Below are 230686 nucleotides of genomic sequence, written 5' to 3' on the forward strand. Positions count from 1 at the left end.
CTTCGACACGCTTCGACACGCTTCGACACGCTTCGACACGCTTCGACACGCTTCGACACGCTCAAAAAAACAACGCCGGAAGCGCTGTTGCGCTCCCGGCGTCGCACGGCCCTCGTGCCGGAGACCCGTCGTCAGGCGACTTCGTGCACGCGCTCCATCGTGCCGCCTTCATACAGCTTGCCGAAGCGGTTCGCGAGGAACGCCTTCAGCGACACCTTTTCTTGCGGGATAAAACCGCTCTGCGGCAGCTTCTTCTCGCGGAACAGATCCAGCACCGCGCACATCGCGCCGGCCGTCGTGATCTGGATCGCGCTCATGTGCATCCCGCACACGTCCTTCGCGAAAATCTTGCGCGTGAACACGTCCTGCACGAGCTGACCGTCCTTCACGCCCGTCACCGTGACGAACACGAGCACGACGTCCTGCTTCGTCGACGGCACCGCGCGGCGCATGATCGACTTCAGCGTGTCGCGGTCGCTCGACAGGCGCAGGTCCTCGAGCAGGAACTGCACGAGTTCGCGGTGACCCGGATAGCGCACCGACTTGTAGTCGAGCGTCTCGACCTTGCCCGACAGCGTCTCGCACAGCGTGCCCAGACCGCCCGACGTGTTGAATGCTTCGTATTCGGTACCGTCGAGCGAGAAATGCTCGAGGCCTTCGAGCGGCTGCACCCACTGCTTGCGGCCGTCACGGATCGCTTCGCACGGCTGGCAGTATTCGTTGATCAGGCCGTCGACGCTCCACGTCAGGTTGTACTTGAGCGCGTTGGTCGGATACTCGGGCAGCGCGCCGACGCGCATCTTCACGTCGCGCACTTCGCTGAAGCCGTTCACGAGCTCGTGTGCGGCAATGCCGATGAAGCCCGGCGCGAGGCCGCACTGCGGCATGAACGCGCGGTCCGAACCATCCGCCAGTTCACGGATCGCGTGGGTCGCGCGCACGTCTTCGGTCAGGTCGAAGTAATGGACGCCGGCAGCCTTGGCCGCCGCGGCGACGTTGACCGCAAGGTAGTACGGCAGCGCGTTGACGAGCGCATCGAAGCCGTTCACGGCTTCACGGATGGCATTGGCGTCGGCCGAATCGACACGCTGCGTCGCGATGCCTTCACGCGAGAGCTTGGCGAGCGCATCAGCGTCGCGGTCGAACGCGACCACTTCGTAGTCGCCCGTTTCACGCAGCATGTGAGCAATGGTGTGACCGATCAGACCTGCGCCGACGATGGCGATTTTCATGCGCTTATCTCCTGATGATGAGTTTGGTGTTGGTGTACGGCGTCGAGCCATGAACACAGTTTAGGGACGCGCAAAATCAGTTCCAAGACGAAGAATGATGCGAAACGACCGATAATTTCGACGTTATGACGCCACATTTCGTCGAAATGTCGGAGCAGCGCATTCATCCCGCTGCCGGCCTCGCTATGGCTGGCCTAAGTTTCCCGTTTCAGACTGCATGCCGACCACCCGATCGCCAAGGAGGCATCGCATGCAATCCCTGCCCGTCAATCGCGCGTCGCACTGGCTGAACAAGGTGCCCGACGTCGCGCTCTCGTTCTGGATCATCAAGATCATGTCGACCACGGTCGGCGAAACCGGCGCGGACTTTCTCGCGGTCAACGCGGGCCTCGGCCAGACCGTCACGCGTATCGCGATGGCGTCGCTGCTCGCGCTCGCGCTGTGGCTGCAGTTGCACACGCGCCGCTACGTGCCGTGGGTCTACTGGCTCACGGTGGTGCTGGTCAGCATCGTCGGCACGCAGATCACCGACCTGCTCACCGACGGCCTGAACGTCAGCCTGTATGCGAGCACCGCCGCGTTTGCCGTCGCGCTCGCGGCGATTTTCTTCGTGTGGCATCGCGTCGAAGGCACGCTGTCGATCGATACGATCGTCACGCCGCGGCGCGAGCTGTTCTACTGGGCCGCGATCCTCTGCACGTTCGCGCTCGGCACCGCCGCGGGCGATCTCGCGACCGAAGCGCTCGGGCTCGGCTTCACGATCGGCGCGCTGTGCTTCGGCGGGTTGATCGCGGCCGTGTTCGTGATGTGGCGGCTCGGCACCAATGCGACGCTGGCGTTCTGGATCGCGTACATCCTGACGCGCCCGTTCGGCGCCTCGCTCGGCGACCTGCTCACGCAGGCCCGCGCATACGGCGGGCTCGGCTTCGGCGCCGCGTGGACGAGCTTGCTGTTCCTGACCGTGATCGTGCTGCTCGTCGCCGTCGCGCAATTCGGCAGCGGCACGCACACGCGTGCCGGCGCCGCCGAATGACACCCTTTCCATTCCGTTCATCGAATCGAGGACACCCCATGCGCTTCCCGTATTCCGTTTCCCGTCTCGCCGTCGCAGCGGCCGCGATTGCCGTGCTGGGCGCCGCCGGCTGCTCGAAGCAACAGGATGCGAACGCATCGACATCCGCGCCCGCATCGTCCGCGGCGGCGCACGCATCGAAGCTCGGCGACCTGTCGCAGTTCCGCGCGATCGCCGCCGACGTCGACACGCTCGTCGGCAAGGGCGACCTCGCCGGCGCGAAGGCACGCATCAAGGATCTCGAGATCGCGTGGGATGCGGCCGAGGCCGGCCTCAAGCCGCGCGCGGCCGCCGACTGGCACGTCGTCGACCAGGAGATCGACCGCGCGCTGTCCGCGCTGCGCGCCGACCATCCGACCCAGGCCGATTCGGCCGCCGCGATGAAGAGCCTGCTCGCGACCTTCGACCGGTTCGACGGCAAATAAGCGTTGCGCCGGGCGCGCGCGGCACGTGACGCGCGCCCGGGAATCGCATACGCTGGCGGCGATTGCCCGGCCCGGAGAACACGCATGCGAATACTGCTCGTCGAAGACGACTCGATGATCGGCGAGGCAGTCCATGCCGCGCTGAAGGACGCGTCGTACGCCACCGACTGGGTCACCGACGGTGCGCACGCGTTGACCGCGTTCGCGGCGCAGCCCTACGACCTTGTCCTGCTCGATCTGGGCCTGCCCGGCCGCGACGGGCTCGACGTGCTGGCCGGCATTCGCGCGAGGGACGCCAGCGCGCCGCTGCTGATCGTCACGGCGCGCGACGGTCTCGACGACCGCCTGCGCGGCCTCGACGGCGGTGCCGACGATTACATCGTGAAGCCGTTCGAGATGGCCGAGCTGCTCGCGCGGATTCGCGTCGCGATCCGGCGCCGGGCCGGCTCGGCCGCGCCGCTGCTGAGCAACGGGATCGTGTCGCTCGACCCGGCAACGCGCGAAGCCGCCGTCGAAGGGCAAGCGCCGGTCCCGCTGTCGAATCGCGAGTTCTCACTGCTGCGCGCACTGCTGGTGCGCCCCGGCGCGATCCTGTCGCGCCGCGAGCTCGAGGATCGCCTGTACGGCTGGGGCGAGGAAGTCGAAAGCAATGCGGTCGAATTCCTGATCCATTCGCTGCGCCGCAAGCTCGGCAGCACCGTGATCAAGAACGTCAGGGGTGCGGGATGGATGGTTTCAAGAAGCGTCTGAGCGAGTCGATCGGGTTCCGCCTGTCGGTCGCGCTGTCGGCCGCGATCCTGGTCGTCGCGACGGCCGCGGCCGCGTTCGCGTTTTCGTCGGCGTTCGACGAGGCGCACGAACTGCAGGACGACGTGCTGCGCGAGGTCGCGACGCTGCTCGACCGTGCGCGCGCGCCTTCACCCCATGCCACCGGTGCCGGGCCCACGCGAGAAAGCGACGAGCTGTCGCGCGTGATCGTGCAGCCGCTCGGCGGCGCGTCGCAGCCGGCCGCCGACGGCACGCCGCGACTTGCATTGCCGCCGACGCTCGCCGACGGGCTGCATACGGTCGATGCCGGCGGCAACGCGTATCGCGTGATGGTCCATACGCTCGCGAACGGCGAGCGCATCGCGGTCGCGCAGGAGGCCGGCATGCGCGACGACGTCGCACGCGAAAGCGCGTGGCGCACCGCGCTGCCGCTGCTGATCCTGGTGCCGATCCTGCTGCTGCTCGTCGCCGATCTCGTGCGCAAGCTGTTCCGCCCGGTGGCCGTGCTGTCCGCCGGCATCGACGCGCGCGACGAACACGACCTGCGCCCGGTGCCGGCCGACCACGTACCGGTCGAGGTGCGGCCGTTCGTCGTCGCGATCAACCGGATGCTCGCGCGCGTCGCGCAATCGGTCGACGCGCAGCGCCGCTTCGTCGCCGACGCCGCGCACGAGCTGCGCTCGCCGCTCACGGCGATGTCGCTGCAGGCCGAGCGCCTGGCCGACACCGAACTGCCGGACGATGCGCGCGCGCGGCTTGCCGCGCTGCGCGGCGGGCTCGACCGCAGCCGCCACCTGATCGGCCAGCTCCTCGCACTCGCGCGTGCGCAAAGCGCGCCGGCCGCGCCGCCCGGCACCGTGTCGGTACACGCAACCTATCGCCGCGTGCTGGAAGACCTGATGCCGCTCGCGGACGCGAAGACGATCGACATCGGCGTCGACGACGGCCCGGACACCCGCGTGCCCGTCGACGAACTCGAACTCACGTCGCTGGTCATGAATCTGGTCGACAACGCGATCCGCTACACGCCGACCGGCGGACGCGTGGACCTGTCGACACAACGGACGGACACACACGTGTGCGTGACGATCGCAGACACCGGGCCCGGCATTGCGCCGCAAGAACGCGCGCGTGTGTTCGATCCGTTCTACCGGGTGCCCGGCAACGCGCAGATCGGCTCCGGGCTCGGCCTGTCGATCGTGAAGATCCTCGCGGACCGGATGAGTGCCGACATCGCACTGGCGTATGCGGATGAACGGGCATCGCGCGGGCTGCGCGTCTCGGTGCGGATTCCGCTCGTGCGGCCGTCCGGCGCGGCGCAGCCCGACAACCACGCGGATGCGCCGGCGCAAGACGCGCGACGCGACGGTCGCCGGACGTGAGCGTCAGCCACCGATCGTGCCGCGATCGATCTTGCGCGACAGGATGATCGACGTGGTCGTGCGTTCGACGCCTTCGAGCGTACCGATCTGGTCGAGCAGGTCGTTGAGCCGTTCGGGCGAATCGGCGCGCAGCCACGCGACGTAGTCGTACTCGCCGCTCACCGCGCACAGCAACTGCACTTCGGGCATCCGGTCGAGCTTGCGCAACACGTCCTTGCCGAACTTCGGCGTGAGGATGATGCCGACATACGCGTAAATGCTCGCGTCGAGCACGTCCTGCCCGAGCCGGACGCTGTAGCCGGCGATCACGTTGGTGCGTTCGAGCCGCGCGATGCGTGCGACGACCGTCGTGCGCGCGACGTCGAGCTGGCGCGCGAGATCCGCGACGCTTGCCCGTGCATCGGCTTGCAGCAGTGCGACGAGTTGCCGGTCGAGATCGTCGAGTTGATCGAGGCGGGGTGGACGCATGAGGCTGGGCCGGCGTGCGACGCGCCGGCTAAGTGGACGGTGACGCGATGATAGCGCCGAACGCCGGTACGCCCAAACGGCATCGTACGACTGCGCAATCGCGCGCTGTCATGCGGTCACGCCGCCTTGTCGGTGCGCGACGTCCGCATCCGGATCGCACTTCCGGTTTGTTTGCCGCGTCCGTCGCCGGTACGTGTCGGACCATCGCGAGCCCCGTCCCAAGCTGCCATGTCCCTTTCAATTTCGATTCGTTTCGGATGTAAGCAAGTGTCGCATTCACTGCCGCGCCGCACGCAACGTGCTACTAATGGTGTGCGACGCGAGCGGCGCGCTTGCGGCAGTGGCCGCCGCGCCCGTTCGCAAGACACCACCCCGGAGAGCCAATCATGAAGAAAATCTCGCTCACCCTCGCTACGCTCGCCGTTGCAGCCAGCGCGTTCGCGCAAACGCCGACGCAGCCGCCGGCGCCCGCTCCGTCAATGGCGGCTGCGGCGTCGGCCCCGAGCGCCGAACAGCGCGCGGCGCGCCACGAAGCGCGCATCGAGCAGCGCATCAAGTACCTGCACGATCAACTGAAGATCACGTCGGCGCAGGAACCGCAATGGAAGACGTTCGCCGACACGATGCGTGAAAATGGCGACACGATGGGCCGCCTCTATCGCATGCGGATGGAAAGCCAGAACGTGTCCGCGGTCGACGACATGAAGCAGTACGCGGAACTCGCGCAGGCGAACGCGGACGGCGCGAAGAAGCTCGCCGACGCATTCGCGCCGCTCTACCAGAGCTTCCCGGCCGACCAGAAGGCACTCGCCGACACGACGTTCCGTAGCTGGCTGCATCACGGCGGCGAACACCGCGGCAAGGGCAAGGCCCGGAGCAAGGAAGGCAAGGCAGCCGCCGCGCCGGCCGCCAGCGCGCCCGCACAACCCTGACGTCCGCCTGCCGGCGCCACGGTGCCCGTCCGGGGCGAACGGCGTCGCGCATCCCGCAGGAATTCGGTGCGCCACACGGCGCGCCGGATTCGGGATAAGCTCCCGGCTTTTCCCGCACTTCCCCCCGCCATGCTCGAACTCAAGCACATCGATCTGCGTACCGACCCGCAGGCCCGTCGCGTCGTGAAGGACGAAACCGTCACGGTCGCCTTCGCGGAGGCCGACGGCGAACTGATGAGCCTCGAAGGCCCGAACCGCTATATCGCGGGCGACGCGCTGATCACCGGCTCGACCGGCGACCGCTGGGTCGTGTCGCGCGCACGCTTCGACGCGAAGTACCTGCCCGCCGATCCGGCGCTCGCGCACGGTGCGCCGGGCGCCTACCGGAACCGTCCGGCCGTCGTGCTCGCCCGCCGGATGGACGAACCGTTCACGATCGCCCGCTCGGAAAACGGCGACACGCTGCGCGGCATCGCCGGCGACTGGGTCATGCAGTATGCGCCCGGCGACTACGGCGTCGTCCAGGCGCAGCGTTTCGCGCAGGTCTACCGCGACGCGTAACGCGTAGCGCGCGACGCCGGCATCGCGCCGGCGCGCTCGCTCACGTCAAGGGTCAGGCAAAGTCTTCGTCGAGTTCGAGTTCCGCGTCGCGCTCGACGGCCTCGCCGGCCGCGTGCCGCTCCTCGAGCGAGCCCAGCATCGCTTCCGTGTACGCATGCAGCACCGCATGGCTGCGGGCGCGCTGCATCGGCCTGAGCGCCAGATAGCGCGCCAGCGCGGCCGGCACGATGCGGATGTCGAGCGTCATCCGTTTCGGCGTCGAACCGAAACGCATCGCCAGCCACTGCACTGACAGGAAGCGTCCGCGTTCGTCGCTGCTTTCGACAAAGCGCGTCTGTTCCGGAAAGAGATCGCAGATCACGCGCGCGAGCGCGTCGAATTCGGCGCTCCGGCATTCGATCAGATAGTCGTCCATTCCGCCCCTCCCGTCAGGCCGCCGCACGCGGCGACCGGCACGTCTTCGCCAGCACGGCCACCAGGATCGCGGCCAGCACGAAATACGCGGCCTCGAGCGATCCGGCCGGCAGCACGCGCACCTGATACAGCAGCGCCGGCGCGACCGCCAGCGCATGCAGCACGATCGCGAGCGGCAGCACGCCCGCGCGGCCGGCGCGCACGCCGCGCCAGACCAGCACCGACAGCGCGAGTTGCACCACGAACGCCGAGCAACGCTCGAGCAGCAACAGCAGGATCGACTGTGCCGACAGCGTCGCCAGCATCACGTGCAGCCGCACGACGGTATCGCCCGGCAGGTCCGCGAGCTGCGTCTCGAGCTGGCCGCGGCTCGCGAGCCACGCAAGATACGACCACTGGCCCCATATGAGCACGCCGACGAACCAGGCTTCGGCACCGGCATGGCCGATCCCGTAGCCGATGCCGCGCCCGTCGCCGGCCGATGCGCCGTAGCGGCGGTTCAGGAACCGGATCCCGAGATAGCGGCCGACTTCCTCAAACACGGCAGTCGCGAGCGCACTGTACGCGACGAACGCGAGCGGCTGCGTGAGCCAGCCGCCGGCGGGCGTCTGGCTCAGCACGAGGCCATGGAATGCGCGTTCGACGATCATCGCGAACAGCGTGAAGACGGCGACACCGACGATCGTGTCGCGGCGGTCGAGCGAAAGTGGCTTGCGCAGAATACGGAAGAGAACGAACGGCAGTAGCGCGATGATCAGCGTGGCGGCGATCAGCACCGCCAGCGTGACGGGAGCGACAGTCATGAATTTCCTTGTTCGGGGCAGCGCACCTGACGCGCGGCGTGCCCCGAATGATACTCAGCTTGCGGTCGACGCGCGCGCAATCAGCTCGCCCGGCAGCAACGCGACGCGCACGTCGCCGGCCGCGCCGTCGATGCGCTCGTGCACGAATTCGACCGCCTTGTAGCCGATCTCGTAGGTCGGCTGGCGAATCGTCGTGATGCCGATCAGTTCGGCCCATTCCGGATCGTCGATCGACAGCAGCGCGGCCTTTTCCTGCCACGCCGCGCCGAAACGCGCGCGCAGATGGCGCGCGATCGCGAGCGCGACCGGCGCGTTGGCGGCGAACAGCGCCGCACGCACGCCGCGCCGCACCGCGTCGTCGATGCGCGCGTCGAGGTCGGCAAGCGCCGCCGCAGCCGCGGCGGGCTCGTTCAGGTCGAGCACGACCGTCGGCGGCACCGGCAGCCCGCGCGCGTCGAGCGCCGCGCGAAACGCGGCCTCGCGCAGGCGCCGCGAGCTGACACGCTCGAACGGCTGCACGACGAAATGGATCGCATCGAAGCCGCGCGCGACCAGGTGCGCGATCGCCATCTCGATCGCATCGGTATTGTCGAGCCCGATCAGGTCGGCCTCGAAGCCCTCGACCGTCCGGTCGACGAGCACCGCCGGAATGCCGGCGCCGCGCAGCGGGCGCAGCACGTCTTCCTCCGCGCCGAGCGCGTTGACGATCAGCCCTTCGACCCGGTAGGTCGTCAGCAGCTGCAGGAAGCGCCGCTCCATCTCGACCTCGTTGGCCGCGTGACAGATGAGCGGCATGTAGCCGAGCGCGTGGCACGCGGCCTCGACGCCCTGCAGCACTTCGACGGTATACGGATTGGTCAGGTCGGCCGCGAGCATGCCGAGCAGCCGGTTGCGGCCGCGCTTCAGCCCGCGCGCCATCTGGTTCGGCCGGTAGTTGAGGCGCGCGATCGCCGTCTCGATCCGCTGGCGCAGATCGGCGGACAGCACGTGCGTCTCGCCGTTCAGATAGCGCGAAACGCTGGTCTTGCCCGTGCCGGCTTCGCGTGCGACGTCGCTGATCGTCGCCGGACGCTGCGTGGAAGGTTGCGAATCGCTCAAGTCGTGCCTCGCGACGTACGATCCGCGCCGCTTCGTGTGCGGACGGACCTTTGTTGTTGGATACGAAAGCCACCCGGCGGACGCCGCCGCTCCCCTGCTTCGCGGTCGATCGAAGCCGGCGCGTTCGCGCCTGCTCCGGTCGCCTGAAACGCACGGCGATCGGCCGCACCGGACCTGGCACGGATGCCCGCCGCCGAACGCCACCGGCCGCGTGGCCGGGTCGTCGATGCGACGAGCGGGCGATCATAACGCAGCCTGCCCTCCGGTACCAAGACCATCGCCTCTAACCCAGCCGGCGGCCCCGCCGGCTGACCGGCCCCGCTCAGGTGCGCGCGAGCGCGTCGGGATTGACGAGGTTCGTGCGCAGCGTCCCGGCCAGCGCGCCGACCAGGTTTTCCGCGGCGCAGCGCGCCATCGCATGGCGCGTCTCGTGCGTCGCCGAGCCGATATGCGGCAGCGCGACGACATTGCTCATCCGCAGCAGCGGCGAATCCGCCGGCAACGGCTCCTTCTCGAACACGTCGAGCCCCGCGCCGCGGATCGTGCCCGCGCGCAGCGCGTCGACCAGTGCGGCCTCGTCGACCACCTGCCCGCGCGATGCGTTGATCAGGATCGCGCCGCGCTTCATCTTCGCGAATTCGGCCGCGCCGATCAGGTGACGCGTTTCCGGCGACAACGGCACTTGCAGGCACACGAAATCCGACTGCGCGAGCAGTTCGTCGAGCGTCACGCGGCGGGCGCCGTACTGCGTCTCGGCTTCGGCGTGCGCGGAACGGTTCGTGTACAGCACCTGCATCCGGAAGCCGAGCGCCGCGCGGCGCGCGACCGCGCCGCCGATCCGCCCGAGCCCGACGATGCCGAGCGTCTTGCCCTGCACGTCGGTGCCGTACAGATCGGGGCCGATGCTGCGTTGCCAGTGGCCGGCCTTCACCCATTCCGCCAGTTCGACCACGCGCCGCGCGGACGCGAGGATCAGCGAGAACACGGTATCGGCGGTCGATTCCGTCAGCACGTCGGGCGTATGCGCGAGCACGATGCCACGCCGAGTGAGATCCGCGACGTCGAAGTTGTCGTAGCCGACCGAGATCGTCGACCAGGCCTTCAGCCGCGGTGCGCGATCGAGCATCTGCGGCGTGACCTTCAGGCTCGCGCCGATCGCGCCGTCCGCGTCGCCGAGGGCATCGGCGAGCGCGTCGGCGCCGTCGGCCTGCACGACTTCCGCATGCTCGCGCAGGTACGCGAGCACGTCATCGGGTAGCGGCTTGTACGCGACGATACGAGGCTTCATCGTTTTCATTTTCCTTGCAGCGGCGTCGCGAGCGGGTGCGCATCGCGCGCCTGGGGTTTGACGGACAGCGTGAGGATCACCGCGGCCACGAGCGCGGCGCTCATGAACGCATACGATGCGACGGGCGACCCGGTCGCCCCGTTCAGGTAGCCGACGAAATACGAGCCGACGAACGAGCCGAGCGCGCCCATGCTGTTGATCAGCGCCATTGCGCCGCCGGCGACGTTCTTCGGCAGCAGTTCCGGGACGATCGCGAAAAACGGGCCGTACGGCGCGTACATCGCGGCGCCCGCGACGACCAGCAGCGCATACGAGATCCAGAAATGCGACGAGCCGAGCGCATACGACGCGGCGAACGCGGCCGCGCCGACCAGCAGGAACGGCCACACGAAGCCGCGGCGCGAACCGACCTTGTCGGACGCCCACGACGCGACCAGCATCGCGATCGTCGCCGCGAGGTACGGCAGCGCCGACAGCCATCCGGTCGCGACCATGCCGAGCTCGGAGCCGTTCTTGACGATCGACGGCAGCCACAGCACGAAGCCGTACACGCCGATGCTCCAGCAGAAGTATTGCGCGCACAGCTTGATCACCGCTGGCGAACGGAACGCCTCGCCGTAGTTGCGCACGGGCTTGATCGCTGCCTGTTCGGCCGCGAGCGCGGCATCGAGGTCGCTCTTTTCCTGCGCGTTGAGCCACGGCGAATCGGCTGGCTTGTCCTGCACGAGGAACCACCAGCACACGGCCCAGATGATGGCCGGCACGCCTTCGGCTATGAACATGTGGCGCCAGCCGAATTCGTGCACGAGATAGCCTGACACGATCGACATCCACAGCACGGTGACCGGATTGCCGAGGATCAGGAACGTGTTCGCACGCGAGCGTTCGTTCTTCGTGAACCAGTTGCTGATGTAGATGAGCATCGCCGGCATCACGGCCGCTTCGACCACGCCGAGCATGAAGCGGATTGCCATCAGCGACGGGATGTTGGTGACGACGCCCGTGAGCGCGGCGCACGCGCCCCACAGGACGAGGCTGGCGAACACGAGCTTCTTGACGCTGCGGCGCTCCGCATAGATTGCGCCCGGAATCTGGAAGAAGAAGTAGCCGAGGAAGAACAGCGCGCCGATCAGCGACGACAGGCCCTTGCTGATCCCGAGGTCCTGGTTGATGCCGGCCGCTGCCGCGAACCCGTAGTTTGCGCGGTCGAGATAAGCGAGGCTGTAGGTGATGAAGACGATCGGCATGATCGTCCACCAGCGTCGTGCTGCGAGATTGGCTGCCATCAGTGTGTCTCCTGTGTCGACGGGAGTTGGCGCTTTAGCGCCTACTCCCGTCCCATGCCGCTGTTGGCAGGAGTTAGCGCTTCAGCGCTTACTCCTCCCCTGCGGCGGTCGACGGGAGTTGGCGCTTTAGCGCCTACTCCCGTCCCATGCCGCTGTTGGCAGGAGTTGGCGCTTCAGCGCTTACTCCTGCCCTGCGGCGGTCGACGGAAGTTCGCGCTTTAGCGCCTACTCCCGTCCCATGCCGCTGTTGGCAAGAGTTGGCGCTTCAGCGCTTACTCCTGCCCTGCGGCGGTCGACGGGCGCTGGCGCTTTAGCGCCCACTCCCGTCCCGTCCTTTCGGGAATCGACCGGTGTCGGCGCATCGGCGCCTGCTCCGGCCTCATGCAAAACCGTGCACGAAGCACGAAATGGGTCCGCGGATTGTGCCGTGTCCGGCCTCTCATTGCGCGGTGACGCTTTCCTCTAAGCGATCGGCGCGATTGCTGACGTTTTCGAGCCGATCGAGTGCCTCGCGGGTCGGCAAGCCTTCCGAATCGCCGATCACCTGGATCGCGAGCGCTCCGATGCGGTTGCCGCGCGCGACCGCGTGCTCGACGGACCGGCCTTCCAGCAGCGCGCTGACCACGCCGACCGCGAAGCCGTCGCCGGCGCCGACCGTGTCGACCACGTTCGCGACGCGCTCGCCCGCGACCACGCCCTCGCGGCCGTCGGCCGTGCGGAAGTACGCACCCTCGGCGCCCAGCTTGATCACTACGCCGCGCGCACCCTGTGCCAGGTAGAAGCCCGCGATATCGGCCGGCGTGTCGTGCCCGGTGAGCTGCTGCCCTTCGGCGAGGCCCGGCAGCACCCAGTCGGCGAGCGTCGCGAGCGCGTTCAGCGTCTTCGCCATCACGTCGGCGGACGGCCACAGCGTCGGGCGCAGGTTCGGATCGAACGAGATCGTCTTGCCGGCCGCACGCATCTCGCGCGCCAGCTGGAAAGCGAGTTCGCAGGACGTCGCGGAGATCGCCGGCGCGACGCCCGTCAAGTGCAGGTGACGCGCGCCGAGTACGTAGTCGGCCACGTAGTCGTCGCACGACAGGTGGCTCGCGGCCGAGCCCTTGCGGAAATATTCGACGGTCGGGTCGCTGCCGTCGTCATTGCGCGACTTCAGCTGAAAACCGGTCGGATAGCGCGGATCGACGGTCACGCACGATGCGTCGATGCCTTCGCGCGCAAGCGTGTCGAGCACATAACCGCCGAACGAATCACGGCCCACCCGGCTCATCCAGCCGACCCGGAAGCCAAGCCGCGACAGGCCGATCGCGACGTTCAGGTCCGCGCCCGCGATCCGCTTCGTGAATTGCGCCGCGTGCGCGAGGTGGCCGGGTTCGGCGGCGACGAACATCGCCATCGCTTCACCGTAGGTCACGACATCGAGTACTGCCTTCATGAATGAATTCCTCCGTATCCTTCCTGCGTCACGCGGCGGCGAGCCACGCCACGCGCCGGCCGGCATCGCCCGCCAGGTCATTGGCATCGAATGGGAATTCGATGCCGCGCGGCGCCGCTTGCGGCAGGGCCGCGAGCACGCCCGTGACGAGCGTGTCGCCCGGCGCCGGCGCCACCGCGAAACGGCGTGCGCCCTCGCCAGCGACAGCCTTGCAATGAATGTATTCCACATGCGGCGCGAGCGCGTGCGCGCACGCGAGCGGCGCTTCGCCCGGCCACTGCCAGTTGCCGATATCGAACGTCATGCCGAGCGCATCGGGCATGCCCGCTTCGGTCAAAGCGGCGAACAGCCCGCTGAATTGAGCGAGCGTGCCACCCACCGGCAGTTGGCCGTTCTCGACCACCACGCGGGCACGCGCGCCGCGCGACAGCGCGACGATCTCGGACGCATGCGCGTCGCCGGCGAAACCGCCGAGCTGGAACTTGACGAAGCGCGCCCCGAGCGCGTCGGCTTCCATGAGCGTGTCGCGCAATGCGTCGGCATCGAGCGCCCCGGTTTCCGTGTACAACGTGGCCGGCGTCGAATAGACCGACCAGAGCCCGTGCGTGGCGAGTGCCGTGCCGAGCGCGGCCAGCGCGCCGGGCGTCGCATCGTCGTCCGATACGAACAGCTCGCGCCGTACCTCGAAGCCGGTCGCCCCGGATGCGGCCGCGGTCGCGATGAATGCACGGTGGCCCTCCTGACGCACGCGGTCCATCCCGAATGCGCTCGCCACGATCACGATGTCTGCCATTTCTGCCCTTTTTTCACTTGAATGGAACCGGTTCCATTTGCTTGAGACGGATGGTGCGCTTCGCGTCCGGTGCACGCCATAGAGGAAATCCCTAGGACGGGCCGCCGCCCGCCTGGGCATGCGCATCCGGCGTTCCGGGACCCGCGTCGGCGCCTATTTCTCGTCGTGCGTGATGCACATGTCGAGGAACTGGGCAGCCACGCGCGACGGCGCGGCGCCGTGCGGCACGAGGATCGAGAAATGGCGCGTGAGCGGCGCGGGAGCCAGCGAGCGCGGCACGAGCGCCGCGTCCTCGTGGCGCAGCGACATCGCGGAGACGAATCCGACGCCCATCCCCGCGCGCACGGCCTCCTTCACGGCCTCGACGCCCGCAATCTCGAACGCGACGCGCATCGGCGCGCCGCCATGCGCGAACGCGCGTTCGACGAGCTGGCGCACGCCGGAACCCTCCTCGCGCAACACGAGCGGATGCGCGGCGAGTGCGTCGAGCGTGACGCCGGCTTCGTACTCCGGCGCGGCGAGCGGATGTCCGGCCGGCACGACCGCGACGATCTCGTCCTCGTGCCACGCATGCACGGCGGTGCCGGGCGGCAGCGCCTCGCCGGGCGGCCCTTCGATCATCGCGACGTCGAGCGACGCCAGCGCCGCAACCACGTCGGCCGTATTGCCGCTCATCGTGTGAATCGCCACCCGCGGCACGCGCGGCTGGAACGCCGCGATCAGGTACGGCAGCAGGTAGCTGGCGGGCGTCGTGCTCGCGCCGATCCGCAGCGTGCCGGCCTCGAGCCCGCGCACGGCGTCGCGAAACGCGCGCGCCTGCGCGAACGTGTCGCGCTGCGCCTTGGCATACTGCGCGAGCTGCTCGCCGACCGGCGTCAGGCGGATGCCGCGGCCCTCGCGCTGGTACAGCGGCTCGCCGAACTCGTCCTGCAGCAGGCGCAGCTGGCCCGACACGGCCGGCTGCGACAGATGCAGCGCCAGCGCAGCGCGGCTGATGTTCAGGTGTTCGGCGACGGCCGCGAACGTTATCAGTTGATCCGGGGTCATGGGAATTAATTATCGGCTTTCCGGATAGTTTACGTCACAAATCACAATTTCTCATATCGATATAACCAATTTAGGATTAGGCCATCGCAACCTGTTTCATCACGGTGCCCCATGTCCACTGCTCCGACTCCCCATCTCAACCACGCCGCTCCGTCGACGCGCGGCCAGTTGAACGGCGTTCTGTTCGTCGCGCTGTTCGCCGCCGCCGTCACCAGCCTGTCGCAACTTCCGGCGATCGCCGGGCTCGGCCTGTCACCGCTGATCGTCGGCATCGTCGCAGGCGCGCTGTACGGCAACGCCCTGCGTGACGGCATGCCCGCGAGCTGGGCGGCCGGCGTCAACTTTTCAGCGCGCAAGCTGCTGCGCATCGCGGTCGCGTTCTTCGGCCTGCGCGTGAGCCTGCAGGAGATCGCGCAGGTCGGCCTGCCGGGCCTGACGGTGTCGGTGCTGGTCGTCGTGAGCACGCTCGCGATCGGCACCTGGGTCGGCATGAAGGTGATGAAGCTCGATCGCGACGCGGCGCTCCTGACCGCCGCCGGCAGCGCGATCTGCGGCGCGGCCGCCGTGCTCGCGTTCGAGTCGACGCTGCAGTCGAAGCCGCATCAGAGCGCGATGGCCGTGGGCAGCGTGGTGCTGTTCGGCACGCTGTCGATGTTCCTCTACCCGCTCGCATATCACGCCGGCCTGCTCAATCTCGACCCGACCGGCCTCGGCCTGTTCTTCGGCGGCACGATCCACGAGGTCGCGCAGGTGGTCGGCGCGGCGAGCGACATCAGCCCGCAGGTCGCGCACGTCGCGACGATCGTGAAGATGACCCGCGTGATGCTGCTGGTGCCGGTGCTGCTCACGCTCGGCTGGTGGCTCGCCCGCTCCGCACGCTCGGCCGGTGCGCGCGCCGACGGCGCGCAAGGCAAGCGCAAGGTGGCGGTGCCGTGGTTCGCGCTCGGCTTCCTCGGCTTCGTGATCGTCAATTCGCTGAACGTACTGCCCGCCGACGTCACGCACACGCTGAACGTGCTCGACACCTTCGCGCTGACGATGGCGATGACCGCGCTCGGCATCGAGACCCGCGTCTCGCAGATCCGCGAGGCCGGCCCGCGGGCCCTGACCACCGGCCTGATCCTGTACGTCTGGCTGATCGCCGGCGGCTACGGGATCACCTGGGCCGTGCAGCACTGGCTTGGCTGAGCCGCGCATCCGTGCCGCGACACGCGCCGCGCCCGACGGGAAGGTCCCGCGGGCGCGGCGCAGTGCTATGCTTCGCGTCGTTTTCCTTCGTCCTCTTCATCACCCTCTTTCAGCCGTGCTCTCGTTCCTGCTGAAGCTGCGCACTCGCGCCCAGACGCTGTTCCGCCTGTCGGACGCCCATACGATGCTGATCTGGTCGGCCATCGTCGGCGTCGGCGGCGCCTTCGCCACCATCGCGTTTCGCGAAGGCATCGACCTGATGCAGCGCCTGATCTCCGGACACAGCGGCAGCTTCGTGCAGATGGCGAGAAGCCTGCCGTGGTACGTGCGGTTCTGGATGCCGGCCGCGGGCGGCTTCCTGGCCGGCTGCGTGCTGCTGCTCGCGACGCGCGGCGTCCGGAAATCCGGCAACACCGACTACATGGAAGCCGTCGCGCTCGGCGACGGCGTCGTGCCGGTGCGGCAGAGCCTGTGGCGCAGCGTGTCGTCGCTGCTGACGATCGGCAGCGGCGGCTCGATCGGCCGCGAAGGCCCGATGGTGCAGCTCGCGGCGCTCACCGCGTCGCTGGTCGGCCGCTTCGTGCACTTCGACCCGCCGCGCCTGCGGCTGCTCGTCGCGTGCGGCGCGGCAGCCGGCATCACGTCCGCGTACAACGCGCCGATCGCCGGCGCGTTCTTCGTGTCCGAAATCGTGCTGGGCACGATCGCGATGGAGAGCTTCGGGCCGATGGTCGTCGCATCCGTCGTCGCGAACATCGTGATGCGGGAATTCGCCGGCTACCGGCCGCCATACGAGATGCCGGTGTTTCCGGCCGTGACGGGCCCCGAGGTGCTGCTGTTCGTCGTGCTCGGCGCGCTGTGCGGCGTGCTCGCGCCGCAGTTCCTGCACCTGCTCGATGCATCGAAGAACCAGTTCAAGCGGCTGCCCGTGCCACTGCCGGTGCGGCTCGCGCTCGGCGGCCTCGTGGTCGGCGTGATCTCGGTGTGGATTCCGGACGTGTGGGGCAACGGCTATAGCGTCGTGAACCAGATCCTGCATTCGCCGTGGACCTGGCAGGCGCTCGTCGCGGTGCTGGTGTTCAAGGTGATCGCGACCGCCGCGACGGCCGGCTCGGGCGCGGTCGGCGGCGTGTTCACGCCGACGCTGTTCGTCGGGGCCGTGTTCGGCTCGCTGTTCGGGCTCGCGATGAACGCGCTGTGGCCCGGCCACACGTCCGCGTATTTCGCGTATGCGATGGTCGGAATGGGGGCGTTCATGGCCGGCGCCACGCAGGCGCCGCTGATGGCGATCCTGATGATCTTCGAGATGACGCTGAGTTACCAGGTCGTGCTGCCGCTGCTGGTGTCATGCGTGTTCGCGTATTTCGTCGCGCGTGCGACCGGCACGACGTCGATGTACGAGATCACGCTGCGCCACCACCAGGACGCGCAGGAACGGCTGCGGCTGCGCACCACCCAGATGCGCGAGCTGATCCAGCCCGCGCAGACGGTCGTGCCGCTCACCGCGAGCGTTGCCGACATGACGCGCGTGTTTCTCGAGTATCCGGTGAAGTACCTGTACGTGACCGACGACGCCGGGCGCTTCCGCGGCGCGGTCGCATTGAAGGACATCACGTCCGACCTGCTCGACAAGCGCGACACGACCGACAAGACGGCCGCGCACTACGCGCATACGCCGTTTCCGCTGCTCACGCCCGACATGCCGCTCGCGACCGCGCTCGAACGCTTCATGACGTTCCAGGGCGAACGGCTGCCGGTGATTGAAAGCGAGGCCGAGCCGACGCTCGCCGGTGTCGTCTACAAGACATCGCTGCTCGACGCGTATCGGCGAATGACCGGCGAGCGCTGACAGATACGGGGTGCGGCGCGCGATACGGCGCGCCGCATCCTCGCTCGCGGCGCCGTCGGCGCCGACCGACTGCCGGATCGTTCAGTCCGGCGCGCGCCCCAGCACGACCCGTGCGAAGAACCCCGCGAGCACCGATTCGGCCACGTCGCCCGACACGTGCTGCGGATCGGCCGTATAGTACGACTGCACGCCGTCGCACAGGCACATCAGCCCGAACGCGAGCGTCTCGGCCGGCAGCAGCAGCGGCGTACCCGCGCGCTCGGCGAAGCGCTGGATGAATTCGGCCATCTGCAGCCGCTTGCCATGCAGGAACTGGTTGAAGCGCACGCGAAACTTCGCGTCGCGCGCCGCCTGCAGCTTCGCCTCGCCCCACAGCAGCGAATATTCGTCGTCGCGAAACAGCGTGCGGTAGTACGCGAGCGCCATCGACTCCATCTGCTCGCGCGGGCCGCCTACCTCGAAGATCGCCTCGAAATCGGCCCGCACCGAATCATGGTCGCGCTCGAGCAGTTCGAGCAGCAGTTCCGACTTGCTGCGGAAATTCGAATAAAACGCGCCGCGCGTATAGCCGGCCGCCGCCGCGATGTCCTCGACGCTCGCGGCGACATAGCCTTTCTTCAGAAAAATCCGATGCGCGGCATTCAGCAGACGTTCGCGCGTCTGGTCCCTGCTCTGCTCGCGAGTTAAGCGCTGTGGTTTCATGGCGCGCAGTCTAGCACCAACTCCCTTTCGGATTCATCTTTGCATTCAGATACAGGTGTGTATTAGAATCCGCCACAGTTTCCGAACGACCTTGTTCGGCTGTGTTCGTGGGCGCCGGGCCGGCGCCACTCGGGGCAAGCGCCCGCCGCGCTTGCCGGCTTCGTTCTGCTCTCACCTCATCTGGGGGTTTCGTGAATCGCTCCGGTTCCCGCGCCGTGCTGCTGATCGGCACCGCGCTCGTCCTCGCCGCCTGCCACCCGAAGGAAGCCGCGCCGCCGGCGCCGCGCCCGGTCGTCGCGCTGCCTGCGCACGCCGACGGCGCCGCGGCTGCCGCCACGCTGCCCGGCGAGATCCAGCCGCGTTACGCGACGCCGCTATCGTTCCGCATCACGGGCAAGATCGTCGAACGCAAGGTGCGGCTCGGCGATACGGTCAAGGCCGGCCAGGTCGTCGCGCTGCTCGATCCGTCCGACGTCGAGAAGAACGCCGCGAGCGCGCAGGCGCAGCTCGATGCCGCATCGCACAGCCTCGCGTTCGCGAAGCAGCAGCTCGACCGCGATCGCGCGCAAGCGCGCGAGAACCTGATCGCGACCGCGCAGCTCGAACAGACCCAGAACAGCTACACGTCGGCGCTCGCGCAGCGCGACCAGGCGCAGCAGCAACTCGCGCTCGCGAAGAACCAGCTCCGCTATGCGACGCTCGTCGCCGATCACGCGGGCACCATCACCGCCGAACAGGCCGACACCGGCCAGAACGTTTCCGCCGGCCAGGCCGTCTACCAGCTCGCGTGGTCGGGCGACGTCGATGTCGTCAGCGACGTGCCCGAAGCCGCGCTCGCATCGCTCACGCCCGGCCACGCGGCGAGCGTCACGCTGCCGTCGCTGCCGGGCCGGCAGTTCGCCGCGAAGGTTCGCGAAATCGCGCCGGCCGCCGATCCGCAAAGCCGCACTTACCGCGTGAAGCTCACGCTCGCCGCCCCCGATCCGGCCGTGCGCCTCGGAATGACCGCAAACGTCGCGTTCGACGGCGCGCCGGCTGCCGGCAACGCGCCGAGCATCACGCTGCCCGCGACCGCGCTGTTCCACGACGGCCCGCATCCGGCCGTGTGGGTCGTGCGCACGAAGGACGACACGCTCGAACTGCGTCGCGTCGACGTCGCGCGCTTCAACGAACGCACCGTCACCGTGTCGAGCGGGCTGCAGCCTGGCGAGCGCGTCGTGCTGCAAGGCGTGCATACGGTCAGCGCGGGCGAGAAGGTGCGGCCGATCGCACCGCTGCATCCGGAGGACTTCGCGTCATGAGCGGCCCCCGCGAAGAAGGTCGGTTCAACCTGTCGGCATGGGCGCTGCGCCACCAGGCGCTGGTCGTCTACCTGATCGCGCTCGCGACGCTCGCGGGCATCCTCGCGTACACGCGGCTCGCACAATCCGAAGACCCGCCGTTCACGTTCCGCGTGATGGTGATCCGCACGTTCTGGCCCGGCGCGAGCGCGCGGCAGGTTCAGGAACAGGTCACCGACCGGATCGGCCGCAAGCTGCAGGAAACGCCGGCCATCGACTTCCTGCGCAGCTATTCGCGGCCCGGCGAATCGCTGATTTTCTTCACGATGAAGGACTCGGCGCCCGTGAAGGACGTGCCCGAGACCTGGTACCAGATCCGCAAGAAGGTCGGCGACATCGGCTATACGCTGCCGCCAGGCGTACAGGGCCCGTTCTTCAACGACGAGTTCGGCGACGTCTACACCAACATCTGGACGCTCGAAGGCGACGGCTTCACGCCCGCGCAACTCCACGACTATGCGGACCAACTGCGCACGGTGCTGCTGCGCGTGCCGGGCGTCGGCAAGGTCGACTACTTCGGCGACCCCGACCAGCGGATCTTCATCGAGGCCGACAACACGCAGCTCACGCGTCTCGGCATCTCGCCGCAGCAGCTCGGGCAGGCGATCAACGCGCAGAACGACATCTCGTCTGCCGGCGTGCTCACGACCGCCGACGATCGCGTGTTCGTGCGGCCGAGCGGCCAGTTCGACAACGTCGCCGCGATCGCCGACACGCTGATCCGCATCAACGGCCGCACGTTCCGGCTCGGCGATCTCGCCACCGTGAAGCGCGGCTACGACGATCCGCCCGTCACGCAGATGCGCGCGAAAGGCCATGCCGTGCTCGGCATCGGCGTGACGATGCAGCCGGGCGGCGACGTGATCCGGCTCGGCAAGGCGCTCGACGCCCAATCGAAGGACCTGCAGGCGCAACTGCCGGCCGGCCTCAAGCTGACGCTGGTGTCGAGCATGCCGCATGCGGTGGCGCATTCGGTCGACGACTTCCTCGAAGCGGTTGCCGAAGCCGTTGCGATCGTGCTGGTCGTGAGCCTCGTGTCGCTCGGCCTGCGCACCGGGATGGTCGTCGTGATCTCGATCCCGGTCGTGCTCGCGGTGACCGCACTCTTCATGTACCTGTTCGACATCGGGCTGCACAAGGTGTCGCTCGGCACGCTCGTGCTCGCGCTCGGGCTGCTCGTCGACGACGCGATCATCGCCGTCGAGATGATGGCCGTGAAGCTCGAACAGGGCTACAGCCGTGCGCGCGCCGCCGCGTTCGCGTACACGAGCACCGCGTTCCCGATGCTGACCGGCACGCTCGTCACGGTGTCGGGCTTCCTGCCGATCGCGCTCGCGAAATCGAGCACCGGGGAGTACACGCGCTCGATCTTCGAGGTGTCGGCGATCGCGCTGATCGCGTCGTGGTTCGCGGCCGTCGTGCTGATTCCGCTGCTCGGCTATCACCTGCTGCCCGAACGCAAGAAGCACGCGCACGAAGCTCACCTGCCGGACGATCACGAGCACGACATCTACGACACGCGCTTCTACACGCGCTTGCGCGGCTGGATCGACTGGTGCATCGAGCGCCGCTTCGTCGTGCTGCTGATCACCGGCGCGCTCTTCGTCGTCGCGCTGATGGGTTTCTCGCTCGTGCCGCAGCAGTTCTTCCCGAGCTCCGATCGCCCCGAGCTGCTGGTCGACCTGCGGCTGCCCGAGGGTGCGTCGTTCGCGGCGACGCTGCGCGAGACCGAACGCCTCGAAAAGGTGCTCGACAAGCGGCCCGAGATCGACCATTCGGTGAATTTCGTCGGCAGCGGCGCGCCGCGCTTCTACCTGCCGCTCGACCAGCAGCTGCAGTTGCCGAACTTCGCGCAGTTCGTCGTCACCGCGAAATCGGTCAAGGATCGCGAGAAGCTCGCCACCTGGCTCGAAACCACGCTGCGCGACCAGTTCCCGGCCGTGCGCTGGCGCCTGTCGCGGCTCGAGAACGGGCCGCCAGTCGGCTACCCCGTGCAGTTCCGCGTGAGCGGCGACGACATCGCGACAGTACGCTCGATCGCCGAGAAGGTCGCGGCGACGATGCGCGGCGACGCACGCACGGTGAACGTGCAGTTCGACTGGGATGAGCCGGCCGAGCGCTCGGTGCGCTTCGAGCTCGACCAGAAGAAGGCGCGCGAGCTGAACGTCACGTCGCAGGACGTGTCGAGCTTCCTCGCGATGACGCTGTCCGGCACGACCGTCACGCAGTATCGCGAACGCGACAAGCTGATCGCGGTCGACCTGCGTGCACCGCGCCCCGATCGCGTCGATCCCGCGAAGCTCGCGGGCCTGGCGATGCCGACGCCGAACGGCCCCGTGCCGCTCGGCTCGCTCGGCCGCTTCACGCCGACGCTCGAATACGGCGTGGTGTGGGAACGCGATCGCCAGCCGACCATTACCGTGCAATCCGACGTACGCGCCGGCGCGCAAGGCATCGACGTCACGCATGCGATCGACGGCAAGCTGAATGCGTTGCGCGCGCAACTGCCGGTCGGCTACCAGATCAACATCGGCGGATCGGTCGAGGAAAGCGCGAAGGCGCAGGCGTCGATCAACGCGCAGATGCCGCTGATGGCGATCGCCGTGTTCACGTTGCTGATGATCCAGCTGCAGAGCTTCTCGCGCGTGCTGATGGTCGTGCTGACCGCACCGCTCGGGCTGATCGGCGTGGTCGGCACGCTGCTGCTGTTCGGCCAGCCGTTCGGCTTCGTCGCGATGCTGGGCGTGATCGCGATGTTCGGGATCATCATGCGCAACTCGGTGATTCTCGTCGATCAGATCGAGCAGGACATCGCGGCCGGCCACGGACGCTTCGACGCGATCGTCGGTGCGACCGTGCGGCGCTTCCGTCCGATCACGCTCACGGCCGCGGCCGCCGTGCTCGCACTCATTCCGCTGTTGCGCTCGAACTTCTTCGGGCCGATGGCGACCGCGCTGATGGGCGGGATCACGAGCGCGACCGTGCTGACCCTGTTCTACCTGCCCGCGCTGTACGCCGCGTGGTTCCGGGTGAAGCGCGACGAACGCGACCCGCGCGACGGCCCGCCGCCAGGCGGCAACACACCGGCCGCGCCGTCGGGAGCCTGACCATGGATGGATCGATGAACCTGAAAACGAAAGCCATGCGGGCGTTTGCCGTGGCGAGCCTCGCCGGCCCGCTCGCGGGCTGCGCGTGGTTCGCGCCGAGCGGCGAGCCGCCCGCGATGCCGTCGCCCGCGCACTACGGCACCGTGCCGCAAGTGCAGCAGACCGTCGCCGCGCAAGGCGTCGCGCAACAGTTCGAAGTCGGCGCGCAGCCCGTGCCCGACTGGTGGAAGCAGTACCGCTCCGAGGCGCTGAACGCGCTCGTCGACGAAGGCCTGCGCAACAGCCCGACGCTCAGCGCGGCGTCACATTCGCTGGATGCCGCGCGCGAGCAGCTGCGCGGACAGATCGGCAGCTCGATGCTGCCGTCGATCGACGCGGGCGGCCAGGCCACGCGCCAGCGCGCACTCGGCGTGCCGATCCCCGCGCTCGGCGCGCCGACGCTGCTGTACGACACATTCGTCGGGCAACTGCAGGCGAGCTACACGATCGACCTGTTCGGCGCGGCGCGCTTCGCGAACCGCGCGCTCGCGAAACGCGTCGACGTCAGCGCGTTCCAGCTCGAATCGGCACGCCGGGCACTCGCCGCGAACATCGTCACGGCGTCGATCACGGTGTCGGTGCTCAATGCGCAGATCGCGACGACCGAACGGCTCGTCGCGCTCGCGAACGACCAGGCCCACGACGCGCAACGCCGCTACGCGCTCGGCTCGGCGTCGCACAGCGACGCGCTGAGCGCGCAGCAAAGCGCGGACACCTTCGCCGCGAGCCTGCCCGCGCTGCGCCAGCAGCGCGACTCGGCGCGCCATGCGCTGGCGGTGCTGGTCGGCCGCACGCCCGACCGGCCGCCCGCCGACCGCACGCTCGCCGACCTGAACCTGCCCGCGCAGGTGCCCGTGGTCGTGCCGTCGGACCTGCTGCAAAGTCGCCCCGACATCCAGGCCGCCGACGCGGGGCTGAAGGCGGCCGCCGCCGAAGTCGGCGTCGCGACCGCGCAGCTGTTCCCGCAGCTGTCGCTGTCGGCGGCCATGGGCAAAGGCGGCTTCAGCTGGCCGACGATGCTGTCGGGTGCCGGCGCGATCTGGAACGTCGGCGCGTCGCTGAGCCAGCCGCTGTTCCACGGTGGCGCGCTGCTCGCGCAGCGGCGTGCGGCGAAGGCGACCTACGAGGCCGCAGTCGACCAGTACAGGCAGACCGTGCTGAGCGCGTTCCAGAACGTCGCCGATTCGCTCGCCGCGCTCGAGCACGATGCGGAGGCGCTTGATGCGTCGTCGCGGGCTGCGCTGTCCGCACGCGGCGCGTACGACGACGCGGCCGCCCGCGTGCGGCTCGGCGCGTTGCCGCCATCGGCCGCGCGCGCGAGCGAGCTGCAGTACCGCAACGCGCGGCTCGACGAAATTCGCGCGACCGGCGCACGGCTCGCGGATACCGCGCGGCTCTATCAGGCAATGGGCACGCCGCCGGTCGAACCGACCGGCAACGCAGCGACGGCCGGGAACGTCGACACGGCAGGCCGCGCCGGCAACGAGGGCCAAGGCGCCCTCGCCGCCCAGGCACGCGCGGCCACGCCCGACGCGCCGCCGTCACCGCCGTCGCCACAATAGCGCGCCCCTTGCCCGGGACGCACGGCGCGCGGGACCACCCCGCGCGCCGATCCGCGATCTTCCGCTTGACCCTCACGTAGCGTAACGTTCGAGACTCCAGCGTGCGCACCGAACGGAGGACACCATGCGGCTGAAAGTGGGAGAACTGGCGAAACGCAGCGGCCTGACCGTCCGCACGCTTCATCACTATCACGCGATCGGCCTCCTGATGCCTTCGGCGCGTGCCGACAACGGCTACCGGCTGTACGACCGCGACGACATCGCCCGGCTCCACCAGATCCAGGCCCTGCGTCGCTTCGGACTGTCGCTCGCCGAAATCGGCGACTACCTGAACCAGCCCGGCACCCCGCTCGTCGAGATCGTCGCGAAGCAGATCGCGTCGCTCGACCACCAGCTCGCGCAGGCCGCGCAGCTGCGCGAGCGGCTCGTGCACCTGCACGCGCAACTCGCCGCGGGCACCGAGCCGGAACTGGCCGATTGGCTCACCACACTGGAGTTGATGACCGTGTACGACAAATACTTTTCCGAGGAAGAACTCGCGCGCCTGCCGATGTACCGCAAGAGCCAGGCGGGCGACGCCGAATGGATCGCGCTCGTCGCCGACGTGCGCGCGCTGCATGACGCGGGCGTGCCGCCCGAGGACGAGCGCGTCCGTGCACTCGCCGGCCACTGGATGACGATGCTCGTGCGCGACACGAACAACGATCCGCGGCTGCTCGCGAAGCTGAACCTGATGCACGAGCGCGAACCGGCGATGCAGTCGAAGATCGGCATTTCGACCGTACTGCGCGACTATGTGCTGCGCGCGTCCTCGGAGACGAAGATGCGGATCTTCGAGAAGTATCTCGCGCCGGACGAGATCCGCTTCATGCGCGCGCACTTCGGCGAACACGCGATGGAATGGCCGCAACTGATGGGCGACGTGCGCGACGCGATCGATGCGGGCGCAAGGCCCGATTCGCCGGAAGGCCGCGCGCTCGCGCAACGCTGGCTCGACCTGTTCCGCAGCTATGCGGGCAACGACCCGGCCACGCACGCGAAATTCCGGGATGCGATGATGACCGAGCCGGCGCTGACGAAGGATTCGTGGGTCGACGACACGCTGCTCGCGTTCATCCGTGAGGCAATGGCCCAGTTGGCGCCGGCGCGTTGATGGCGTAGCCCCCGCGGGCGGTGCATGTCGGTTTCATGCGCTGCCCGCGCGAGCGGTCCGGCTCTCGCTCACCGGTCGCGCACCCCGAGCCCGAGCGCCTTCATCCGCCGGTACAGCGTGCGCTCGCTCATCCCGACGTGCTCGGCCAGCTGCTTGCGCGTACCGTCGAACGTGCCCGCAATCCGCACGAGTTCCGCATCCGACACGCCGCGCGTGTCCGCCGCATGCGCGTGCGGTGTGGCCGACGCCGCGACCAGTTCGGCCGGCAGATGTTCGACGCGGATCGTCCCGTCGTCCGCGAACAGGCATGCACGTTCCAGCACGTTGCGCAGCTCGCGGATATTGCCCGGCCATGCATACGCGTCGAGGCACGCACGCGCCTGCTCGCTCAGCACGAACGGCCGGGCCGCGAACGGTCGCGCGCTCGCATCGCCCGCGCCGGCACGCGCGTTCGCGATGCGCCGCAGGATCGATTCGGCCAGCAGCGCGACGTCGCCGCGCCGCTCGCGCAGCGGCGGCAGCGGAATCGGAAACGCGTTGATCCGGTAGTAGAGATCTTGCCGGAACCGGCCATCATCGATCATCTCGCGCAGCGGCTTGTGCGTCGCCGCGACGAGCCGGAAATCCGCGCGCAGCGCCTCGACACCGCCGACGCGCCGGAACGTCCCCGACTCGATCAGCCGCAGCAGCTTCACCTGCATCGGCAGCGGCACGTCGCCGATCTCGTCGAGAAACAGCGTGCCGCCCTGCGCGGTCTCGACGAGGCCCGGCTTGCGCTGGTTGGCGCCGGTAAACGCCCCCTTCTCGTAGCCGAACAGTTCGCTCTCGAACAGCGTTTCGGCGATACCCGAACAGTCGACGACCACGAACGGCCCCATCGCACGTTCGCTCGCCTCGTGCAGCGCCCGCGCGAACAGCTCCTTGCCGGTACCCGATTCGCCGAGCAGCAGCACGGGCAGCATCGACGGCGCAACGCGCTGCAGTGCGCCGAGTGCCGCATTGAACGCATCGGCGCCGCCGACGAGCCCTTCCGCGCTCGGCTGCGCGGACGCGCTGCGCACCGTCGTCAGCCGCTCGACGTACGCGATCACGTCGCCGCGCGCGTCGAAGATCGGCCGCAACTCCACGTCGACGTGCTCGGGGCCGCGCGGCGTATGGTGAATGTGCAACACGCGGTTCAGGCTGCGCGACTCGAGTGCCTGCTTCATCGGGCAATGCTCGCCGGCCTGGTCGCACGGCACGTCGTAGTGATGCGAGACCTGGAAGCAGCGCCGGCCGACGTGCTCGACACCCGCCACGCCGAACTGGCGCCGGTACGCATCGTTCGCCGCGAGGATGCGGTAGTCGGGATCGACGACGATCATCGGCTGCGGGTCGTGCTCAAGATACGCGACGAGCGCACGCACGTCGGGCATGACGTCGCGCGACGGCGCGGGAACGATCGGAATGGTGTCGTGCGGATTCATGAGAACGCTCGTGAACGGATGGGCAGTCAGACTGACAGACCGACTGCCAATTCTGCCATAACACTGCCAAATATGGCAGTCGACATCAACGACGCCCCGCAGGCGGTGCTCGCGGCGCACCGCGATCAGGCCAGAAATCCGAGCCGAATCAAGTACCTGCCACATCGTCCGGCATCGCGGCGCGAGCTGGCATGCTTCTTGTGAATGTAATCCCCGATTGCCGATGCAGAACCCGATCGAGGACATCCCGTGAGCCATGCCCCCAAGCTGTCGGTCGAAGGTTTTTTCGACCCGGCGACCCATACCGTCAGCTACCTGTTGCTCGACACCGCGAGCCGCGCGTGCGCGCTGATCGACAGCGTGCTCGACTACGACCCGAAATCCGGCCGCACGCGCACCGCCAGCGCCGACCGGCTGATCGCCCGCGTCGCAGAACTCGGTGCGACCGTGCACTGGCTGCTGGAAACGCACGTGCACGCCGACCATCTGTCGGCCGCGCCGTACCTGAAGGCGCATGTCGGCGGGCAGATCGCGATCGGCTCGCACGTGTGCCGCGTGCAGCACGTGTTCGGCTCGCTGTTCAACGCCGGCCCGGGCTTCGCGCAGGACGGCAGCCAGTTCGATCGCCTGCTCGACGACGATGACACGCTTGCGCTCGGCGGGCTGACGATCCGCGCGCTGCACACGCCGGGCCACACGCCCGCGTGCCTGACCTACTGCATCGACGACGCGACGCAGCGTGCCGCGTTCGTCGGCGACACGCTGTTCATGCCCGACTACGGCACCGCCCGCTGCGATTTCCCGGGCGGCGACGCACGCACGCTGTACCGCTCGATCGCGCGCGTGCTCGCCCTGCCGCCCGACACGCGTCTGTACCTGTGCCACGACTACCAGCCGGGCGGCCGCGATGTGCAGTTCGTGACGACCGTGGCCGAGCAGCGCCGCGCGAACGTACACGTGAAGGACGGCGTGACCGAGGACGATTTTGTCGCCATGCGCACCGCGCGCGACGCGACGCTCGACATGCCCGTGCTGATGCTGCCGTCCGTGCAGGTCAACATGCGCGCCGGCCACCTGCCCGAGCCCGAAAACAATGGCGTGCGTTACCTGAAGATCCCGCTCGACGCGATCTGAGCCGCCGCCCCGACCGGAGACCCCCCGACATGACCATCCGCACGCTGACCGACCTGCTGTCGGTCTCGCCCCAGATCGCCGCGAACGACCTGCCCGCGCTCCGCGCGGCCGGCATCCGCACGATCGTCTGCAACCGCCCGGACGGCGAAGGCGCGGACCAGCCGACCGTCGACGAGATTCGCGCCGCCGCTGCGCCGCTCGGCATCGCCGTCCATTACCTTCCGGTCGATACCGGCAAGGTCACCGACGATCAGGCCAGGCAGTTCGACGCGCTCGTCGCGTCGCTCGCCGGCCCGGTACTCGCATACTGCCGCAGCGGCACGCGTTCGGCGACGCTGTGGGCGCTGTCGCAGGCCGACAGGCGTCCGGCCGGCGACATCGTCGCGATCGCCGCCGCGGCCGGTTATGACCTCGGCGCGCTCGCGCCGCGCCTCACACGAGGTGCCTCGCAAGGACTCGCGCAGGACGACCGCCAGGCCGCGCCAGCCATCGACGCGCGGCACGACATCGTGATCGTCGGCGCGGGTGCGGCCGGTGTCGCGGTCGCGTCGAGCCTGCTTGCGCGCGACGCATCGCTCGATATCGCGGTGATCGACCCGGCCGATACGCACTACTACCAGCCCGGCTGGACGATGGTCGGCGCGGGCGTGTTCCGGCCCGACACGACCGCGCGCCGGATCGTCGACCTGCTGCCGCGCGGCGTGAAATGGATCCAGGCCGCCGTCGCCGGCTTCGAGCCCGACGCGCACACGGTGGTGCTCGACGGTTGCCGGCGTATCGGCTACCGCAAGCTTGTTGTGTGCCCGGGGCTCAAGCTCGACTGGCACGCGATCGACGGCCTCGCGGAAACGCTCGGCCGCAACGGTGTCACGTCGAACTATCGCTACGACCTCGCGCCGTACACGTGGGAACTGGTGCAGGCGTTCCGCGGCGGCAACGCGCTGTTCACGCAGCCGCCGATGCCGATCAAGTGCGCCGGCGCGCCGCAGAAGGCGATGTACCTGTCGTGCGATCACTGGCGGCGCGCGGGCCGCCTGGGCGCCGCGAACGTCGAGTTCCTGAATGCGGGCGCCGCGCTGTTCGGGGTCGCCGACTACGTGCCCGCGCTGATGGAGTACGTGAAAAGCTACGACATCGCGCTGTCGTTCGGCCACAACCTCGTCGCGATCAACGGGCCCGCGCGGCGCGCGACGTTCCGGCGCACCTTGCCCGACGGCGGCACGGAAACCGTCGAACGCGCGTTCGACATGATCCACGTCGTGCCGCCGCAGAAGGCGCCCGATTTCGTGCGCGCGAGCCCGCTCGCCGATGCAGCCGGCTGGATCGACGTCGATCCGGCGACGCTGCGGCACAAGCAGTTCGCGGACATCTTCGCGCTCGGCGACGTCACCAACACGACCAACGCGAAGACCGCCGCGGCCGCGCGCAAGCAGGCGCCGGTCGTCGCGCACAATGTGCTCGCGTCTCTGGGCCGCGCGCACGGCGACGCCGCGTACGACGGCTACGGGTCGTGCCCGCTCACCGTCGAGCGCGGCAAGATCGTGCTCGCCGAATTCCTGTACGGCGGCAAGGTCGCGCCGACGTTCCCCGCGTGGCTGATCGACGGCCGGCGTCCGTCCCGGCTCGCGTGGCTGCTCAAGGAGCGCCTGCTGCCGCCGCTCTACTGGAAGGCGATGCTCAAGGGCCGCGAATGGCTCGCGAAGCCCGCGATCGCACGTTGACCGGAACCCGATGACACCATGCTGATTTCCCTCGTACTCGGCAGTCTCGTCGGCGCCGTGCTGGGCCTCACCGGCGCAGGCGGCGGCATTCTCGCGGTGCCCGCGCTCGTCGTCGGGATGGGCTGGCCGATGCAGCAGGCCACGCCCGTCGCGCTCGTCGCTGTCGCGGGCAGCGCCGCGCTCGGCGCGCTCGAAGGGTTTCGTCGCGGGCTCGTGCGCTATCGCGCGGCGCTGTTGATGGCCGTAGCGGGCGTGCCGCTCACGACGCTCGGCGTGAAGCTTGCGCACGTGCTGCCGCAACGCGTGCTGCTGGCGTTGTTCGCGCTGACGATGCTGATCGTCGCGGGCCGCCTGCTGCGGCAGGCACTGCGCCACGCGCCCGGCGACGCGGATGAGTCGCGGTTGTGCGTCGGCCGCGTGAATCCCGATACGGGCCGGCTCGTGTGGTCCTGGCCGGTCGGGCTCGCGCTTGCGTCGACCGGCGCGGTGACGGGGCTGATGACGGGCTTGCTCGGTGTCGGTGGCGGCTTCGTGATCGTGCCGATGCTGCGCAAGTTCACGAACGTGTCGATGCACGGCGTAGTCGCGACGTCGCTGATGGTGATCGCGCTGGTCGGCACCGGCGGCGTGCTCGCGACGCTCGTGTCGGGCACGCGCGCACCGCTCGACATGATGCTGTGGTTCACGGTCGCGACCGCGATTGGCATGGCGATCGGGCGCAATGCCTCCCGGCACCTGTCCGCGCGGCATGTGCAGGCCGGCTTCGCTGCCGTGCTCGTCTGCGTCGCGCTCGGGCTGCTCGCGAAGGCGGCGTTCGGCGCATAAGCCACCGCGGCGCACACCCCGAAGCAAAACGCCCGGCCCGACTCGTCGTCGGCACCGGGCGTTTTTCGTTGCGTCGGCAACCTGTGCGTGATGACGTCAGGTCGCGAATGCGGCCGTCCGCTTGCGCTCCTGGCGCAGCATCACGAAGTTCGCGATCACCACACCGGCCGTCACCGCGACGATGAACAGCGTCGCGAGCGCGTTCATCTCGGGGTTCAGGCCGAGGCGCACGCGCGAGAACACGACGAGCGGCAGCGTCGTCGAGCCGGGGCCCGACAGGAACGCCGACAGCACGAGGTCGTCGATCGACAGCGTAAACGAGAGCAGCCAACCCGCGATCAGCGCCTGCGAGATCAGCGGCAGCGTGATCGTGAAGAACACCTTCAGCGGCGTCGCGCCCAGATCGAGCGCGGCTTCCTCGAGCGACGGGTTCAGTTCGCGCACGCGCGACTGCACGATGATCGCGACGTACGAAATGCACAGCATCACGTGGCCCAGCCAGATCGTGAACACACCGCGCTCGGCCGGCCAGCCGATCCACTTCGCCAGTTCGATGAACAGCAGCAGCAGCGAGATCCCCTGGATCACCTCCGGAATCACCAGCGGTGCGTTGATCATCCCGCTGAACAGCGCGAAGCCGCGAAAGCGCCCCATCCGCGCGAGCACGAAGCCGGCCCACGTGCCGATGAACACCGACGCGAACGCGGTCAGCACGCCGATCTTCAGCGACAGCCATGCCGCCGTCAGCAGTTCGTCGTCCTCGACGAGCGCCGAGTACCAGCGGAACGAGAAACCCGACCACACGGTGACGAGCTTCGACTCGTTGAACGAATAGACGATCAGGCTGATGATCGGGATGTAGAGGAACGCGAAGCCGGCGAACAGCGCCGCGAACTGCAGGTAACGATTCGGCTTCATCGACGGCGGCCCTCCTGCTCCTTCGCCTGGAAGTGCTGGAACATCGCCATCGGCACGAGCAGCAGCAGCACCATCGCGCAGGTCACGGCCGACGCCATCGGCCAGTCTGCATTATTGAAGAATTCATTCCACATCACGCGGCCGATCATCAGCGTGTTCGCGCCGCCGAGCAGTTCCGGAATCACGTACTCGCCGACCGCCGGAATGAACACCAGCAGGCAGCCCGCGATGATCCCGTTTTTCGACAGCGGCAGCGTGATCTGCACGAACGCCTTCCACGGCTTGGCTCCAAGGTCGTACGCGGCTTCGAGCAGGCGCAGGTCCATCTTCACGAGGTGCGCGTAGAGCGGCATCACGAGGAACGGCAGGTACGAATACACCATCCCGATGTACACCGCGTAGTTCGTGCGGTACAGCTCGATCGGCGTATGGGTCAGGCCGATCCACATCAGGAAGTTGTTCAGCAGCCCGTTGTTCTTCAGGATCCCGATCCATGCGTACACGCGGATCAGGAACGACGTCCAGAACGGCAGCATCACGCCCATCATCAGCAGGTTGCGGGTCGCCGGGTTCGAACGCGCGATGTAGTACGCCATCGGATAGCCGATCAGCAGGCACAGCAGCGTCGTGACCGCCGCGACCAGCACCGAATTCACGTAGGTCGCGAAATACAGGCTGTCGGTGAGCAGGAAAGCATAGTGCGACAGGTTCAGCGCGATGTGCACCACGCCGTCCGCGTACGATGCGAGTTCCGTATACGGCGGAATGCCGAGCTGCAGCTCCGCGAAGCTGATCTTCACGACCAGCACGAACGGCACGAGGAAGAACAGCACGAGCCACGTGTACGGCCCCGCGACGACCGCAGAGCCACCGGTCAGGTTGAAGCGCCGCACGGGCCACGCGAGCAGGGACTTGAGCGCGCTCATGACGTCAGCACCACGCCCGCGGTCGCGCTCCAGCGCACGTAGATCTCGTCGCCGAGCGCCGGTGTGTCGAGCTCGGTGATCGCGAGGCTCGACACGTTCGCGATCACCGTCTTGCCCGCATCGAGCTTCACGTGATACAGCGAATAGCCGCCCACGTACGCGACGTTGGTGATCTTGCCGCGCGCCCAGTTGAACGCGCCTTCGGGCGGCTTGCGCGTGAGCGCGATCCGCTCGGGACGCACCGACACCGTGACCGGCATCCCGAGCGGGCCCGAGATCCCGTGGCTCACGTACAGCCGGCTCGGCAGCTCCGGCGATTCGATGTACACGTGGTCGGGTTCGTCCTCGACGGTGACGCCTTCGAACAGGTTGGTCGAGCCGATGAACTCGGCCGAGAAGCGGCTGTTCGGATATTCGTAGACTTCGTTCGGCGAGCCGATCTGCACGATCTGCCCTTCGCTCATCACGGCGAGCCGGTTCGCCATCGTCATCGCCTCTTCCTGGTCGTGCGTGACCATGATGCAGGTGACGCCGACCTTGTTCAGGATGTTGACGAGCTCGATCTGCGTGCGCTGGCGGATCTGCTTGTCGAGCGCCGACATCGGCTCGTCGAGCAGCAGCACCTTCGGGCGCTTGACGAGCGAACGCGCGAGCGCGACGCGCTGCTGCTGGCCGCCCGACAGCTGGTGCGGCTTGCGCTTCGCGTACTTGCTCATCTGCACGAGCTCGAGCGCCGCCGCGACGCGCTCCTTCAGTTCCGCCTTCGGCGTGCCTTCCTGCTTCAGGCCGTATGCGACGTTCGATTCGACCGACATGTGCGGGAACAGCGCATACGACTGGAACATCATGTTCACGGGCCGCTTGTACGGCGGCATCTGCGCGAGGTCCTCGCCGTCGATCAGGATCTTGCCCGATGTGACCGTCTCGAGGCCCGCGAGCATGCGCAGCAGCGTCGACTTGCCGGAACCCGAGCTGCCGAGCAGCGCGAACAGCTCGCCCTGGCGCACCGTCAGGTTCACGTTGCGCACCACTTCGGTCTCGCCGAATTTCTTGACGACGTCGACGATCTGGACAAAGTTCTCGGCGCGCGCATTGGCGCCGGACGAAGGAACGAAGGACGGCACGCCCGCGACCGGCGCACCCGACTGGCTATTCATGATGTGCTGCTTCTCTCCTGCGTTTGACGAACAAAGCCCCCGGGGACACCAGGGGCTTCATGACTGCTGGCCTGCTCCGGCTCGCTTCAGCGGCCCGATTTCAGCTCGGTCCACAGACGCGTCTGCAGACGCTGGATTTCAGGCGGCAGCGGCTTGAGCAGGAACAGCGTCTTCACGACGTCGGCCGGCGGGTAGACGGCCGGGTCGTTCGCGACGTCCGGCCGCACGTACTTGCGTGCCTCGGCGTTCGCGCTCGGGTAGTACACGGCGTTCGTGATCGCCGCGTGCACCTTCGGATCCTCGATGTAGTTGATCCACTGCAGCGCGGCGTCCTTGTTCTTCGCGTCCTTCGGGATCGCCATCACGTCGAACCACACCGGGGCGCCGCCCTTCGGAATGTAGTACTCGACCTTGTACGGCTTCTTCGCCTCGATCGCGCGATGCTTCGCGATCACGACGTCGCCCGACCAGCCGAACGCGAAGCAGATGTCGCCGCCGACCAGGTCGTTGATGTAGCCGGATGAGTTGAATTGCGTGATGTACGGGCGGATCTTCTTCAGCACTTCCATCGCGGCCTTGTAGTCGGCCGGGTTCGTGCTCATCGGATCCTTGCCGATGTAGTGCAGCGCCGCTGCGAACATCTGGTCCGGAGCGTCGAGCACCGACACGCCGCACGTCTTCAGCTTCGAGATGTTTTCCGGCTTGAACAGGATGTCCCAGTTGTCGAGCGGAACCTTGCCGAGCGCCTGCTGCGCCTTCGTCAGGTTGTACGCGAGGCCGGTCGTGCCATACGCCCAGGGCACCGAATACTTGTTGCCCGGGTCCGCGCCGGCGACGAGCGCCATCAGTTGCGGATCGAGGTACTTGAGGTTCGGCAGCTTCGACTTGTCGAGCGGCGTGAAGATGCCGGCGGCGATCTGCTTGCCCGCGTAGTTGCTGGTCGGCACGACGATGTCGTAGCCCGAGCTGCCCGTCAGCAGCTTCGCCTGCAGCGTGTCGTCGCTGTCGTAGTTGTCGTAGCGAACCTTGACGCCCGTCTGCTTCTCGAAGTTCGGGATCGTGTCCTTCGCAATGTAATCGGACCAGTTATAGACATTGAGCTGCGTATCCTTCGCCGCCGCCGCCGATGCACCCACGCACAGCGCAAGCGCTGCGAACCGGCCCACTACCTTTGCTTTCATCCCGTTCTCCCTCCGGCCGGACCTCGTGTCCGGCTGCCGTCTGCCTCGTCATGGCGGCGCATTCTGGCACGCCGCCCCTCGAAAACCCCGAACGCTACCACCATTCGCGCTCCGTCACAAAAAAATCATGCCGGTGTCGCGCAAACGGAACAGATTCCCGCCGCCGGCCACTCGGGCGGCCCGCGCAGCGGGGCATTCCGGGGGAATTCTATCGGGTAATCGGCGTCTGTCCATCAGGAAAAGAAGGCGGCCGCGAAACTGTCCCGACGGGTGGTGCGTCGCGCCATCGGCATCGCGGCCGGGCCGCGTCACCCGATGCATTAAAATGACGCCCTGACGATTCAACGCGCGAACCCTTCCGATGGCCTCCAATCTCCACGACCTGCCCGACAGCCCCTGCATCGGCGTGTGCTCGACCCTCTTCGACGAAGTCTGCAAGGGCTGCGGCCGCACGGCCGGCGAGGTGTCGAACTGGGTGTTCCTGAGCGACGACGAGAAGCGCGCGGTGTGGGAGCGCATCACGCGCGAAGGCACCGCGATGCGCTTCCAGTACGACAAGCTGTAAATCCGCCGCACAAAAAAAGAGCGGCATGCCGACTGCCATGCCGCCAACCCCAACTCTGTTCTTTTCGCTTGCGTCTAGAACTTCATGCCGACGCCCACGCCGACGATCAGCGGATCGATGTGCAACGTGCCGATGCCCTTGTCGCCGAGCGTCGCATCGGTGCTCATCCAGATCTTCTTCACGTCGACGTTCATGAACACCTTCTTCGTCAACTGCACGTCGACGCCGAACTGCAGCGCGGGACCGAAGCTGCTCTTGTTGATCGACACGCCCTCCCCGCCGACGTTGAGCCCGTTGTTGTAGAAGTACGTGTAGTTCAGGCCCGCGCCGACGTACGGACGCACCTTGCCGGCATGGTTGAAGTGGTACTGCAGCAACAGCGTCGGCGGCAGCACGCCCACACCGCCGAGATTGCCGAGGCTCGACGTCATCTGGTGCCGCGACGTGGCGAGGATCAGCTCCACGCCCAGGTAGTCCCGGATCATGTAGGTGAAGTCGAGCTCCGGCACGATCGCGTTGTTCACGCCGGTGTTGATCGCGCCGAGCGTATCGCTCGCGCGCTCGTTCGGCTGGATGCTGATCGCGCGCAACCGGACCAGGACGTCACCCTGGTTGATCCCGTCTCCCGCCGACGCCGCGTGCGACAGCGAGGGCATCATGACGAGGCTTGCCGCCACGGCGGCAGCGGTGACGCATGTTCGAATCGTTTTATGCATGGTACGGACCCCTTGAAGAATTTATTCCATTCTCCCTGTAGGGTCTTTGCGTCGCCTTGATATCCGTCAAGCCAGCGTAAACACTGGACGGTTTGTCGCAGGCTCCGCCGCACGGCCCGTCAGCAGCAGGTCGAGCAGATCGCGCACGCTGCGGATCGCACTGCCGAACGGCAGCGCTTCGCGGCCGCGGAAGAACAGGCCGTTTGCGACGTCGCCGCGCAACGCGGCCGCGAGCCGCGTGTCGATGCAGAAATGGCCGAACTTTTCGATGCCGTCGCGCAGCCCGCAGACGCTCAGGCACTCGAGCGCGGTCGGGCAGCGCTGCTTGAACGCGCCGAGCTTGTCGCGAATGCGCGTTTCGTTGCGCAAGTAACGATCGAGCCAGGGGGTCTTCACAGCGCGCGCAGGGAGCCCCGTCACGCTGACGAATTCGACGATGTCCTCGGGCAGTGCATCGGCCAGCACGCGCTTGAAGTTCGGATGCGCATCGCCCTCTTCCGTCACTGCGAACGGCGTTCCCACCTGCACGCCGTTCGCGCCGGCCGCGAGCGCCGCTCGTACCGTGTCGTGACTGTTGATCCCGCCCGCGACGATCAGCGGGATCGTGTCGCGCGCGAGGCCGAGCGACGCCATCACCTGCGCGGTCTCGTCGAGCACGCGCGCGAAATCGAAGCGCGCATCGTGCATGTCGTCGATCTGCGTGACGCCGAGGTGGCCGCCCGCATGCGCGGGATGCTCGATCACGATCGCATCGGGCAGCCGCCCCTTCTTCATCCACTTCTTCAGCACCAGCGCGATCCCGCGGCTGTCCGACAGGATCGGGATCAGCGCGATGTCATGACCCTGCGTGAGATCGGGCAGATCGAGCGGCAGGCCGGCGCCCATCACGATCGCGTCCGCGCCTTCGTCGCACGCGACGCGCACGTATTCCGCGTGCGCGCTCACTGCCTTCATCACGTTGACCGCGATCATCCCGCGTCCTTCGCTGTAGGTCTTCGCGAGGCGAATCTCGCGCGCCAGCGCTTCGAGGTTCGCGGCCTCCAGCGTCGCACGATCGGGATTCGCGCGACAGCGCGCGAGCAAGTCTGCATGGTGGTGACGCAGGTCGATGCTCGCGATCGTGCCGAGCGCGCCTTCGCGCGCGACGCTGCCCGCGAGGCGGTGCGCGGAGATGCCGACGCCCATGCCGCCCTGCACCACGGGCAGCAAGGTGCGGCCGCGAATCGTGAGCGGCGGGAAGGAAGTGCGTGCGGTCATCTGAACCTCGTCGAAACATCGGAAATCGGAAACGCGATGATCGACGGATCCACCGGCACGCACCTTGACGGCCGTCAATAAAAAAACGGCACGCGAGCGTGCCGTTCCGGGTCATGCGGCGTAAAACGCTCAGGCCGGATTCGCCGGCTTGAGCTGCATCGACTTGTACTCGAGATACTCTTCGAGCCCGTATACGCCGTTTTCGCGGCCGTATCCCGACTGCTTGTAGCCGCCGAACGGCGCGACGCCGTTCCACGTGCCGCCGTTGATGTCGACCTGCCCCGTGCGGATGCGGCGCGCGACGCGCATCGCACGTTCGTCGCTGCCCGCCCACACCGCGCCGCCGAGCCCATACGGCGAATCGTTCGCGATGCGCACGGCCTCTTCTTCGTCGCGATACGTGATGATCGACAGCACCGGTCCGAAGATCTCTTCCTGCGCGATCGCCGATTTCGGATCGACGCGGCCGAACACCGTCGGCTTCACGAAGAAGCCCTTCGCGAGCCCTTCCGGCAGGCCCGTGCCGCCGGTCACGAGTTCCGCGCCGTCGTCGATTCCGCGCTGGATGTAGGCCTGCACGCGCTGCTGCTGCACGGCCGATGCGAGTGCGCCGAGACGCGTCGTTTCCTGACGCGGGTCGCCCGCGACGTACGCTTCGGCTGCCGCCTTCGCGATCGCGCGCGCCTCGTCGTAGCGCGCCTCGGGCACCAGCATCCGCGTATGTGCCGAACAGGTCTGGCCCGCGTTCAGGTAGCACGCGTTGACCGTGCCCTTCACTGCCGCCGCGAAGTCGGCATCGTCGAGGATCACCGACGCCGACTTGCCGCCCAGTTCGAGCGCGACGCGCTTCACGCTCGCGGCCGCGAGTTCGGCCACGCGCTTGCCGGCACGGGTCGAACCCGTGAACGACACCATGTCGACGTCCGGATCGGTCGCCAGCACCTCGCCGACGACCGGGCCATAACCGCACACGAGATTGAACACACCCGGCGGCAGGCCCGCTTCGTGAATCGCTTCGGCAAGCATGAACGCGTTGAGCGGCGCGACTTCGGATGGCTTCAGGACGACCGTGCAGCCGGCCGCGAGCGCCGGCGCGACCTTCAGCGTGATCTGGTTGAGCGGGTAGTTCCACGGCGTGATCGCCGCGACGACGCCGACCGGCTCGCGCACCACCCGCGAGTTGCCGAGCGTCGCCTCGAATTCGAACGATTCGGCGAGCTTCGCGTATGCCTTCCAGTTGTAGATCGGACCACCGACCTGGATCGCGCGCGACAGCTTGATCGGCATGCCGACTTCACCGGTGATCGACTGCGCGAGCTCCTCACTGCGCGCCTGCAGACGCTCGACGATCTTGCGCAGGTAGCCCGCGCGCGTCGCGGGCGGCGTCGCGGCCCATGCGTCGAACGCCGCGCGCGCCGCACGGATCGCGTCCTGCGCGTCCGACGCCACGCCCTCGGCGATCCGGCCGATCACGGCCTCGGTGCCCGAGTCGATCACGTCGATCGTGCCCGTTCCGGCCGGCTTGCGCCATGCGCCGTCGATATAGAACTGATCGTAGATTTTCATCGCTTCCTGTCTCCCGGAAAACGGCCATTCTAACGAGTGCGGCGCGGCTGCGCGACGACGCCTGACGGGACCCCAGGCGCCGCGGAACGGCCCGCGCGGACGCCGGCGAACGGGCGCCGGACGCCCGCTTCCCGCAACCGCGGCATCCGCGCCACGCCGGCGCGCCACGAGGCCCCACCTCGTGCCCCGCATCGTGCTATGTTTTTACTATCGGCGCCGGCTGCTGCGGGCCGCGCCACCCGGAATCGATGCCTTCGTGAGCGCTGCCATGACCGACGCACCCCATATCCTCGGCTCGCAAGATCGCCTGGAGCTGCTGTGCTGGCTCACCTGCGGCAATCTCGGCGCGTTTTACCTGAACGAAACCTGGCCGGATGCATCGTTCCAGGTGCAGGCCGCGCATCGCTGGCTCGACCGCCACCACCGGCAGTCCGACTGGCTCGCGATCGCGAAGCTGGCCGCGCTGGCGCAGGACATCGCAAAGCGGCACGCCGACTTCGTCGACGCATCGTGGGCGCGCGACGCGGTCGAGGAAATCGTCGATACCGACGATCTCGACTACCGGGCGAAACTCGTGCAATGGGTGTACGAAGACTGCTGCAAGGCGCTCGCCGACAAGCGGCTGGCCGACTGACCGCTCGCGCATGCGCGAGCGCCGGCTTGCGCCATCACGCTATCGGCAGCCGCTGCGTCGACTTCAACTGCCGCAACGACAGGTTCGAGCGGATGCTCAGCACGCCCGGCAATCTGCGCAGCACCCTTTCGACGAAATGACTGTAGTCGTCGAGGTCGGCCGCCACCACCTGCAGCAGGAAATCCGCTTCGCCGGTCGTGTTGTCGCATGCAAGCACGTTGGGGCTCGCCTGGATCAGGCGCTCGAACTCGGCCGTCACCTCCTCGCTGTGCTGCGTGCAGACGATCTGCACGAACGCCATCACGCCGAGCCCGAGCTTGCGGCGGTCGAGCCGCGCGTGATAGCCCGCGATCAACCCCGCTTCCTCCAGCCGCCGGAGCCGGCGCCAGCAGGACGTCTCGCTCAGCGAGAACGCTTCGGCGAGCCGCGCATTCGACACGCGCCCGTCCTGCTGAAGCATGTCGAGGATGCCGCGATCGATCTTGTCCAGTGGTTCCATGAAAGCTCCTTCCGGCATTCCCGCGATCAGCGCAAGGCTATCTCAAGATTACCCGTATCTCAATCGCAAAATGAAAGATAAATCCGCATTCCTCCGGCTATATTGAAAGACTCATTCGATCCAGGAGGAGATAGTGAAAGCAGTCGTTTATGAAGCGTTCGGCGCGGCGCCGCGGTTGATGAATGTCGACGATCCGACGCCGGCGCCCGACGGCGTCGTGATCGAAGTAAAGGCGACCGGCGTGTGCCGCAGCGACTGGCACGGCTGGATGGGGCACGACCCGGACATTGTGCTGCCGCATGTGCCGGGGCACGAACTTGCCGGCGTCGTGGTCGCGGCGGGCGCGGCGGTCACGCGCTGGAAGGCCGGCGACCGCGTCACGGTGCCGTTCGTCGGCGGCTGCGGGCACTGCCCGGAATGCCACTCCGGCAATCAGCAGGTATGCGAACAACAGTTTCAGCCCGGCTTCACGCACTGGGGCTCGTTCGCCCAGTTCGTCGGCATCCATCATGCGGACCTCAACCTCGTGCGGCTGCCCGACGCGCTCGATTTCCCGACCGCGGCGAGCCTCGGATGCCGCTTCGTGACGTCATTTCGTGCGGTGGTCGACCAGGGGCGCACGTCGGCCGGCCAGTGGGTGGCCGTGCACGGCTGCGGGGGCGTCGGCCTGTCGGCGATCATGATCGCGAATGCGATCGGTGCGAACGTCGTCGCGATCGACATTTCGGACCAGGCGCTCGCGCTCGCGCGATCGGTCGGCGCAGCGGCGACCGTCAATGCGTCGCAAGTCGCCGACGTCGTCGATGCGGTGAAGGAGATCACGCGCGGCGGCGCCCACGTGTCGCTCGATGCGCTCGGCCATCCGAGCACCTGCTTCAACTCGATCAGCAATCTGCGCCGCCGCGGCAAGCATGTGCAGGTCGGGCTGATGCTCGGCGAGCATGCAACGCCGGCCGTGCCGATGAGCAAAGTCATCGCGCACGAACTGGAGATTCTCGGCAGCCACGGGATGCAGGCGCATCGTTACGACGCGATGCTCGACATGGTGCATGCCGGCACGCTCGCGCCGAACCGGTTGATCGGCAAGGAAATCAGTCTGGGCCAATCGATTGATGCGCTGATGAACATGAACCGGTTCGAAGGCGCCGGTGTGACGGTCGTAACGGATTTTTCGGGCTGACGGCGCAGGGCTGACCGAGCGGGCGGTGGTGGTGGCCTGTTCCGGCGGCCTGCTCCGGCGCCCCGCACGTGCCGCTTCCCGGGTCGTCGTCGCCGCCAAGCTGCGGATGCAGGACCGCAACCGGCGACCGTGGCCGCGAGCGCTTGCCCCGACAAGAAAAAGCCCGCCAGGCTTGCACCTGGCGGGCTTCCAGTACATCAGGTCGGGCATCGCTGCCCGGGCGATTACTCCTGCCCCTGACTCGTCAGGAACTCCTCGTAATTCCCGCCGAAGTCGAACAGCGTCCCGTCCGTACGCACTTCGATGATCCGGTTCGCCAGCCCGCTCACGAATTCGCGGTCGTGCGAAACGAAGATCAGCGTGCCTTCGAACTGCTCGAGCGCGATCTGCAGCGACTCGATCGACTCCATGTCCATGTGGTTGGTCGGCTCGTCCATCAGCAGCACGTTGTGGCGGCCGAGCATCAGCTTGCCCCAGATCATGCGGCCCTTCTCGCCGCCCGACAGCACCTTCACCGACTTCTTGATGTCGTCCGACGAGAACAGCAGGCGGCCCAGCGTGCCGCGCACCATCGTTTCGTCGTCGCCGTCCTTGCGGTACTGGTCGATCCAGTCCATCAGCGTGATGTCGTTCGGGAACTCCTCGTACGTGTCCTGCGGCATGTAGCCGACATTCGCGTTCTCGGACCACTTCACCGTGCCGTGATCGAGCTCGAGCGCGCCAAGCAGCGAACGCAGCAGCGTCGTCTTGCCCGCGCCGTTCTCGCCGATGATCGCGATGCGCTCGCCCGGCTGCACCGACAGGTTGAAGTTCTGGAAGATCGTGCGCTCGTACTTCTTCGTGATGTCTTCGGCAACCACCGCGACGTTGTGCAGCTTCTTCTCGAACTCGAAACGGATGAACGGGTTCTGACGCGACGACGGCTTGAATTCCTCGATCTTGATCTTGTCGATCTGCTTCGCGCGGCTCGTCGCCTGGCGGGCCTTCGACTTGTTCGCCGAGAAGCGGCGCACGAAGTCCTGCAGCTCGGCCACGCGCTCCTTCGCACGCGCGTTCGCCGCGGCCTGGCGCTCGCGCGCCTGTGCCGATGCGAGCATGTAGTCGTCGTAGTTGCCCGGCCAGACCTTCAGCGTGCCGTAGTCCATGTCGGCCATGTGCGTGCACACCGAGTTCAGGAAGTGACGATCGTGCGAGATGATGATCATCGTCGAGTTGTACTCGTTGAGCGTGTGCTCGAGCCAACGGATCGAGTTGATGTCCAGGTTGTTGGTCGGTTCGTCGAGCAGCAGCACGTCCGGCTTCGAGAACAGCGCCTGCGCGAGCAGCACGCGCAGCTTCCAGCCCGGCGCGACGTCGGCCATCGTGCCGTTGTGGAACTTCTCCTCGATGCCGATGCCGAGCAGCAGCGCACCCGCGCGTGCCTCGGCGTCGTAGCCGCCGTATTCGGCGAACTTGCCTTCGAGTTCGGCCGCGTGCATGTAGTCGTCGTCGGTGGCTTCCGGGTTCGCGTAGATCGCGTCGCGCTCGGTCATCGCAGCCCACATCTCGGTGTGGCCCATCATCACGACGTCGAGCACGCGCACGTTTTCATACGCGAACTGGTCCTGGCGCAGCTTGCCCAGGCGCACGTTCGGCTCCAGCGCGACGTTGCCGGCGCTCGGCTCGAGGTCGCCGCCCAGGATCTTCATGAAGGTCGACTTGCCGCAGCCGTTCGCGCCGATCAGACCATAGCGGTTGCCCTCGCCGAATTTGACCGAGATATTCTCGAACAAGGGCTTCGGCCCGAATTGCATCGTGATGTTGGCAGTAGAAAGCACGGCAGGTCCCGTAAGAGAGAAATCGACGGAAAACCGTGTATTTTAGCAGGTGTCGGAGAAACTGCCGACCGCCCTGTTCCGGCCCCGCCAGCCGGGCCGCCACGCGCGGCACCGGCCCTGCCTCGGACACCATCACTTGCCGGCCTTCACCGCCGCCTTCTGCGCCGCCTTGGCCTTCATCTGCCCGAACAGCTCCGAGCACGGCACGTCGCGGTTATTGCTCGGCGCGATCAGCGGAATCAGCGCCGCGAACGGATTGATCAGGCCCAGTCCGACCATCGCGCCGGCGCGCAGCGCAAGCGCGCCGGCGTCGACGCCGACCTTCGGATTCTTGAACGTGCCCTTCGCGTACAACGGCGAACGCAACGAGAAGACCCGGAAACCCTTCGTATGCGGATGGATCTTCAGGTCGATCGATTCGTCGCGCAGGTTGACCGGGCCGTCGACGTTGATCAGCGCGTCGTCCGTATCGAGCGCGAACACCTTCGGGTCGAGCATGCCGTCGTTCGCGACGAAGTCGATCGCCGCGCAATTGATGTTCACGTCGCGGGTGCCGAACAGCTTCTCGTAGACGACGTTCGCGACGTTCAGCCCCGCCGCCTCCATCAGCAGCAGGCTGATGCGGCCATCCGTGATGAGCGCCTTCACTTCGCCGGTCGACGTCGCCGCGAGCGCGGCCGGTGAGTTGCCGGTCGCCGACAGCGACGCGTCGCCGTTGATTTCGCCGAACGCGGTCTGCATCACCTTCTGCGTCGGGAACAACTGCTTCAGCCGCAGGTGACGCGCGGCCAGCGTAAAGCGGCCCTTGAGCGGCGTGCGGCTGCCGTCGAGTTGCGCGTTCGTCGCGAGCGTGCCGCCCGCGACGCCGAACTGCAGCGGTTCGAGCGACAGCACGCCGTCCTGCAGCAGGATGTGCGTGTACAGGTCGGTGATCGGCAGTTGCGGGCTCTTGATCAGCTTGCGCCCGGTGAACTTCACGTCCGCGTCGATCGCGCTCCAGCGCTCGGTGCGGAACGTCGCGACCGGCAGCACGCGGTCCGGCGGCTGGCGCGTCGTGTCGCCGCGCTTGGCCTTGCTCGCGGCCGAGTCGGCACCGATCACCGGTGCGAGGTCGGAGAACTGCAGCAGGTTCGACACGAGTTCGCCCGACAGCTTCGGCCGCGGTTCGCGCTGCGCCCAGGTGAGCGTGCCGCGGAGATCGCTGCCGCCGACGCGGCCGTTGAAATTCTCGTAGCGGAACGTGCTCGCGTGCTGCTTGATGTTGCCGATCAGGCGGCCCTCGGTCGCATACGGCGGCGTGTCCGGCAGCGTGATGCCCGTGATCTGGTAGAGGTGCGACATCGACGTGCCCTGCAGCCACAGACGCAGGTCAAGTGCCGCGAGATGCATCGGGTCGGTCAGCGTGCCGACGATCGCCAGCCGCGTGTCGCCGGCCTTCACGTCGGCCTGCAGCGGGAACGGCTGCGTCGTCTTCTCGATCGCCAGCACGCCGCCCACCTTGCCGGTGCCGCTGATCGGCACGTTCTTGTACCGGCCGTCGACCTTGAGCCCGAACGCATACGTCGGGCCGGCCGGCTTCGCGGCGGCAGCGGCACCCGACGCAGCGGACGCCCCGCTCGCGCCGGATGCCGGCACGGCCGTGGATGCGGAGGAAACCGAAGTAGCCGGAGCGGCAGCGGATGCACCCGACGACGCGACGGCGGACGCCCCGCTCGCGCCTTGCGCCGCCGACGCACTCGACGCGGCCTCGGCACTCGCCGTCGCGCTCAGTCGCGCGGCACCGCTCTTGCCGACGCGTTGCGCCGACGCCGCGCGCGACGTTTGCTCCTGTTCCTTCAGCACGTCGCCGAGCGGAATCGGCTGGCCGAGCGTATCGATCGCGACCGTGAGATCGGCCTTCGTGATCGCATCGCGATACGTGACGACGCCCTTCGCGAAACCGAAGCTGTCGAGCCGCACCTTCCACGGCGACGGCTGCGACGATTGCTTGAACTGGAAGGTCCACGTATTGCGGCCGTCGGCGAGCCGCTCGAGGTCGACCGCGGGATTGACGACATCGATCGACGGAATGACGATTTCGTGCGCGAGGAGCGGAAGAATCGCGAGATCGAAATGCGCGGCATCGAGCGTGACGAACTTGGGCCCCTTCGCCCAGTCCGGGTTGCCGATCTCGAGTTGCGTGGCGGAGAAACTCGGCCAGGGCACCCATGCGCGCCAGCCGGTCTCGCCGTCGGGGCGGCGCCAGCCGACCTTGAGATCGCCATTGATCGCGAACGGGCGGCCAAGTGCGGTACTCACATGTTCGTTGACCCACGGTTTCGCGTGGTTCCAGTCGAACGTGAAGATGAAGATGCCGGCCGCCGCAATGACCAATGCGACGATACCGACGATCCATGCAGCCGATTTGCCGATGGCTCGTGCTAGCGTCATGGCGGTTCCGTTGTTGTTCTGCAGAGTTTGCGCACAATGTCGGGCCAACTTGCGTGAGTGAACGGAGCACGACACCGGCGGCTTTTCAATCGGTATTATGGCGCACGCCGCAGCAACGCTTCGGCGCCATTAACGCTTTTTTTCATTTGTGACATGACAGCCCCAAACGGCCTCATCGATGCGCAGCACATCACGCGCCGCGACGCCAGCAGCGGCAAGACACTGCTCGCGCCGACCGACTTCAGCCTCGCCGCGGGATCGCGAATTGCTATCACGGGACCGTCGGGCTCCGGCAAGAGCGTGTTGCTGCGCGCGCTCGCGTTGCTCGACCCGCTCGACGGCGGTCATATCCTGTGGCGCGGCAAGCGGATCAGGCGCGGCGCGATTCCGCGCTACCGGCGCAGCATTGCCTACGTGCGCCAGCGGCCCGCGCAGATGGACGGGACCGTCGAAGCGCAATTGCGCTACCCGTATTCACTCGCGGTCTACCGCGACGTGACGTTCGACCGCGCACGCGCCGAAGCGCTCGCGGCACGCGCCGGTCGCGGCGCCGATTTTCTCGGCAAGCGGGCGAGCGAACTGTCGGGCGGAGAAGCGCAGATCGCCGCGCTTCTGCGCGTGCTGCAGCTCGACCCCGACGTGCTGTTGCTCGACGAGCCGACGTCCGCGCTCGACCCCGACTCGACGCGCGCGATCGAAGCGCTTGTCGGCGCCTGGTTCGACGCGGCACCCGATGCACGTGCCTACATGTGGATCTCGCACGATCCGGCGCAAGCCGCCCGGATCGGCACGATGCGGCTCGTGATGCAGGCCGGCGTGCTGCACGCCGCGAACGCGATGGAGGCGCAGCAATGAGCCCCGCACTGCAGGACCTGAGCCTCGTCGACGTCGGGATCGCCGCCGCGCTCGTCGCGGTCAACGGCGCGATCTCGGCCGCGCTGTCGCTGGGCCTCGGGCGCAAGCTCGCGCTCGCCGCCGTGCGCACCGTCGTGCAGTTGCTGGCGATCGGTTACGTGCTCGGCTGGGTGTTCGGTCATCCGCACTGGACCGTCGTGCTGCCGCTCACCGCGTTGATGACGCTGATCGCAGGCTTCGCGGGCGCCGGCCGCGGCAAGCACACGTATCGCGGACAGCGTATCGACAGCATCGCGTCGATCTGGTTCAGCAGCTGGTTCGTCGCGGCGGTCGGCCTGTTCGTCGTGATCCGCATTCATCCGTGGTACACGCCGCAATATGCGATCCCGATCCTCGGGATGATCCTCGGAAATACGCTCACGGGCGTGTCGCTCGGCGTCGAACGGATGATGGAGGAACTGACCGCGCGACGCGACCGCGTCGAGACGGCACTGGCGCTCGGTGCGACGCGCTGGGAGGCCGCGCAGGACGCCGCGCGCCAGGCCGTGCGCGCGGGCATGCTGCCGACGCTCAACCAGATGGCCGTCGTCGGCGTCGTGAGCCTGCCGGGGATGATGACGGGCCAGGTGCTGGCCGGCCAGTCGCCGCTGCAGGCCGTGCGCTATCAGATCGTCATCATGTTCCTGATCGCCGCGGCATCCGCGCTCGGCACCGTTGGCGCAGTGCTGATGACGTATCGCCGGTTGTTCTCGGCCGATCACCGGTTTCTTGCATCGCGGCTCGAGGAACGCGTGCATTGACCCGCGGCGCCGCGACATACGCGGCATCCGCGTGGCATGCGGTCAGCGGGCAGCGCGGCGTTTGCCGATCGCCCGGCGCAACGCGGCCGTGACGTCGGCGTCGGGTGCCAGCCCGTCGACCGATGCGACGAGCCGAACCGCGCGCGGCGTCGTCACATAGGCCTGCGCACCGACGTAACCGCCGCTGCCGGCCGAGCGCGTCGTAACGACGAGCGCCTGCGGCGCACGCGCGCCGAGGTCGGCCGTGAATGCATCGGCGACGGTGCCGTCACGCGCATGCAGCACGCCGGTCACGTAGTCGTCCGTATCGAAGCCGGGTGCGGCATGCGCGGTCGAATACACGCGCACCGCATAACTGCCGGTCGAGCACGGTTCGAGCGCGCCGCTCGACACGACGGCGGACTGCTGTCGCGACGGCAGCTCGACTTTCTTCACGAAGCTGCAATCGTCGGCTGCCTGCGCATGGACAGCGACGAACGCAGCCGCCGACAGCAGCACGCGCATGCAATGTTTCATCGAAATGTCGTTCGGGGGAAGATGGAGGATGCCGGAAGGATAGCGTGACATCCGCATGACGTCACGCACGCCGCCGCGCAAATGGCCGCGCCACCGGCGCGTGCCGGGCGCGACGAAGTCGAACATCGCTCAACGGGAAGGCCCGAAGCCACGCGCCACAAACCGTCACGCGCGACCATCCCCGGATCGCCCGGATGCGCATCGCGATGGTTGCGCGCGCACCGGACGCCTCACCGGCCGCGCGCCCCGCTCAGTGCTTGATCGACACCGTCACCTTCGTGCCGTCGCTCATCGTGACGGACTTCGACCCGCCATTGGTCGAAATCGACACCCACTTGACCTGGCTCACCGACACGACGTCCGGGCACTGCAGCGACTTGCCGCCCGCACTCACGTTGCGCGTGCCTTTCGGCGCGGCGGCCTGGAAGCTCATCTGCACGTTCGCGATCCCCTTCGCGTCGACCGACGGCGCGAGCCGCACCTGGGTCTGGCGCACCATCGCGCCGTTCGCGTCGCGCGGCAGATTGTCGGCGTTCGGGCAACCGTCGGGCATCGCGACCGCGCCGCCCGGCGGCACCGACTTCCAGTTGAAGTCGTCCGTTTCGCCCGAGCGGATCTTGCGGGTCTCCTGCGTATTGCCGAAGGTCTTCGAGTCGACCTTGACGGTGTATTCGAGCTGCCCCGTCCCGCCGCCCTTCAGGCTGCCCTTGACAGGCGGCGCCGCGAATACGCTCGCGCTGACGCACGCCGCCGCGAACACGGCAGACCACGATGCGGCGACTGACAAGCTGCGTTGGCTCATGCTGACCTCCTTGTAATGCGGCGGCACGCGCGTGCCGCGCGGTTTTCGATGCATGATGCGTTGCCAGTCTACCGCCAAGCGGCATGCAATGCGCCGCAAACGCATCGGGTGTTACCCCGCTTGCGTTCGCGAAGCCGTATCCCGTACGTGCGATGCCGGCGCTCAAGAAAACGCCGGGCCGCCTCGCGTCTTCCGTCCCGAAGGAAGTCCCTTCGGGCGCCCGGCGCAAAGCGACGGGTTCGGGGGCACTCAGAAGCCGCTCAGCACCAGCTTGCCGATCGCGCGCCCGGCCTCGAGCAGTTGGTGCGCGTGCCGCAGGTTCGCGGCGTTGATCGTGCCGAGCTGCTCGCCGAGCGTCGTACGCAGCGTGCCGCCGTCGACGAGCCTCGCCACCTCGCTCAGGATCTTGTGCTGCTCGATCATGTCCGGCGTCTCGAACATTGCGCGCGTGAACATGAACTCCCAGTGAAACGCGGCGCTCTTCGCCTTCAGCAGCTCGACGGGAATCGGCTTCTCGTTCTCGACGATCGTGCAAATGCCGCCCTGCGGCCGGATTACTTCCGCCGCAGCAGGGAAATGACGATCCGTGTCGTTGAAGATCAGCACGTAGTCGACGTTCGCATGACCGATCTCGCGCAGTTGCGCAGGCAAGTCGCCGAAATGGTCGACCACGTCGTCCGCGCCGAGCGAGCGCACCCATTCGGCCGACGCCGGCCGCGACGCGGTTGCGATCACGTGCAGCTTGCCGAGCGTCTTCGCAAGCTGGATCGCGATCGAACCCACCCCGCCCGCCCCGCCGATGATCAGCACCGACTTGCCTGCGTCCGCGCCCTGCGGCGACACGCGCAGCCGGTCGAACAGCGCCTCCCACGCGGTCAGCGCGGTGAGCGGCAATGCAGCCGACGCCGCGAAATCGAGCGAGCGCGGCTTGATCGCCGCGATCCGCTCGTCGACCGTGTGGAATGCGCTGTTCGCGCCGGGGCGCGTGATGCTGCCCGCGTAGAACACCTCGTCGCCGGGCCGGAACATCGTCACCTCGGCGCCGACCGCGACGACCGTGCCGGCCGCGTCCCAGCCGAGCACGCGCGGGGTCTCCTCGACCTGCGGCTTCGGCGCGCGCACCTTGGTGTCGACCGGGTTCACGGAGATCGCCTCGACCTTCACCAGCAGGTCGCGCGGGCCCGGCACGGGTTGCGGCAGTTCCACGTCGACGAGCGCCTGCGGGTCGTCGATCGGCAGATAGCGGGTCAGTCCAACAGCTTTCATCACGAAACTCCTTCAGGGAAATCGGGCGGGCTGCGGCGCAGCCCCATGCATGTCATCGTAGGCGGCCCGATCATTCGAGAAAACCGCTATATTTCCTGAAACATTTTCAGGAATTTCAGAATAATGACGTCCGATCCGATTCCAGCCCCCGACAAGCCGCTCGACCTGCTCGACGTCGGCCTGTTCGTGCGTGCGGCGCTGCTCGCGAACGTGAGCGCGGCCGGACGCGAGTTCGGCGTGTCGGCCGCGGTCGCAAGCGCGCGCATCGCGCAGCTGGAGCGCCAGCTCGGCGCGCGGTTGCTGCATCGCACCACGCGCCGCATCAGCCTCACGCAGGACGGCGAAGTCTTCATGGCCCGCGCCGAGGCGCTGCTGTCGGCGGCCGACGCCGCGCGCGCGTCGGTCGGCCACGGCCGCAGCGAGCCGTACGGACGGCTGAAGGTGTCGATGTCGTCGTCGTTCGGCCGCCAGCACGTCGCGCCCGTGATTCCCGCATTCCTGCGCCGCTACCCGTCCGTGTCGCTCGACCTGCGGCTATCCGACGAGATCGTCGACCTCGTCGACGACGGCTACGACGTCGCGATCCGCCTCGGCGCGCTGAAGGACTCGACGCTGGTCGCACGCAAGCTCGCCACCAACCGGCGCGTGCTGTGCTGCTCGCCCGCGTATCTCGCCGAACACGGGATGCCGCGCCATCCGGCCGATCTCGCGCAGCACGAATGCGTGATCCTCGGCGACCAGCGCGACTGGTCGTTCGTCACGCCGCAAGGCCCGCTCACCGTGCGGGTCGGCGGCCGGCTCGTCGCGAGCAACGGCGAGGCGATCCGCGAAGCGCTCGTCGACGGCTTCGGCATCGCGATCAAGTCGACCTGGGACGTCGGCCCGCTGCTCGCGAGCGGCGCGCTCGTCACGGTGCTCGACGATTACCCGTTCGCGAACGACGTCGCGATCTGGGCCGTCTATCCGAGCCGCGCGCACGTGCCGCTCAAGACGCTCGCGTTCATCGCGTTCCTGGCCGAACACTTCGGCGATCCGCCTTACTGGGATCGCGCGGACGAACGATAGGCGCCATCCCGTGAGCGGAGCTCGCGGCGGCGCCGGACGGGCATCCGCGGCGATCCGGCCGCGCCCGGACACCAACCGGCTACAATGGCGCGTTCGCGACGCGATGGCCCGACGCCGGACGGGGTCCGCGTTCGCAGGCGGCCGCATGCCGGCCGCGCACGCGTTTCATTCGCTTCCAATCATTCCGTCATGACCCACAACCTCGTCATCCAGAGTCTCGCGCCGTTGTCGGACGCGCATCACAAACCGCTGCTCGCGCTGTCGCGCGGCACCCGCATCGTGCAGACCGACGATCACGCGTTGCGTATCGAAAACGCAAACCCCGCGCAGCGGCTCGACATCGACGCGTACTGCGGCACGCACGCGCTCGACTTCGGCTTCGTCGAAGCCGGCCGTACGCTCGGCGAGTTCGGGCTCGTCGTGATGGACATGGATTCGACGCTGATCACGATCGAATGCATCGACGAGATCGCCGATTTCTGCGGGCTGAAGACGCAGGTCGCGGAGATCACCGAGGCATCGATGCGCGGCGAGATCCGCGACTTCAACGAAAGCCTCACGCGTCGCGTCGCGCTGCTCGCGGGGCTCGATGCGCAGGCGCTCGAGCGCGTGTACGAGGAACGGCTGCAATTGTCGCCGGGCGCGGAGACGATGCTCGCCGGCGTGAAGGCCGCGGGACTGAAGACGCTGCTCGTGTCGGGCGGCTTCACGTTCTTCACCGAGCGCTTGAAGGCGCGCCTCGGCCTCGACTACGCGCACGCCAACACGCTCGAGATCGTCGACGGCAAGCTGACCGGCAAGGTGCTCGGCGAAATCGTCAACGCGGACGTGAAGGCGCGCATGCTGCGCGATACCTGTGCATCGCTCGGCCTCGAGCCGCGCCGCGCGATCGCGATGGGCGACGGGTCGAACGATCTGAAGATGATGGCCGAAGCCGGGTTGTCAGTCGCGTTCCACGCAAAGCCCGTCGTGCGCGACGCGGCCACCGTCGCATTCGACCACGTGGGTCTCGACGGGTTGCTGCGGCTGTTCTGATTTCCGGTCTGCGCGCACCGCCCATGAAAAAACGCCCGCGCGATGTTGCATCGCGCGGGCGTTTCGTTTTCCGCTTCGGTTCCGTTATCGGCCGAGCGTAGCCTGCAGCGCGCGCTCGACGTCCGCACGCAGGTCGGCTTCGTCTTCGAGACCGACATAGAAGCGCACCAGCGTGCCGCGATGCGGCCACTCCGCACGCATCGACGCCACGTCGTAAGGCATCGCGAGGCTGCATGCACCGCCCCAGCTCCAGCCGATCGCGAACAGCTCGAGCGCCTCGACGAAACGATCGATCTGCTCGCTGCTGTAGCGCTCATCGAACACCACCGAGAACAGCCCGCCCGCGCCGGTGAAGTCGCGCACGAACGATGCGTGGCCCGGACAGTCGGGCAGCTGCGGATGCAGCACGGCCGCGATCTCCGGGCGCGCCTTCAGCCATTGCGCGAGCGCGAGCGCGCTCTTGCCGTGCGCGTCGAAACGCACCTGCATGCTCGGCAGGCTGCGCAGCACGAGCGAGCAATCATCGACCGAGACGCCGATCCCGCAGCGCATCCGTGCGAGCTTCAGTTGCGCGTGCAGTTCCGCGTTCGCGGTGATGGTCGCGCCCATCAGTACGTCGCTGCCGCCCGATTGATACTTGGTCAGCGCCTGCACCGAGATGTCGACCCCATGCTCGAACGGCTTGAACGCGAGGCCGGCCGAATACGTGTTGTCGATCGCGGTGACGATGCCGCGCGCCTGCGCGACCGTCGTGATCGCGCGCACGTCGGGCACTTCCATCGTCACCGAGCCCGGCGCCTCGATCCAGATCAACCGCGTGTTCGGCTGGATCAGGTCGGCGATGCCGGCACCGACGAGCGGATCGTAGAAGCGCGCGACGATGCCGAAATCCTTCGCGAGCCAGTTGCCGAAATCGGCGTTCGGCCCGTAGACGTTGTGCGGGATCAGCACGTCGTCGCCCGCCTTCACGATCCCGAAATAGACGTTCATGATCGCCGCGAGGCCCGACGGCTGCAGCAGCGCGTGCGTGCCGCCCTCGATCTCGGCGAGCCGCTGCGCGAGCGCGAGCGACGTCGGCGTCGCGTGCAGTCCGTAGCGCCACTGGTTGTCGTTGTGCCAGACCAGCGCGCGCATCGTCGCGAGATCGGGGAACACGACCGTCGATGCACGCTCGACCGGTGGGACGAACGAACGGAAGCCTTCCGGAATGATGTCGTCGGGCTGAACGATGCGGGTCTGGAGTGCGCGCTTCGAAGTGGATGCAGTCATGGCTGGAGACCGGGGGAAAGGCCGTTCGGTTGCGGAATATGTCGCTAGAGTAGCCAAAATCGGCGCGCTTGGCCCGGTACAATGCGCGCCGCGCGCACCGAGCCAGCGCGCGCTCAGTTGGTGGTGCGCAGGTCGACGATGCCGCCGACCGTCTCGATTTCCCGTACGCGGCCGTCGCGCACCTGCAGCGCCGCGCGCTTGCCCGGCGCCGGGCGCAGCACGACGGGTTGCGGATCCGATTCGTCCGAGTTCATCCGGTCGGCCTTCAGGTCGCCCGTCGCGTCGAAGCGGCCGATCCACACGCCCGTGATGTTCGTGCCGTCGTTCGATTCCTCGATTTCGAGCGTGTCTCCGTCGCGATCGCCGGCGAGCAGCACCACCTCGCCCGTGTCCGCGAACTGGTATTCGCCGTGCACGCCTTCCTCGTCCGTCTTCGGCCCGAGATGCACGACGATCGGCCGGTCGCCGAGCGTGCCCTCGTAGCGCGGCAGGCGGGCGAATTCCGGATTCGGCCGCAACGGCCGCGCGGGCGCCGCTTCATCCTGCTGCGCGCCCGGCGCGACGGCCTGCGCCGCGACCACGCCCGGCATCGCGAGGCCCGCCGCCAGCACACTGGCGATCACCAGCGCCCGTTGCCATTCGGAATATCGACCCACCTTGTGTTGCTCCTTGCTTCAGATTCGCTCGAAAAAACGCGGCGACATGCTGCCTGCCGCCGATGGTCATCGTCACGCACGCGAGGCCACGACCGGCACGCGTGAGCCGCGTCAGCCCTGCATCAGGCGTTCCACCGCCTCGCGCAACGGAATCGGCGCGACCGCACCGTAACCCGTCGTCGACAGCGCCGCCGCCGCGTTCGCATAACGCGCGGCCGCGAACGGATCGTCGCCCGCGACGATCCGTGCAACGAACGCGCCGCCGAAGCAGTCGCCCGCGCCCGTCGCGTCGACGGCCTCGACCGCGAAGCCCGGCACCACACGCCGTTCGTTCGGGGTCGCCACGTACGCGCCTTCCTTGCCGAGCTTCAGCGCGACGACCCGAGGCCCGTGTTCGAGCATCGCATCGACGATCGCGTCGCGATCGTTCGCGCCCGTGAGCGCCGTGACGTCGTCCCAGCTCGGCAGGCAGATGTCCGTCTGGCGCAGCGCTTCGCGCATCACCGCGCGGGCGCGCGGCAGCGGCCACAGCTTCAGGCGCAGGTTCGTATCGAAGCTGACCTGCGCGCCGTTGCTGCGCGCGTGATCGATCGCCGCGAACGCGGCGTCGCATGCGGCCGTGCTGATCGCGAGGCTGATGCCCGACAGGTGCACGGCCTTCGCCGCCGCCAGCGCATCGAGCGGCAGGTCGGCCACCGCATAGCGGCTCGCCGCCGAGCCCGCGCGCAGATAGTCGAACTGGTGACCCTCAGCGCCGTGCGTGACGAAATACACGCCGGTCGGCGCCGCGCGGTCGATCCGCACGTACGTCGTGTCGACGCGCTCCGCCGCCCACATGTCGGCCAGCAAGCGGCCGAACGGATCGTCGCCGATCGCGGACACGAAGCCCGTCGACGCACCCTGGCGCGCCGCGGCGATGCAGAAGTTCGACGTGTCGCCGCCGAAACCCTGCAGGAACTCCGGACGCCCCGGCTGCGACTGGTTGAATTCGATCATCGCCTCGCCGAGCGCGAGGATCTGCGGAAACGCAGCGGTCATCGCTTAAACCTCGCCCCACAGGTCGTGGCCGTCCGCGCCGGTGATCTTCACCGACACGAAATCGCCGACCTTGTAGCGCTTCGACGCCTTCATCGCCGGTTCGACGTAGACGACCCCGTCGATCTCCGGCGCATCCGCCGCCGTGCGGCCGATGCCGCCTTCCTCGCTGACTTCGTCGATCAGCACCTTGAGGGTCTTGCCGACCTTGCGCTGGATGCGCTGCGCCGACACTTCCTCGGCGACTTCCATGAAGCGCGCGCGGCGCTCTTCGCGAACGTCGTCCGGCAGTGCGCCGTCGAGGTCGTTCGCCGTCGCGCCTTCGACCGGCGAATAGGCAAAGCAGCCGACGCGATCGAGTTCCGCCTCGCGGATGAAGTCGAGCAGCGTTTCGAACTGCTCTTCCGTCTCGCCGGGGAAGCCGGCGATGAACGTGCTGCGGATCGTCAGGTCCGGGCAGATCTCGCGCCACTTCTGCACGCGCTCGAGCACCTTCTCGGCGTTCGCCGGGCGCTTCATGCGCTTCAGCACTTCCGGATGTGCGTGCTGGAACGGCACGTCGAGATACGGCAGCACGTGGCCCTTGAACGGGCCTTCGGCCATCAGCGGAATGACTTCGTCGACGCTCGGATACGGATACACGTAGTGCAGGCGCACCCATGCACCGTACTGCGCAGCGAGTTCGCCGAGCGCGGCGACCAGGTCGGTCATGCGCGTCTTGATCGGCTTGCCGTTCCAGAAGCCCGTGCGGTACTTCACGTCGACGCCGTACGCGCTCGTGTCCTGCGAGATCACGAGCAGTTCCTTCACGCCCGACTTGAACAGGTTCTCCGCTTCGAGCATCACTTCCGCGACCGGGCGCGACACGAGGTCGCCACGCATCGACGGAATGATGCAGAACGTGCAGCGGTGGTTGCAGCCTTCGGAAATCTTCAGGTACGCATAGTGGCGCGGCGTGAGCTTGATGCCGGCGGCCGGCACGAGGTCGACGAACGGGTCGTGCGGCTTCGGCAGATGCGAATGCACGGCCTGCATCACTTCACCCACCGCGTGCGGGCCGGTGACGGCGAGCACCTTCGGGTGGACTTCCTCGATGAGGTTCGAGCCGCTGGCGCTCGACTTCGCGCCGAGGCAGCCGGTGACGATCACCTTGCCGTTCTCGGTCAGCGCTTCGCCGATCGCGTCGAGGCTTTCCTGCACGGCCTCGTCGATGAAGCCGCAAGTGTTGACGACGACGAGGTCGGCACCGTCGTAGGTGCCGGAGATTTCATAACCTTCGGCGCGCAGTTGGGTGATGATTTGTTCGGAATCGACGAGCGCCTTGGGGCACCCAAGCGACACGAAGCCTACTTTGGGGGACTGGGACATCTGGAATGTGGGGGGCGTGGCGGCAAAAGCGTGAGTTTACAGCTATTTATGGGTCAGCGAGGCAAAACCGGCGATCAAGACGCGGTGGATGGCGCCCTCAATACGCAGCGCACGCAGCCGCATCGGACCGCCACCGGCGGCTGATCCAGCCCATTCAGACCGAGATGATGAAACGATGGGCACGATCACCGCACGTCATGCACGACAATCGCCCCGGCCTCACTCCGCCCCTATGCGAAAATCGCTGCATCCGCTCCCTTCACTTACCCAATGGGGTTCGCATGACCACCCACATCACGATCGAATTCACCGAGCACGCCGCCGAGACCATCGGCGAGCAAACCAGCACCAGTTTTTCCTATGACCAGGGCGCCCACGTGCCGCAGCCGGGCGACTTCGTCGAACTCGAGAATTCGCGGCAGACGTTCCTCGTGATCGGCCGGGTGTTTTCGCTGAAAGCGAACTACTGCGCGGTGAAGCTCGTGCTCGACCTTCCTCCCGCAGACGATCACCAGGATTTCGATCCGGCACTCTGAGGTAAGCCGGCGAACCGCGGGCGCTTTGCCGCTGCCCGTCATCACAAGGCCCGACGCAACGGCGATCGGCCGCAATGGCACAAACGCACGCCATGAGGCGCGACACGCCCGGGTATCGATTCGCTGATGACTGTCTGGATGAGGTCGGGGCGACCAGATCACGATCATGCCCGTCCCCACGCGAGGGTACGGGCATTCGGTGCCGACGATCAGGAGCGACCGTCGGCAACATCTTGCGACAGCGGCCATCGTCGTGCCCGGGCACACGATCAGCCGCATCGCACAGCCGCGTGTCGCGGCGCCAAACCAGGCGTCGGGCGGCGGGTGCCGCCGCGACCGGCCTGCCGCGCACGCGTTACTTCTTCTCCGGCTCCGGCGCGCCCGGTTGCTTGAACGGGAACGTGCTGAACATCGACTTCGCCTGGCTCTGCATCTGCTCCTGCATCTGCACGAACATGTTCTTCGACTGCTCGATGTAGCTCGTCATCATCCCTTGCATCATCGGCGCCTGCATGTTCATGAACTGCGACCAGACTTCCGGATTCATCGCGTTGCCTTCGTACAGGTTCTTCGATTGATCCGCGAGCTTGTTCTGGATGTCGATGAACGCCTGGATGTTCTTTTCCAGATACGTGCCCATCATGCCCTGCATCGCATGACCGTAGAAACGGATGATCTGCGACAGCATCGACGACGAGAACATCGGCACGCCACCGCTCTCTTCCTCGAGGATGATCTGCAGCAGGATGCTGCGCGTCAGGTCCTCGTTGGATTTCGCGTCGACGACCTTGAAGTCCTCCTGTTCCAGCACGAGCTGCTTGACGTCGGTCAGCGTGATGTACGTGCTCGTCTCGGTATCGTAGAGCCGGCGGTTCGGGTACTTCTTGATGAGCCGCTCGGCCGTTTTCTTTGTAGTAGTCATGTAACGCCTTTCGGTGCAGCGTAGCGCAAGTGACAAATCCCCGCTTCCCGGATCCGGGAAGCGGGGGCCTTCGGAAACGCCAGGCCGCGCGGCCGCAGCGGCGCGCGCAGCCAGACGTTCAGCCCATATGCAGGCCGCCGTTCAGCGAGAAGTCGGCGCCCGTCGCGAAGCCGGAGTCATTCGACGCGAGCCATGCGACGATCGAACCGATTTCCTCCGGCCCGCCGAGACGACGCACGGGAATCGTCGCGACGATCTTCTCGAGCACGTCCGGCCGGATCGCCTTCACCATGTCGGTGCCGATGTAGCCGGGCGACACGGTGTTGACCGTCACGCCTTTCGTTGCGACTTCCTGCGCGAGCGACATCGTGAAACCGTGGATGCCGGCCTTCGCGGTCGAGTAGTTCGTCTGGCCGAATTGCCCCTTCTGGCCGTTCACCGACGAAATGTTGATGATCCGGCCCCAGCCACGCTCGACCATCCCGTCGATCACCTGCTTCGTCACGTTGAACAGGCTCGTCAGGTTGGTGTCGATAACGGCCGTCCAGTCTTCATGTGTCATCTTGCGGAACACGACGTCGCGCGTGATGCCCGCGTTGTTGACCAGCACGTCGATCTCGCCGACTTCGGCCTTGACCTTGTCGAACGCTGCCTTGGTCGAGTCCCAGTCGCCCACGTTGCCTTCCGACGCGATGAAATCGTAGCCGAGCGCCTTCTGTTCCTCGAGCCATTTCACCCGGCGCGGCGAGTTCGGGCCGCAACCCGCGACCACCTTGAAGCCGTCTTTCGACAGACGCTGGCAGATGCTGGTGCCGATGCCGCCCATCCCGCCCGTTACGTACGCAATTCGCTGAGACATAAATCTCACTCCATTTTTTGGTTTCGAGAGCCGCCGGAGGCCCCCTCTGACTTCACGTGCGCCGGCCGAAGCCGCAATCGGCCGGCGCACGGATTGGTTTGGCGGTGACCGACGACCCGGTTACGGACGTTCGACCGCGAGCGCGACGCCCATCCCGCCGCCGATGCACAGCGACGCCAGCCCGCGCTTCGCATCGCGCTTGACCATCTCGTGCAGCAGCGTCACCAGGATCCGGCAGCCCGACGCGCCGATCGGGTGACCGATCGCGATCGCCCCGCCGTTCACGTTCACCTTCGACGTGTCCCAGCCCATCTGCTTGTGCACCGCCAGCGCCTGCGCCGCGAATGCCTCGTTGATTTCCATCAGGTCCAGGTCGCCCGGCGTCCAGCCCGCACGCTCCAGGCAACGGCGCGAGGCCGGCACCGGACCCATGCCCATCACGCTCGGATCCACGCCCGCGTTCGCGTATGCCTTGATCCGCGCAAGCGGCGTCAGGCCCAGCGCCGCCGCCTTCTGCGCCGACATCACCAGCACCGCCGCCGCGCCATCATTCAGCCCCGACGCGTTCGCCGCCGTCACCGAGCCGTCCTTCGAGAACGCCGGCTTCAGCCCCGCCAGCGATTCCGCCGTCACGCCGTGACGCACGAACTCGTCGGTCGCGAACTGCAGCGGCTCGCCCTTGCGCTGCGGAATCGACACCGGCACGATCTCCGCATCGAAGCGCCCGGCCTTCTGCGCGGCTTCCGCCTTGTTCTGCGACAGCGCCGCGAACGCGTCCTGCTCCTCGCGCGTGATCCCGTATTCCTTCGCGACGTTCTCCGCCGTGATGCCCATGTGGTACTGGTTGTACACGTCCCACAGGCCGTCCACGATCATCGTGTCGACCAGCTTCGCGTCGCCCATCCGGAACCCGTCGCGCGAGCCCGGCAGCACGTGCGGCGCCGCGCTCATGTTTTCCTGGCCGCCCGCGATCACGATGTCCGCGTCGCCCGCCACGATCGCGTTCGCCGCCAGCATCACGGCCTTCAGGCCCGAGCCGCACACCTTGTTGATCGTCATGCCCGGCACCGCGGTCGGCAGGCCGGCCTTGATCAGCGATTGGCGCGCCGGGTTCTGCCCCGAGCCCGCCGCCAGCACCTGGCCCATGATCACTTCGCTCACCTGCTCGGGCTTCACGCCCGAACGCTCCAGCACCGCGCGAATCACCGTCGCCCCCAGCTCCGGTGCCGCGATCTTCGCGAGCGAACCGCCGAATTTGCCGACCGCGGTCCGCGCGGCCGATACGATCACTACGTCCGTCATTTCCCTTTCCTCCAGGCCCGCACGACGCGGCGCATCGCTACCGGCCCTGTTAAAAAACTGCGGTGCACCGGACAGCGTGCGCCGCTGTCCGTCTTTCGTCAATCGCGCTGCAACACGTAGCGGCCCGGCGCCGGCTCGATCACCGGGAACTGCGCGGAACCGGCCTTGGCGGGCGGCGCCACCTTGCGGCCGCCGTACTGGTCGAGCCACTCGACCCAGGTCGTCCACCAGCTGCCCGGCTGCTCGGTCGCACCGGCAAACCAGTCGTCCGCGGATCCGGGCAGATCGTTGTCGTTGACCCAGTAGCTGCGCTTCTTCTTCGCCGGCGGATTGATCACGCCCGCGATGTGGCCCGACGCGCCGAGCACGAACTTCAGCGGGCCCGTCAGGATCGACGTCGATGCGTAAGCCGTCTGCCACGGCACGATGTGATCCTCGCGCGACCCGTAGATGAAGGTCGGCACGTCGATGCGCGACAGGTCGACGGATTCGCCGCACACGGTCAGCGCGCCCGGCACGCGGAGCTTGTTCTCGAGATAGGTATTGCGCAGGTACCACGCGTACATCGGGCCCGGGAGGCTCGTCGAGTCGCTGTTCCAGTACAGCAGGTCGAACGCGGCGGGCGTGCGGCCCTTCAGGTAGTTGTCGACGACGTAGTTCCAGACGAGGTCGTTCGGCCGCAGGAACGAGAACGTGTTCGCGAACTCGACGCCGCGCATCAACCCCGGCGCCGCGCCGCTCTTGCCGCCGATGGTCTGCTCGCGCATCTGCACGTGCGCCTCGTCGACGAACACGTCGAGGATGCCGGTGTCGGTGAAATCGAGCATCGCGGTCAGCAGCGTCATCGACGCGGCCGGGTGTTCGCCGCGCGCGGCGAGCACCGACAGCGCGGTCGCGAGCATCGTTCCGCCGACGCAGAAACCAAGCGTGTTGATCTGCTCGCGGCCGCTGATCTGCTGCACGGCGTCGATCGCCGCGAGCAACCCTTCGTTCATGTAGTCGTCCCACGTCTTGTGCGCGACCGACGCATCGGCGTTGCGCCACGACACGAGGAACACCTGATGGCCGTTCGACAGCGCATGCGCGACGAGCGAATTCTCGGGCTGCAGGTCGAGGATGTAGAACTTGTTGATGCACGGCGGCACGATCAGGAGCGGCCGCTCGAACACCTTGTCCGTCTTCGGCGCGTACTGGATCAGCTGGATCAGGTCGTTCTCGTAGACGACCGCGCCTTCGGTACACCCGAGGTTCTTGCCGACCACGAATTGCGATTCGTCGGTCTGCGAAATTTTGCCGCGCTGCATGTCGCCGAGCAGGTTCATCATCCCCTGCCGCAGGCTTTCGCCCTGCGTCTCGAGGATCGACTTCTGTGCATCGGGATTGAGCGCCAGGAAGTTGCTCGGCGCGGCCGCGGCGGTCCATTGCTGGACGGAGAACCGGATGCGTTCGCGCGTCTTCGGATCGGTCTCGAGCGCGTCGGCCAGTTCCTGCAGGTAGCGCGCGTTGAGCAGATACCACGCAGCCGCGAACGCATGCGCGGGCGACGCCTTCCATGCATCCGCGCTGAAGCGGCGGTCCTTCAGTTCTGGCGACTCGAGCTTCGCGGCGGCGGCCTGCTGCATGAGCGTCACGCAGTCGCGCGCATAATCGGCCTGCAGCTTCTGGAGCCGTTCAGGCGGGATCGCGGCCACGGGCAGCTTCAATCCCGCGAACGGCGAAGCCAGGCCGCCGAAGGCGCCCAGATCGGGCATCGACGGCATCTGGAACGGCACGGATGTCGGGAACTGGAATGCGGCGAACGGATTCGCCGTGGTCGCCGCCGTTGCAGCGCGCGCCGGATCGGCGAAACCGCGCCAGGCGTTCAGCCATGCCTCGAACATCTGCTGCATCGGCTGGGTAGCCTGGTCGAATCCGGTGCTGCCCGCGAAAGTGCCCGCTTGAGCGGACGTCGACGAATTTTTCGATGCTGTCATTACCTGCCTTACCGGTGATTCGTGAGCGTCAATCGTGAAATCCTGCTCGCGCGCGGCGTGCCGGCTGCGAGCCGGGCCGTCATGCTCTGGAGAGGCGTCTCCAGATTCTGCCGCAGTGCGGTATTTTTATCATTATCGTTTTCCCCATGTGAAGCACTGCGTCAAACCACCGAGCATTTCTGCTCGGAGATAATCCGCGCGAAACAAGCTGGACAAGGCTTCCGGCGAAACATAAAACATTTTGATTGACTTGACTTCGCGATTATTCATTCGATTGTCCATGCAACGCCGCATTGCCGCGCCAATATCGCAATAACCGATTTCGCAGCGCAACAAGCCAAGCCGCGCGCGCACGTGCGCGGTCAGCAGTCAATCGGCCAGCCAGATCGCCGCCGCCATGCGGCCGGTCACGCGGTCGCGCCGGTACGAATAGAAGCGCGCGCGTTCGGTGACCGTGCAGGCGGTCCCGCCGCTCACGTGCGTCACGCCTGCGCGCGCGAGGCGCAGGCGCGCAAGCGCGTAGAGGTCGGCGAGGTACTTGCCGGGCGCGCCGTCGATCACGACGAACGCTTGCCGCGTCTCATCATGCTCCGACTGCGGAGCCGTGTCGAGAAACGCCTCGCGCACGTCTGCGCCGACCTCGAACGCCCGCGGGCCGATCGCGGGCCCGAGATACGCATGGAGATCATCCGTCGCGCCGCCGGCGAGTGCCGCGACGCCGGCCGCGGTCTGCTCGACGATGCCGGCCACGAGCCCGCGCCAGCCAGCATGCGCGGCACCTACCGCCCGGCCCCGCGCGTCGCACAACAGCACCGGCAGGCAATCGGCGACCATCACGACACAGACCGCGCCCGCGCGGTCCGTCACGCTCGCGTCGGCCTGCACGAGCGCCTCGGCACCCGGCGCGGCCTCGATCACTTCGTCCGCACGCACGATCCGCGCGCCGTGAACCTGTTCGAGCCATGCCGCTCGCGACTGGCCCGCCAGCGCGAGCAAGCGCGCGCGATTCGCGGCGACATGGGCCGGATCGTCACCGGTGTGCAGGCCGAGATTCATCCCGCCCGGCAACGCGGCGCCGTCCTGCCAGCGCCCGTACGGGCCCTCGCTCACGCCGCCGTCGCGCGTCGTGATCAGCGCACGCACGCGCGGCGCCACCTGCCAGTCGGGCCGCACGCAGTCCTGCCACGTCAACGGCGCCAGGTTCGTCATCGGCACTCACTCCTCCTCATCGTCGTAATCGTCGTCGTGATCCTGATATTCGCCGGCGAAATCGTCATCGTCGTAGACACCGTCTTCATCGTCGAATTCCTCGTCGCCCTGCCCGAAGCCCAGCGCCGCGACGAGCGCGTTCATGTCGTCCGGCAACGGGCAACGCCACTGCATCGTCTTGCCCGTGACCGGATGCACGAGGCCGAGCCGCCAGGCGTGCAGCGCCTGCCGCGCGAACCCGCCCGGCAGCGGCGCGACCGAGCGCTTGCCGCGCGCGCGCCCGTACACCGGATCGCCGAGCAGCGGATGCCCGACATGCGCGCAGTGCACGCGGATCTGGTGCGTACGGCCGGTTTCGAGATCGCACTGGATCGCGGACACCGGCTGACGTTGCCACATGCATGTGTCAACCGTACGGAAATGCGTGCGCGCGGGCTTGCCCGACGCGCCGGTGACGACGGCCATGCGCGTGCGCTCGCGCGGATCGCGGCCGATCGGCGCGTCGATCGTGCCGTCTTCGGGCATCATGCCCCATACGAGCGCGAAATAGCGGCGCTTCACGGTACGCGCCTGCAGCTGGCGCACGAGGTCGGTCTGCGCGGCGAGTGTGCGCGCAACCACCATCAGGCCGGACGTCTCCTTGTCGAGCCGGTGCACGATGCCCGCGCGCGGCAGGCCGGCCGCCGCGTCGCCGTAGCGGTGCAGCAGGCCGTTGAGGATCGTGCCGCTCCAGTTGCCGGCAGCTGGATGGACGACGACGCCCGCCGGCTTGTTGATGACGACGAGCGCGTCGTCCTCGTAGATCACGTCGAGCGGCACCGGCTCCGGCGTGAACGCCAGCTGCTCCGGCAGCAGGTCGGGCACGAGCTCGATCCTTGCGCCGAGCGGCACCGGCTGGCGGATCTTCGCCGGCGCGCCGTCGACCAGCACGCGCTGCGCCTCGATCCAGCTCTGCAGGCGGCTGCGGGAGAATTCGGGGAACAGTTGGGCAAGCGCTTTATCGAGGCGCTCACCCGCGAGCGACAGCGGCACTTCGACGACGCGCGGGGCCTCGTCGACCGCCGCGGACGGCACGACAGGCGGCTGCATCGCGCCTGCAGCCAGATCGTCATCGGGGGAATCCCCCGACGCAGCGTCGGCGGGCCGATCGCTTGGGCTATAATCTTCGCGATTTGACTTGCCCTGCGGGGCATTCTGCGAACTTGAACGGGTCATTTAGACTGGGTCACCGAGACTTGAAGCTAGGACATGCGAGCATGATGAATTCGACCAAACGTACGGCCAAAACCGTCGCCGCCCGAGCTGCGGCGGTAGCGGCCGCGGCCCTCATCGCCGGCTGCCACGGCTTGCCGCAGAAGCAGGACGAGACGGCTACCTGGTCGAACAACAAATTATACTCAGAGGCCCAGGACGCACTGTCCGGCGGCGACTGGGGCAAGTGCGCGAAATATTTCGAATCGCTGCAAGGTCGCGATCCGTTCGGCCATTTCGCGCAACAGGCGCAGATCAACGTCGCGTACTGCAACTGGAAGGACAACGAAGCGGCAGCCGCCGACCAGGCCGTCGACCGCTTCATCCAGCTGCATCCGGATCACCCGGATATCCCGTACGCGTACTACCTGAAGGGGATGATCCACTTCAACGACGATCTCGGCCTGTTCGGCCGCTTCTCCGGCCAGGACATGAGCGAGCGCGATCCGCAGGCACTGCGCGAATCGTACGACGCGTTCAAGGTCGTCGTCGACCGCTACCCGAAGAGCAAGTACGCACCCGACGCCGCCGCCCGGATGCGCTACATCGTCAACGCGCTCGCCTCGCACGAGGTGCACGCGGCCGACTACTACTATCGGCGTGGCGCGTATGTCGCGGCGATCAACCGCGCGCAGCTCGCGATCAAGGACTACAAGGGCGCGCCGGCGATCGAGGACGCGCTGCACATCATGATCCTGTCGTACGGCAAGCTGAACCAGCCGGAACTCGCGGAAGACACGAAGCGCGTGCTCGCGGGGACCTTCCCGGACAGCCCGTACATCACCGGCCATTCGCGCCCCGGCACGAAGAAGTCGTGGTGGCAGTTCTGAGCGACGCCCGAGCACCAACAAAAAACCCGGCCATCGAGCCGGGTTTTTTGTTGGTGCCGCCCGCAGCAGGCAACAGCGCGATCACGCGCGCTTTGCCGCGCGATGTTCGTCGAAGAAGTCCTGCACGACCGCGATCTCGCGGGTGCGCTTGAACGGCGGCAGGCTCTGCCAGATCCGTCGACCGTAAGGCTTGTCGACGAGCCGCGTGTCGCAGATCATCAGCACGCCGCGATCCGTCTCCGCGCGAATCAGCCGGCCTGCGCCCTGCTTCAGCGTGATCACGGCCTGAGGCAGCTGGTGAACCGCGAACGGGCTCAAGCCCTTCTTGGTCAGCGCGTCGAGCCGCGCGGCCAGCACCGGATCGTCAGGCGGCGCGAACGGCAGCTTGTCGATCACAACGAGCGACAGCGCGTCGCCGCGCACGTCGACGCCTTCCCAGAAGCTCTGGCTGCCGACGAGGATCGCATTGCCGTACGAACGGAAACGATCGAGCAGTTCGGTACGGCTGGCATCGCCTTGCACCAGCAGCGGCGTGTTCCAGCCGCGCGACTCGATCACATCGCGCAGCTTCGACGCGATCCGGTCGACTGCGCGCAGCGTCGTGCACAGCATGAAGACGCCGCCGCCCGACGCCTCGATCGCCGGCAACGCCGCATCGAACACGGCATCGGTAAACGCCGGCGACGACGGCTGCGGCAGGTTGCGCGGCACATACAGCAGGCCCTGCGTCTGATAGTCGAACGGGCTTGCGAGGGTCATCGAGCGCCGCGAGCTGAGGCCCATCTGGGCCGCGTAGTGCGTGAAGTCGCCGCGCACCGACAGCGTCGCCGACGTGAACACCCACGCGCGGGGCACGCCGGCGCGCTGCTTCGCGAAAATCGGCGCGACCGACAGCGGCGTCTCGTGCAGCTGGACGGTATGTGCGAACACTTCGACCCAGCGCACCTTCTCGTTCGGGTCGTCGGTGGCCGCCTTGTCGCCGGCTGCCGCGGCATCGGCCTTCGCGGCCGCTTCCGCCGCGCCGGGCGCAACCCAGCCCGCGAGCAGGTCCTGCAGCTCGCGTGCGCGCCGCAGGCACGCGCCGAGCGACTCCGCCCGCTCGGCCTGGCTCGCGAGCGCCGAGGCAAGCGCATCGAGCGCCACTTCGAGCGCGTCGAGCGCGGCGAACATCGGGTGATCGTCGCCCAGTTGCGCGAGCGACATGCGCACGATCTGGTCGTTCGCGAACGCGAGACGCAGGTCGCGCGCCGCACGTTCGAGATCGCCGCCGAGCTTCACCCACTCGACCGCATCGCGCGCATGGCTCAGGCCTTCCGCGACCGTGTCGCGCGCAAGTTCGAGGATCTGCGTGGTCGACAGCGTCTCGCCGAAGAACAGCGTGGCCGTCTCCGGCAACTGGTGCGCTTCGTCAAAGATCACCGTGTTCGCGTTCGGCAGCAGCTCGGCCATCCCGGTGTCGCGCAGCATGATGTCCGCGAAGAACAGGTGATGGTTGACGACGACGATGTCCGCCTGCTGGGCCTCGCGGCGCGCCTGCATCACGAAGCATTCCTTGTAATGCGGGCACTCCTGGCCGAGGCAGTTGTCGCGCGTCGACGTGACCATCGACCACACCGGTGCCGTCTCCGGCACGCTCGCGAGTTCGGCCTTGTCGCCGCTCTTCGTGACCTTGGCGAACCGGACGATTTCCTGCAGGTACGCGGTATCCTGGCGCGACGGCAAGCGACCGTTGTCGGCCGTGCGCTGCAGGTAGTAATGGCACAGGTAGTTCGAGCGGCCCTTGAGCATCGCGACCGTCACCGGCACCGCGAGTGCGTTGCGCACGGTCGGGATGTCGCGCTGGAACAGCTGGTCCTGCAGGTGCTTCGTGCCGGTCGATACGATCACCTTGCCGCCCCACAGCATCGCGGGCACCAGGTACGCATAGGTCTTGCCGGTGCCGGTGCCGGCCTCGACGATCAGCGTATTGTCGCCAGCGTCGCCGTCGGCTTCGGGCGCAACACCCTCCGCGGCGGATTCGGCCGCCTTGTCGCCTTCGCCGAGGCGGCGCGCCGGCCGCTTGCGGGTCTCGAAGATCTCCGGCTCGGGCATCCGGCGCGCGGACGCCTCCATCGCGGACGCGACCGCGCGCGCCATCTCGATCTGCGACTGACGCGGGTGATAGCCGTCGAGCGCGCGCGCGAGCAATCCGCCGTCGCCGAAGATCGTGTCGAGTTCGTCGACGCGTTTGCGGCTCAGCTCGAAGGTGCCTTCGGGCGCACGAACGCGCCCGGCGGACGACGCGTCACGCCGGGAATCGGGTTTGGCATCAATCGGTGAATTCAAGGCAAGCGTTCCTGTGTCCAGCGCCCGAGCGGCGCCGGCGCTTGCCAGGCCGCGCTCAGGCGCGCTTATCCGGTTCCAGCTGCGATTGCAGCAAAATGATTTTGTCCTTGGCCGCCAGCTTTTCCTTCTTCAGCCGGTGCAGCGTGATGTCATCGATGTCGGAGTGTCCTTCCTTCAGCTCGATCTCCCGAGCGAGCTGCTGGTGCTGCTCCTGCAATGCAGCCAAACGGTTGTGCAATTCCTGCTGCTGTTCCGTGGGACGGTTTTGCATATGCGCCTCCTCATCGAAGCAGCGCGCCGACTGGCGTGCCGGCACGCACGAGACTGACTCCGGATCAATCCAACACGTTACTGCCCCTGCTGTTGCTGCTTGGCCTTGTCGGCCGCTTCCTGCTGACGCCGCTCGACATCGGCCTTGTGCTGGGCGGCTTCCTTCTGCTTCTGCTCGTAGCGCGCGGCGTTGTCCGCCCGCTCCTGCGCCTTCTGCGCGCCCTGCTGGCGCGCCTGGTCGAGCTTGCGCTGGAAGTCTGCCTGCTTCTGGTCGTATGCCTGCTTGTTCGCGGCGCGCTGCGGGCCTTCGGCGCCGCGCTGCGCCTGCTTCAGCGCATTCTGCTCCTGCTTGTCGCGGAACGCAGCCGCGTTCGCCGCATCGTTCGCCGCGCGCTGCGGCGCTTCCGCCGCATTCTGCGCCTGCTTCAACGCCTGCTGCTGGTCGCGCTGCTGCGCCCGCACCGCGCGCTGTTCGTCGTCGAGCGCGAGCTGCTCCTGACGGATGCTCGCCCGCTCCTCACGCATCCGGTCGCGCGCATTGCCGAGACAGTGATTGACGAAGAACTTGCTGTAACAATCGTGCTCCGCCACGGCATAACGATAATCGTTTTCCGCGGAACGTTGATTGAGCACTTTTTGACGGGCGTCAAAATCCTGCGTGGTGGAGGGGGCGACGGGCGCGGCCACTGCGGCGTCCGGCGCGGTGGCGCCCGATGCCTGTGCGTACGCGACGGTAGACCCGGCGGACAAAGCCGCGGCGAGCGCTGCGCCGAGCGCGACGAGAGAAATGCGGGAAGTTGGCAACGTCGTAGGAAAGCTGCGGGACATGTGTCAAATTCTATCACCCCCGGCTGGACGCTCCGCCATTTATGGCAAAATGCCCCGCTTCACTCACCCGCGGCATCTGGTCCGGCGGGCCCGTCTTGCAGCCCGCGGCGCGCGGCCTGCCGGCCCGCGCCGCGATTTCAGCAGGCAGATCATCCACGACATGACGGATACCGTAGCACTCAAGATCGTACAGCGCATCGCCACCGAACTGTCCGTCCAGCCGCGCCAGGTCGCGGCGGCAGTGCAACTCCTCGACGAAGGCTCGACCGTTCCGTTCATTGCCCGGTACCGCAAGGAAGTGACCGGCAACCTGGACGACACGCAGCTGCGCCAGCTCGAGGAACGCCTCCTGTATCTGCGCGAGCTCGAGGATCGCCGCGCGGCGATCCTGTCGAGCATCGACGAACAGGGCAAGCTGACCGACGAACTGCGCGCCGCGATCGACGCGGCCGACAGCAAGCAGGTGCTCGAAGACCTTTATCTGCCGTACAAGCCGAAGCGCCGCACGCGCGCGCAGATCGCGCGCGAAGCCGGCCTCGAGCCGCTCGCGCAGGCGCTGCTCGCGAATCCGCTGCTCGACCCGCAGACGGAAGCAGCCGCGTACGTCGATGCCGACAAGGGCGTCGCCGACGTGAAGGCCGCGCTCGACGGCGCCCGCGACATCCTGTCCGAGCAATTCGGCGAAACAGCCGAACTGCTCGGCAAGCTGCGCGACTACCTGCACAGCCAGGGCGTCGTGTCCTCCGCGGTCGTCGAAGGCAAGGAAAACGAGGAAGGCGAGAAGTTCCGCGACTACTACGACTACGCGGAAACGATCCGCACCGTGCCGTCGCATCGCGCGCTGGCACTGTTCCGCGGCCGCAATGCCGGCGTGCTGACCGTCAAGCTCGGGCTCGGCGAGGAACTCGACGCGCAGATCCCGCATCCCGGCGAAGCGATGATCGCGCGCCATTTCGGGATCGCGAACCAGAGCCGCCCGGCGGACAAGTGGCTGTCCGACGTGTGCCGCTGGTGCTGGCGCGTGAAGGTGCAGCCGCACATCGAGAACGAACTGCTCACGCAACTGCGCGAAACGGCGGAAGCCGAAGCGATCCGCGTGTTCGCCCGCAACCTGAAGGACCTGCTGCTGGCTGCGCCGGCCGGCCCGAAGGCCGTGATCGGTCTCGACCCCGGCCTGCGCACGGGCGTGAAGGTCGCCGTGGTCGACCGCACCGGCAAGCTGCTCGCGACCGATACGATCTACCCGCACGAGCCGCGGCGCGACTGGGACGGCTCGCTCGCGAAGCTCGCGCGCATCGCCGCGCAGACGCAGGCCGAGCTGATCAGCATCGGCAACGGCACCGCGTCCCGTGAAACCGACAAGCTCGCGAGCGAGCTGATCGCGAAGCACCCCGAACTGCGGCTGCAGAAGATCGTCGTGTCGGAAGCCGGCGCGTCGGTCTACTCGGCGTCCGAACTGGCCGCAAAGGAATTCCCGGAACTCGACGTGTCGCTGCGCGGCGCCGTGTCGATCGCCCGCCGCCTGCAGGACCCGCTCGCCGAGCTCGTGAAGATCGAGCCGAAGGCGATCGGCGTCGGCCAGTACCAGCACGATGTGAACCAGCGCGAACTCGCCCGCTCGCTCGACGCGGTGGTCGAGGATTGCGTGAACGCGGTCGGCGTCGACGCGAACACCGCGTCGGTCGCGCTGCTCGCACGCGTCTCGGGCCTGAACGCCACGCTCGCGCGCAACATCGTCGACTACCGCGATGCGAACGGGCCGTTCCCCTCGCGCGATCACCTGCGCAAGGTGCCGCGCCTCGGCGACAAGACCTTCGAACAGGCAGCCGGCTTCCTGCGCATCAACGGCGGCGAGAATCCGCTCGACCGCTCGTCGGTCCACCCGGAGGCTTATCCGGTCGTCGAACGGATCCTCGCGAAGATCAACAAGCGGATCGACGACGTGCTCGGCAGCCGTGATGCGCTGTCCGGCCTGTCGCCGACCGAATTCGTTGACGAACGTTTCGGCCTGCCGACCGTGCGCGACATCCTGTCCGAACTCGAAAAACCGGGTCGTGACCCGCGCCCCGAATTCAAGACCGCAACGTTCCGCGACGGCGTCGAAAAGGTGTCTGACCTGATGCCGGGCATGCTGCTTGAAGGTGTCGTGACGAACGTCGCGGCGTTCGGCGCATTCGTGGATGTCGGCGTGCACCAGGACGGCCTCGTCCACGTGTCCGCGATGTCGACGAAGTTCATCAAGGATCCGCACGAAGTCGTGAAGGCCGGCCAGGTCGTCAAGGTCAAGGTGCTCGACGTCGACGTAAAGCGTCAGCGCATTTCGCTGACGATGCGCCTCGACGACGAAGCGGCCCCGCCCGGCATGGCGCCGCGCGGCGGCCAGGATCGCGGCAATGCCGGCCGCGGCGCGGCGCGCCCGCAGCGTTCGCGCGAGCCTGAACCGGCCGGCGCGATGGCTGCGGCGTTCGCGAAGCTGAAACGCTGAACACGCGAAGGCTGTCGACGCACCAAAAAAAGCCCGCCGGAAGGCGGGCTTTTTCATGGCTTCGGCAAGAAGCGTTGCCGGATCGGCGTGGGCCGCCTATGCGGCCCGTGCACCGATCAGATTTCGATCTTGGTGCCGAGCTCGACGACGCGGTTCGCCGGGATCGAGAAGAAGTCGGTCGGCTTCGCCGCGTTCTGATGCATCCATGCGAACACGCGTTCGCGCCAGATCGACATGCCGGGCAGATGCGTCGGCACGACCGTTTCGCGCGCGAGGAAGAACGACGTGTCCATCAGTTCGAACGTCATGTCGTGCGTGCGGCCGAATTCCTCGAGCACGGCCTTCACGTCCGGCGTCTCGTTGAAACCGTATTCGGCCTTGACGATGTACAGACCGCCGCCCGCGTCACGTGAACTCAGGCGCTTGTCGTCGCGCACGTACGGGATGTCGCGCGTGACGAACGTCAGGAAAATGGTCCGCTCGTGCAGCACCTTGTTGTGCTTCAGGTTGTGCAACAGGCTGACGGGCACGAGCTTGTCGTTACCGGTCAGGTAGATCGCCGTACCCGACACACGGTGCGGCGGATGCGCGAGCAGCCCCTGCAGGAACGGCTCGAGCGGGATACCGTCGGCAGCCGTACGCTCCTTGACGATGTGGCGGCCCTTGTACCAGGTCATCAGCAGGAAGAACAGCAGCGCGCCGATGCCGAGCGGCAGCCAGCCGCCCTGCGCGACCTTGAGCAGGTTCGCGCCAAAAAAGCCGAGGTCGACCGCGAGGAACACCGCGATGATCGCGCCGACGAGCAGCCGGTTCCAGTTCCATACCTTCACCATCACGACAGCCGCGAGCACGGTCGTGATCACCATCGTCGCCGTCACCGCGATACCGTACGCGGCGGCGAGGTTGTCGGAGCTCTTGAAGCCGATCACGATGCAGAGGATCACGAACAGCAGCAGCCAGTTCACGACCGGCACGTAGATCTGGCCGATCGCCAGCTCGGACGTATGCAGCACCTTCATGCGCGGCACGTAGCCGAGCTGGATCGCCTGCGACGTCAACGAATACGCGCCCGAGATCACGGCCTGCGAAGCGATCACGGTCGCAACCGTCGACAGCACGACGAGCGGCAGCAGCGCCCACTCCGGCGCCAGCAGGAAGAACGGGTTCTCGATCGCCTTCGGGTTCTGGATCAGCAGCGCGCCCTGGCCGAAGTAGTTCAGCACGAGCGACGGCATCACGAGCCCGTATGCGGCGAGGCGAATCGGCTTCGCGCCGAAGTGGCCCATGTCCGCGTAGAGCGCTTCCGCACCGGTCAGCACCAGCACGACCGAACCGAGCACGACATAAGCCTGCAGCACATGCTCCGACATGAACGACGCCGCGTAATACGGGTTGATCGCCGCGATGATGCCCGGCACGCGCGCGATGTGATACACACCGAGCGCCGCGATCGCGATGAACCACAGCACCATGATCGGCCCGAACAGCTTGCCGACCATCGCGGTACCGTGACGCTGGATCCAGAACAGCGCGATCAGGATCACGATCGTGATCGGCATCACGAGATGGGACAGGTGCGGCGTCGCGATCTCCAGACCTTCGACGGCCGACATCACGGAAATCGCCGGCGTGATCACCGCATCGCCGTAGAACATGCACGCGCCGAAGATACCGAGCGCCATCAGCGCGCCCGCGACGCGGGTTTTCGAGTCGAGCGGCCGCAGCGACAGCGCCATCAGCGCGAGCACGCCGCCCTCGCCGTTGTTGTCGGCCCGCATCACGAACAGTAGATACTTGATGCCGACCACCAGGATGATCGCCCAGAACAGCAGCGAGATCACCCCGAGAATCGAGCCTTCGGTGAGCGGAATGCCGTGTGCGGGGCTGAACGCCTCCTTCAGCGAATACAGCGGGCTCGTGCCGATGTCGCCGAACACGACGCCGATGGCCGCTATCGCAAGCGCCCGCATCGAGTGTTGGTGCGTCGAATGCGCATGGGCTGCGTCGGTCGCCTGGATCGTGTCGTTCATATGAAGCTTAATAATCGGGTCCGGTTCGGACAAAACGAGCGCTATTCTACTCGCGCCCCCCTGAAAAACCGTCCTGCCCTGTTGCCCTGAAGCCACGTGATCCACGCTGCGCATGCAATCCTGCGCGAGCTGTGGCAGGGCTGCCATCATAGCCGGGGCCGCGACGTCTGCCTACCGTCAAGACCGATTGTGGTACCCACCAGGCCCGGCGCCGCAATGAAAAACGGCGCCGCAAGCGGCGCCGTACAAGGCTTTCCTTCGATCAGCCGGACACTTACGCGCCCGAGCCGTCGCGCTGCGCACGACCGCGCTTGATCCACGCCTCGAGATTATGCGGACGAACCGTGTCCCACTCTTCGAACGGCTGATGAATCCACGGATTCGTCGGCAGATACTGCGTGTGATAGTCAGGCTTGATCTTCGAGCAACCCTTGTACCAGAGCACCGCCGAGCGCACGGCCTTGACCGCCGGATAGCGCTCCTTCAGGTGCTCCTGCACGCGCGCGAGCGTGACGCCCGAATCGACGAGATCGTCGACCAGCAGCACGTTGCCCTCGAGGTTGCCACGCGTCATCGTGATGTACTGCGCGATGTCGAGCTCGCCTTGCTCGGTGCCGGCCGCTTCGCGGTACGAACTCGTCGCGAGGATCGCGAGCGGGACGTCATAGATGCGCGACAGTTGGTCGCCGACGCGCAGACCGCCGCGCGCGAGGCACAGGATCTGATCGAACTTCCAGCCCGATGCATGCACCTGGAGCGCAAGCAGCTCGATCAGACGATGGTATTCGTCCCAGCCCACCCACAGGTTCTTGTCGTCGTTGCGCGGATCGGTCATCAAGTCTGCCGCCGTCATCGTGATTTGCTGCGTCATGCTGAGAATTACACCTTGAACGGGTGGCGAAGCAGGATCGTCTCGTCGCGATCCGGCCCCGTCGAAACCATGTCGACCGGCACGCCGGCCACTTCCTGGACACGGGCCAGGTATGCCTGAGCATTCGCCGGCAGCGCGTCCCACGCCTTGATGCCGACGGTGCTTTCCTTCCAGCCGGCAAACGTTTCGTACACGGGCTCGCAACGCGCGACGTCGGCCGCACCGCGCGGCAGGATGTCCACGTCCTTGCCGTCGATCTTGTAGCCGACGCACAGCTTGACTTCATCGAGGCCGTCGAGCACGTCGAGCTTCGTCATGCACAGACCCGACACGCCGTTGATCTGGATCGAGCGGCGCAGCGCCGCCGCGTCGAGCCAGCCGGTGCGGCGCGGACGGCCGGTGACCGAGCCGAATTCCTTGCCGACGTTCGCCAGCGTAACGCCGACCTGGTCCTGGCGCTGCGGGTTGTCCGCGTCGTACAGCTCGCTCGGGAACGGGCCCGAGCCGACGCGCGTGCAGTACGCCTTCGTGATGCCGAGGATGTAGTTCAGCTTCTGCGGACCGACGCCGGCGCCGGCCGATGCCGCACCCGCGACGCAGTTGCTCGACGTGACGAACGGATAGGTGCCGTGGTCGATGTCGAGCAGCGTGCCTTGCGCGCCTTCGAACAACAGGTTCTGACCGGCGTTGTTCGCGTCGTACAGGCGGCGCGACACGTCGGCCACCATCGGCTTCAGGCGATCGGCGTAGCCGAGCATCGTGTCGAGCGTGGCCTGGAAATCGACGGCCGCGCCACCCAGGTACTGGGTCAGCACGAAGTTGTGGAAATCGAGGTTTTCGCGCAGGCGGTCGGCGAAGGTCTTCGCGTCGAACAGGTCCTGCACGCGCAGCGCGCGGCGGCCGACCTTGTCTTCGTACGCGGGGCCGATGCCGCGGCCGGTCGTACCGATCTTGCCCGCACCCTTACGCGCCTCGCGCGCCTGGTCGATCGCAATGTGGTACGGCAGGATCAGCGTCGTGGCTTCGGAGATGAACAGGCGATCGCGCACGTTCACGCCGGCCTCTTCCAGCTCGCCGATTTCCTTGAACAGTGCCTCGGGGGACAGGACAACGCCATTGCCGATGTAGCAGGCGACGCCTTCACGCATGATGCCCGACGGAATGAGGCGCAAGATGGTTTTCTTGCCGCCGATGATGAGGGTGTGGCCGGCGTTGTGACCGCCCTGGAAACGCACGACGCCCTGAGCGTGGTCCGTCAGCCAGTCGACGATCTTGCCCTTGCCTTCATCACCCCATTGCGTTCCCACGACGACGACATTGCGCCCGGGAGTCACGTTCACTGCGCTGGCAGACATGTTGATTCGTTAGCTGGTTAAAAACGTATTCTACCTATGTTCGCGGGCGATTCCGAATTTTTCCGTTTCGCTTCAACGATATGCACGCCGAACGACGGCCCGCGAACGCCTGTTTAACGGGGTTCGACCACCCATGCGCCGTTACGCTCGACGAGCGAACGGTCGCACGCGAACTCGTCGAGCACGTGGTCGTGCCCCGGCAACGCCTGGATCACGACCTCGCCCGCATCGCGCAGCGCCGCAACGGCCGCGCTCAGCGCGTCGTCCTGTGCCCACGGCGCGAGAATTGCAGTGCCGCGCGCCTCGATCGGCGAAATCCGCGCGAGCTCGCGCAGGTCGAGCGAGAAGCCCGTCGCCGGGCGGGCGCGACCGTAGGCCTGGCCCACGTGGTCGTAACGGCCGCCGCGCGCGATCGCGTTCGGCACGCCATCGATGTACGCCGTAAACATCGCGCCGCTGTGGTACGCGTAGCCACGCAGGTCGGCGAGATCGATCGCCACCTCGACGCCCTTCGCCTGCGCCGCGAGCTGCGCGAGATCGTCGAGTGCGCGCGTGATCTCGGGCAGCACCGGCAGGCGTGCACGTGCCTCGTCGAGCACGCTCGCGTCGCCATACAGGTGCGGCAGCGCCCGCAGCGCCGCGCGCGTATCGGCGCCGAGATCGTCGGTGAGTTCGTTCAACAGCGGCACGTCCTTGCCCGACAGCGCGTCGTGCAGCGCCTCGCCGCGCTCGGCGGCCTGCGCGTCGCGTGCGAGCAGCGCCGCGAGCACGCCCGCGTGACACAGATCCAGACGGATCCGCGACAGCCCCGCGAGGTGCAGCGCGTCGAGCATCAGTTGCTGGATCTCCAGATCGGCTTCCAGCCCGGCATGACCGTAGATTTCGGCGCCGATCTGGATCTGTTCACGCGTCGCATGCAGGCCGCGCGGACGCGTATGCATCACGTGACCCGCATAGCAGAGGCGCGTCACGCCCTGGCGGTTCAGCAGGTGCGCGTCGATGCGCGCGACCTGCGGCGTGATGTCCGCGCGCAGGCCGAGCGTGCGGCCCGACAGCTGATCGACCAGCTTGAAGGTGCGCAGGCGCAGGTCGGCGCCGCCGCTCGTCAGCAGCGACTCGAGATATTCGAGCAGCGGCGGCATCACCATTTCGTAGCCGTACGAACGGAAGCGATCGAGCAGCCTGCGGCGCAGCTCCTCGATCTTGCGCGCTTCCGACGGCAGTACGTCGGCGATATTCTCGGGAAGTAACCAGGTCGACATCGGTACGGTCCTACGACAGGAAACAGGGCGCGACACGCGCGCCGCGAGATGAATCGGAAATCGGAAATCGGGCGGAACGAACGGCGGGTGCGCCGTCCGGATCAGGTGGCGAGCAGCAACAGGACGAGCCCGAGCGCCATCACGATGAGCCCGCCGATCCGGATATGATGCGGCGGCCGCTCCGCTATTCTACGAAACGTGTCGCGCCAGGCGACGGGAAACACGAAGGGGAACGCCCCCTCGATAATCAGCATCAGTGCTACCGCGAGCAACAACGAGCCAGCCAGATCCATGCGAGCGACGGCGCCGCTCGATGCGGCGCCCCAAGGTCAGTGTTTGCGGGGAGCGGGTGCCGCCGGTGCGGCACCGCCCGTCGAGCTGCGCATGAAGCGGAAAAACTCGCTGTCGGGGTCGACGACGATGATGTCGTTGCGCTTGAAGGTATTCCGGTAAGCCTGCAGGCTCGCATAAAACTGATAGAACTGCGGATCACGGCCAAACGCTTCGGCGGCGATCGACGCGGCCTTCGCGTCGCCCTCGCCCTTGACCATCTGCGCGGACTTGTACGCATTCGCGAGCACCGCCTGCTGTTCGCGTTCCGCGTCGGCCTTGATCTGCTCGACATCGGCGGCGCTATCCGCACGCACCTGTGCGGCCTGGTCGCGCAGCGCGGCAATCATCCGCTGATAGACGGCATCCGTCTGCGCAGCCGGCAAGTCGACACGCGTCAACTGCACGTCGACCACGTCGACGCCCAAGCCGGATGCCTTCGCGCGAACCGCCTCGCGCACCGCATTGGCAATGTCGCGCTGGCCGCCGAGCGCGTCGTCGAGCGCGCGCTTGCCGAACGCGTCGCCGAGTGCGCTCTTCAGCGCGCCGGCCAGATGCTCGGTGGCAGCCGCCGGGTCGCCGCCCGTGGCCGTGAAATACTTCATCGGATCGCTGATCCGGTACTTGACCGCATACGCGACAAGCAGATCGTGCTTGTCTTCGGTCGCCAGTTGCAACGGATCCGACGACTCGAGCGATTGCAGGCGCGTGTCGATCAGCGTCGCCGTCTGCAACGGCGGCGGCAACTTGAAATGGATGCCGGGGCCCGCGAGTTCGGGTTGCGCGCCGTCGCGGCCCGACAACACGGCAGTGTGGCGCGGGTCGACGGTCAGGACGGTCGACGACGCCGCGAAGGCGGCGATCACGATTGCGACGACGAGCGCAATGATTCGGTTCATGTTCTGCGCTCTCCGTTACTTCGTATCGTCTTCACGCGAGCGGCTGCGGAACGCTTCGCGCGACCGCAGCACGTCGCTGCCCGGTGCGGGCGCCGCCGCGGACGAAGCCGCGCTCGCGGGTGCACTCGATGCAGCGGCAGCCGGGGCCGACGCCGCGGCGGGCTCGGATGCACCGGCCGGCGTCGCGGCATTCGTGGCATTCGCGACGTTTTGTCGCCCCTGCTCGACGAGCTTGTCGAGCGGCAGATACACGACGCTGTTGCCACCCTTGTTGCCGACGAACACTTTCGTCGCGTTCGAATAGATTTCCTGCATCGTCTCGAGGTACATCCGCTCACGGATCACCGCGGGCGCTTTCGAATACTGTGCATAGACCTGCTTGAACCGGTCGGCGTCGCCTTCTGCTTGCGTGACCACGCGATCGGCATACGCCTTCGCTTCATCGGCGAGTTTCGCGGCATCGCCCTGCGCCTTCGGCAGCAGGTCGTTCGCATAGGCCTGCGCCGCACGCTTCGCGGCCTCGCGATCTTCGCGCGCCTTCGCGACTTCGGCGTATGCGGCCTGTGTCTGCTCGGGTGCTGCGACGTTCTGCATCGTGACGGCCGTGATCTCGAGGCCCGACTGGTAGCGATCGAGATCGCGCTGGATCGCGGCGGACAATTGCTCGCGCAGCGCGTCGCGATCCTGGTTCAGCATGTCGGCCGCGCTGCGCGTGCCGACGATCGCACGCACCGCGGCCTGGGCGGCCTGCGACACACTGCGCTCCGGGTCGACGCTGCGGAACAGGTAGTCGGTTGCCGAACGAATGCGGTACTGGACGATGAAACGCACGTCGACGATGTCGGCGTCGCGCGTCAGCATCGCCGCTTCCTTCACGTTCGCGAGACGCACGACGTTGTTGCGGCCGATCTCGATCGAACGGACCTGCGATGTGTCGACGATCTCGTGCGACGCGAACGGATACGGTGCGCGCCAGTGCACGCCCTGGCCAACCGTGCCGGACAGCTTGCCGAACTGCAGCACGACGCCCGTCTGGCCCTCCTGCACGACGAACAGCCCGCTGCCTGCGTAGACCGCGACCAGCACGCCGATCACGATGCCGACGCCGACACGCGCGGCCCGGCCATTGTCGGGCCGGAAGCCGTTGCCGCCCTTGCCACCGAACAGGCCGCTCAGACGCCGGTTGAAGTTGCGCCACATCTCGTCGAGATCGGGCGGACCGTCACCGTCGCCACCGGGCGGACGCTTCGATTCGTTCGCACGCGGACGGGATCCGTCGTTGCCCTTGCCTTCGCCGCGTCCCCAGCGGGGATCGTTGATTGACAGCAAGGCGCGCATCCGCCGCCAGGTACTCCGCTCGTTGTATTCGTTCACCAGAGTTTGTTCACCAGATTAGACGCCAGCGAACCGGCCGGGACCGGTTAGCGCCCGTGTTCGGAAATCGTGTGGTCTTCGTGCGGTTCAGCGGGTGCGCCGTCGAGCGCGCCGTTGGGTAACGTCGCGCCGGAAAGGTGTTCCGCGGAGGCGATCTCGGCGATGGCGGCACGCAACGCATCAAGACCCTGACCGGTGCGTGCGCTCAAAAAGACGCGCGAAATATTACCATACTCGTCCCGCTCGACCGCGTCGCCGCGGGCCGCCAGCTCGGGCACGGCGTCGATCTTGTTGAACACCAGCACCTGCCGGATCGTGTCCGCACCGATCTCGTGCAGCACGCCGTTCACCTGCTCGATCTGTTCGAGCCGCACCGCGCTCGACGCGTCGACGACGTGCAGCAGCAGATCCGCGTGGATCGTTTCCTCAAGGGTCGCGCGAAATGCGGCAACCAGCTGGTGAGGCAGTTCGCGAATGAACCCCACCGTATCGGACACGACGATCTGACCTGCCTCGTCGCCGAGGTACACGCGCCGCGACGTCGTATCGAGCGTGGCGAACAGCTGGTCGGCCGCATAGGCCTGCGCTTTCGTCAGCGCATTGAACAGCGTCGACTTGCCCGCGTTCGTATAGCCGACGAGCGACACCGACATCGTGCCGCTGCGCGCGCGCTGGCGACGCTGCGTGCTGTGCTGCCGGCGCAACCGGTCGAGCCGCGACTTCAGCATCTTGATGCGCTCGCCGATCAGCCGGCGGTCGGTTTCGAGCTGGGTTTCACCGGGGCCGCGCAGGCCGATACCGCCCTTTTGCCGCTCCAGGTGAGTCCACGCGCGAATCAGGCGGGTCGACAGGTATTGCAACTGCGCGAGCTCGACCTGCAGCTTGCCTTCGTGGCTGCGGGCACGCTGCGCGAAGATATCGAGAATGAGGCTCGTGCGATCGACCACCCGCCTGTTAAGCGCCTGCTCCAGATTGCGTTGCTGGGCCGGTGCCAGTGCGTGGTTGAAGATGACGATTTCGACGTTGTGCGCTTCGCAGGCAAGCCGCAATTCTTCGGCTTTGCCGCTGCCGATGAACATCTTGGCATCGGGACTGGCGCGACGACCCGTGAGGGTGACGGCGGGACGGGCCCCCGCACTGGAGGCGAGAAGACTGAGTTCTTCGAGACTGGCTTCGAAATCGGTCTTGCCGAAGTCGATGCCGACGAGCGCTGCGTTGATCAAATTATCGGGTGTCAAGATAAGGCGGCTGGCATCGGTCGCTCGCGGCGACCGGACGCCGGCCGCTGCGATGGGTTAGGACGAGGCTTCCGCGTCCGGGTGGAAATTCACCGGGCGCGCCGGCACGACCGTCGAGATGGCGTGCTTGTAGACCATCTGGGTCACCGTATTACGGAGCAACACGACGTACTGGTCGAACGATTCAATGTTCCCTTGCAGCTTGATGCCGTTGACGAGATAGATCGAAACGGGAACGTGCTCTTTGCGCAGTGCGTTCAAAAACGGGTCTTGTAACAATTGCCCTTTGTTGCTCATGGCGTACTCCATCTTTTTTTGCAGGTTGATCTGGATTGGCGACGAAGAAAAAGAGATCCGGCGCCAATCGCTACACTATAGCCGATTTTGCATGCCCCGCCCGGGCGTAGGCCATGCGGCCTACCCCTTGCAGGACCTGCTTCAGCCCTTGTCCGCGTACGGGTTGTTCGACGAACGGAACTCTATGCGCAATGGAGTCCCGGTCAGTGAGAAAGTTTCGCGGAATCGGTTTTCGAGGTAACGCTTGTAGGTTTCCGTGACCGCATCGAGCGCGTTGCCGTGGATAACGATCAGCGGCGGATTCTGGCCGCCCTGGTGCGCGTAGCGCAGCTTCGGACGCACCGGACCGCGACGACGCGGCTGCTGGAACTCGACCGCCTCGATCAGCGCGCGCGTGAGCTTCGGCGTCGGCAGTTTCGCCATCGCCGCCGCGTACGCGTCGTCGACCGAGCGCATCAGCGCGCCGATGCCCGTCTTCTTCGCGGCCGAAATGTAGTGCGATTTCGCGAAGTCGAGGAATTTCAGCTTGCGGGTCAAATCCGCTTTCGCACGATCGCGTGCATGGTCGTCGAGGCCGTCCCACTTGTTGACGCCGATCACGAGCGCGCGGCCCTGTTCGACGACGAAGCCGGCGATGTGCGCGTCCTGGTCGGAAATGTCCTGCTGCGCATCCAGCAGAAGAATGACGACGTTCGCGTCGGAGATCGACTGCAGCGTCTTCACGACCGAGAATTTCTCGATCGCCTCGAACACCTTGCCGCGACGTCGCAAGCCCGCGGTGTCGATCAGCGTATATTTCTTGCCGTTGCGCTCGAAGTCGACGTAGATCGAATCGCGCGTCGTGCCCGGCATGTCGAACGCGATCACGCGGTCCTCGCCGATCAGCGCGTTCACGAGCGTCGACTTGCCGACGTTCGGCCGGCCGACGATCGCGATCTTGATGCCGCGCGACGGATCGTCCTCGTCCGCTTCCTCGGGCTGGCCCGCGTATGCGACTTCCAGCGCTTCGTTGATCATGTCGGTCACGCCGTCGCCGTGCGCGGCCGAGATCGCGCGCGGATCGCCGAGCCCGAGCTCGTAGAAGTCCGTCGCAACCGCCGTGTACTTCATCCCCTCGGCCTTGTTGACGACCAGGAAGATCGGCCGGCCGGTCTTGCGCAGGTAGTCGGCGATCGACTTGTCCTGCGGCGCGAGGCCGTTACGGCCGTCGACGATGAACACGACGACGTCGGCTTCCTCGACGGCCTGCCGCGTCTGGCGTGCCATCTCGTGCAGGATGCCGTCCTTCGCGACGGGCTCGAAGCCGCCGGTATCGACGACCAGATACGGCCGCTCGCCGACGCGCCCTTCGCCGTAATGGCGATCGCGCGTCAGGCCGGGCAAGTCGGCAACCAGCGCATCGCGCGAGCGCGTGAGCCGGTTGAACAGCGTGGATTTCCCCACATTGGGGCGCCCAACGAGGGCAATGACCGGTTTCATCTGTGTTTTCTACGGTGATGCGCAGCAGCGGGAGGCCCGCTGCTGCGGGCGGCTGCGCTGAATGAAAATATCACGAATTCGCGCCGCGCCGGATGCGCGCGCCGGGCGCGCGTTGCGCGCCGTCGTCTTTCGTTTCGAACTGCCTTTCAAATACCGAGCGGCCGGGGACACCGGCCGCCTTCATGTCGCGCAATCGCTCGCGCGGGACGAGCCCGCCGCGCCGCGATTGCGCTCGTTGCGTGCGCGTCAGCGCGGACGGAACCCGTACAGGCCGCCGTCCTTCGTCTGCACGACGAGCGTATTGCCGGCCAGGACCGGCGCCGCGGTAATCGCGCTGCCGTCGGTTTTCATCCGGGCGATGAAGCTGCCGTCCTCGCGCGACAGGAAGTGCACGAAGCCCTTGTAGTCGCCCATCACGACCGCATGGCCGAGCAAGTATGGCACGCCGACGTCGCGGCTCTTCAGCTTGTCGTTACGCCAGAGCTGATTGCCGCTCGCCGCGTCGTACGCCGTCACCACCGACCAGTCGTCACCGCCGGCGACGACAGAATCGTCCTGCGCCAGACCGCTGCGGCTCGAGAACGCCTTTTCCCACAGCGGACGGCCCGAGTTCGCGTCGAAGCAGCCGAGCTGGCCCTGGAACGTGACCGCGCACGTTTCGGCACCCACGAGCGTCGGCGGACCGCTGACGTCGTTGATACGCTCCACTTCGGTCACGCCTTTCGGGAACGACACGGGCGTCTGCCAGAACGGCTCACCCGTCTGCAGGTTGATCGCGACAAGACCACCGCCGGGGAAGCCCGCCAGCACGGCCGCATCACCCGCAAACGTCATGCCGGACGACACGCGCAGGTTCAGCGGCACCGCGCGGTTGCGGTAGTTCCACTTCTGTTCGCCCGTCTGCGCGTTGAACGCGATCACCTGGCCGTCGATCGTGCGCACGATCACGAGACCGTTGCCGACCAGCGGCGGCGAGAAGATCTCGCCCTGCACGCTCGTCTTCCACAGTTGCTTGCCGTCGGGGCCCAGCACGAACACGCCGCCCTTCAACGCGCCGACTGCGGTCAGGTTGCCGTCGCTGCCGACCCCGGCCGACAGATCCGAGCCGACCTTCGCGCGCCACAGCGTCTGGCCCGTCTTCGCGTCGATCTTCTCGACCGAACCGTTCTCGCCCGCCGCGTAGACGGCGTCGCCAACGGCCACCGGCGAGAACAGGTAGCGCCCGCCCTTGCCGACGCTCGCCTTCCAGACCTGTTGCACGTCCATGACGGGCTTGAACTCGGTGAGCGGCGTCGGCACGCGGCGCGCGTCCTTCGACGACGAGCAGGCCGCCAATGCCAGGACAGCCGCCGCGCAGGCTACGGGCACAGCGTAACGTTTCAGCAAATTCATCGGTTAGCGAAGCAGAGTTAAGAGGTTGAGAGGGCCGGGATCAGCCGCCGAGCGCGTCGAGCTTGAACTGCACGAGCTGACGCGCGGACTGGTCGTCCTGCGACAGACCGTCGAGCGCAAGCTTGTATGCGGCGCGCGCATCGGCGGTCTTGCCTTGGGCCGCAAGCAGATCGCCGCGGCGATCGGCCACGAGACCCTTGAATGCATCGACCGGCGTGCCGGAAAGCAGCGCGAGGCCCGCATCGTACGCCTTCTCGTCGAGCAGCAGCGATGCGAGACGCAGCTTCGCGATCTGCTTGTACTCGTCGTCCTTGGCGTGATCGACGGCCCATTGCAGCTGCGCCTTCGCGCCGGCGGCATCGCCGGCTGCGTACAGCGTCTTCGCTGCCAACAGTGCGCTCATCTGCGCATACGGCGTGCTGCCGAACTTGTCTTCCATGTCGGCCGCCGCGCGGGCCATCGTCGCCTTGTCATTCCCGGCGGCAGCCTTCTGCACCTGCTCGTACAACCCGGAAGCCTCGGCGGCCTGACGGCGCTGCCAGTAATTCCAGCCGTTGAAACCGGCCGCGACGACCAGCGCCGCGAGCACGATCCACGTGGTGAGGTTGCCCCAGCGGGCCCACCACGCCTTGAGACTTTCAATCGATTCTTGTTCGTCGTGATAACTCATCGGCGAGCGATTCCTTCCTTTTCAGGCTTTTCTTGTCGAGCGAATGCCAGCGCGATCAGTCGTCGCCGTCTTCGGCGGATGCAACCATCGCATTGATTAGGAATTCGGTCAAGCTTTCGACCGGTACGGTCTGCTGAACGTTCTTTTCCCCATCCTCGCCCGCACCGCGCAACGCTTTCACGCCGACCGTGCCGTTCGCGACCTCTTCTTCGCCGAAGATCACCGCGAACGCCGCACCGCTCGCATCGGCCCGCTTCATCTGCGACTTGAAGCTTGCCGGGCCGCCGTCAGCGCTGCAGTGGAAAATCACGTCGAGGCCCGTATCGCGCAGACGCTCGGCCGCGATGAACGCCTGTTCGCGCGCCGTCTCGCCCTGGTGCACCACGTACACGTCGACACCTTCCTGCTCGGGCGCGAGATCCTCTTCCTTCAGCAGCTCGAGAATGCGCTCGATGCCCATCGCCCAGCCGCATGCGGCGGTCGGCTTGCCGCCGAGCTGCTCGATCAGCGGATCGTAGCGGCCGCCGGCCGCGACCGTGCCCTGCGCGCCGAGCTTGTCGGTCACCCACTCGAACACGGTCAGGTTGTAGTAGTCGAGGCCGCGCACGAGACGCGGGTTGATCTTGAACGGGATGTTGTTCGCGAGCAGCAGGCGCTGCAGCCCTTCGAAATGGGCACGCGACTCGTCACCGAGGAAGTCGATCAGCTTCGGCGCGTTCTGCGCGATTTCCTGCAGCGCGGGGTTCTTCGTGTCGAGCACGCGCAGCGGGTTCGTATACAGGCGACGCTTTGCGTCCTCGTCCAGGACATCGGCGAACTGCTCGAGATATTTGATCAGTTCGACGCGGTGTGCGGCACGCTCTTCGGCGAGGCCGAGCGAGTTGATCTCGAGCTTGATACCGGTCAGGCCGAGGTCGTCCCACAGGCGCTGACACATCATGATGATTTCGGCATCCGCGTCCGGGCCAGCGAAGCCGAGTGCCTCGACGCCGACCTGGTGGAACTGACGATAGCGGCCGCGCTGCGGACGCTCGTGACGAAACATCGGGCCGATGTACCACAGGCGCTTCGGGCCGTCGTACAGCATGTTGTGCTCGATCGACGCGCGCACGACGGCCGCGGTGTTCTCCGGGCGCATCGTCAGGTTCTCGCCGTTCAGCGCGTCGGTGAAGCTGTACATCTCCTTCTCGACGATGTCCGTGACTTCGCCGATGCCGCGCGTGAAGAGCTGCGTATGTTCGACGATCGGCGTGCGGATGTTCTGGTAGCCGTACGCGCGCAGCAGCGATTTCACGGTAGCTTCGAAGAACTCCCAGAGGCCGGCATCCTGCGGGAGGATGTCGTTCATGCCCTTGACGCCGGTGAGCTTCTCGATCTTGCGTTTCTGTTCAGTCATCGTTCGTGTGTGTGGACGAATTTAGTTCAGGGCCTCGGTGCGGCCGTAATTGCGTGCGACGTAGTCGCTGACGATCTGCTGGAATTCCTCGGCGATTCGCTCACCGCGCAGCGTCCTGACCTTCTCGCCATCGATGAAGACGGGCGCGGCCGGGTTTTCGCCCGAACCCGGCAGGCTGATGCCGATGTTCGCGTGCTTCGACTCGCCCGGGCCGTTGACGATGCAGCCCATCACCGCGACGTTCATCTTCTCGACGCCCGGATATTCCTTGCGCCAGACCGGCATCTGCTCACGCAGATAGGTCTGGATCTGCATCGCGAGTTCCTGGAACAGCGTGCTCGTCGTGCGGCCGCAGCCCGGGCACGCGATCACCATCGGCGCGAACGAGCGCAGGCCCATCGTTTGCAGGATTTCCTGGCCGACGATCACTTCGCCCGTGCGCGACGCACCCGGCTCCGGCGTCAGCGAAATGCGGATCGTGTCGCCGATCCCTTCCTGCAGCAACACGCCGAGCGCGGCCGTCGAAGCGACGATGCCCTTCGAGCCCATGCCCGCCTCGGTCAGACCGAGGTGCAGCGCGAACCCGCAGCGGCGGCCGAGCTCGCGGTACACGGCGATCAGGTCCTGCACGCCGCTGACCTTGCACGACAGCACGATGCGGTCACGGCCGAGACCCAGTTCGACCGCGCGCTCGGCCGAGCCGATCGCCGACTGGATCAGCGCTTCGTACATCACGCTCTGCGCATCCCACGGCTGCGCACGCGCACCGTTCTCGTCCATCATGCGCGCGAGCAGGTCCTGGTCGAGACTGCCCCAGTTCACGCCGATCCGCACCGGCTTGTCGTACTTCGCCGCGGCTTCGATCATCTGTGCGAACTGCGTGTCGCGCTTCGCGCCCTGGCCGACGTTACCCGGGTTGATCCGGTACTTCGACAACGACTCCGCGCAGCCCGGATAGTCGCGCAGCAGCAGGTGGCCGTTGTAGTGGAAATCTCCGACGAGCGGGACGGTCACACCCATCCGGTCGAGCTGCTCGCGGATCGCCGGCACGGCGGCCGCGGCCTCCGGCGTATTGACCGTGATGCGCACCAGTTCCGAGCCCGCATTCGCGAGTTCCTTGATCTGGATCGCCGTGCCGATCGCGTCGGCCGTGTCGGTATTCGTCATCGACTGCACGCGCACCGGCGCATCGCCGCCGATCGTCACGAGCTGCCCGCCCCAACGAACATCCACCGCATGCGACACGCGACGCGGCTGATGCCCGCCGAACACCGGCTCGGTTGAACAAATCTGACTGCTGCGTGGGGATTGAGCTTCGGATTGCATCGATAGATCCATTTACGCGGAATGCGCCGCGAGGCGGCGCATGAATTGAAAAAGCGCCGTGCCCTCGCGGCCTGTCCAGGACAGGCCTGCGTCACGGCGCTTGACGTCAGGGCAGCGTGAACCGCGCCACGTTACCCCGCGCTGCCGAATATTTCGCCGGATCGACGGGTTTTCCGTCGAACGCGACCGTATCAAGACCTGCCTTGTTGCCGATCGTGACCTTGAACGGCCCGTCGCCGGCGACCTGCTTCGTCTCGCCGGCCCGCACAAGCGCCGAGAACAGCTCCTTGCCGTTCTTGTCGCGCACGCTGAACCAGCAATCCTGCTTGACCTTCAGTTCGACCATCGACTGGCCTGCCGCCACCACGACGCTCGCGGGCTGCGCCGACACGGCCGCGCTGCTCGCCACTGCCGACGCGACGATCGGTTGCGACGCAGGCACGACGGCCGTCGGGGCCGGAGCCGAAGCAGCCGGAGCAGCCGACGCAACAGCCTGCGGTGCCGCGGCGGATGCTGCAACCTGCGCCGGGACGTCGTTGCCGACTGCCGTCGACGCACCGCCGGCGACCGCCTCTTCGGCGGAAGACGCCGCCGACGCGCTCGCCGCCGACGCATGTTCGGCGTCGCCGCCACTCTTGAAGCGCGCGAGCCAGCTCGACGTATCGCCGCCAGTGTGCCACATGAGTACCGCGATCACCGCGACGACAACGATCGCCGTCCCCCACAGCCACGGATGATGGCGCGACGAGCCGCCGAGCGGAATCGATACGCGGCCGCGCGGCAGATCCGTCCCCGACGACGCGGGCATCGACAGATCGACTTCGGGCACGCCGCGCTCGCGGCGCAATGCCTGTGCAAACGGCTCGGGATCGACACCGAGCATTTTCGCGTAGCTGCGCACGACGCCGAGCGCGAACGTCACGCCGGGCAAATGGCTGATGTCGCCTGCCTCAAGCGCACGCAGTTTCTGCGGGGCGACCTTGAGCCGCGCCGACACGTCGTCGACCGTCCAGCCTTTCGCTTCCCGGAGCTCCGCCAGCCGGCTGCCGACGGCCGCCAGCGTTTCAAGCCCTGCCTGCGCCGGCTTCGCGGCATTCATCTCTGCGCCGTTTGTCGGCTGCGGCTCACTCATCCTTGTCCTCGCGTCGATTCTTCTTCACTGGCGGGCGCCGCCGGCTCCCGCAACCGTCCATATCATGCGCGGCGTCGAGGCGCCGCGTCCGATCGCTATTCGCGTGTTGTACCGCCAAAAGGTTCGGGCATCCCCGTCAAACCGCCCGAACTTCGATGATTTTTGCTGCTGCGCCCGTTCGCTCCGCCAGGCGCGTGCGGTCCTTCACGGCGCCGGCCAGCTGGCCGCACGCGGCGTCAATGTCGTCGCCGCGCGTCTTGCGCACGGTCGTGACGACACCCGCGTCGATGAGGACCTGTGCGAAACGTTTGATCTGCTCCGGCTTCGAGCGGATGAGGCCCGACTCCGGAAACGGATTGAACGGGATCAGATTGAACTTGCAGGGCACGTCGCGCGTGACGGCCAGCAGTTCGCGCGCATGCGCTTCGGTGTCGTTGACGCCGTCGAGCATGCAGTATTCGAAAGTAATGAAGTCGCGCGGCGCAACTTTCAGATAACGCTGGCACGCGGCCATCAGCTCGCGAAGCGGATGCTTCTTGTTGAGCGGCACCAGTTCGTCGCGCAGCGCGTCGTTCGGTGCGTGGAGCGAAACGGCGAGCGCGACAGGCAGTTCGGCGCCGAGGCGGTCCATCATCGGCACCACGCCGGACGTCGACAATGTGACGCGGCGGCGCGACAGGCCGTAGGCGTTGTCGTCGAGCATGAGCCGCATCGCGGGCACGACCGCGCTGTAATTCAGCAGCGGCTCGCCCATGCCCATCATCACCACGTTGGTGACGACCCGTTCGGCCTTGCCGTTCGGACCGGGCGCGCGACCGAGCGACGCACGCAGTGCAAATTCGGCCATCCGGAGCTGGCCGATGATTTCGGCTGTCGACAGGTTGCGGGAGAAGCCCTGCTTGCCCGTCGAGCAGAAGCGGCAGTTGACCGCACACCCGGCTTGCGACGACACGCACAACGTGCCGCGCGTCTCTTCCGGGATGAAAACGGTTTCGACCGCATTGCCGTTTCCGACGTCGATCAGCCACTTGCGCGTGCCGTCGGTGGAAACGTGATCGCTGACGATATCGGGCATCACGATCGACGCGCGGCCCTTGAGCTTTTCTCTCAGGGACTTCGCGAGGTCGGTCATGCCGTCGAAATCGCCAGCGTTGTACTGATGGATCCAGCGCTGCAACTGCTTGGCGCGGAACGGCTTCTCGCCGAGGCTGCCGCAGTACGCGACAAGACCCTCGGCATCGAAGTCGAGAAGATTGACGGAAGTTTCGCTCGTCATGATGTGCTGCCTTGCCGCGTGCGCTGAATCCTGCCTACTTGCTGCCAGCCAGGGCTTAGCGCGAGTAAACGTTCATTTCCGGGAAGAAGAACGCGATTTCGACCGCAGCCGTTTCCGCTGCGTCCGAGCCGTGCACGGCGTTCGCGTCGATGCTGTCGGCGAAGTCGGCGCGGATCGTGCCCTTTTCCGCCTTCTTCGGATCCGTCGCGCCCATCAGGTCGCGGTTCTTCAGGATCGCGCCTTCACCTTCCAGAACCTGGATCATCACCGGGCCCGAGATCATGAAATCGACGAGGTCCTTGAAGAACGGACGTGCTGCGTGAACTGCGTAGAACTTCTCTGCGTCAGCACGCGACAGGTGTGCCATGCGCGATGCGACGATCTTCAGGCCGGCGCCTTCGAAACGGCTGTAGATCTGGCCGATCACGTTCTTTGCCACCGCATCCGGCTTGATGATCGACAGGGTGCGCTCGATTGCCATAAAAACTCCAAGAAATTAAGAAGTTACAGGTTCAAATGAATCCGCTATTGTAGCACGATCCCGTGTATCATTGCGATTGAACCCTTACACGAGTGAAAGGTTCAGAATCCATATGTTTTTGCGCCGCCCTTCCATTGAAACCAAGCGGTGCGGAACGTATCTTAGCCATAGCTGCTCCGGTTTGCTGCGCCGCACACCGCGTGCGCCGAACCGGCCCGGGACGCCCACGCGTTCAATGTTAGGAGAAACCATGAACGACTATCCGTACAATTTCGGCCGCGGCGGCTCCGTCAGCACCGCGGAGGTTCGCAATCGCGTGCTGCGGAACACGTACTGGCTGCTCGCGCTGTCGATGGTGCCGACGGTGCTGGGGGCATGGGTCGGCGTCGCGACGGGCTTCTCGCTGTTCGCGGCCACCAGCCCGATGATGAGCCTGCTGGCGTTCTTCGCGATCGCGTTCGGCTTCATGTTCGCGATCGAGCGGACGAAAAACAGCGCGGCCGGCGTGTTCGTGCTGCTCGGCTTCACGTTCTTCATGGGCCTGATGCTGTCGCGCCTGCTCAGCTTCATCCTCGGCTTCTCGAACGGCCCGTCGCTGATCATGCTCGCGTTCGGGGGCACCGGCATCATCTTCGCCGCGATGGCGACGATCGCCACGGTCAGCAAGCGCGACTTCTCGGGGCTCGGCAAGTGGCTGTTCATGGGCGTGATCGTGATCCTGCTTGCCTCGGTCGCGAACATCTTCCTGCAACTGCCGGCGCTGATGCTCACCGTGTCGGTGCTCGCGATCGCGATCTTCTCGGCCTACATGCTGTTCGACGTCCAGCGCGTCGTGAACGGCGGCGAGACGAACTACATCTCGGCGACGCTTGCGATCTACCTCGATCTGTACAACGTGTTCACGAACCTGCTCGCGCTGCTCGGCATCTTCGGCGGCAATCGCAACTGACGGTCGCTAGACACCGAAAAAAACCGGCCTCGTGGGCCGGTTTTTTTACGTCCACCGCCCGTCCGCTCAGTCGCGCTCGAACAGCGCGATCGATTCGACGTGCGACGTATTCGGGAACATGTTAACGACCCCGGCACCCTTCAGCCGATAGCCGGCCTCGTGCACGAGCAGGCCCGCATCGCGCGCGAGCGTCGACGGGTTGCACGACACGTAGACGATGCGCTTCGGCAGCGGGCCGTCGCCGCTTTGCGCGATTTCGGCCAGCGCCTTCGACACCGCGAGCGCGCCTTCGCGCGGCGGGTCGATCAGGAACTTGTCGAACGCGCCGAGCGCACGAAGGTCGTCGCCCGTCACCTCGAACAGGTTCCGGCACGCGAACGTCGTGTGGCCGTCGACACCGTTCTCGCGCGCATTCGCCAGCGCGCGCGTCGTCAGCGTCTCGCTGCCTTCGATGCCCATCACCTCGCGGGACAGCCGCGCGAGCGGCAGCGTGAAGTTGCCGATCCCGCAGAACAGGTCGAGCACGCGATCGTCGCGCGACGGCGCGAGCAGGCGCAGCGCGCGGCCCACCAGCACGCGGTTGATCTGATGGTTGACCTGCGTGAAGTCGGTCGGCTTGAACGGCATGCGGATGCCGAACTCCGGCAGCGTGTAGTCGAGCGGCACGTCCAGCGGATAGAACGGCGCGACCGTGTCCGGGCCCTTCGGCTGAAGCCAGAATTGCACCTTGTGCTCGTCCGCGAACGCGCGCAGCAGCGCTTCGTCATCCGCATTGATCGGCTCCAGCACGCGCAGCACCAGCGCCGTGACTTGCGAACCGACCGCGAGCTCGATCTGCGGCATCCGGTCACGGATCGACAGCCCCTCCACCAGCCGACGCAGCGGCACGAGCATCGCCGACACGTGCGGCGGCAGCACTTCGCAGCTCGTCATGTCGGCGACATAGCTGCTCTTCTTTTCATGGAATCCGACGAGCACGCCGCCCTTCTTCGCGACGTTGCGCACGGTCAGGCGCGCACGGTAGCGGTAACCCCACGACGGGCCGTGGATCGGCGCGAACATCGTCTCGGCGCGCAGCTTCGACAGGTGCCACAGGTTGTCCTCGAGCACGCGCTGCTTGATCGCCACCTGCGCACGCATGTCGAGGTGCTGCATCGAGCAGCCGCCGCAGGTGCCGAAGAATTTGCACTTCGGCTGCGTGCGCAGCACGCTTGGGCGCAGAATATCGACGACGGTCGCCTGCTCGTAGCTCGGCTTGCGACGATAGCTCGAATAGGTCACGCGCTCTCCGGGCAGCGCGCCCTCGACGAAGATGACCTTGCCCGGCGAGCCGTCCTCGGTCGTCGTGCGGCCGACACCGCGCGCTTCCATGTCGAGCGATTCGATCTCGAGAACCGGGGCAGGCCCGGGCGCGACGGGCGCATTTTTCGATTTGCGCGCAGAAGTGGGGACGGCTTCGGACACCAGCTTTTCCTGACAAAACGTTGAAGAAGGCGAGATTGTAGACGACGAAAGCCCGCATCGCCCGCTTTCGTGGCGCAAGCGTCGATATGGATGCGCCTACCACACCGCGTCATACAGGCACGGTCTGCCGCCGGCCCGCATGCGCGGCGTCTCGCCAGGCCACGGACGGCATAAGTTCTGCTCGCAGGAGACTCGACCATGCGACTGATCGACTGGAACGTTCAATGGGGTCGGGACGCGGACGGCGTCGTCGACCTTCCCCGCACCATCGCCGCCGCCCGCCGGCTTGGCGACTTCGACGTGTTGTGCCTGCAGGAAGTGACGCGCGGCTTCGGCGCACTGCCCGGCCGGCCGGGCCCCGACCAGTTCGCCGAACTGGCGGCGTTGCTGCCCGGTTATACGATCGTCGACGCGTTCGGCGCCGACCTGCCGGCGCTGGAACCCGGCGCGCCGCGTCGCCAGTTCGGCAATGCGATCGCGACCCGGCTGCCCGTCCGGCGCGTGCTGCGCCACCTGCTGCCGTGGCCGGCCGACGCGGGCGCGCCATCGATGCCGCGTGTCGCGCTCGACGTCGAGCTGGTGACGCCACCGGGCCCGCTGCGGGTCGTCACGACGCACCTCGAATACTATTCGGCGCGCCAGCGACTCGCGCAGGTCGATGCGTTGCACGATCGGCACCGAGAGGCCTGCGCCCACGCGGACCGGCCCGCGCCGGCGGAAAATGCGACGGGGCCGTTCAGCGCGACCGACCAGCCGCGCGACGCGATCGTCTGCGGCGATTTCAACAGCGCGTTCGGCAGCGATGCGTACCGGCGCATGCTGGCGCCGATCGCCGACGCGCCGCCGTTCGTCGATGCGTGGATTGCCCGCCACCCGGGCTGCACGCCACCGCCGACTGCCGGCGTCTACGACACGGCGCAATGGTCGGAAGGGCCGCTCGCATGCGATTTCGTGTTCGTGACCGATACGCTGCTGCCACGCGTCACGCTCTGCGAGATCGACGGCGACGTGCGCGCGTCGGATCACCAGCCGATCGTGCTCGAACTCGATTGATCGCTGCCGCGGCGCGAGCCTCCCGCGTTACACGTCGAAACCGGCCAGGTATTCGGCCCAATGTGACGCGGGCTCCTGTGCCAGCGCGTTCTTCACGAGCAGGATCTCGTCAGCATACTCGCTCGGCGTCAGGCCGCCGCGCATCAGCTGGAACCGGCAATACAGCAGGTAAGTATTGACGACGTCGGTTTCGCAATAGTTGCGGATTTCCTCGATCCGTCCGTCCTGGAACGCAGGCCACACCTGGCTGCCGTCCATCCCGAGCTTGCCCGGAAAGCCGCACAGCTTCGCGAGCGCGTCGAGCGGCGCATTCGCGCGCGCCTGATACATCGCGAGCACGTCCATCAGATCGGTGTGTCGCGAGTGATAGCGCGAGATGTAGTTGTTCCACTTGAATTCGCGGTCGTCCTCGCCCAGATCCCAGTAACGCGTCGCGGGGATCCCATGCACGAGCGCACGGTAATGGAGCACCGGCAGATCGAAGCCGCCGCCGTTCCACGACACGAGCTGCGGCGTGTATTTCTCGATCACGCGATAGAACGACTGGACGAGCGTCGCCTCGTTGTCCTGGGGCGTGCCCAGCGAGCGCACGCGAAAACCATTGTTGTCGCGGAACACGCAGGAAATCGCCGCGATGCGCTGCAGGTGATGCGGCAGGAAATCGCTGCCGGTCTTTTCGCGGCGCGCGGCGAACGCATGTTCGGCCACCGCGGCATCGTCGAGCGTCGCGGGCAGGTCTTCCAGACGGCGAATGCCGTCGACATCGGGAATGGTCTCGATGTCAAAAACGAGAATCGGAGTCATCAGTTACAGAACGGCGTCCTTGCGCACGCCGTTGGAGGCAAAGAACCGCTTGAGGCGCACCAGCGCTTCCTGCTGGATCTGCCGCACCCGCTCGCGCGTGAGCCCCATCTCGTCGGCCAGCTCCTCGAGCGTGGCCGGTTCGATGTGGTTCAGGCCGAAGCGGCGCTCGATCACGTGCCGATGCTTGTCGGACAACCGCGACAGCCACGCGCGCGTGAGCGTCTCGAGTTCGCGGTGCTGCACCTCGGCGTCGGGCGACTGGCTCTGGTCGTCGGGCAGCAGGTCGAGCAGGCTGCTCGCGGGATCGAGATCGAGCGGCGCGTCGAGCGACGCGGTGTGCTCGTTGAGCGCGAGGATGTCGGTGACTTCCTCGGCGGTCTTGCCGGTGAGATAGGCGATGTCGTCGATGCTGGCTTCGCGGCGCTCGGCCGCCTCGCCCGTCGACATCGAGTTCTTTTCGAGGTGGCGCTTCGCGCGCAGCACCTGGTTCAGTTCGCGGATCACGTGCACGGGCAGGCGCACGGTGCGCGCCTGGTTCATGATCGCCCGTTCGATGCTCTGGCGGATCCACCACGTCGCGTAGGTCGAGAAACGAAAGCCGCGCGTCGGGTCGAATTTCTCGATCGCGTGCATCAGACCGAGGTTGCCTTCCTCGATCAGGTCGAGCAACGGCACGCCGCGGTTCAGGTAACCCTTCGCGATGCTGACGACGAGACGCAGGTTGCGCTCGATCATCACCTGCCGCGCCTCGAATTCGCCGGCCTTCGCGAGACGCGAATAGCGCTGCTCCTCCTCGACGGTCAGGAGTGGCTTCACGCTGATGCGATTCAGGTAATGCTGGATCGTGTCGGCCGTGAGTTCGGCCTGCAGCAATGCGCGGAAATCGTCGACGTCGGGCGCGGCTTCCGCACGGCCTTCGCGCTCGTCGTCGCCGTCCGCTTCGGCGTCGCGTGCCTCGAGATCACGTTCGTTTTCCGCGACGTCGTCTTCGTCGTCCGTCGAAGCGCCAGCTCGCTCCACCGATGCTTGCGTGGCACGACTGATCTTCTCAGATTCGGCTTGCGGCTCGTGGCGCTTCGATTTCGGCATGGTCGTCTCGGTTATTGAGGCGGCAAATACTTCAGCGGATCGACAGGTTTACCCTGCCGGCGAACCTCGAAATGCAGCATCACGCGGTCGGCATCGCTGTTACCCATCTCGGCGATCTTTTGCCCCTTCGTTACCGCGTCCCCCTCTTTTACCATCAAAGCGCGATTGTGTGCATACGCCGTGAGGTAAGTTGCATCGTGTTTGATGATAATGAGATTGCCGTAGCCACGCAGGCCGTTGCCCGAGTAGACGACGCGGCCGTCGGCCGCCGCCTTCACGGCCTCGCCGGACGTGCCGCCGATATTGACGCCCTTGTTCTTCGCGTCGTCGAAACCGTTCAGCACCGGGCCGCGCACGGGCCATGCGAACGTCACGGGGCCGCTCGGCGCCGCGGCCGTATCGCTCGATGCGGCGGCAGCCGGCGGCGTGACCGCGGACGACGAGCCTGCGGCCGGCGTCGCGGGACCGCTGCTGAGCGGTGCGGTCGCGACGGCGGCGCCTGCGATCGGCGCGGCAGCCGGCGAGCCTGCAACCGCGGCACCGCCCGGCGGCGTGACGCGCAGCAGTTGGTCGACTTCGATCTGGTTCGGGTTCGCCAGGTTGTTCCACGCGGCAATGTCGCGATAGTTCTGTCCGTTTTCGAGCGCGATCCGGTACAGCGTATCGCCCGGTTTCACACGGTAGAAGCCTGGCGGCGGCGGGCCGAGCGGCACCGCCGGCTGGGCGGCGGTAGTCGTGCCGAGCGTTCCGGAGCGGTCGACGACGGGCGCGTTGTCGAGCCGCGTCGCACAGGCGGCCAGTAGCGTGGAGAACGCAGCCACACAGATCGCGCGCTGGGCGAACGTGAGCGGTTCCCTGGTTCGGTTGTTTTGCATCGCGCGCAACATACTCATCGGTTTCAAATCACTCCGGATTTTAAAGGGACAAAGAAAACGCGATCAAGCCGTGACTCCCGCCATTGCGCGTGCGCGACGCGCTCGACAAGCGTGAGCACCTGAGGCCGCCCGCTCTGCGCGCCGACCGGCGCGACGAGCCGCCCGCCGATCGCGAGTTGCTCGAGCAGCGCCTGTGGCACGTCGAGCCCCGCCGCCGCGATCACGATCGCGTCGAACGGGCCCGCGGACGGCAGACCGACACGCCCGTCGCCGTAATGCAGACGGATGTTCGGCACGCGCAGCGGCCGCAGGTTCAGCTTTGCGCGCTCGTAGAGCGGCTTGATGCGTTCAATCGAATACACGTCGCGTGCCACGTGACTCAGCACCGCGGCCTGGTAGCCGCAACCGGTGCCGATCTCGAGGACGCGCTCGAGCGTGCGGCCGGCCATCGCGAGCTCGATCATGCGCGCGACGACCGACGGCTTTGAAATCGTTTGCTGATGACCGATCGGCAGCGCGGCATCCTCATAGGCCTGCGTCGCGAGCCCCGGATCCACGAACATGTGACGCGGCACCGCGGCCATCGCATCCAGCACGCGCGCGTCGGTCACGCCGTTCGCGCGCAGGCGTTCGACCATGCGCTCGCGCACACGTTCCGACGTCAGCGCGAACGCACCGGCCGGCGCGACGCTCGGCGCAGCCGGCTTGGGCATCGCCGGCTTCAGCGCGGTCGGTTTCGGCGCGGTCGCCGGCTTCGCGGCGGTCGTGCCGGGCACCGGGCGGGCGACGCCCGTCTTCACCGCCACCGGCTTCAGCACGGCGGCGGACTTGTCGACGGCCTTCGGCACCGCGCCCGCCGCATGGCGTTCGCCGGCCCGGCCTTCCGATTTGCGTGGCGCTCGCTTGAGATCTTCGAGCGCGAGCGGAAACCGCTTCGCGCGCTCGCCGCTCATGAAGCCCGCCCTCCTGCGCGCACCCATTCGCGCGTTGCGGGCAGCATTTGCGTATGCGTGAGATCGAGCTGCAGCGGGGTGATCGATACGAAACCGTTTGCGACGGCGTGGAAATCGGTGCCTTCGCTCGCGTCCAGCGCAGCACCCGCGGCACCGATCCAGTAGACCGGCTCGCCGCGCGGGTCGGTCTGGCGAATCACCGGCTGGGACGGGTGACGCTTGCCGAGGCGCGTGACCTGCCAGCCTTTCAGTTCCCCATACGGCAGATTCGGGATATTGACGTTCAGCAGCGGCTGACCGGGCAGCGGATGCGCGAGGTAGTGTTCGACGATTTCCGCGGCGACGCGCGCCGCGTCCGTCAGATGCGCCCAGCCCTTCTCGGCCAGCGAAAACGCGATGGCCGGCACGCCGAACATGATGCCTTCGGTGGCGGCCGCAACGGTCCCTGAATAGAGCGTGTCTTCGCCCATGTTCTGGCCGTTGTTGATCCCGGACACGACGAGGTCGGGCCTCGCGTCGGCCATCCCCGTCAACGCGACGTGCACCGAATCGGTCGGCGTGCCATTCACGTAGAAGAAACCCGTATTCGTCGCGCGCTGCACCGACAGCGGCCGCGACAGCGTGAGGGAATTCGATGCGCCGCTGCAGTTCTGCTCGGGCGCGATCACCGTGAGGTCGGCCAGCGGCTGCAGCGCGTCGCTGAGCGCGGCGAGACCGGGGGCGAGATAGCCGTCGTCGTTGCTGAGTAGGATTCGCATCCGGCGATTGTAACCGAGGAAAGATGGCGCGAGAGCGACAGTCAGGCGGCTGCGGACGGGCCTGCATGCACGACGCGTGCGCGGTGCGCCGCCGCATTGCACGGCGGCGTTCCGCGGGCGCGAGACAACGTTGTGCCGCCCGGCGTTTCCCGCCCCAAAGCGTGCTCCTCGGGAGAGGCCGCCCTCGCGCAAGCCCGACGCGAAGCGCCCGGCCTTGGGGCACTCAGATCGCGCCGGCCTCGCGCAGCGCGGCGATCGCCTGTGCGTCGTAGCCAAGGCCGCGCAGCACCTCGTCCGTATGCTCGCCGAGTTCGGGCCCGAGCCAGCGCGTTTCGCCCGGCGTGCCGGACAACTTCGGCGTGATGTTCGGCAGCGGAATGTCCGTGCCGTCGGCCAGTTTGAAGCGCTGGATCATCTGCCGCGCGACGAACTGCGGATCGGTGAACATGTCGGCGGCGCTGTAGATGCGCCCGGCGGGCACGTCCGCCGCGTTGAGCACGGCAAGCGCCTCGTCGATCGTGCGCGGCGCGAGCCACGCGGCGATCGCATCGTCGATCTCCTGCGTGCGCGGCACGCGGCCGTCGTTCCGTGCAAGCGCCGGATCGTCGGCGAGATCGTCGCGTTCGATCGCCTTCATCAGCCGCTTGAAGATCGGGTCGCTGTTGCCGCCGATCACGATGCTGCCGTCGCGGCACGCGTAGGTGTTCGACGGCACGATGCCCGGCAGCGACGCGCCGGTGCGCTCGCGCACCATCCCGTACACGCCGTACTCGGGCACCACGCTTTCCATCATGTTGAACACCGCTTCATACAGCGCGACGTCGACCACCTGCCCCGCGCCGCCGTTCACCTTGCGGTGGTGAAGTGCCATCAGCCCGCCGATCACGCCATGCAGCGCGGCGATCGAGTCGCCGATCGAGATGCCGATGCGCGGCGGCGGCAGGTCCGGATAGCCGGTGATGTGGCGCAACCCGCCCATCGATTCGGCGATCGCGCCGAAGCCCGGCCGGTCGCGGTACGGGCCCGTCTGCCCGTAGCCGGACAGGCGCACCATCACGAGACCGGGGTTGTCGGCCGACAGCACGTCGTAGCCGAGCCCGAGCTTCTCGAGCAGGCCCGGGCGGAAGTTTTCGATCACGATGTCGGCCTCGCGCGCGAGCTGCCGCGCGATCGTCTTGCCGGCATCGGATTTCAGGTTGAGGGTGACCGATTTCTTGTTGCGGGCCTGGACCGACCACCACAGCGACGTACCGCCCTGCTCCGGATGCAGCTTGCGCCACTTGCGCAGCGGGTCGCCGCCGTTCGGATCCTCGATCTTGATCACTTCCGCGCCGAATTCGCCGAAGAGGCGCGACGCGAACGGCCCCGCGATCAGCGTCCCGAATTCGAGCACTTTGACGCCCGCGAGGGGGCCCTGACTGGCGCTCATGTGTCTCCCTGACATGAGGAACGGCGCCGCCGGCCGGCGGCGCCCGGCTTACATCGTGCGGCGGTCGAGCATCGCGCGGGCGATCGTGCCCGCGTCGACGTATTCGAGCTCGCCGCCCACCGGCACGCCACGCGCGAGGCGCGTGACCGCGAGCCCGCGCGCCTTCAGCGTCTGGCCGAGGTAGTGCGCGGTGGCCTCGCCCTCGTTCGTGAAGTTGGTCGCAAGCACGACCTCCTTGACGATCCCGTCGGACGCGCGCCGCACGAGGCGGTCGAAATGGATTTCCTTCGGGCCGATTCCGTCGAGCGGGCTCAGCCGCCCCATCAGCACGAAATACAGCCCGCGATACGTCATCGTCTGCTCGAGCATGATCTGGTCGGCCGGTGTCTCGACGACGCACAGCAACGTCGGATCACGCTCCTCGTCGCTGCACACCTCGCAGATCTGCGCTTCCGTGAACGTATTGCACTTCTCGCAGTGCTGCAGGTGCTCGGTCGCGAACAGCAGCGACCGGCCGAGCCGCTCCGCGCCCTCCCGATCGTGCTGCATCAGGTGGTACGCCATGCGCTGCGCGGATTTCGGCCCGACGCCGGGCAATACGCGCAACGCTTCGACGAGGGCGGACAGGGCGGACGGCTGTTTCATACGGCGGCTGAAAGCAGAACGAACTGATCGGACTGAACGGACGCTGCGCTCAGAACGGCAGCTTGAAGCCCGGGGGCAGCGGCAGGCCGGACGTCATGCCGCTCATCTTTTCCTGCGACGTCGCCTCGGCCTTGCGCACGGCATCGTTGAACGCTGCCGCGACCAGATCCTCGAGCATGTCCTTGTCGTCCGCGAGGAGGCTCGGGTCGATCGCCACGCGGCGCACTTCGTTGCGGCAGGTCATCGTCACCTTGACGAGCCCGGCACCCGACTGCCCTTCGACTTCGATCTGCGCAAGCTGCTCCTGCATCTTCTTCATGTTTTCCTGCATTTGCTGCGCTTGCTTCATCAGTCCGGCGAGGTTGCCTTTCAACATGGGAATACTCCTTCTTGATCGTGTGAAAACCGGCACGCGGCGCGCGCCGGTCAATATGTGCGGGCGTGATTGTGCCTGTCGCGGTGCGATTCGTTCAATGCAGCGTCGGGGATGTGCCGTCCGGCGCCAAATCGGCGAGCGGCCGCACCGAGCCTTCGACGATACGCGCCCCGAAGTCACGCACGAGTTGCTGGACGAACGGATCGCCATGGATGTCCTGCTCGGCCTCGCGCTGGCGTGCCGCACGCGCCGCCGCATCCAGCGCCGCCGCGGTGCGCCGCGCGGGCCCGACCTCGACCTCGACCTCGACGGGCTTGCCGAGCGCGTCGGCCAGGGCGGCCTTCAGTTTCGCGACTTGGGCGGCGTCCGCGTACTGCGGCACCGGCACGGACAGTTTCAACGTCGTCGCGTCGACGGCCGTCAGCTCGCTGTTGAACGCGAGCTGATACGCGACGCCCTTCAGCGGCAACCGTGCGGCCAGCGCCGGCCATTCGCCGTCGAAGCCGACCGGGTCGAGCGCGATCGCAGGCGGCAGCGGGCGCGTGTCGACCGGTGCGGACGGACGGGCCTCCGCTGCCTTCGGCGCAATGCGCACGTCATCGGGGCCGCTGTCGAACACAGGTACGAAGCCGTCGTCCGCCGCACCGCCGAACATCTCGTCGGCGCTGAGCGGCACGTATTCGTCCGGCGGAATGTCTTCCCACGGCGGCGGAGCCTGGCGCGTGTCGGCTGGCTGCGGCGCTCGTGCCGCCGCGCGCGGCGTCGGCACCTGCACGGCAGGTCGCGATGCCGCCGGTTTCTCCGGGGCCGGCTGGGCCGCCGCCGGTTTCGACGCGCCGCCCGCCCGCGAACGGTCGGACGACACGCGCATGCCGGCATTGCGTAGCACGTCGAGTGCGGCAGCCGCACCGCCGCGGGCCGCCGGGCGCGCGGCGGGCTCGGCCGGCACGGCACGCGGCGCCTGTTCGGCAGCCGGCGCTGGTTCGTCGTTGCGCGTGGCGGCAGCAGGCAATTCGGGTTCGTTGCGGACAGCGGGCAGCGCATCGCTCGCCGGTGCTGCCTGCGGTGCCGGGTTTGCTTCCGGCTGCGGCGCTGCGGCAGCAGCCGCTGCCGGCGTCGAAACAGGCTTCACGGCAGGCGAAGTCACCGCTTCGTCAGACCGGGCCGGCGACGGACGCGCAGCGGGCGCGACCGGAGCGGCCGCTTGCGGGCGTGCTACGCCCGCGACGGTTGCCTGTTCCGAAGACGGCTTGGGCGCCGCCGACGCGGCGGCTGCCACACGCGGCGCAGCCGCGGGCACGGCACGCGGCACGGCCGGCTGACCGCCTGGCGCACTGCCGGCGCCGACGGCCGGCTCGAACGCGAGCATCCGCAGCAACGTCATCGTGAAGCCGGCGTATTCGTCCGGCGCAAGGCCGAGCTCCGCGCGTCCGACCGTCGCGATCTGATAGAACAGTTGAACCTGCTCGGGGCTCAGCGTCTCCGCGAAGCGGCGCAGGTCGGCCGCTTCCGGCCATTCGTCGAGAACCGAGCCCGGCGCGAACTGCGCCCACGCGATCCGGTGCAACAGGCTCGCAAGGTCCTGCAGCGCGGTGGAAAAAGACAGGCTGCGCAGCGACATCTCGTCGGCGATCGCGAGAATCTCCGGGCCGTTGCCGGCCGCGAGCGCATCGAGCAGGCGCACCATGTAGGTCTGATCGAGCGCGCCGAGCATGCCCGACACAGCCGATTCGGTCACTTCGTTCGCCGAATAGGCGATCGCCTGGTCGGTCAGCGACAGCGCATCGCGCATGCTGCCCTGCGCGGCGCGCGCGAGCAGGCGCAGCGCCTGCTGCTCGAACGAGATCCGCTCTTCGCCGAGGATCCGTTCGAGATGCGACACGATGTGCCCGGCCGGCATCTGCTTCAGGTTGAACTGCAGGCAGCGCGACAGCACCGTGACGGGAATCTTCTGCGGATCGGTCGTCGCGAGGATGAACTTGACGTGCGGCGGCGGCTCCTCGAGCGTCTTCAGCATCGCGTTGAACGCGTGATTCGTCAGCATGTGCACTTCGTCGATCATGTAGACCTTGAAGCGCGCATCGACGGGCGCGTACACCGCGCGCTCGAGCAGCGCGGCCATTTCGTCGACGCCGCGGTTGCTCGCCGCGTCCATTTCGACGTAATCGACGAAGCGACCTTCGTCGATCTCGCGGCACGCGCGGCACACACCGCACGGCTGCGACGTGACGCCGGTTTCGCAGTTGAGTGCCTTCGCGAAGATCCGCGACAGCGTCGTCTTGCCGACGCCGCGGGTTCCGGTAAACAGATAGGCGTGATGGAGACGCCCGCCGTCGAGCGCGTGCGTGAGCGCCCTGACGACGTGCTCCTGGCCGACGAGCGAAGCGAAATCCTTCGGACGCCACTTGCGTGCGAGAACTTGATAGGTCATCGGGAAATTGTATCAGTAACGCTGCGTCGCGCCGACACGTGAAACGGTGCGGAAGACGGGCAATGCGCAGGTAGAACGGAGAATGACGCAGAAATAAAAAACGCCCGGCGAACGGGGCGAGAGGAAAGGTGACGAGCCCGACCCTCGGCACTGGCGGAAAACGATTGTGGCTGCTTCGTTCCCGACCTGACCAGGTTCACCGCCCCACCATGCGAGGAGGCCCGTCACGGCATATTCTATCACCGCTTCCGGCCGAATGCGACCGTTTGTTCGCAACAAGGCCAAGGATCGAGCAAACCGACGCGCGTGCGGGCTCTCCAATCCGGCGCGAACCCGCGGTCATATATCGTGACGCTTCGTGACTCTTGTATTTTGCGCGCCGGCCTCCACGTTCGGGACACAACGGTCAAACGGCGCGTCGTACCCCTACTCGCGTAGCGACTACTATCGCCGCCCGCAGCAGATAGCAATTTAGGCTAATATGACGCCCGAACGACCCGCGAGCCGCGCCAAGCAGCGCTTACGCCCTTCCTTCCGGAGAGGGGAGTGACCTGCGGCAGCGGCCGGCAGCCGACAAGGCCGCCGGAGCGCCGCAACGCGCCGAGCAGGCAGTCCCCGAACCGTAAGAGGTATTGACCCAATGAGCGAACAGATCAAACACATCAGCGACGCATCGTTCGAACAGGACGTCGTCAAATCCGACAAGCCCGTGCTCGTCGACTTCTGGGCCGAATGGTGCGGCCCGTGCAAGATGATCGCCCCGATCCTCGACGAAGTCGCGAAGGATTACGGCGACAAGCTGCAGATCGCGAAGATCAACGTCGACGACAACCAGGCAACGCCTGCGAAGTTCGGCGTGCGCGGCATCCCGACGCTGATCCTGTTCAAGAACGGCGCGGCCGCCGCGCAGAAGGTCGGCGCGCTGTCGAAGTCGCAGCTCACCGCATTCCTGGACAGCCACCTGTAATACCGGCTGTTCCGCGGACGTGTTGTCAACCGACAACACGTCCGCCGTCAAGCCGCCGATCGGCCGCTCAGGCGCGAATCGGCGTATGCTAGAATCAAAAAACGTCTACAAGACGCATTAAGTCTCAGAGCGCTTCCGCTCGCCCTCCTCCCTTATTTCTTTTCGTCGCATCTCCTCCCTGGCGGGTTCTCCGTATGCATTTATCCGAGCTCAAGTCTCTGCACGTGTCCGAACTGATCGAAATGGCCAATGGCCTCGAGATCGAAAACGCGAACCGCCTGCGCAAGCAGGAATTGATGTTCGCCATTCTCAAAAAGCGCGCCAAGACGGGAGAGACGATCTTCGGCGACGGCACGCTCGAAGTGCTTCCGGACGGTTTCGGCTTCCTGCGCTCGCCGGAAATGTCGTACCTCGCGAGCACCGACGACATCTATATCAGCCCGTCGCAGATCCGCCGCTTCAACCTGCACACCGGCGACACCATCGAAGGTGAAGTCCGCACGCCGAAGGACGGCGAGCGTTACTTCGCGCTGGTGAAGGTCGACAAAGTCAACGGGCAGCCGCCCGAGGCCTCGAAACACAAGATCATGTTCGAGAACCTCACGCCGCTGCACCCGAACAAGCCGCTGTCGCTCGAACGCGAAATGCGCGGCGAAGAGAACGTCACGGGCCGCATCATCGACATGATCGCGCCGATCGGCAAGGGCCAGCGCGGCCTGCTCGTCGCATCGCCGAAGTCGGGCAAGACCGTGATGCTCCAGCACATCGCACATGCGATCAAGCAGAACCATCCCGACGTCATCCTGTTCGTGCTGCTGATCGACGAGCGCCCTGAAGAAGTGACCGAAATGCAGCGCTCGGTCGCCGGCGAAGTGATCGCTTCGACGTTCGACGAACCGGCCACGCGTCACGTGCAGGTCGCCGAAATGGTGATCGAGAAGGCCAAGCGCCTCGTCGAAATGAAGCACGACGTCGTGATCCTGCTCGACTCGATCACGCGTCTCGCACGTGCGTACAACACCGTGATCCCGGCGTCGGGCAAGGTGCTGACGGGCGGTGTCGACGCGAACGCGCTGCAGCGCCCGAAGCGCTTCTTCGGCGCGGCGCGCAACATCGAGGAAGGCGGCTCGCTGACCATCATCGGCACCGCGCTGATCGAAACCGGCAGCCGCATGGACGACGTGATCTACGAAGAGTTCAAGGGCACCGGCAACATGGAAGTGCACCTCGAGCGCCGTCTCGCGGAAAAGCGCGTCTATCCGTCGATCAACCTGAACAAGTCGGGCACGCGCCGCGAAGAAATGCTGATCAAGCCCGAGATCCTTCAAAAGATCTGGGTGCTGCGCAAGTTCATCCATGACATGGACGAAGTCGAGGCGATGGAATTCCTGCTCGACAAGATCCGCCAGACGAAGAGCAACTCCGAGTTCTTCGACCTGATGCGCCGCGGCGGCTGATCGCCCCCCCCGCACCGCAACGAACGGCTGCCCGCGCATTTCGCCCGGCAGCCGTTTTTTCACGTCAACCTGAACGTGAACGTACAGGTTGATCTATAATCGCGCCATCGCCCCAACCGAAGCCGCGCCAATCCAATGCCGAACGACGCCTCCCCCTCGCTGCTGACCGTGAGCGACGCCGCGTCGCGGCTCGGCGTCACGCCGCGCACACTGAAGTATTACGAAGAGCGCGGGCTCGTCACGCCGTCACGCAGCGGCGGCCGCTATCGCCTCTACGACGAAGCCGATCTCGAACGCTTCGCCCGCATCCTGCGGCTGCGCGCGCTTGGCTTTTCGCTACACGGCATCACCGAGATGCTCAAGCGCCCGCTGGAAGAAACGGGCGACGGCCGGCGCCGCTATTCGGACGCGTCGCTGCGCGACATCCGCTCGGGGCTCGCCGAGCAAATCGACACGCTCGACCAGCGGATTGCGGCCGTCCAGCGCGAGCTGAAGGAAGCCGTCGCGCTGCGCACGGAACTGCAGCACGACATCGACTACATCGAACGGCGCCTCGCCGGCGAAAACCCCGACACGCTGATCGCGCAGCGGCAAGCCGAAGCCGGCACGCGGCGCTCGCGCAAGGATCGGGAATGAACGTCGCGCCGGGTCGCCCGCCGCTGTGGAGCCGTGCGAACCTGCGCGCGGACCTGTTCCCGTGGGCGCTCGCGCTCGTGACCGGCATCGACTACTTCGACAACGCGGCCTTCTCGTTCTTCGCGAGCTACATCGCGGGCGGCATCAACGCGTCGCCGGACGAGCTCGTGTGGTCGTCGAGCGCGTATGCGGTCACGGCCGTGCTCGGCATCCTGCAGCAGCAATGGTGGGTCGATCGGCTCGGCCATCGCCGCTACGTCGCCGGCTGCATGTTGATGTTCTCGTTCGGCGCGATCGCGGCCGCACTCGCCGACACGTCGCTCGAGCTCGCGTTCGCGCGCGGCTTCCAGGGTTACTTCATCGGCCCCATGATGGGTGCATGCCGGATCCTGATCCAGATCAGCTTCAAGCCGCAGGAGCGGCCGCCCGCCACGCGCGCGTTCCTGATCATGATCCTGCTCGGCAGCGCGCTTGCGCCGATCGTCGGAGGGCTGCTCGTCGCGCATTTGACGTGGCGCGCGCTGTTCGCGTGCACGGCGCCCGCCAGCATCGCGTTCGCGATTCTCGCGCTCCTCACGCTGCCCGATTCGGGCAGAACGCCCGACGACGAGCGCGGCTCCGGGCATTTCTGGCCGTACATCGTATTCGCGCTCGCGCAAGGCGCGCTGCAGATCGTGCTGCAGCAGGTGCACTACCAGCTCTACAGCGGTTCGCCAATGCTGATCCTGCTGACGATCGGGGGCCTTGGCGCGCTCGCGTGGTTCGCCTATCACCAGTGGAACCATCCGACGCCGCTCGTGCGACTGCATGCGTTTCGCGAGCGCACGTTCCAGGTCGGGTTGCTGCTGTATATGTTCTATTACTACGAGTCGACGGGTTTCAGCTACCTGACTTCCCGCCTGCTCGAAGGCGGGCTCGGCTATCCGGTCGAGAACGCCGGGCGCCTGGTCGGCACGATGTCGCTGATCTCGGCCACCGCGCTGTTCGTCTACCTGCGCCACGCGAAGCGCGTCACGCACAAGAAATGGTTCGTCGTGCCGGGGTTCGCGATCGCGATCGTCGCAGCGCTGTGGATGACGCGGATGACGCCCCAGGTCGGCGAGGCCGCGCTGATCGTCCCGCTGCTGCTGCGCGGGCTGTTGCTGCTGTTCATCGTGCTGCCGGTCGCGAACCTGACGTTCCGCATCTTCGCGATCGACGAATACACGCACGGCTACCGGCTGAAGAACATCGTGCGCCAACTGACGATCTCGTTCGCGACGTCGTCGGTGATCATCGTCGAGCAGCACCGGCTGGCCGTACATCAGACGCGGCTCGTGGAGCGCGCGAACGTGTTCGATCCGCTGTTCCAGCAAACCGTCGACGCGCTCACGCGCAGCTACGCGGCTGCCGGCCATGCGCTGAACGAAGCGCACGCCCTCGCGATCGCATCGATCGCGCGAATGGTCGCGCAACAGGCGTCGTTCCTCGCGTCGCTCGACGGTTTCTATTTCCTCGCGGGCGTCGCGCTCGTCGGCGGCCTCTTCGCGGCATGGCAAAAAGAGATCGATTGAGTTAAAAGACAGGCTTTGGATTCTCCCGCGCTGCTTCCATGCTCTCGAAACTGACCCGCTGGCTCGACGACCGCCGCCGCGACCGCGCGCTGCGCAGCCATCCGATTCCCGACGAGCTGTGGCGGAACACCGTCGCGCGCCTGCCATTCCTCGACGCGCTGTCGCCCGGCGATCTGGGTCGGCTGCGCGAGCTGACGAGCCTGTTCATCGCGAAGAAATCGTTCTCGACCGCGCACGGACTCGCGCTGACCGACGAGATGATTGTCGCGATCGCCGCGCAGGCGTGCCTGCCCGTGCTGAACCTCGATTTGTCGCTGTACGACGGCTGGGTCGGTGTCGTCGTGTATCCGGGTGAATTCGTCATCCGCAAGACCGTGCAGGACGAGGACGGTGTCGTCCATGAAGTCGAGCAGGATGCGAGCGGCGAAGCGTGGGAAGGCGGCCCGGTGATCCTGTCGTGGGAAGACGCGCAGATGACGGACGGCCACGACGCATACAACGTCGTGATCCACGAGTTCGCGCACAAGATCGACATGGTCAATGGCGAGGCCGACGGGTATCCGCCCCTTTTTCGCCGCTGGCACGCGCCGCACCTCGACGCGCAGGCGTGGGCCGACGTGTTCGAGCATGCATACGACCAGTTCTGCGCGCGCGTCGATGCGGTGCCGGATCGCGCGTGGGCGCGCTTCGAGCGCGACTCGCTGATCGATCCCTATGCGGCCGATCACCCGTCGGAGTTCTTCGCGGTGTGCAGCGAGGCGCTGTTCGTGCGACCGCGTGCGTTCGAGTCCGAATTTCCGGAGCTCTACCGGCTGCTCGCCCGCTACTATCGGCAGGATCCGGCCCGGACGGGCGCCCTTGACGCGTGATGAAAATTATTCGTCAACCGTCTGATTTTCTGGCATAATCGCCGTTTTTCGACCTTAGGCAAGTGGCTCGCGCCGGGCTTGACGTCGGCTGAATCGTGCGAATGCGCGCGGTCCGGCACGGCAAGCGGCGGGTTGGCTACCGCTCTCACCAAGGAACATCATGAAACCTGGCATTCACCCGGACTACCGCGAAGTCGTCTTCCAAGACATGTCGAACGGCTTCAAGTTCATCACGCGCTCGACGATCCAGACGCGTGAAACCATCGAACACGAAGGCAAGACCTACCCGCTCGCCAAGATCGAAGTGTCGTCGGAATCGCACTCGTTCTACACGGGTCAGCAAAAGATCATGGACACGGCAGGCCGTGTCGAGAAGTTCAAGAACAAGTTCGGCGCACGCGCCAGCGGCAAGGTCGCGAAGTAAGCTTCGCACCGATCCGGTGGTTGCAACGCACCGGTACCGCACGAAAGGGCAGCCCAGGCTGCCCTTTTTTGTCTCCGCTCGCCGGGAAAACACCGCACGGCGGCCGGTGCAGGGGCAATCGTCCGACGCGCAACGGCCGGCGCGTCTACAATGCCGGATGCCCGAATCCGGCGCCGTCGGCGCATGACCGCGCCGGCCGCCTGCTCATAACAAATCACTCATCTGCATGAAGCCAGTCGTTCGTCTCACCGCCTCCGCCACGCGCGCGCTGCCGCGCTGGCTGCTGCTTACGCTCTGCCTCGTCTACGCGGCGTTCGGCCTGTTCGGCCGCGACCCGTGGAAGAACGAGGACGCGGCAGGCTTCGGCGTGATGTGGACGATGGCCACCGGCGGCTGGCACGACTGGCTGCTGCCGAATCTCGTCGGCAAGTTCATCACGACCGACGGGCCGCTCGGCTACTGGCTCGGCGCGCTGTCGATCCGCGCGCTGGCACCGTGGGTCGACGCGAGCAACGCGTCGCGCGTCGACACGGGCGTGCTGTTCTGCCTCGCGTGCGCGTTCGTCTGGTACGCCGCCTACCTGCTCGGCCGGCGCGCCGAGGTCCAGCCGTTCAAGTACGCATTCGGCGGCGAGCCGGAGCCGCGGGACTACGGCCGCACGCTCGCCGACGGCGCGCTGCTGGTCCTCGTCGCGTGCTTCGGGCTCGCGGAGCGCGGCCACGAAACGACGCCGCAGCTCGCGCAGTTCGCGTGGATCGCGATGTTCGTGTACGGCATCGTGCGCGGCATCGACAAGCCGATGCAGGGTGCGCTGTGGTGGGGCGTCGCGATCGGCCTCGTCGCGCTGTCCGGCAACCCGGTGCTCGTCGTCGCGCTGCTCGCCGGCACGGCCGCACTGTGGCTCGTCACGCCGGAGATGCGCAACCTGCGCCTGCCGCTGATCGGCCTGCCGCTTGCGGCCGCGATCTTCGCGCTGTGGCCGCTCGCCGCGTTCCACGCGGCACCCGACGACGCCGCGTGGTTCTTCAACCAGTGGATCCACGGCAGCCTGATGCGCTTCTCGGGCCCGCCGACCGCGGTGCTCGCCTACGCGGCGAAAAACCTGCCGCTCTTCACGTGGCCCGCGTGGCCGCTCGCGATCTGGGCGTGGTGGAGCTGGGCCGGCATGCGCCGCCGCGCGCACATCGCGATTCCGCTGTCGGTCGTGGTACCGCTCGTCGCGCTCGTGATCCTGCAGAGCCAGCAGTCGAACCGCATGTACATGCTGCTGCTGCCGCCGCTCGCGGTGCTCGCTACCTTCGCGCTGCCGACGCTCAAGCGCGGCGCGATCAACGCGTTCGACTGGTTCGCGGTGCTGAGCTTCACGATCCTCGGCACCTTCGTGTGGCTCGTATGGCTTGCGTCGCTCACCGGCTTCCCGCACCCGCTCGCGCGCAACCTCGCGCGCCTGGTGCCGGGCTACGAACCGCACTTCAAGATCCTCTCGTTCATCTGCGCGGTGATCGTCACCGTGTGCTGGTGCCTGCTCGCGCGCTGGCGCATCTCGCGCCAGCCGAAGGTGCTGTGGCGCAGCGTCGTGCTGTCGGGCGCGGGCACCACGCTGATGTGGGTGCTGCTGATGACGCTGTGGCTGCCGATCGTCAACTACGGCCGGACCTACAGCGATGTCGCGCAACAGATCGCGTCGCATCTGCCGAAAGACTATGAGTGCATCGCGCCCGTGCGGCTCGGCGATGCGCAGATCGCGACCTTCGCCTACTTCGGCGACATGCACTTCGAATTCTCGGGCGACTGCGACGTGATCCTGCGCCAGGACCGCGCGGACTTCGGCGAGCCGAGCGCGATGTCGCAATATGTGTGGCGTCTCGTGTGGGAAGGCCGTCGCGTCGCCGACCGCGACGAACGCTTCCGCCTGTACGAGCGCATCGAGCGGCCAACGGCGCCCGTCAAGCGCCGCGGCCCGCGCCACCGGACGGTCGATTGACGATGTTCGCCGACATCCGCCGGATCGTCGGTCTCGCGTGGCCGGTGCTCGTCGGCCAGCTCGCGATCATCGCGTTCGGCGTGATCGACACGGCGATGGTCGGCCGGTATTCGGCCATCGACCTGGCCGCACTCGGGCTCGGTTCGTCGATCTACGTGTCGGTCTACATCGGGATGACGGGCATCCTGTCCGCGCTGCAGCCCATCACCGGGCAACTTTACGGTGCGCGGCGCTACGCGGAAATCGGCGAGGAAGTCCGTCAGGCGCTGTGGCTCGCGCTGATGCTCGCGGTGCCCGGCTTCCTGCTGCTGCACTTTCCCGAACCGCTGCTGCACATCGCGCACGCACCGCCCGCGCTGCATGATCGCACGGTCGATTACCTTCGAATCCTGTCGTACGGCCTGCCGGCGAGCCTCGTGTTCCGGATCTACAACGCGCTGGCCAACGCGGCCGGCAAGCCGCGCCTCGCGATGATCCTGCAGGTTGGCGCGCTGCTGCTCAAGTTTCCCCTCAACGTGTGGTTCATCTTCGGCGGCTTCGGCGTGCCGGCCCTCGGCGGGCCCGGCTGCGGGCTCGCCAGCACGCTGATCAACTGGGCGCTCGCCCTGATCGGCTTCACGCTGCTCGCGAAGCTCGACGTGTTCTCGCCGCTTTCGATCTTCTCGCGCTTTTGCTGGCCCGTCTGGGCACGCCAGAAGGCGATCCTGAAGCTCGGCGTGCCGATGGGCCTGTCATACCTGATCGAGGTCACGTCGTACACGTGCATGGCACTCTTCATCGCGCAATTCGGCACGACGACGCTCGCCGGCCACCAGATCGCCGGCAACATCGGCGCGGTGCTGTACATGACGCCGCTGTCGATCGGCGTCGCGGCGTCGACGCTGGTGGCACGTGCACTCGGCGCCGGCCGCCCGGACGAGGCACGCCTGCTCGGCCGGCACAGCGTGATGCTCGCGTGCGGGATCGCGGCGGCGTACGGCGTGCTCGTGTTCACGCTGCGTCCGCTGATCGTCGGCGGCTACACACCGAACCCGGCCGTGGCCGCCGCCGCGCTGCCGCTCGTCGCGATCGTCACCTGCTACCACTTCTTCGACGCGCTGCAGATCACGTCCGCATTCGTGCTGCGCGCGTACAAGGTCGCGGTCGTGCCGACCGTGATCTATGCGGTCGCGCTATGGGGCGTCGGGCTCGGCGGCGGCTACGTGCTCGGTTTCGACGTCGGCGGCATCGCGCCCGCCTGGCTGACCGGCGCGCGCGGCTTCTGGTTCGCGAACACGATCAGCCTGATGCTCGCGGGCGCAGGCCTCGCGCTCTACCTGCGCCACGTCAGCCGCACGCAACCGGCCGTCAGCGCATACGGCTCATGACGCATGGCGCGCGGCCTACGCGCCCTCCAGCACGTCGGCCGCGTGGTACGAGGACCGCACGAGCGGACCGGCAACGACTTCCCTGAACCCGAGCGCCAACCCCTCGTCTCGCCACGCGGCGAACGCATCGGGGCTCACGTAGCGGCGCACCGGCAGATGGTGCGCGGACGGCGCGAGATACTGGCCGAGCGTCAGCACGTCGACCTCGTGCGCGCGCAGGTCGCGCAGCGTGTCCCGCACCTCGTCGTCGCGCTCGCCGAGCCCGAGCATCAAGCCCGATTTCGTCACCAGCGTCGGCCGCGCGGCCTTCGCCTGCGCGAGCAGTTCGAGCGAACCGCGATAGTCGGCGCCCGGCCGCGCCGCCCGATACAGCGACGGCACCGTCTCGATATTGTGATTGAACACGTCCGGCCACGCTGACGACAACGCATCGAGCGCCCGCGCGACGCGGCCACGGAAATCGGGCGTCAGCACCTCGACGCCGATGCCCGGCACGCTCGCGCGCACCGCCGCGATGCAGGCCGCAAAATGCGCAGCGCCGCCATCGCGCAGGTCGTCGCGATCGACCGACGTGATCACGACGTAGCGTAGTTCGAGTGCCGCGACCGCGTCGGCGAGCCGCGCGGGCTCGTCGGGATCGAGCGGATCGGGGCGGCCGTGCGCGACGTCGCAGAACGGGCAGCGCCGCGTGCACAGTCCGCCCATGATCATGAAAGTCGCGGTGCGCTGCGCGAAGCATTCGCCGATGTTCGGGCACATCGCCTCCTCGCAGACGGAATGCAGCCGATGATCGCGCAGCACGGCCGCCATGTCGGCGACCGCCCCGCTCATCATCGGCCGCGCCCGCAGCCACGGCGGCTTAGGCAGCGCCGCGCCGGCCGCGGGCTCGACGCGCACCGGAATGCGCGCGAGCTTGTCGCGGCTCCTCGCGCCCGGCTGGCCGAGCGCGGTGAGACTGGGTCGTTCGAGCGCGGCGGCCATCGTCAGTCTCCGAGAAACGCGACGATCAAGCGGTTCACGTCGGCAGCCGCCTCCATCTGCACCATGTGGCCGCTGCCGGCGATCACCTCGACCCGCACGCCGTCCGGCAAGCCCTGCGCATGCTGCGCCGGAATCACCTCGTCGCGCTCGCCCCAGATCACGAGCGTGCGCGGCGCGAGCGCCTCGACGCGGTCGCGGAACACGCGCCGCTGGGACGCGCCGTCGAACGCGGCGTTCGCGATCTTCTCCAGCGCGGCCTGCACACCTTCGAGCCGCTTGTACTTGACGAGATCCTCGACCAGTTGCCGCGTGACGAGCGCGTCGTCGGCGAACAATGCGCCGAGGTGCGGCTTCAGTGTGTTGCGGCTGTTGCCGGCGACGAAGCCGTCGATATAGGCGCGGTTGATATCGGTGCCGAGCCCCGCGCTCGCGATCAGCGTCAGCGACGCGACGCGTTGCGGCGCGCGTTCGGCCGCGGCCATCGCGACCGCGCCGCCCATCGAATGCCCGATCAGATGCGCACGATCGATGTGCTGCGCGTCGAGCAGCGCGAGCACCGCGTCGGCCAGTTCGTCGAGACTGCCCGTGTCGACCGCCTTGCCCGACTCGCCGTGCCCGGGCAGGTCGAGCGCCCACACGGGCCGATGCGCGGCCAGCTCCGCGTGGTTGAACAGCCAGTTGTTCAGGTCGCCGCCGAAGCCGTGGATCAGCACCGCAGGCGTACCCGAACCGTCGCCGAGTTTCAGGAACCGGACCGTGCGTCCGCCGATCTGCGCCTTCTCGGGTTGCGGGCCCGCCGCGTCGTCGGCGGCCGCGGCCGGCACGAAATCGCGCTGGAATTCCGCGATCGCCGCGTCGATGTCGGCATCGCTTGCCTCGGCCGCGGCCACCACGCCGAGCAGCGCACCGACCGGCAGCGTCTCGCCCTCCTGCGCGACCTGTCGGCGCAGCGTGCCGTCGAACGCGCACTCGACGCCCGACGAGATCTTGTCGGTCTCGACGTCAAGCACTTCGTCGCCCTTCGTCACGCGTTCGCCGATCGCCTTCAGCCAGCCGTTGACCTGCCCCTGCTCCATCGACAGCCCCCACTTGGGCATCGTGATCATGTGAATCGACATCGTGTCAGCTCCTCGTCTTCAGTACCGCCTGCGCGATCGCGTCGGCGGATGGGATGTAAAGGTCTTCCAGCACGCCGGCGAACGGCGTGGGCGTGTGCGGTGCGGTCACGAGCTCGATCGGTGCCTTGAGCGATCGGAACGCGCGCCGCGCGACGAGCGCGGCGATGTCGGTCGCGATCGAGCAGCGCGGGGTCGCTTCATCGACCACCACCACGCGCCCGGTGCGCTCCGCGCTTTCGAGGATCGTTTCCTCGTCGAGCGGCGAAGTCGTGCGCAGGTCGATCACGTCGACCTGGATGCCGTCCTTCGCGAGCTTCGCGGCCGCGTCGGTCGCGAGGTGCACCATGCGGCCGTAGGTGACGATCGTCGCGTCATCGCCGTCGCGCACGATGTTCGCCTCGCCGAACGGAATCGCATAGGATTCCTCAGGCACATCGCCTTCGCGCGTGTAGAGAAGCTTGTGCTCGAGGAAGATCACGGGATCGTTGTCGCGGATCGACTGGATCAGCAGCCCCTTCGCGTCGTAAGGCGTCGACGGGCACACGACCTTCAGCCCCGGGATGTGCGTAAACAGCGACGTGAGCATCTGCGAATGCTGCGCGGCCGCGCGCAGGCCGGCGCCGTACATCGCGCGGATCACGACCGGCGTCACGGCCTTGCCGCCGAACATGTAACGGAATTTCGCGGCCTGATTGAATATCTGGTCGAAGCACACGCCCATGAAATCGATGAACATCAGTTCCGCGACGGGCCGCATCCCGCACGCGGCCGCGCCGACCGCCGCGCCGATGTAGCCGCCTTCCGAAAGCGGCGTATCGAGCACGCGGCCCGGAAACTTGTGGAACAGCCCCTTCGTCACGCCGAGCACGCCGCCCCATGCGTCGTCCTCGCCCGGCGCGCCCGCGCCGCCCGCGTTGTCCTCGCCCATCACGATCACGCTGTCGTCGCGCGCCATTTCCTGCGCGAGCGCCTCGTTGATCGCCTGCGAATAAGTGATCTTCCTTGCCATGTCCGTCTCCTGGAATATTGGGTTCGCCGTGCCGGCTGCAGGCCGGTGGCCGCTGTGTCACATCGCGTTCACGGGTACGACACGTACACGTCGGTCAGCAAGTCGGCCGCGTCGGGCAGCGGCGCGGCCTTCGCCTGCGCGACCGCGTCGTCGATCAGCGCCTTCACCTGCGCATCGACCGCGCGCAGTTCGTCGGTCGTCAGCACCTCGGCACGCACGACGCGCGTCTCGAAATGTTTCAGGCAGTCCTTCTCGTCGCGGAGCTTCTGTACTTCGCCCGGCGCGCGATAGGTCTGCGCGTCGCCTTCGAAGTGACCGAAATAGCGCGTGAACTTCACTTCGACGAGCGTCGGGCCGCCACCGTTGCGTGCGCGTGCGACAGCTTCGCCGAGCGCCTCGTGAACCGCGAAGAAGTCGAAGCCGTCGACGATCACGCCCGGCATCCCGAAGCCGTTCGCGCGGTCGGCGATGTTGTCGGTCGCGACCGACCAGCTCGACGACGTCGCTTCCGCATAACCGTTGTTTTCGGCCACGAAGATCGCCGGCAGCCGCCACACCGACGCAAGGTTCATCGATTCGAAGATCACGCCCTGATTCGACGCACCGTCGCCGAAGAAGCACACCCCGACGCCGCCCGTCTTCTTGTGCTTGGCCGCGAGCGCCGCGCCGCACACGAGCGGGCCGCCCGCGCCGACGATCCCGTTCGCGCCGAGCATCCCCATCGACAGGTCGGCGATGTGCATCGAACCGCCCTTGCCGTGGCAAACGCCCGTCTTCTTTCCGTAGATCTCGGCCATCATCCCGTGCACGTCGACGCCTTTCGCGATGCAGTGGCCGTGCCCGCGGTGCGTGGTGGCGACATAGTCCTCGAGGCCGAGGTGCAGCATGGTGCCGACCGCGGAGGCCTCCTCGCCCGCGTACAGGTGAACGAAGCCGGGGATTTCGCCGGTCGCGAACTCGACGTGCAGGCGCTCCTCGAATTCGCGGATCGTGCGCATCAGCCGATACGCATCCAGCAGCGTGTCCCTGCTGAGCTGTGTCGAAACGGTCATGTGTGTCTCCTTGATAGGTCTGACTGCGAATGCCGCCGCGGCAACGCCCCGGCGACGGATTGCACGACGGCCCGGCCGTCGGTGAAACGTGAAGCCGGCGTCAGCCGCGCCACGCGCCGGCATCGCGCAACAACTGCCGCGACGACGCGTAACGCAGCGTGCGGCCGACATCGACCGTCAGCGGCCCGCGCCAGTCGAGCGCGATCTCGTAGCGGTCGCCGCGCGTGACCTCGATCTCGCGCTCGCCATCGAACGCGAGCGTGCCGTGCTCGAACGGGATCGTCTGCCACGCACCCGGCTCGAGCCGCTCGCAGCTGCGCATCACGACGCGATCGACGCGGCCGGGTGCGATCGGCGCGACGAGCGGCGTGCCGGCGGTCTTGCCATCGGCGGCGAAACGCATCGCGAGCCCGTGCGGCGCGCTGCGCTCGAGCGGCGCCCACGCGCCGCCGAGCGCGGACAGGCCGATGCCGTCCGGCTCCGCGAAAGTCAGATAGAGCGTGTCGATGTCGTCAGGCCCCGAGATGGCGCGCGCGCCGATGAAGCGCTGGCGGGCCGCGCACACGTCGACGAGCGCGATCTCCTCGCGCCCCGCGTTCGGGCCCGCCCCGCAGCGCACGACGAGCCGCTTGTTGCGCGCGAACGCGACCTCGGCCGGCACGGCGCCGGTCGCGACGAGTCCGGCCGCGACGCCCGCGACGGTCGCCTCGCGATGTTCGGGAAACGCGTTGTTGGTGCCGGTGGACAGCGCGACGAGCGGCGTCGCGCCGCAATGCGCGGCGACCGCGCGATGGGTGCCGTCGCCGCCGAGCACGACGATCAGCGCGACTTCCATCCGGTGCATGTATGCGGCGCCGGCGTGCGTGTCGGCGACGGTATCGGAGATCGGCAGGTCAACGAATTCGACGTCGGGCCAGCGTTCGTGCGGCGCGACCGCGCGATGCGTATCGAGCGCACGCATCAGCAGCGTCGCGATGCCCGTCTTGTCGCGCAAGGTCAGCACGCGCTCGACGCCCATCGCGCCGAGGCCGGCGAGCAGGCGCACGACCATGTTGGCCTTTTCCGCCGTCGGGAACACGGATGCATGCGTCGTCAGGCGGCGAATGTCGCGCCCCGATGCGGGGTTCGCGATCACGCCGACGGTCACGGGCGTCGTCACGGGCTTGTCTCCATCCAGTGGACCGACGCTCGCGCCGGCCCTGCATGTGTCGTCCGCCGTCATCGAGGGCAGCGGATCATCGCACCCGACGCGACCGCGCCGGGCTTGCCCATGACATCTGCAAGCGGCGTGCCACCGTGTGTGCGACGACCACGGAACCCGCGTGCGGACTGGCTCTGCGGGCATGCCGATCAGCGACATCTGCCGCCTTGACAGCCCGACGCTCCGCGAAACCGCCCGTGCGTCTCACGCCGTCGATGTCCCGGCGCACCGGTTTCGGCACCTTCATCCGGATTGCGCGTCGGCCGGCAAGCCACGCGTATCGCGGCGCGGCGCGCGACACCATGACGTGGGCCACCATCGCGCGCGGCATGCCCGCGCGTCTCAATCGCGCGAGACCGGCTGAGATGCCGCTGAGACGAACGTCTCACGCCGCGCGCGTGCTGCGATGCAATGTGATCCGCGCCGACGGATGTGCTACAAGAACATCGAATTCCCCGTCGTACGGAACCGGAGCCGACCATGCCCTACGCCGTCCCCCAGGCCCAGCACGCCGACCGTGTGCTCGGCGCGCTCGCCGGACGCCTGCCCGCGCCTGCCGATTCCGCGCGTCTCGTGTCGTCGTGGCAGCGCTCGCTCGAGCGCTACGCGCTCGACCCCGCGTCGTCGATCGGCCCGCGCGTGCTGACCGCGGCCGAGCTGCGCGAGGTGCGCGACAAGGAGGAAGCCTTCCTGCGCGCGTCGGGCCAGTGCCTGACGCGCCTGCACGACATGATTCGCGTCGCCGATTACTGCGTGATGCTGACCGACGCGCACGGCGTGACGATCGATTACCGGATCGACCGCGAACGCCGCAACGACTTCCGTCATGCGGGGCTGCACATCGGCTCGTGCTGGTCGGAAAGCGAGGAAGGGACCTGCGGGGTCGCGAGCGTGCTGACCGATCTCGCGCCGATCACCGTGCACAAGACCGACCACTTCCGCGCGGCGTTCACCACCCTCACCTGCAGCGCGGCCCCGATATTCGCGCCGGGCGGCGAACTGATCGGCGTGCTCGACGCGTCGGCCGTCCAGTCGCCGGACGGCCGCGACAGCCAGCGTCTCGTGTACCAGCTCGTGCGGCAGAGCGCGGCGCTGATCGAGGACGGCTATTTCGTGCACAGCACCGCGCAACACTGGATATTGTTCGGGCATCCGAATCGTCACTATGTCGAGGCGCAGCCCGAATGGCTGATCGCGTTCGACGAGTGCGGCAACATCGTCGCCGCGAACCGGCAGGCGCGCGACGCGCTGCCGGCGCTGCGCGAACCGCGCCATATCGACGAGATCTTCGACGCAACCGAGATGCCGCTGCGCGACGCCGCGCGGCTCGACACGATCGTCGCGCTGCGGCTGCGCGCGACGGGTGCCCCGCTCTATGCGCGGCTGCGCGCGCCGCTGCGGCGCGCCGGCCGCGAAACCGGCACGGCATCGCGCCGCCCCGGCACCGCGCAGCGCCACGTCGGCGCCCTGACGCCGTTCCTGCACAGCAGCGACGCGCGCGTCGCGCAGCAGGCCGAACTCGCGCTGCGTGTCGCGAGCAAGCGGCTGCCGATTCTCGTACTCGGCGAAACCGGCGCAGGCAAGGAAGTATTCGCCCGCGCGATCCACGACGCCGGTGCGCGACGCGCACGGCCGTTCGTCGCGGTCAACTGCGGCGCGCTGCCCGAGGCGCTGATCGAAAGCGAGCTGTTCGGCTATGCGGCGGGTGCGTTCACCGGTGCGCGCAAGCACGGCGCGCGCGGCAAGATCGCGCTCGCCGACGGCGGCACGCTGTTTCTCGACGAAATCGGCGACATGCCGCTCACGCTGCAGACGCGCCTGCTGCGCGTGCTCGCCGACGGCGAGGTCGTGCCGCTCGGCAGCGATACGCCCGTGCGCGTCGATCTCGACGTGATCTGCGCGACGCACCGCGATCTCGCGCGCATGGTGGCCGACGGCACGTTCCGCGAGGATCTGTATTACCGGCTGAGCGGCGCGACGTTCGAACTGCCGCCGCTGCGCGAGCGCGCGGACGTGCGCGACGTGATCGCCGCGGTATTCGCCGAGGAAGCGCAGGCGACCGGCCACGTGCTCACGCTCGACACGTCGCTCGCCGAGCAACTCGCCGCGTATCCGTGGCCGGGCAACGTGCGGCAACTGCGCAACGTGCTGCGCTATGCGTGCGCGGTGTGCGATGCCGCCCGCGTGACGCGGCGCGACCTGCCGGCAGATCTCGCCGCGCAGCTCGGCGCCGGCCCGTCCGGCGGCGCGCTGCCGGACGACGAACGCGGCCGCATCGTCGCGGCGCTCACCGCGCATCGCTGGCGGCCCGACGCAGCCGCGCAGGCGCTCGGCATCTCGCGCGCGACGCTGTACCGGCGGATCGCAAAACACCGGATCGTCGCGCCGCACCGCGCGTGACGAGCCGGCGCGACCGCCATCACGCGGCCTGCGCGGCCACTTCGCCTGCTTTCCCGCCCTCACCCGCCGCTTCGTCGCGCCGCGCGAACACCTCGTGCGCGGCGAACAGCGCGTTCAGCGCGGCCGGGAAACCTGCGTAGACGGCCATCTGCATGAACACCTCGACGATCTCGTCGCGCGTGCAGCCCACGTTCAGTGCCGCCTCGACATGCACCTTCAGTTGCGGCTGCGCGTTGCCGAGCGCGGCCAGCGCGGCGATCGTCGCGATCTCGCGCGCCCTCAGGTCGAGCTGCGGCCGGCTGTAGATGTCGCCGAAGCCGAACTCGACGAGCAGCCGCCCGAAGTCCGGCGCGATCGGCGCAAGCGCCGCGATCACGCGTTCGCCCACTTCGCCGTCGATTTCCTTCAGCTTGTTCCAGCCGCGCGTGTAGCGATCTTCAACGAGTCGATCCATGGTGTCCGTCCTGTTCCAAGAGTGAATGAGTAGCGTTCGCCCGTCGTTCCGTCTCGCGCTCCTTGGCCTCGTAGTACGCGATCTTGTCGCCGATCGCGTCGAGGCTCGCCTGCAGTTCCGCGATATGCGCGCGCACCGCGTCGCGATGCGCGGCCAGCAAGCTGCGCCGCGCACCGAACGTCGACTCGCCTTGCGCACGCAGCGCCGCGAACTGCTGCATCTGCGCAATCGGCATGCCGGTCGCCTTCAGGCGCATCACGAAGGCAAGCCAGTCAAGGTCGGCCGGCGCATAGAGCCGGTGCCCCGCCGCCGTGCGTGAAATCGCGCGCAGCAGGCCGGCCTGCTCGTAATACCGCAGCGTATGCGTCGACACGCCGGTCAGTTCGGCGACTTGCCCGATCGTCAGCGGACCGGCGGCGGAAGGTCTGGATACGGTTTTCGACATGGCAGGATCAAGGTTAGGAGTTAGAGTTCACTCTAAGTCAAGCATTGTCGAATGGCCAGGCACGACAATCCGAAATCACCGCCGCGAACACCGTAAAGAATGGTCAAAACCGCCGTCCGACGCGGCTTTCTGTCTTTACAGCGACGCAAGCCTTCAGCAAGATTCGGACAGCCTGTCTTAAAAAGGGCACGCATTTGTCCTATGCTTAACGGCGACGCCCGGCTAGGTCTCGCCCCGCCGTCCGTTGCAACAGCCATCTGTTACATGCCCGCGAACAGGTCTTGACGCTTGAACAATGGAGGTGCAAGGCCAAGGCTAATAAGCATACCGTCTTGACATGGATGCGGCCGGTACCGTTAAGGCCTACTCCCTCATCATCGATAAGCGTCGCGCATCGCCCGTCGCTGACGACGTCACAGTCAGTCGGGACTTTGCCAGTCAACCAGACAACTTGGGCCGTAATAGCTTCGGTAATGTCTGATGACGATGGACAGCCGGAACCACTGACAGGTACTGGAAGGCGTCCTTTGGATTGCGTCCGTTCCGCTCAGTTCAGCGATGGACAGGCAGGATAAGCATTGTCCATTTCGACAACCTCTTGTGCCACCACGCCAAGCGCCGTGTGATCCGCCCACTGCAACATCGGAACCGGTCGCTCGCACAATCGAGAACGAGGAAGAGCCGTTTGTGCCGCCGTACTCGAGGACCCTGAACCCGCCTTCACGCTCGAATGGCAGGAGGCCAACGATTCGATCGACGTCTTGCGTAGACCAAATTAAAGTCGTCACCGTTTGCGAAGTAAAAATGTCACTTCGCCGCCTCGCGCCGGCGATGAAGGGCGAAGCCGTCGTGAATTCATGAGGTTGCACGTCGCAAATTAAAGTTGTCACCGGCCACGGTGTTGCGAAGACCAGTGTCAACTCCCGCCCCACACCGTTGCAGCGCCGACAGCCCTTGTCACGCGTTGTGCAAAACTGGAGTTTCAGCAGCCTGATCGTGCCGTAGTGATAAGCAGGCTTATCTCGCCACTTGCAGTAAAAATGCGCTTCGCCTGTCCTAACGTTGTAGTTCAACCATGAAGTTGACGCTTGTTTTCTATCGGAACGTACTTTCACTGAGACTCCACATCCCCAAACGGCCCAGTTTTGATGCGAGTTGAAGGCGAGCCGATCGCCAATCCGTCAGCGCCTGAATCCGCTGCCTCTTCGCGTTCGCTAGCGCAGATTGTGCATTGAGCAGTTCGAGCATGCTGCCCACGCCGATCTGATACCGGCGCTGCGCTGCTTCGAATGAATGCTGGGCCAGCCCGAGCAAGCTCGCACTGTTATCGAGATTCTTCGTCGCGCCTTGCAACGACTGGTAGCCGTTCCACACGTCCAACCCCGCTTGCTGCCGCGCCTCGGCCAGGAGATCGATCTGCAATTCCGTCTGCGCATCTGCTTGCCGCACCTGATAGGTCCGAGCAAACCCTTCGAAGATCGGAATCGTCACCTGAAACCCGAGATACCATTCGCGATGCGTTGCCGGAAACACTGGGAAGCCGAGCTGCAAGCTCGTCGGCTGGTTGTTGAAGTTGTACTGAGCCACCAGGTTCAGGCGCGGCAGCCCTTCGGCCCGCGTCTGCGCCGCCTTGGCTCGTGCCGCGGCCACTTGCGCCACAGCCGCCGTGACGCCCGGATAGTGCTGCCGCGCATCCTCGATCAGCGCTGCCACCGAGTCGCCAAATTCGTGATCGGGTTTCACGCCGTCGCCGACATCTGGCAGCGAGATCGGCGTCGCAGGATCAAGGTTCATGTCGGAGGCGAGCGTGCCAACGGCACTTGCCCAGTCGGTCTCGGCCTTTGTGCGACTCACGACGGCTTCCGCATAGGCGGTTTGCGCCTGCAACTGATCGCTGATCGCGGCGACGCCCCGATCAGTACGCGCGGTTGCCGCGTCAGCACTGGTCTTGGCGGTATGTTCAACCTCGCGGGCCGCAGCGAGCGTCCCTTGCGCAGCCTGCGCCGCATAAAAATCCTTGGCGACGGTGCCGAATACCATTTGCAGTACGGCAAGCTGGTTGGCTTGCGCGGCTGCCAGCAGTTCGTTCGCATTGCGCAGCGCCGCAGAGCGGCCGCCGAAGTCGTACAACACCCAGCTGAGCGATACGCTCGCGTTTTGCAGGTTTTTCCCGTAGTTCGAGTCGTACTGCGGATAGCCCGTGACGTGATTGCGCGCGACGTCGCGCGTACCCTGCCAACTACCGTTGATCGTCGGCAGGAATCCGGCTCGTCCAACGCCGACCCCAGCCGCCTGAATCTTGACGTTGGCCCATGCTTGCCGGGTCTTGGGGTGGTTGCACAGCGCCCGTTCAACTGCGTCCTGTAGTCTCAACGGCGTTGGCAGCGCGCCGAACGTGCATACACCGTCGCTGCCGCCCAGCAGGTCGACTGCGGGTGTTGCCGGCACGGCGCTGTTCGTCAGTAATGGATCGAATGCCCACGTCGCGGTCGCGATCGATAAACCAGCGACGAATGCGCCGGCGACCGCTGTTCTTTGCTTAACGCTCACGCAAACTCTCCTGGCCAGTCTGAATCACCGGGTCTAGGAAGTAATGCGCGACGCTGCGCTTACCGGTCTTGATCTCGGCCGATACCGCCATCCCCGGCGTCAGGTTGATCCACGTGTCGTTCGCACGTATCCGGTTCGTTGTGAGACGAATCCTGATCGGGAACGTCAGCCCGCGCTTGCGGTCGGACACCGAGTCGTTGGAGACGGTTTCGACTGTGCCACGCAGGAAACCGTAGCGCGTGTACGGGAACGCGTCGACCTTGACAACGGCGGGCTGCCCCGCCTTTACGAAGCCAATGTCCTTGTTCTCGATATTCGCCTCAACCTCAAGCGTGTCGTCCGGCACGATATCCATCACGGGCGACGCTGCGGTCGCGACACCGCCCAGCGTATGAATCTTGAGTTGCTGCACGGTACCGGCAACGGGCGCCGTCAGGCTCAGCAGCTTCTGCCGCGTGTCCGCCTTCGTTTCATCGTTGCGGCTCTGTGCGAGTTGTTGATTCGCCTTGTCCAGCGCATCGAGTTGTTGGCGACGATACTGGGACGTGAGTGCTGCGATCTCGGCGCGCTGCTGCGCAATCGCCGCAACTAGTTCCTGCGCATGACTTCGTTGCGCTGCCAGTTCGTGTTCCTGGTTCAGCGCAGTCTGCTCCTTGTCCAGATAGTCGGTGCGCGCGACGTATTTCTCGTTCACCAGCGACGCGTAGTCGTTTGCCTGCCGGCGGGCCAACGGGGCGGTCGCGTCAAGCTTCGCGATCTGCTGCCGCGTGGTGCCAAGCTCAGCCTCGCGCTTCATCAGTTCGGCTTGCGCGCTGTTCAGTTTGTCACGGTATTCGAAGTAGATGCCGTCGGCGAAGTGCTGTGCCGCGAGTTGCTGTTCGTCGCTCGCGTCTTCGACTTTCGCCAGTATCGGTGACGTTCCCTTGGTTTGCACCTGCAGCAGCGCACGGCTGCGTTCGACCGTCAGTGCGGCATCGAGTCGGCTCTGATGGGCCTTGTCGGCGTCGGCTGCCGCCTGGGTGGTGTCGAGTTCCATGAGAAGTTGCCCGGCCTGCACGCGCTGCCCATCACGCACTAAAATGCGCCGCACCACACCAGTAAGTGCGGGCTGGATCGTCTTGACCTGCTGCTTTGGGATCAGCTTGCCGGGTGCGACCGCGACGATGTCGAGCTTGCCAATCAGTGCGATCAGCACGATCAAGACGGCCAATGCGACGATGATGCGCATTGTCCACATCGGCAACGGATGAACGGGTGTCTCGGCCAGTTCGAGGTGTGCCGGCAGGAAGGCCCGTTCGTGTGCGAGGCGTGGCTTCGTATCGTTCTCGAGCCGCGCCCGCCATGCCTCGCGGAAAACGGTTGCATACCGACCCATCAGCGCAGTAAACGCCTGAATTTTCGTGATCATGGGTAATCTCAGGCGTTTTGCAGCGAGACAAGATGCGCGTAATAACCGCGCAGTTCGAGCAGCGACTCGTGCGTACCCTTCTCGACGATGCGCCCTTTGTCCATCGCGATGATGTGGTTTGCATGACGCACCGAGCTCAGCCGGTGCGCGATGATGATGACAGTCCGTCCGTCGCACATCGCCCTCATATTGTTCTGGATGATGTGTTCAGTTTCGAAGTCGAGTGCGCTGGTTGCCTCGTCGAAAATCAGGATACGGGGGTTCGTCACCAAGGCGCGTGCGATTGCGATGCGCTGGCGCTGACCGCCCGATAGGTTCGCGCCTTGCTCGCCGACGATTGTGTCGTAGCCCTCGGGCAGTTCCGAGATGAAGTCGTGAGCGCCAGCGAGCTGGGCCGCACGTATCACGATATCGAGCGAGGCAGCCGGGTCGGTCACTGCAATGTTTTCGCGAATCGAGCGGTTGAAGAGACGGTTCTCCTGCAGCACGACGCCGATCTGCCGGCGCAGCCACGCCGGTTCGGCGAGCGCCAAATCAATGCCGTCGATACGCACACGTCCGTGTTCGGGTAGATACAGGCGCTGCAGCAACTTCGTGAGCGTGCTCTTGCCCGAACCCGATCGGCCGACGATACCGATCACCTCGCCGGCCGCGATGTCGAGCGACACGTCGTCGAGAATCGTCGGTCCATCCGGGCGATAACGAAAGCGGATCGACTGGAAGCTGATGTTGCCGCGGACCGCCGGCAGCGTCTGCCGGCTTTGCGCCAGCTCGGTTCGCGTGTTCAGGATGTCGCCGAGCCGGCTCATTGAAATGCCGACCTGCTGAAAATCCTGCCAGAGCTGCGCGAGACGCAATACAGGCGTGGCCACGTGCTGGGACATCATGTTGAACGCAACAAGCTGCCCGACTGACAGTTTGCCCTCGATCACGAAGCGGGCACCCAGATACAACGTAATCAACGACACGAGTTTGCCGACCAACTGGATCAGTTGCTGGCCCACGTTTCCGAGCGCCGTGACTCGGAAACCCGCTGCAACATAGCCGGCGAGCTGATTGTCCCAGCGGCGCGTGAACTGCGGCTCGATCGCCATCGACTTGACGGTTTCGACGCCGGACACGGTCTCGACCAGGAACGATTGGTTGTCCGCGGTGCGAGCAAATTTCTCGTCGAGCCGCTTGCGCAGGATTGGCGTGATCAGCATGGAGATCGCCGCATAGACGGGTAGCGACACAACCACGACCAGCGTCAGCCAGACGCTATACACGCACATCACGCCCAAAAAGATGATCGAAAAGAACAGGTCGATAACGGCGGTCAACGCCTGTCCGGTCAGGAAGCTGCGTATGTTCTCCAGTTCGCGCACGCGCGCGACGGTGTCGCCGACGCGGCGCACGCCGAAATAAGCCAGCGGAAGCGCCAGCAGATGACGGAACAACCGCGCACCAAGCTCGACGTCGATGCGACTCGCAGTGTGGGCAAATACGTAGTTGCGCACGCCTGACAGCAGGATCTCGAACAGGCCGCTGACCAGCAGTGCGACGCAGACGACGTTCAACGTGTCGAATGCACGGTTGACCAGCACTTTGTCCATTACCACCTGGAACATCAGCGGCGAGACAAGCGCAAAGATTTGCAACGCCGCCGACACGAGCAGCACCTCCAGCAAGATGCGGCGGTACTTGACGACGGCGGGAACAAACCACGAGAAATCGAAATGTGCGAGTCCGCCGGCAAGCGCAGCCCGAGAAGTAATCAGGAGCGCCTGACCACCAGTCCGCACCATCACGTCAGATTGAGAAATAATCTCTGGTCCAGCACCACCGGCTTCTACAATCAGCGCCTTCTCTCCGTCACATGACGCCAGCACGAAGTGTCGCCCGGAGTCATCGAGCATCAATGCAGGTTTTGGGGTCTCCACCAATCGCTCTGGAGACACGCGAACACGCCGAACCTTGAGGCCGAGCGAACGCCCGGCAATCTGTAAATCTCCCGCTTCGAGCTGCTCGCCTTGCATTGCGGCTGCGTGGCGAAGCTGTTCGGGATTTGCTGCAATACCGTGATATTGGGCAATTACAACCAATGCGACCAACCCAGGATCATTCACCCGCGCCAATTCGGGCACTGCTTCGTTCATCTCAACCCCATACCGACATGTAAAATACCACCCACATCTGCGATGCGGGTGGCCGGCTAAACGCTAATCGTCAACGCATATTGGCAACAAGTACGGTTTGCGGGCTAGCTTGCCCGTCAAGAGGCAAACTCGACGCCCCAGATACCGGCGGTGAAAATGCCGCCATGGCATGCACAAGTGCCTCAGCGTTGGGGGGCGAATTAGTGGTGGAGGCAGCTAAAATAGTTGGCGCTGGCGAGACGCTACTATCTGTCGAAAAATTCTGCTTGAATACGCTCGCTCCACCGCCAGGAATAACCGAAATTGGCGGGCCAAACGTAATACCTTTTGGCGAAACACCATAAGGCAATTGAATACTGAAATCTGGCGTATCGCTTCCAGCAGGGTAATGGGACCACGAAACAGGGTTGCCGGAACCAATCGACACGGAAGACCAGGTTGCTCCTCCTCCGCCCGGCGGAATATATAATCCAGCCGGAAGTCCAGGTACCCCAGCCCCCGTGCCGCCTCCAGGATTCCCGGGGACCGTCCCACTAGCAATTGCGACTTTTGTAAAGTCAAAGTTCGGATACTCTGCTTCTGCCGGAAGTGTATAGATTGCGCCCGGCACTGCCGCTGGTGCGATAAACAATTGTCCCTTGATTTTTAGAACATCAACAAAACCGAGCGACGGGTGATAAAACTGCTCAGTAAATTTATCACCATTCCAAGTGCGATCATGCTTCTCACCATTTGTGCCAATCCAATGCTCCTCGACCAGAGGGGAATTTGGATCGCTCGAAGAACGAGTTGCTTCATACCATTTCCCATCAGCTAGGTCAATCCGGACATGAAGACGTTGCTTATCATCAATACTCGAGCCGATGGTTGACTGAAGATTACCAGCCGCATCAAATTGGCGTTGGGTCGATAAACGTCCTTGAGCATCGTAGCTCGATTCGGTGCGTCCACCGTCAGATCGAGTTTCGGTAATAGTCGCCAGCCGGTGACTAGGATTATTCAGCAAAGTCCCACTGTTATCGTAAGTGCTTCTTAGAACCAGTCGTCCACTCACATCGTATTTTTCATAGCTGTCCGGCTGTCCCAGATATGGATTTCTTACGGTAATCTCCTTTGACCCATCAGCATTAAAGCGAGTTGTGGTCGTAGGCTGAAGATATCCGGGAAGAACGGACTCCTCCACCACGCGGCCATTCTGATCGTAGGTCCTTCTTACCGAGGTTGCAACATTGTTGGAAATATCTCCGACGGGGGTGCCTGACCAATCCCAAGAAAGCGATCCATCCGAATTGAAATTCCTTGACGCAACGATGAATAAATTAGGATTTATATCCTCGCTCCTGGACATGACTCCGGTATCGTAGAAATATTCTTTTCTAGCAATATATCCGCTAGCATTCCAGTACCAAATCTCCCTCGAATTTCCATTCTCATAATAAAATGAGTCTCGGGAAACTGTACGCCCATCGGGAAAATACGTCTTCAGTTCCTGGCGATTCCCGTTCAAATAAAATGACTCGAAGGTAACTACGCGCCCGTCCGTAAAGCCACGCTGACGCTGTGTCATCTGTCCAGTTTGCGGGTCAAAATTTGCCCACTCATTCGAACCATCCGAATAGGCGCGCGCATATCCTTTTGGACGTCCACTTGAATCATAGGAATTAATCCCTACCGGCGCCCCGCTCTCCTCATAGATAGGCTCAAATATGCCATTGTCGTTGTATATCCAGGTTGTATGGGTCGTTTTAACGCTTTCTTTCGTGTAATTTTGAGTGAAAACCTTATGACTGGTTGCCACATCATAACTTGTAACAGAATAATTTCCATCCGTATCGTAGATTGTTTCCTCTTTCTTCGCACCGGACGAGTCAATGTAGCTCGAAGAGCGAATCTTAGCTCCGGAAAAAATGATATCCCTGGATTCTCCGCCAGATAGATTAATTTTTATTGACCGAGGCGATGCGTCGCTGTAGACGAATATTATTTTATTCGCATCTATGGCTTGGGCGCCTTGCAATCCAGAATCAACATCCCGGGGATTGGTTGGATTAAAATTATTATAGAGCTCATTCGGGTGAGAGCTGTAATATTCGAAAAAATCGATGAGCCCCCGCTCGCTCGGCAGAGCAGGGAATGTGCCGGCTATGTTTAATGCGCCCGCCTTGAGCTTTTCAAAAAGATTTTCGATAGGAGTATCATTATTCGACGCATGTACCGCGTCCAAGGTTTTTTGTATCAATCCGTTTGCATTATCTGCGCCGTCCCCATTCAACAATATCTTTATTCCGGTTTTGGCGAAAATTTGTTGTTGCACAATATAATTGTTTGCCTGAGATTCCGCCTCAGTTATTGTCCCAACCGCGCCCGCCATTAGTCGATAATTCGGATCGCTAGGATTGAGATTCGACACAACACCGTTAAATAAATTTCGATTGCTGGTGTAATTTACGTAATGCCCTAATTCGTAACTCAAGCCGCCAACGAATTTGATCGCCTCGCTTCCGATAATGTTTGACCCCATATCGATTCGCAACCCGCCGTTGACGCCGTTCGATGTCCGCATCCCTTCCGGATGTCCGTCAAAACGGGCCATTGGAGATGCTTTATTAGCATCGATATCTTTTTGGTATTGAAGTAATTGATTTACTAGAACTGGGCTTGAATTAATTAAATCGAGCTCCTCTTTGGTTGGAGATTGCACGTCACCCCAAAGCGTCTCGAAACCAGTAATTCTTGCATCAAAATCGGACATGATCAATGACCCTCATTTATTCTTGGGAAAAATGCGCTGAACGCACACAAATCGGACCTGCATATGTGGAAATCAATTCGACAGCGACGCCTTTTTGACCGCCACTTGTACCTCTGGCATTAAATCCACCCCTTGCATTTTCAAGGCGGAATTCTTTAAAAGCACTTTTTACCTCCGCCTCGGATATGCAAACTTTGTTTACATCAAACACCGCAGAAGCATATGTCTTCACGATATGGTCGCCCGCGAACTCCCTTACATAATTGAATTCGCAGGGAGGTTTTCCGATATATCGTCGATCAAAATAATCGGGGAACTTTTCATAGTAAAAGCGCTGAACAATTTTATTGCCGATTTGCGGCGGGTAATCCATTCCGCAGACAGACAACCCTCCTTTCCCTTCAACTTTTTGCCCGCCGCTCATAATTACGCCAAGCTTCTGTGAGAAGTATTCGACATCCGAGAGATCGTTGTGAGTAACGACGTCGCGAATGCCGTTTAGAACTTCACCTGAACTTATTGACGAGTTTTCGTTCGGGCCTGCACATCCGACAATCGGTGCAATCAAGAGTATCGCTAACATGAATAATTTCATTAACATCCATTCCGAATGTGGCATTGCATTTTTATCGTCGAGCCGCATCTTTCTCTGCGGACTCAGCCGGACATGCAACTTCGATTATTTTTTGATCCCCATTGAAGGATCGGTAGGTTGTCACACATGCTTGCTTACCGACTTATTCGCCGAGCCAAGTGAGGCACCAATGTTTTTCAAGATAGCGTCTTCCATACATCTCAAATTGGATGCTTGTCGCCACAAGTGACGAGCATTGAATTCTTGTCATCTGATGTCCTCGGTTGCAATGCATTGATGCATCAAAAAAATTTGCCGAAAGTGGCGCAAATTTTGTCAACATGAATATTAGGTTGACAACTCTAAACCGATATATCGCACCTCACCGTGAGGCTGAGCAACCATGCCACTTAAGGCACAAGATGATGCATACGAGTGCATTACATACTATTACTTAGCTGTAGGGAAGTGCCTGCACTGTTCGGAAATATTGATCTCGCATTCCGTCGTATTCGGCAGCAATCCATCGACTATCATTGGAGCAAAAGTTCAGCGGTTAGCAGTATCGCCCTGTGAGGGTGAATTACAGCCCGTCGCACCATGCCGCATTGGTCGACGCTGCTGGATCGGCGCTATATAGCCAGGGGGTGATGAGAACGTATTGAATCGATGCGAGCAGGCGAAGCAGATCGTGTCATCCGGTGCAACGGACATTGACCTTGGCCATCGTTCGCATGGTAATCCCCCGAAAAACCGGTGTGATCAGAAGTAGAATTTTCTTGTTGAGGGAGTTCTACAGCATGAAGAAATCGAGATTCACGGACAGCCAGATCATGGACGCGCTCAAGCGCGTGGAATCGGGGCTGTCGGTGCCGGACCTGTGCCGGGAGTTGGGCATCAGCACGGCGACGTTCTACAAATGGCGCTCGAAGTACGGCGGGATGGACGTTTCGCTGATCGCGCGGATGAAGGAACTGGAGGCCGAGAACGCCCGGCTGCGCAAGATGTACGTCGAGGAGAAGATCAAGGCCGAGATCGTAGCGGAGGCGCTCGCAAAAAAAGATTGAGGCCATCTTGCCGGCGTGAGATGGCCATGCGAGCGGTGTCCAGCCGGGGCGTATCGATCCGGCTGGCATGTGAGGCATTTGGGATCAGCCAGGCCTGTTATCGGTACGTCGGTCGGCGCAGCGCCGAGAACGACGAGATTGCGAACTGGCTGCTGCGCCTGACGGACAACCACCGGAACTGGGGCTTCGGACTTTGCTTCCTGTACCTGCGCAACGTGAAAGGCTTCGGCTGGAATCACAAGCGCGTGTACCGGATCTATTGCGAACTGGAGTTGAACTTGCGGATCAAGCCGCGCAAGCGGCTGGTCAGGCAGGTCCCGGAGCCGCTGGCGGTGCCGTGCGCCGTCAACCAGGTTTGGTCGATGGACTTCATGCACGATCAACTGTCCGACGGACGCAGCATCCGGCTGTTCAACGTGATCGACGACTTCAACCGCGAGGCACTCGGCATCGAGATCGACTTCTCATTGCCGTCCGAACGCGTGATCCGTGCGCTGCGGCAGATCATCGGTTGGCGCGGCAGGCCAAAAGCGATTCGGTGCGATAACGGGCCCGAGTACCTGAGCGCGGCGATCATCGAATGGGCCCGACAGTACGGCATCAGGCTCGACTACATCCAACCGGGCAAGCCGCAGCAGAATGCGTATGTCGAACGATTCAACCGGACCGTGCGGTACGAATGGCTGTCGCAGTACCACTGGGAAGACTTAGACCACGTGCAGCGTTTCGCGACCGATTGGATGTGGACTTACAATCATGACCGCCCGAACATGGCCTTTGGCGGATTTACGCCAAAGCAGCGGTTGGCCATGGCCGCTTAGTTTCTACTTCTGAACCCCGTGGAAAACGGGGGGATTACCGATCTATGCAAGCGCCACAACATTTCGGAACAGACGTTCTATCGTTGGCGCAACAAGTTCGGCGGGATGGACGTGGCTGACGCTCGTCGGCTCAAGGAACTGGAATCGGAGAACGATCGGCTCAAGCGCCTGATCGCCGAGCAGATGCTGGTAATCGACGGCCTGAAGGAGTTCAGCCGAAAAAAATGATCACCCCGACGGGCCGGCGCGAAGCGCTGGAAGTCCTGACTCGGCGGGGGCTCTCGCAACGCAAGGCATGTCGCTACCTGGGACTGAGCCGCCGAGTGGCGACCTATACGCTCAAGCAACCGGAGAAGGATCGGAGTTTGGGCGAGAGGCTGATGGCGGCCGCGCAAGAGGTGCCGCGCTTCGGCTATCGCCGGATGTCGGCCTGGCTGGCGTTGAGCGAATCGCGCGTGCGGCGAATGTGGCGAGCCCTTCAGCTCAACATTCCGCGCCGACGTCCTCGCCGACGTCGTTGCGGCGACGACATACGCCTGCCAGGCGCCACACGGCCCAATTCGGTTTGGAGCTATGACTTCGTGCACGATCAACTGGTGGATGGCCGGGCCTTGAAGATGCTATGCGTGATCGATGAATACACCCGCGAGTGTCTGGCGATCGAGGTTGGCGCCAGCCTGCGGTCGCAGGACGTGATCTTGACGCTATCGCGACTCATGCGGCTGTACGGCAAGCCCGCGTTTGTTCGGTCGGACAACGGCGCCGAATTTACCGCTGCCAAGGTCATGCGTTGGCTGCGAGACGCTGCAATCGGTCCGGCCTTCGTTGCGCCTGGCAGTCCATGGCAAAACGGATTCGTCGAAAGCTTCAACGGCAAACTGCGAGACGAATTGCTAAACCGCGAATGGTTCCGCAGCCGCGCCGAGGCCAAGGTGCTCATCGAGCGCTGGCGGCAGTTCTATAACGAGCGCCGGCCCCACAGCGCTCATCGCTACCAACCTCCGGCCACGGTCCGTCGAGCCTGGCTGGATTCCGATAATATCGACGCGAGACTCACTGCCTGACTGGCTACAAAATTCCGCCGCAGGTCACAACCGGTCGATGCAACGGATTGATGAAATCGCTCAGCCGGTATATCGAAGTTTAATGTCTTTATTCAGTCGCGAAACGCGCTTATTCTGTTCCCTCGGCCAGTTCCTTCAGACGTACGTGATGCAGTTCCTTCAGGGGGCCGCCAAACGTCGAATACAGCGTCTCCTCAAGGTCTGGTCGTAGAAGCAGGTCACATCCCTCGGTCGAGTAGGATTCGACATTAAGACCCGTCCCCCGAAGGCGCCATGTCCGCAGCACAACGGCCGGCTTTCCACTCTGGTCGGTCCACCGGAGCGGCGCTCCAGAGATTGAGGGTTGCAACTTGGCGCAGTCGCGTATTGCGATTGGCGGAACCAGCGCTGTACACCGCCCGAACCAATCCTCGGTAGCGAATAACTTCACCAACTGCGGAAGCGTTGCGTCCTCTAGCGCATCTTCTTTATCAAATTCATGCCGCCATGGCCACATATCGCTAGCGCCAAACGGTCCGGCCGAGGCTGGTACTGTTCCGTCGATCCGTGGGCGAACGACTCCGGCGGTGAGCGTTGCGCGCCTGTCCGGCGCCCCCCAACGTCTGCCGTCCGAGCGGAAGTCGTGAACTTCGCGCATCGCAAGTCTTATCCATCCGCAATAGGTCTCGTCATCCCCGGATATCCGAACGACGGGCTCTACCGAACGGCGTGCCTCGGTTGGCAGCGCCATAGCCGGGCGGGGACCAAGACTGGCATGTAGAGCAATGCGTGTCTCTACCGCTGGGAGAAGAGCGCCGAGCAGCTCATTGTCGAATCCGGGGCTCCACTGGCCTGTACGCCAAAGACGCTCCGATAGGCCGCAGAGAACCTCGTCGAGAACAGCGACAACCAATTCGGTAGGCCATGAAAGCACGTTTGCCCAGGGCCGGCTTCGGTCAACCCGATCCACCGCGAGCTCGTATCGCTCGCTCGCCAGTTCTTTGAAGGACTCGCTATCGACTGTAGAGTGCTGCATGCGCCGCGCAACGATTTCCGGAAGGTCGGGCCAAACCTCGGCAAGCTGGGGAATCAACTCACCGACGTCACCGAACTGAGTCAGCATGCGACCACGATGCGATGAAGGCTGATCGAGTCTTGCGTGCGCCGTTCTGACGACGTCAACGTCGACCTCGATTATGCACAGGAGTCCAACGGCCAGTGCCGAGAGACTCCATGACTTCGCCTTGGCATAGGCGCGAAGAATGTCCTCGTTGAAAGAGATGATGCTGGACACGTTGTACGGCGACTCAAGGAGCAGCTGAAGTACCGACTGAACTGATACCACTGTGGTGCACCGTGTGAGGAACCAGCGCACCGGCCGTCGTAGGACTTCACCATGACTCTCAAGAAGGCGCACAAATCCAGCTAGCGCCGCGATCCTCCTTGGGACGGAAGGATCGGCAGAACGCACAAGTAGCAACGCGACCAATGCCTCGTCCAGATTCCACTCGGCGTCTTCATCGAGGTCGAGCGGTTCAAAATATCGGGCGTTGCCGGCCAGAGGAAGGCGCGCCTCCATAACTCGGAACGCCTCATCCCAAGATGCTGCTGCAACCTGTACGTCGCCCCACAGTGCAATCTGCTGCACCACGTGCCTGGACAGACCGTTGAAGCCACCTTCCCGGAATTTGTGCGCTGTCTCGTTGGCTAACGCCAGGAGGGCGTTGCTCCTGTCCAGTTGGAGCGCTCGCTGAAGCGCCGGTGCGAACTCACTGTCGCCGAAGTTGAGCCACCCTCTACCTCCGCGCGCGGTGGTGAACGTGAGCACGTAGGCAACCGCGGCGAGTCTCGTATGGCCAGCCGCGTCCAGACACTCCGCGAGCTGTCCTATAGGATGCGGCGCAGCGTACTTTAACCCCCTAGCTTCGTGCACCAGGAAGTGAAGCACCCGCTGCGCTTGAGCTTCGTCACCGCGCTCTACCATCTCCGACAGCGCATAACTGAGCGGCAAGGTGAGCAGGCCATACATATCCTCGTCTCCTACCTGACCAAAGGTGATTCGACGCATTGCAGCAATGATGTTGATCATCCCTTTATCAGCAGGGAACGCAGGCCGAACGCCGAGGCTCAGTTTCTTTTCGCCCGCCGACCACCCGGCTCCGCTTCGGCTCCCCTTGGGTTCAACGCCTAAAATCGGGGTGGAGCGCTGAAAATTCAGGTCGTGGCGCTCCGCGAAAGCGCGCAATGGGTCGATCGTGCCTCGTGCGTGATCCCGCGAGTCGTTTTGGGCTTGCCCACTAATGCAATTGAATCGGTCTTGCAGGTCAACATAGCCCGACTGAGCGAGCCTCTCAAGCGGCACGAGCCGCGCGTTCACCATCTTCTCCGCATCGCCCTCATACTCTATCTCGAAGAGAAGCGTCTCCCACAAAGCATCCGCTATCAGCGGGTCAGCGGAGATGGATACTTTCTTGGCGACATCCTCAAGAGCTTCCAACGCCATCCACGACGGGCCTCCTACATCGCAGGCGAAGGTTCGAATCAATGTCCCGACCGCATGTAGCTCATCGACTTCCAGTAACGCGCGGAACCAAGCATTTGGGGCGTTTCTGGTGCTGCGCCGGTCGGTGTGACGCAAAACCGCGCTCAACAAGGGCTGAAGTCGTACCAATGCCCGCAGAGCCACCTGGTCAGGCGCATCCTTGAGGGATGAAACGCTTTGGAGCAGATCAAATAGCGCTATGTCCTTATGGAAGGTATAGCTAATCAGGAACTGCGCAGCCTTGTCCCAGTGCTCCACTGCAAGTCGTCGCTCGCCCACCGCAGCGTGCAAACGCGCAAGGCGCATGCGGAACTCTGCATGTGTGCTGTAGTACGTGCCCGATGCCTCTTCATCCGCTACCATTTTCTCCAGAGCAGCTGTGACGGCTTCCGCTGCGTGAGGGTTCGCGGAAAAGGACAGTAGGATTGAGATGAATGCCCCAGCAGTTATCGGCCCACCGTCCTCCCGGTCCAGATGGGTGGCAGTTTTGCTTCGCGCCTCAGAGACGTAGTCAATAGCCTGCTGCCATTGGTGAGCGGTGTCGAGTAGAAACAACCCACGCTCAAGGCTCTCGTTGATGAGGCCGCGCAGGAAGTAAAGGTCGCACGCGCGCGGTGTACCAACAAAAGGTCGGGTGTCGACCGTCAACTCTCGGAAGGCTGCGATCGCATCGAAGGCAGCCCCTTCCGCAGCAAGCCCTTCAGCCAGGGCCGTGCGAATTACGAAGCGAATCCAGCACAGATACCACCCCTCTCCCTGGATAGCCTGCACCGCATCGTCCAGTTCTTTGCGCCCTTGCTCGCTCCTCGCCCAGAGCCGCACGCGCGACACCCAGGCTCGCATGCTCAATGTATCAGACTGCCGTACTGCCTCAGACCAAAACAATTCCAGCTCGGATCGCCTCATGGGCTCACAACAGGCATCTTGAATGGATGCACCGGCATCCAGGCACCAAAGCACTTCGTCAGAAGTGGCTGCGAAGGTCAAGGCCCGGCTGGCGTATGGCAACTTGGGGCCGCAAAGATCAGGCGCTGCGTTGGCCGCATCAGCAAGACCTAGTAGAAGAGCGCAACCTGCCGCCTGTGGCAGCGCAAAGTTCCCACGATATGCCGGAGTGGCCCTCTTGACGAGTTGGCGTACTAACTCTGCTGAGCCCTGTTCGGCCAACAATTGCGCGACCTTTCGGATAAAGGCCGACGTCACATTCCCTTCAGAGTCGCTGAAGTACTCGAGTAACGCACGAACGACTCTGTAGTGCTGCCCCAAGCGAAGCCGCCCTTGAATTGAGGCGAGGTAACACTCTTCGAGCCGCGTGGCCGCCCCGAGAGCGTCAAACTGCTGCGAGTAGGAACCACCCTCACTCGTCGTCGGCAGCGCGAAATACTCTCGCCATGGAGCGGGGACGCCCGCCGCATCGACAACGGCGCACACCGACAGGCCTTCGCTCCTATCCAGTGTCGGCCGACCATCGAACAAGAGACGATCCGCGGTCGCTTGTGCCCCGAAGATTGCCAGGAACGTCTGCCAGTACTCCTCCCAGCTATTGATTCCTTCCGAGAAGCACCCGTCAGCGGCACGAGATAGTTCCGCGATGCGAATCAGCGCTGGCCAGTCGAGGTTGCGAGCCGCAACGTCTGCGGCGAGCACCAGATTGCGCGCGATTGCATCCTCCGGATGTCCGTGCTGGACGCTGAGTTTGACGAAGTCCGTCGAGACTTTGTGAAGAATCTCCTGCTCGCGGCCTGACCGGCGCATCACAGGCAACATGAAGCGATAGCTCTTCGCGTCAACGAAGAACTCCTTCGATTCCAGCCAGACCGCTACGGGTTTGAGGATCTTTGCGAGCGAGGTCCCGCGCTTCTCAATCGCGGCCATCATGAAGCGTCGGAAGCTTTCATGGAACACGCGCACGCCGCCCTGCGCTGCTGCTTGCGATAGCACCGGCGACAGCGTAGCCAGCGCACCAGTCACCCTGTCTTCCAGCAGCGGCCCAACAATCTCTTGTATTTCCGCAGCAGTGACGGCGAAATCGAGCACGCCCAGCACATCAGCAATGGCCTGTGCCTCCCTGCTGGCAGAGCTGTAGAGGTGCATGTAGTAGCGGGAAATGTCTCCATCGATGACTGGCGCCGACTCGAGCCACTCCACAGGGGAAACAATTCGCCCCAAGTGCAGCTCGCCGACCAGCGCCCGGCTGAGATACCGCGCATAGAGGGGGTTGCCCTCCGACCTCTCAGCAAGAGCGTCGAACACGGATCGATGCTGCTCTTCTTCGAACAGCCCGACATCGTCCAGTGCTACTGAGACTCCCAACGCGACCGCGAGGCCTTCGATTTCCTGTCCACTCCACGCGGCCAGGGAGTGTTCGACCACGGTCTGTTCGTGAGCACTTCGGATCGCGTCGAGATGGTGGCCGGGTTGTGATCCAATGACCAGGCTTACGCCCTCGGGAAGTTGCAATGTTGCAAGGCGCTCGACAATGTCCGTTTCGGTATCGCTGAGCGAGCGGGAATCTGCCAGCACCCGGGCAATGTGGTCCATCCCATCGACGATGACGACCACGCGTCTGCCGTCTTGCGCGGCATGGCCTAGCATCTTCTCAAGTTCGTCCAGACCTGCGGCGTAAGTCTGCTCCCGATCTACCGAATGTCGTCGTAGGGCATCGCTAAGCTCGCCCATCAGATTGCCGATGAAGACGTCAGTCGTGACTCGGCGCTCGACCAGCTCGTCCCCCGGTTCAAGGAAACAGTAGTGCCGCGCAACGACGACACCTGATGCCTCCAAGTCTTCTGCCAGTTGTGTCAGCGCCCATGACTTGCCGGAGCCTGGTCCGGCCAGAAGAAAGTGAATGCCACCTCCCTCGACCGCGCGCATCAAGCTCTGGCGCACCGGCGCGCGCTCCTGCAACACGGTTCTGTCGATGGGGTACGCTTGAGCCACTCGTCCGAAGTCCGTTCGGATGTCCAGACGCCGAATCAGCTCAGCCTTCGTCAGCGTCTCGCCAGCTGTACGAGCCGTCAACGCAACATATACGGCCAACGCGGCCACGTCCTCAACGCGCCGCGCGTCGTTTGGGTAGCGGCCTATCCCAATCCCGCTTTCAAGCACATCAAGGACAAGGCGCTCGAGTGCCCCGGGAGACTCTAGGTCAAGGGATGCCTGCGGCAGCCCAACCTCAATCACGAAGCGCTCACAAAACTGGAGCACGTCCTCCCGGCATAAGTCGGAAGCAGTTGCTGGAGCCTGCTGAGCATTCGGGAAGACAAGGTCGCCGTCTTTCGTCCACAACCTGGAGGCGTCAAGCTTCATCAGCGTGGTTGTGCATCCGTCGAACGTACCGGAAGCATCGAGGGGCTGCAGTAGGTGCGCGAGTTGGTCTTCGGGAGCGCCCCATGTGGCGCACAAGCGGTACTCTTCCGCCTGATCCGCACTTTCGTTGACGAAGGTGCGTACCAACCGGTCAAATCGCAGTGTCGATTTGACATCGTTGAAGTCGTCAAACGTCAGGCGCCGGTCAGATCGCTGACTCGACTTCACCTGCCGGCGCAGCCGCCGACCGTCGATACGCGTCTCGACATCATCGAAGCGGTCGTCGTTGACCACCTTCTTATCAATAACGATTTGCTCGAATCCTGCAACTAACCCTTGCACAAGAAGGTATGCAGTGAAAAGGTCCTGATACGCATAGCCGCGGTGAGCCGCAGAGAGCGCACCAGCTTGGACAGTTGATGCCTTGTTCATCGAGAGCGTGAGGTTGGTGGCTCGTAATACATTCAAGACGTCCAGAGCCGTTGCGCAGAGTTCACCTATTCTATCTTTAGTCCACGATAATCTAACGCCAAATCGGGGTGCCTATCGCCTGAATGAAAACGACGATTGAGCACGGTCTTCTCCAATTTACCGTGCGAACTTGACTCCCGAAACACCTCGTCATTCCTGCAATGCGAGATGATCGAGCCGCACACTCGCCGATGCGCGTGGCAACCTCGCTTCCAGTGTCCCCTCCGTCCTTCGGTGTCGCGTCGGAACTGCTCCAATCGCAAGAAGTGCTCTCCCGCCCCTCACTATGCGAATTACATAACCCCGCAGAATCGAACCAAACACTAGGCCTTGCCACGGCAGTCCTACTTGGAAACCACCTCCCTTCTGCGAACGAGTCAATGAATTGGCTAAAGCTCACCCTGTAACCAAGGCCTAGCGACGTGACCAGATCCATCAACGGCAATCGAGCGGGAGCGCAATCGGCGCGCGCGTTGCGCGCGAGCTGCACCAATATAACGAAATATACTCAAAGGTAGTAGCGTCCAACCCCACGTATCGACCGTAAGTGAGCCAATGCCAATGTCCCTTCGCAGACGTCCGAGTTGCTGCGCAGCGCATGTTAGACATGCGCTGCCTTTTTCGTCTCTCGTCGAGAGAATAGAGCATCGTCGACACCTTGCTTTTCCCTTAGGGAGGCATTGCTGACGTTGCCCTATTCTGGAAAACCGATGCTCGAGGTCAGGTTGTTAGCCCATTGGATAGTCGTGCTCTCGCACGACACGCTACGAGGCAGCAGCTTAATAACCTTGTATTGCGAGCTTGTTAGGTTATCGAGAGCAACAAATTCGATCAATCACATTTATCTCGTCCCAAATCAAAAGACACCGATATTCGTGCGATCAAGCAATGCATGGCTTGCCTTATCAACTACCAACCGAGTTAGCCGACGCTTTGGTGATGACAACCTTGTCATTTTTGAGGACAGTGCGTTGTGCATGTCCAATAGGGCCAAGGCCAAACGTGATGCTGTCTTCGTCGACCTTATAAATTTCACGAACAATCTCCAACGACCAGGTCCCGTTAGGGTTCTGGAACACGGTAACGTGCCCTACTTTAATTTTGTCCCCGAGGACACTCACAACGTCCGGCTGCGTGTCGGTAGTTTTCATCGCCGTTTCAATGACAGTCGGCCAAATCTCGCGTGCGATCGGCATAACCAAATTCGCGTCGGTCCCGCTCGCACTGTTGATGGCGAACGGTATGTAGACCGCGTCCGGGATTTCCCGCGCAAGCGAGAATGTGAGTTCGTGATTAGGTAGCGCAGCAATCAGCCGATCTTGATAGATCGGCAGATCAACCGCACCTTTGCGGAGAGTCATTACATCAAAAGCGATATGGATACCGTTCGACATGTGGTTTTCCCCTTCATTTATCAGCACGATTGTTTTTACAATTAGGAAAATCATATATCCCATTGGAAATATATCACCTTCCTAGCGTCCGAGCCTACATCACGACCACGCCCAAGCAGCGGTAAGCAAGTGACGCTACCGGCTTCGGCGGACTAACTCCCCAGTGAAGCGTTCGAACTAGTGCCAGTGCAGACGCGTGATCATAGGCCCGTATTCTTTGCCTACGACCTGAAAGCGATCAGCATCGCCACCGAACATTCCAGCTTGAAGGGGGGCCCAACTCTTTCCCATCGAATTTCCCTCCGTCACGATACGAGCGAGCGGACCGTCGTTTGGACCGCGTGCTTTCCAGCCGAAACGTCCGACGGGTCCCCACGCATTCTGCCCTGATTGAATTTTTTTATCGGCGACGGCAAGGGCAAAATACACTTCAAATGAGTCAAACGCCTGCTCGTAACCCTTTCCCATAAATAGCAGGTCATCAAGTTTTGGTTGTAAAAACTTGAACAAATATTCGCTCAACGGCGTGTAGTTTCGTTCGTGTCCTGGGATAAGTTTCAGGACGCCAGTTTGTGAAAGATCTGCTATAGCGTCCGCGAGAGCCTCAACAAGAGTTTGCTTGTGCCCGTTTCGCCAGCTTACCGGAACTGGGGTGTCAAAAATTGCACACAGAGTGTCAAAGCGCTTAGCGTCAACGGCGGCTACACACGAGGCGTAAAAAGCGACAAGCACGGGATACCAGCGCATTTGAAGCCATATGTCCAAGCCGCCGCGTTGATCCAGTTGATCGCATACGCGCGCGAAGCACTTTTGTAGTATGCCGAGTTGCTCGGGCGCGCCCCAATATGCTGTGCAAGCACCGAGGTCCGAGAGCGTCGCAACAACCTCTTCATACCGGTTTAGTCTTGTGACGAATGCCTCTGCCGAGAACCCTTCTGACAGTCCAAAGCTGTCGTCCGCGGCGGCACCCTGAAAGGCCCGCACTTCGGCCGTGAGGAAGTCGTGAAGCTCAATCGTGTGCGAGGCTTGGGAAAGCAGCAGCTTGACGCGAGCAATCTTGGATTTGGAGTTTTCCTGTGTGGCGAGCGCAGTTGGGTAAGGGATCGATATCAGTCGGTCGCTGTCCGTCTGTTCTGATTCCTCCAGTTCCTCGATCCCGGGCGCCTTGAAAATAAAGTCCCCGTCTCCGTCAAAGTGACCGTAGTGCGGTGTCTGGTTGGAATTGCGGTCGTGCGCTACCTTGTTATAGACATATGCCATGACCGATGCGGCCGTAATAACGCCACCATCTGCGACGGCCTTACCCTGTAGCGCTTCGAGAAAGTGTCCGGTGAAGACCGAATGGTCCGGGAGAGGGCCGCCCGAGTCAGCGACAACCTCATCTGCTTTCCCCGCGGTCAATACCTGGCGAGAGTATCGCAGCATCATATCTTTGAGAAAGCGTGTGCTTCCCGGTTGCGTATTGCGCGTAAGAGCGAGTCCGCCGTAACACGCGTCCATAACGAACAGGACATGCTTCGATCGTATCTGTTCCGAATTCGACGTGAGATCGTCCCAGCGTATGAAGGTCGAGTAATCGTCCATGTCCGCGTCATGTGGGACGAGATATCCAATTTCGCCTCTGGCGCCAGTCACCGTATGACCATGTCCCGCAAAGAAAATAAATATCCGGTCGTCTAGCCCAATGTCGCTCCTCGTGAACCGGAAGAAAGCCTTTCGGATTGCGTCCCGCGTCGCAGTTCCATCCTCAAGGACAGTCACATTCTCGGCTGGGAACTCAAAGTCGGAGACGAGAATATCTCGAACCGATCGCGCGTCGCTTACTGCATAGGACAGGGGCGACGCGCTCGCATACTGATCTATCCCGATGACGAGCGCATAGCTGTTTGCGTAGTGCGGTTTGGCAAAAAAGCGAATGTCTTTCATGAGTCTGCGTCGCGTGTAAGTGCCCGGAATCTGCTGAGATTTTGCCTGCTGCTACGCTGCGACGGCGAACGGAAAATGCGGCGGCGTACGTGGCGCCAGAATCTTCGGATTCTGGTTCCCAAACATTGCGCGCTTCACAGACGGTTCCGCTACATGGTGTGCGTCAACAACGGAAAGACTCTGATAAGTACCCGATGCCGGACGCGCTGATGTCGCCCAGTCCTCCGCCGCGCTTATGAACCGTGATGCATAAGCCCCTCCGACCGGCGAGTCGCCAGCCTCTTCGCCGATATCGCAAGAATTGATGACAATTGAGGAAGAGCCGCATGCTGCAACATCCAGATCAAACGCCTTACGGCACAGCTGAGGATTCAGAACGTGCCGGCTAGCTTCGGCTTTCGCGAGAACGCGCTCTTCAAGCGCTATAGAAACAACGTTCCGGCAACAGTCGAAGACGAACGTCGCTTTACGCACGCCGTTGTTCATGTCAAATGCTGGCACGAACTGTTGGTCGTTGATCTGAAGCATGGTTTCTTCGCGAGGAGCGGAGTAATACCCATGTCCTGCAAATGCGAAGAAAAAATAGTCCGTGCCCACGGCTGCCTGAGCGAGCTGTGCACGCAACTCATCCTCTGACGGTCGGTCTAGGGTGAGAATTTCGTCTTGATGCCATGAGCCCCCAGCGGGAGATGTCATGAATGCACGGTACATCCGCTCATCTGCGTGCACGCCGTGACAATATTTCGGATCGTTTGCCTTGCCACCATACGTGACGATTATCGCTCTGCGCTTCATTCCAGTGCCTCCTTGTGCGGCGTTTGATTTTCACCTTTCGTGGACATATGTCCGGATACCCCGTTTAGGTGAGTCAGTACGGACGACAGCCACCGCTCTGAACTACCAGCCGCAAGCGCGATCAGCAAGACGGCGTCAGGGGAACCTTGGGATGCAACCAGTGCCGGTGCCAGCAGGCCGGCGCGCATGGCCATCAGCGATACCATCCCCGCAAGGCCGCCTGATACGACACGAATGAGTCCGTCCATGAGATACAGGAATCGCTCAGCGCCCCACTCAACACGTGTCTTATATAGGCGTTGCATCACGGAGATGCCGGCGCCGACGACGCCCGCGATAAACGCGAAGTCGTACCGAGCAGTCAGTGTCGCGATTGACGCCCAACCGCCCAAAAATGTCACGTTAATCGCCAGCCAAACGGCGAAGATCGCGGCAGCGGCTCCGCAACAGGCACTCACATACCATGTCCGTGATGCGCTCTTAAGTCGCTTGGCAAGATATTCGCGAGCGTCATCAGCGCAACGCCCACTAGCCGCGTAGTCCAGTTCAAGGCAACGTGCGTATGCCTCTCCGACAAGCCGAAGGAAATGATGGCGTTGATCCTTTGATAGAAAGCTGTAGGAAAGCGTTTCTACAAGCGCGACGTTTTGAAGCGCTCTTTTGTGCTTGGAAGTCGATGGATTTTGAGCGTCCCACGCATCCGACGTCACCCATTCGACATGATCGCCATGATTGATGAAAACGATGAAGTCCTCGGTCTCCAGGACCACCTCTTTCACCGGCAACCTCTGCCATTGCGGCAGCAAACCTTCTATGGTCATCATTTATTTGGACTTTTCAACTCAAACGCTTCAACAAGAGTCCCGAACTCGTGTTGACCGGACATACCCCTGATTGGTAGCCCGCTATGCGCATAACAACGGGCGTTCAGGCGCGGACGCGAAGACCTGGAACCGGCGATCTCGGACCGAGGGCACACTCAGCTTGCAAAAAAATGACACCTGCGTGGGCAGCATGGATACCCCGATCCCAGCCAGATAATTACCTCGGACCAGATACAGATTACATGGGCCATGCCACTCGCTTTAGCATGTCTCAATGACGACCGGCTTCTACTTTCCCGCGTGCCACTTCGTAAATCTTGCCGTACCGTTTGACATGGTAGCAGGCTTTGCTCCGGCCACCGGCATTGACTACCTTGGCGCCCCAGCCGATTCAATGTGCCGAAGACTACTGGCCATGGACGATGTTGTCGGGGACGTCAAGCGCGATGTGAACATGGTTGTCGCGCCGGTGGTTGGGCGATCGACCAGGCAAATTGGCCACCGCATATGCATTTGGGTCTGCAATGCATCCATGATGACCACGAAGGCCGGCGCAGAGGTGAGTCGAACATCCAAAAACCGCGGAGGCTTGCGAGTCAGCAGATGAAAAGAGCCGCCCATCTGCTCTCTCAGTATGTCAATACGCCTCCACTGGTTTCCGCAAAGGTTGACGACAGACCTATCGCCTCGCAAAAGCCAGCGTGCGCCGGGCGAAGTTGACGAGCGCCTGGTCATTGATGGCCTGCGTAGCCCATGCCGGGTTGCTGTCGTGATGGAACAGGTTCGCGTAATCCAGTAGCGCCCGAAGTTCAGTGATGTCGGCCTGCTCGAGGACTTGCGCCGGCGTATTTACCCGTTGCTCGCAGATACCAATGAACGGCCCCAGTAACCCACCGGGCGGGAATGTGGCGGGATAGGCAACGCGTGCAAAAGCCTCGAGGACCGGACGTAAGGCAACAGCTACTTGGCGCTCGGTAGCCGGATCGGCTGCTTGCAGATAACGCGTCACAAGTTCGTGACGGCGATCATGTTCCGTGATGCAGTCCTGACGCACGTCCCACGGGACGAATGTCGAGCCCGCTGCTGCGCGAACAAGCGTAATAGCAGAGCGCTCAGCTGCGTTCGCCCCTTCCCACACGTTGCATAGGAAGGGCTTCGAGTGTGAAAGTACGATTACCTGGGCAACGCGGGGAAGCAGTCGTCGCAACTCTTGCACGGTGGTCAACGAACGATGTTCGTCGAGACTCGTCATTGGATCATCGATGACAACAATCTTCTGTGCAAGTTGGGGGTCTTGCTCAAGTGACGCAAAGAAGAACGCCAGCGCCAGCGCGTTGCGATCGCCAGCGCTGAGCGTGTTGCGGAATGCCGGCCCCACATCAGCAGTCTGCGGCACCGCTGCGTTATTGATCAATACGGTGAATGTGCAGGCCGATCCTCCTCGGGTATTAACGGAGTCGACCTGGTCCAGGCGGAAACCAGCATTGAAGCGCCCCAAATACTCATTAATCGCCCCTTGGTAGGCCGGAAAGATGTTCCGTCGGTAGTCATCCAGTGCATTGCGCGCCTGCTCTCGGAGACCCTCCGTTTGGATCTTCGCGGCCTTTTCCGCCAGGTACGCCTCGCAGTGCGGCGCCACGGCCGCGGAATGACGCGCCTGGGTGCTTCGAAGTCTGGTCAAATCTGACGTCAATGCTGCCACGTTGGCCGCAGCCGTGCGTTCTTTGAGCAGCGCGATCTGAGCGTTACAGTCCAACAGGGAGTTCGAACAGGCAGTGATTTGGGCCTTGGCTGCCTCATAGGCCGCGATAGCTGCAAGCGCGGCTTCGGGTAACACAATGCCTTCCAGGGGAGCCGCCTGCTTTACGGCAAGAATTTCTGCAACCGCGTCGCGTGCCGTCGCCCAGACACGTGTCAATTCAGCAGTATCGACGGTGATCTCTGGGACCTGCAGGAACGCGCGCCAAAATGTGCGATGCTGCTCCGCCTCACGTACAGACCGTTCAAAGATGAGGGCGGCAAGACCGCCATGAATGTCGTCCAGCGCATTGATTTGCTGCGTTACATCGCGCTTCAGCCCGTCGTACGCCTCGCTGAAATATGCCTGGTAGTGGCGCAGCAGCGGCGAGCTGGCCAAATCCTGGGCACAGAATGGACAGATCTCGTGGTCCAGACCAGCGGAGACGGGGGCGACGCACTGCATACCATCATCGATCCAAGCAGCGCCGTCCCGCCCGAGCCTTGCCAGATGCTCCTGGACGGCGGCAGCAGCGGCCGCCTCAAGATCAGGCAACGTGCGGGCGAGAAGCGCGCTGACAGCCTCGGTGTCGAAGGCTGGCAAATTGAAGGCGGAAAACGTCGCAGCTTGTCGCACGAGACCGGCTGACTGTGCCGCCGCCAGGTTACGTTCCGCATCTTCGATCGTGCCGTTGATGTCGGCATCTGCTGCCAAAGCGCAAAATGCATCGACTGCCATGTCGCCCCGCGCTTGCACTGGTATCGCGTCGCTGAGCGCGCGCAAACTCCGGTTGTGTTCCTCAATACGAGCCACGTGGGTCTGTAAGGTTGCGTTAAGCGCAACGCCGGGCGCCCCCAGAATCAACTCATGTAGATTCTGCCGGTGCGACGTTCCGATCTCAACGCCCGCGCAAACGTTCTGTGCGACGAAATAATCATCGAAGACAGCGATACTAGGCAACGTGATTGACCATGCGCCGTTCTGGAAAACGAGCGGCGGGCCAGCCCGACAAGACAGGACAATGTGAGGGGGATGCTGAGCCCCGAGCCGATGGCGTTCGGTGATAAGTTGGGCGTTGCCTGTACTCGCGGATCGAAAGATAGAGGCGAGCGTCGTCTTTCCGCGACCGTTTTCGGCATAAAACAATGCCAGGCGCCCAAGTTGAAGTTGCGCCCCATCATTCACGGAGTCGAATTGCCCTATGTTCCGCAGCAATTGGATACGATCAACGCTCATGCGTAGGCCCCGGAATGTGGAATCTCGCAGATCATGTCTGGTCCCCTTTCTTCTTGGCGTGCTTTCGACCATGAACGATGGTCTACGATCATCACGTGTTTATTGAAGAAGCTTGCCGCCACAAAATCTATGAACGTCGTACGCGACGGGTGACGGGTGGATCGATGAAGACGGACCGCCGCTTAAGAAGTTCTCGCGCTATTGTCGACAATGTTTGATCTGCTGTCGACTATCCGTTCTCGCCTAATGCTACTACAGGGGTGATTGCGCCAGATTCCGCACGATCGTTGCATATGACATCAACCATGCGGACTATGCCCGCCAACTTTGGCCGGAGAGCATAGCCCGCGCACCGGACGGCTGTTGTCGACTGCGGATTCAACCCGTCGATGCAACGAATTGATGAAATGTGATCAGCCAAGATGGACCACTGGCGCCTGGCGTACCTCCGCCTGCTGTACTTCCCGCATGAGCTGACCGAGTTCGAGCTAAACACTTTCTTTACGTTCTGCGCCCACGAGCACGCCCTGATCGATGGCCGCCGCTCACATCTTTACCGCCTGGCGGTCGCATCACATCTGGGTTTTGTGCGAATGACCGGCCACACGCTCAATGCTTGCAAATACGCTCCAAGACGTTACATCTCAGCAAGCAGTTGGTCATGCCCCCGCCGGATTTGGGGACCTTGCGCGCACTGTACGATGATCGCACCGACACGCTTACCGATCGCCAGCGGCTTGCCTACGAAGTGCTTGGTGTCAAGCGCCTCGCCGTGCGCCAGCAGCGCGATGTCGCCAAAATCATCCATGAAACGTAGATGGGAAGCCGTTCGACTTGATCAGGCGACGTACGAGCCACTCATGTGCCTGGCGGCGTTAAGCAGGTCATCGCGTCGATCCAGAGCGTCCATTGGAGAGACAGGCTCGCCTTCACGCGCTCCAGTACCAGAAAGCCATCCGTTCTGAAAATGGAACCAGGCAGCGATCCTCCACGGGTCATCTACCGGGCCCAGTGCATTGAGGACGTCCTTGATGACCGGTAATGGCTGGCAAATCGCATCGAACTGGTAGCCGGCAAAGTATTCTTCCCCCTCGAACAACACGCTGAAGATATCGCCACGTCGCTTCCATTCGCTTGCTGATTGCACCTCATTCGATGGTGGGTCGGCTTGAAGCGCATTGATTTGCCCAGCGCTGAGCCAATCACCGCGCGCAAGAATTGCGCGAATAGATTTCTGGCGCTGAATGCGCTCCCCGATCAAAGTTACGGTTCGTTCCCGCAGGCCTGCGATCGCAGTTGCAATATCATCCGCGCGCTTGATCATTGCTTCATCGAAGGGCGCTTGCGTCAGAACGATCGCCACCAGATCCTCCATACCTTGCTTCAAGGAAGATACGATTGCTGGGGCGATGTCGGCCGGCAGACGCAGGCTTAGCACAACATCTGCCGTCGCAACGACCGCGGTCGATCGGTGATGGGTTCTGCTCATGGCTGTCCTCGTTCATCAGCTATTGTCACCAGTATTCTGAGAGCAATCATCCGATACGAGCTCTGCCAGCAGCGCGCGAACATGCTTCATGATCCAGATTACTTCGGCCGAGGAAACATCCCACTGTCCCGAGGAAACTTTCCGCATTACGTCAGATTCGACCTTGGAAAGCGCATCACGCAGTGACTGCGACGGATTCTCAGCTCGCTTCCTTCGGACGTAGGAAGCGAGCTGTTGGACAAGGTCTTCGCAGGCATCGTATCGTCTGGATCGCTCTTCATCGGTCAACCCAGAGACAAGCTGGTCACTCATTCGACGGAGCAGAACTTTCGGCCGGTACCCACCGACAGTGCCTGGTCCAAGCTCCCGAGGGAAATCCTCAGGAATGTTTGCAAAACTCATGGTCGCGGCCTTTATCACGAAAGTTGGCATGTAGCGATGCGGCTACCAACAATTGTTGCGCTTGAGTACTTTTGATGCTCAGGATCACAGCACATTGGCGAGGGGTGCTAAGTGAACGACGATGCCGGTCAGGCGTCATATTTGCGGAACCCTTCCTGCGTTTCTACAAGTCTCTCCGACACCTGGCTGTCGTTGATGGCCATCGACGGGCACGTTATAAAGGGATGATCGTGAGCACATGGACCAACCTTCATCGTGTCGTCGACGGCCAAGCCTCGCGTGTCGCCGCCGGGCAGCCTCTCAGCCGGCTACAACAGCGCTAGCAGCGAATCTCCGCTCGCTCACCAGTTCCGGAGGAGATGAACAATGGCGCCCCGTCCGCGTGCAGGGTTTAAGTTCACCATAGTGGGTCGAATACCACCTCCAGGGTTTGTTGACCGGATTTGACTCGCGCTCCCGCCAGATGCCGGCAACTTGATGCAAGTGGAGCCCGATACCGTCAGCGGGACGATCGAGGACATAGACTAGGTAGCCATCTTGTTCCTGCTCCGAAATCGCCTCGAGTAATACGTGTACACCGGCCAACAACCAACCTGCCGGCAGTGAGGTATAGGGCAGCCTGTTGCCCGCCGGAAGCACGAGAAAACTCAAAGTTTCGTCCGTCCACTCCACACAGTCCCACGCCTGATCTGGCATCACGAGCTGCTGTTTGGCCACATCATGCTCGGCCCACGTCGCATTCGTCACAAACATCCAAATTCCTCAAGTAACCAACTGACAACCTATCGACTGCATGTCGCACCGCCCCCGTCAGCCGCTCCCTCGGACAGCTAGTGCCCGCAGCCGAAATACCTTCTGGTATGGTCTTCTGCAGGCCTGCCCTACGCGGACCCACCTCGATCAGGGAATCGGCGATGGTAACAAATGAACACTATAGATTGTAGTCCTTTAGCGCTCTAAATGAGTACATCAAGTCCTTTATGGGAGGACTTGCATGCGCTCCGAGGCCGAGTTCGGCAACGCACTGAAGCGACTGCGCGAAATAGCCAATGTCACACAGGAAGATTTTGGATTGGTCTCGAGCCGGACGTACGTAAGTACGATCGAACGGGGTCTTAAATCGCCGACACTTGGAAAGATCGAGAAGCTTGCGGAGGTGCTTGGAATCCACCCCCTTACATTGCTAACCGTCGCCTACATGGACCGATTCACCTCGAAAGAAATCGATCGGGTGACGAACGGTCTACGGACACAGTTATTGGACATCTTCGGAGAAAAATGACAGCGGTCGCAGTGGGTCATCTCGCGGGCAACCGGCGTGCCGACCACCACTCATAGCATGCGTCCGTCAGTCTCGACGATGCGCGCAAGCGAACCGAAGCCTGGCGCACTGACTACAATTTGGTGCGCCCGCATAGCTCCTTAGGGCAACTGGCGCCGGTGAGAAATGAACATCGCGAATTAGCAATCCCGCCGACATGTCCGAATCGTCTCCAGACGTGAGTGCGCCACAGCCTAGCTGGAGCAGCCCGGTTACTATCTTCACGCCCCGATAAGTGGGCGAACCTCGCCGGACTGGCCATGCGTCGCATCGCTAATCTGCACGCCGGCGAAGCCAAGACCGATGCCCGCGACGCCGCGATCATCGCCGAAGCCGCTCGCTCGATGCCGCATACACTGCACTCGCTTCGAATGACCGGTGAGCAGTTCGCTGAGCTCACCATGCTCTGCGGCTTCGATGATGACCGACCACGGAAGCCGCGCAATGTGCCGCATGGCTGCGCGAGTGGCTACAAGAAACGTCTCAGGTCAAGTTGCCGATGCCAATCCAAAAGCGCTGGCTGGAATGTGCCGGGCTGACAGAGCTGCCGAGGAATTACCTTCGCGCTTTCAGATGAGTTACTTTCGACGCTGCTCCGAGTTTGCGCCGAAGATCTGCATTCTGTGCTTTCAACTCCTCAATCTCACGCAAGGCTTCGTTGTACTCGAGCTTGAAAAGATCGTAATGCGACATGGTCTGCGCTAGCTTTTGCTCCAGATCCGAGATCCTGCGGGCCTTTGCGTCTTCCGCTTGTGGTCGCAGGGTGGGCGCCACTTTCTTGACCCTGCTCAACCAGCGATCGAGCGCCGCAGCAGTCTCCCTATGCGTAGCGTTCTTGAGCGTCTGCGCAGAGACGCCGGCGCGGCGCAAAACTTCCAGTTTGCTGAGTCGGCCGCCGTTGCGCGGGTAGTATCCGTGCTCGGACATCTCGGCCTCGATTGTCCGCTGCGCGACCTCTATGGCCTCCACAGTTTTGCGTCGCTGCCGCGCTTGATAGGCGACAAGGGGCTTGGCGTCTCCACTCACTTCGAAGACTCCGCACAGTTACCGTTCAGCGATAGCGTTCCCATCACGCCCGCATCTATTCCCTCTAGTGCCGCTTGAACGCGGCGGTCCGAAAGGTATCTGCTCTTCACTTTCGGGAAGCGGCGAACGTGGGCGACCAACTGAGCCTGCCACCACGTTCGCATCATCGATTCATCCGACGACGGCATTTCTGCCAATATCTGCTCGATCGAGTTGGCGCAATCTTGCTCCGCAGCGGAATGTTCGAGGCGAAAACCACAGGCCGTCGAGCAGTTCGCAACATCAGGAATGCCAGCGCGTCGCGTGCACGCCCCAACTTGTCCGACGGACTTGAGGCACAGGACGCCCGCCTTGACCATGCTCACCTGGCCGTTCATCGAGAGGATTTCGGCGGCTTCGGCGAGCGTAGAAACACCAATCTCGTCTTCGCCGGAACGTGCCGTCAAGCGCTGCTTGAGATCCGACACTAACGGGGCGACAGTGCCGCCATTGCTATCGGAATACTCAATCGCACCCTTCGACAACATAACGTTGGCCTCGGTCGCAATCTTCCGGATCTCATCTTGCAGGTCCGGGTCACTGAGTATGTAGTTGAGCGTCATCTCGACGTCCCGGTGGCCCAGAATATCGAAGAGTATGGACGTCGCGCCGACAAGGGAAAGCGCCGCTAATCTGGCGACAGTCTTGCGGAAGCGATGAGGATGGATGTTGCCATTCTCGCACCAATCCTGCAATGTACGGCCGTCAACCGTGATGCTGTTCACGAACGTCCGCACTATGCCGCCGGATTGCAGCAAATCCGGAAATTCTCGAGGATCATCGCTGTGGTTCTGAAACGACAGCCAGAGGTAGCTGTGGCCGGGAGCAAAGAGGTCGGCGAGCCGCTGCTGTTGCTGGATTGCGACTACCGCGATTCGCGGCAATGGCCAGTCCCGACGCTCCCCGCCAGCTTCATCTGACAGCTTGAGAGTGTATCCCGTCAGAAGATCCTGCACCCCGACTGTTCGAAGGCAATCACGCTCCAGCCCCATGATCTCGCTGTCTCGGGCTGCAGTCGCCAGGGCCACAATGATGATATGAGCCGTCTGGAGGAGAGCGAGGAGTCCGCGCAGGGCACGCCAGTTTTGGGGTGGCCATGCTGAGAGATCAACCGCTCGGCACCCGTCACCGGGGACGCGAACAATGAACGGGAAAACGATGGGTTCACGCACCTCCTTCGCAGTCCACCGCTCGATTGCCGCGACGCGGCGCTTGGTGATAGTGTCATCGCTCGCGTTAACGGGAACCGCCCGGGCTGCGGCCACACAGCCCAGAAGCATTGGGCCTAACGCTTCGGTGAACCATAACGCGGCGTGGCCAATACGAGCGGTGACGCCGTCAGGAAGCGGCTGAAATCTCACCGCCTCTGCGCGCGCGATGTGGGGTACCGGTGTTGCACGACGTGACCGTTCGGATCTGGCTCCGATGTCGAGATTCGGCCAGTCGTCAATTACGCCCATGCGAAAGAGTGCGGCCAACTTTGGCGCAGTGTGCTTCCAAAATTGCGAGAAGCCGCCCGATAGACGAAGGTCAGCGACATCAACGGTCGTCAGTGATCGAAACAAGGCTGGGCCGTCGGGGCAAGCGCCAGAGACGTCGCGAGGTTTTTTGTTGCGGGCGATCCATGCCATTACTTTCAGGCATGCCTTACATTCCGCTATCCAGGTGCGAGCTTTACTCGGTTGGCGGACATTGCCTTTCTCGAATACGACCGGCGTCAGGAGGAATATTGCGGCGATTCGCTTGGCGCGGCGCATGAGTGCCAGCCCGAACACCGATGTCGAATCGATGCCGGGTGGCAAAGCAGTCCGGAAATCGATTCGGCGCTGGTATTCGGGGGTGTGGGACTTCGTGCGCGCCCAATGCACCGGGACGATGAAGACATCGTCGTCCATCGAAATGCCAGGCAATATCTGGATGTGCTGGATCTGTTCCCACGGCGCCGTCCATAACCTCTCGTGGTTCCCTGTGGCCGACAGAGTGGCGACATATTCGGTATGTGACGCCAAACTGACTCTTAATGCTGTCGCGCTCATGCCGGCATCTCCAATACTTCGTTCACGCCGTGTTGGTCGAAGAGGTACGCGTCGCCTTTACGCAACCGATCGATATGTTTGTCGACATGACTGATGAACTCCTGGCCGCGCGCAGGAAACGCGTGCTCGACGGTCGCCTCGATAGCCATCCATTCGATCCGGAATGATGAGGCTTCCCACCGATCGATGGGCGTTTGCCCCCGAATGACATGCAGCTCAGCCAGTCTCCGTGCAAGCGGGATAAACGATTCTGGGAATACGACCCCGTGTCGACAAAGAGTGCATCGCTGAACCGTGCATGTACCGCCTGCATGATCCGGCGCAATCTGGGGTGACGGCTGAGTTGGTTCGAGACAGCCCATCCCCATTCGTGTCCTGAGCCGATGGTCGGCGAGTCGACGCCGTTGATCTTCGGTCACATCGACGAATCGCGCTCGAACATAAAGAATCGTGGGATCCACGACCTGAAAGCGCCGGATTTCATCGAACATCGCGCTAGACCATGCGGTGTAGTCGGCGAAGCGTTGTGACAGCATCCGTCGCTGCCGCAAGTAGTGCTTTGTCGCAGAAAGATTGCTATGGCCAAGCGCACGCTTGACCAGCAGAGTGTTATAGAGACTGTTCGCATAGAGAAAGCCAGCGAACCCATCGCGAAGATCGGAGGGTGTCAACTCCGTCTGCAAACCACTTCTGACCACAATCTCGTTAAAAATGCCCCTGAAGGTCCCAGTAGTCTCCAAGACGCCAATGCGACCTGTCCCAAAGGACTTGCCTTGAGTTCGAAGGAATAGCCAGGGAGACGAAATAGCCTGACGGAGCGCCACGATTTCGTTCTGCCGCGCGGTATCCGGCTTCGGATCCGACTCGACGACCGAAAGCCGCTCGCGCAGCCAACCTCGTAGAGGTTCAGTGCGCGCAACCATATTCTTGATGACGCGGTATGGATGAAACTCCGGGCGCTCAAGGCTAAACGCGACCTGCTCGCGCCCAGTCTTGCCCTTGTGGCCGAACAGTGCGACCGTACCTCCTCCGTTACCCGCAAGTCGTTCTTGACACCACGCGTCCTGCGTCGATACATCAATATTAAAGAGGGTGTCGACGTTCCATCCGGTGTGAAGCAAGACGAGGATGGCACTGGCCACCGCGTCTTCTGCGAGGGGAACAAACCATCGGAACCGGTCAATCGTCTTCCCGTCGTGGTATCCGGTCGGAAAGGCTGGCGTTTCCTTGGACCACCGGTGGAACTTTCGCTCGGTGAGGAATTTCGTCGATGTGGATGGCTGGCCAAGCAGCACGTCGAGATAGTGACGTGTGATCGCCACCACCTGGCAACGATCAGACCAGTCGATCTTCCCATTCGGGAGAACAGTTGCAGTACGACCGAGTAGCCTTTCTCCCTCCGCTACCGCAATGCCAAATCGTCGCGCGATATCTTTCGCACAATGATAGAGCGCGCGCATCGATGCTGGGGCGACGTCTTTATGCACCGTGCCGCGCCTCTCCTGCACTGTCGGCCATACGATCTGCGCCGGGGTAACGCCAAGGGCTTGCCGCGCCGACTCCACAAGCTTGACGACGCGCTTCAGGCACCGGCGCGCCACAGAGTTTCCGAGTCTCAACTCGGTGAGCAGATGTCCCTTCAACAGTACGCCAACGCTCGGAGTGATCGCCAACACGTCATCCTCAAGCGGTTGGCCGATGGCATCCAGAGCCGCGAGGAATCGCCAGAATGTGCGAACGTGCGCGAGTTCGGAATCGATGGAGCCTTCGATCTTGTTCAATGCCCATTGCCGAAAAGCTGGCGCGAGTTGGGAGATCAGATTTGGCCGGGCGGGCAGGCCGAGCTTAGGGTCGCCGTCGAAAAATGGCTGCAGGTCGACGACGAAAGACCGGCGCTCGCCAGTCGCTGGCACCTGCCAGACGAGTGGACTAGTGCCGGGTTCAAGCAGGACAACCCGTGCCGCCGTGGTTTCTCTCTGCGGAAGTCGTTTGGTGGTCATCCTAGCCATGGCCGTCCTCAAGATAGCGCGCCCATGCGGTTCGATGCTCCGCAACCAGGAAGTGATCCGCCACCCACTCCAGGTAGCGGTCGGTCGTCTGCTCGCTCACGTGGCCCAGAACCGGGCGCATATAGGTTGTGACCAGATCACTGGCGTGCCCGATGAGCGCACTTCGCGGCAAACTGGATGCGGCGTGGCCGATCCTTTCCGTCTCTTCGTGAAGCAGGCGAAGCAGGAGCAAGCAGGCGAAGGCGTGCCGACCAGCGTGGGGGCTCCAGCCGGGGAAAGGCAGTCGCTCGCAGCGAGTCCACGCGTCATAGATCATTTTCTTGGTTAATGGCAACCCCGTATCTTCGGACAGGAACAGCGCCTCCGGACTCTTCTGTCCGGGATGCGAATGGCGAAAAGCGACTAACGCCCTCGCGCGACGCAGCCGCCGGTAGTCGTCGAGCACGTGCAGAAAACCGATGCCGAACCGGAGGGTGCGAGCTTTACCACGTTTCTCGGGGTCGCCCACCCGGCGCGCACCCTTTGTACCGTAACAGATGTCCATGCGAGCCGGGTAACCTGGCAGGACTGTGTCCGGATCAGGAACTTGCGCCGCCCGAAGCAACGCCACCTCCTCAAGGCGCATACCTGTCTCAAGAATCGCCCGACACGCCACTGCCCGAGTCGTGCCACGCCGAGCCTCGATCTCGAGAAGCCACGCGTCGATTTCCGCCACGGTGGGTATTCGCAGCCTGTCAATGCGCTCCCGAACTCGCCCGGCCCGACCCACGACGGCGTGTGACCGATTCGTCGTCGCGTGACCAGAACGATTGCGCACAGTCGACCGGGTGCCAATAACCTGGAATAACGCGCGCAGTCCGCGATCGCCGGCCCACGTCAGGAATTCGCAGACCGTCCCCACACGGCGGTTGATCGTTGCTGGCGCAAGCGGCTCGCCACGCTCACTCCACGAGCCGTTCAGTTGATCTGCCTGATAGGTACGCAAGATCGACGGATAATCCATTTCCCGCCATTGGAAGCCATTGACCTCGACATACGACAGGAAATTTTCGAGGTCCCGGCCCATCGCAAAAATGGTGTTCTCGGAGGGAATCCACACCTTGGCAGTAGGCTCGCCGTGACGGTTGTTCGGGTGCCAGTCAAGAAGGGCGCGTTCACGCAGGAAACGGTTTGCCTCGTCCGCGTAGCTCATGTTCCCGTTCATCAGAAACGGGACATGCGCGACAGCCTCGAAGCCACGCAGAATGAGAACCGGGCGGTTGCGTCTGAAAAGGAACGCCATAGGAAGTTCGCTGGTCGTACCGCCGCGGCCAGGCCAACGGCTTTTGAATCAAGCACTCTCGCAGAAGCGAGACAGCTATCTCCGCCTGCGACTGACGCCGCGCCGATGGGAACAGTGCTTCCCGATCCGCGAGGTAGGCACAAACAGCACCGTTATTCCCCGCCCATCATGCGTCGACGAGTGTTTGGTCACCCAACTCGAGAACCTTGCAGTAGAGCACCCACGCAAATCCCAGACATTCGTTGCCGCAGACTCTCGCTCCCCGCCTGCTCTGCATGAAGGCGCGACCGTCAGAAGACGGGGTGATCTGAATATAGTCTTCGCACTAAAGGGGTATCTCAATGCCGCAATCGGCAAACCTCAGCTCCGCACCCGTTCAGGAATCAAACTGCTCGGTGAATCGGCATTAGTTCCAGGCTCGATCTCGGCATTCATAGAATTAGGGTATTCTTGTGCCTGTCTTTGCGGCCAACGCAAACTCACACGACGCGCCAGCTAAACGCGATGGCCGTCTCCGCATGGACAAACCGTGCAGATCGCTTCGCGACCGTGTGGACAACCAGAACCTGTTGCCCACACTTCTGCACCGTTTGCCCACACTGCGACGGGTTCTCGCGCCGCGGTCTATTGAGGCTGCCTGACGCCCTTCGGTTGTCCTGCAAGTGAGAAATACAGGGAATCTATTGCCACCCAGTGCCAGCATTAAGTCCAAATTCAGGGTGGTACGGATATAAAGGTAGGAGTAGAAACATACGCAGTCAAGTCCTAGATATGCCATGAGTAGGTAACATTCATCCGTCAGAACCAGGGAGCCTTTGCCATGCTGAAAAAGCTGCTGATGCTGTTCGTCGCGCTGTCGCTGTCGCTCGCCGCCGGCATCGCCGCGGCCGTCGAAGTCAACACGGCCGACCAGGCCGCGCTCGAATCGGTGAAGGGCCTCGGGCCCGTGAAGTCGAAGGCGATCATCGACGAACGCACCAAGAACGGCCCGTTCAAGGACGCGGACGATCTCGCGAACCGCGTGAAGGGTCTCGGCACGAAGTCGGTCGGGCATCTCGAGGAAAACGGCCTGACGATCGGCGGCTCGTCGACGCCGCCGAAGGGCGTGAAGCTGTCGAAGCCGGCCGCGACGACGTCGGCCACGACGTCGACATCGACGTCGACGACCGCAACGGCCGGCACGACGGCGACGGCCCCGGCCGCGAGCGCCCCCGAAGCAGCGACCAAGTCGGCCAAGAGCAAGCGCATGTCGAAGAAGGAAAAGGCAGCCGCGGCCGCAGCGGCATCCGCCGATGCGGGAGCGAGCGCGCCGGCCGCAGCGTCGTCCACGAAGGCGACGAAGGGCTCGAAGAAGAAGAAGAGCAAGAAGGACAAGGCAGCCTCCGCCGCCGCGGCGTCGGGCGCCTGATATGCGCCACGCGCGCGATCGCGTGCGCGCGGCATTCGATCAACGGGCGCCGTCGTTGCGGCGCCCTTTTCAGTAAAGGTGAAGAACCATGGGTCTCCTCGACATCGTTGGCGGTCTGATCGGCGGCCAAGCCGGCGGCAACTCGCAAAGCGCGCTCATCACGACGGCGCTCGAATTCATCAACAACCAGCCGGGCGGCCTGAACGGGCTGATCGAGAAGTTCAAGGCCGGCGGCGCCGGCGACATCATCGGCTCGTGGGTCGGTAACGGCGAAAACCAGCCGATCTCGGCCGACACGCTGCAAAACGTGCTCGGTTCCGACGTCGTCGGCTCGCTGGCGAGCAAGGTCGGTATCGATCCGTCTCAGGCATCGTCGATCCTCGCGCAAGTGCTGCCGCACGTCGTCAACGGCGCGACGCCGAACGGCGAAGTGCCGGCCGGCGGCCAGGTCGATACGTCGAACGTGCTCGGCACGCTCACGCAGCTCGCCGGCATGTTCGGCGGCAGCAAGCAGGCCTGAGCCCGCAGCGCGCCGCGCTGACCGCCTCGACGGCGGTTTCGGCCGCCCCATATGCAAACACCCCGCCTGAGCGGGGTGTTTGTTTTTGCGCGCCCGGCGCGAACCGGGCGTGCGGCCGATCACTGGCAATCAGTGCACGACGCGGTCGAACACGAACGTGCCGTCGCTGACGTCGACCGGGATCACGTCCTTCGGACCAAAACGGCCCGCGAGGATCAGCTTCGCGACCGGGTTCTCGATCTCCTGCTGGATCGCGCGCTTCAACGGCCGCGCGCCGAACAGCGGATCGTAGCCGACCTTCGCGATCTGTTCGAGCGCGGTGGGCGACACGTCGAGCGCCATGTCGAGCTTCGCGAGCCGGTCGTGCAGGCGCGCGAGCTGGATCTTCGCGATCGATTCGATGTTGCTGCGATCGAGCGCGTGGAACACGACGACGTCGTCGATCCGGTTCAGGAACTCGGGGCGGAAGTGCTGCTTCACTTCGAGCCACACGGCATCCTTGATCTCTTCCTGCGGCGAGCCCGTCATGGCCTGGATCACCTGCGAGCCGAGGTTCGACGTCATCACGATCACCGTGTTCTTGAAGTCGACCGTGCGCCCCTGCCCGTCGGTCATGCGGCCGTCGTCGAGCACCTGCAGCAGCACGTTGAACACGTCCGGGTGGGCCTTCTCGATCTCGTCGAGCAGGATCACGCTGTACGGCTTGCGGCGCACGGCTTCCGTCAGGTAGCCGCCTTCCTCGTAGCCGACATAGCCCGGCGGCGCACCGATCAGCCGCGCGACGCTGTGCTTCTCCATGAACTCGCTCATGTCGATGCGGATGAGGTGCTCTTCCGAATCGAACAGGAACGACGCCAGCGCCTTGCACAGCTCGGTCTTGCCGACCCCCGTCGGGCCGAGGAACAGGAACGAGCCGTACGGGCGGTTCGGATCGGCGAGACCCGCGCGCGAACGACGGATCGCGTCCGCCACCGCGCTGATCGCCTCGTCCTGGCCGACCACGCGCTCGTGCAGTTTTTCCTCGATGTGCAGCAGCTTCTCGCGTTCGCCCTGCATCATCCGCGACACGGGAATCCCGGTTGCACGCGACACGACTTCCGCGATTTCTTCCGCGCCGACCTGCGTGCGCAGCAGACGCGGACGCGTCGGGTTGTGCTGCTCCTGCTCTTCGGCCTGCGTGACCTGCTTCAGTTGCGACTCGAGTTGCGGCAGCTTGCCGTACTGCAGCTCGGCGACCTTCTCGAGCTTGCCTTCACGCTGCAAGCGCGCGATGTCCGCCCGCACCTTCTCGATCTCTTCCTTGAGCTGCGCGCTGCCCTGCACCGCAGCCTTCTCGGCAGTCCAGATCTCTTCCAGGTCCGCATATTCGCGGCCGAGGCGTTCGATCTCTTCCTCGATCAACTGCAGGCGCTTCTGCGACGCCTCGTCCTGCTCCTTCTTCACGGCCTCGCGCTCGATCTTCAGCTGGATCAGACGACGATCGAGCTTGTCCATCTCTTCGGGCTTCGAATCGATTTCCATCTTGATCTTCGACGCGGCCTCGTCGATCAGGTCGATCGCCTTGTCCGGCAGGAAGCGGTCGGTGATGTAGCGATGCGACAGCTCGGCCGCGGCGACGATCGCCGGGTCGGTGATGTCGACACCGTGGTGCAGTTCGTACTTCTCCTGCAGCCCGCGCAGGATCGCAATCGTCGCCTCGACGCTCGGCTCGTCGACGAGCACCTTCTGGAAGCGGCGTTCGAGCGCGGCGTCCTTCTCGATGTATTTGCGGTATTCGTCGAGCGTGGTCGCGCCGATGCAGTGCAGCTCGCCGCGCGACAGCGCCGGCTTCAGCATGTTGCCTGCGTCCATCGCGCCTTCGGCCTTGCCGGCACCGACCATCGTATGGATCTCGTCGATGAACACGATCGTCCGGCCTTCGTCCTTGGCGATGTCGTTGAGCACGGCCTTCAGACGCTCCTCGAACTCGCCGCGATACTTCGCGCCGGCGAGCAGCGCGGCCATGTCGAGCGACAGCACGCGCTTGCCCTTCAGCGTCTCGGGCACTTCGCCGTTGACGATCCGCTGCGCGAGCCCTTCGACGATCGCCGTCTTGCCGACACCCGGCTCGCCGATCAGCACCGGGTTGTTCTTGGTCCGGCGCTGCAGGATCTGGATCGAACGGCGGATTTCATCGTCGCGGCCGATCACCGGATCGAGCTTGCCCGCGCGGGCGCGCTCGGTCAGGTCGACCGTGTATTTCTTCAGCGCCTCGCGCTGGCTTTCGGCGTCCTGGCTGTGCACCTGCGAGCCGCCGCGCACCGCGGCGATCGCGGCTTCGAGCGCCTTGCGCGTGAGGCCGTGCTGGCGCGCGAGCTTGCCGGCTTCGCCCTTGTCGTCGGACACGGCGAGCAGGAACATCTCGCTCGCGATGAACGTGTCGTTGAGTTTCTGCGCCTCCCTGTCGGCCTGGTTCAGCAGCCCGGCCAACTCACGGCCGATCTGGATGTCGCCGCCCGTGCCCGTTACTTGCGGCAGGCGCGAGATGGCTTCGTTCAGCGCGCCTTGCAGCGCCTGCACGTGCACGCCCGCGCGCGACATCAGCGAGCGGGCGGAGCCGTCCTGCTGAGCGACCAGCGCCGCCAGCACGTGAACGGGTTCGATGTATTGATTGTCGCGGCCTGCCGCGAGGCTTTGCGCGTCCGCGAGTGCTTCCTGGAACTTGGTGGTGAGCTTGTCGATTCTCATTTGGCGAGACCTCCAATTTTCGATTAACACCAAGATGAGGATGGTTATACGGGTTTCAAGCGAAATTCGGGTTGATTCAGCGCAAAAATCGCCGGGTGGCGATGCGGCGGCCTGCGGGCGGGCCGCCGCCCGGATGGTGGCGGTGGTACCGGCGTGTCAGCCGACCTTCGACGACGATTCGGCGGACGCCGATGCGTCATCCCCGGACGGCTCGGCACGCACCAGCGCGATCGGACGAATGCCCAGCAGCGCGACGAGCGGCGACGCGGGCACGGTCAGCTCGCCGAGCGTGTGACGGTCGAGTTCGGCGAAGAATGCGTCGCGCGCGGCCGCCAGCACGCCCTTCAGGCGGCAATGCGGCTCGATCACGCAGTCGCGCGACGCGTCGCCGTCGGCCGCAAAGCAGCCGACCAGCGCGAAATCGTTCTCGGTCGCCCGCACCACCTGGCCGACCGTCAGCTTCAGCGATTCGGGGAACAGCCGCAGCCCGCCGTTGCGGCCGCGCACGGTATCGACCCAGCCGAGCTCGCCGAGCTGCTGCACGACCTTCATCAGATGGTTCTTCGAGATGCCGTAGGCGTCCGAGATCTCCTGGATCGTCGCGAGCCCCTCGCCGCGCACGGCGAGGTACAGCATGACGCGCAGCGAATAGTCGGTGTAGTCAGTGAGTCTCATGAGCGAATACGGAAAATGATCGATCGCGCCCCGATCAAGCGGGACGGATCAATCGGAACGCGCGCCGGGATGGTTCTCAAGGCCGCTTGACGGCGCCGGGTTGCCGGGACGGCCTGCGCGCAATAATATTCATGAAATCTACGCATTTTTCGGGCATTGATGGACGCTATTTTGCGTCAAAATTCTGTCGGCGTCCTGCGCGTTGCCCACGCTGCCGTTCCGCGGGCACGACACCGACGCCCTGATTTTCCCGGCCCTTTTTTCCATGACCGCCCTGCCCGCCTCGCCCGATACCGCCCCGGCCCGCCCTCGCGACGCCGAGCCAACAGAAGACAATATCCGCGACCTCGTGTACGCGTTCTACGACCGCGTGCGCGCCGATCCGCTGCTCGGCCCCGTGTTTGACGCGAAGCTGGATGGTCGCTGGGACGACCATCTGCCGAAGATGGTGAGCTTCTGGTCGAGCCTCGTGCTCGGCACCAAGGGCTATCGCGGCAACGTGCAGCAAGCGCACCAGCCACTCGACGGGATCGAGCCCGCGCATTTCAGCCGCTGGCTGTCGCTGTTCCTGAAGACCGTCGAGGGGCGCTACACACCGCCCGCGGCCATCCGCTTCATGGAGCCCGCGCTGCGCATCGCGCAGAGCCTGCAGTTGAGCCGCTTCGGCTGGGATTATCAGATTCCACCCGAGCAGCAGGCGCTGCTCGACGCGATCGCGCCACGCCGCCGCGACACGGGCGACGATCCGCATGCGCTGCCGTCACGCGCCCGCGGCGAGCCGTTTCCGACGAAGATCATCGGGCGCGGCACGGATCCGGACGCCTGACACCTCGATTCGCAGCGCCGGAGCGCTCGAGTGCCTGCGGCACATCGCCGCACGACACGTACGCCGCGCTCAACGCGGCGTGTTGCCCGATTCGACGCCCCAGCGCGCGAGCGCCGCATCGTCGGTGCTGCGAGCATCGACCCAGCGCTCGCCGTCGGGCGTCGTTTCCTTCTTCCAGAACGGCGCCTCGGTCTTCAGGTAGTCCATCACGAACTCGCACGACGCGAACGCATCGCCGCGATGCGATGCGACCGTCGCGACCATCACGATCTGGTCGAGCGGCAGCAGCCGGCCGACGCGATGCACGATCGCGACGTCGATCCCGGGCCAGCGCCGGCCAGCCTCGGCGGCGATCTTCTCGAGCGCCTTCTCGGTCATCCCCGGATAATGCTCGAGCTCCATCGCCGCGACCGAATCGCCTTCGTTCAGGTCGCGCACGGTGCCAACGAAGCAGGCGACCGCGCCGATCTTCGGGTTGCGCGCGCGTAGCGCCGCCACTTCGGCGTTCAGGTCGAAATCGTTGGCCTGCACTCGTACCGTAGCCATCGCCCGCCTCTCAACCACCCGTCACGGGCGGAAAAAACGCGACCTCGCAACCGTCGGTGAGCCGCGTATCGGGGTCGGTCATCTCGTGATTGCATGCCATGCGCAACGCGCGCCCTTCGGCGAGCGTCTCGGCCCACGCGCCGCCGCGCAGGCGCAGCCATGCGCGCACGTCGCCAACGGTCGTCACGCCGTCCGGCACGTCGGCCTGCTCGTCGGACACGCCCAGTGCCTCGCGCACGCTTGCAAAGAATTTCAGTTGAATCTTCATGGGTCAGGAAGCCGTCGCGTTACGACAGCAGTTCGGAAAACGGAATGAAACGCACGGTCTCGCCTGCGCTGATCGCGTGCTGCGGCGGATTGTCGATCAGGCCGTCGCCCCAGACCGTCGACGTCAGCACCGCCGAGCTCTGGTTCGGGAACAGGTCGAGGCCGCCGGCCGCGTTGACGCGCGCGCGCAGGAATTCGTTGCGCCGGTCGCCCTTGCTTTGCGAGAAGTCCGCGCGCAGCGACAGCGCGCGCGGCGCGACGTCGCGCACGCCGGACAGGCGCAGCAGGAACGGCCGCACGAACAGCAGGAACGTGACGAAGCTCGACACGGGATTGCCCGGCAGCCCGATGAAGTGCGCGTCGGGATGCGCGTCGCCGCGGCGCACCGCGCCGAACGCGAGCGGCTTGCCCGGCTTCATCGCGATCTGCCACAGCGCGAGCCGACCTTCGGCTTCGACGGCCGGCTTCACGTGATCCTCGTCACCGACCGATACGCCGCCGCTCGTCAGGATCACGTCGTGATCGCGCGCGGCCTCACGCAGCGTGTCGCGCGTCGCGGCGAGCGAGTCGGGCACGATCCCGTAGTCGGTCACGTGGCAGCCGAGCCGCTCAAGCAGTCCGCGTAGCGTGAAGCGGTTCGAATTGTAGATCGCGCCGGGCTTCAGCGGCTCGCCCGGCATCGTCAGTTCGTCGCCGGTGAAGAACACCGCGACGCGAATCCGCCGCGCGACCGACAGCTGCGCGCAGCCGACCGACGCGGCCAGCCCGAGCGCCTGTGGCGTAAGCCGCGTACCGGCCGGCAGGATCACCGAACCCTGGCGGATGTCCGCGCCCTGCGCGGTGATCCATTCACCGGCCTTCGGCGTGTGGAGGATTTCGACCGCATCGCCGTCGGCCGACGCCTGCTCCTGCATCACGACGGCATCGGCGCCGGGCGGCACCGTCGCGCCGGTGAAGATCCGTGCGGCCGTGCCCGCCGCGAGCGGCGCGGCCGGGTGGCCCGCCGGAATCCGCTGCGACACCGGCAAGCGCCGCTCGCCGTGCAGCAGGTCGGCGACGCGCACGGCATAGCCGTCCATCGCGCTCGTATGCATCGGCGGCACGTCGAGCGGCGAGCTCACGTCGGCCGCCAGCACGCGGCCGAGCCCGTCGAGCGTGGCGACGGTTTCAGCGCCGGGCAGCGGCTTCGCGGCTTCGAGCAGCGCGGCGAGCGCTTCGGCGGTCGACAGCATCGGCGCGCGCGGCGCCGCGGGATTCGGGTTCGACATCGATGGAATCGGGGATCGTTGGAATCAATACGTCATTGTAGCGACGCCATCGCGCCCACGTGCGATATGCCGGACATGCGACAACCGTGATCGGCGCGAACGCGCGGCACTGGCACTTGATTCGCGCGCCATCTGACAATGCCCCTGCGCGCGGCCGCCACCAAGCGAAACGGCCGGAACCCCGATCCGTGTGACGAATCGGCATTCCGGCCGTCCTGCGCCGCCGGGCTTGCGACCCCGCGGCCCGAGGCTACCCCGGTGCTACGTTACGCGCCCGTATGCGCGGCAATGAAGTCCTTCACCTGCTGCGCATCGGCCTTCACGACCTCGAAACGCTGCGGCAGCGCCTCGAGCCCGTCGAATGCCGCCGGCCGCTCGGCCTCGCGATCGAGCGCTTCGCGGATCGTCTCGCCGAACTTGATCGGCTGGGCCGTCTCGAGCACGACCATCGGCACGCCCGCGTCGAGGTGCTCGCGCGCGACCTTCACGCCGTCGGCCGTGTGCGTATCGATCATCGTGTCGTAGCGCGAGAACACGTCACGGATCGTCGCGATGCGGTCCGCGTGGCTGCTGCGACCCGACACGAAGCCGAACTCGGCCACGCGCGCGAAATCGCCGCTCGCAGCGAGATCGAAACCGCCCTTCTCCTCGACGTCGCGGAACAACTGCATCACGCGTGCCGGATCGCGGCCGAGCAGGTCGAACACGAAGCGTTCGAAGTTCGACGCCTTCGAGATATCCATGCTCGGGCTGCTCGTGTGGTATGTGTGTTCCGCGCTGCGCACGCGATATGCGCCGGTGCGGAAGAACTCGTCGAGCACGTCATTCTCGTTGGTCGCGACCACGAGCTTGGCGATCGGCAGGCCCATCATCCGCGCGATGTGACCCGCGCAGACGTTGCCGAAGTTGCCCGACGGCACCGTGAACGACACGCGCTCGTCGTTGGACGTCGTCGCCGCGAAATAGCCCTTGAAGTAGTACACGACCTGGGCGACGACGCGCGCCCAGTTGATCGAATTGACCGTGCCGATCTTGTGCCGCGCCTTGAACGCGTGATCGTTCGACACGGCCTTCACGATGTCCTGGCAATCGTCGAACACGCCTTCGACCGCGAGGTTGAAGATGTTCGGATCCCGCAGGCTGAACATCTGGGCGGTCTGGAACGCACTCATCTTCTTGTGCGGCGACAACATGAACACGCGCACACCGGCCTTGCCGCGCATCGCGTATTCGGCCGCGCTGCCCGTGTCGCCGGACGTCGCGCCGAGGATGTTCAGCGCTTCGCCGTGCTTCGCGAGCGTGTACTCGAACAGGTTGCCGAGCAACTGCATCGCCATGTCCTTGAACGCGAGCGTCGGGCCGTTCGACAGTTCGAGCAGCGAGATCGGCGCGCCGTTCTCGGTGCCGAGCGTCTTCAGCGGCGTGATGTCGGACGCGTTCTCGCCGTGGCGCGTGTTGCTGTACACGGCGGCCGTATACGTGCGGCGCGTGATCGCGCGCAGGTCGTCGGCCGGCACGTCGTCGCAGAACTTCGACAGGATCTCGAACGCGAGATCCGCGTACGGCAGCGTGCGCCAGCGCGCCAGTTCGTCGGCCGACACCTTCGGGTACTCGGCCGGCAGGTACAGCCCGCCGTCCTTCGCGAGACCGCCGAGCAGGATGTCGGAGAACGTGTGGCGCTCGCCGATGCCGGCGCCGCGCGTGGAGATGTAGTTCATGTCGTTCCTGGTCCTCAGTTCAGCGCTTCCATGCGCAGCTTCGTCACCTTCGAGACCACCGTCGCGAGGCCTTCGATCTGCGCGATCGCCGCGTTCACGTGCTTCTCGAGCGTCTCGTGCGTGATCAGGATGATGTCGGTCTCGCCGTTCGCGCCGTCGACCTGCTCCGATTCCTTCTGCAGCAGCGCGTCGATCGAGATGCCCGATTCGGCGAGGATGCGCGTGATGTTGGCGAGCACGCCCGTCTGGTCGGCCACCCGCAGGCGCAGGTAGTAGCCGCTCGTGACTTCCTCGATCGGCAGGATCGGCGTGTTCGACAGGCTGTCCGGCTGGAACGCGAGGTGCGGCACGCGATGCTCGGGGTCAGCCGTGTGCAGGCGCGTGACGTCGACGAGATCCGCGACGACCGCCGAAGCGGTCGGCTCAGCGCCCGCGCCCTTGCCGTAGTACAGCGTCGTGCCGACCGCGTCGCCGTGCACGACGACCGCGTTCATCGCGCCCTCGACGTTCGCGAGCAGGCGCTTCTCGGGAATCAGCGTCGGATGCACGCGCAGCTCGATGCCGTTTTCGGCGCGGCGCGTGATGCCGAGGAGCTTGATCCGGTAGCCGAGCTCTTCCGCGTAGCGGATGTCGGTCGCGTCGAGCTTGCTGATCCCTTCGACGTACGCGCGGTCGAACTGGACCGGCACGCCGAACGCGATCGCGCTCATGATCGTCGCCTTGTGCGCGGCGTCGACGCCTTCGATGTCGAATGTCGGATCGGCTTCCGCGTAGCCGAGTTCCTGTGCGGCCTTCAGCGCGGTCGCGAAGTCGAGGCCGCGGTCGCGCATTTCCGACAGGATGTAGTTCGTCGTGCCGTTGATGATGCCCGCGATGTACTGGATGCGGTTCGCGGTCAGGCCTTCTCGCAGCGCCTTGATGATCGGGATGCCGCCGGCGACGGCCGCCTCGAACGCGACCATCACGCCCTTTTCGCGCGCGGCCTCGAAGATCTCGGTGCCGTGCACCGCGAGCAGCGCCTTGTTCGCCGTCACGACGTGCTTGCCGTTCGCGATCGCGCGCAGCACGAGCTCGCGCGCGATGCCCGTGCCGCCGATCATCTCGGCGATGATCGAAATCGACGGATCGTCGACGACCGCGTTGAAATCGTCGGTGATCTGCGCGGCGCCGGCGTTACCGCCGAGCGCGGCCTGCGCCTTGGCCGGGTTGCGCACCGCGATGCGCGCGACCTCGATGCCGCGCCCCGCGCGTCGCTTGATTTCTTCCTGGTTGCGGTGCAGCACCGTGAAGGTGCCGCTGCCGACGGTGCCGAAGCCCAACAGGCCAACTTTGATCGGTTCCATGCTGCGTGTGATCGATGAGTAAGAGTGAATGAATGCCGGGGACGATGTCCGCTCAGACCGAATGGCGCTTGCGGTAGCCGTCGAGGAAGCGCGCGATCCGGTTGATCGAATCGGTCAGGTCGTCGAGGTTCGGCAGGAAGACCACGCGGAAGTGATCCGGCGCCGCCCAGTTGAAGCCCGTACCCTGCACGAGCAGCACGCGTTCCTCGAGCAACAGGTCGAGGATGAACTGCTGGTCGTTCTGGATCGGATAGAGCTTCGGATCGAGGCGCGGGAACATGTACAGCGCGGCCTGCGGCTTCACGCAGGTCACGCCCGGAATCGACGTGAGCATGTCATACGCCAGCTCGCGCTGCTTGTACAGGCGCCCGCTCGGCACGATCAGCTCGTTGATGCTCTGGTAGCCGCCGAGCGCGGTCTGGATCGCGAACTGCCCGGGCACGTTCGCGCACAGGCGCATCGACGACAGGATCCCGAGCCCTTCGAGGTAATCCTTCGCGCGCCGGCGGTTGTCGCCGCCGAGGCCCGACACGGCCATCCAGCCCGCGCGGTAGCCGCACGAGCGATAGCTCTTCGACAGGCTGTTGAACGTGACGGTGATCACGTCTTCCGACAGCGAGCCCAGCGCCGTGTGCTCGAGCCCGTCGTAGACGATCTTGTCGTAGACCTCGTCGGCAAACACGATCAGCCCGTGCTGGCGCGCGATCTCGAGCAGATCGCGCAGCAATTCGTCGGAATAAAGCGCGCCGGTCGGGTTGTTCGGGTTGATCACGACGATCGCCTTGGTGTTCGGCGTGATCTTGCGGCGGATGTCGTCGAGGTCGGGCATCCACGCGTTCTGCTCGTCGCACACGTAATGCACGGGCGTGCCGCCCGACAGGCTCACGGCGGCCGTCCACAGCGGGTAGTCGGGCGCCGGCAGCAGCACTTCGTCGCCGTCGTTCAGGAGCGCCTGGGTCGCCATCACGATCAGCTCGGACGCGCCGTTGCCGATGTAGATGTCGTCGAGGCCGACACCGACGACGCCCTTTTGCTGCGTGTAGTGCATCACGGCCTTGCGGGCCGAGAACACGCCCTTCGAATCCGAATAGCCGGACGACGCCGGCAGGTTGCGGATCATGTCCTGGATGATTTCGTCCGGCGCGTCGAAACCGAACGGCGCGAGGTTGCCAATGTTCAGCTTGATGATGCGGTGGCCTTCTTCCTCGAGGCGCTTCGCATGCTCGAGCACCGGGCCACGGATGTCGTAGCAGACGTTGAGCAGCTTGTTCGACTTCTGAATCGGTTTCACGACGACACGGTTCCTGGGTTGGCCTTGCGGCCGGGGGACGGGATCAAAACTGGAGAGCGGCCGGTCTGTGCGCGCTGTCTAGACTGGGGAAAATGCGGGCGGTCGGACGCGGCTTGTGGCGACGCACGATGCAACTGGCGCCCGGGGGCAACCAAAAAGTTATAATTTAGCGGATTTTGGCCGACTTTCGCAATGCACCATGGCCGCTCCGGGCCCGCGCCTTCAGGCGTCCCGCGCGCGGCGGTCGCGAAACCGGCCGCCCGGGCCCGTGCGGCCCTTGCCAGACAATCCCTCCACGGAACCGCGGAATACCGATTTGAAACTGCACCAGGACGCGAGCGGCGCGCTCAACACCGTCACCGGCTACGGCCCCGATTATGTCGACGTCAACCTCCAACGCCACGAAGGAAGCGTCATCGTGCTGCCCGGCGCACCGGTGCGGGACTGGCCCGTGTCGTCGTTCGACGCGCTCGCGCCCGAGCATTTCGCGATGCTGCTCGACCCGGCACCCGAACTCGTGATCTTCGGCAGCGGCGCGCGGCTGCGCTTCCCACACCCGCGCCTCGTGGCCATGCTCACGGCCAAGCGCATCGGCGTCGAGACGATGGATTTCCAGGCTGCCTGCCGTACCTACAACATCCTGATGGCCGAGGGCCGCAAGGTCGCCGCCGCGCTCTTAATTGAACGTTAATCACCGTTGCGGTAAAACTCGGGCCGGCACACCGGGTCGATCCCCGGATCGTCCTCCCGGTCGATGACCGGCACGCCGACCGCCCCCGGCGCAACCCGCCGGCGGCTCTTACAACAACCAACAGGCTGAAAATCCATGAACGATACGCCGCCGAGGCTACCGCTCAATCGCATCACGCTCGTCCTCCTGCTCGTCGCACTCGCGATCGTCTGGTTCGCGCCGCTCGGGCTGCGCCACCTGATCCCGAGCGACGAAGGCCGCTACGCCGAAATGGCGCGGGAAATGTTCGTCACCGGCGACTGGATCACACCGCGCTACAACGGCTACAAGTACTTCGAGAAGCCGCCGCTGCAGACCTGGCTGAACGCGCTGACGTTCGCGTGGTTCGGCATTGGCGAATGGCAGGCGCGCCTCTACACGGGCCTCGCCAGCTTCGCCGGCGTGCTGCTGGTCGGCTTCACGGGCGCGCGCCTGTTCAACCCGCTGTCCGGCTTCCTCGCGGCCGTCGTGCTCGCGTGCTCGCCGTACTGGAACCTGATGGGCCACTTCAACGCGCTCGACATGGGGCTCGCGTTCTGGATGACGCTGTCGCTCTGCTCGCTGCTGCTCGCGCAGCGGCCCGGGCTGCAGGCGGGCGCGGCGCGCGGCTGGATGTGGGCGTGCTGGGGCGCGATGGCGTTCGCCGTGCTGTCCAAGGGCCTCGTCGGCCTGATCCTGCCCGGCGCCGTGCTGGTGCTCTATACGCTGATCGCCCGCGACTGGGCGCTGTGGAAGCGGCTGTACCTGGTCAGCGGCCTCGTGATCTTCTTCGCGATCGTCACGCCGTGGTTCGTGCTCGTCCAGCAGCGCAACCCCGAGTTCTTCAACTTCTTCTTCATCGTCCAGCAGTTCCGCCGGTATCTGACCCCGGAACAGAACCGCCCGGGCCCGCTCTACTATTTCGTGCCGGTGCTGCTGGTCGGCTTCCTGCCGTGGCTGTCCGTCGCATGGCAGAGCATCCGCCATGCACTGCGCATGCCGCGCCAGCCGAACGGTTTCTCTCCGATGCTCGTGCTGCTGATCTGGAGCGCGTTCATCTTCCTGTTCTTCAGCGCATCGCATTCCAAGCTGATCTCTTACGTGCTGCCGGTCGCGCCAGCGCTCGCGCTGATGATCGGCGCGTACCTGCCGCTGATGAGCGCCGACCGGTTCCGCCGTCACCTGCTCGGCTACCTCGTATTCTTAGTCGTCGCGGCGTTCGGGATCATCTTCCTCGCGTATCAGGGCGACGCCCGCACGCCGAACGCGCTGTACCGCGCGTTCCAGCTATGGCTGTACGCGGGCCTCGCGGTCGCGGGTGCGCTGACGCTCGCGGCCGCATGGCTGAACCGTCACGTGAGTGTCGCGGCCGCGATCACCGCGTTCGGCGCCGCGTGGCTCGCGTTCGGCACGATCGGCGGCACCGGTCACGATGAATTCGGCCGCTACAGCTCGGGCGCCCTGCTCGCGCCCGCCGTGCGCGCCGAACTGGCGAAGCTGCCGCCCGACACACCGTTCTATTCGATCGAGATGCTCGATCACACGTTCCCGTTCTATATGGGCCACACGACGATCATGGTCCAGCGCCAGGACGAACTCGCATTCGGGATCTCGGTCGAGCCGAACAAATGGATCCCGACCGTCGACCAATGGATCGAACGCTGGAAGCAGGACACCCATGCGCTCGCGATCATGCCGCCCGGCCAGTACGACACGCTGGTCAAGCAAGGCGTGGCGATGCGCGTGATCGCGCGCGACAACCGCCGCGTGATCGTCGAGAAACCGCAATCGTAAGGACGCCCGCCGCATGAATCCCGTTTCGTTCGTCTGCATCATCACCGGCGTGATGCTCAACGCCTGTGCGCAACTCCTGCTGAAAGCCGGCGTCAACGCCGTTGGACACTTCGAATTCAGCCGTGCGAACATCATCCCGGTCGGCCTGAAGATCGCGACCCAGTTGCCGATCATCGGCGGCCTCGGCTGCTACGTGCTGAGCGTGGTCGTCTGGATTCTCGGGCTGTCGCGAGTCGACGTATCGATCGCGTACCCGATGTTGTCGCTCGGCTACGTGGTCAACGCATTTGCCGCCTGGTACCTGTTCGGCGAGGTGCTGTCGGTCCAGCGGCTCGTCGGCATCGGCATCATCCTGATCGGCGTGCTCGTGCTCGCGCGCAGTTGAGCGCGCCCGGCCCGACGGCATTAAGCGTCCGCCTACAAAAAATCACGGTACGAATCCGGCAACCGGTGTTTAATGCCGGTTTCGGGCCGGATCGCCCGACCCCTTTATTACCAGCCATTACAGGCCACAAGCGTTCATGAGCCAGACTACCGCTCCGTTCCTGCCGTTCACCCGCCCCGAGATCGACGAGGAAACCATCCAGGGCGTCGTCGAAGTGCTGCGCTCGGGCTGGATCACCACCGGCCCGCAAAGCCAGAAATTCGAGGCAGCGCTGTCCGAGTACTGCGGTGGCCGTCCGGTCCGCGCGTTCAATTCGGGCACCTGCACGCTCGAGATCGGTCTGCGCATCGCGGGCGTCGGCCCCGGCGACGAGGTGATCACGACGCCGGCGTCGTGGGTGTCGACCAGCAACGTGATCCTCGAGACGGGCGCGACGCCCGTATTCGCCGACATCGACCCCGTCACGCGCAACATCGACCTCGACAAGCTCGAGCAGGCGATCACGCCGCGCACGAAGGCGGTCATCCCGGTCTACCTGGCCGGCCTGCCGGTCGACATGGACCGCCTGTACGCAATCGCGCGCGCGCACAACCTGCGCGTGATCGAGGACGCCGCGCAGGCGCTCGGCTCGACCTGGAAAGGCAAGCGCATCGGCGCGATCGGCGACATCGTGTCGTTCAGCTTCCACGCGAACAAGAACCTGACGACGATCGAAGGCGGTGCGCTCGTGCTGAACAACGAGGACGAGGCGACGCTCGCGCAGAAGTACCGGCTGCAGGGCATCACGCGCACCGGCTTCGACGGGATGGACTGCGACGTGCTCGGCGGCAAGTACAACCTGACCGACGTCGCCGCGCGCGTCGGCCTCGGCCAGCTGCCGCACCTCGAGCGCTTCACCGCGCAGCGCCGCGCTCTCGTGCGCGCGTACTTCGCCGCGCTCGACGGCGGCCCGGCCGTGAAACTCGGGCTCGGCCTGCCCGTCGCCGATTTCGAGAACAGCAACTGGCACATGTTCCAGGTCACGCTGCCGCTCGACCGGCTGTCGATCTCGCGCGCCGATTTCATGGCGCAGATGAAGGAACGCGGGATCGGCACCGGCGTTCACTACCCGGCCATCCATCTTTTCACGCTGTATCGTGCACGCGGCTTCAAGGAGGGCATGTTCCCCCACGCCGAACGATACGGCGCATCGACCGTCACGCTGCCACTCTTCACGCAGATGACGGAAGACGACGTGCGTCGCGTGGCCGACGCCGTCAACCAGATTTGCGAACAATACGGAAAATAAGCGTACATGAATCACCTTGAAGCACGCGCCGGGCATCCGGGCGCCGCGAACCCGGAGGTATCGGTCATCATCCCCGTGTACAACGAGGAAGACGGCCTGGCCGCGCTGTTCGCGCGCCTGTACCCGGCACTCGACGCACTCGGCACGTCGTACGAAGTGATCCTGATCAACGACGGCAGCCGCGACCGCTCGGCCGCGATGCTGGCGGACCAGTTCCACGTGCGCCCCGACACGACGCGCGTCGTGCTGCTCAACGGCAACTACGGCCAGCACATGGCGATCCTCGCCGGCTTCGCGCAGTCGCGCGGCGATATCGTCATCACGCTCGACGCCGACCTGCAGAACCCGCCCGAGGAAATCGGCAAGCTCATCGCGAAGATGCACGAGGGCTACGACTACGTCGGTTCGATCCGCAAGCAGCGTCAGGACAGCCTGTGGCGACGCAAGGCATCGCAGATGATGAACCGGCTGCGCGAGCGCATCACGCGGATCAAGATGACCGACCAGGGCTGCATGCTGCGCGCGTACAGCCGCCGCATCATCGACACGATCAACGTGTGCGGCGAAGTCAACACGTTCATTCCCGCGCTGGCCTATACCTTCGCGCAGAACCCGACCGAAATCGAGGTCGCGCACGAAGAACGCTTCGCGGGCGAGTCGAAATACTCGCTGTACAGCCTGATCCGGCTGAACTTCGACCTCGTGACGGGCTTCTCGGTCGTGCCGCTGCAGTGGCTGTCGTTCATCGGCGTGATCCTGTCGCTCGGCTCCGCCGCGCTGTTCGTGCTGCTGCTCGTGCGCCGTTTCATCGTCGGCGCGGAAGTGCAAGGCGTGTTCACGCTGTTCGCGATCACGTTCTTCCTGCTCGGCGTGATCATCTTCGCGCTCGGCCTGCTCGGCGAATACGTCGGCCGCATCTACCAGCAAGTGCGTGCACGGCCGCGCTACCTGATCCAGGCCGTGCTCGAACAGCATGACGGCATGCCGGCGGTGCCGGTCGGCACGAACCGCACGGGGTTGTCGCAATGAAGCCGCGCGCCGTCGTCTTCGCCTATCACAACGTCGGCGTGCGGTGCCTGCAGGTGCTGCTCGCGCGCGGCGTCGACGTCGCGCTCGTCGTCACGCACGAGGACAACCCGAACGAGAACATCTGGTTCGGCAGCGTCGCATCCGTCGCCGCCGAGCACGGGATCCCGGTCGTCACGCCGGCCGACCCCGCCGATCCCGCATTGCGCCGCGCGGTAGCCGACGCGCAGCCGGACTTCATCTTCTCGTTCTACTACCGCCACATGCTGCCGGTGGATCTGCTCGCGATCGCGCCACGCGGCGCGTACAACATGCACGGTTCGCTGCTGCCGAAATACCGGGGTCGGGTACCGACGAACTGGGCCGTGCTGAACGGGGAAACGGAAACCGGTGCGACGCTGCACGAGATGGCCGCGAAGCCCGACGCCGGCGCGATCATCGGCCAGACCGCGGTGCCGATCCTGCCCGACGACACGGCCACGCAGGTGTTCGACAAGGTGACGGTGGCCGCCGAGCAGACGCTCTGGCGCGTGCTGCCCGCGCTGCTCGCGGGCGATGCGCCACATCTGCCGAACGATCTCGCGAACGGCAGCTACTTCGGCGGACGCAAGCCGGAGGACGGCCGCGTCGACTGGTCGAAGCCGGCCGCGCAGGTCTACAACCTGGTTCGCGCGGTCGCGCCCCCGTATCCGGGCGCGTTCACCGACGTCGGCGGCACGCGGTTCGTGATCGCCCGCGCGCGCCTCGCGGCGCCCGGCAGCGCGGTCGCCGCGGCCGCGGCGGATTTGCCGCCCGGCCTGCACGTAAGCGATAATGCGCTATTCGGCGTCTGCGGCGACAGCCGCGCCCTATCCATTCTCGAGCTGTGGCAGCAGCGCGACGGCAGCGAAACCGTCGTGACGCCCGCGGAATTCGCGCAGTTCATTCATTCTTCCCGTCATTCATGAAAGCAAAAAAAGTCCTGATCCTGGGTGTGAACGGCTTCATCGGCCATCACCTGTCGAAGCGCATTCTTGAAACCACCGATTGGGAAGTGTTCGGCATGGACATGCAGACCGATCGGCTGGGCGACCTCGTCAACCACGAGCGGATGCACTTCTTCGAAGGCGACATCACGATCAACAAGGAGTGGGTCGAGTATCACGTGAAGAAGTGCGACGTGATCCTGCCGCTCGTGGCGATCGCGACGCCCGCGACCTACGTCCAGCAGCCGCTGCGCGTGTTCGAGCTCGACTTCGAGGCGAACCTGCCGATCGTGCGTTCGGCCGTCAAGTACGGCAAGCACCTCGTGTTCCCGTCGACCTCCGAGGTCTACGGCATGTGCTCGGACGAGCAGTTCGACCCGGATGCATCGGCGCTCACCTACGGCCCGATCAACAAGCCGCGCTGGATCTACGCCTGCTCGAAGCAGCTGATGGACCGCGTGATCTGGGGCTACGGAATGGAAGGCCTGAACTTCACGCTGTTCCGTCCGTTCAACTGGATCGGCCCGGGCCTCGACTCGATCTACACGCCGAAGGAAGGCAGCTCGCGCGTCGTCACGCAGTTCCTCGGCCACATCGTGCGCGGCGAGAACATCAGCCTCGTGGACGGCGGCTCGCAGAAGCGCGCGTTCACCGATATCGACGACGGCATCAGCGCGCTGATGAAGATCATCGAGAACAAGAACGGCATCGCGTCGGGCAAGATCTACAACATCGGCAATCCGAAGAACAACTTCTCGGTTCGCGAGCTCGCGCACAAGATGCTCGAACTGGCCGCCGAATATCCGGAATACGCCGGCTCCGCGAAGCAGGTGCAGCTCGTCGAAACGACGTCGGGCGCCTATTACGGCAACGGCTACCAGGACGTGCAGAACCGCGTGCCGAAGATCGACAACACGATGCAGGAGCTCGCATGGGCGCCGCAATCGACGTTCGACGATGCGCTGCGCAAGATCTTCGAAGCGTATCGCGGCCATGTCGCCGACGCGCGCGCGCTGGTCGAGCAGCAGAACTGACGGGACGCTCGCTTGGCTCGTATCGTCCTCAAGATCGACGTCGACACGCTGCGCGGCACGCGCGAAGGCGTGCCGAACCTCGCGCACATCTTCGACCGCTTCAGTGCGCGCGCGACCTTCCTCTTCAGCCTCGGGCCCGATCACACGGGCTGGGCGCTGCGGCGCGTGTTCCGCCCCGGCTTCCTGAAGAAGGTGTCGCGCACGTCGGTGGTCGAGCATTACGGCGTGAAGCAGCTGATGTACGGCGTGCTGCTGCCGGGCCCCGACATCGGCCGTCGCGCGATCGCGGACATGCGCGCGATCCACGAGGCCGGCTTCGAATGCGGGATCCACACGTGGGATCACGTGTACTGGCAAGACAACGTGCGCGTGCGCGATCGCGACTGGACCGCGCGTGAAATGCAGAAGAGCCACGCGCGCTTCGTCGACGTCTTCGGCGCGCCGCCCGTCACGCACGGCGCGGCCGGCTGGCAGATGAACGACGCGGCGTTCGAGCAGATCGACGCATGGGGGATGCGCTACGCATCGGACGGTCGCGGCCATTCGCCGTACCTTCCCGTCGTCGGCGGCCGCACGCTGTCGCACGTGCAGATGCCGACCACGCTGCCGACGCTCGACGAAGTGCTCGGCATCGACGGCATCGACACGCACAACGTCGCCGCGCATATCCTGAAGTTCACGGAGACCAATCCGCACGACCAGGTGTTCACGCTGCATGCGGAACTGGAAGGCCAGAAGCTCGCGCCGGTGTTCGAGCAGCTGCTCGCGGGGTGGCGCGCACAGGGCCATACGTTTGCGACGATGGGCGACTACCACGCGACGCTGGACCGCGACTCGCTGCCATCGTACCCTGTCACGTGGGGCGAGATTCCCGGCCGCTCCGGCGAACTGATCGTCCAGCCCGACTGAGTTCGCGCGCGCCGGCGCCGCCGGCCCTGCCCTCGCGGCGTGCCGCCGCGACGTCCCGCCGTACCGCGCCGCCCGAGCGGCGCCTTTCCATAACAACAGGAGAAACACGTGTCCGTCGAAGTTGACCGCCAAGTTCCCGATTTCACCGCACCGGCTACGGGCGGCGACATTTCGCTGTCCGACCTGAAGGGCAAGAAGCTCGTCCTGTATTTCTATCCGAAAGACAACACGCCGGGCTGCACGACCGAAGGCCTGCAGTTCCGCGATCTCTATCCGAAGTTCAAGAAGGCGGGCGCCGAAGTCATCGGCGTGTCGCGCGACAGCCTGCGCTCTCATGACAACTTCAAGGCAAAGCTCGAACTGCCGTTCCCGTTGATCTCCGATGCCGACGAAGCACTGTGCGCGCTGTTCGATGTCATCAAGATGAAGAAAATGTATGGCAAGGAAGTGCGCGGAATCGAGCGTTCGACGTTCCTGATCGACGCCGACGGCGTGCTTCGCCAGGCATGGCGCGGCATCAAGGTGCCCGGTCACGTGGACGACGTGCTAAGGGCTGTACAAGCGCTTTGAGCCGCGTTATATTGGGCCGCAATGAATGCCAGTTCGCCCCATATTTCTCGTAGCTGCACCGGCGCCCGATGCGATGCTTCCCGGCACCTGACGCGCATTACGACGGTATCAGCCGAGCCGCATGTCCCTGTCGACGGGGCAGCGGCTTTTTTTATGGACTGCGCGCCGGCCCTCGGTCCGGCCCTCACCCCGTCAAGGAGCTGATCGACACTTAGGCGAACCGGCTAGACGAAATTCCTGTGCGCCACCGCGCGCAAACTGCATGCGTGTACGTCACGCAGGATGCGATCAGCGGCGCACTTCATGCGACACGATTCCTCCCGAGGGACACCATGCCTTTGCCTACCCCCCCCAGCAAGCTCGGCAGCCTGCTGCCGCCCGACGAATACAAGGCGAAAGCGCGACCCGCGAAAGCCGCGAAGAAATCCGCCGAAGGGGACGCATCCACTGCCGGTGACTATGGCCCGGCCAGCGTGGCCCAACCGATGACCGAAGCCGCGAACACGGCCGCGCCGCTGCGCGCCGTCGCGTCGTCGGCCCAAGACGCCGCGAGCACACCTGCACGCGGCCGCAGGACCAAACAGACCGCGGCGCTGCTGCAGCCGATCCAGGCGCCGGTCGAAGCAGCACCCGCCGCGCCGGTCGAGGCACGCCACGACAAGCCCGCCGCCGCGAAACCGGCCGCGGCGCCCGCTCGCGATGCCGGCGCGGCGACGAAGTCGCGCAACCGCAAGGCCGCCGAAGCCGAACTGCAGAAGCTGTTCGTGCTCGACACCAACGTGCTGATGCACGATCCGAGCAGCCTCTTCCGCTTCGAGGAACACGACGTCTATCTGCCGATGATGACGCTCGAGGAACTCGACAACCACAAGAAGGGGATGTCGGAAGTCGCGCGCAACGCACGCCAGGTGAGCCGCACGCTCGACGCACTGGTCGCCGACGCGGGCCCGATCACGAACGGCATTCCGCTGTCGCGCCTCGGCAGCCGCGAGGCGCTCGGCCGCCTGTACTTCCAGACGACGCTCACCAACATTCCGCCCGTCGAAGGCCTGCCGGCAGGCAAGGCCGACAACCAGATCCTCGGCGTCGTGCGCGCGCTGCAGCGCGACCGGCCGGACCGCCAGGTTGTGCTGGTGTCGAAAGACATCAACATGCGGATCAAGGCGCATGCGCTCGGCCTGCCTGCGGAAGACTACTTCAACGACCAGGTGCTCGAGGACTCGGATCTCCTGTACAACGGCGTGCGTGAGCTGCCGCAGGATTTCTGGACCAGGCATGCGAAGGGCATGGAGAGTTGGCAGGACACGAAGACGGGCACCACGTACTACCGCGTGACGGGCCCGCTCGTCGCGTCGATGCTCGTCAACGAGTTCGTCTATCTCGAACCGCAGAACGGCGAACCGACGTTCCATGCGATCGTCCGTGAGCTGAACGGGAAGACGGCGCTGCTGCAGACGCTGCGCGACTACAGCCACCACAAGAACAACGTGTGGGGCATCACCGCGCGCAATCGCGAGCAGAACTTCGCACTGAACCTGCTGATGAACCCCGAGATCGACTTCGTCACGCTGCTCGGCCAGGCCGGCACCGGCAAGACGCTCGTCGCGCTCGCGGCCGGCCTCGCGCAGGTGCTCGACGACAAGCGCTACAACGAGATCATCGTGACGCGCGCGACCGTGCCCGTCGGCGAGGACATCGGTTTCCTGCCCGGCACCGAGGAAGAGAAGATGCAGCCGTGGATGGGCGCATTCGACGACAACCTCGAAGTGCTGCAGAAGACCGACGACGCAGCCGGCGAATGGGGCCGCGCGGCGACGCAGGAACTGATCCGTTCGCGCCTGAAGGTGAAGAGCATGAACTTCATGCGCGGCCGCACGTTCGTCGACAAGTACCTGATCATCGACGAAGCGCAGAACCTCACGCCGAAGCAGATGAAGACGCTCGTCACGCGCGCGGGCCCCGGCACGAAGATCGTGTGCCTCGGCAACATCGCACAGATCGACACGCCTTACCTGACCGAAGGCAGCTCGGGCCTGACCTACGTCGTCGACCGCTTCAAGGGTTGGGGGCACAGCGGCCACGTGACGCTCGCGCGCGGCGAACGCTCGCGGCTCGCCGACTACGCGTCGGACATCCTGTAACGCGCGACCGGCTGCCCGCCGGCCGTCGACGCCATGCGGCGCTCCGTTTCCGGAGCGCCGTTTTTATTTTTGGGGTCGGAAACGTCGGTCATGATTCGTTACGCAACGGCCTCACTTACGCGCGAAACTTCAAGTAAATTCTCAGGAATGGTTGCCTAAGCCCCGCCGGAACGTCTACCATCGGGTCTGTCTGTTGTCATACGATTGGCGAGCGCCCTGCGCTCGTCCGCCATGTCATGCTTCGAATCTGGGTTCCCGTCGCCGTCGTTTCACTGCTCGCGGCCTGCTCCAGCGTGCCGCAGCAGTCGGCTTCGCGCGCCTCGGGCATGAAGATCACGACGCCGCGCGCGTTCCCGGCGCCTGCCAATTTCCCGAAATTCGTCGATCACAGCGTCGGCCAGGAAGAGATCTCGATCCAGGCGATGAGCCTCGTCGGCGTGCCGTACCGCTGGGGCGGCAACACGCCGACGAGCGGCTTCGACTGCAGCGGGCTCGTGCGCTACGTAATCGGCCGCGCGGCCGACGTGAACCTGCCGCGCACGACCGCCGACATGAGCAGCCGCGGCGTGTCGATCGACCCCGACCAGGTCGCGCCGGGCGACCTGATCTTCTTCAATACGACCGGACGCCCGCATTCGCACGTCGGCATCTACGTCGGCAAGCTGCGCTTTGTCAACGCGCCGTCGACCGGCGGCACCGTGCGGCTCGACTACCTGACGAACCCGTACTGGGCCAAGCGCTTCGACGGCATTCGCCGTGTCGCGCCGCCGCGCGGTACGCCAGCACCGTTCGATGCGCCGACCTACGAGGCACGGCGCGATGCGCCAACGGCCGCACCGGCCCCGGTCGTCGCAGCCGCCGTGCCGCGGCAGCCGGCCTACGCTTCGTCACAAGCCGGCGCCACACCGTCGCCGGCTCCGGTCATGCTGGGGGCACCGGTCGTATCGACCGCAGCGGTCGCCCCGGCAGCCGCCCCGTCCGTCGATCCTTACGAACCGCCGCCGCCGCGCATGCCGGCAGCCCAGCAGCAGGCGGCATCCGCGAATGGCGACATGACCGCGATGACGGCGAACGTAGTCCCGACGGAGACCGGCACGCAGATTCCGACGACGGCACTGACGGCCGCCCAGGCTGCCGCGTTCGATACGGAGCCCCCGCCTGCGGCCGCCGCGCCGTCGCCGCGCGACATCGAGCCCGTGCAGGTGCTGCGTGCGTCGACGCAATCCGCGCCGCGCGGCCCGCGCACCGGCACCGCGGACGATCCGATCGCCCGCTTCGCGAACGGCAGTTACTGACCCGCCCCATCCCGGCGGCAACCCCGCCAGTCCCGCCCCTTTCCCGACCACCAAAGAAAATGCGCCGCAACCTTTCGGTTTGCGGCGCATGTCGCGTCGTCCGGCAGCGTCGGAATCAGAAGATCTGATGCCCGATCCACCATCCGCCCGCGGCGATCAGCGCAGACGCCGGAATCGTCAGCACCCAGGCCCACACGATGTTGCCGGCAACGCCCCAACGCACGGCCGACAGCTTCTGCGTCGCGCCGACGCCGACAATCGCACCGGTAATCGTGTGCGTGGTCGACACCGGAATGCCGAGGAACGACGCGATGAACAGCGTGATCGCCCCGCCGCTTTCGGCACAGAAACCGCCGACCGGCTTGAGCTTCGTGATCTTCTGGCCCATCGTACGGACGATTCGCCAGCCGCCGAACAGCGTGCCGAGGCCCATCGACAGGTAGCACGCGCCGATCACCCACGCGGGCGGTGCATCGGAGGTCGCCGACGCATAGCCCGACGCGATCAGCAGCATCCAGATGATGCCGATCGTCTTCTGCGCGTCGTTGCCGCCGTGGCCCAGGCTGTACAGACCGGCCGACAGCAGCTGGAGCCGGCGGAAGCGCCGGTCGACCTTGCTGGGTGCGGTACGGAAATACAGCCACGACACGCCGAGCATGAACAGCGAACCGAGGATGAAGCCGAGCAGCGGCGAGATGAAGATGAACGCGACGGTCTTCATCAGGCCGTCGATGTTCAGCGAGCTCCAGCCCGACTTCGCGAGCGCCGAGCCGACGAGGCCGCCGATCAGCGCGTGCGACGAGCTCGACGGAATCCCGTAATACCACGTGATCACGTTCCAGCCGATCGCACCGACCAGCGCACCGAACACGACATAGTGGTCGACGATCTCGGGGTCGATCGTGCCTTTACCGACCGTCTGCGCAACTTTCAGGTGGAAGATGAAATACGCGATGACGTTGAACGCGGCTGCGAACACCACGGCTTGCTGGGGTTTCAGCACCCCGGTCGACACGACGGTGGCGATCGAGTTCGCCGCGTCGTGGAAGCCGTTCATGAAGTCGAATACGAGCGCGACGAGTACGAGCGTCGCGACCATCCATAGGGCGAGTTGTATCGAATGCATCGTGGTCCGCTCAGGCGTTTTCCAACACGATGCCTTCGATGATGTTCGCGACGTCCTCGCACTTGTCGGTGATCTCCTCGAGCAACTCGTAGATCGCCTTCAGCTTGATGAGCGTCTTCACGTCGTCTTCCTCGCGGAACAGCTTCGACATCGCCGCGCGCAGCACGCGATCGGCTTCCGACTCCCAGCGGTCGATCTCCTCGCACTGCTTGAGGATCTGCGCCGACTGCTTCATGTCCGACAGCAATCCGACGGCCTGCTGCACGTGCTGGGCCGACTGCGTGACGATGTGCGCGAGCTGGCTCGCCTCGGACGTGACGGACTGCACGTCGTACAGCGACACGGCCGTGGCGACGTCTTCCATCAGGTCGAGGATGTCGTCCATCGTCGTGATCAGCTTGTGGATCTCGTCGCGATCGAGCGGCGTGATGAAGGTCTTGTGCAGCAGATCGATCGCTTCATGCGTCAGCTTGTCAGCGGCCTTCTCGGCGGTCTGCACGTTTTGCTTGTGAATCTCGGCGTCGGCGAGATTGTCGATCAGCAGTTCGAGCTCGCGGCCACCGGAAACGATGTGCTTCGCGTGCGCGTTGAAGAGTTCAAAGAACTTGCCCTCGGTGGGCATGAATCGACCGAACATGGGATTCCTGAGAGATTGTCAAACGACTGTCACGAAAACGGGCGATATTGTACCGTTTTCGGTTGCGACGCGACGCGCGCATATGCGCGCGCCGGGATTGGATACAACGCTTGGTGAAATAACGGTTTACATCTGGCGAAGAAGTGTTACTCGCCGTAGAAGGTCTGCGCCCCCGCAAAGTTGTCGAACTTCGTGTATTGACCCAGGAACGTGAGCCGAACGGGCCCGATCGGACCGTTACGCTGCTTGCCGATGATGATTTCGGCCGTGCCCTTGTCCGGGCTGTCCGGGTTGTAGACCTCGTCACGATAGATGAACAGGATCACGTCCGCGTCCTGTTCGATTGCGCCCGATTCACGCAAATCGGACATCACCGGACGCTTGTTCGGACGCTGCTCCAGCCCGCGGTTCAGCTGCGACAGCGCGATCACCGGCACGTCCAGTTCCTTGGCCAGACTCTTCAGCGATCGCGAGATTTCCGAGATTTCGGTCGCGCGGTTCTCGCCCTGCGACGAGCCCGACATCAGCTGCAGGTAGTCGACGATGATCAGGCCGAGCTTGCCGCACTGGCGGGCCAGACGCCGCGCGCGCGAGCGCAATTCCATCGGGTTCAGGCCGCCTGTCTCGTCGATGAAGAGCTGCGCCTCACTCATCTTCTGCACCGCATGCGTCAGCTTCGGCCAGTCCTCGTCCGTCAGCCGGCCGGTACGCATCCGGTGCTGGTCGAGGCGGCCGATCGAGCCGAGCATACGCATCACGAGCTGGGTGCCCGGCATTTCCATCGAAAACACCGCCACCGGCAGCCCGTACTCGACCGCAACGTATTCGCCGATGTTCATCGAAAATGCGGTCTTACCCATCGACGGCCGCCCCGCGACGATGATCAATTCGCCGCCGTGCATCCCGGACGTCATCCGGTCGAGGTCGACGAAGCCCGTCGGCGTGCCCGTGACGTCGCTCGGGTTCGCGGTGTGATACAGCGTGTCGATGCGCTCGACGACCTGCGTGAGCAGCGGACCGATCTCGAGGAAGCCCTGGTTGCCGCGCGCGCCTTCTTCGGCGATCGAGAACACCTTCGACTCGGCCTCGTCGAGCAGCTGGCGAACTTCCTTGCCCTGCGGATTGAACGCGTCGGCCGAGATTTCGTCGGCGACCGACACGAGCCGGCGCAGCACGGCGCGGTCACGCACGATTTCCGCGTAGCGGCGGATGTTCGCGGCGCTCGGCGTATTCTGCGCGAGTGCGTTCAGGTAGGCGAGGCCGCCGACGTCGTCGGCCTTGCCGGACGTGGTCAGCGCTTCGTACACGGTCACGACGTCGGCCGGGCGCGTCGACGCGATCAGCCGGCCGATGTGCTCGTAGATGATCCGATGGTCGTAGCGATAAAAGTCGCCCTGCGACAGGAAGTCGGCAATCCGGTCCCATGCCGCGTTGTCGAGCAACAGGCCGCCGAGCACCGACTGCTCGGCTTCGACCGAATGTGGCGGGACTTTCAGCGATTCGATTTGAGGATCTTGCGGCGCGTTCATGGGTTGGGATTATCGCGAATTGATCGCGGCAGCGCTACCGCTCCGGCGATCGGGCAATAAAAAAGGCAGGCCCCGGTTGCCCGGGCGCCTGCCCTTGTCCGGTCGACGGAAGCCGCCCGGAAAGCCTGCGTACGCTTACGCGTGGTCGCCGATCACGTTGATCGTGACGTCGACGATGACGTCCGTGTGCAGCGCGATCTGAACGACGTGCTCGCCGATCATCTTCAGCGGGCCTTCCGGCATGCGAACTTGCAGCTTCTCGACTTCGAAACCTGCCTTCTTCAGCAGTTCCGCGACGTCGCCGTTCGTGACCGAGCCGAACAGACGGCCGTCAACGCCCGACTTCTGCGTGATTTCGAACGACTGGCCGTTCAGCTTCTCGCCGACTGCCTGCGATGCCGCCAGCTTTTCAGCGGCGATCTTTTCGAGTTCAGCGCGGCGAACTTCGAATTCGGCGATCGCTTCCTTCGTTGCACGGCGAGCCTTGCGGTTCGGGATCAGGAAGTTGCGAGCGTAACCGTCCTTGACCTTGACGATATCGCCGAGGTTGCCCAGATTGGCGACTTTTTCCAACAGAATGATTTGCATTCGAATTCTCCTTATTGCGTCGCCTGATTACGCCTTGTGCTGATCGGTGTACGGCAGCAGCGCGAGGAAACGCGCACGCTTGATTGCCGTGTCCAGCTGACGCTGATAGTGCGCCTTCGTACCCGTCAGACGAGCCGGCGTGATCTTGCCGTTTTCGCCGATGAAGTCCTTCAGCGTTTCCGTGTCCTTGTAGTCGATCTGCTCGACGCCGGCAGCCGTGAAACGGCAGAACTTCTTGCGCTTGAAGAGCGGGTTTTGTTGCTGACGACGCTTGTCGAATTTCTTACCAGTCGGGCGGGCCATGATTTCAGTCCTTTCCTATGTCCTGCAATGCAGTGATGTGAAACACCAAGGTTCTCGCGTTGCGGCTTTTCTTTGCCAGGAAGCCCGTGAACAGCGTCTCGACGCCCATTTCACGGCTTTCCAGCTTGCCGCTCGCCTCACCGGCCGCCACCGCCTCGATCGTCATTTCGACCTGACGGGGAATGCCTGCTTCAACGACTTCCGTGCGGTGATGCAACGTGGCGCTTGCGATCGGAACACCTGCCGGCGTATATCGCACCGGTGCGCGTTCGACGACGCTCGCCGTCAATTGCAACCTGTTCACGTGAGTGACGCGCTCCTTGATGGCTTAATGAGTGACGAACTTAAGCCTGCGCTTCGGTCGGCTGAGCTGCGGCCGCCTTCTTGGCTTCTTCGCGCTGAACTTCCTTCATCATCGGCGACGGGCCGGTCTCGGCCTTCTTCATCTTGACGATGAGGTGACGCAGCACGGCGTCGTTGAACTTGAACGCGTGTTCGAGTTCGTCGAGCGTCGTCTGGTCGCACTCGATGTTCATGCAGACGTAGTGAGCCTTCGCGAGTTTCTCGATCATGTAGGCCAGCTGGCGACGGCCCCAGTCTTCGACACGGTGGATCTGGCCGCCGTGCGTCGTGATCGTGGTCTTGTAACGCTCGATCATCGCGGGCACTTGCTCGCTCTGATCGGGGTGCACGATGAATACGATTTCGTAATGACGCATTACACACTCCTTGTGGATTGAAGCCACCCGGGCGTCTGAACCGGTGTGGCAAGTGAGAAGCCGAAGATTCTAACCCGGATACGGGGAGCATGCAACACCGATCGACGATTTCCGACCGGATTCGGCCATGTTTTCAAAGACTTGAACGGTGCCGACAATTCAAAAGGCTGTCGGTGCGTCCGCTCAAGAATCGGGGACGGAGCGTCGCGCGCAGGATGACGGGCCGGTGGCGCGACCTGCCGTCACTCGCTGCGCGCCCCGCCCAGCCGCGCGTCGAGCGCCGTCCTGAACGCGGCCAGCGCCGACGGCTCGGCGTCCGTCACGGCCCACCACGTCATCCCGGCCGCATCCCAGCGGTCGAGCGCGTAACCCTGCGACACGGTCGCGTACGGCGCACCCTGCCGCCCAACGCCGGCCGGCCACACGTACACGTCGATCACGTGCTGCCGGTACCGGTAGACGAGCACTGCGACGCGGCGCCGCCCGACGTAGTCGAGCCGGCCGCCGGCCAGCGGGAAACCGCTCGCCGACAGGTCCTCGACCGGCGGCGCATAGTCGAGTCGGCCGTTGAACCACGGCTTGACCGTATGCCGGTCGGTCGAGATCACGTCGATGTCGCGCGCCGACAGGCCGGCCCGCACGTGGCTCGCGACCAGTTCGTCGACCGTCTGGCCGGTTTCGGCGTGGCGCGCGGACACCACCATTCCGGCGGCCGCGGCCAGCGCGATCACCAGCGCCACGCCCCACCCAAGCCCGGGCAGCGCCGGGACACGCGGCCCCGGCCCGGCAGGCACCGGGCGAGCCGGCTCGCCGCGCCCGGTCGGCCATGAGAACCAGCGGCGACCGTTCGGTCGAGGTCGCGGCCGCGCCGCTGCGTCAGGCTCCGGTTCCGCGCGGGCTTGCCTGCGCGCCCCCGCGCCACCCGCCGCCGGCAGCCCCGCGAGGATGCTCGCCCGCAGCGCATCCGGCGCGCGATGATAGTCGGCCTGCCCCACGATCCGCCCCAGCGCGACGATTCGTTCGCGTTCGCGGCGGCACGCGTCGCACCCTTCGACATGCCGCTGGATGCGCAATGCATCGGGCGCCGACAGCTCGCGGTCGACATCCGCGTCCAGCAACGCTCGCGCTTCGTTACAGTCCATCGATCGCCTCCGATGCGGTTCCGCTTGCCGACGCACGTCCCGGCGCGGGTTTGGACGTCGACGCCGCCGCCGCCGTGTCGCCCAGCAGCGCGGCGAGCCTGCGCCGGCCGCGTGCAAGCCGCGACATCACGGTACCGACGGGCACGTCGGCGATCGCCGCGATCTCGCGGTAACTCAAATCCTCCATCTCGCGCAGTACCAGCACCTCGCGATATTCGGGCGACAGCTTCGCGAGCGCCGCGTTCACCAGCCGCACGTTTTCGCCGCGCAGCAACTGCGCGAGCGGATCCTCGGTCGCCGGCTGCCAGTCGTCGGGCACTTCCGTGTCGTCGAGCGTGTCGGGCAATGCAACCTCGTGCGCGTGGGTGCGGCGGCGCCACTCGGTGTACCAGGTGTGGCGCACGATCGTCAGCAGCCAAGGTCGCGCGTTGTCGCCACGACACGAGTCGACGAAGCGCAGCGCGCGCATGCACGCGTCCTGGACGACGTCGTCCGCGTCGCCCGCATTGCCGCTCAGCCAGCGCGCGAGGTTGTACGCGGCGTCGAGATGCGGCAACACGAGCGCGCGAAACCGCTCGCCACGCGCGACCGCGTCGTCCTCCGTCCGTTCGTCGACCGCCTGTCCGGCTTGCCCCACATGGCCTCCCTGGTCCCGGCGGCCGAAGCCGCGCCCGTTCCGCGCCCGGTGCCCGGACAGACCGGCAGCGTGCGCACTCGATGACCTTACCGCCGCTGCGTCGAGTTTATTCCCGCATGAAGCCGATGATGCGCAAAAAAATGCCGGAACCTGCCGCGCCCGTTACGGCGTGCTGCTCCAGTAGCCGGGGCGCGCATACGCTTCGCGCAGGTAGTCGATGAAGTAGCGCACGCGCGCGGGCACGTAGCGCTGCTGCGGATAGACCGCGAGGATGTCGTAGTCGGGCAGCGCATATTCGTCGAGCACCGTCTCGAGTTCGCCCGTCTCGAGCTGTGCGGCGATTTCCCAGGTCGAGCGCCAGCCGAGCCCGAGGCTTTCCGCTACCCAGCGATGCAGCAGCTCGCCGTCGTTGCAGTCGAGATTGCCGGCCACCCGCATCGTCACGATCTTGCCGTGGCGCTGGAAATACCAGCCGCGGTTCTGGCCCCCCTGCAGGTTGAACGCGAGACAGTTGTGCCTGAGCAGGTCGTCGAGCGACTTCGGCCGGCCGTGGCGGCGGAAATAGTCAGGCGTGCCGCACACGACGCGCCGGTTCGACGCGAGCTTTACCGCGACGAAGTTCGGGTCGACCGAGCCGCCGATCCGGATCGACAGGTCGTAGCCTTCGCGCACGAGATCGACGACACGATCGGTCAGGTTGAACGACAGCTGCATTTCCGGCTTGTCGGCGAGGAAACCGGGCGCGTGCGGCGCCACGTGCTTGCGGCCGAACGCGGCTGGCGCGGACACGATCAGGTGCCCGCTGACCGCGCGGCGGCCGGCGGCCAGTTCGTTCTCGGCCTGGTCCCATTCGGACAACAGCCCGCGGCAGCGCTCGAGGAACGCGGCGCCCTCCTCGCTGACCACCAGCCGCCGCGTCGAGCGGTACATCAGCTTCACGCCGAGGCGCTTCTCCAGCGCGTCGATGCGCCGCCCCAGCACCACCGGCGACACACCCTCCTCGAGCGCGGCCGCCGCGAGGCTGCCCGCGTCCGCGACTCGCACGAACGTCTCGATCTGCTTGAAACGATCCATCTCCCGTCTCCATCCCGGCTCCGACACCGGCGGAAAAACCCCGTCCGGCCGTCATTCCATACTTTTAGTTTCGAAATAAGTAACTTCGGCTGATCTTATCAAACCTTTCTTGCATCCCTAAAGTGTTCCCAACAGACCGATTCGCAAGATCCGCACATTCAAGGAGACATTCATGGCCAAGATGAGAGCCGTCGACGCAGCCGTACTCGTGCTCGAGAAGGAAGGCATCCAGACCGCGTTCGGCGTGCCGGGCGCAGCAATCAACCCGTTCTATTCCGCGATGCGCAAGTCGGGCGGCATCAGCCATGTGCTTGCCCGCCACGTCGAAGGTGCGTCGCACATGGCCGAAGGCTTCACGCGCGCCGCGCCGGGCAACATCGGCGTGTGCATCGGCACGTCGGGCCCCGCCGGCACCGACATGATCACCGGCCTGTACTCCGCGTCGGCCGACTCGATTCCGATCCTCGCGATCACGGGCCAGGCACCGCGTGCGCGCCTGTACAAGGAAGACTTCCAGGCCGTCGACATCGAGTCGATCGCGAAGCCCGTCACCAAGTGGGCCGTCACCGTGCGCGAGCCGGCGCTGGTGCCGCGCGTGTTCCAGCAGGCGTTCCATCTGATGCGCTCGGGCCGCCCGGGCCCGGTGCTGGTCGACCTGCCGATCGACGTGCAGCTCGCCGAGATCGAATTCGACATCGACACGTATGAACCGCTGCCGGTCTACAAGCCCGCGGCAACCCGCGCGCAGATCGAGAAGGCGCTCGCAATGCTCAACGACGCGGACAAGCCGCTGATCGTGTCGGGCGGCGGCGTGCTCAACGCGGCGGCCGAAGACCTGCTCGTCCAGTTCGCCGAAACGATCGGCGTGCCCGTGATCCCGACGCTGATGTCGTGGGGCGCGATTGCCGACGACCACCCGCTGATGGCCGGCATGGTCGGCCTGCAGACGTCGCACCGCTACGGCAACGCGACGATGCTCGCGTCCGACTTCGTGCTCGGCATCGGCAACCGCTGGGCGAACCGCCACACGGGCAGCGTCGAGGTCTACACGAAGGGCCGCAAGTTCGTGCACGTCGACATCGAGCCGACCCAGATCGGCCGCGTGTTCGGCCCGGATCTCGGCATCGTGTCGGACGCGAAGGCCGCGCTGGAACTGTTCGTCGCCGTCGCGCAGGAATGGAAGGCCGCCGGCAAGCTGAAGGATCGCAGCGCATGGGTGTCCGAGTGCCAGGAACGCAAGCGCACGCTGCAGCGCAAGACCCACTTCGACAACGTGCCGGTCAAGCCGCAACGCGTGTACGAAGAGATGAACAAGGTGTTCGGCCGCGACACGTGCTACGTCAGCACGATCGGCCTGTCGCAGATCGCCGCCGCGCAGTTCCTGCATGTGTTCAAGGCGCGCAACTGGATCAACTGCGGCCAGGCCGGCCCGCTCGGCTGGACGATCCCCGCCGCGCTCGGCGTGCGTGCGGCCGACCCGCGCCGTCCGATCGTCGCACTGTCCGGTGACTACGACTTCCAGTTCATGATCGAGGAGCTGGCCGCCGGCGCGCAATTCAAGCTGCCGTACGTGCACGTCGTCGTGAACAACTCGTACCTCGGCCTGATCCGCCAGGCGCAGCGTGCGTTCGACATGGACTACTGCGTGCAGCTCGCGTTCGACAACGTCAACGCACCGGAGCTGAACGGCTATGGCGTCGACCACGTGGCGGTCGCCGAAGGCCTCGGCTGCAAGGCGCTGCGCGTGTTCAAGCCGGAAGAGATCGAGCCGGCGCTGCGTCAGGCGCAAACGCTCGCGGAAGAGTTCAGTGTGCCGGTCGTCGTCGAAGTGATCCTCGAGCGCATGACGAACATCTCGATGGGCACCGAAATCGACGCGATCAACGAGTTCGAGGAACTCGCCGAGAAGGCCGAACACGCGCCGACCGCGATCTCGATGCTCGACTGATCCGCACGACATTTTTTGACTGACCGACCGAAGAGGCTTAGCTCATGCCGAAGTTTGCTGCAAACCTGACCATGCTGTTCAACGAAGTGCCGTTCCTCGACCGCTTCAAGGCGGCCGCCGACGCGGGCTTCGACGCCGTCGAGTTCCTGTTCCCGTATCCGTACGCGAAAGAGGAACTCGCCGAGCGGCTCGAGACGCATCGCCTGCGCCTCGTGCTGCACAACCTGCCCGCGGGCAACTGGGATCAGGGCGAGCGCGGCATCGCGTGCCTGCCCGATCGCGTCGGCGAGTTCCAGGAAGGGGTCGGACGTGCGATCGAGTACGCGAAGGCGCTGAAGGTGCCGCAGCTGAACTGCCTCGTCGGCATCCCGTCGGCGAGCACGGCGCGCGACAAGACGTTCGTCACGATCGTCGACAACCTGCGCTTCGCCGCCGACGCGCTCAAGCGCGAAGGCATCCGCCTGCTCGTCGAGCCGTGCAACAGCTTCGATATCCCGGGCTTCGCGCTGAACCGCTCGTCAGAAGGGCTCGACGTGATCCGCGCGGTCGGCTCGGACAACCTGTTCCTGCAGTACGACATCTATCACATGCAGCGCATGGAAGGCGAACTGGCCGCGACGATCGAACGCAACCTCGCATCGATCGGCCACGTCCAGCTCGCGGACAACCCGGGCCGCAACGAGCCGGGTACGGGCGAGATCAATTACGCGTTCCTGTTCGCGCTGCTTGACCGGCTCGGCTACGCCGGCTACGTCGGCTGCGAATACAAGCCCCGCACCACCACGACGGAAGGCCTCGGCTGGCTGCAAAGCGTCGCCGGCTGCGCATCGGGCTCGGCGCGTCGCGCAGCCTGAGGCCCGCCCTTCCAGCGGCATTCCCACATACGCCCCTATAGGAGACTTTCACATGGCAACCATCGGTTTCATCGGCCTCGGCATCATGGGCGCGCACATGGCGCGCAACCTGCTCAAGGGCGATCATCAGCTCGTCGTGAACGGTGCGTTCCCGATTCCCGACGACCTGCGCGCCAGCGCGAAGGTCGTCGCAAACTCGACCGAAGTCGCGCAGAACGCCGACATCATCATCTCGATGGTGCCGGACACGCCCGACGTGCGTAACGTGCTGTTCGCCGACGACGGCGTCGCGAAGGGCCTCTCGGCCGGCAAGCTCGTGATCGACATGAGCTCGATCTCGCCGCTCGACACGCAGGAATTCGCGAAACAGATCAACGCGCTCGGCTGCGACTACCTCGACGCACCGGTGTCCGGCGGCGAAGTCGGCGCCCGCGAAGCGACGCTGACGATCATGGTCGGCGGCCCGGAGAAGGCCTTCGAGCGTGCGAAGCCGCTGTTCGAGAAGATGGGCAAGAACATCACGCTCGTCGGCGACAACGGCGCGGGCCAGACCTGCAAGGTGGCAAACCAGATCATTGTCGCGCTGAACATCGAAGCGGTCGGCGAAGCGCTGCTGTTTGCCGCACGCTCGGGTGCCGATCCGGAGCGCGTACGCCAGGCACTGATGGGCGGCTTCGCCGCGTCGCGCATCCTCGAAGTGCACGGCGCGCGCATGACGAAGCGCACGTTCGATCCGGGCTTCCGCATCGAGCTGCATCAGAAGGACCTGAACCTCGCGCTCGACGGTGCACGCAAGCTCGGCCTCGCACTGCCGCACACGGCGAGCGCACAGCAGCTGTTCAGCGTGTGCGCATCGCACGGCGGCAAGGCGTGGGATCACTCGGCACTCGTGCGTGCGCTCGAGATCATGTCGAACTTCGAGATCGGCCAGACGCCGGCCGCGTAACGCCGACTCAACGACGCGCGTTTCGCTGCAACGGCGAACGCGCGACGCACACACGCGATCCGGCCACGGCCGGTCGCATCGATGCATGCCTGTGCGTGCATCACGATGGGGCGCCCCGCCGCGTATTGCTGAAATGCGTGCGCGGCGGGGCGAAAAACGCCGCTCTGGGCTGAGAGCGGCGTGGTGGGGTCCGCAGCGGCACCCGGCGACGCCGGGGAAGCCTTGGTCGGTCAGACGTCGTCGTCGGGTGTCCGCCTGTCGGATTTCGCGTATTACATTTCTTTACGTTCGGGCGTGCGATTTTTCATGCAATCGTCGCGATGAACGCCTACACTTTCGCCACGCCTTTCGAGAAATCCGCCGCGCTTGCGCTCACTCCCGTGATCGCGCCCAGCGCGGTGTTTTTTTCGCCACTTCACGGCGCGTTTTCTTTTCAACCACCTAGGGAGTGCAACGATGGGTCTTCTTTCGTTTATCAAAGAGGCGGGTGAAAAACTGCTGGGTCACGCCGATGCGCAAGCAGCGGAAGATCCGAATGCCGCGAACCAGACCGCGGCCGATGCGATCAAGAACTACATCAACACGCAAGGTCTCGACACGTCGAACCTGACCGTGGCGTTCGACGGCGCATCGCGCACCGTCACGCTGTCGGGCAGCGTCGCCGACCTCGACACGAAGGCGAAGGTCAAGGTCGCGGCCGGCAACGTGCAAGGCGTCGCGGGCGTCAACGACGACGATCTGCAGCCGGACGATCCGGAAGTTCAGTACCACGATGTGAAGCCGGGCGACACGCTGTCGGCGATCGCCAAGGAAGTGTACGGCGACGCGAACAAGTACCCGGCGATCTTCGAGGCGAACAAGCCGATGCTGTCGAGCCCGGACCGCATCTATCCGGGTCAGAAGCTCGTGATTCCGCCGCAGTCCTGAGCATTCGCGCAGTACTGACGCAAAAAAAGGCAGGCCGATGGCCTGCCTTTTCTTCATGCGCGCCGCCCGATCGGCGTACAGCGGTCAAAGCGTATCGAATGCGCGTTGCAGCGCGTCGCGTCCGTGCATGCCGTTCGCGAGCGCAAGCATCAGCAGCACGCGTGCCTTGAACGGGCTCAGCGACCCGGCGCTCACGAAACCGAGCACGTCGTCGTTCGCGGCGCCGTTGCGCATCACGTGCCCCGAGCCGACGCGCGACGCACGCACCACGGCGACGCCCGCTTTCACCGCATCGGCGAGCGCCGCCTGCAGCGTCGCGTGGATCGACCCGTTGCCGGTGCCCGCCACGACGAGGCCGCGCACGCCGGCCGCCACCAGCGCGTCGACGGCCGTGCGCGTCACGCCCGCATAGCTCGCGACGACCTCGACCGGCGGCCACGTGGCAGCAATCGCCAGGTGCGCATCGCGCGAGCGCGTCACGCGGCGCGCGAATTCGACGCGGCCGTCCTGCACCCAGCCGAGCGCGCCCAGTTCCGGCGACTGGAATGCGTCGACCGCGTACGTGCTCGTCTTCACGACGTCGCGCGCGCCGTGGATCCGGTTGTTGAACGCGACGAGCACGCCCTGCCCGCGCGCGGCCGGGTGAGCGGCGACCGTCACCGCGTTCAGCAGGTTCAGCGGCCCGTCGGACGACAGCGCGGTGGCCGGCCGCATCGCGGCCGTCAGCACGACCGGCTTGTCGCCGGTCACGACCAGATGCAGCGCGTACGCGGTTTCCTCGAGCGTGTCGGTACCGTGGGTGATCACGATGCCGTCGATCGCCGGATCGGCCATCAGCGCGTCGATGCGCGCGGCGAGCGTATTCCAGAGCGGCAGCGCGAGATCCTTGCTGTCGATGCTGGCGACCTGCTCGGCATCGATGCGCGCGACCGACCCAAGCGCCGGCACCGCGTCGAGCAGGAAATTGACGCCGAGCGCGCCGGCCTGATAGCCGGCCGTGCTGGCGGCGTCCGGCGCGGCGCCGGCGATCGTGCCGCCAGTGGCGAGTACGGCGATGCGCGGCAGCGCCGGCGCGGACGAAGGAGTTGCGGTGTTCGAAATATTCATGGCCGCGATTGTAATCGCTCGCGGCCGGCATCCGGTAGGTCCCGTGCGCGCGCCCGGAGCCGAACGCGTCGCATCATGGTTTGTCCCGATCGCCGGCGTGCGCACGCCGTCAACGGCCGCGTTGCCCGCCGCGTTATAGGTATGCCGTTTTGGTGTTTTCACATTGATTTGCCATAATCGGAGCGCGCGGCGCGATGTGACCCTGTTCCCGTTGCGCCGGGCTTCGTGACGGCGTCGATATAAAACGCAATTCACCCCATGGGAGTGTCGAAATGAAAATCCAATCGCTCGTAGCCGCAGTCCTTCTCGGCGGCATGCTGGCTTCCCCCGCTTTCGCGGCGAACAGCCAGCAGGACAAGATGAAGGCCTGTAACACCCAGGCCGCCGGCAAGACGGGCGACGAACGCAAGGCGTTCATGAAGGACTGCCTGTCGGCCAAGCCCGCGAAGAAGATGTCGCAGCAGGAAAAGATGAAGGCCTGCAACACCCAGGCCGCCGACAAGAAGGGCGACGACCGCAAGGCATTCATGAAGAGTTGCCTGAGCAGCCAGCCGGCCGCCTGAGTTCCGGCGCTCCCGCGCGAATGCCGCGCACCGCTTCGGCGGGCGCGGCATTTTTGTTTTCGTTGCACGCGCATCGACGCGCGCGACGACGCCGGATGCGTCACCGCGCTGTCCGGCCAACGGCATCGTCGCCGTTGCGACATGCTCCACCACCCTCCCACCCCGCTTCCTTACACGCGCCGCACGAATGCCGCCACATGGTGCGGCAATTCGCCGCGATTTCTTCTATGATGGCTGCAACGCGGCCCATCCAAGTACAAGAAGCGCCATCGGGCCGCCCTCGAGACGGACGCGCACACCGCGTCAAACGGAGGCATGGATGGCATGGAGACAACACCGCTGGTTCCGCCGCTGGCTGATCGTGATCGTGTTCTGGGCCGTGCCCGTCGCGATCGTCGCCGTGCGCGAGATCCGCGAGGAAATGGCGTACAACAAGGCCGACCTGCAGCTCGCGCTGACCACCTGGCAGCTCACCGATGCGCAGCAGGCGGCAGGCGCCGCCGCGAAGTGCCACGGCGATCCTGACGCGGCGCGCGCCGCCGGCTGCCCGGCCGACGTGCTGGCCGCCAACGCGGCACGTCAGCAGGCAGCCCGGGACGAATACGTGGTGCGCCGCAATACGCTCGCCGGTTATCTGTGGCATGCATTCGTCGGCTATTGGGTCGTGCCGGCCGCGTTCCTGTTCGCGTGCGGGGTCGTGATCGCGCTGATCCGCCGCGCGCTGCGGCGCCCGCCGATCAAACCGCCTGCCCCGCCGGCACCACCCGTCACGCCGCACTGACGCGCAGCAACCGCTTCCCTTTCCCCTTTCCTGCCCCCCCGGCCGGCCGCACGACGTATGGCCGTACGCGCGCCGGTCCGTCCGTTGGCGCGCCGCGACACCCCAAAACGATTTGACGCTTTTTCACGCGCGAACGAAAAGGGATTGTAATCCGCTGTGATATAACTGCCGACGTGATCCGCTCCTTGAGCGAGACTCACTCCGAACGTCATCCGATGGAGAAGAACGATGCAAAAACGGAATCTTGTGCTGAAAGCCGCCGCTGCGCTTGTCGTCGGTAGCCTTGCGCTCACCGGTTGCACCACCACCCCCGACAAGCCCGACAATGCCGCAACCAACGCGTCGAAGCGTCAGGCGATCGATTCGAGCGTCGACGCAACGCTGTCGCGCATGTATTCCACGGTCAAGGGTTCGCGCGAACTCGTCGCGAAGTCGCGCGGCGTGCTCGTGTTCCCGGACGTGATCCAGGCAGGCTTCATCGTCGGCGGCCAGTCGGGCAACGGCGCACTGCGCGTCGGTGGCAGCACGGTCGGCTACTACAACACGTCGTCGCTGTCGGTCGGCCTGCAGGCCGGCGCGCAGTCGAAGGCGATCGTGTTCCTGTTCATGACGCAGGAAGCGCTCGACGAATTCCGCGGCTCGGACGGCTGGGCAGCCGGCGCCGGTGCATCGGTCGCGCTCGTGAAGATGGGCGCGAACGGCGCGGTCGACACGACCACGGCCACCGCGCCGGTCCAGGTCGTCGTGCTGACCAATGCCGGCCTGATGGGCGACGTGTCGATCAACGGCACGAAGGTCACGAAGCTGAAGATCTGACGCCGAGGCGTCCTCGCCCGTGCGCACCGCGCGCGGGCAACGTGCAAACGGCGATGTCCTTGCGGGCATCGCCGTTTTTTTATCCGCGCGCGTGGCGCGTCAGGTCGTCGAATCGATCACCTTGAAGCGCGAACGCTTCTGCGCGCGAATCAGCGACTGGTACACGTCGACGTATTGCTGCGCCATCCGCCGCGCAGTGAAGCGCTCCTCGAAGCGCTGCCGCACGCGTGCGCGCGGCAGCAGGTGCAGCCGGTTCACCGCGGCCACCGCGCTGATCTCGTCCTCGACGATGAAGCCCGACACACCTTCGTCCAGCACCTCCGGCACCGCGCCGCGATTGAACGCGATCACCGGCGTGCCGCACGACATCGCCTCGATCATCACCAGCCCGAACGGTTCCGGCCAATCGATCGGAAACAGCAGCGCATGCGCGCCCGACAGGAATTCGGCCTTCTGGTGGTCGGCGATCTCGCCGATGTATTCGACGTGCGGGAGAGCGAACAGCGGCTTGATCTCGCGTTCGAAGTATTCCTGGTCCGCCGCGTCGATCTTCGCCGCGATCCGGATCGGCAGCCCGCACTGGCGTGCGATGCGGATCGCCGTGTCGACCCGCTTCTCCGGCGAGATACGGCCGAGGAACGCGAGATAGCGCGGCTCGACGGGCTGCGGCAGGTACAGTGCGTCGGGCAGGCCGTGGTACACGGTCGTCAGCCATTTCGCCTGCGGCAGCGGCTGGCGCTGCGAATTCGAGATCGAGATCACCGGCGCGGTGTTGAACGTGTCGAACACCGGTTGCTGCTCGGGCAGATCCAGCCGGCCGTGCAGCGTCGTCACGTACGGCGTGTCCTGCCGGTTGAAAACCGAAAACGAGTAGTAGTCCATGTGAAAATGGAGCACGTCGAAATCCTTCGCGCGGCGCGCGACCGTCTCCATCAGCAGCATGTGCGGGGCGACGCGATCGCGGATCGACGAGTCGAGCCGCAACGCGCGTGGCCACACCGGTTCGAGCCTGGCCCGGGTCGTCGAATCGCCGCTGGCGAACAGCGTCACGTCATGGCCGAGGTCGACGAGCGCCTCGGTGATGTAGGACACGACGCGCTCCGTGCCGCCGTACAGCTTCGGCGGCACGGATTCGGTCAGCGGGGCGATCTGGGCAATTCTCATGGTCCACGTCTCCTGTGTCCTCGGTCAGCCGCCACGGGGGCTGGTGCACGCCGCGCTCCGTGCGGCATGCGGCCGGCATCGCGCCAGCCAAATATCTCATTATTATTCGCGATCCCGATGCCCGGAAGCACCGGACTTTCATTTTATGGGCGTTGTTACAGACAGGATACATTCGCCCGCGGGCCGCCCGTACCAGCTTCGAGGCGGCCGGACCGGCGCGACGGGCATCCGAGGGCGAGCGACCGACGGCCCACCGCTGACGGGCCACGCGCGCACCGCGCCGCCCGTCAGCGCGACGGCCACTTCCACGGCGGCAGGTCGCGCGTATCCGCGTCGACGAGCACGGTCGCGCCGAGCTGCTTGTCGAGCACCAGCGACTCGCAGCCGGCCTCGCGTTCGAGCGTCGCGATGAGCCGCGCCGCGTGCGACACGACCAGCACCTGCGAACGCTGCGCGGCCTGCGCGATCAGGCGGCCGAGCGCCGGCAGCAGATCGGGATGCAGGCTCGTTTCCGGCTCGTTCAGCACCATCAGCGCGGGCGGCCGCGGCGTCAGCAACGCGGCCGCGAGCAGCAGATAGCGCAGCGTGCCGTCCGACAGCTCGGCGGCCGACAACGGCCGCAGCAGCCCCGGCTGGCGCATCAGCACGTCGAAGCGGCCGCGGCCGCCCGGATTGTCGATGTCGATCGATGCGCCCGGGAACGCGTCATCGATCGCCGCGTCGAGCGCCGCGGCATCTCCGATTTCGCGAATCGTCTGCAGCGCGGCGGCCAGGTCGGCGCCGTCGTCCGCGAGCACCGGCGTGTGGGTGCCGATGTGCGACTGCCGGGCCGGCGCCTGCGCATCGGTGCGGAAATGGTCGTAGAAGCGCCACGATCGGATCCGCTCGCGCACCGCGATCATCTCTGGCGCGCCGACCGGATCGGCGAACTCGGTCATCATGCTGTCGAAGCTCGCGACCGGCTGCGGCACCGTGTGCCAGTCGCCCGACCCGGCGCGCGCGCGAATCTGCGCGCCCTGCCGGTCGACCAGCAGCGTCGACGGGCGCAACAGCGCGCCACCCCAGATGCATTCGCGCTTCACGACGGGATCGAGCGCGAACTGCGAACGGCTCGGGACCGGCAGGCCGAGATCGATCGCATAACCGAAATCGTCGCTCGCGAAACCGAGCTTGAGGCTCACCGGTCCATTGCGCACCGTACCGGTCACCGGCGTCTCGCCGCTCAGCATCGCGCGCGAAAAGCGCTCGGGGCCGGCCCACAGCGTCGAGGGCAGCCCGCCTTCGCGCGCGAGCGACGGAATCACGCGCCCCTGCGCCGTATCGGCGAGCAGCCGCAGCGCGCGGTAAACGCTCGACTTGCCGCTGCCGTTCGGCCCCGTGACGACGGTGAGCGCCGCGAGCGGCACGATCAGCTCGCGCAGCGAGCGGTAGTTGGCGATGGCGAGCGTGTTCAGCGCGGTCATGGAAAGAAAATGGCGGCGGGTACCGGCACGCGTTCAGCGGCCTTCGGTGGCTTTCGGATCGGCCGCGGTGTTGGCTGCCGTGCTGGCGGCGGGCGGCCGCGCATGCGGTCGTTCGGGGCTCGGCTCGTCCAGCGCCGAATCGTGCGGATACAGTTCCATCCGGCTGCGCGGCAGGCATTGCGGAAAACGCGCCTGCAGATAGGCGATCAAGCCCTCGCGCACGCGGCAGCGCAGATCCCAGCACGCCGACGAGTCGGCCGCGCTGACGAGCGCGCGCAACTGCATCGTGCGTTCGGTCGCGTCGGTCACCTGCAGCACCTGCACGCGGCCGTCCCACTCGGGCGCCGCATGGACGAGCCGCGCGAGTTCCTCGCGCAGCGGCGCGAGTGGCGTGCGGTAGTCGACCGACAGGTACACCGTGCCGATGATCTCCGAGCTGCTGCGCGTCCAGTTCGTGAACGGGTTTTCGATGATCCACTGCAGCGGAACGACGAGCCGGCGCTGATCCCACAGCCGCACCGACACGAACGAGCCGGTGATTTCCTCGATGCGGCCCCACTCGCCCTGGATCACGACGACGTCGTCGAGCCGGATCGGCTGCGTGAGCGCGATCTGCAGCCCGGCGATCAGGTTGCCGAGCACCGGCCGCGCGGCGATGCCGGCAACCAGCCCCGCGACGCCGGCCGACGCCAGCAGGCTCGCGCCGACCTGGCGCACGTTCGGGAACGTCATCAGCGCGGCGCCGGTGCCGATGATCACGATCAGCACCATGACGGTCCGCACGAGCACCTTGGCCTGCGTGTGGACGCGCCGTGCGTGGAGATTGTCGGCCGCATCCATCGGATGGGCCTGGATGATCGCGTCGCCGACGCCGGCCACGAGCCGCACCAGCAGCCAGGTCAGCGACACGATGGAGCCGACCGCGGCCGCGGTGCGCATCCCGCCCACGAACGACATGCCCTCGTCGGCCTGGATCCACAGGAACTCGAGCGCGAGCAGCGCGAGCGTGACGAGCGAAGGTTTGTCGATGTAACGCAGGATCACGCTCATCAACGGATACGGCTGCGCGATGCGCTTGACGATGCGTGCGCCGACACGGTGCACGATCACGACGACAAGCACGACGATGACCGACACGCCCAGCGTGCCGAGCCACGCATGCAACGGCGCATCGGCGATGCGCTGCAATTCCTCGATTGAAATCATCGGCGCCCGGGAATGCTTCGGTTATGAGGCGCGGCGGCCTCGTCCTGGATGCGTCGGCGACGTCCGGGCAACGCGCGCGCCCGGCCCCGGCGTCAGATCAGCTGCCGCCCCTGCAGGGGAACGCCTTGCCGAGACCGAGCGACACCGCGGTGCTCGCGTTGTAGTCGGCCAGCTTCGGGTTCTCCGCGATGTACTTGCGCACCGCGTCGGTCATCTGCTGCGCCCGGATGTCGGGCGGCAGGCAGAAATACTGCCCGACGCGCGGCCCCGTGGTACCGCCGATCGCGTCGATCGTGTTGTAGACGCCATCGGCGGCGCCTTCGATGTAGGCGGCGCACGACGCCCGCGACTTGACGTCCGTCTTCGCGCACAGCCGGTCGAGATCCGCGCCCGTGAAAGCCGCCGCCGACAACGGCACGGCGAACGCCGCGGCACAAAACATAGCCCGCAACATGGTGTTCCTTATGTCAATGCGGCCCCGGGCCGCTTGCTGCGCTGACCGGCGCGGCAGCCGGACGCCCGCGGCCGGCCGGGTTCCGGACGGCCGGGCGCTGCGCCACCGCGCCAAAACCGTCATTTTGCACTCTTTTGGGCATCTGCCGGCGCCGACGCACCGACGCGCACCGTCCGCTTGCTCAGGATGTCGATTGCGTCCGGCGCCTTGTAGTGCTTCGCGAACTCGAGCGCGGTGATGCCGAGCTGGTTCTTCACCTGCGGATCGGCACCCTGGTCGAGCAGCAGGTTGACGGTCGTCGCGTGGTTGCCGCGCGCGGCCATCATCAGCGGCGTCGTGCCGTTCGGCGATGCGGTGTCGATATACGCGTCGTGGTCGAGCAGGATCTTGACGACCTCGTCCTGGCCGTTGGTCGCCGCGTAGTGCAGCGGCGCCCAGCCCTTCTTGCTGACTTCCGCGCCCTTGTCGATCAGCAGCTTGACGAGCCCGACGTCGCCGTTCAGCGACGCGAGCATCAGCGCGTTCTCGCCGGCCTTGTCTTCCTTCTCGAGGTCGACGTTCGGCGTCGTGGCGATCGCGGCGGCAACCTTGTCGGACTTCTCGCGCGCGGCGATCACGAGGATCGGGTCGCCGTTCGGCGCGAGCGTGTTCGGATCGAGCTTGCCGCTCTTGAGCTGCTTGCCGATGTCGGCGATATCGTCGAACTTGACCGCCTTGACGATCGCGTCGAGCGACTCGGCATGCGCGCCGGCGGCGGCAAAGAGGCCGCTCGCGACGAGCGCGGCGGCGATGAGTGCGCGCTTGGGCAGGTATGTGGTCGGCTTCGTCATTGTTGTGGGCTCCTTCCCTGGGTTGTCGGCTGGCTGCGCGCCGTTAGCGGGCGATCTTGAACAGCCGGAAAAAGTTCTGTGTCGTCGCATCGGCGAGCGCCTCGACGGCGATCCCGCGCTCGGATGCGATAAAGCGTCCGACATGGCTGACGTACGCAGGTTCATTCGGCTTGCCGCGATATGGCACCGGCGCGAGGTAGGGCGAATCGGTTTCGATCAGCAGCCGGTCGAGCGGCACGCGCCGCGCGACGTCCTGCACGTCGGTCGCGTTCTTGAACGTGACGATCCCCGACAGCGAGATATGGAAGTTCTGCGCGAGCGCCTGCTCGGCAACGGGCCACGGCTCGGTGAAGCAGTGCATCACGCCGCCCGGCACGTCCGCGCGCTCCTCGGCCATGATTCGCAACGTGTCTTCCGACGACGAGCGCGTATGGATGATCAGCGGCTTCATCGTCGCGGTCGCCGCGCGGATGTGCGTGCGAAAGCGTTCGCGCTGCCACTCCATGTCGGCGATCGAGCGGCCTTCGAGGCGATAGTAGTCGAGGCCCGTCTCGCCGATCGCGACGACCTTCGGGTGCGCGGCCAGCTCGATCAGTTCCGCGAGCGTCGGCTCCCGTGCGTCCTCGTGATCCGGGTGCACGCCGACCGACGCGTACACGTTGTCGTGCGCCTGCGCGATCGCGAGCACGTCGGGCAGCGTCTCGAAGTCGACCGACACGCACAGCGCGTGCGTGACGTCGTGCTCGCGCATGTTCTCCAGCACGGCAGGCAGGCGGTCGGCGAGACCCTTGAAATTGATGTGGCAGTGAGAATCGACGAACATCGTGGTTCCTGAATACGGTTGGCGGGCGCTCATGCACTCGCCGGCAATCGTTTCCTCACCCGAAGGAAACAATACTCGCTCACGCGAACATTTCCCGATAACCGAGAAACAGTTCCTCGAATACGAGCCGGGCATTGAGCGGATGGTTCTCGACCGTCCGCTGGCGCGTCACGGCCTTCATGAAGCGCGCGAACGCATTCGCATCGACCGCCTCCGCGCACCGCGCGAGCGCGGCCGCCTGCATCGGGAAGTAGCGCGGCGCGCCCGCCATCCGCTGCGCGAGCAGATCGTACAGCCAGCGCTGCAGCCAGCCGAGCACCAGCGGCACCGGCAGCTTCTGCAGCGTCTCGCCGCACGCGAACGGATCGCACGCGGCGCCGGCCGCGAGCTGGCCGAGCGTGAAATCGCGCAGCGGGCGGTTCTCGTCGCTCGCGAGCGCCAGCGCGGCGAGCGGCGCGCCGCCGGCTTCGGCGAGCAGCGCGCGCGCATCGTCGATACCCTGCGCCGCGAGCCATGCCGTGGCCGCGTCGGGCGCCGGCACGGTCATCGGCCACTGCCGGCAGCGGCTGATGATGGTCGGCAGCAGCCGGTCGATGCGGGCCGACACCAGCAGGAACACGACGCCGGACGGCGGCTCCTCCAGCGTCTTCAGCAGCGCGTTCGACGCGGCGACGTTCAGCGCCTCGGCCGGGTACAGCACGACGACGCGCGCGCCGCCGCGGTGCGAACCGACCCCGCAGAAGTCGAGCAACGCACGCACCTGCTCGATCTTGATTTCCTTGCTCGGCGCGCGCGTCTTCTTGCCGCCCTCGTCCGCGTCGGCCGACTTGGCGTCGTCGGTGGCGCCCGGCGCCTCGCCCGCGAGCGCCTCGGGCAGCACGACCCGGTAGTCCGGATGGTTGCCCTGCACGAACCACGTGCAGGCCGCACAGGTGCCGCACGGCTCGCCGTTCGGCTGTGGCGCCTCGCACAGAAAGCCCTGCGCGAGATGCTGCGCGAACTGCAGCTTGCCGATCCCGGCCTGGCCGTGCAGCAGCAGCGCATGCGGCCACTGCGCACGCAGTTGCTGCAGGCGGTTCCAGTCGTCGGTCTGCCACGGATAGATCATGTGGTGCGTTCCTTCGTGTTACAGCGCGGCGAGCACGCGTTCGAGCTGCTGGCGGATGTCGGGAATCGTCTGCGTCGCGTCGACGATCGCGAAGCGGTGCGGCGCCTCTTCCGCGCGCCGCAGGTATTCGGCGCGAGTGCGCGAGAAGAATGCGTCCGACTCGCTTTCGAACTTGTCGGGCATGCGCGCGGCGCCGCGGCGCTCGCTCGCCACCTGCGGCGCGACGTCGAACAGCACCGTCAGGTCGGGCTGGAAGCCGCCCTGCACCCAGCGCTCGAGCGTCTCGAGCTTGTCGCGCGGCAGCCCGCGGCCGCCGCCCTGGTACGCGAACGTGGCGTCGCTGAAGCGATCCGACACGACCCAGTCGCCGCGCGCGAGCGCAGGCTCGATCACGAGCGCGAGGTGCTCGCGGCGCGCGGCGAACATCAGCAGCGCTTCGGTCTCGAGATCCATCGGCTGGTTCAGCAGGATCTCGCGCAGCTTCTCGCCGAGCTGCGTGCCGCCCGGCTCACGGGTGACGACGACCTGCCGGCCGCTCGCGGCCAGCCTGGCCTGGAGGCGTTCACAGAACCATTGCAGGTGGGTGGTCTTCCCCGCCCCGTCGATGCCTTCGAACGTGATGAATTTACCGCTCGCCATTATTGACCTCGTATGTACTTGTCCACGGCCTTGTTGTGGTCGCCGAGCGTGTCCGAGAACACGCTCGTGCCGTCGCCCTTCGCGACGAAATAGAGCGCGCTCGTCTGGGCCGGATTGATCGCCGCCTGCAGTGCGGCGACGCCCGGCAGGGCGATCGGCGTCGGGGGCAGCCCGCGGCGCGTATAGGTATTGTAAGGAGTGTCGGCCTGCAGGTCGCGCTTGCGCAGGCGGCCGTCGTACGCGTCTCCCAGGCCGTAGATCACCGACGGATCGGTCTGCAGCGGCATCCCGATCCGCAGCCGGTTCGCGAACACGGCGGCGACGAACGCGCGGTCGGCCGCGTGGCCGGTTTCCTTTTCGACGATCGACGCGATCGTCAGCGCTTCGTAAGGCGTCTTGTACGGCAGTCCCGGCACGCGCGCGGCCCATGCTTCGTCGAGACGCGTCTGCATCAGATGGTACGCACGCCGGTAGATGTTCAGATCGCTCGTGCCCTTGTCGAACAGGTAGGTGTCCGGGAAGAACAGTCCCTCGCCGCTGCCGCGCTGAATCGCGTTGTCCGGCGCACCGATCGCGCGCAGCAGTTCGGCGTCGCTCATGCCGGCCGTCGCGTGCGCGAGATCGGGATTGCCGTCGAGTTCCGCGCGCATCCGCTTGAAGGTCCAGCCTTCGATCACCGTCGCGACGTACTCGTTCACGTCGCCCCGCGCGATCTTCTGCAGCACGTCGTACGGCGTGATGCCGGTCTTGAATTCGTAGTTGCCGGACTTGAGCCGGCTCGACAGCCCGAGCAGGCGCGTCATCGCGACGAAGCCGAGCGGCTCGACCGGCACGCCGCCGCGCCTGAGCTGCAGCGCGACGCTCTTGACGCTGCTGCGCGGCTTGATCGTGACGTCGAGCGACGCGGCACCCAGCAGCAGCGGCCGGGTCGCCCAGTAATATCCGCCGCCCGCGCCGGCAGCGGCCACAACGACGGCCAGCGCCACGACAGTCGCGGCGCATTTCTTCAGTAGGGACATGGAAACGAGACTCAGGTAAGACCCATATAATACTTGCTCGCCTTCGTCAAAGTCAGGGTTGACTGTTCCCTCATTCCATGAGCACACCGTTCGCTTCACCGGCTGCACAGCCCGCATCCGTCTCGCTCCCCGTTTTCCCCCGCCCGTCAGCCGCCGATTTCGACGCGCCGGGCGCCTGCATGCCGCTTGCGCAGTTCGGCGTGATCGACGTGGCCGGCGACGACGCCGCGACGTTCCTGCACAGCCAGCTCACCAACGACATCGAGCATCTCGATGCCGCGAGCGCGCGCCTGTCCGGCTATTGCTCGCCGAAGGGCCGCCTGCTCGCGTCGTTCCTCGCGTGGCGCGCCGGTCACGGCGTGCGCCTGCTTGTCTCGAAGGACGTCCAGGCCGCCGTGCAGAAACGGCTGTCGATGTTCGTGCTGCGTGCAAAGGCGAAACTGACGGACGCGAGCGACGCGCTCGCGGTCGTCGGCTTCGCGGGCGACGTGCGCGACGTGCTGTCGGGCATCTTCGACGCGCTGCCGGACGGCGTGCACGTGAAGGTCGACGGCCCGGCCGGCGCGCTGATCCGCGTGCCGGACGCGGCCGGCCGCAAGCGCTACCTGTGGATCGGGCCCCGCGCGGAAGTCGACGCGCGTCTCGCCGCGCTCGCCGGCACGCTGCCGGTCGTGTCGCCGGCCGTCTGGGACTGGCTCGACGTGCGCGCGGGCGAGCCGCGCATTACGCAGCCGGCCGTCGAACAGTTCGTGCCGCAGATGGTCAACTTCGACGTGATCGGCGCCGTTAACTTCCGCAAGGGGTGCTACCCGGGCCAGGAAATCGTCGCGCGCAGCCAGTACCGCGGCACGATCAAGCGCCGTACCGCGCTCGCGCACGTCGCCGGCGAGACCGACACCGTGCATGCCGGCGTCGAGCTGTTCCACAGCGACGACCCGGGCCAGCCATGCGGGATGATCGTCAACGCGGCGGCCGCGCCCGCGGGCGGTGTCGACGCGCTCGTCGAGATCAAGCTGGCCGCGCTCGACAACGGCACGGTACACCTTGGTTCGGCCGACGGCCCGGCGCTCGCGTTCGACGCGCTGCCGTACGCGTGGCCGACGGAAGCGTGACGCACTGACAACCCGTTCGCACGCCGGCTCGCAGATCGCGGCCGGCGCCCGAAGTTTCCTGCGAGAGATTCGCCCGATGTGTCTGATTGCCTTCGACTGGCAGCCTGATGCCGCCGCCGGTCCCGTCTTTACCCTGACCGCCAACCGCGACGAATTCTTTCGCCGTACCAGTGCGCCGCTTTCGTGGTGGGAGGACGTGCCGGGCTTGCTCGCCGGCCGCGATCTGGAAGCGGGTGGCACGTGGCTCGGCGTGTCGCGCGACGGCCGGTTCGCGGCGCTGACGAATTACCGCGCGCCGTTCGACATTCGCGCGGGCGCGCCGACCCGCGGCAAGCTCGTGTCCGATTTCCTCCGCGGCCCGTCCGTCGCGCCGCTCGACTACCTCGGCGAGCTGGCCGAGCACGCGGCCGTGTACAACGGCTTCAACCTGCTGGTCGGCGACTGGAAGCGGCGCGAACTCGCGTGGTTCTGCAATCGTGCGGCCGAAGGCGAAACCGGCGTTGCATCGCCGGTCGCGATCGGCGCCGGCGTGCACGCGCTGTCGAACGCCCGGCTCGATACGCCCTGGCCGAAAGTCGTGCGCAAGCGCGCGGAACTCGGCACGCTGCTGACCGACAATCCGACCCCGTCGCTCGACGAGTTGATCGAGCTGATGCGCGATCCGCACGTCGCGGACGACGACGCGCTGCCGCACACCGGCATTCCGATCGAGCGCGAGCGGGCGCTGTCGGCCGCATTCATCGAGACGCCCGAATACGGCACACGCGGCACAACCGCGCTGCGCGTGACGATGAAGGAAGGCGTGCGGCTGACGGTCGACATCAAGGAACGCTGCGACGACGACGGCTCGCACCGCACCGTTCGGCCGGGCAGTTTCGAGCGCGCGTTCACATTCGACATCGACGCGACGCAACCGCGCTGAGCCTGCCGCGCGCGGCACTAGGGCGTGCGCGCCATCTCGACGTGCGGCACGCCGATTTCGACGAACGGTTCGCCGATTGCCGCGAAGCCGTGTCGCACGTAGAACGACACCGCGGCATCCTGCGCGTAGAGCCGCACGATCGGCTCGCCGCGATGCCGCGCCGCGTCCAGCAGCGCATGCAGCACGGCCGATCCCGCGCCCTGCCCGCGTGCGTCGGCCAACACCGCGACGCGGCCAATCGTGGCGGTGCGCAGCAGCCGTCCCGTCGCGACCGCGCGGCGCGCGCCGGTCGCCGCATCGACACGGTAGGCCACCGCGTGCAACGACAGCGGATCCTCGTCGTCGAGTTCCCATTCCGGCGGAATCCGCTGCTCGCGCACGAACACCGCATCGCGAATACGTGCGGCATCGCCGCCCAGCACGGCCCAGTCGCCCGTTTCCACCCAGCCGTCGGTCATCGCTTCCTCCGCGCGGCGCCGGGCGCCGCCGCCATCAAACGTCGTCGAATGCGGCCTTGAGCGCCGCCACCGCGTCGGCATGCGCGGCCCGCACCTCCGGCACGTAGCCGCCCATCTTGAAGAACTCGTGGATCATCCCCGGATAGCAGACCAGCGTAACCCTATTGCCAGCCGCGCGCAGCTTGTCCGCGTACGCGGCGCCCTCGTCGCTCAGCGGATCGTATTCGGCCGTCGCGATCCAGGCCGGGGCCACACCGGCGAACGACGGCGCGCCGCGCGTGCCGTCGAGCGGCGCAAAGCGCCAATCGTCGCGGTCGGATCGATCCCGCACGTATTGCGTGAAGAACCACTGGATCGTGTCCTGCGTCAGCAGGTAGCCGTTCGCGAGCCGTCCGTGCGATTCGGTGTCCTGGTAGCCCGTCACGCCCGGATAGATCAGCAACTGCAGCGCAAGATCGATGCCCGCGTCGCGCGCGAGCACCGCGCAGACGGTCGCGAGCGTACCGCCCGCGCTGTCGCCACCAACCGCGAGCCGCGTCGCATCGATGCCGAATGCGGCAGCCTCGCGATGCAGCCAGCGCAATGCGTCGTCGGCGTCGTTCACGGCGGTCGGGAACCGGTGTTCGGGCGCGAGCCGGTAGTCGACCGACAGCACCGCGCACTGCGCGTCACGCGCGAACATGCGACACAGCGCGTCGTGCGTATCGACGCTGCCGACCGTGAAGCCGCCACCGTGGTAATAGACGAGCGCCGGCAGCGGTTCGGCGAGGCTCGGCTCGACCGGCAGAAAGAGCCGCGCGCCGATCGTGCGGCCATCGCGCGTCGGTACGACGCAGGCCTCGACCGAATGCATCGGCGCGGGCGCGACATCGAGGATCGGCGCACTCTTCTCGTACGCGGCGCGCGCCTGCTGCGGCGTCTGGTGGTGATAGGACGGGCGTTTTGCGCGCTCGACCATGTCGAGTATCTGGGCGATCTTCGGATTCAGCGGCATCGGTGAGGACGGCGCGTGCGGCGCCGTGAACGGACAAGCGTCACATGATGCCACGCGCGGATCAGACGAGTTGCATGAGCTGCTTACCGAAATTGCGGCCTCTCAGGAGCCCGGAGAACGCGTCCGGCGCCGGCTCGAGTCCGTATGCGATCGTCGCGACGAGTTCGCCGAGCTCGGCCAGCACGGGCGGCCATGCGTCGGGGTGTTCGAATACGATGAAGCCCTGCATCGTCAGCCGCGAGCGCAGGATCAGGCCCGGATTCGCGAGCGGCACGGGCGGCGTTTCGACGAGCCGGAAGTTGTCGGCGCGCGCGGCGCCTTGCGGGCGCGACACGAGCAGGATCTAGCGGCTGATCGTGTTCATGGTTGTCTCCCTGGATTCGTTCGCAGCGTCACGCCGTCCCGTTGCGAATCCGTGCCGCAAAACAAAACGGCCCCGCCTGTGACCAGGCAGGGCCGCGCGTCCCGGCGCTTACGCGTCGCTCGGGCCGGGTTGGGCGTCCGGCGCCGTACGCGTGCGTTGCCGCTTGATGTCGCGACCCACCGCGAGCCGCCGCATATACTTGAACGTGCCGAGCGCCTTCGCGACGAAGTTGCCGTCGCTGTCGCGCACCTCACCTTCGCAGTACGCCATCGTCGTCGAACGATGCATCACGCGGCCATATGCGCGCAACTCGCCGCGCCCGGGCTGCATGAAATTCACCTTCATCTCGACCGTGACGACGCCGACGCCGTCGTCGGTCAGGCTCCGGGCTGCCATCGCGAGCGCGATGTCCGATAGCGTCATCGTCACGCCGCCGTGCGCGATGCTCCACGTGTTCATGTGCCGCTCGTCGAGCGGCAGCACGATCTCGCTCGCGCCATCCTTCGCAGACACGAGCCGCACGCCGAGCAGATCGACGAACGGGCTTTCGATCGACGGACCATCCGTCGGGGATGCCGCGTCGCTCATCGCGCTGCGCTTTCGGACAGGTAGTCGACACACTGGCGCGATTCCGCCACCGCAACGACGAATTTCTTCACTTCCTGGTGGACCGGATGCACCTGGTAGGCATCAAGCGCGGCCTTGTCCGTGAAATCGGACACGAGCACGACGTCCGACGTGGCTTCGAGGCCCGGCGTCGCAATGCCGACGTCGAGTTGCAGGATGCCCGGCACGAGGTCGCGGCAGCCTTCGAGCTTTTCCTTCAGCTTCAGCGCGTTCTGCGCACGCGTGCCGCCTTCCGCCGATTCTTTCAGCTTCCACATGACGATATGTCTGATCACTTCCGTTGCTCCTGTTCGTGTTGGTTCGGCGATTCGCCTATAACCCTTACCAGTTGGGCACTTTACGCCCTTCCACTGTTCGCTTATGTTCGCCGGAAATCGTCCCCAGCCGAGAAAAAACGGGGTACAAAAGGGGGTATCATTTCGACAATCCAGAGTCGATACCCCCTTTTTCACCCTACTTAGCGACGTCAAAATCCGACAAGCGAAAGCAGGCAACAAGCCTACCAAACTTACTGACGGCAATGGACTGTATCTGTTGGTGGAGCCGACTGGCTCCAAGCTCTGGCGATACAAGTACCGAATTGCTGGGAAAGAGAATCTTTTCGCGATCGGCGAATATCCCACCATCAGCCTCCAAGACGCGCGCACGGCACGCGACGATGCCCGTGAACTCGTCACGAAGGGGCTGCATCCGCCTCACGCGCGGCAGGAAGTGCTGTCCGCGCGCATCAACGAAGGCAAGGCAACTTTCCGCGTTGTGAGCGACGAGTGGCTGGAGAAGAAGCGCAAGACGTGGACCGAGCGGCACTTTGGCGAGATTTTGCGCATGCTCGGAGCAGACGCATACCCTTACATCGGGAACCGCCCAATGCGCTCTACTACCGCTCACGATGTGCTCGCCTTGATGCGCCGCGTCGAAGAACGCTGCCCCCCTTCCGTAGCGGTCAAACTACTCAGTACGTATCCAACGTGTTCCCGTACGCGGTGATCACGCTTCGTACCGATACCGATCCAGCTTCGGTGTTGCGCGGAGCAGTTCTCAAGCCACCGACCCCACATGAGTCGAGCAACAATCAATCGGGCGCTCGACTCCACGATGCCGAATATCCCCGAGCCGATAACGGGCCATGACTTCCGAGCAATCGCGTCGACGAACCTCCACGAGATGGGCTGGAAAGATGAAGTCGTTGAAATGCAGCTGTCGCATAAGGACAAGACTCGCTCGACGTATAACCACGCGAAGTACTTGCAAGAGCGTCGGGACATGATGCAGGCTTGGGCAAACTGGCTCGATGACATCGAGGAGGAGGCGTGCAACGGCCACGGTACTGACGCCACCTTCGTCAATGATCGATGATGCAGCAGTATCTGCGCCTTAGCTGGCAAGGCACCGTACGTAGAGACCTACACCGGTCTTTTTGGGGATGAAAATTTCTGATCTGCTGGATAACGTCGCCATTCCCGAAAGCGGCGGCTCAACGTGCTCCGACCAAAGGAGTGTCACGGGCTTGGCTAGTTTTCGGGTGGTCGCAAACTCGCGATTATTGCGCGCGACATCCCACCGCTTCTTCTTTCATGACCGGGCGACGCTGCTAAAATTGCAGCGACATAGCCGGGGAGCCGTCCCCGTGAGAGCGCGGCCCATCGCTGGTCTGCAAAATACAAGAAGATGGATAACGCATGAATATGACCCAATTGGCTCAGGCGATTCGTGGCGGCCTGATCCAGCAAGACCGCCTGCTCAAGGCGGATATCCCGTCGTTGCCGGATAACGCGCTCGTGCCACGTCGGGCCACGACCTATTCCGAGCTTGGTCGTGACTTCAGTGTCACGATCGACGTGGTATCCACGGCGAGCGACATCGAGCTCAAAACGCTGATCGCCCAGCCGATAACACTTTGGATTCAGCAAGCGAACAAGTCTTATCTGCCGATCAACGGATACATTCATACAGCTCGCAGGCTCGGAACTGACGGCAGCCTTTCAAGTTACCAATTAGCTTTCGCTTCATGGATGCATTTCCTCAAATTCCGCAACGATATGCGGTACTGGCAGGATGTGAGCATCGACGCCGTCATCACGGACGTATTCAATGGGCATCCACAAGCTCGAGGCCAATTCGAATTCGCGTTGCTGAAGCCGCTCCCCCCGCGCTCGTACTGCCGTCAGAGCGAGACTGATTGGAATTTTGTCCATCGATTGATGGAGGAAGAAGGCCTATTCGGTTTCTGGCGTCATGACAAGGATGGAAAGTCGCATAGGTTTGTCGTAACCGACGACATTTACTCGCTTGATGAGATGTCGCCCAAGTCGGTCGGATTCTCCAGGTCCGGCACAAGTAGCGAAACCGACGCGTTTACGCAGTGGGCTGGGTCGCGGACATTGCAGAGTACCGTGTACACGACACGCACGTTTGACTATAAGGCACCGTCGTCTCTGGTCAATCCCAAAGGTACGACGTTGCCGACAATGGCCGGTCAAGGAAACTTGCCGGAGCAGACTGAATTCTATGAATATACCGGCGCCTACACATATTTGAACCAGGATCGCGGTGAGCATCTTTCGAGGATTCACCTAGAGGAATGGGAGTCGAGAGCGAAGCGATTCCTTGGTATGGGAGGCGTTCGGGCTATCGATACCGGTCGTCGGTTCGTGCTGACTGGCAATCCTGAGCACGATCGTGATCAAGCCGGGCAGCGAGAATTCGCTGCGATCAAAGTACGTCGGTACATTGAGAACAACCTGCCGCTATCGAATCACGAAGCGAGCTTTCCTTATAGCTTGCAGAGCGAACTAGCGCAGGCGAAGTTCGAACAAGCTGGAGAAGTCGTCACTCACGAAGACGGCTCGGCCGGTTTTTATCTGGTCGAAGTGGAGGCACAGCGCGTGACGGTTCCGTATAGGAGTCCGTTCGAGCACAAGAAGCCAGCGATGGAGTTGGAGACGGCCATCGTCGTCGGGCCGCCGGGCGAAGAGGTGTACACGGACACACTGAACCGCGTAAAGGTCATGTTCGTTTGGGACCGACAGAATTCGGGAAATGCGAATGCCTCGTGCTGGGTGAGGGTTGTGCAGTCGGATACGGGGGGCGGCTACGGCAGCGTTCACGTTCCGAGAGTCGGGGAAGAAGTCCTGATCGGCTACATAGGCGGAGATTGCGACCGGCCTATAGCCCTACATCGCGTCTACAACGGAAATGTCCAGCCTCAGTGGCATAGCAACGGCATTTTGTCAGGCTACCGGTCGAAGGAGTATTCGGGGGCGGGCTACAACGAAATGGTTCTGGACGACGCAACGGGCCAGAGCCGCGCGAGACTGTTCAGCAGCACAGCCAATAGTCAACTCCACCTCGGGTATCTGATTGACCAGAGCGGCAACACGCGCGGCTCGTATCTCGGCCCAGGATTTGATCTGAAGACGGATGCCTATGGTGCCGTGCGTGCCGCACAGGGGCTGTACATTACGACGCATCAGAAGCATGCAAACAGCCTGCAGCTTGACGTCCGCGAGGCGCAACAGCAACTCGTGGACGCAAAAAGCACGATCGAAGCGATGTCGCAGGCAAGCCAGACGCATCAGGCAGAAAGTCTGGCAGAGGGGCACGATGCGCTGAAGAAATTTACTGATGCGACGCAAGACCGTATACAAGGCTCGCATGCGGGAGGCAGGACAGCCGGTGGCGGCACCGGCAGTGCGAACGGGTTCCGAGAGCCCCTCATGCTGATTGCGAGCCCGTCCGGTATTGCATTGTCGACTCAGCAATCGGTGCATGTGTCGAGCGATCAGCATACCAATATCGTCAATGGGCAGAGCATGTTCATTGTCAGCGGGAAGTCGCTAGTTGCGAGCGTCGCGGAGAAAATCAGCCTGTTTGTGCAGAACGCCGGGATGAAGCTGTTTGCGGCGAAGGGAAAGGTGGAGGTGAACGCGCAGGATGACAACATCGAGTTGATCGCGCAGAAGACGGTGAAGGTGCTGTCGGCGACGGCAACGATTGAGGGAGCAGCGAAAGAGGAAATTCTGCTGACATCCGGTGGAGCATATATCCGAATCAAGGATGGCAATATCGAAATTCACGCACCGGGTAAAGTCGATATTAAGGGCAGTCAGCACTCGTTTAGTGGCCCCGCGAACATGAGCTATGCATTGCCAATTTTCTCTCCAATTTCTACCGATGAGGAGATTGTCGAGCAGAGATTCGTACTATTGGAGAACGGAACCACTCCGGTCGAAGGATACCACTACGACTTGTTCAGCGATGACGACCTCCATACGAAAAAAGGGCAATATTCCTCCGGCGAAACGGTGAGCGTTTCAGGGCAATCCTCTCTGAAACTAGTCACGTGGATTGCAGGAGATTCTGCAAGGAAAAGCGCATGAGCAGTTCCAACCCCTCGAGTACACAGCCTCCTACCAGTCCTGCGGCACCTGCCAGTGCCCCAGCGGCAGCGCAGCCTATCGATGCCCAGACGAAGCAACTCGCAGCGATGGCTTACGGAGAAGCATCACTGCAGAACAATTCCGATGAAATGATGGCTATCGCAAGCGTGCTTGTTCGACAACGCGATGCCCGCGGCTATTCCGACATGGCCACGTTTACAAAAAATGACCCAACCTTCTCATTCGTCGTTGGCGATGGCAATGCTCGCTACAACAACATGATGAAGGCAACGGACGATCAAATTGGGAAGAATCCCGCCATGCAGGCCGCAATCAACGCCGCCCGCAACGCACTTGCGGGCGGCCCAGATAAATCAAATGGCGCTTATTTTTGGGATGGCGCCGACATCAAAACAAATTACGATCGACATTTTAAGGTGAGACATGGAATTAAAATCACCGATCCGAGCCACAACATATATGACATCAAAGACTCCACCAAACTCGTGATTTTATATAAAATCACAAAGAAGAAGAATAAAAAAACTAAAAAGGTCGAAACTGAAAAAGTGGAAACGGGACGCTACGATCACGTTTACGACTCAACCGCAGGCGTCGGCGGCACAATTTTTTGGAAATACAATCAGCAGTACCTAGACGTTACTCGCGGGAGCGAATATCGATGAAGAAGAGTATTTTCGCTGTATCGATCATGATCGTCACCAGTATTGGATGGGCTGCTCCTCCAAGCGAAAGCTTGGTTAAAAGTTGTCTTCTAGCGCAATCAGTTGTGCCCTCAGTTACCATCCAAAACATCAATGTGGATGAGGTTTTACAAGAGGATGATTACGCCGACGGATTCAACGCAAGCTACCTATTCAAATACAAAGGTACCGATATTGGATACGCCGATGGAAAATCCGATCAGGCGTTGATTTATTCCGGAAATATTTACCGACTCTCCAGATCTATATCCGTTGGAAATAACGGCGAAATTAAACCCACTTCATTTAACCCAACGTTGGCACAATGGAGCATTGCAAAAGACGGTCGTCAACGGTACGTCTGCGTTAGCTTCAATTTTGAAGGGCTTGGGCAGAGCGGCTCGTTTCAAAGTGTACACGGCGGGTATCTCTTGAATTCAAAAACAAAAAAATTGTATTTTGTTGTCCGCGACGTTAAGTAGCCTTCCGGACATGATCATCTGCTTGAGCGCCTGCCTCCTACCCGCTTTTGCTTATCCGTGAGTGCGATGCCGGCGCGGTAGCACGCCCCGGCATCATCGGTTAGAACAATCCAACAGGCTGCGCAGCATCATCCCAACTGAAGATGATCAGGTCGTTGCGCTCGACACCCTTGCCGCCACCGACCGTAAATTGAATCGGCACGGTCTCGATGTGAAACCCGTCGAACGCACGCCGAATATCAGAATGGTCGTTCAGGCTCACGATCGCACGCCCCTTGATCGACCGTAGGCGCTGCGCCATCTTCTCGTACTCGCCGAACGGGAATGCCACGCCGTACCCCTCCGTCTCGTCGTACGGAGGGTCCCGGTAGAAGAGCGTATGCGGCCGATCGTATCGATCGATACATGCAGCACAATCCAGCCGCTCCACGAACGTGTTGCAGTTGTACAGAGTTTCCGGAATCATCGCTGCCCCTTAGATCTGGTTATCGAGCCACTTCGGTCAGCCACTGGTTCGTGACCTCGAAGCGGAAAATCGGGTCCTCGGCCGGCGGGACATCCGTAAAGCGAATGTTCCAGTAGACGTGCCGCGTGTCGCACGCACGTGGCCGATCAGCACGCTCTACGAAAGCGGTCTATTCAGCGAGTCGGATCGAATCGAATTGCCGAGCGCCAAGAAGAATGCGCGAGATCCGCTCGCCGTAATCAAGCTGGCTCAAGTAGAAGCAAATGCCTGGATTGGGTAGAAGCAAATGCCTGGATTGGACCTCATCGACCCTTCTTGTCGCCGCTGAAAAAGCGAAAGCCCGGTGCAAAGCCGGGGTTACGTAAACGGGCCGATGCAATCGCTATCAAGCCGACGATGCCGCCGACGCGTTACTGCCCGCGCGGCGACGGTACAGCCTGAGTGTCGCGCACAAGCTGCAGAGCGCAGCGAAGCTCAGCCAGTAGCCTGGTGCGGCCTTGTCATGCAGGACCTGAATCAGATACGTCGATACCGCCGGCGTAAAGCCGCCGAACAGCGCCGTCGCGAGACTGAACGCCAGCGAGAAGCCCGCGACGCGCACTTCGACCGGCATCACTTCGGTGAGCGCGGCGACCATCGCGCCGTTATACATGCCGAAGAAGAACGAGAACCACAGCAGAACGATCAGCATGCGCGCGAAGCTCGGTGCATCGGCGAGCCAGGACAGCGCCGGATAAGACGTGAAGATCGCCAGCATGGAAATGGCGAGCAGCAGCGGCTTGCGGCCGATGCGGTCGGAAATCGTGCCGCCGATCGGTAGCCAGACGAAATTCGATGCAGCCACAAGCAGCGTGACCATCAGGCTGTCGGAGGTGGACAGCTTCAGCACCGACTTCCCGAAGGTCGGCGTATAGACGGTGATGAGATAGAAGGTGGTGGTGGTCATCGCCGTCAGCAGCATGCCGCCGATGACGGTGCGCCAGTTGCCGAGCAGCATCGCAAAAATCTCGCGCGCCTGCGGATGATGCCGCCGCGCTTCGAACGCTGCGGTCTCCTGCAGCGAACGGCGCAGCATGAACAGGAACGGCACGATCGCGCAGCCGATGAAAAACGGCACGCGCCAGCCCCATGCACCGATCTGCTGCGCGGACAGCCACTGGTTCAGCCCGTAACCGATGGCCGCCGCCACGACGATGGCGACCTGCTGGCTCGCCGACTGCCAACTCGTGTAAAAGCCCTTGTTATCGGGCGTCGCCATTTCCGCGAGATAGACAGACACGCCGCCCAGTTCCGCGCCCGCCGAGAAGCCCTGCAACAGACGCCCGAGCAGCACGAGCGCCGGCGCGAGCAGGCCGATCGTCGCGTACCCAGGCACGCAGGCAATCAGAATGGTGCCGCTCGCCATGATCGACAGCGTAACGATCAGCCCGGTGCGCCGTCCGACCTTGTCGATATACGCGCCGAGAAAGATCGCACCGAGCGGACGCATCAGAAAGCCCGCGCCGAACACCGCGAAGGCAAGCATCAGCGAGGCGAACTCGCTGGTGGACGGGAAAAAGATCTTCGAGATCGATGTCGCGTAGAAGCCGAACAGAAAGAAATCGAACTGTTCGATGAAATTGCCGCTGGTCACGCGCAACACGGCGGCGGCCCTCGTCATGGGCGAAACGCCGGACGTAGCGGCGATCGATTCTGTGCGGTTCATTGCGTCTCCTGCTTCTTATCTATGGTGATGGGCGCCCAAGGCGCCCTAGTGACTGCTAATCCGAACTGAGGCTCAGCGTGTTGCGTTGCCGCTTCTCTATCGACGATTTGAGCAACGCCGCCGAGCGGAAGATGCCGTGCGCGAACTTGCCGTAAGGCAGCGTGGCGAACAGCGCCATCACGATGCCGAGATGAATCGCGAGCAGCGACGGCATCGCCGAGGTCGCGCGGAGCGCGAGCAGCGCGAGACCGGATGCGCTCGTCAGAAGCAGGAGCGCGATGAAGCCGCGGTCCATCGGACGCTGACGGGCATCGCCCCGCTCCGGAACGCGTTTCAGGTTCAGCCACAGCAGTCCCGCCGCCCCCGCAATCAGTCCAATGCCGCCCGCGGTCCCCAGCAGCACCGGCACGCTCAGAAACGGATACGGCGCTTCCAGACCGAATGCATAGTGATAGAGCGTCGCAACTGCGGTTGCTGCAAAGCACAGCATGAAGCCGTAGAACGTCAGGTGATGGAAACGGCGCCGCGCCAGTGTGAAGGCATCGCTCTCTTCGTTGCAGCCGTCGCCGTGGCCGCCGTCCAGGTACTTGAGCGTCAGCGCGTTCTTGGCCGCTTCCGCGACAGCTGGCGCACTCGCCGTTCCTGCCGACACGTCGCGCCAGAAGCGCGTGACGCCCACGCCGAGCGCGAGAATGGCGAACAGGAAAACAATGCCAAACATCGCCGCGAGCAGGTTGTGCGGGAAGATCGCGTAGAAGTTCGCTGGCGCGACATCGCCCGACAAGCCGCCGTGGAATGCCATACCGAGCAGCAGAAACAGCGCGAGTCCGGCCGCCAGTGCAACCGACAAAGTCAGGCCGTTGCGTTTGTACAGCGCGCCGAACGACGCGGGAAACGCGTATTCGGTGTAGGTTTCGAGCCGGACTTCGGCCATCGCTTTCGGCACGTTCACGCCGAATTCGTGCGGCGGCGCGTATTGGCACGCGTGATAGCACGCGCCGCAGTTGTGGCAGAGATTCGCCAGATAGTTGACGTCCGACTTGCCGAATTCCAGGCGGCGCGTCATGGCCGGGAACACGGCGCAGAAGCCTTCGCAGTAGCGGCAGGCGTTGCAGATCTGCATCTGCCGTGCCACTTCGGTTTCGCCGGCGCTCATCGGCACGATTGGGATCACGCGCGCCGTGCTGCCGTGCGAAGTTTTTTTCGTATCGACCGATAACGCCGTGCGCATGCGTTCGGGCGCGAACGGGTCAGACTGCTGCACTGGTTGCCTCCGTCGTTTTGAGTGCGGCGCGCGCAGCCTGCGTCCCGGCGATGCGCCCGAAGGCCGTGCCGATCGACATGCCGACGCCCGCTGTATAGCCCTTACCGAGCACGTTGCCGGCCATCATTTCGCCGGCCACGAACAGGTTCTCACTGGCTTTGCCGCCGAAGTGAACCTGCGCGCGATCATTGGTCTTTAGTCCGAGATACGTGAACGTGATGCCTGGCCGCAACGCATAACCGTAAAACGGCGGCGTCTCGATGCGGCGCGCCCAGTGCGTCTTGGGCGGCGCGAGACCTTCGGTGTGGCAGTCGTCGAGCGCGGTGTGGTCGAAGGTGCCGTCGCGGCATGAGTCGTTATAGCGCGTGAGCGTTTCCATGAAGCGCGCTTCCGGCAGCCCGAGCTTGCGCGCGAGTTCCGGCAGCGTATCGGCCTTATCGCCCGGAAACACCGGCGGCATGAAGCGGCCGATTGCTTTCGAGTCGATGATCGAATAGCCGATCTGCCCCGGTTGATGCGCAACGAGCCGTCCCCAGATTGCATAGCGCTTCGGCCAGAAATCCTCGCCTTCGTCGTAAAAGCGCTCGGCGTCACGATTCACCACGACGCCCAGCGACACGCAGTCGATGCGCGTACAGATGCCGCCGTCATACAGCGGCGCGCGTGCATCGATGGCGACGCAGTGTGACTGCGACGGGTCGCCGATCATGTCCGCACCGGCGTCGGTCATATGCTTGATGAGCACGCCCTTGTTGAAGCGCGTGCCGCGAATCAGGAAGTTGTCGGCGGGCCATTCGCCGCGCTCGTTTTGCCCCCACGCTTCGCGCAGCCATTCGCGATTTGATTCAAAGCCGCCTGCCGCCAGCACGCAGGCGCGCGCCTCGAAGCGCTGGCTGCCGCTGCGCGCCGCGATGAAGAGGCTGCCGTCAAGTTCAAGCGAATCGACGGGTGTTTCATAGCGGATATCGACGCCGAGCGCTTCGGCGCTGCGGTAATACGCGTTGACGAGCGCCTTGCCGCCACCCATGAAGAACGCGTTGGTGCGTGCCACGTGCAGCGCGCCCGACAGCGGCGGCTGGAAGCGTACGCCGTGCTTCTGCATCCACGGCCGGCACGACGACGACGCGCGGATCGTCAGCCGCGCGAGATGCTCATTCGTGATGCCGCCGGTGACTTTCAACAGGTCCTGCCAAAATTCCTCTTCCGGATAGGCATCGACGAGAACGTCCTGCGGCGCATCGTGCATGCAGCGCAGATTGCGCGTGTGTTGCGAGTTGCCGCCGCGCCATTCGCGCGGCGCGGATTCGAGAAGCAGGACCGAGGCGCCCGCTTCGCGCGCCATCAATGCGGCGCACAGCGCGGCATTGCCTCCTCCGATTACGAGCACATCGACCATCAGACTTGTCTCCTTTTGGACAAATCGTAAAGGTCTCGTGCCCGCGTCGCTACCAGCCAGCCGTCAAGGGGTCTTCACTTTTTGTGAAGGCCGAGGCTCCCGCAGCCGCGCACCTGGCCAGCGCCCCTCCTGTACGAGTTGACGGGCGACATCGGCGAGCACCACGCGCGCAGCGAGACCGGCGGGAGACAGTTCGTCGTCGGAGATGCTGGCGAGCATGTTGGGCCGTGTGGCGTATTTATCCGCGACGGGCACGCTCGTCAGTATCACGTTCTCGGGCCTTGCGAGCGCCGCGCCAGGCTGTATGGTCGCGCCGATGCCGGTGCGGACGAAGTCCATCAGGAGTGCAAGGCCGTCGACTTCGGCGACGATGTTCGGCTCGTATTCGGCGCGCCTGAACGCTGATAACAGCAGCGAACGCAGCCCATGCGTGCCGCTGGGAAGAACGAGCGGAAGCCTGCCGAGATTTTTCAGCCGGACGGATGCGCTCGTCGGCATGCCATCGAGATCGCCCGCGCCGATCAGGAACAGCCGCTCGTCCAGCAGCGGCAGCACGCTCCAGCGTTGCGCGGACTCCTCGCGGAACAGCACGGCGAGATCGATCTGACGCGCGCTCAGCATGGATGCAAGATAGCCGGAGAGACTTTCGACCATGTGCAGCCGCACATCGGGATAGCGCGAGCGCATGGCCTGCATGAATGCGACGCCTAGCACGCTCGCCGTGCTCGGCGCCATGCCGACGCTGACATGGCCCGACAGACGGGCTGAGCGTGCAGCGAGCGCTGCATCGTCGATATGACGCAGCGCGAGTTGCGCCTGACGCCAGAACGCCAAACCTGCGTCGGTGGGAACGACGCCGCCCGAGGTGCGTTGCAGCAGACGCGTGGACAGTTCGCCTTCGAGACGGCTGATCTGCTGACTCAATGCCGAGGTCACCACGCCGAGTTCCAGCGCTGCCTTGCCCATGCTTCCGTGTTCCACGGCGCTGAGAAAATAGCGTAGTTGTCTGAGTTCCATTCCGCGATCGGTCAGGAGGAGTAAGCGGGTATTTTGACAGAACGTCGTCGGACCATTCTCGGCATAGACGCCGCGACGCGTCCTCTATAGCGTCTGCGACCGGCGTGAAAACGGACTCTCCGCTGCTGCGAGATGATTTGTCGGCTCGGAAAGCTTATGCGCGAGTTACGCCTTGGCTGCGCAATGGATGCCACGGTCGCCCGCGTAGTCCGCGTCGTGTATGACCTCATTCAGGTAGATGGCCCTCGGGATCTGATTCTTGAACACATCACACGTGCCAGTGTCATGTGGACCATGACCCACCGCAAAATGGCCCCGCTGCTCGCTCGCGTAGAGGCTCGCGCCCTCATCCCGGTGCCCACAGATGGAAAACAAACCGGCACGATCATCGTCAGCGTTACGGACGCGCCGTTCTCTGTCGGCAATCACGAGCACATCGAAGCAGCAAACAGGATCGAGATCATGCCCCGTCGATCAAGATCTGCTGCCGCAATACGCGGATATCTGACGAAGCTGGCGCGGTCGACCGCGCCAGCGACACTTGCTAGAGCAGCCCAACTGGCTGGGCAGCGTCGGGAACGCGTATTGCTCGACCGCTCCCGATCGCTCAATTCCAATCCGGCATCAATCACCGGATCACCGGATCGCCGGATTCCAGCGCTATTGCCAGCCATTTTATCGATAGTTATCAGGATTAGTCATTCATATTTTCATAACCGCACTTTTTACTGATTCACCGAGTAACAATTACGATTTAACCGGCAATTAAATATCCAAAAAAAAGCCACCAAACATCATTGACTTTGACTTTCGTCGAAATTTAGAATCCCATACAACATCTTTCGTCGGACTTTTTCAGTACCGCACGAACGTTGCCCTTCGCCTGCGCGAAGGCGTGCTCCAGTGACTACACCCGCATCAGAACGGGCGGTGCGTCTTTTTGCCTTCACTTTTCGGCATTGATCGTCCATTCGATTAAAGCCGTTCAATTCGCCCCCCGAGCATCACACCACGATTAATCCCGGGCATTTTCAGAATACCCGAGACGCAGCACAAAGCGGATCAAGCCGCCCGCTCATTCAAGCATTCCGATAAAAATCACATGCATCAGGAGGGTCGTCATGAACATGCGCCGCTTCACGAAATCGCTGTGTCTCGGATTCGTCTGCGCCGGCCTGCTCGCCGCCTGCAACGACGACGACGTCCAGTCCAGCGGTACGTCGTCGAACAGCGCCGCACTGTCGTTCCGCATGGACACCGGCGGGCAGATCAATGCGTTCTACCGGCAGGACAAAGTCGCCGCGCACCTGCTGGTGCGCTCGTCGACGAAACCGCGTCTGCTCGTGGTGTTTCCGGCCGGCAACAGCGGCACCGGGCTGTGGTTCGACGACACTGCCCAGCCGGTGAGCTGGAGCCTCGACACACCACCGTCCGCGCTGTCGGCACCCGACACGCACGGTCGCCCGCTGTACGGCATCGGCGCCGACGTATCGGTCGACACCGACACGCTGACGATCCGCCAGGGGCTGCTCGGCAATGTGCGCTTCCTGCGCGACTTCAACGGCGGCGCGACGATACCGCCGGAGATCGTCACCGCCCCGACGATCCAGAGGAGCGTCACGCAATGGCAGCGCGACCGGATCGACGGCGCGCCCGGCCAGATGCTGCGCATCACGCTGCGCGACGGCGGCAGCATCGCGACAGCCGCGGGCGGCAAGCTCGTGCTGCGCGCGGCGGCCGGCGCTCGTACGCTGAAACTGCACGTCGATGCGCTGTCGGGCGAGACGCCGTTGTCGCCGATCCTGCGTGCAGACCTGCTCGCGCCGTCCGCGAATCCCGACCCGGTCAGCCAGAACGTGCTCGAATTCCTGAGCTTCCACGACAAGCTGCTGGCCGGCTCGTGGCAATACGACACCTACTTCGGCCGCGACACGCTGATCTCGGTGCGCATGCTGATGCCGGTGCTCGAGCCTGCGGCGATCGAGGCCGGGCTGACGTCGGTGCTGAGTCGCCTGTCGGACGACGGCAAGGTCGCGCACGAGGAAGGCATCGGCGAATTCGCGCTGGTCGACAACGCGAAGCACGGCCGGCCGAACGATGCAACGCCGACCTACGATTACAAGATGATCGACAGCGACTACCTGCTCGCGCCGATCGCGGCGGCCTGGCTGATCGACGACACGCGCGGCCAGGCGCGCGCGGCCGCCTATCTCGCGCAACGCGGCAGCGACGGTCAGACGAACGGCAGCCGGCTCGTCGTCAACCTGCTGCACGTCGCGGCGACCGCGCAGCCGTTCGCACAGCAGCCGTCGGTCCCGAACCTGATCCGCCTGCGGCCTGGCGAGATCGTCGGCAACTGGCGCGACAGCACCGACGGGCTCGGCGGCGGCGTCTATCCGTACGACGTGAATGCGGTGCTCGTGCCGGCCGCGCTGCGCGCGGCGAATGCGTTCCTCGCGCGCGGCCTGCTCGATCCTTACCTGGACGCCGGGCAACGTGCGACGCTCGCGAACACGGCGACCGAAGCGGCTACCTGGGAGCAGCAGGCGCCGCCGCTGTTCCAGGTGAGCGTACCGGCCGCGCAGGCGGCGACCGAAGTATCGGCCTATGCGTCGTCCACCGGTGTGCCGGCAGGTACCGCGCCAGGCGCGCCGCTGACTTTCTACGCGCTGTCGCTCGACCAGCAAGGCACGCCGATCCCGGTGATGAATTCCGACGGCGGCTTCGCGCTGCTGTTCGGCACGCCGGCGGACGACCAGCTCCAGCGGATCGTCACCGACGTCACGCGGCCGTTCCCGACCGGTCTCGTCACCGATGTCGGGATGCTGATCGCGAACCCCGCGTATGCGAATCAGGCGCTGTGGCCCAAATTCACGAGTTCGGCGTATCACGGCACGGTGATCTGGTCGTGGCAACAGGCGATGTGGGTCGCCGGGCTCGACCGCCAGCTCGCGCGCCAGGATCTGTCGGACACGACGCGCACGCTGCTGACGCAGGCTCGGCAGACGATCTGGCAGGTGATCTCGAACGGACGCGACATGCGCACGTCGGAAATGTGGACCTGGTCGTACGTGAACGGTCGGTACCAGACCGATGCATTCGGCACCCGCAGCGCGGATGCGACCGAAGCCAACGCGGCGCAGCTGTGGAGCACGACGTATCTCGCGATCCGCGATCCGCAACTGCGCGCGGGCAAGTACTGGTGGCAGGCTTCGCAGCGGATGCAGGACGCGCAGCCGGAGCGTGCGGCGGCCATCGCGTCGCGATAGCCGATGCGTCATTGAAACGAAAGCCCCACATGCTCGTGCGCGTGTGGGGCTTCATCCAGGGTGCATGCGAAACGGACCTGCCTCGCGTCGCGCCATTGCATTGCGGCCGCGCGCGCCACGGCGCCGAATGCGCGGCCGCCGCTCGTCAGTGCGCGACCACGCGATTGCGCCCGTCGCGCTTCGCCTGGTACAGCCGTTCATCGACCGCCCGCAGCAACGCATCGACCGTGCTCCCGTCGACGCCGTACTGCGCGACGCCGACGCTGACCGTCACCTGCACGCGCTTGAAATCCAGCCCGAACGGCGAACTCGCGATCGACGAACGCACGCGCTCGGCCGTCATGCGCGCGCCTTCGAGCGGCATCTCGGGCAACAGCGCCATGAACTCCTCGCCGCCGACCCGCGCGAGCGCACCGGCCGGACGAATCGCCTCGAGAGACTGGCGCACGACGCCGCGCAGCACCTCGTCGCCGATCTGGTGCCCGTACGCGTCGTTGATGTTCTTGAAGTTGTCGAGATCGAGCGCGAGCAGGCAAAACGGCGTGCCGTCGCGCTCCGCGCGCACGATCTCGCGCTCGACCTGCGCGATGAACTGGCGGCGGTTCGACGCGCCCGTCATCGGATCGGTCGCGGCCATGTATTCGAGCTTCTGGTTCGTGCGCCGCAACTCCTGCAGCGCACTCTCGGTGCGCGCCATCGATTCCGACAGCCGGCTCATCAGGTCTTCCTGGCTGTAGATCGCCGAGAACGAGCGCGTCGTCTGCAGCGCCTGCACGACGCCGTAGCTGAGCAGGAAGAACCCGCCCGCGAAGATCGCATGCGCGAGCCACCACATGTGGTTCCAGGGCTTGCCGAGGATGAACGCGAGCGACGACAGCGCGAACGCCATGATCGACATGCCGTAGATCACCATCAGCGGCGAACGGATGCGCCGCGCGAGCAGCATGCCGACGTTGAGCAGCGAAAACACCAGCGCGCCGCCTTCCATCGACAGTCGCGTGCCCAGCGCGCCCGCGACCGGCGAATACGCGATGTATGCAACCGCCACGTTGATGACCAGGAACAACACGATCCACGGCAGCCACGTTCGCGCGCGCGCCCGCTTCTCGACCCGATCGGGCGGCTGCGAATACGACAGCAGGCCCGTCAGCAGCAGGATCGACATCACGAGGCGCGATGCGGGCCCGTACAGCAGGAACAGCCAGATGTTGTGATGCGCCATCCCGGTGAACAGGCCGTGCAACGCGTAGATCATCGCGAAGCCCAGAAAGCCGAGTGTCAGCCAGCGCAGGAGCGGCTCTCCGGACGACCGATAGCACACCCACGTCACGTAGGTGACGAATGCCCCCTCGAGGGTCGCGGCCGCGATCGCGATTTCATGGAAGGCGTGGCTCTCGAACACGACGTGCGGGTCGCTGAAGAACCACAGATAGGCGATCAGATAGGCTGGCAGCAATGCGAAGCCGACCAGCAGGCATTTCGCATAGAGCCTCGCGGCCGCGCTGACGACTCGCGGCGGTTCCCCGGCTGCATAGGTCGTGCTCAATTCGGTCCCCGTTCGGTCTGCTGCGTGGTTCGAACGTTCACGATGCCGGACACGCGCGATGCATCGACTGCGCCGGCTACCGGAAACGCATCACGTGCGTCGGTGCGATGCACGCGTTGCCCCATCCCGCCGAAAGGCAAATGTCAGAGCAAGTATAGGTGCGGCAATTCGTTTGACAAGTAAGGGGAAACGGCAGCATCGAACCGGCACCGTTTGCTTCCCGATCCTTTCGAATCGCATGCGACGGCCGCGGCTTGCGTCAACGCAGGCGGCGGCCGTCGGCCGACAAGCAAAAAATCAGACGATTTCGAACAGGCCGGCGGCGCCCTGCCCGCCGCCGATGCACATCGTGACGGCGACGTATTTCACGCCGCGCCGCTTGCCTTCGATCAGCGCATGGCCCGTCAGGCGCGCCCCCGACACGCCGTACGGATGGCCGACCGCGATCGCGCCGCCGTTCACGTTCAGGCGGTCGTCAGGAATCCCGAGCGTATCGCGGCAGTACAGCACCTGCACCGCGAACGCTTCGTTCAGTTCCCACAGGCCGATGTCGTCGACCTTCAGCCCCGCCTGCTTCAGCAGCTTCGGCACCGCGAACACCGGGCCGATGCCCATTTCGTCCGGCTCGCAACCGGCGACCGCGAAACCGCGAAACACGCCGAGCGGCTGCAGCCCTTCGCGCTGTGCGACATCCGCGTTCATCACCACGCACGCCGATGCGCCGTCCGAGAACTGGCTCGCGTTGCCCGCGGTGATCACGCCGCCCGGCACGGCCGAACGGATCTTCGACACGCCTTCGAGCGTCGTGTCGGGCCGGATGCCTTCGTCGGCCGACACGGTAACGTCCTGCGTGAACAGCCGGCCCGTCGCCTTGTCGGCGATGCCCGCGCGTACGGTGATCGGCACGATCTCGTCGTTGAAGCGCCCGGCTTCCTGCGCGGCCGCGGCACGCAGTTGCGACCGCACGCCGTACTCGTCCTGCCGCTCCTTCGCGATCCCGTAGCGCTTCGCGACGTTTTCCGCCGTCTGAAGCATGTTCCAGTAGATCTCGGGCTTGTGCTCGACGAGCCAGCCGTCCTGGATCATGTGCCGGTTCATCTCGTTCTGCACGCAGGAGATCGATTCGACGCCGCCCGCGACATACACGTCGCCCTCGCCGGCGATGATCCGTTGCGCGGCGAGCGCGATGGTCTGCAGCCCTGACGAGCAGAAACGGTTCACCGTCATCCCCGGCACGCTCACCGGCAGCCCGGCGCGCAGCGCGATCTGCCGCGCGATGTTCGCGCCGGTCGCGCCTTCGGGGTTCGCGCAGCCCATGATCACGTCCTCGATGCGCGCGGGGTCGAGCTTCGCGCGTTCGAGCGCGGCCGCGACCACGTGGCCGCCGAGCGTCGCGCCGTGCGTCATGTTGAATGCGCCACGCCACGATTTCGCGAGCGGCGTGCGTGCGGTCGATACGATTACGGCTTCGGTCATGCGAGTCTCCTTCGGTCCTGCTTCATGTCCTGAATCGGATGGGAATGCGCTACGCCGTCGGGCGCGCGCCCGCGGACGTCACGTGTGCGACGCCCGCCGCCTGCATCTGTTGCCATGCGTGCGCGAGCGACCCGTTCAGGTCGATCGCACGGCACGCATCGTTGATCACGGCGGCCTCGAAGCCGGCCGCGCGCGCATCGAGCGCGGACCACGCGACGCAATAGTCGGTCGCGAGTCCGCAACACCACACGCGTTTCGCGCCGAGCTCGCGCAGATAGCCGGCGAGCCCCGTGCGCGTCGTGCGATCGGCTTCGACGAACGCGGAGTAGCTGTCGACCTGCGCGTCGCCGCCCTTGCGGATCACGAGCCTCGCATGCGGGATGTCGAGGTCGCGATGCAGCGCCGCGCCTTCCGTGTCCTGCACGCAATGCACGGGCCACAGCACCTGCTCGCCGTACGGCAGCGCGAGCGTCGAGAACGGCTCGCGCCCCGGGTGATTCGCCGCGAACGACACGTGTTCGCGCGGGTGCCAGTCCTGCGTCAGCACGACCTGGTCGAAGCGTTGCGCGAGCGCGTTGATCACCGGCACGACCGCGTCGCCGTCCGGCACCGCGAGTGCGCCACCCGGCATGAAGTCGTACTGCACGTCGATCACGAGCAACACGTCGTCAGTGCGTTTCATTGCGTTTCTCCTTGCAAGACGGGCGCGCCGTCACGCACGGCGTCAGCCGTTGAACCCGCGTCCGGCCTTTGCCAGTTCGACGATCGACGGCGCGAGCTGCCACGCGTCGCCGTTCGGTGCGGCCGCATAGCGGCGGATCGCGCGCTCGACGTTGTAGAGGCCGACCATGTCCGCATACAGCATCGGGCCGCCACGCCACAGCGGGAAGCCATAGCCGGTCAGGTAGACCATGTCGATGTCGGACGCCTTCGACGCGATCTTCTCCTCGAGAATCTTCGCGCCTTCGTTGACGAGCGCGAACACGAGCCGCTCGACGATCTCGTCGTCGCCGATCTTGCGCCGCTCCACGCCGCGCTCCTGCGAATACGCGACGACCATCTCGTCGACGAGCGCCGAAGGCTTCGCCTTGCGCTCGCCCGGCACGTAGTCGTACCAGCCGCCGCCGGTCTTCTGGCCGAAGCGGCCCTGCTCGCACAGGCGGTCGGCGATCTTCGAGTAATGCAGATCGGGCTGCTCGACATAGCGGCGCTTGCGGATCGCCCAGCCGATGTCGTTGCCGGCGAGGTCGCTCATCCGGAACGGGCCCATCGCGAAACCGAACTTCTCGATCGCGCGATCGACCTGTGCGGGCAGCGCGCCTTCCTCGAGCATGAAGAGTGCCTGGCGGATGTACTGCTCGATCATCCGGTTGCCGATGAAGCCGTCGCACACGCCCGACACGACCGCCGTCTTGCGGATCTTCTTCGCGACCGCCATCACGGTGGCGAGCACGTCCTTCGCGGTCTGCGCGCCGCGCACGACCTCGAGCAGCTTCATCACGTTCGCCGGGCTGAAGAAGTGCATGCCGACCACGTCCTGCGGCCGCTTCGTGAACGCGGCGATCTTGTCGACGTCGAGCGTCGACGTGTTCGACGCGAGGATCGCACCCGGTTTCGCGACTTCGTCGAGCTTCCTGAACACCTGCTCCTTCACGCCGAGTTCCTCGAACACGGCCTCGACGATCAGGTCCGCATCCTTCAGGTCGTCGTACGACAGCGTCGGCGTGATCAGCGCCATGCGTGCGTCGAGCTTCTCCTGCGTGAGCTTGCCCTTCTTCACCTGCGCGTCGTAGTTCTTGCGGATCGTCGCGACGCCGCGCTCGAGCGCTTCCTGTTTCGTCTCGAGCAGCGTGACGGGGAGGCCCGCGTTGACGAAGTTCATCGCGATCCCGCCGCCCATCGTGCCCGCGCCGATCACGCCGACGCGGCGGATCTCGCGCAGCGGCGTATCGGCCGGCACGTCGGGAATCTTGCTCGCCGCGCGTTCGCCGAAGAACGCATGGCGCAGCGCGCGGCTTTCCGGCGTCATCATCAGCGCGACGAAACCCTCGCGCTCGGCGATGCTGCCCTTGTCGAAGCCGTTCAGCACGCCGGCCTCGATCGCGTCGATGCACTTGTGCGGCGCAGGGAAGTTCGGCGCGGCGGCCCGCGCGGAATTGCGCGCGAACTGGAGAAAGCCCGCCGCGTTCTCGTGGACGATCTTGCGATCGCGCACGCGCGGATGCGGCCCCTGCCGCGCGCCGACCTTGCGCGCGAACGCGACG

At 65.0% G+C, this 230686-nt stretch carries 197 protein-coding genes, 1 other RNA gene and 7 pseudogenes (1 of these 205 running past the window's edge); 72 read left to right on the forward strand and 133 right to left on the reverse strand.

Going from position 1 to position 230686, the window contains the following annotated elements; translation table 11 throughout:
• Nucleotides 1-131: 131 nt before the first annotated feature.
• The gene (locus tag ACT2FV_RS25330; protein WP_444505052.1) at nucleotides 132-1232 is read right to left on the reverse strand and encodes a saccharopine dehydrogenase C-terminal domain-containing protein; all 1101 of its coding nucleotides are present in this window, start codon (nucleotides 1230-1232) and stop codon (nucleotides 132-134) included.
• 250 nt (nucleotides 1233-1482) lie between these two features.
• On the opposite strand from ACT2FV_RS25330, the gene ACT2FV_RS25335 reads away from it, so the two are divergent.
• From ACT2FV_RS25335 to ACT2FV_RS25350, 4 genes are all read left to right on the forward strand, one after another.
• Entirely contained in the window at nucleotides 1483-2265 is a 783-nt protein-coding gene (locus ACT2FV_RS25335; protein ID WP_444505053.1) for a COG4705 family protein, read from the forward strand.
• Between the two features lie 38 nt (nucleotides 2266-2303).
• On the forward strand, nucleotides 2304-2729 hold the full coding sequence (locus ACT2FV_RS25340; protein WP_444505054.1) for a hypothetical protein: 426 nt from the start codon (nucleotides 2304-2306) through the stop codon (nucleotides 2727-2729).
• Nucleotides 2730-2813: 84 nt separating this feature from the next.
• On the forward strand, nucleotides 2814-3479 hold the full coding sequence (locus ACT2FV_RS25345; protein WP_444505055.1) for a response regulator: 666 nt from the start codon (nucleotides 2814-2816) through the stop codon (nucleotides 3477-3479).
• Nucleotides 3455-4879: a sensor histidine kinase gene (locus ACT2FV_RS25350; RefSeq protein WP_444505056.1), complete on the forward strand. Its 1425-nt coding sequence runs from the start codon at nucleotides 3455-3457 to the stop codon at nucleotides 4877-4879. Before ACT2FV_RS25345 ends, ACT2FV_RS25350 begins: the two co-directional genes overlap by 25 nt.
• A 3-nt stretch (nucleotides 4880-4882) precedes the next feature.
• Here the strand turns inward: ACT2FV_RS25350 and ACT2FV_RS25355 are convergent, their stop codons facing one another.
• Nucleotides 4883-5347, reverse strand: coding sequence for an Lrp/AsnC family transcriptional regulator (locus ACT2FV_RS25355; protein ID WP_006481526.1), 465 nt, complete (start codon nucleotides 5345-5347; stop codon nucleotides 4883-4885).
• A gap of 386 nt (nucleotides 5348-5733) precedes the next feature.
• Here ACT2FV_RS25355 and ACT2FV_RS25360 point away from each other — a divergent pair, with 386 nt between their 5' ends.
• Both ACT2FV_RS25360 and ACT2FV_RS25365 read left to right on the forward strand, forming a co-directional pair.
• Nucleotides 5734-6279 carry a Spy/CpxP family protein refolding chaperone gene (locus ACT2FV_RS25360; protein WP_151048876.1) on the forward strand — a complete coding sequence of 182 codons (546 nt, stop codon included), beginning with the start codon at nucleotides 5734-5736 and terminating at the stop codon, nucleotides 6277-6279.
• 129 nt (nucleotides 6280-6408) lie between these two features.
• Nucleotides 6409-6840, forward strand: a complete 432-nt coding sequence (locus ACT2FV_RS25365) for a PGDYG domain-containing protein (protein ID WP_124629430.1) — start codon at nucleotides 6409-6411, stop codon at nucleotides 6838-6840.
• Nucleotides 6841-6892: 52 nt separating this feature from the next.
• On the opposite strand, the gene ACT2FV_RS25370 is transcribed toward ACT2FV_RS25365, so the two are convergent.
• The 8 genes from ACT2FV_RS25370 to ACT2FV_RS25405 form a co-directional block, all read right to left on the reverse strand.
• Nucleotides 6893-7255, reverse strand: a complete 363-nt coding sequence (locus ACT2FV_RS25370) for a DUF3022 domain-containing protein (RefSeq protein WP_059606858.1) — start codon at nucleotides 7253-7255, stop codon at nucleotides 6893-6895.
• A 13-nt stretch (nucleotides 7256-7268) separates the two neighbouring features.
• A complete protein-coding gene (locus tag ACT2FV_RS25375; protein ID WP_151048875.1) occupies nucleotides 7269-8057 on the reverse strand; it encodes a YhfC family intramembrane metalloprotease in 789 nt (262 codons plus the stop codon).
• Between the two features lie 54 nt (nucleotides 8058-8111).
• On the reverse strand, nucleotides 8112-9155 hold the full coding sequence (locus tag ACT2FV_RS25380; protein ID WP_059606862.1) for a LacI family DNA-binding transcriptional regulator: 1044 nt from the start codon (nucleotides 9153-9155) through the stop codon (nucleotides 8112-8114).
• A 322-nt stretch (nucleotides 9156-9477) separates the two neighbouring features.
• Nucleotides 9478-10443 carry a 2-hydroxyacid dehydrogenase gene (locus tag ACT2FV_RS25385; protein ID WP_444505057.1) on the reverse strand — a complete coding sequence of 322 codons (966 nt, stop codon included), beginning with the start codon at nucleotides 10441-10443 and terminating at the stop codon, nucleotides 9478-9480.
• Nucleotides 10444-10448: 5 nt separating this feature from the next.
• Nucleotides 10449-11729, reverse strand: coding sequence for an MFS transporter (locus ACT2FV_RS25390; RefSeq protein ID WP_059606864.1), 1281 nt, complete (start codon nucleotides 11727-11729; stop codon nucleotides 10449-10451).
• A gap of 439 nt (nucleotides 11730-12168) precedes the next feature.
• The gene (locus ACT2FV_RS25395) at nucleotides 12169-13161 is read right to left on the reverse strand and encodes a sugar kinase (protein WP_151051655.1); all 993 of its coding nucleotides are present in this window, start codon (nucleotides 13159-13161) and stop codon (nucleotides 12169-12171) included.
• A 28-nt stretch (nucleotides 13162-13189) separates the two neighbouring features.
• Nucleotides 13190-13954, reverse strand: coding sequence for a TIM barrel protein (locus tag ACT2FV_RS25400; protein ID WP_151051653.1), 765 nt, complete (start codon nucleotides 13952-13954; stop codon nucleotides 13190-13192).
• A 153-nt stretch (nucleotides 13955-14107) separates the two neighbouring features.
• Entirely contained in the window at nucleotides 14108-15001 is an 894-nt protein-coding gene (locus ACT2FV_RS25405) for a LysR family transcriptional regulator (protein WP_151051651.1), read from the reverse strand.
• Between the two features lie 111 nt (nucleotides 15002-15112).
• Between ACT2FV_RS25405 and ACT2FV_RS25410 the strand changes: the two genes are divergently transcribed.
• The gene (locus ACT2FV_RS25410) at nucleotides 15113-16189 is read left to right on the forward strand and encodes a YeiH family protein (protein ID WP_124629423.1); all 1077 of its coding nucleotides are present in this window, start codon (nucleotides 15113-15115) and stop codon (nucleotides 16187-16189) included.
• A 115-nt stretch (nucleotides 16190-16304) separates the two neighbouring features.
• On the forward strand, nucleotides 16305-18038 hold the full coding sequence (locus ACT2FV_RS25415; RefSeq protein WP_203249521.1) for a ClcB-like voltage-gated chloride channel protein: 1734 nt from the start codon (nucleotides 16305-16307) through the stop codon (nucleotides 18036-18038).
• Nucleotides 18039-18119: 81 nt separating this feature from the next.
• On the opposite strand, the gene ACT2FV_RS25420 is transcribed toward ACT2FV_RS25415, so the two are convergent.
• Nucleotides 18120-18740, reverse strand: a complete 621-nt coding sequence (locus ACT2FV_RS25420; RefSeq protein WP_059606875.1) for a TetR/AcrR family transcriptional regulator — start codon at nucleotides 18738-18740, stop codon at nucleotides 18120-18122.
• 191 nt (nucleotides 18741-18931) lie between these two features.
• On the opposite strand from ACT2FV_RS25420, the gene ACT2FV_RS25425 reads away from it, so the two are divergent.
• The 4 genes from ACT2FV_RS25425 to ACT2FV_RS25440 all read left to right on the forward strand — a co-directional run bounded on the left by ACT2FV_RS25425 (nucleotide 18932) and on the right by ACT2FV_RS25440 (nucleotide 25941).
• Complete coding sequence (locus tag ACT2FV_RS25425; protein ID WP_174919801.1) at nucleotides 18932-20041, forward strand: efflux RND transporter periplasmic adaptor subunit; 1110 nt, start codon at nucleotides 18932-18934, stop codon at nucleotides 20039-20041.
• Nucleotides 20038-23187 (forward strand): efflux RND transporter permease subunit, encoded by a 3150-nt coding sequence (locus tag ACT2FV_RS25430; RefSeq protein ID WP_444505058.1) that lies wholly within the window; start codon nucleotides 20038-20040, stop codon nucleotides 23185-23187. Before ACT2FV_RS25425 ends, ACT2FV_RS25430 begins: the two co-directional genes overlap by 4 nt.
• Nucleotides 23188-23189: 2 nt before the next feature.
• The gene (locus ACT2FV_RS25435; protein ID WP_444505059.1) at nucleotides 23190-24788 is read left to right on the forward strand and encodes an efflux transporter outer membrane subunit; all 1599 of its coding nucleotides are present in this window, start codon (nucleotides 23190-23192) and stop codon (nucleotides 24786-24788) included.
• A gap of 124 nt (nucleotides 24789-24912) precedes the next feature.
• Nucleotides 24913-25941 (forward strand): MerR family transcriptional regulator, encoded by a 1029-nt coding sequence (locus ACT2FV_RS25440; RefSeq protein ID WP_444505060.1) that lies wholly within the window; start codon nucleotides 24913-24915, stop codon nucleotides 25939-25941.
• A 68-nt stretch (nucleotides 25942-26009) separates the two neighbouring features.
• On the opposite strand, the gene ACT2FV_RS25445 is transcribed toward ACT2FV_RS25440, so the two are convergent.
• Nucleotides 26010-27407, reverse strand: a complete 1398-nt coding sequence (locus tag ACT2FV_RS25445; protein WP_444505061.1) for a sigma-54 interaction domain-containing protein — start codon at nucleotides 27405-27407, stop codon at nucleotides 26010-26012.
• A 249-nt stretch (nucleotides 27408-27656) separates the two neighbouring features.
• Here ACT2FV_RS25445 and ACT2FV_RS25450 point away from each other — a divergent pair, with 249 nt between their 5' ends.
• The 3 genes from ACT2FV_RS25450 to ACT2FV_RS25460 are packed head-to-tail and all read left to right on the forward strand — an operon-like array spanning nucleotide 27657 to nucleotide 31087.
• Nucleotides 27657-28541 carry an MBL fold metallo-hydrolase gene (locus tag ACT2FV_RS25450; protein ID WP_151051160.1) on the forward strand — a complete coding sequence of 295 codons (885 nt, stop codon included), beginning with the start codon at nucleotides 27657-27659 and terminating at the stop codon, nucleotides 28539-28541.
• Nucleotides 28542-28570: 29 nt separating this feature from the next.
• The gene (locus ACT2FV_RS25455) at nucleotides 28571-30262 is read left to right on the forward strand and encodes a bifunctional protein tyrosine phosphatase family protein/NAD(P)/FAD-dependent oxidoreductase (RefSeq protein ID WP_151051163.1); all 1692 of its coding nucleotides are present in this window, start codon (nucleotides 28571-28573) and stop codon (nucleotides 30260-30262) included.
• Between the two features lie 18 nt (nucleotides 30263-30280).
• Complete coding sequence (locus ACT2FV_RS25460; RefSeq protein WP_124902393.1) at nucleotides 30281-31087, forward strand: sulfite exporter TauE/SafE family protein; 807 nt, start codon at nucleotides 30281-30283, stop codon at nucleotides 31085-31087.
• Between the two features lie 96 nt (nucleotides 31088-31183).
• Here ACT2FV_RS25460 and ACT2FV_RS25465 read toward each other — a convergent pair whose 3' ends face one another.
• The 4 genes from ACT2FV_RS25465 to ACT2FV_RS25480 form a co-directional block, all read right to left on the reverse strand.
• A complete protein-coding gene (locus ACT2FV_RS25465; protein ID WP_059606893.1) occupies nucleotides 31184-32005 on the reverse strand; it encodes an ABC transporter permease subunit in 822 nt (273 codons plus the stop codon).
• Nucleotides 32002-32931, reverse strand: coding sequence for an ABC transporter permease subunit (locus ACT2FV_RS25470; RefSeq protein WP_151051165.1), 930 nt, complete (start codon nucleotides 32929-32931; stop codon nucleotides 32002-32004). Before ACT2FV_RS25470 ends, ACT2FV_RS25465 begins: the two co-directional genes overlap by 4 nt.
• Nucleotides 32928-34088, reverse strand: coding sequence for an ABC transporter ATP-binding protein (locus ACT2FV_RS25475; RefSeq protein ID WP_444505062.1), 1161 nt, complete (start codon nucleotides 34086-34088; stop codon nucleotides 32928-32930). Before ACT2FV_RS25475 ends, ACT2FV_RS25470 begins: the two co-directional genes overlap by 4 nt.
• Before the next feature lie 86 nt (nucleotides 34089-34174).
• On the reverse strand, nucleotides 34175-35269 hold the full coding sequence (locus tag ACT2FV_RS25480) for a polyamine ABC transporter substrate-binding protein (protein WP_226114218.1): 1095 nt from the start codon (nucleotides 35267-35269) through the stop codon (nucleotides 34175-34177).
• A 361-nt stretch (nucleotides 35270-35630) separates the two neighbouring features.
• On the opposite strand from ACT2FV_RS25480, the gene ACT2FV_RS25485 reads away from it, so the two are divergent.
• Nucleotides 35631-35834 (forward strand): DUF1289 domain-containing protein, encoded by a 204-nt coding sequence (locus ACT2FV_RS25485; protein ID WP_027784516.1) that lies wholly within the window; start codon nucleotides 35631-35633, stop codon nucleotides 35832-35834.
• Nucleotides 35835-35908: 74 nt separating this feature from the next.
• Here ACT2FV_RS25485 and ACT2FV_RS25490 read toward each other — a convergent pair whose 3' ends face one another.
• The 3 genes from ACT2FV_RS25490 to ACT2FV_RS25500 form a co-directional block, all read right to left on the reverse strand.
• Entirely contained in the window at nucleotides 35909-36550 is a 642-nt protein-coding gene (locus ACT2FV_RS25490; protein ID WP_059606901.1) for an OmpW/AlkL family protein, read from the reverse strand.
• Between the two features lie 66 nt (nucleotides 36551-36616).
• Nucleotides 36617-37807, reverse strand: a complete 1191-nt coding sequence (locus ACT2FV_RS25495; RefSeq protein WP_059606903.1) for an NAD(P)H-dependent flavin oxidoreductase — start codon at nucleotides 37805-37807, stop codon at nucleotides 36617-36619.
• Between the two features lie 129 nt (nucleotides 37808-37936).
• Nucleotides 37937-39373 (reverse strand): aldehyde dehydrogenase family protein, encoded by a 1437-nt coding sequence (locus tag ACT2FV_RS25500; RefSeq protein WP_151051170.1) that lies wholly within the window; start codon nucleotides 39371-39373, stop codon nucleotides 37937-37939.
• A gap of 268 nt (nucleotides 39374-39641) precedes the next feature.
• On the opposite strand from ACT2FV_RS25500, the gene ACT2FV_RS25505 reads away from it, so the two are divergent.
• Nucleotides 39642-40007, forward strand: coding sequence for a hypothetical protein (locus tag ACT2FV_RS25505; RefSeq protein ID WP_059606906.1), 366 nt, complete (start codon nucleotides 39642-39644; stop codon nucleotides 40005-40007).
• A 34-nt stretch (nucleotides 40008-40041) separates the two neighbouring features.
• Here the strand turns inward: ACT2FV_RS25505 and ACT2FV_RS25510 are convergent, their stop codons facing one another.
• On the reverse strand, nucleotides 40042-40506 hold the full coding sequence (locus tag ACT2FV_RS25510) for an Lrp/AsnC family transcriptional regulator (protein WP_151050557.1): 465 nt from the start codon (nucleotides 40504-40506) through the stop codon (nucleotides 40042-40044).
• 133 nt (nucleotides 40507-40639) lie between these two features.
• Between ACT2FV_RS25510 and ACT2FV_RS25515 the strand changes: the two genes are divergently transcribed.
• Nucleotides 40640-41686: a zinc-dependent alcohol dehydrogenase family protein gene (locus tag ACT2FV_RS25515; protein ID WP_124629408.1), complete on the forward strand. Its 1047-nt coding sequence runs from the start codon at nucleotides 40640-40642 to the stop codon at nucleotides 41684-41686.
• A gap of 224 nt (nucleotides 41687-41910) precedes the next feature.
• Here ACT2FV_RS25515 and ACT2FV_RS25520 read toward each other — a convergent pair whose 3' ends face one another.
• Nucleotides 41911-43503: an ABC-F family ATPase gene (locus ACT2FV_RS25520; RefSeq protein ID WP_059606912.1), complete on the reverse strand. Its 1593-nt coding sequence runs from the start codon at nucleotides 43501-43503 to the stop codon at nucleotides 41911-41913.
• Nucleotides 43504-43635: 132 nt separating this feature from the next.
• Entirely contained in the window at nucleotides 43636-45933 is a 2298-nt protein-coding gene (locus ACT2FV_RS25525) for an AsmA family protein (RefSeq protein ID WP_444505063.1), read from the reverse strand.
• A gap of 153 nt (nucleotides 45934-46086) precedes the next feature.
• Here ACT2FV_RS25525 and ACT2FV_RS25530 point away from each other — a divergent pair, with 153 nt between their 5' ends.
• On the forward strand, nucleotides 46087-46788 hold the full coding sequence (locus ACT2FV_RS25530; RefSeq protein WP_444505064.1) for an ABC transporter ATP-binding protein: 702 nt from the start codon (nucleotides 46087-46089) through the stop codon (nucleotides 46786-46788).
• Nucleotides 46785-47588 (forward strand): ABC transporter permease, encoded by an 804-nt coding sequence (locus ACT2FV_RS25535; RefSeq protein WP_444505065.1) that lies wholly within the window; start codon nucleotides 46785-46787, stop codon nucleotides 47586-47588. Before ACT2FV_RS25530 ends, ACT2FV_RS25535 begins: the two co-directional genes overlap by 4 nt.
• 42 nt (nucleotides 47589-47630) lie before the next feature.
• Here ACT2FV_RS25535 and ACT2FV_RS25540 read toward each other — a convergent pair whose 3' ends face one another.
• The 3 genes from ACT2FV_RS25540 to ACT2FV_RS25550 all read right to left on the reverse strand — a co-directional run bounded on the left by ACT2FV_RS25540 (nucleotide 47631) and on the right by ACT2FV_RS25550 (nucleotide 50172).
• Complete coding sequence (locus ACT2FV_RS25540) at nucleotides 47631-48104, reverse strand: PliI family lysozyme inhibitor of I-type lysozyme (protein ID WP_124902387.1); 474 nt, start codon at nucleotides 48102-48104, stop codon at nucleotides 47631-47633.
• A gap of 250 nt (nucleotides 48105-48354) precedes the next feature.
• Nucleotides 48355-48906 carry a DUF6013 family protein gene (locus ACT2FV_RS25545; RefSeq protein ID WP_059468496.1) on the reverse strand — a complete coding sequence of 184 codons (552 nt, stop codon included), beginning with the start codon at nucleotides 48904-48906 and terminating at the stop codon, nucleotides 48355-48357.
• A gap of 249 nt (nucleotides 48907-49155) precedes the next feature.
• A complete protein-coding gene (locus tag ACT2FV_RS25550; protein WP_444505066.1) occupies nucleotides 49156-50172 on the reverse strand; it encodes a zinc-binding alcohol dehydrogenase family protein in 1017 nt (338 codons plus the stop codon).
• A 123-nt stretch (nucleotides 50173-50295) separates the two neighbouring features.
• On the opposite strand from ACT2FV_RS25550, the gene ACT2FV_RS25555 reads away from it, so the two are divergent.
• Both ACT2FV_RS25555 and serB read left to right on the forward strand, forming a co-directional pair.
• On the forward strand, nucleotides 50296-51237 hold the full coding sequence (locus tag ACT2FV_RS25555; protein ID WP_444505067.1) for a LysR family transcriptional regulator: 942 nt from the start codon (nucleotides 50296-50298) through the stop codon (nucleotides 51235-51237).
• A gap of 189 nt (nucleotides 51238-51426) precedes the next feature.
• Nucleotides 51427-52272 carry a phosphoserine phosphatase SerB gene (gene serB / locus ACT2FV_RS25560; RefSeq protein WP_059606921.1) on the forward strand — a complete coding sequence of 282 codons (846 nt, stop codon included), beginning with the start codon at nucleotides 51427-51429 and terminating at the stop codon, nucleotides 52270-52272.
• Nucleotides 52273-52356: 84 nt separating this feature from the next.
• On the opposite strand, the gene ACT2FV_RS25565 is transcribed toward serB, so the two are convergent.
• From ACT2FV_RS25565 to rimO, 4 genes are all read right to left on the reverse strand, one after another.
• A complete protein-coding gene (locus ACT2FV_RS25565) occupies nucleotides 52357-53541 on the reverse strand; it encodes a cystathionine beta-lyase (RefSeq protein ID WP_444505068.1) in 1185 nt (394 codons plus the stop codon).
• Nucleotides 53542-53654: 113 nt separating this feature from the next.
• Complete coding sequence (locus ACT2FV_RS25570) at nucleotides 53655-54197, reverse strand: hypothetical protein (protein WP_124902384.1); 543 nt, start codon at nucleotides 54195-54197, stop codon at nucleotides 53655-53657.
• A gap of 111 nt (nucleotides 54198-54308) precedes the next feature.
• A complete protein-coding gene (locus tag ACT2FV_RS25575) occupies nucleotides 54309-55235 on the reverse strand; it encodes a sugar kinase (RefSeq protein ID WP_151050563.1) in 927 nt (308 codons plus the stop codon).
• Between the two features lie 3 nt (nucleotides 55236-55238).
• Complete coding sequence (rimO, locus tag ACT2FV_RS25580) at nucleotides 55239-56600, reverse strand: 30S ribosomal protein S12 methylthiotransferase RimO (RefSeq protein WP_151050565.1); 1362 nt, start codon at nucleotides 56598-56600, stop codon at nucleotides 55239-55241.
• Nucleotides 56601-56881: 281 nt separating this feature from the next.
• On the opposite strand from rimO, the gene ACT2FV_RS25585 reads away from it, so the two are divergent.
• Nucleotides 56882-57136 carry a hypothetical protein gene (locus ACT2FV_RS25585; protein ID WP_059537455.1) on the forward strand — a complete coding sequence of 85 codons (255 nt, stop codon included), beginning with the start codon at nucleotides 56882-56884 and terminating at the stop codon, nucleotides 57134-57136.
• Nucleotides 57137-57491: 355 nt separating this feature from the next.
• On the opposite strand, the gene phaR is transcribed toward ACT2FV_RS25585, so the two are convergent.
• The 6 genes from phaR to ACT2FV_RS25615 all read right to left on the reverse strand — a co-directional run bounded on the left by phaR (nucleotide 57492) and on the right by ACT2FV_RS25615 (nucleotide 64616).
• Complete coding sequence (phaR, locus tag ACT2FV_RS25590) at nucleotides 57492-58058, reverse strand: polyhydroxyalkanoate synthesis repressor PhaR (RefSeq protein ID WP_124629398.1); 567 nt, start codon at nucleotides 58056-58058, stop codon at nucleotides 57492-57494.
• A gap of 118 nt (nucleotides 58059-58176) precedes the next feature.
• Entirely contained in the window at nucleotides 58177-58917 is a 741-nt protein-coding gene (locus ACT2FV_RS25595; RefSeq protein WP_059606930.1) for a 3-ketoacyl-ACP reductase, read from the reverse strand.
• A gap of 120 nt (nucleotides 58918-59037) precedes the next feature.
• On the reverse strand, nucleotides 59038-60219 hold the full coding sequence (locus ACT2FV_RS25600; RefSeq protein ID WP_108064708.1) for an acetyl-CoA C-acetyltransferase: 1182 nt from the start codon (nucleotides 60217-60219) through the stop codon (nucleotides 59038-59040).
• 98 nt (nucleotides 60220-60317) lie between these two features.
• Nucleotides 60318-62192: a class I poly(R)-hydroxyalkanoic acid synthase gene (gene phaC, locus ACT2FV_RS25605; RefSeq protein WP_151051611.1), complete on the reverse strand. Its 1875-nt coding sequence runs from the start codon at nucleotides 62190-62192 to the stop codon at nucleotides 60318-60320.
• A 369-nt stretch (nucleotides 62193-62561) separates the two neighbouring features.
• Nucleotides 62562-63401, reverse strand: coding sequence for a peptidoglycan editing factor PgeF (gene pgeF, locus ACT2FV_RS25610; protein WP_444505069.1), 840 nt, complete (start codon nucleotides 63399-63401; stop codon nucleotides 62562-62564).
• A gap of 6 nt (nucleotides 63402-63407) precedes the next feature.
• Nucleotides 63408-64616 (reverse strand): RluA family pseudouridine synthase, encoded by a 1209-nt coding sequence (locus tag ACT2FV_RS25615; protein ID WP_059604426.1) that lies wholly within the window; start codon nucleotides 64614-64616, stop codon nucleotides 63408-63410.
• A gap of 41 nt (nucleotides 64617-64657) precedes the next feature.
• On the opposite strand from ACT2FV_RS25615, the gene ACT2FV_RS25620 reads away from it, so the two are divergent.
• Entirely contained in the window at nucleotides 64658-65482 is an 825-nt protein-coding gene (locus ACT2FV_RS25620; RefSeq protein WP_059604424.1) for an outer membrane protein assembly factor BamD, read from the forward strand.
• An 81-nt stretch (nucleotides 65483-65563) separates the two neighbouring features.
• On the opposite strand, the gene ACT2FV_RS25625 is transcribed toward ACT2FV_RS25620, so the two are convergent.
• From ACT2FV_RS25625 to ACT2FV_RS25635, 3 genes are all read right to left on the reverse strand, one after another.
• Nucleotides 65564-67807: an ATP-dependent DNA helicase gene (locus ACT2FV_RS25625; RefSeq protein WP_444505070.1), complete on the reverse strand. Its 2244-nt coding sequence runs from the start codon at nucleotides 67805-67807 to the stop codon at nucleotides 65564-65566.
• 55 nt (nucleotides 67808-67862) lie between these two features.
• Entirely contained in the window at nucleotides 67863-68078 is a 216-nt protein-coding gene (locus tag ACT2FV_RS25630) for a YdcH family protein (RefSeq protein ID WP_006755091.1), read from the reverse strand.
• 77 nt (nucleotides 68079-68155) lie between these two features.
• The gene (locus ACT2FV_RS25635) at nucleotides 68156-68905 is read right to left on the reverse strand and encodes a hypothetical protein (RefSeq protein WP_124622667.1); all 750 of its coding nucleotides are present in this window, start codon (nucleotides 68903-68905) and stop codon (nucleotides 68156-68158) included.
• Between the two features lie 160 nt (nucleotides 68906-69065).
• Here ACT2FV_RS25635 and ACT2FV_RS25640 point away from each other — a divergent pair, with 160 nt between their 5' ends.
• A complete protein-coding gene (locus tag ACT2FV_RS25640; protein ID WP_444505071.1) occupies nucleotides 69066-71390 on the forward strand; it encodes a Tex family protein in 2325 nt (774 codons plus the stop codon).
• A 116-nt stretch (nucleotides 71391-71506) separates the two neighbouring features.
• Here ACT2FV_RS25640 and ACT2FV_RS25645 read toward each other — a convergent pair whose 3' ends face one another.
• From ACT2FV_RS25645 to ndk, 17 genes are all read right to left on the reverse strand, one after another.
• Nucleotides 71507-73420 (reverse strand): potassium transporter Kup, encoded by a 1914-nt coding sequence (locus ACT2FV_RS25645; RefSeq protein WP_124622663.1) that lies wholly within the window; start codon nucleotides 73418-73420, stop codon nucleotides 71507-71509.
• A 274-nt stretch (nucleotides 73421-73694) separates the two neighbouring features.
• Nucleotides 73695-74291: a phosphoribosyltransferase gene (locus ACT2FV_RS25650; RefSeq protein ID WP_059604405.1), complete on the reverse strand. Its 597-nt coding sequence runs from the start codon at nucleotides 74289-74291 to the stop codon at nucleotides 73695-73697.
• A gap of 8 nt (nucleotides 74292-74299) precedes the next feature.
• Nucleotides 74300-75646 carry an adenylosuccinate synthase gene (locus tag ACT2FV_RS25655; RefSeq protein WP_124903547.1) on the reverse strand — a complete coding sequence of 449 codons (1347 nt, stop codon included), beginning with the start codon at nucleotides 75644-75646 and terminating at the stop codon, nucleotides 74300-74302.
• 113 nt (nucleotides 75647-75759) lie between these two features.
• Nucleotides 75760-76908 (reverse strand): ATP phosphoribosyltransferase regulatory subunit, encoded by a 1149-nt coding sequence (locus tag ACT2FV_RS25660; protein ID WP_059604400.1) that lies wholly within the window; start codon nucleotides 76906-76908, stop codon nucleotides 75760-75762.
• Between the two features lie 101 nt (nucleotides 76909-77009).
• Nucleotides 77010-77201 carry a DUF2065 domain-containing protein gene (locus ACT2FV_RS25665; RefSeq protein WP_009687995.1) on the reverse strand — a complete coding sequence of 64 codons (192 nt, stop codon included), beginning with the start codon at nucleotides 77199-77201 and terminating at the stop codon, nucleotides 77010-77012.
• A 36-nt stretch (nucleotides 77202-77237) separates the two neighbouring features.
• Entirely contained in the window at nucleotides 77238-78137 is a 900-nt protein-coding gene (hflC, locus tag ACT2FV_RS25670; protein ID WP_444505072.1) for a protease modulator HflC, read from the reverse strand.
• Nucleotides 78138-78152: 15 nt separating this feature from the next.
• Entirely contained in the window at nucleotides 78153-79511 is a 1359-nt protein-coding gene (gene hflK / locus ACT2FV_RS25675) for an FtsH protease activity modulator HflK (RefSeq protein ID WP_226116093.1), read from the reverse strand.
• Nucleotides 79512-79558: 47 nt separating this feature from the next.
• Entirely contained in the window at nucleotides 79559-80734 is a 1176-nt protein-coding gene (gene hflX, locus ACT2FV_RS25680; protein ID WP_185633731.1) for a GTPase HflX, read from the reverse strand.
• A gap of 72 nt (nucleotides 80735-80806) precedes the next feature.
• Nucleotides 80807-81046 (reverse strand): RNA chaperone Hfq, encoded by a 240-nt coding sequence (gene hfq / locus ACT2FV_RS25685; protein ID WP_006399927.1) that lies wholly within the window; start codon nucleotides 81044-81046, stop codon nucleotides 80807-80809.
• Nucleotides 81047-81187: 141 nt separating this feature from the next.
• Nucleotides 81188-82525 carry a ribosome biogenesis GTPase Der gene (der, locus tag ACT2FV_RS25690; protein ID WP_014896912.1) on the reverse strand — a complete coding sequence of 446 codons (1338 nt, stop codon included), beginning with the start codon at nucleotides 82523-82525 and terminating at the stop codon, nucleotides 81188-81190.
• Between the two features lie 246 nt (nucleotides 82526-82771).
• Nucleotides 82772-83917, reverse strand: coding sequence for an outer membrane protein assembly factor BamB (gene bamB / locus ACT2FV_RS25695; RefSeq protein WP_151049893.1), 1146 nt, complete (start codon nucleotides 83915-83917; stop codon nucleotides 82772-82774).
• Nucleotides 83918-83957: 40 nt separating this feature from the next.
• On the reverse strand, nucleotides 83958-84587 hold the full coding sequence (locus tag ACT2FV_RS25700) for a tetratricopeptide repeat protein (RefSeq protein ID WP_124622651.1): 630 nt from the start codon (nucleotides 84585-84587) through the stop codon (nucleotides 83958-83960).
• A 55-nt stretch (nucleotides 84588-84642) separates the two neighbouring features.
• A complete protein-coding gene (gene hisS, locus ACT2FV_RS25705) occupies nucleotides 84643-85983 on the reverse strand; it encodes a histidine--tRNA ligase (protein ID WP_044848982.1) in 1341 nt (446 codons plus the stop codon).
• Between the two features lie 21 nt (nucleotides 85984-86004).
• Entirely contained in the window at nucleotides 86005-87309 is a 1305-nt protein-coding gene (ispG, locus tag ACT2FV_RS25710; protein WP_059604437.1) for a flavodoxin-dependent (E)-4-hydroxy-3-methylbut-2-enyl-diphosphate synthase, read from the reverse strand.
• Between the two features lie 106 nt (nucleotides 87310-87415).
• The gene (locus tag ACT2FV_RS25715) at nucleotides 87416-88441 is read right to left on the reverse strand and encodes a helix-turn-helix domain-containing protein (RefSeq protein ID WP_444505073.1); all 1026 of its coding nucleotides are present in this window, start codon (nucleotides 88439-88441) and stop codon (nucleotides 87416-87418) included.
• 136 nt (nucleotides 88442-88577) lie between these two features.
• Nucleotides 88578-89717 carry a 23S rRNA (adenine(2503)-C(2))-methyltransferase RlmN gene (gene rlmN, locus ACT2FV_RS25720; RefSeq protein ID WP_014896906.1) on the reverse strand — a complete coding sequence of 380 codons (1140 nt, stop codon included), beginning with the start codon at nucleotides 89715-89717 and terminating at the stop codon, nucleotides 88578-88580.
• A 55-nt stretch (nucleotides 89718-89772) separates the two neighbouring features.
• Nucleotides 89773-90198, reverse strand: a complete 426-nt coding sequence (gene ndk / locus ACT2FV_RS25725; protein WP_006478674.1) for a nucleoside-diphosphate kinase — start codon at nucleotides 90196-90198, stop codon at nucleotides 89773-89775.
• 250 nt (nucleotides 90199-90448) lie between these two features.
• Between ndk and ACT2FV_RS25730 the strand changes: the two genes are divergently transcribed.
• Entirely contained in the window at nucleotides 90449-91147 is a 699-nt protein-coding gene (locus tag ACT2FV_RS25730) for a Bax inhibitor-1/YccA family protein (RefSeq protein WP_006761414.1), read from the forward strand.
• A gap of 66 nt (nucleotides 91148-91213) precedes the next feature.
• Here the strand turns inward: ACT2FV_RS25730 and rlmD are convergent, their stop codons facing one another.
• A complete protein-coding gene (rlmD, locus tag ACT2FV_RS25735; RefSeq protein ID WP_151049897.1) occupies nucleotides 91214-92611 on the reverse strand; it encodes a 23S rRNA (uracil(1939)-C(5))-methyltransferase RlmD in 1398 nt (465 codons plus the stop codon).
• A gap of 198 nt (nucleotides 92612-92809) precedes the next feature.
• Between rlmD and ACT2FV_RS25740 the strand changes: the two genes are divergently transcribed.
• Nucleotides 92810-93664, forward strand: a complete 855-nt coding sequence (locus ACT2FV_RS25740; RefSeq protein WP_151049899.1) for an endonuclease/exonuclease/phosphatase family protein — start codon at nucleotides 92810-92812, stop codon at nucleotides 93662-93664.
• Between the two features lie 27 nt (nucleotides 93665-93691).
• Here ACT2FV_RS25740 and ACT2FV_RS25745 read toward each other — a convergent pair whose 3' ends face one another.
• The 10 genes from ACT2FV_RS25745 to ffs all read right to left on the reverse strand — a co-directional run bounded on the left by ACT2FV_RS25745 (nucleotide 93692) and on the right by ffs (nucleotide 103250).
• Nucleotides 93692-94468 carry a 3'-5' exonuclease gene (locus ACT2FV_RS25745; RefSeq protein ID WP_151049901.1) on the reverse strand — a complete coding sequence of 259 codons (777 nt, stop codon included), beginning with the start codon at nucleotides 94466-94468 and terminating at the stop codon, nucleotides 93692-93694.
• Between the two features lie 3 nt (nucleotides 94469-94471).
• Complete coding sequence (gene rpoS, locus ACT2FV_RS25750) at nucleotides 94472-95557, reverse strand: RNA polymerase sigma factor RpoS (RefSeq protein ID WP_059604367.1); 1086 nt, start codon at nucleotides 95555-95557, stop codon at nucleotides 94472-94474.
• A gap of 11 nt (nucleotides 95558-95568) precedes the next feature.
• Nucleotides 95569-96450, reverse strand: a complete 882-nt coding sequence (locus ACT2FV_RS25755) for a peptidoglycan DD-metalloendopeptidase family protein (RefSeq protein WP_174920151.1) — start codon at nucleotides 96448-96450, stop codon at nucleotides 95569-95571.
• Between the two features lie 5 nt (nucleotides 96451-96455).
• The gene (locus ACT2FV_RS25760) at nucleotides 96456-97385 is read right to left on the reverse strand and encodes a protein-L-isoaspartate(D-aspartate) O-methyltransferase (protein ID WP_444505074.1); all 930 of its coding nucleotides are present in this window, start codon (nucleotides 97383-97385) and stop codon (nucleotides 96456-96458) included.
• Nucleotides 97382-98143 carry a 5'/3'-nucleotidase SurE gene (gene surE, locus ACT2FV_RS25765; protein ID WP_059604358.1) on the reverse strand — a complete coding sequence of 254 codons (762 nt, stop codon included), beginning with the start codon at nucleotides 98141-98143 and terminating at the stop codon, nucleotides 97382-97384. The genes ACT2FV_RS25760 and surE overlap by 4 nt, the downstream gene beginning before the upstream one ends.
• A 223-nt stretch (nucleotides 98144-98366) precedes the next feature.
• Nucleotides 98367-99572, reverse strand: coding sequence for a CaiB/BaiF CoA transferase family protein (locus tag ACT2FV_RS25770; RefSeq protein WP_124622639.1), 1206 nt, complete (start codon nucleotides 99570-99572; stop codon nucleotides 98367-98369).
• Nucleotides 99573-99620: 48 nt separating this feature from the next.
• Nucleotides 99621-100217: a recombination mediator RecR gene (gene recR, locus ACT2FV_RS25775; protein ID WP_014896897.1), complete on the reverse strand. Its 597-nt coding sequence runs from the start codon at nucleotides 100215-100217 to the stop codon at nucleotides 99621-99623.
• Nucleotides 100218-100266: 49 nt separating this feature from the next.
• Nucleotides 100267-100593 (reverse strand): YbaB/EbfC family nucleoid-associated protein, encoded by a 327-nt coding sequence (locus ACT2FV_RS25780; protein WP_006755698.1) that lies wholly within the window; start codon nucleotides 100591-100593, stop codon nucleotides 100267-100269.
• 94 nt (nucleotides 100594-100687) lie between these two features.
• Nucleotides 100688-103024, reverse strand: a complete 2337-nt coding sequence (gene dnaX, locus ACT2FV_RS25785) for a DNA polymerase III subunit gamma/tau (RefSeq protein ID WP_444505075.1) — start codon at nucleotides 103022-103024, stop codon at nucleotides 100688-100690.
• A gap of 127 nt (nucleotides 103025-103151) precedes the next feature.
• Nucleotides 103152-103250, reverse strand: an RNA gene (gene ffs, locus ACT2FV_RS25790) — signal recognition particle sRNA small type.
• A 414-nt stretch (nucleotides 103251-103664) separates the two neighbouring features.
• Between ffs and trxA the strand changes: the two genes are divergently transcribed.
• The 8 genes from trxA (at nucleotide 103665) to ACT2FV_RS25830 (ending at nucleotide 112281) form a co-directional block, all read left to right on the forward strand.
• Complete coding sequence (gene trxA / locus ACT2FV_RS25795) at nucleotides 103665-103991, forward strand: thioredoxin TrxA (protein ID WP_006402348.1); 327 nt, start codon at nucleotides 103665-103667, stop codon at nucleotides 103989-103991.
• A gap of 194 nt (nucleotides 103992-104185) precedes the next feature.
• A complete protein-coding gene (gene rho / locus ACT2FV_RS25800) occupies nucleotides 104186-105448 on the forward strand; it encodes a transcription termination factor Rho (protein ID WP_006478662.1) in 1263 nt (420 codons plus the stop codon).
• Between the two features lie 135 nt (nucleotides 105449-105583).
• A complete protein-coding gene (locus ACT2FV_RS25805; protein ID WP_124903565.1) occupies nucleotides 105584-106084 on the forward strand; it encodes a MerR family transcriptional regulator in 501 nt (166 codons plus the stop codon).
• Nucleotides 106081-107637, forward strand: a complete 1557-nt coding sequence (locus tag ACT2FV_RS25810) for an MFS transporter (protein ID WP_059604348.1) — start codon at nucleotides 106081-106083, stop codon at nucleotides 107635-107637. The genes ACT2FV_RS25805 and ACT2FV_RS25810 overlap by 4 nt, the downstream gene beginning before the upstream one ends.
• A 38-nt stretch (nucleotides 107638-107675) precedes the next feature.
• The gene (locus ACT2FV_RS25815; protein ID WP_444505076.1) at nucleotides 107676-108506 is read left to right on the forward strand and encodes a M90 family metallopeptidase; all 831 of its coding nucleotides are present in this window, start codon (nucleotides 107676-107678) and stop codon (nucleotides 108504-108506) included.
• A 160-nt stretch (nucleotides 108507-108666) separates the two neighbouring features.
• Nucleotides 108667-108930, forward strand: coding sequence for a type B 50S ribosomal protein L31 (locus tag ACT2FV_RS25820; RefSeq protein ID WP_040144297.1), 264 nt, complete (start codon nucleotides 108667-108669; stop codon nucleotides 108928-108930).
• Between the two features lie 226 nt (nucleotides 108931-109156).
• Nucleotides 109157-110914 (forward strand): ArnT family glycosyltransferase, encoded by a 1758-nt coding sequence (locus tag ACT2FV_RS25825; RefSeq protein WP_124903569.1) that lies wholly within the window; start codon nucleotides 109157-109159, stop codon nucleotides 110912-110914.
• A gap of 2 nt (nucleotides 110915-110916) precedes the next feature.
• Complete coding sequence (locus ACT2FV_RS25830; RefSeq protein ID WP_124903571.1) at nucleotides 110917-112281, forward strand: MATE family efflux transporter; 1365 nt, start codon at nucleotides 110917-110919, stop codon at nucleotides 112279-112281.
• Between the two features lie 15 nt (nucleotides 112282-112296).
• Here ACT2FV_RS25830 and lipA read toward each other — a convergent pair whose 3' ends face one another.
• The 5 genes from lipA to ACT2FV_RS25855 all read right to left on the reverse strand — a co-directional run bounded on the left by lipA (nucleotide 112297) and on the right by ACT2FV_RS25855 (nucleotide 117600).
• A complete protein-coding gene (lipA, locus tag ACT2FV_RS25835; RefSeq protein WP_059604332.1) occupies nucleotides 112297-113262 on the reverse strand; it encodes a lipoyl synthase in 966 nt (321 codons plus the stop codon).
• A gap of 2 nt (nucleotides 113263-113264) precedes the next feature.
• Complete coding sequence (locus tag ACT2FV_RS25840) at nucleotides 113265-114380, reverse strand: acetoin dehydrogenase dihydrolipoyllysine-residue acetyltransferase subunit (protein WP_444505077.1); 1116 nt, start codon at nucleotides 114378-114380, stop codon at nucleotides 113265-113267.
• A gap of 4 nt (nucleotides 114381-114384) precedes the next feature.
• On the reverse strand, nucleotides 114385-115389 hold the full coding sequence (locus ACT2FV_RS25845; RefSeq protein ID WP_059604326.1) for an alpha-ketoacid dehydrogenase subunit beta: 1005 nt from the start codon (nucleotides 115387-115389) through the stop codon (nucleotides 114385-114387).
• Between the two features lie 68 nt (nucleotides 115390-115457).
• Nucleotides 115458-116441, reverse strand: a complete 984-nt coding sequence (locus ACT2FV_RS25850; RefSeq protein ID WP_059604323.1) for a thiamine pyrophosphate-dependent dehydrogenase E1 component subunit alpha — start codon at nucleotides 116439-116441, stop codon at nucleotides 115458-115460.
• A gap of 100 nt (nucleotides 116442-116541) precedes the next feature.
• On the reverse strand, nucleotides 116542-117600 hold the full coding sequence (locus ACT2FV_RS25855) for an ATP-NAD kinase family protein (RefSeq protein ID WP_059604320.1): 1059 nt from the start codon (nucleotides 117598-117600) through the stop codon (nucleotides 116542-116544).
• Nucleotides 117601-118122: 522 nt separating this feature from the next.
• On the opposite strand from ACT2FV_RS25855, the gene ACT2FV_RS25860 reads away from it, so the two are divergent.
• On the forward strand, nucleotides 118123-120042 hold the full coding sequence (locus ACT2FV_RS25860; protein WP_059604317.1) for a sigma-54-dependent Fis family transcriptional regulator: 1920 nt from the start codon (nucleotides 118123-118125) through the stop codon (nucleotides 120040-120042).
• A 19-nt stretch (nucleotides 120043-120061) separates the two neighbouring features.
• Here ACT2FV_RS25860 and ACT2FV_RS25865 read toward each other — a convergent pair whose 3' ends face one another.
• The 7 genes from ACT2FV_RS25865 to ACT2FV_RS25895 form a co-directional block, all read right to left on the reverse strand.
• A complete protein-coding gene (locus ACT2FV_RS25865) occupies nucleotides 120062-120496 on the reverse strand; it encodes a carboxymuconolactone decarboxylase family protein (RefSeq protein WP_151049316.1) in 435 nt (144 codons plus the stop codon).
• Nucleotides 120480-120941 (reverse strand): MerR family transcriptional regulator, encoded by a 462-nt coding sequence (locus ACT2FV_RS25870; RefSeq protein WP_059604310.1) that lies wholly within the window; start codon nucleotides 120939-120941, stop codon nucleotides 120480-120482. Before ACT2FV_RS25870 ends, ACT2FV_RS25865 begins: the two co-directional genes overlap by 17 nt.
• Before the next feature lie 1095 nt (nucleotides 120942-122036).
• A complete protein-coding gene (locus ACT2FV_RS25875) occupies nucleotides 122037-123491 on the reverse strand; it encodes a TolC family protein (protein ID WP_444505078.1) in 1455 nt (484 codons plus the stop codon).
• Nucleotides 123481-124899, reverse strand: a complete 1419-nt coding sequence (locus tag ACT2FV_RS25880; RefSeq protein ID WP_444505079.1) for an HlyD family type I secretion periplasmic adaptor subunit — start codon at nucleotides 124897-124899, stop codon at nucleotides 123481-123483. Before ACT2FV_RS25880 ends, ACT2FV_RS25875 begins: the two co-directional genes overlap by 11 nt.
• An 8-nt stretch (nucleotides 124900-124907) precedes the next feature.
• Nucleotides 124908-127037 (reverse strand): type I secretion system permease/ATPase, encoded by a 2130-nt coding sequence (locus ACT2FV_RS25885; RefSeq protein ID WP_444505080.1) that lies wholly within the window; start codon nucleotides 127035-127037, stop codon nucleotides 124908-124910.
• Between the two features lie 70 nt (nucleotides 127038-127107).
• Nucleotides 127108-129789, reverse strand: coding sequence for a hypothetical protein (locus ACT2FV_RS25890; RefSeq protein WP_444505081.1), 2682 nt, complete (start codon nucleotides 129787-129789; stop codon nucleotides 127108-127110).
• Between the two features lie 16 nt (nucleotides 129790-129805).
• Entirely contained in the window at nucleotides 129806-130432 is a 627-nt protein-coding gene (locus tag ACT2FV_RS25895; protein ID WP_444505082.1) for a hypothetical protein, read from the reverse strand.
• Nucleotides 130433-131163: 731 nt separating this feature from the next.
• Between ACT2FV_RS25895 and ACT2FV_RS25900 the strand changes: the two genes are divergently transcribed.
• Nucleotides 131164-132251 (forward strand): IS3 family transposase gene (locus ACT2FV_RS25900; RefSeq protein ID WP_444505083.1). Its coding sequence is split into 2 segments (ribosomal slippage): nucleotides 131164-131425 and nucleotides 131425-132251, totalling 1089 coding nucleotides; the frame shifts between segments, so codons are not numbered across the junction.
• Nucleotides 132252-132284: 33 nt separating this feature from the next.
• Nucleotides 132285-133315 (forward strand): annotated as a pseudogene (locus tag ACT2FV_RS25905) (IS3 family transposase); the annotation flags it as partial.
• Between the two features lie 109 nt (nucleotides 133316-133424).
• Here the strand turns inward: ACT2FV_RS25905 and ACT2FV_RS25910 are convergent.
• From ACT2FV_RS25910 to ACT2FV_RS25935, 6 genes are all read right to left on the reverse strand, one after another.
• Entirely contained in the window at nucleotides 133425-139577 is a 6153-nt protein-coding gene (locus ACT2FV_RS25910; protein ID WP_444505084.1) for a hypothetical protein, read from the reverse strand.
• Between the two features lie 944 nt (nucleotides 139578-140521).
• A complete protein-coding gene (locus tag ACT2FV_RS25915) occupies nucleotides 140522-141010 on the reverse strand; it encodes a hypothetical protein (protein WP_444505085.1) in 489 nt (162 codons plus the stop codon).
• Nucleotides 141011-141187: 177 nt separating this feature from the next.
• The gene (locus ACT2FV_RS25920; RefSeq protein WP_444505086.1) at nucleotides 141188-142936 is read right to left on the reverse strand and encodes a caspase family protein; all 1749 of its coding nucleotides are present in this window, start codon (nucleotides 142934-142936) and stop codon (nucleotides 141188-141190) included.
• Nucleotides 142937-142987: 51 nt separating this feature from the next.
• A complete protein-coding gene (locus tag ACT2FV_RS25925) occupies nucleotides 142988-143731 on the reverse strand; it encodes a caspase family protein (RefSeq protein WP_444505087.1) in 744 nt (247 codons plus the stop codon).
• Complete coding sequence (locus tag ACT2FV_RS25930; protein WP_444505088.1) at nucleotides 143728-144555, reverse strand: hypothetical protein; 828 nt, start codon at nucleotides 144553-144555, stop codon at nucleotides 143728-143730. The genes ACT2FV_RS25925 and ACT2FV_RS25930 overlap by 4 nt, the downstream gene beginning before the upstream one ends.
• A 679-nt stretch (nucleotides 144556-145234) precedes the next feature.
• Nucleotides 145235-147529 (reverse strand): AAA family ATPase, encoded by a 2295-nt coding sequence (locus ACT2FV_RS25935; RefSeq protein ID WP_444505089.1) that lies wholly within the window; start codon nucleotides 147527-147529, stop codon nucleotides 145235-145237.
• A gap of 422 nt (nucleotides 147530-147951) precedes the next feature.
• Between ACT2FV_RS25935 and ACT2FV_RS25940 the strand changes: the two are divergent.
• A pseudogene (locus ACT2FV_RS25940) lies at nucleotides 147952-148340 on the forward strand (DUF4158 domain-containing protein); the annotation flags it as partial.
• A gap of 27 nt (nucleotides 148341-148367) precedes the next feature.
• Here ACT2FV_RS25940 and ACT2FV_RS25945 read toward each other — a convergent pair.
• Together ACT2FV_RS25945 and ACT2FV_RS25950 are read right to left on the reverse strand one after the other, a co-directional pair.
• Complete coding sequence (locus tag ACT2FV_RS25945; protein ID WP_444505090.1) at nucleotides 148368-149018, reverse strand: hypothetical protein; 651 nt, start codon at nucleotides 149016-149018, stop codon at nucleotides 148368-148370.
• A 702-nt stretch (nucleotides 149019-149720) separates the two neighbouring features.
• The gene (locus tag ACT2FV_RS25950; RefSeq protein ID WP_444505091.1) at nucleotides 149721-150173 is read right to left on the reverse strand and encodes a hypothetical protein; all 453 of its coding nucleotides are present in this window, start codon (nucleotides 150171-150173) and stop codon (nucleotides 149721-149723) included.
• Nucleotides 150174-150414: 241 nt separating this feature from the next.
• Between ACT2FV_RS25950 and ACT2FV_RS25955 the strand changes: the two genes are divergently transcribed.
• The 3 genes and pseudogenes from ACT2FV_RS25955 to ACT2FV_RS25965 form a co-directional block, all read left to right on the forward strand.
• Entirely contained in the window at nucleotides 150415-150702 is a 288-nt protein-coding gene (locus ACT2FV_RS25955) for a helix-turn-helix domain-containing protein (RefSeq protein WP_444505092.1), read from the forward strand.
• 80 nt (nucleotides 150703-150782) lie between these two features.
• A pseudogene (locus tag ACT2FV_RS25960) lies at nucleotides 150783-150923 on the forward strand (integrase core domain-containing protein); the annotation flags it as partial.
• 63 nt (nucleotides 150924-150986) lie between these two features.
• Nucleotides 150987-151166, forward strand: a pseudogene (locus ACT2FV_RS25965) (IS110 family transposase); the annotation flags it as partial.
• 130 nt (nucleotides 151167-151296) lie between these two features.
• Here the strand turns inward: ACT2FV_RS25965 and ACT2FV_RS25970 are convergent.
• Genes ACT2FV_RS25970 through ACT2FV_RS25985 form a run of 4 tightly spaced genes read right to left on the reverse strand, consistent with a single transcriptional unit; the run spans nucleotide 151297 to nucleotide 157133 of the window.
• Entirely contained in the window at nucleotides 151297-151767 is a 471-nt protein-coding gene (locus ACT2FV_RS25970) for a hypothetical protein (RefSeq protein ID WP_444505093.1), read from the reverse strand.
• Nucleotides 151764-153842, reverse strand: a complete 2079-nt coding sequence (locus ACT2FV_RS25975; RefSeq protein WP_444505094.1) for a hypothetical protein — start codon at nucleotides 153840-153842, stop codon at nucleotides 151764-151766. The genes ACT2FV_RS25970 and ACT2FV_RS25975 overlap by 4 nt, the downstream gene beginning before the upstream one ends.
• Nucleotides 153839-155842: a tyrosine-type recombinase/integrase gene (locus tag ACT2FV_RS25980; RefSeq protein ID WP_444505095.1), complete on the reverse strand. Its 2004-nt coding sequence runs from the start codon at nucleotides 155840-155842 to the stop codon at nucleotides 153839-153841. The genes ACT2FV_RS25975 and ACT2FV_RS25980 overlap by 4 nt, the downstream gene beginning before the upstream one ends.
• A gap of 1 nt (nucleotide 155843) precedes the next feature.
• A complete protein-coding gene (locus ACT2FV_RS25985) occupies nucleotides 155844-157133 on the reverse strand; it encodes a hypothetical protein (protein WP_444505096.1) in 1290 nt (429 codons plus the stop codon).
• Between the two features lie 820 nt (nucleotides 157134-157953).
• On the opposite strand from ACT2FV_RS25985, the gene ACT2FV_RS25990 reads away from it, so the two are divergent.
• Entirely contained in the window at nucleotides 157954-158541 is a 588-nt protein-coding gene (locus ACT2FV_RS25990; RefSeq protein ID WP_444505097.1) for a ComEA family DNA-binding protein, read from the forward strand.
• Nucleotides 158542-158629: 88 nt separating this feature from the next.
• Nucleotides 158630-159061, forward strand: coding sequence for a YidB family protein (locus ACT2FV_RS25995; protein ID WP_059604306.1), 432 nt, complete (start codon nucleotides 158630-158632; stop codon nucleotides 159059-159061).
• 129 nt (nucleotides 159062-159190) lie between these two features.
• Here ACT2FV_RS25995 and clpB read toward each other — a convergent pair whose 3' ends face one another.
• Both clpB and ACT2FV_RS26005 read right to left on the reverse strand, forming a co-directional pair.
• On the reverse strand, nucleotides 159191-161788 hold the full coding sequence (clpB, locus tag ACT2FV_RS26000; protein ID WP_124622616.1) for an ATP-dependent chaperone ClpB: 2598 nt from the start codon (nucleotides 161786-161788) through the stop codon (nucleotides 159191-159193).
• A 156-nt stretch (nucleotides 161789-161944) separates the two neighbouring features.
• On the reverse strand, nucleotides 161945-162463 hold the full coding sequence (locus ACT2FV_RS26005; protein WP_444505098.1) for an Rrf2 family transcriptional regulator: 519 nt from the start codon (nucleotides 162461-162463) through the stop codon (nucleotides 161945-161947).
• Nucleotides 162464-162728: 265 nt separating this feature from the next.
• Between ACT2FV_RS26005 and ACT2FV_RS26010 the strand changes: the two genes are divergently transcribed.
• Nucleotides 162729-163289, forward strand: a complete 561-nt coding sequence (locus ACT2FV_RS26010; protein ID WP_059604299.1) for a group III truncated hemoglobin — start codon at nucleotides 162729-162731, stop codon at nucleotides 163287-163289.
• Nucleotides 163290-163358: 69 nt separating this feature from the next.
• On the opposite strand, the gene ACT2FV_RS26015 is transcribed toward ACT2FV_RS26010, so the two are convergent.
• From ACT2FV_RS26015 to ACT2FV_RS26040, 6 genes are all read right to left on the reverse strand, one after another.
• On the reverse strand, nucleotides 163359-163835 hold the full coding sequence (locus ACT2FV_RS26015; RefSeq protein ID WP_059604296.1) for a molybdenum cofactor biosynthesis protein MoaE: 477 nt from the start codon (nucleotides 163833-163835) through the stop codon (nucleotides 163359-163361).
• Between the two features lie 10 nt (nucleotides 163836-163845).
• Nucleotides 163846-164103 (reverse strand): molybdopterin converting factor subunit 1, encoded by a 258-nt coding sequence (gene moaD / locus ACT2FV_RS26020; protein ID WP_006758354.1) that lies wholly within the window; start codon nucleotides 164101-164103, stop codon nucleotides 163846-163848.
• Between the two features lie 19 nt (nucleotides 164104-164122).
• Nucleotides 164123-165370, reverse strand: coding sequence for a molybdopterin molybdotransferase MoeA (locus ACT2FV_RS26025; protein ID WP_059680094.1), 1248 nt, complete (start codon nucleotides 165368-165370; stop codon nucleotides 164123-164125).
• Nucleotides 165371-165636: 266 nt separating this feature from the next.
• A complete protein-coding gene (gene thrC / locus ACT2FV_RS26030; protein ID WP_444505099.1) occupies nucleotides 165637-167088 on the reverse strand; it encodes a threonine synthase in 1452 nt (483 codons plus the stop codon).
• Nucleotides 167089-167102: 14 nt separating this feature from the next.
• Nucleotides 167103-168431 (reverse strand): homoserine dehydrogenase, encoded by a 1329-nt coding sequence (locus tag ACT2FV_RS26035; RefSeq protein ID WP_151049312.1) that lies wholly within the window; start codon nucleotides 168429-168431, stop codon nucleotides 167103-167105.
• Nucleotides 168432-168483: 52 nt separating this feature from the next.
• Nucleotides 168484-169722, reverse strand: coding sequence for a pyridoxal phosphate-dependent aminotransferase (locus tag ACT2FV_RS26040; RefSeq protein WP_059604283.1), 1239 nt, complete (start codon nucleotides 169720-169722; stop codon nucleotides 168484-168486).
• A gap of 316 nt (nucleotides 169723-170038) precedes the next feature.
• Here ACT2FV_RS26040 and ACT2FV_RS26045 point away from each other — a divergent pair, with 316 nt between their 5' ends.
• A complete protein-coding gene (locus tag ACT2FV_RS26045; protein ID WP_059604281.1) occupies nucleotides 170039-170413 on the forward strand; it encodes an Mth938-like domain-containing protein in 375 nt (124 codons plus the stop codon).
• Here the strand turns inward: ACT2FV_RS26045 and ACT2FV_RS26050 are convergent.
• Nucleotides 170410-170550 (reverse strand): hypothetical protein, encoded by a 141-nt coding sequence (locus ACT2FV_RS26050; RefSeq protein ID WP_170296433.1) that lies wholly within the window; start codon nucleotides 170548-170550, stop codon nucleotides 170410-170412. The two genes, ACT2FV_RS26045 and ACT2FV_RS26050, sit on opposite strands and share 4 nt — an antisense overlap.
• On the opposite strand from ACT2FV_RS26050, the gene ACT2FV_RS26055 reads away from it, so the two are divergent.
• The 10 genes from ACT2FV_RS26055 (at nucleotide 170549) to ACT2FV_RS26100 (ending at nucleotide 181838) form a co-directional block, all read left to right on the forward strand.
• Nucleotides 170549-172225, forward strand: a complete 1677-nt coding sequence (locus ACT2FV_RS26055; protein WP_151049310.1) for a glycosyltransferase family 39 protein — start codon at nucleotides 170549-170551, stop codon at nucleotides 172223-172225. The two genes, ACT2FV_RS26050 and ACT2FV_RS26055, sit on opposite strands and share 2 nt — an antisense overlap.
• 13 nt (nucleotides 172226-172238) lie before the next feature.
• Nucleotides 172239-172610, forward strand: a complete 372-nt coding sequence (locus ACT2FV_RS26060) for an EamA family transporter (RefSeq protein WP_014896865.1) — start codon at nucleotides 172239-172241, stop codon at nucleotides 172608-172610.
• A 136-nt stretch (nucleotides 172611-172746) separates the two neighbouring features.
• On the forward strand, nucleotides 172747-173898 hold the full coding sequence (locus tag ACT2FV_RS26065; RefSeq protein WP_444505100.1) for a DegT/DnrJ/EryC1/StrS family aminotransferase: 1152 nt from the start codon (nucleotides 172747-172749) through the stop codon (nucleotides 173896-173898).
• Nucleotides 173899-173904: 6 nt separating this feature from the next.
• Nucleotides 173905-174927, forward strand: a complete 1023-nt coding sequence (locus ACT2FV_RS26070) for a glycosyltransferase (protein WP_444505101.1) — start codon at nucleotides 173905-173907, stop codon at nucleotides 174925-174927.
• Entirely contained in the window at nucleotides 174924-175871 is a 948-nt protein-coding gene (locus tag ACT2FV_RS26075; protein WP_151049308.1) for a formyltransferase, read from the forward strand. The genes ACT2FV_RS26070 and ACT2FV_RS26075 overlap by 4 nt, the downstream gene beginning before the upstream one ends.
• On the forward strand, nucleotides 175868-176923 hold the full coding sequence (locus ACT2FV_RS26080; RefSeq protein ID WP_059680085.1) for a bifunctional UDP-4-keto-pentose/UDP-xylose synthase: 1056 nt from the start codon (nucleotides 175868-175870) through the stop codon (nucleotides 176921-176923). The genes ACT2FV_RS26075 and ACT2FV_RS26080 overlap by 4 nt, the downstream gene beginning before the upstream one ends.
• 12 nt (nucleotides 176924-176935) lie before the next feature.
• Nucleotides 176936-177832: a 4-deoxy-4-formamido-L-arabinose-phosphoundecaprenol deformylase gene (locus ACT2FV_RS26085; RefSeq protein WP_444505102.1), complete on the forward strand. Its 897-nt coding sequence runs from the start codon at nucleotides 176936-176938 to the stop codon at nucleotides 177830-177832.
• A gap of 108 nt (nucleotides 177833-177940) precedes the next feature.
• Nucleotides 177941-178402 carry a peroxiredoxin gene (locus ACT2FV_RS26090; RefSeq protein ID WP_444505103.1) on the forward strand — a complete coding sequence of 154 codons (462 nt, stop codon included), beginning with the start codon at nucleotides 177941-177943 and terminating at the stop codon, nucleotides 178400-178402.
• A 332-nt stretch (nucleotides 178403-178734) separates the two neighbouring features.
• Complete coding sequence (locus ACT2FV_RS26095; RefSeq protein ID WP_444505104.1) at nucleotides 178735-180543, forward strand: PhoH family protein; 1809 nt, start codon at nucleotides 178735-178737, stop codon at nucleotides 180541-180543.
• Nucleotides 180544-180779: 236 nt separating this feature from the next.
• Nucleotides 180780-181838: a C40 family peptidase gene (locus ACT2FV_RS26100; protein ID WP_444505105.1), complete on the forward strand. Its 1059-nt coding sequence runs from the start codon at nucleotides 180780-180782 to the stop codon at nucleotides 181836-181838.
• 115 nt (nucleotides 181839-181953) lie between these two features.
• Here ACT2FV_RS26100 and ACT2FV_RS26105 read toward each other — a convergent pair whose 3' ends face one another.
• The 10 genes from ACT2FV_RS26105 to ACT2FV_RS26150 all read right to left on the reverse strand — a co-directional run bounded on the left by ACT2FV_RS26105 (nucleotide 181954) and on the right by ACT2FV_RS26150 (nucleotide 189593).
• Nucleotides 181954-182964 carry an inorganic phosphate transporter gene (locus ACT2FV_RS26105; protein WP_059604254.1) on the reverse strand — a complete coding sequence of 337 codons (1011 nt, stop codon included), beginning with the start codon at nucleotides 182962-182964 and terminating at the stop codon, nucleotides 181954-181956.
• Nucleotides 182965-182974: 10 nt separating this feature from the next.
• Nucleotides 182975-183601, reverse strand: a complete 627-nt coding sequence (locus tag ACT2FV_RS26110; RefSeq protein ID WP_044847234.1) for a DUF47 domain-containing protein — start codon at nucleotides 183599-183601, stop codon at nucleotides 182975-182977.
• Between the two features lie 146 nt (nucleotides 183602-183747).
• A complete protein-coding gene (locus ACT2FV_RS26115) occupies nucleotides 183748-185130 on the reverse strand; it encodes a replicative DNA helicase (RefSeq protein ID WP_006486249.1) in 1383 nt (460 codons plus the stop codon).
• Nucleotides 185131-185265: 135 nt separating this feature from the next.
• Complete coding sequence (gene rplI, locus ACT2FV_RS26120; RefSeq protein WP_059604251.1) at nucleotides 185266-185718, reverse strand: 50S ribosomal protein L9; 453 nt, start codon at nucleotides 185716-185718, stop codon at nucleotides 185266-185268.
• Nucleotides 185719-185745: 27 nt separating this feature from the next.
• A complete protein-coding gene (gene rpsR, locus ACT2FV_RS26125) occupies nucleotides 185746-186021 on the reverse strand; it encodes a 30S ribosomal protein S18 (protein WP_004193360.1) in 276 nt (91 codons plus the stop codon).
• A gap of 4 nt (nucleotides 186022-186025) precedes the next feature.
• A complete protein-coding gene (gene priB / locus ACT2FV_RS26130; RefSeq protein ID WP_006486250.1) occupies nucleotides 186026-186325 on the reverse strand; it encodes a primosomal replication protein N in 300 nt (99 codons plus the stop codon).
• A 40-nt stretch (nucleotides 186326-186365) separates the two neighbouring features.
• Nucleotides 186366-186740, reverse strand: coding sequence for a 30S ribosomal protein S6 (gene rpsF, locus ACT2FV_RS26135; protein ID WP_006755436.1), 375 nt, complete (start codon nucleotides 186738-186740; stop codon nucleotides 186366-186368).
• Between the two features lie 242 nt (nucleotides 186741-186982).
• A complete protein-coding gene (locus tag ACT2FV_RS26140) occupies nucleotides 186983-187882 on the reverse strand; it encodes an anti-sigma factor family protein (protein ID WP_444505106.1) in 900 nt (299 codons plus the stop codon).
• Nucleotides 187872-188519, reverse strand: a complete 648-nt coding sequence (locus ACT2FV_RS26145; RefSeq protein WP_444505107.1) for an RNA polymerase sigma factor — start codon at nucleotides 188517-188519, stop codon at nucleotides 187872-187874. The genes ACT2FV_RS26140 and ACT2FV_RS26145 overlap by 11 nt, the downstream gene beginning before the upstream one ends.
• Before the next feature lie 162 nt (nucleotides 188520-188681).
• Nucleotides 188682-189593: a LysR family transcriptional regulator gene (locus ACT2FV_RS26150; RefSeq protein WP_059604243.1), complete on the reverse strand. Its 912-nt coding sequence runs from the start codon at nucleotides 189591-189593 to the stop codon at nucleotides 188682-188684.
• A 172-nt stretch (nucleotides 189594-189765) separates the two neighbouring features.
• On the opposite strand from ACT2FV_RS26150, the gene gcl reads away from it, so the two are divergent.
• The 4 genes from gcl to lysM all read left to right on the forward strand — a co-directional run bounded on the left by gcl (nucleotide 189766) and on the right by lysM (nucleotide 194268).
• On the forward strand, nucleotides 189766-191541 hold the full coding sequence (gcl, locus tag ACT2FV_RS26155; RefSeq protein WP_444505108.1) for a glyoxylate carboligase: 1776 nt from the start codon (nucleotides 189766-189768) through the stop codon (nucleotides 191539-191541).
• A 44-nt stretch (nucleotides 191542-191585) separates the two neighbouring features.
• Nucleotides 191586-192395, forward strand: a complete 810-nt coding sequence (hyi, locus tag ACT2FV_RS26160; protein ID WP_059604237.1) for a hydroxypyruvate isomerase — start codon at nucleotides 191586-191588, stop codon at nucleotides 192393-192395.
• A gap of 37 nt (nucleotides 192396-192432) precedes the next feature.
• Nucleotides 192433-193341, forward strand: coding sequence for a 2-hydroxy-3-oxopropionate reductase (locus tag ACT2FV_RS26165; RefSeq protein WP_260437096.1), 909 nt, complete (start codon nucleotides 192433-192435; stop codon nucleotides 193339-193341).
• 456 nt (nucleotides 193342-193797) lie between these two features.
• On the forward strand, nucleotides 193798-194268 hold the full coding sequence (gene lysM, locus ACT2FV_RS26170) for a peptidoglycan-binding protein LysM (RefSeq protein ID WP_021162125.1): 471 nt from the start codon (nucleotides 193798-193800) through the stop codon (nucleotides 194266-194268).
• A gap of 84 nt (nucleotides 194269-194352) precedes the next feature.
• On the opposite strand, the gene ACT2FV_RS26175 is transcribed toward lysM, so the two are convergent.
• Nucleotides 194353-195375: an asparaginase gene (locus tag ACT2FV_RS26175; RefSeq protein ID WP_151050969.1), complete on the reverse strand. Its 1023-nt coding sequence runs from the start codon at nucleotides 195373-195375 to the stop codon at nucleotides 194353-194355.
• A gap of 272 nt (nucleotides 195376-195647) precedes the next feature.
• On the opposite strand from ACT2FV_RS26175, the gene ACT2FV_RS26180 reads away from it, so the two are divergent.
• From ACT2FV_RS26180 to ACT2FV_RS26190, 3 genes are all read left to right on the forward strand, one after another.
• Complete coding sequence (locus tag ACT2FV_RS26180) at nucleotides 195648-195938, forward strand: PsiF family protein (RefSeq protein WP_044843641.1); 291 nt, start codon at nucleotides 195648-195650, stop codon at nucleotides 195936-195938.
• 319 nt (nucleotides 195939-196257) lie between these two features.
• Nucleotides 196258-196719, forward strand: a complete 462-nt coding sequence (locus tag ACT2FV_RS26185) for a hypothetical protein (protein WP_059464355.1) — start codon at nucleotides 196258-196260, stop codon at nucleotides 196717-196719.
• Between the two features lie 228 nt (nucleotides 196720-196947).
• Entirely contained in the window at nucleotides 196948-197535 is a 588-nt protein-coding gene (locus tag ACT2FV_RS26190) for a BPSL1445 family SYLF domain-containing lipoprotein (RefSeq protein ID WP_059680074.1), read from the forward strand.
• Between the two features lie 99 nt (nucleotides 197536-197634).
• Here ACT2FV_RS26190 and ACT2FV_RS26195 read toward each other — a convergent pair whose 3' ends face one another.
• The 9 genes from ACT2FV_RS26195 to mltG form a co-directional block, all read right to left on the reverse strand.
• On the reverse strand, nucleotides 197635-198699 hold the full coding sequence (locus tag ACT2FV_RS26195; RefSeq protein ID WP_059604220.1) for a glycosyltransferase family 4 protein: 1065 nt from the start codon (nucleotides 198697-198699) through the stop codon (nucleotides 197635-197637).
• Nucleotides 198700-198986: 287 nt separating this feature from the next.
• Nucleotides 198987-200162 carry an AAA family ATPase gene (locus ACT2FV_RS26200; protein WP_124622584.1) on the reverse strand — a complete coding sequence of 392 codons (1176 nt, stop codon included), beginning with the start codon at nucleotides 200160-200162 and terminating at the stop codon, nucleotides 198987-198989.
• 33 nt (nucleotides 200163-200195) lie between these two features.
• The gene (locus tag ACT2FV_RS26205; protein ID WP_059604216.1) at nucleotides 200196-201368 is read right to left on the reverse strand and encodes a mechanosensitive ion channel family protein; all 1173 of its coding nucleotides are present in this window, start codon (nucleotides 201366-201368) and stop codon (nucleotides 200196-200198) included.
• Nucleotides 201369-201465: 97 nt separating this feature from the next.
• Nucleotides 201466-201822, reverse strand: coding sequence for a Rap1a/Tai family immunity protein (locus ACT2FV_RS26210; RefSeq protein WP_006755340.1), 357 nt, complete (start codon nucleotides 201820-201822; stop codon nucleotides 201466-201468).
• Nucleotides 201823-201941: 119 nt separating this feature from the next.
• The gene (locus ACT2FV_RS26215; RefSeq protein WP_059604214.1) at nucleotides 201942-202652 is read right to left on the reverse strand and encodes an ankyrin repeat domain-containing protein; all 711 of its coding nucleotides are present in this window, start codon (nucleotides 202650-202652) and stop codon (nucleotides 201942-201944) included.
• 43 nt (nucleotides 202653-202695) lie between these two features.
• Entirely contained in the window at nucleotides 202696-203475 is a 780-nt protein-coding gene (locus tag ACT2FV_RS26220) for a TatD family hydrolase (RefSeq protein WP_059538079.1), read from the reverse strand.
• 79 nt (nucleotides 203476-203554) lie between these two features.
• Complete coding sequence (locus ACT2FV_RS26225; RefSeq protein WP_444505109.1) at nucleotides 203555-204583, reverse strand: DNA polymerase III subunit delta'; 1029 nt, start codon at nucleotides 204581-204583, stop codon at nucleotides 203555-203557.
• Nucleotides 204584-204601: 18 nt separating this feature from the next.
• A complete protein-coding gene (tmk, locus tag ACT2FV_RS26230) occupies nucleotides 204602-205222 on the reverse strand; it encodes a dTMP kinase (protein ID WP_444505110.1) in 621 nt (206 codons plus the stop codon).
• The gene (gene mltG / locus ACT2FV_RS26235; protein ID WP_124622580.1) at nucleotides 205222-206241 is read right to left on the reverse strand and encodes an endolytic transglycosylase MltG; all 1020 of its coding nucleotides are present in this window, start codon (nucleotides 206239-206241) and stop codon (nucleotides 205222-205224) included. Before mltG ends, tmk begins: the two co-directional genes overlap by 1 nt.
• Before the next feature lie 77 nt (nucleotides 206242-206318).
• On the opposite strand from mltG, the gene ygfZ reads away from it, so the two are divergent.
• Both ygfZ and ACT2FV_RS26245 read left to right on the forward strand, forming a co-directional pair.
• Nucleotides 206319-207353: a CAF17-like 4Fe-4S cluster assembly/insertion protein YgfZ gene (gene ygfZ / locus ACT2FV_RS26240; protein ID WP_151051793.1), complete on the forward strand. Its 1035-nt coding sequence runs from the start codon at nucleotides 206319-206321 to the stop codon at nucleotides 207351-207353.
• A gap of 76 nt (nucleotides 207354-207429) precedes the next feature.
• Nucleotides 207430-208275, forward strand: coding sequence for an NRDE family protein (locus tag ACT2FV_RS26245; RefSeq protein ID WP_059604199.1), 846 nt, complete (start codon nucleotides 207430-207432; stop codon nucleotides 208273-208275).
• A gap of 17 nt (nucleotides 208276-208292) precedes the next feature.
• On the opposite strand, the gene ACT2FV_RS26250 is transcribed toward ACT2FV_RS26245, so the two are convergent.
• From ACT2FV_RS26250 to ACT2FV_RS26270, 5 genes and pseudogenes are all read right to left on the reverse strand, one after another.
• Nucleotides 208293-208733, reverse strand: coding sequence for a GNAT family N-acetyltransferase (locus ACT2FV_RS26250; RefSeq protein WP_059604434.1), 441 nt, complete (start codon nucleotides 208731-208733; stop codon nucleotides 208293-208295).
• A 34-nt stretch (nucleotides 208734-208767) separates the two neighbouring features.
• Nucleotides 208768-209727 (reverse strand): alpha/beta hydrolase, encoded by a 960-nt coding sequence (locus ACT2FV_RS26255; protein ID WP_226116035.1) that lies wholly within the window; start codon nucleotides 209725-209727, stop codon nucleotides 208768-208770.
• A gap of 61 nt (nucleotides 209728-209788) precedes the next feature.
• A pseudogene (locus tag ACT2FV_RS26260) lies at nucleotides 209789-210004 on the reverse strand (NADP-dependent oxidoreductase); the annotation flags it as partial.
• A 195-nt stretch (nucleotides 210005-210199) separates the two neighbouring features.
• Entirely contained in the window at nucleotides 210200-210679 is a 480-nt protein-coding gene (locus ACT2FV_RS26265; protein WP_006753420.1) for a PaaI family thioesterase, read from the reverse strand.
• Nucleotides 210676-210993: a Dabb family protein gene (locus ACT2FV_RS26270; RefSeq protein ID WP_059604189.1), complete on the reverse strand. Its 318-nt coding sequence runs from the start codon at nucleotides 210991-210993 to the stop codon at nucleotides 210676-210678. The genes ACT2FV_RS26265 and ACT2FV_RS26270 overlap by 4 nt, the downstream gene beginning before the upstream one ends.
• Before the next feature lie 85 nt (nucleotides 210994-211078).
• Between ACT2FV_RS26270 and ACT2FV_RS26275 the strand changes: the two genes are divergently transcribed.
• The 5 genes from ACT2FV_RS26275 (at nucleotide 211079) to ACT2FV_RS26295 (ending at nucleotide 216283) form a co-directional block, all read left to right on the forward strand.
• Entirely contained in the window at nucleotides 211079-211705 is a 627-nt protein-coding gene (locus ACT2FV_RS26275; RefSeq protein WP_203249522.1) for a tyrosine-type recombinase/integrase, read from the forward strand.
• A 21-nt stretch (nucleotides 211706-211726) separates the two neighbouring features.
• On the forward strand, nucleotides 211727-212074 hold the full coding sequence (locus ACT2FV_RS26280; protein WP_279608094.1) for a tyrosine-type recombinase/integrase: 348 nt from the start codon (nucleotides 211727-211729) through the stop codon (nucleotides 212072-212074).
• A 323-nt stretch (nucleotides 212075-212397) separates the two neighbouring features.
• Nucleotides 212398-215097: a type VI secretion system Vgr family protein gene (locus tag ACT2FV_RS26285; RefSeq protein ID WP_444505111.1), complete on the forward strand. Its 2700-nt coding sequence runs from the start codon at nucleotides 212398-212400 to the stop codon at nucleotides 215095-215097.
• The gene (locus ACT2FV_RS26290; RefSeq protein ID WP_239007459.1) at nucleotides 215094-215783 is read left to right on the forward strand and encodes a hypothetical protein; all 690 of its coding nucleotides are present in this window, start codon (nucleotides 215094-215096) and stop codon (nucleotides 215781-215783) included. Before ACT2FV_RS26285 ends, ACT2FV_RS26290 begins: the two co-directional genes overlap by 4 nt.
• Nucleotides 215780-216283, forward strand: a complete 504-nt coding sequence (locus ACT2FV_RS26295) for a hypothetical protein (RefSeq protein WP_151049541.1) — start codon at nucleotides 215780-215782, stop codon at nucleotides 216281-216283. The genes ACT2FV_RS26290 and ACT2FV_RS26295 overlap by 4 nt, the downstream gene beginning before the upstream one ends.
• Nucleotides 216284-216383: 100 nt before the next feature.
• Here ACT2FV_RS26295 and ACT2FV_RS26300 read toward each other — a convergent pair.
• The 5 genes and pseudogenes from ACT2FV_RS26300 to ACT2FV_RS26320 form a co-directional block, all read right to left on the reverse strand.
• Nucleotides 216384-216722: pseudogene (locus ACT2FV_RS26300) on the reverse strand (DNA adenine methylase); the annotation flags it as partial.
• Between the two features lie 412 nt (nucleotides 216723-217134).
• A complete protein-coding gene (locus tag ACT2FV_RS26305; RefSeq protein ID WP_151049543.1) occupies nucleotides 217135-218454 on the reverse strand; it encodes an MFS transporter in 1320 nt (439 codons plus the stop codon).
• A 55-nt stretch (nucleotides 218455-218509) separates the two neighbouring features.
• The gene (tcuB, locus tag ACT2FV_RS26310; RefSeq protein ID WP_151049545.1) at nucleotides 218510-219718 is read right to left on the reverse strand and encodes a tricarballylate utilization 4Fe-4S protein TcuB; all 1209 of its coding nucleotides are present in this window, start codon (nucleotides 219716-219718) and stop codon (nucleotides 218510-218512) included.
• Nucleotides 219705-221114, reverse strand: coding sequence for an FAD-dependent tricarballylate dehydrogenase TcuA (tcuA, locus tag ACT2FV_RS26315; RefSeq protein ID WP_151049547.1), 1410 nt, complete (start codon nucleotides 221112-221114; stop codon nucleotides 219705-219707). The genes tcuB and tcuA overlap by 14 nt, the downstream gene beginning before the upstream one ends.
• A gap of 63 nt (nucleotides 221115-221177) precedes the next feature.
• Nucleotides 221178-222131 carry a LysR family transcriptional regulator gene (locus ACT2FV_RS26320; protein WP_301846439.1) on the reverse strand — a complete coding sequence of 318 codons (954 nt, stop codon included), beginning with the start codon at nucleotides 222129-222131 and terminating at the stop codon, nucleotides 221178-221180.
• A gap of 330 nt (nucleotides 222132-222461) precedes the next feature.
• Here ACT2FV_RS26320 and ACT2FV_RS26325 point away from each other — a divergent pair.
• Together ACT2FV_RS26325 and ACT2FV_RS26330 are read left to right on the forward strand one after the other, a co-directional pair.
• Nucleotides 222462-222639, forward strand: a pseudogene (locus ACT2FV_RS26325) (LysR family transcriptional regulator); the annotation flags it as partial.
• Between the two features lie 619 nt (nucleotides 222640-223258).
• Nucleotides 223259-225400, forward strand: coding sequence for a hypothetical protein (locus ACT2FV_RS26330; RefSeq protein WP_444505453.1), 2142 nt, complete (start codon nucleotides 223259-223261; stop codon nucleotides 225398-225400).
• A gap of 145 nt (nucleotides 225401-225545) precedes the next feature.
• Here the strand turns inward: ACT2FV_RS26330 and ACT2FV_RS26335 are convergent, their stop codons facing one another.
• The 4 genes from ACT2FV_RS26335 to ACT2FV_RS26350 form a co-directional block, all read right to left on the reverse strand.
• Nucleotides 225546-226946 (reverse strand): sensor domain-containing diguanylate cyclase, encoded by a 1401-nt coding sequence (locus ACT2FV_RS26335; RefSeq protein WP_059604186.1) that lies wholly within the window; start codon nucleotides 226944-226946, stop codon nucleotides 225546-225548.
• A 297-nt stretch (nucleotides 226947-227243) separates the two neighbouring features.
• Nucleotides 227244-228422, reverse strand: a complete 1179-nt coding sequence (locus ACT2FV_RS26340) for an acetyl-CoA C-acyltransferase (RefSeq protein WP_444505112.1) — start codon at nucleotides 228420-228422, stop codon at nucleotides 227244-227246.
• 49 nt (nucleotides 228423-228471) lie between these two features.
• Nucleotides 228472-229104, reverse strand: coding sequence for a bifunctional nicotinamidase/pyrazinamidase (gene pncA, locus ACT2FV_RS26345; RefSeq protein ID WP_044843660.1), 633 nt, complete (start codon nucleotides 229102-229104; stop codon nucleotides 228472-228474).
• A 42-nt stretch (nucleotides 229105-229146) separates the two neighbouring features.
• Nucleotides 229147-230686 carry the 3' portion of a 3-hydroxyacyl-CoA dehydrogenase NAD-binding domain-containing protein gene (locus tag ACT2FV_RS26350; protein WP_444505113.1) on the reverse strand. 545 nt of this gene lie beyond the right edge of the window, so the window shows 1540 of its 2085 coding nt (coding positions 546-2085); the start codon falls outside the window, past its right edge — the gene reads right to left on this strand; its stop codon occupies nucleotides 229147-229149.

The sequence above is a fragment of the Burkholderia sp. PR2 genome, from assembly GCF_052372875.1.
GTDB classification, from domain to species: domain Bacteria; phylum Pseudomonadota; class Gammaproteobacteria; order Burkholderiales; family Burkholderiaceae; genus Burkholderia; species Burkholderia diffusa.

Coding starts and splice junctions, on each gene's coding strand:
- ACT2FV_RS25330 (WP_444505052.1), bottom strand. CDS start 1,232: ATGAAAATCGCCATCGTCGGCGCAGGTCTGATCGGTCACACCATTGCT.
- ACT2FV_RS25335 (WP_444505053.1), top strand. CDS start 1,483: ATGCAATCCCTGCCCGTCAATCGCGCGTCGCACTGGCTGAACAAGGTG.
- ACT2FV_RS25340 (WP_444505054.1), top strand. CDS start 2,304: ATGCGCTTCCCGTATTCCGTTTCCCGTCTCGCCGTCGCAGCGGCCGCG.
- ACT2FV_RS25345 (WP_444505055.1), top strand. CDS start 2,814: ATGCGAATACTGCTCGTCGAAGACGACTCGATGATCGGCGAGGCAGTC.
- ACT2FV_RS25350 (WP_444505056.1), top strand. CDS start 3,455: ATGGATGGTTTCAAGAAGCGTCTGAGCGAGTCGATCGGGTTCCGCCTG.
- ACT2FV_RS25355 (WP_006481526.1), bottom strand. CDS start 5,347: ATGCGTCCACCCCGCCTCGATCAACTCGACGATCTCGACCGGCAACTC.
- ACT2FV_RS25360 (WP_151048876.1), top strand. CDS start 5,734: ATGAAGAAAATCTCGCTCACCCTCGCTACGCTCGCCGTTGCAGCCAGC.
- ACT2FV_RS25365 (WP_124629430.1), top strand. CDS start 6,409: ATGCTCGAACTCAAGCACATCGATCTGCGTACCGACCCGCAGGCCCGT.
- ACT2FV_RS25370 (WP_059606858.1), bottom strand. CDS start 7,255: ATGGACGACTATCTGATCGAATGCCGGAGCGCCGAATTCGACGCGCTC.
- ACT2FV_RS25375 (WP_151048875.1), bottom strand. CDS start 8,057: ATGACTGTCGCTCCCGTCACGCTGGCGGTGCTGATCGCCGCCACGCTG.
- ACT2FV_RS25385 (WP_444505057.1), bottom strand. CDS start 10,443: ATGAAGCCTCGTATCGTCGCGTACAAGCCGCTACCCGATGACGTGCTC.
- ACT2FV_RS25390 (WP_059606864.1), bottom strand. CDS start 11,729: ATGGCAGCCAATCTCGCAGCACGACGCTGGTGGACGATCATGCCGATC.
- ACT2FV_RS25395 (WP_151051655.1), bottom strand. CDS start 13,161: ATGAAGGCAGTACTCGATGTCGTGACCTACGGTGAAGCGATGGCGATG.
- ACT2FV_RS25400 (WP_151051653.1), bottom strand. CDS start 13,954: ATGGCAGACATCGTGATCGTGGCGAGCGCATTCGGGATGGACCGCGTG.
- ACT2FV_RS25405 (WP_151051651.1), bottom strand. CDS start 15,001: ATGACCCCGGATCAACTGATAACGTTCGCGGCCGTCGCCGAACACCTG.
- ACT2FV_RS25410 (WP_124629423.1), top strand. CDS start 15,113: ATGTCCACTGCTCCGACTCCCCATCTCAACCACGCCGCTCCGTCGACG.
- ACT2FV_RS25420 (WP_059606875.1), bottom strand. CDS start 18,740: ATGAAACCACAGCGCTTAACTCGCGAGCAGAGCAGGGACCAGACGCGC.
- ACT2FV_RS25430 (WP_444505058.1), top strand. CDS start 20,038: ATGAGCGGCCCCCGCGAAGAAGGTCGGTTCAACCTGTCGGCATGGGCG.
- ACT2FV_RS25435 (WP_444505059.1), top strand. CDS start 23,190: ATGGATGGATCGATGAACCTGAAAACGAAAGCCATGCGGGCGTTTGCC.
- ACT2FV_RS25440 (WP_444505060.1), top strand. CDS start 24,913: ATGCGGCTGAAAGTGGGAGAACTGGCGAAACGCAGCGGCCTGACCGTC.
- ACT2FV_RS25445 (WP_444505061.1), bottom strand. CDS start 27,407: ATGAATCCGCACGACACCATTCCGATCGTTCCCGCGCCGTCGCGCGAC.
- ACT2FV_RS25455 (WP_151051163.1), top strand. CDS start 28,571: ATGACCATCCGCACGCTGACCGACCTGCTGTCGGTCTCGCCCCAGATC.
- ACT2FV_RS25460 (WP_124902393.1), top strand. CDS start 30,281: ATGCTGATTTCCCTCGTACTCGGCAGTCTCGTCGGCGCCGTGCTGGGC.
- ACT2FV_RS25465 (WP_059606893.1), bottom strand. CDS start 32,005: ATGAAGCCGAATCGTTACCTGCAGTTCGCGGCGCTGTTCGCCGGCTTC.
- ACT2FV_RS25470 (WP_151051165.1), bottom strand. CDS start 32,931: ATGAGCGCGCTCAAGTCCCTGCTCGCGTGGCCCGTGCGGCGCTTCAAC.
- ACT2FV_RS25475 (WP_444505062.1), bottom strand. CDS start 34,088: ATGAATAGCCAGTCGGGTGCGCCGGTCGCGGGCGTGCCGTCCTTCGTT.
- ACT2FV_RS25480 (WP_226114218.1), bottom strand. CDS start 35,269: ATGAAAGCAAAGGTAGTGGGCCGGTTCGCAGCGCTTGCGCTGTGCGTG.
- ACT2FV_RS25485 (WP_027784516.1), top strand. CDS start 35,631: ATGGCCTCCAATCTCCACGACCTGCCCGACAGCCCCTGCATCGGCGTG.
- ACT2FV_RS25490 (WP_059606901.1), bottom strand. CDS start 36,550: ATGCATAAAACGATTCGAACATGCGTCACCGCTGCCGCCGTGGCGGCA.
- ACT2FV_RS25495 (WP_059606903.1), bottom strand. CDS start 37,807: ATGACCGCACGCACTTCCTTCCCGCCGCTCACGATTCGCGGCCGCACC.
- ACT2FV_RS25500 (WP_151051170.1), bottom strand. CDS start 39,373: ATGAAAATCTACGATCAGTTCTATATCGACGGCGCATGGCGCAAGCCG.
- ACT2FV_RS25505 (WP_059606906.1), top strand. CDS start 39,642: ATGACCGACGCACCCCATATCCTCGGCTCGCAAGATCGCCTGGAGCTG.
- ACT2FV_RS25510 (WP_151050557.1), bottom strand. CDS start 40,506: ATGGAACCACTGGACAAGATCGATCGCGGCATCCTCGACATGCTTCAG.
- ACT2FV_RS25525 (WP_444505063.1), bottom strand. CDS start 45,933: ATGACGCTAGCACGAGCCATCGGCAAATCGGCTGCATGGATCGTCGGT.
- ACT2FV_RS25530 (WP_444505064.1), top strand. CDS start 46,087: ATGACAGCCCCAAACGGCCTCATCGATGCGCAGCACATCACGCGCCGC.
- ACT2FV_RS25535 (WP_444505065.1), top strand. CDS start 46,785: ATGAGCCCCGCACTGCAGGACCTGAGCCTCGTCGACGTCGGGATCGCC.
- ACT2FV_RS25540 (WP_124902387.1), bottom strand. CDS start 48,104: ATGAAACATTGCATGCGCGTGCTGCTGTCGGCGGCTGCGTTCGTCGCT.
- ACT2FV_RS25545 (WP_059468496.1), bottom strand. CDS start 48,906: ATGAGCCAACGCAGCTTGTCAGTCGCCGCATCGTGGTCTGCCGTGTTC.
- ACT2FV_RS25550 (WP_444505066.1), bottom strand. CDS start 50,172: ATGAAAGCTGTTGGACTGACCCGCTATCTGCCGATCGACGACCCGCAG.
- ACT2FV_RS25555 (WP_444505067.1), top strand. CDS start 50,296: ATGACGTCCGATCCGATTCCAGCCCCCGACAAGCCGCTCGACCTGCTC.
- serB (WP_059606921.1), top strand. CDS start 51,427: ATGACCCACAACCTCGTCATCCAGAGTCTCGCGCCGTTGTCGGACGCG.
- ACT2FV_RS25565 (WP_444505068.1), bottom strand. CDS start 53,541: ATGACTGCATCCACTTCGAAGCGCGCACTCCAGACCCGCATCGTTCAG.
- ACT2FV_RS25575 (WP_151050563.1), bottom strand. CDS start 55,235: ATGACCGCTGCGTTTCCGCAGATCCTCGCGCTCGGCGAGGCGATGATC.
- rimO (WP_151050565.1), bottom strand. CDS start 56,600: ATGTCCCAGTCCCCCAAAGTAGGCTTCGTGTCGCTTGGGTGCCCCAAG.
- ACT2FV_RS25585 (WP_059537455.1), top strand. CDS start 56,882: ATGACCACCCACATCACGATCGAATTCACCGAGCACGCCGCCGAGACC.
- phaR (WP_124629398.1), bottom strand. CDS start 58,058: ATGACTACTACAAAGAAAACGGCCGAGCGGCTCATCAAGAAGTACCCG.
- ACT2FV_RS25595 (WP_059606930.1), bottom strand. CDS start 58,917: ATGTCTCAGCGAATTGCGTACGTAACGGGCGGGATGGGCGGCATCGGC.
- ACT2FV_RS25600 (WP_108064708.1), bottom strand. CDS start 60,219: ATGACGGACGTAGTGATCGTATCGGCCGCGCGGACCGCGGTCGGCAAA.
- phaC (WP_151051611.1), bottom strand. CDS start 62,192: ATGACAGCATCGAAAAATTCGTCGACGTCCGCTCAAGCGGGCACTTTC.
- pgeF (WP_444505069.1), bottom strand. CDS start 63,401: ATGACGAACCTGGCGCCGTTGACGTGGCAGGACTGCGTGCGGCCCGAC.
- ACT2FV_RS25615 (WP_059604426.1), bottom strand. CDS start 64,616: ATGACCCGTTCAAGTTCGCAGAATGCCCCGCAGGGCAAGTCAAATCGC.
- ACT2FV_RS25620 (WP_059604424.1), top strand. CDS start 64,658: ATGATGAATTCGACCAAACGTACGGCCAAAACCGTCGCCGCCCGAGCT.
- ACT2FV_RS25630 (WP_006755091.1), bottom strand. CDS start 68,078: ATGCAAAACCGTCCCACGGAACAGCAGCAGGAATTGCACAACCGTTTG.
- ACT2FV_RS25635 (WP_124622667.1), bottom strand. CDS start 68,905: ATGTCCCGCAGCTTTCCTACGACGTTGCCAACTTCCCGCATTTCTCTC.
- ACT2FV_RS25640 (WP_444505071.1), top strand. CDS start 69,066: ATGACGGATACCGTAGCACTCAAGATCGTACAGCGCATCGCCACCGAA.
- ACT2FV_RS25645 (WP_124622663.1), bottom strand. CDS start 73,420: ATGAACGACACGATCCAGGCGACCGACGCAGCCCATGCGCATTCGACG.
- ACT2FV_RS25650 (WP_059604405.1), bottom strand. CDS start 74,291: ATGACGCAGCAAATCACGATGACGGCGGCAGACTTGATGACCGATCCG.
- ACT2FV_RS25655 (WP_124903547.1), bottom strand. CDS start 75,646: ATGTCTGCCAGCGCAGTGAACGTGACTCCCGGGCGCAATGTCGTCGTC.
- ACT2FV_RS25660 (WP_059604400.1), bottom strand. CDS start 76,908: ATGTCGACCTGGTTACTTCCCGAGAATATCGCCGACGTACTGCCGTCG.
- ACT2FV_RS25665 (WP_009687995.1), bottom strand. CDS start 77,201: ATGGATCTGGCTGGCTCGTTGTTGCTCGCGGTAGCACTGATGCTGATT.
- hflC (WP_444505072.1), bottom strand. CDS start 78,137: ATGAACCGAATCATTGCGCTCGTCGTCGCAATCGTGATCGCCGCCTTC.
- hfq (WP_006399927.1), bottom strand. CDS start 81,046: ATGAGCAACAAAGGGCAATTGTTACAAGACCCGTTTTTGAACGCACTG.
- der (WP_014896912.1), bottom strand. CDS start 82,525: ATGAAACCGGTCATTGCCCTCGTTGGGCGCCCCAATGTGGGGAAATCC.
- bamB (WP_151049893.1), bottom strand. CDS start 83,917: ATGAATTTGCTGAAACGTTACGCTGTGCCCGTAGCCTGCGCGGCGGCT.
- ACT2FV_RS25700 (WP_124622651.1), bottom strand. CDS start 84,587: ATGAGTTATCACGACGAACAAGAATCGATTGAAAGTCTCAAGGCGTGG.
- hisS (WP_044848982.1), bottom strand. CDS start 85,983: ATGACTGAACAGAAACGCAAGATCGAGAAGCTCACCGGCGTCAAGGGC.
- ispG (WP_059604437.1), bottom strand. CDS start 87,309: ATGCAATCCGAAGCTCAATCCCCACGCAGCAGTCAGATTTGTTCAACC.
- ACT2FV_RS25715 (WP_444505073.1), bottom strand. CDS start 88,441: ATGAGTGAGCCGCAGCCGACAAACGGCGCAGAGATGAATGCCGCGAAG.
- rlmN (WP_014896906.1), bottom strand. CDS start 89,717: ATGACGAGCGAAACTTCCGTCAATCTTCTCGACTTCGATGCCGAGGGT.
- ndk (WP_006478674.1), bottom strand. CDS start 90,198: ATGGCAATCGAGCGCACCCTGTCGATCATCAAGCCGGATGCGGTGGCA.
- ACT2FV_RS25730 (WP_006761414.1), top strand. CDS start 90,449: ATGAACGACTATCCGTACAATTTCGGCCGCGGCGGCTCCGTCAGCACC.
- ACT2FV_RS25740 (WP_151049899.1), top strand. CDS start 92,810: ATGCGACTGATCGACTGGAACGTTCAATGGGGTCGGGACGCGGACGGC.
- ACT2FV_RS25745 (WP_151049901.1), bottom strand. CDS start 94,468: ATGACTCCGATTCTCGTTTTTGACATCGAGACCATTCCCGATGTCGAC.
- rpoS (WP_059604367.1), bottom strand. CDS start 95,557: ATGCCGAAATCGAAGCGCCACGAGCCGCAAGCCGAATCTGAGAAGATC.
- ACT2FV_RS25755 (WP_174920151.1), bottom strand. CDS start 96,450: ATGAGTATGTTGCGCGCGATGCAAAACAACCGAACCAGGGAACCGCTC.
- ACT2FV_RS25760 (WP_444505074.1), bottom strand. CDS start 97,385: ATGAGCGGCGAGCGCGCGAAGCGGTTTCCGCTCGCGCTCGAAGATCTC.
- surE (WP_059604358.1), bottom strand. CDS start 98,143: ATGCGAATCCTACTCAGCAACGACGACGGCTATCTCGCCCCCGGTCTC.
- ACT2FV_RS25770 (WP_124622639.1), bottom strand. CDS start 99,572: ATGAGCGCCAGTCAGGGCCCCCTCGCGGGCGTCAAAGTGCTCGAATTC.
- recR (WP_014896897.1), bottom strand. CDS start 100,217: ATGAAACAGCCGTCCGCCCTGTCCGCCCTCGTCGAAGCGTTGCGCGTA.
- ACT2FV_RS25780 (WP_006755698.1), bottom strand. CDS start 100,593: ATGTTGAAAGGCAACCTCGCCGGACTGATGAAGCAAGCGCAGCAAATG.
- dnaX (WP_444505075.1), bottom strand. CDS start 103,024: ATGACCTATCAAGTTCTCGCACGCAAGTGGCGTCCGAAGGATTTCGCT.
- trxA (WP_006402348.1), top strand. CDS start 103,665: ATGAGCGAACAGATCAAACACATCAGCGACGCATCGTTCGAACAGGAC.
- rho (WP_006478662.1), top strand. CDS start 104,186: ATGCATTTATCCGAGCTCAAGTCTCTGCACGTGTCCGAACTGATCGAA.
- ACT2FV_RS25805 (WP_124903565.1), top strand. CDS start 105,584: ATGCCGAACGACGCCTCCCCCTCGCTGCTGACCGTGAGCGACGCCGCG.
- ACT2FV_RS25810 (WP_059604348.1), top strand. CDS start 106,081: ATGAACGTCGCGCCGGGTCGCCCGCCGCTGTGGAGCCGTGCGAACCTG.
- ACT2FV_RS25815 (WP_444505076.1), top strand. CDS start 107,676: ATGCTCTCGAAACTGACCCGCTGGCTCGACGACCGCCGCCGCGACCGC.
- ACT2FV_RS25820 (WP_040144297.1), top strand. CDS start 108,667: ATGAAACCTGGCATTCACCCGGACTACCGCGAAGTCGTCTTCCAAGAC.
- ACT2FV_RS25825 (WP_124903569.1), top strand. CDS start 109,157: ATGAAGCCAGTCGTTCGTCTCACCGCCTCCGCCACGCGCGCGCTGCCG.
- ACT2FV_RS25830 (WP_124903571.1), top strand. CDS start 110,917: ATGTTCGCCGACATCCGCCGGATCGTCGGTCTCGCGTGGCCGGTGCTC.
- lipA (WP_059604332.1), bottom strand. CDS start 113,262: ATGGCCGCCGCGCTCGAACGACCCAGTCTCACCGCGCTCGGCCAGCCG.
- ACT2FV_RS25840 (WP_444505077.1), bottom strand. CDS start 114,380: ATGTCGATTCACATGATCACGATGCCCAAGTGGGGGCTGTCGATGGAG.
- ACT2FV_RS25845 (WP_059604326.1), bottom strand. CDS start 115,389: ATGGCAAGGAAGATCACTTATTCGCAGGCGATCAACGAGGCGCTCGCG.
- ACT2FV_RS25850 (WP_059604323.1), bottom strand. CDS start 116,441: ATGACCGTTTCGACACAGCTCAGCAGGGACACGCTGCTGGATGCGTAT.
- ACT2FV_RS25860 (WP_059604317.1), top strand. CDS start 118,123: ATGCCCTACGCCGTCCCCCAGGCCCAGCACGCCGACCGTGTGCTCGGC.
- ACT2FV_RS25865 (WP_151049316.1), bottom strand. CDS start 120,496: ATGGATCGACTCGTTGAAGATCGCTACACGCGCGGCTGGAACAAGCTG.
- ACT2FV_RS25870 (WP_059604310.1), bottom strand. CDS start 120,941: ATGTCGAAAACCGTATCCAGACCTTCCGCCGCCGGTCCGCTGACGATC.
- ACT2FV_RS25880 (WP_444505079.1), bottom strand. CDS start 124,899: ATGATCACGAAAATTCAGGCGTTTACTGCGCTGATGGGTCGGTATGCA.
- ACT2FV_RS25885 (WP_444505080.1), bottom strand. CDS start 127,037: ATGAACGAAGCAGTGCCCGAATTGGCGCGGGTGAATGATCCTGGGTTG.
- ACT2FV_RS25890 (WP_444505081.1), bottom strand. CDS start 129,789: ATGTCCGATTTTGATGCAAGAATTACTGGTTTCGAGACGCTTTGGGGT.
- ACT2FV_RS25895 (WP_444505082.1), bottom strand. CDS start 130,432: ATGCGGCTCGACGATAAAAATGCAATGCCACATTCGGAATGGATGTTA.
- ACT2FV_RS25910 (WP_444505084.1), bottom strand. CDS start 139,577: ATGAACAAGGCATCAACTGTCCAAGCTGGTGCGCTCTCTGCGGCTCAC.
- ACT2FV_RS25915 (WP_444505085.1), bottom strand. CDS start 141,010: ATGTCGAACGGTATCCATATCGCTTTTGATGTAATGACTCTCCGCAAA.
- ACT2FV_RS25920 (WP_444505086.1), bottom strand. CDS start 142,936: ATGAAAGACATTCGCTTTTTTGCCAAACCGCACTACGCAAACAGCTAT.
- ACT2FV_RS25925 (WP_444505087.1), bottom strand. CDS start 143,731: ATGAAGCGCAGAGCGATAATCGTCACGTATGGTGGCAAGGCAAACGAT.
- ACT2FV_RS25930 (WP_444505088.1), bottom strand. CDS start 144,555: ATGATGACCATAGAAGGTTTGCTGCCGCAATGGCAGAGGTTGCCGGTG.
- ACT2FV_RS25935 (WP_444505089.1), bottom strand. CDS start 147,529: ATGAGCGTTGATCGTATCCAATTGCTGCGGAACATAGGGCAATTCGAC.
- ACT2FV_RS25945 (WP_444505090.1), bottom strand. CDS start 149,018: ATGAGCAGAACCCATCACCGATCGACCGCGGTCGTTGCGACGGCAGAT.
- ACT2FV_RS25950 (WP_444505091.1), bottom strand. CDS start 150,173: ATGTTTGTGACGAATGCGACGTGGGCCGAGCATGATGTGGCCAAACAG.
- ACT2FV_RS25955 (WP_444505092.1), top strand. CDS start 150,415: ATGCGCTCCGAGGCCGAGTTCGGCAACGCACTGAAGCGACTGCGCGAA.
- ACT2FV_RS25975 (WP_444505094.1), bottom strand. CDS start 153,842: ATGAGCGCGACAGCATTAAGAGTCAGTTTGGCGTCACATACCGAATAT.
- ACT2FV_RS25980 (WP_444505095.1), bottom strand. CDS start 155,842: ATGACCACCAAACGACTTCCGCAGAGAGAAACCACGGCGGCACGGGTT.
- ACT2FV_RS25985 (WP_444505096.1), bottom strand. CDS start 157,133: ATGGCGTTCCTTTTCAGACGCAACCGCCCGGTTCTCATTCTGCGTGGC.
- ACT2FV_RS25990 (WP_444505097.1), top strand. CDS start 157,954: ATGCTGAAAAAGCTGCTGATGCTGTTCGTCGCGCTGTCGCTGTCGCTC.
- ACT2FV_RS25995 (WP_059604306.1), top strand. CDS start 158,630: ATGGGTCTCCTCGACATCGTTGGCGGTCTGATCGGCGGCCAAGCCGGC.
- clpB (WP_124622616.1), bottom strand. CDS start 161,788: ATGAGAATCGACAAGCTCACCACCAAGTTCCAGGAAGCACTCGCGGAC.
- ACT2FV_RS26005 (WP_444505098.1), bottom strand. CDS start 162,463: ATGAGACTCACTGACTACACCGACTATTCGCTGCGCGTCATGCTGTAC.
- ACT2FV_RS26010 (WP_059604299.1), top strand. CDS start 162,729: ATGACCGCCCTGCCCGCCTCGCCCGATACCGCCCCGGCCCGCCCTCGC.
- ACT2FV_RS26015 (WP_059604296.1), bottom strand. CDS start 163,835: ATGGCTACGGTACGAGTGCAGGCCAACGATTTCGACCTGAACGCCGAA.
- moaD (WP_006758354.1), bottom strand. CDS start 164,103: ATGAAGATTCAACTGAAATTCTTTGCAAGCGTGCGCGAGGCACTGGGC.
- ACT2FV_RS26025 (WP_059680094.1), bottom strand. CDS start 165,370: ATGTCGAACCCGAATCCCGCGGCGCCGCGCGCGCCGATGCTGTCGACC.
- thrC (WP_444505099.1), bottom strand. CDS start 167,088: ATGAACTACATCTCCACGCGCGGCGCCGGCATCGGCGAGCGCCACACG.
- ACT2FV_RS26035 (WP_151049312.1), bottom strand. CDS start 168,431: ATGGAACCGATCAAAGTTGGCCTGTTGGGCTTCGGCACCGTCGGCAGC.
- ACT2FV_RS26055 (WP_151049310.1), top strand. CDS start 170,549: ATGAACGATACGCCGCCGAGGCTACCGCTCAATCGCATCACGCTCGTC.
- ACT2FV_RS26050 (WP_170296433.1), bottom strand. CDS start 170,550: ATGGATTTTCAGCCTGTTGGTTGTTGTAAGAGCCGCCGGCGGGTTGCG.
- ACT2FV_RS26060 (WP_014896865.1), top strand. CDS start 172,239: ATGAATCCCGTTTCGTTCGTCTGCATCATCACCGGCGTGATGCTCAAC.
- ACT2FV_RS26065 (WP_444505100.1), top strand. CDS start 172,747: ATGAGCCAGACTACCGCTCCGTTCCTGCCGTTCACCCGCCCCGAGATC.
- ACT2FV_RS26070 (WP_444505101.1), top strand. CDS start 173,905: ATGAATCACCTTGAAGCACGCGCCGGGCATCCGGGCGCCGCGAACCCG.
- ACT2FV_RS26075 (WP_151049308.1), top strand. CDS start 174,924: ATGAAGCCGCGCGCCGTCGTCTTCGCCTATCACAACGTCGGCGTGCGG.
- ACT2FV_RS26080 (WP_059680085.1), top strand. CDS start 175,868: ATGAAAGCAAAAAAAGTCCTGATCCTGGGTGTGAACGGCTTCATCGGC.
- ACT2FV_RS26095 (WP_444505104.1), top strand. CDS start 178,735: ATGCCTTTGCCTACCCCCCCCAGCAAGCTCGGCAGCCTGCTGCCGCCC.
- ACT2FV_RS26100 (WP_444505105.1), top strand. CDS start 180,780: ATGCTTCGAATCTGGGTTCCCGTCGCCGTCGTTTCACTGCTCGCGGCC.
- ACT2FV_RS26105 (WP_059604254.1), bottom strand. CDS start 182,964: ATGCATTCGATACAACTCGCCCTATGGATGGTCGCGACGCTCGTACTC.
- ACT2FV_RS26110 (WP_044847234.1), bottom strand. CDS start 183,601: ATGTTCGGTCGATTCATGCCCACCGAGGGCAAGTTCTTTGAACTCTTC.
- ACT2FV_RS26115 (WP_006486249.1), bottom strand. CDS start 185,130: ATGAACGCGCCGCAAGATCCTCAAATCGAATCGCTGAAAGTCCCGCCA.
- rplI (WP_059604251.1), bottom strand. CDS start 185,718: ATGCAAATCATTCTGTTGGAAAAAGTCGCCAATCTGGGCAACCTCGGC.
- rpsR (WP_004193360.1), bottom strand. CDS start 186,021: ATGGCCCGCCCGACTGGTAAGAAATTCGACAAGCGTCGTCAGCAACAA.
- rpsF (WP_006755436.1), bottom strand. CDS start 186,740: ATGCGTCATTACGAAATCGTATTCATCGTGCACCCCGATCAGAGCGAG.
- ACT2FV_RS26140 (WP_444505106.1), bottom strand. CDS start 187,882: ATGGACTGTAACGAAGCGCGAGCGTTGCTGGACGCGGATGTCGACCGC.
- ACT2FV_RS26150 (WP_059604243.1), bottom strand. CDS start 189,593: ATGGATCGTTTCAAGCAGATCGAGACGTTCGTGCGAGTCGCGGACGCG.
- gcl (WP_444505108.1), top strand. CDS start 189,766: ATGGCCAAGATGAGAGCCGTCGACGCAGCCGTACTCGTGCTCGAGAAG.
- hyi (WP_059604237.1), top strand. CDS start 191,586: ATGCCGAAGTTTGCTGCAAACCTGACCATGCTGTTCAACGAAGTGCCG.
- lysM (WP_021162125.1), top strand. CDS start 193,798: ATGGGTCTTCTTTCGTTTATCAAAGAGGCGGGTGAAAAACTGCTGGGT.
- ACT2FV_RS26175 (WP_151050969.1), bottom strand. CDS start 195,375: ATGAATATTTCGAACACCGCAACTCCTTCGTCCGCGCCGGCGCTGCCG.
- ACT2FV_RS26180 (WP_044843641.1), top strand. CDS start 195,648: ATGAAAATCCAATCGCTCGTAGCCGCAGTCCTTCTCGGCGGCATGCTG.
- ACT2FV_RS26185 (WP_059464355.1), top strand. CDS start 196,258: ATGGCATGGAGACAACACCGCTGGTTCCGCCGCTGGCTGATCGTGATC.
- ACT2FV_RS26190 (WP_059680074.1), top strand. CDS start 196,948: ATGCAAAAACGGAATCTTGTGCTGAAAGCCGCCGCTGCGCTTGTCGTC.
- ACT2FV_RS26195 (WP_059604220.1), bottom strand. CDS start 198,699: ATGAGAATTGCCCAGATCGCCCCGCTGACCGAATCCGTGCCGCCGAAG.
- ACT2FV_RS26200 (WP_124622584.1), bottom strand. CDS start 200,162: ATGACCGCGCTGAACACGCTCGCCATCGCCAACTACCGCTCGCTGCGC.
- ACT2FV_RS26205 (WP_059604216.1), bottom strand. CDS start 201,368: ATGATTTCAATCGAGGAATTGCAGCGCATCGCCGATGCGCCGTTGCAT.
- ACT2FV_RS26210 (WP_006755340.1), bottom strand. CDS start 201,822: ATGTTGCGGGCTATGTTTTGTGCCGCGGCGTTCGCCGTGCCGTTGTCG.
- ACT2FV_RS26215 (WP_059604214.1), bottom strand. CDS start 202,652: ATGACGAAGCCGACCACATACCTGCCCAAGCGCGCACTCATCGCCGCC.
- ACT2FV_RS26220 (WP_059538079.1), bottom strand. CDS start 203,475: ATGTTCGTCGATTCTCACTGCCACATCAATTTCAAGGGTCTCGCCGAC.
- ACT2FV_RS26225 (WP_444505109.1), bottom strand. CDS start 204,583: ATGATCTATCCGTGGCAGACCGACGACTGGAACCGCCTGCAGCAACTG.
- tmk (WP_444505110.1), bottom strand. CDS start 205,222: ATGGCGAGCGGTAAATTCATCACGTTCGAAGGCATCGACGGGGCGGGG.
- mltG (WP_124622580.1), bottom strand. CDS start 206,241: ATGTCCCTACTGAAGAAATGCGCCGCGACTGTCGTGGCGCTGGCCGTC.
- ygfZ (WP_151051793.1), top strand. CDS start 206,319: ATGAGCACACCGTTCGCTTCACCGGCTGCACAGCCCGCATCCGTCTCG.
- ACT2FV_RS26245 (WP_059604199.1), top strand. CDS start 207,430: ATGTGTCTGATTGCCTTCGACTGGCAGCCTGATGCCGCCGCCGGTCCC.
- ACT2FV_RS26250 (WP_059604434.1), bottom strand. CDS start 208,733: ATGACCGACGGCTGGGTGGAAACGGGCGACTGGGCCGTGCTGGGCGGC.
- ACT2FV_RS26255 (WP_226116035.1), bottom strand. CDS start 209,727: ATGCCGCTGAATCCGAAGATCGCCCAGATACTCGACATGGTCGAGCGC.
- ACT2FV_RS26265 (WP_006753420.1), bottom strand. CDS start 210,679: ATGAGCGACGCGGCATCCCCGACGGATGGTCCGTCGATCGAAAGCCCG.
- ACT2FV_RS26275 (WP_203249522.1), top strand. CDS start 211,079: ATGTTCGCCGGAAATCGTCCCCAGCCGAGAAAAAACGGGGTACAAAAG.
- ACT2FV_RS26285 (WP_444505111.1), top strand. CDS start 212,398: ATGAATATGACCCAATTGGCTCAGGCGATTCGTGGCGGCCTGATCCAG.
- ACT2FV_RS26290 (WP_239007459.1), top strand. CDS start 215,094: ATGAGCAGTTCCAACCCCTCGAGTACACAGCCTCCTACCAGTCCTGCG.
- ACT2FV_RS26295 (WP_151049541.1), top strand. CDS start 215,780: ATGAAGAAGAGTATTTTCGCTGTATCGATCATGATCGTCACCAGTATT.
- ACT2FV_RS26305 (WP_151049543.1), bottom strand. CDS start 218,454: ATGAACCGCACAGAATCGATCGCCGCTACGTCCGGCGTTTCGCCCATG.
- tcuA (WP_151049547.1), bottom strand. CDS start 221,114: ATGGTCGATGTGCTCGTAATCGGAGGAGGCAATGCCGCGCTGTGCGCC.
- ACT2FV_RS26320 (WP_301846439.1), bottom strand. CDS start 222,131: ATGGAACTCAGACAACTACGCTATTTTCTCAGCGCCGTGGAACACGGA.
- ACT2FV_RS26330 (WP_444505453.1), top strand. CDS start 223,259: ATGCGCCGCTTCACGAAATCGCTGTGTCTCGGATTCGTCTGCGCCGGC.
- ACT2FV_RS26340 (WP_444505112.1), bottom strand. CDS start 228,422: ATGACCGAAGCCGTAATCGTATCGACCGCACGCACGCCGCTCGCGAAA.
- pncA (WP_044843660.1), bottom strand. CDS start 229,104: ATGAAACGCACTGACGACGTGTTGCTCGTGATCGACGTGCAGTACGAC.